At 59.3% G+C, this 229,661-nt stretch carries 209 protein-coding genes and 4 pseudogenes; 89 read left to right on the top strand and 124 right to left on the bottom strand.

The features are described 5' to 3' along the window. The coding region (locus PY650_RS10665; RefSeq protein WP_285879162.1) for a cation:dicarboxylate symporter family transporter at window positions 1-553 on the top strand (553 nt) is incomplete at its 5' end. Window positions 554-636: 83 nt separating this feature from the next. Here PY650_RS10665 and PY650_RS10660 read toward each other — a convergent pair. Both PY650_RS10660 and PY650_RS10655 read right to left on the bottom strand, forming a co-directional pair. Further along, window positions 637-1,566 carry an NADP-dependent oxidoreductase gene (locus tag PY650_RS10660; protein ID WP_285879161.1) on the bottom strand — a complete coding sequence of 310 codons (930 nt, stop codon included), beginning with the start codon at window positions 1,564-1,566 and terminating at the stop codon, window positions 637-639. Further along, window positions 1,563-2,042, bottom strand: a complete 480-nt coding sequence (locus PY650_RS10655; protein ID WP_285879160.1) for an ester cyclase — start codon at window positions 2,040-2,042, stop codon at window positions 1,563-1,565. The genes PY650_RS10660 and PY650_RS10655 overlap by 4 nt, the downstream gene beginning before the upstream one ends. 104 nt (window positions 2,043-2,146) lie before the next feature. On the opposite strand from PY650_RS10655, the gene PY650_RS10650 reads away from it, so the two are divergent. Both PY650_RS10650 and PY650_RS10645 read left to right on the top strand, forming a co-directional pair. Continuing rightward, a complete protein-coding gene (locus PY650_RS10650) occupies window positions 2,147-3,046 on the top strand; it encodes a LysR substrate-binding domain-containing protein (RefSeq protein ID WP_285879159.1) in 900 nt (299 codons plus the stop codon). A gap of 198 nt (window positions 3,047-3,244) precedes the next feature. Next, complete coding sequence (locus PY650_RS10645; RefSeq protein ID WP_285879158.1) at window positions 3,245-3,568, top strand: hypothetical protein; 324 nt, start codon at window positions 3,245-3,247, stop codon at window positions 3,566-3,568. A 338-nt stretch (window positions 3,569-3,906) separates the two neighbouring features. Here the strand turns inward: PY650_RS10645 and PY650_RS10640 are convergent, their stop codons facing one another. From PY650_RS10640 to PY650_RS10625, 4 genes are all read right to left on the bottom strand, one after another. After that, window positions 3,907-4,053, bottom strand: a complete 147-nt coding sequence (locus PY650_RS10640; RefSeq protein ID WP_285879157.1) for a hypothetical protein — start codon at window positions 4,051-4,053, stop codon at window positions 3,907-3,909. A 15-nt stretch (window positions 4,054-4,068) separates the two neighbouring features. Beyond that, window positions 4,069-4,359, bottom strand: coding sequence for a BON domain-containing protein (locus tag PY650_RS10635; RefSeq protein ID WP_285879156.1), 291 nt, complete (start codon window positions 4,357-4,359; stop codon window positions 4,069-4,071). Between the two features lie 76 nt (window positions 4,360-4,435). Next, the gene (locus tag PY650_RS10630; RefSeq protein WP_285879155.1) at window positions 4,436-4,792 is read right to left on the bottom strand and encodes a hypothetical protein; all 357 of its coding nucleotides are present in this window, start codon (window positions 4,790-4,792) and stop codon (window positions 4,436-4,438) included. Window positions 4,793-4,860: 68 nt separating this feature from the next. Beyond that, entirely contained in the window at window positions 4,861-5,586 is a 726-nt protein-coding gene (locus PY650_RS10625; RefSeq protein ID WP_285879154.1) for an MgtC/SapB family protein, read from the bottom strand. 160 nt (window positions 5,587-5,746) lie between these two features. On the opposite strand from PY650_RS10625, the gene PY650_RS10620 reads away from it, so the two are divergent. The 10 genes from PY650_RS10620 (at window position 5,747) to PY650_RS10575 (ending at window position 14,861) form a co-directional block, all read left to right on the top strand. Further along, entirely contained in the window at window positions 5,747-5,974 is a 228-nt protein-coding gene (locus PY650_RS10620; RefSeq protein ID WP_285879153.1) for a hypothetical protein, read from the top strand. A gap of 174 nt (window positions 5,975-6,148) precedes the next feature. Further along, the gene (locus PY650_RS10615) at window positions 6,149-6,583 is read left to right on the top strand and encodes a CBS domain-containing protein (protein ID WP_285879152.1); all 435 of its coding nucleotides are present in this window, start codon (window positions 6,149-6,151) and stop codon (window positions 6,581-6,583) included. A 35-nt stretch (window positions 6,584-6,618) separates the two neighbouring features. Next, entirely contained in the window at window positions 6,619-7,266 is a 648-nt protein-coding gene (locus PY650_RS10610) for a protein-L-isoaspartate(D-aspartate) O-methyltransferase (protein ID WP_285879151.1), read from the top strand. A 249-nt stretch (window positions 7,267-7,515) separates the two neighbouring features. After that, window positions 7,516-8,529, top strand: a complete 1,014-nt coding sequence (locus tag PY650_RS10605; RefSeq protein ID WP_285879150.1) for a LacI family DNA-binding transcriptional regulator — start codon at window positions 7,516-7,518, stop codon at window positions 8,527-8,529. 4 nt (window positions 8,530-8,533) lie between these two features. Beyond that, a complete protein-coding gene (locus tag PY650_RS10600) occupies window positions 8,534-9,067 on the top strand; it encodes an NUDIX hydrolase (RefSeq protein WP_285879149.1) in 534 nt (177 codons plus the stop codon). A gap of 326 nt (window positions 9,068-9,393) precedes the next feature. Next, complete coding sequence (locus PY650_RS10595) at window positions 9,394-10,143, top strand: GntR family transcriptional regulator (protein ID WP_285879148.1); 750 nt, start codon at window positions 9,394-9,396, stop codon at window positions 10,141-10,143. A 68-nt stretch (window positions 10,144-10,211) separates the two neighbouring features. Beyond that, window positions 10,212-11,729 carry a putative N-acetylmannosamine-6-phosphate 2-epimerase gene (locus PY650_RS10590; protein WP_285879172.1) on the top strand — a complete coding sequence of 506 codons (1,518 nt, stop codon included), beginning with the start codon at window positions 10,212-10,214 and terminating at the stop codon, window positions 11,727-11,729. 54 nt (window positions 11,730-11,783) lie between these two features. Further along, window positions 11,784-13,115 carry an ABC transporter substrate-binding protein gene (locus PY650_RS10585; protein WP_285879147.1) on the top strand — a complete coding sequence of 444 codons (1,332 nt, stop codon included), beginning with the start codon at window positions 11,784-11,786 and terminating at the stop codon, window positions 13,113-13,115. Between the two features lie 54 nt (window positions 13,116-13,169). Beyond that, complete coding sequence (locus PY650_RS10580) at window positions 13,170-14,036, top strand: carbohydrate ABC transporter permease (protein WP_285879146.1); 867 nt, start codon at window positions 13,170-13,172, stop codon at window positions 14,034-14,036. Between the two features lie 51 nt (window positions 14,037-14,087). Beyond that, window positions 14,088-14,861 carry a carbohydrate ABC transporter permease gene (locus PY650_RS10575; RefSeq protein WP_285879171.1) on the top strand — a complete coding sequence of 258 codons (774 nt, stop codon included), beginning with the start codon at window positions 14,088-14,090 and terminating at the stop codon, window positions 14,859-14,861. 61 nt (window positions 14,862-14,922) lie between these two features. Here PY650_RS10575 and PY650_RS10570 read toward each other — a convergent pair whose 3' ends face one another. Next, entirely contained in the window at window positions 14,923-15,927 is a 1,005-nt protein-coding gene (locus tag PY650_RS10570) for a LacI family DNA-binding transcriptional regulator (RefSeq protein ID WP_285879145.1), read from the bottom strand. A 219-nt stretch (window positions 15,928-16,146) separates the two neighbouring features. Here PY650_RS10570 and PY650_RS10565 point away from each other — a divergent pair, with 219 nt between their 5' ends. The 9 genes from PY650_RS10565 to PY650_RS10525 all read left to right on the top strand — a co-directional run bounded on the left by PY650_RS10565 (window position 16,147) and on the right by PY650_RS10525 (window position 25,365). Then, on the top strand, window positions 16,147-17,286 hold the full coding sequence (locus PY650_RS10565) for a sugar ABC transporter substrate-binding protein (RefSeq protein ID WP_285879144.1): 1,140 nt from the start codon (window positions 16,147-16,149) through the stop codon (window positions 17,284-17,286). A gap of 82 nt (window positions 17,287-17,368) precedes the next feature. Beyond that, complete coding sequence (locus tag PY650_RS10560; RefSeq protein WP_285879143.1) at window positions 17,369-18,907, top strand: sugar ABC transporter ATP-binding protein; 1,539 nt, start codon at window positions 17,369-17,371, stop codon at window positions 18,905-18,907. After that, a complete protein-coding gene (locus PY650_RS10555; RefSeq protein ID WP_285879142.1) occupies window positions 18,904-19,899 on the top strand; it encodes an ABC transporter permease in 996 nt (331 codons plus the stop codon). Before PY650_RS10560 ends, PY650_RS10555 begins: the two co-directional genes overlap by 4 nt. After that, window positions 19,896-20,879 (top strand): ABC transporter permease, encoded by a 984-nt coding sequence (locus PY650_RS10550; protein WP_285879141.1) that lies wholly within the window; start codon window positions 19,896-19,898, stop codon window positions 20,877-20,879. Before PY650_RS10555 ends, PY650_RS10550 begins: the two co-directional genes overlap by 4 nt. A 90-nt stretch (window positions 20,880-20,969) precedes the next feature. Continuing rightward, window positions 20,970-21,746 carry a precorrin-6A synthase (deacetylating) gene (cobF, locus tag PY650_RS10545; protein ID WP_285879140.1) on the top strand — a complete coding sequence of 259 codons (777 nt, stop codon included), beginning with the start codon at window positions 20,970-20,972 and terminating at the stop codon, window positions 21,744-21,746. A 76-nt stretch (window positions 21,747-21,822) separates the two neighbouring features. Further along, entirely contained in the window at window positions 21,823-23,235 is a 1,413-nt protein-coding gene (gene cobG, locus PY650_RS10540) for a precorrin-3B synthase (RefSeq protein WP_285879138.1), read from the top strand. Window positions 23,236-23,237: 2 nt separating this feature from the next. Beyond that, window positions 23,238-23,870 (top strand): precorrin-8X methylmutase, encoded by a 633-nt coding sequence (locus PY650_RS10535; RefSeq protein ID WP_285879137.1) that lies wholly within the window; start codon window positions 23,238-23,240, stop codon window positions 23,868-23,870. Continuing rightward, window positions 23,867-24,604 carry a precorrin-2 C(20)-methyltransferase gene (locus tag PY650_RS10530; RefSeq protein WP_285879136.1) on the top strand — a complete coding sequence of 246 codons (738 nt, stop codon included), beginning with the start codon at window positions 23,867-23,869 and terminating at the stop codon, window positions 24,602-24,604. The genes PY650_RS10535 and PY650_RS10530 overlap by 4 nt, the downstream gene beginning before the upstream one ends. Then, window positions 24,601-25,365, top strand: a complete 765-nt coding sequence (locus tag PY650_RS10525) for a precorrin-3B C(17)-methyltransferase (RefSeq protein ID WP_285879135.1) — start codon at window positions 24,601-24,603, stop codon at window positions 25,363-25,365. The genes PY650_RS10530 and PY650_RS10525 overlap by 4 nt, the downstream gene beginning before the upstream one ends. On the opposite strand, the gene PY650_RS10520 is transcribed toward PY650_RS10525, so the two are convergent. Then, complete coding sequence (locus tag PY650_RS10520; protein WP_285879134.1) at window positions 25,329-26,099, bottom strand: cobalt-precorrin-6A reductase; 771 nt, start codon at window positions 26,097-26,099, stop codon at window positions 25,329-25,331. The two genes, PY650_RS10525 and PY650_RS10520, sit on opposite strands and share 37 nt — an antisense overlap. On the opposite strand from PY650_RS10520, the gene cbiE reads away from it, so the two are divergent. Beyond that, window positions 26,098-27,330 (top strand): precorrin-6y C5,15-methyltransferase (decarboxylating) subunit CbiE, encoded by a 1,233-nt coding sequence (gene cbiE / locus PY650_RS10515; protein WP_285879133.1) that lies wholly within the window; start codon window positions 26,098-26,100, stop codon window positions 27,328-27,330. The two genes, PY650_RS10520 and cbiE, sit on opposite strands and share 2 nt — an antisense overlap. Window positions 27,331-27,346: 16 nt before the next feature. Beyond that, complete coding sequence (gene cobM / locus PY650_RS10510) at window positions 27,347-28,105, top strand: precorrin-4 C(11)-methyltransferase (RefSeq protein ID WP_285879131.1); 759 nt, start codon at window positions 27,347-27,349, stop codon at window positions 28,103-28,105. A gap of 148 nt (window positions 28,106-28,253) precedes the next feature. Here the strand turns inward: cobM and PY650_RS10505 are convergent. Next, window positions 28,254-28,418 (bottom strand): annotated as a pseudogene (locus PY650_RS10505) (transcriptional regulator); the annotation flags it as partial. A gap of 149 nt (window positions 28,419-28,567) precedes the next feature. Here PY650_RS10505 and PY650_RS10500 point away from each other — a divergent pair. Next, window positions 28,568-29,179 carry a TetR family transcriptional regulator gene (locus tag PY650_RS10500; protein ID WP_285879130.1) on the top strand — a complete coding sequence of 204 codons (612 nt, stop codon included), beginning with the start codon at window positions 28,568-28,570 and terminating at the stop codon, window positions 29,177-29,179. A 277-nt stretch (window positions 29,180-29,456) separates the two neighbouring features. On the opposite strand, the gene PY650_RS10495 is transcribed toward PY650_RS10500, so the two are convergent. Then, the gene (locus PY650_RS10495; protein ID WP_285879129.1) at window positions 29,457-30,548 is read right to left on the bottom strand and encodes a porin; all 1,092 of its coding nucleotides are present in this window, start codon (window positions 30,546-30,548) and stop codon (window positions 29,457-29,459) included. Window positions 30,549-31,208: 660 nt separating this feature from the next. Here PY650_RS10495 and PY650_RS10490 point away from each other — a divergent pair. Continuing rightward, window positions 31,209-31,460 carry an AbrB/MazE/SpoVT family DNA-binding domain-containing protein gene (locus PY650_RS10490; RefSeq protein WP_285879128.1) on the top strand — a complete coding sequence of 84 codons (252 nt, stop codon included), beginning with the start codon at window positions 31,209-31,211 and terminating at the stop codon, window positions 31,458-31,460. After that, window positions 31,457-31,855 (top strand): type II toxin-antitoxin system VapC family toxin, encoded by a 399-nt coding sequence (locus PY650_RS10485; RefSeq protein ID WP_285879127.1) that lies wholly within the window; start codon window positions 31,457-31,459, stop codon window positions 31,853-31,855. The genes PY650_RS10490 and PY650_RS10485 overlap by 4 nt, the downstream gene beginning before the upstream one ends. 337 nt (window positions 31,856-32,192) lie before the next feature. On the opposite strand, the gene PY650_RS10480 is transcribed toward PY650_RS10485, so the two are convergent. From PY650_RS10480 to PY650_RS10470, 3 genes are all read right to left on the bottom strand, one after another. Further along, entirely contained in the window at window positions 32,193-32,723 is a 531-nt protein-coding gene (locus PY650_RS10480) for a dihydrofolate reductase family protein (protein ID WP_285879126.1), read from the bottom strand. 417 nt (window positions 32,724-33,140) lie between these two features. Then, complete coding sequence (locus PY650_RS10475; RefSeq protein WP_285879125.1) at window positions 33,141-33,953, bottom strand: TIM barrel protein; 813 nt, start codon at window positions 33,951-33,953, stop codon at window positions 33,141-33,143. A gap of 169 nt (window positions 33,954-34,122) precedes the next feature. Beyond that, window positions 34,123-35,151 (bottom strand): LacI family DNA-binding transcriptional regulator, encoded by a 1,029-nt coding sequence (locus PY650_RS10470; protein WP_285879124.1) that lies wholly within the window; start codon window positions 35,149-35,151, stop codon window positions 34,123-34,125. Window positions 35,152-35,307: 156 nt separating this feature from the next. Here PY650_RS10470 and PY650_RS10465 point away from each other — a divergent pair, with 156 nt between their 5' ends. From PY650_RS10465 to PY650_RS10445, 5 genes are all read left to right on the top strand, one after another. Next, window positions 35,308-36,393, top strand: a complete 1,086-nt coding sequence (locus PY650_RS10465; RefSeq protein ID WP_285879123.1) for a fatty acid desaturase family protein — start codon at window positions 35,308-35,310, stop codon at window positions 36,391-36,393. Between the two features lie 30 nt (window positions 36,394-36,423). Next, on the top strand, window positions 36,424-36,738 hold the full coding sequence (locus PY650_RS10460) for a MocE family 2Fe-2S type ferredoxin (RefSeq protein WP_285879121.1): 315 nt from the start codon (window positions 36,424-36,426) through the stop codon (window positions 36,736-36,738). 11 nt (window positions 36,739-36,749) lie between these two features. After that, window positions 36,750-37,976: an NAD(P)/FAD-dependent oxidoreductase gene (locus PY650_RS10455; protein ID WP_285879120.1), complete on the top strand. Its 1,227-nt coding sequence runs from the start codon at window positions 36,750-36,752 to the stop codon at window positions 37,974-37,976. 72 nt (window positions 37,977-38,048) lie between these two features. Continuing rightward, window positions 38,049-38,609 (top strand): NADPH-dependent FMN reductase, encoded by a 561-nt coding sequence (locus PY650_RS10450; protein WP_285879118.1) that lies wholly within the window; start codon window positions 38,049-38,051, stop codon window positions 38,607-38,609. A 129-nt stretch (window positions 38,610-38,738) separates the two neighbouring features. Beyond that, window positions 38,739-39,626: a DMT family transporter gene (locus PY650_RS10445; protein ID WP_285879117.1), complete on the top strand. Its 888-nt coding sequence runs from the start codon at window positions 38,739-38,741 to the stop codon at window positions 39,624-39,626. Between the two features lie 29 nt (window positions 39,627-39,655). Here the strand turns inward: PY650_RS10445 and PY650_RS10440 are convergent, their stop codons facing one another. The 9 genes from PY650_RS10440 to PY650_RS10400 form a co-directional block, all read right to left on the bottom strand. Continuing rightward, window positions 39,656-42,001: a polysaccharide biosynthesis tyrosine autokinase gene (locus PY650_RS10440; RefSeq protein ID WP_285879115.1), complete on the bottom strand. Its 2,346-nt coding sequence runs from the start codon at window positions 41,999-42,001 to the stop codon at window positions 39,656-39,658. An 84-nt stretch (window positions 42,002-42,085) separates the two neighbouring features. Next, entirely contained in the window at window positions 42,086-42,991 is a 906-nt protein-coding gene (locus PY650_RS10435; RefSeq protein ID WP_285879113.1) for a UTP--glucose-1-phosphate uridylyltransferase, read from the bottom strand. 4 nt (window positions 42,992-42,995) lie between these two features. After that, on the bottom strand, window positions 42,996-44,045 hold the full coding sequence (locus tag PY650_RS10430; RefSeq protein ID WP_285879112.1) for a glycosyltransferase family 2 protein: 1,050 nt from the start codon (window positions 44,043-44,045) through the stop codon (window positions 42,996-42,998). Further along, complete coding sequence (locus PY650_RS10425) at window positions 44,042-44,956, bottom strand: glycosyltransferase family 2 protein (RefSeq protein WP_432761513.1); 915 nt, start codon at window positions 44,954-44,956, stop codon at window positions 44,042-44,044. Before PY650_RS10425 ends, PY650_RS10430 begins: the two co-directional genes overlap by 4 nt. Beyond that, complete coding sequence (locus tag PY650_RS10420; protein ID WP_285879111.1) at window positions 44,953-45,960, bottom strand: glycosyltransferase family 2 protein; 1,008 nt, start codon at window positions 45,958-45,960, stop codon at window positions 44,953-44,955. The genes PY650_RS10425 and PY650_RS10420 overlap by 4 nt, the downstream gene beginning before the upstream one ends. 14 nt (window positions 45,961-45,974) lie before the next feature. Further along, entirely contained in the window at window positions 45,975-47,183 is a 1,209-nt protein-coding gene (locus PY650_RS10415) for a glycosyltransferase family protein (RefSeq protein WP_285879109.1), read from the bottom strand. Window positions 47,184-47,285: 102 nt separating this feature from the next. Next, window positions 47,286-48,089, bottom strand: coding sequence for an endo-1,3-1,4-beta-glycanase ExoK (gene exoK, locus PY650_RS10410; protein WP_285879108.1), 804 nt, complete (start codon window positions 48,087-48,089; stop codon window positions 47,286-47,288). 9 nt (window positions 48,090-48,098) lie between these two features. After that, a complete protein-coding gene (locus tag PY650_RS10405; protein ID WP_285879107.1) occupies window positions 48,099-49,163 on the bottom strand; it encodes an acyltransferase family protein in 1,065 nt (354 codons plus the stop codon). Between the two features lie 434 nt (window positions 49,164-49,597). Beyond that, on the bottom strand, window positions 49,598-51,085 hold the full coding sequence (locus PY650_RS10400) for a lipopolysaccharide biosynthesis protein (RefSeq protein WP_285879106.1): 1,488 nt from the start codon (window positions 51,083-51,085) through the stop codon (window positions 49,598-49,600). A 120-nt stretch (window positions 51,086-51,205) separates the two neighbouring features. On the opposite strand from PY650_RS10400, the gene PY650_RS10395 reads away from it, so the two are divergent. Further along, window positions 51,206-52,165: a glycosyltransferase family 2 protein gene (locus tag PY650_RS10395; RefSeq protein ID WP_285879105.1), complete on the top strand. Its 960-nt coding sequence runs from the start codon at window positions 51,206-51,208 to the stop codon at window positions 52,163-52,165. Between the two features lie 85 nt (window positions 52,166-52,250). Beyond that, window positions 52,251-53,195: a polysaccharide pyruvyl transferase family protein gene (locus tag PY650_RS10390; RefSeq protein WP_285879104.1), complete on the top strand. Its 945-nt coding sequence runs from the start codon at window positions 52,251-52,253 to the stop codon at window positions 53,193-53,195. A 12-nt stretch (window positions 53,196-53,207) separates the two neighbouring features. Here the strand turns inward: PY650_RS10390 and PY650_RS10385 are convergent, their stop codons facing one another. Further along, entirely contained in the window at window positions 53,208-54,218 is a 1,011-nt protein-coding gene (locus PY650_RS10385) for a glycosyltransferase family 2 protein (protein WP_285879102.1), read from the bottom strand. A gap of 88 nt (window positions 54,219-54,306) precedes the next feature. Further along, on the bottom strand, window positions 54,307-54,594 hold the full coding sequence (locus PY650_RS10380) for an exopolysaccharide production repressor protein (protein ID WP_285879100.1): 288 nt from the start codon (window positions 54,592-54,594) through the stop codon (window positions 54,307-54,309). A 738-nt stretch (window positions 54,595-55,332) separates the two neighbouring features. Between PY650_RS10380 and PY650_RS10375 the strand changes: the two genes are divergently transcribed. The 4 genes from PY650_RS10375 (at window position 55,333) to PY650_RS10360 (ending at window position 59,669) form a co-directional block, all read left to right on the top strand. Next, a complete protein-coding gene (locus PY650_RS10375) occupies window positions 55,333-56,013 on the top strand; it encodes a sugar transferase (protein WP_285879099.1) in 681 nt (226 codons plus the stop codon). Between the two features lie 81 nt (window positions 56,014-56,094). Further along, a complete protein-coding gene (locus PY650_RS10370) occupies window positions 56,095-57,369 on the top strand; it encodes a polysaccharide biosynthesis/export family protein (protein ID WP_432761512.1) in 1,275 nt (424 codons plus the stop codon). Between the two features lie 9 nt (window positions 57,370-57,378). Then, window positions 57,379-58,671 (top strand): O-antigen ligase family protein, encoded by a 1,293-nt coding sequence (locus PY650_RS10365; RefSeq protein ID WP_285879097.1) that lies wholly within the window; start codon window positions 57,379-57,381, stop codon window positions 58,669-58,671. Continuing rightward, the gene (locus PY650_RS10360) at window positions 58,668-59,669 is read left to right on the top strand and encodes an acyltransferase family protein (RefSeq protein WP_285879096.1); all 1,002 of its coding nucleotides are present in this window, start codon (window positions 58,668-58,670) and stop codon (window positions 59,667-59,669) included. The genes PY650_RS10365 and PY650_RS10360 overlap by 4 nt, the downstream gene beginning before the upstream one ends. A 7-nt stretch (window positions 59,670-59,676) precedes the next feature. Here PY650_RS10360 and PY650_RS10355 read toward each other — a convergent pair whose 3' ends face one another. From PY650_RS10355 to PY650_RS10310, 10 genes are all read right to left on the bottom strand, one after another. Beyond that, window positions 59,677-60,456 carry an anti-sigma factor family protein gene (locus PY650_RS10355; RefSeq protein WP_285879094.1) on the bottom strand — a complete coding sequence of 260 codons (780 nt, stop codon included), beginning with the start codon at window positions 60,454-60,456 and terminating at the stop codon, window positions 59,677-59,679. Next, complete coding sequence (locus tag PY650_RS10350; protein ID WP_285879092.1) at window positions 60,453-60,980, bottom strand: sigma-70 family RNA polymerase sigma factor; 528 nt, start codon at window positions 60,978-60,980, stop codon at window positions 60,453-60,455. The genes PY650_RS10355 and PY650_RS10350 overlap by 4 nt, the downstream gene beginning before the upstream one ends. Before the next feature lie 97 nt (window positions 60,981-61,077). Continuing rightward, the gene (locus PY650_RS10345) at window positions 61,078-62,541 is read right to left on the bottom strand and encodes a YncE family protein (protein WP_285879091.1); all 1,464 of its coding nucleotides are present in this window, start codon (window positions 62,539-62,541) and stop codon (window positions 61,078-61,080) included. Window positions 62,542-62,554: 13 nt separating this feature from the next. After that, window positions 62,555-63,055, bottom strand: coding sequence for a DUF305 domain-containing protein (locus PY650_RS10340; RefSeq protein ID WP_285879090.1), 501 nt, complete (start codon window positions 63,053-63,055; stop codon window positions 62,555-62,557). An 80-nt stretch (window positions 63,056-63,135) separates the two neighbouring features. Beyond that, window positions 63,136-63,414 carry a type II toxin-antitoxin system ParD family antitoxin gene (locus PY650_RS10335; RefSeq protein WP_285879089.1) on the bottom strand — a complete coding sequence of 93 codons (279 nt, stop codon included), beginning with the start codon at window positions 63,412-63,414 and terminating at the stop codon, window positions 63,136-63,138. A 73-nt stretch (window positions 63,415-63,487) separates the two neighbouring features. After that, window positions 63,488-64,459, bottom strand: coding sequence for an ABC transporter permease (locus PY650_RS10330; protein ID WP_285879088.1), 972 nt, complete (start codon window positions 64,457-64,459; stop codon window positions 63,488-63,490). Between the two features lie 45 nt (window positions 64,460-64,504). Continuing rightward, the gene (locus PY650_RS10325) at window positions 64,505-66,055 is read right to left on the bottom strand and encodes a sugar ABC transporter ATP-binding protein (RefSeq protein WP_285879087.1); all 1,551 of its coding nucleotides are present in this window, start codon (window positions 66,053-66,055) and stop codon (window positions 64,505-64,507) included. A 103-nt stretch (window positions 66,056-66,158) separates the two neighbouring features. Further along, complete coding sequence (locus PY650_RS10320) at window positions 66,159-67,148, bottom strand: ABC transporter substrate-binding protein (RefSeq protein WP_285879086.1); 990 nt, start codon at window positions 67,146-67,148, stop codon at window positions 66,159-66,161. 233 nt (window positions 67,149-67,381) lie between these two features. Beyond that, a complete protein-coding gene (locus PY650_RS10315) occupies window positions 67,382-68,401 on the bottom strand; it encodes an aldo/keto reductase (protein WP_285879085.1) in 1,020 nt (339 codons plus the stop codon). 89 nt (window positions 68,402-68,490) lie between these two features. Beyond that, a complete protein-coding gene (locus PY650_RS10310; protein WP_285879084.1) occupies window positions 68,491-69,996 on the bottom strand; it encodes a UxaA family hydrolase in 1,506 nt (501 codons plus the stop codon). A 251-nt stretch (window positions 69,997-70,247) separates the two neighbouring features. On the opposite strand from PY650_RS10310, the gene PY650_RS10305 reads away from it, so the two are divergent. Continuing rightward, window positions 70,248-71,168: a GntR family transcriptional regulator gene (locus PY650_RS10305; protein WP_285879083.1), complete on the top strand. Its 921-nt coding sequence runs from the start codon at window positions 70,248-70,250 to the stop codon at window positions 71,166-71,168. 71 nt (window positions 71,169-71,239) lie between these two features. Here the strand turns inward: PY650_RS10305 and PY650_RS10300 are convergent, their stop codons facing one another. The 4 genes from PY650_RS10300 to PY650_RS10285 all read right to left on the bottom strand — a co-directional run bounded on the left by PY650_RS10300 (window position 71,240) and on the right by PY650_RS10285 (window position 75,923). Continuing rightward, complete coding sequence (locus PY650_RS10300) at window positions 71,240-72,007, bottom strand: response regulator transcription factor (protein ID WP_285879082.1); 768 nt, start codon at window positions 72,005-72,007, stop codon at window positions 71,240-71,242. A 279-nt stretch (window positions 72,008-72,286) separates the two neighbouring features. Beyond that, window positions 72,287-72,994, bottom strand: coding sequence for a Crp/Fnr family transcriptional regulator (locus PY650_RS10295; RefSeq protein WP_285879081.1), 708 nt, complete (start codon window positions 72,992-72,994; stop codon window positions 72,287-72,289). A gap of 233 nt (window positions 72,995-73,227) precedes the next feature. Beyond that, window positions 73,228-74,490 carry a polysaccharide pyruvyl transferase family protein gene (locus PY650_RS10290; protein ID WP_285879080.1) on the bottom strand — a complete coding sequence of 421 codons (1,263 nt, stop codon included), beginning with the start codon at window positions 74,488-74,490 and terminating at the stop codon, window positions 73,228-73,230. Then, window positions 74,487-75,923, bottom strand: a complete 1,437-nt coding sequence (locus PY650_RS10285; protein WP_285879079.1) for an O-antigen ligase family protein — start codon at window positions 75,921-75,923, stop codon at window positions 74,487-74,489. Before PY650_RS10285 ends, PY650_RS10290 begins: the two co-directional genes overlap by 4 nt. A gap of 156 nt (window positions 75,924-76,079) precedes the next feature. Between PY650_RS10285 and PY650_RS10280 the strand changes: the two genes are divergently transcribed. The 7 genes from PY650_RS10280 to PY650_RS10250 all read left to right on the top strand — a co-directional run bounded on the left by PY650_RS10280 (window position 76,080) and on the right by PY650_RS10250 (window position 91,863). Then, window positions 76,080-76,922, top strand: coding sequence for a glycoside hydrolase family 16 protein (locus PY650_RS10280; RefSeq protein WP_285879078.1), 843 nt, complete (start codon window positions 76,080-76,082; stop codon window positions 76,920-76,922). 340 nt (window positions 76,923-77,262) lie between these two features. Then, window positions 77,263-79,182: a non-ribosomal peptide synthetase gene (locus PY650_RS10275; protein ID WP_285879077.1), complete on the top strand. Its 1,920-nt coding sequence runs from the start codon at window positions 77,263-77,265 to the stop codon at window positions 79,180-79,182. Continuing rightward, window positions 79,179-87,293, top strand: coding sequence for a non-ribosomal peptide synthetase/type I polyketide synthase (locus PY650_RS10270; protein ID WP_285879076.1), 8,115 nt, complete (start codon window positions 79,179-79,181; stop codon window positions 87,291-87,293). Before PY650_RS10275 ends, PY650_RS10270 begins: the two co-directional genes overlap by 4 nt. Next, window positions 87,290-89,764, top strand: coding sequence for a condensation domain-containing protein (locus PY650_RS10265; RefSeq protein WP_285879075.1), 2,475 nt, complete (start codon window positions 87,290-87,292; stop codon window positions 89,762-89,764). The genes PY650_RS10270 and PY650_RS10265 overlap by 4 nt, the downstream gene beginning before the upstream one ends. Before the next feature lie 47 nt (window positions 89,765-89,811). Then, window positions 89,812-91,413 carry a glucosamine inositolphosphorylceramide transferase family protein gene (locus PY650_RS10260; protein WP_285879074.1) on the top strand — a complete coding sequence of 534 codons (1,602 nt, stop codon included), beginning with the start codon at window positions 89,812-89,814 and terminating at the stop codon, window positions 91,411-91,413. Window positions 91,414-91,420: 7 nt separating this feature from the next. After that, a complete protein-coding gene (locus PY650_RS10255; protein ID WP_285879073.1) occupies window positions 91,421-91,558 on the top strand; it encodes a hypothetical protein in 138 nt (45 codons plus the stop codon). Next, the gene (locus PY650_RS10250) at window positions 91,495-91,863 is read left to right on the top strand and encodes a sulfatase-like hydrolase/transferase (RefSeq protein WP_349644490.1); all 369 of its coding nucleotides are present in this window, start codon (window positions 91,495-91,497) and stop codon (window positions 91,861-91,863) included. Before PY650_RS10255 ends, PY650_RS10250 begins: the two co-directional genes overlap by 64 nt. Here the strand turns inward: PY650_RS10250 and PY650_RS10245 are convergent. After that, a complete protein-coding gene (locus PY650_RS10245) occupies window positions 91,770-92,564 on the bottom strand; it encodes a 4'-phosphopantetheinyl transferase family protein (RefSeq protein ID WP_285879071.1) in 795 nt (264 codons plus the stop codon). The two genes, PY650_RS10250 and PY650_RS10245, sit on opposite strands and share 94 nt — an antisense overlap. Next, complete coding sequence (locus PY650_RS10240; RefSeq protein WP_285879070.1) at window positions 92,551-93,735, bottom strand: DegT/DnrJ/EryC1/StrS family aminotransferase; 1,185 nt, start codon at window positions 93,733-93,735, stop codon at window positions 92,551-92,553. The genes PY650_RS10245 and PY650_RS10240 overlap by 14 nt, the downstream gene beginning before the upstream one ends. Before the next feature lie 217 nt (window positions 93,736-93,952). On the opposite strand from PY650_RS10240, the gene PY650_RS10235 reads away from it, so the two are divergent. Beyond that, window positions 93,953-95,668 carry a GMC oxidoreductase gene (locus tag PY650_RS10235; RefSeq protein WP_285879069.1) on the top strand — a complete coding sequence of 572 codons (1,716 nt, stop codon included), beginning with the start codon at window positions 93,953-93,955 and terminating at the stop codon, window positions 95,666-95,668. Window positions 95,669-95,770: 102 nt separating this feature from the next. On the opposite strand, the gene PY650_RS10230 is transcribed toward PY650_RS10235, so the two are convergent. The 7 genes from PY650_RS10230 to PY650_RS10200 form a co-directional block, all read right to left on the bottom strand. Next, window positions 95,771-96,592, bottom strand: a complete 822-nt coding sequence (locus tag PY650_RS10230) for a methyltransferase, TIGR04325 family (protein WP_285879068.1) — start codon at window positions 96,590-96,592, stop codon at window positions 95,771-95,773. A 59-nt stretch (window positions 96,593-96,651) separates the two neighbouring features. Next, window positions 96,652-98,172: an oligosaccharide flippase family protein gene (locus PY650_RS10225; protein WP_285879067.1), complete on the bottom strand. Its 1,521-nt coding sequence runs from the start codon at window positions 98,170-98,172 to the stop codon at window positions 96,652-96,654. After that, a complete protein-coding gene (locus PY650_RS10220; RefSeq protein WP_285879066.1) occupies window positions 98,172-98,609 on the bottom strand; it encodes a hypothetical protein in 438 nt (145 codons plus the stop codon). The genes PY650_RS10225 and PY650_RS10220 overlap by 1 nt, the downstream gene beginning before the upstream one ends. Beyond that, on the bottom strand, window positions 98,606-99,298 hold the full coding sequence (locus PY650_RS10215; RefSeq protein WP_285879065.1) for a sugar transferase: 693 nt from the start codon (window positions 99,296-99,298) through the stop codon (window positions 98,606-98,608). The genes PY650_RS10220 and PY650_RS10215 overlap by 4 nt, the downstream gene beginning before the upstream one ends. A 149-nt stretch (window positions 99,299-99,447) precedes the next feature. Next, a complete protein-coding gene (locus PY650_RS10210; RefSeq protein WP_285879064.1) occupies window positions 99,448-100,746 on the bottom strand; it encodes a glycosyltransferase family 4 protein in 1,299 nt (432 codons plus the stop codon). 4 nt (window positions 100,747-100,750) lie between these two features. Beyond that, window positions 100,751-104,017: a nucleotide-binding protein gene (locus PY650_RS10205; protein WP_285879063.1), complete on the bottom strand. Its 3,267-nt coding sequence runs from the start codon at window positions 104,015-104,017 to the stop codon at window positions 100,751-100,753. 32 nt (window positions 104,018-104,049) lie between these two features. Continuing rightward, entirely contained in the window at window positions 104,050-105,387 is a 1,338-nt protein-coding gene (locus PY650_RS10200; protein ID WP_285879062.1) for a polysaccharide biosynthesis/export family protein, read from the bottom strand. 316 nt (window positions 105,388-105,703) lie between these two features. Between PY650_RS10200 and PY650_RS10195 the strand changes: the two genes are divergently transcribed. The 3 genes from PY650_RS10195 (at window position 105,704) to PY650_RS10185 (ending at window position 108,469) form a co-directional block, all read left to right on the top strand. After that, the gene (locus PY650_RS10195) at window positions 105,704-106,936 is read left to right on the top strand and encodes a glycosyltransferase (protein ID WP_285879061.1); all 1,233 of its coding nucleotides are present in this window, start codon (window positions 105,704-105,706) and stop codon (window positions 106,934-106,936) included. A 69-nt stretch (window positions 106,937-107,005) separates the two neighbouring features. After that, entirely contained in the window at window positions 107,006-107,314 is a 309-nt protein-coding gene (locus PY650_RS10190; RefSeq protein ID WP_285879060.1) for a type II toxin-antitoxin system RelB/DinJ family antitoxin, read from the top strand. Between the two features lie 366 nt (window positions 107,315-107,680). Further along, window positions 107,681-108,469 (top strand): phosphate/phosphite/phosphonate ABC transporter substrate-binding protein, encoded by a 789-nt coding sequence (locus PY650_RS10185; protein ID WP_349644488.1) that lies wholly within the window; start codon window positions 107,681-107,683, stop codon window positions 108,467-108,469. A 17-nt stretch (window positions 108,470-108,486) separates the two neighbouring features. Here PY650_RS10185 and PY650_RS10180 read toward each other — a convergent pair whose 3' ends face one another. After that, on the bottom strand, window positions 108,487-110,730 hold the full coding sequence (locus PY650_RS10180) for a glycoside hydrolase family 2 protein (RefSeq protein ID WP_285879058.1): 2,244 nt from the start codon (window positions 110,728-110,730) through the stop codon (window positions 108,487-108,489). Window positions 110,731-110,955: 225 nt separating this feature from the next. Here PY650_RS10180 and PY650_RS10175 point away from each other — a divergent pair, with 225 nt between their 5' ends. Both PY650_RS10175 and PY650_RS10170 read left to right on the top strand, forming a co-directional pair. Continuing rightward, complete coding sequence (locus PY650_RS10175; RefSeq protein ID WP_285879057.1) at window positions 110,956-112,359, top strand: aminotransferase-like domain-containing protein; 1,404 nt, start codon at window positions 110,956-110,958, stop codon at window positions 112,357-112,359. Window positions 112,360-112,581: 222 nt separating this feature from the next. Continuing rightward, window positions 112,582-113,001, top strand: coding sequence for a DUF983 domain-containing protein (locus tag PY650_RS10170; RefSeq protein WP_285879056.1), 420 nt, complete (start codon window positions 112,582-112,584; stop codon window positions 112,999-113,001). A gap of 6 nt (window positions 113,002-113,007) precedes the next feature. Here the strand turns inward: PY650_RS10170 and PY650_RS10165 are convergent, their stop codons facing one another. Both PY650_RS10165 and PY650_RS10160 read right to left on the bottom strand, forming a co-directional pair. Then, a complete protein-coding gene (locus tag PY650_RS10165; RefSeq protein ID WP_349644489.1) occupies window positions 113,008-113,877 on the bottom strand; it encodes an AraC family transcriptional regulator in 870 nt (289 codons plus the stop codon). A 78-nt stretch (window positions 113,878-113,955) separates the two neighbouring features. Continuing rightward, window positions 113,956-114,144 carry a hypothetical protein gene (locus tag PY650_RS10160; protein ID WP_285879053.1) on the bottom strand — a complete coding sequence of 63 codons (189 nt, stop codon included), beginning with the start codon at window positions 114,142-114,144 and terminating at the stop codon, window positions 113,956-113,958. Here PY650_RS10160 and PY650_RS10155 point away from each other — a divergent pair. After that, on the top strand, window positions 114,125-115,591 hold the full coding sequence (locus PY650_RS10155) for an alpha-glucosidase/alpha-galactosidase (RefSeq protein ID WP_285879052.1): 1,467 nt from the start codon (window positions 114,125-114,127) through the stop codon (window positions 115,589-115,591). The genes PY650_RS10160 and PY650_RS10155 overlap by 20 nt on opposite strands. Window positions 115,592-115,725: 134 nt before the next feature. Then, window positions 115,726-117,813: an ABC transporter substrate-binding protein gene (locus PY650_RS10150; protein WP_285879051.1), complete on the top strand. Its 2,088-nt coding sequence runs from the start codon at window positions 115,726-115,728 to the stop codon at window positions 117,811-117,813. On the opposite strand, the gene PY650_RS10145 is transcribed toward PY650_RS10150, so the two are convergent. Then, window positions 117,810-117,968 (bottom strand): hypothetical protein, encoded by a 159-nt coding sequence (locus tag PY650_RS10145; protein WP_285879050.1) that lies wholly within the window; start codon window positions 117,966-117,968, stop codon window positions 117,810-117,812. The genes PY650_RS10150 and PY650_RS10145 overlap by 4 nt on opposite strands. On the opposite strand from PY650_RS10145, the gene PY650_RS10140 reads away from it, so the two are divergent. The 5 genes from PY650_RS10140 (at window position 117,967) to PY650_RS10120 (ending at window position 124,502) form a co-directional block, all read left to right on the top strand. Next, entirely contained in the window at window positions 117,967-118,977 is a 1,011-nt protein-coding gene (locus tag PY650_RS10140) for an ABC transporter permease (RefSeq protein WP_285879049.1), read from the top strand. The genes PY650_RS10145 and PY650_RS10140 overlap by 2 nt on opposite strands. Beyond that, window positions 118,977-120,107 carry an ABC transporter permease gene (locus PY650_RS10135; protein WP_285879048.1) on the top strand — a complete coding sequence of 377 codons (1,131 nt, stop codon included), beginning with the start codon at window positions 118,977-118,979 and terminating at the stop codon, window positions 120,105-120,107. Before PY650_RS10140 ends, PY650_RS10135 begins: the two co-directional genes overlap by 1 nt. Before the next feature lie 11 nt (window positions 120,108-120,118). Next, window positions 120,119-121,789, top strand: coding sequence for an ABC transporter ATP-binding protein (locus tag PY650_RS10130; protein WP_285879047.1), 1,671 nt, complete (start codon window positions 120,119-120,121; stop codon window positions 121,787-121,789). A gap of 19 nt (window positions 121,790-121,808) precedes the next feature. Further along, the gene (locus tag PY650_RS10125) at window positions 121,809-123,179 is read left to right on the top strand and encodes an alpha-glucosidase/alpha-galactosidase (RefSeq protein ID WP_285879046.1); all 1,371 of its coding nucleotides are present in this window, start codon (window positions 121,809-121,811) and stop codon (window positions 123,177-123,179) included. 180 nt (window positions 123,180-123,359) lie between these two features. Beyond that, window positions 123,360-124,502: a fumarylacetoacetate hydrolase family protein gene (locus PY650_RS10120; RefSeq protein ID WP_285879045.1), complete on the top strand. Its 1,143-nt coding sequence runs from the start codon at window positions 123,360-123,362 to the stop codon at window positions 124,500-124,502. A gap of 148 nt (window positions 124,503-124,650) precedes the next feature. Here the strand turns inward: PY650_RS10120 and PY650_RS10115 are convergent, their stop codons facing one another. The 12 genes from PY650_RS10115 to PY650_RS10060 form a co-directional block, all read right to left on the bottom strand. Further along, window positions 124,651-124,908: a hypothetical protein gene (locus tag PY650_RS10115; protein ID WP_285879043.1), complete on the bottom strand. Its 258-nt coding sequence runs from the start codon at window positions 124,906-124,908 to the stop codon at window positions 124,651-124,653. A 312-nt stretch (window positions 124,909-125,220) separates the two neighbouring features. Further along, window positions 125,221-125,697 carry a cyclic nucleotide-binding domain-containing protein gene (locus tag PY650_RS10110; protein WP_285879042.1) on the bottom strand — a complete coding sequence of 159 codons (477 nt, stop codon included), beginning with the start codon at window positions 125,695-125,697 and terminating at the stop codon, window positions 125,221-125,223. A 52-nt stretch (window positions 125,698-125,749) separates the two neighbouring features. After that, window positions 125,750-128,464 (bottom strand): ABC transporter transmembrane domain-containing protein, encoded by a 2,715-nt coding sequence (locus PY650_RS10105; RefSeq protein ID WP_285879041.1) that lies wholly within the window; start codon window positions 128,462-128,464, stop codon window positions 125,750-125,752. A gap of 231 nt (window positions 128,465-128,695) precedes the next feature. Beyond that, the gene (locus PY650_RS10100; protein WP_285879040.1) at window positions 128,696-129,841 is read right to left on the bottom strand and encodes a glycosyltransferase family protein; all 1,146 of its coding nucleotides are present in this window, start codon (window positions 129,839-129,841) and stop codon (window positions 128,696-128,698) included. Next, complete coding sequence (locus tag PY650_RS10095) at window positions 129,838-131,097, bottom strand: glycosyltransferase family 4 protein (RefSeq protein ID WP_285879039.1); 1,260 nt, start codon at window positions 131,095-131,097, stop codon at window positions 129,838-129,840. The genes PY650_RS10100 and PY650_RS10095 overlap by 4 nt, the downstream gene beginning before the upstream one ends. Window positions 131,098-131,114: 17 nt before the next feature. Continuing rightward, window positions 131,115-132,329, bottom strand: a complete 1,215-nt coding sequence (locus PY650_RS10090; RefSeq protein WP_285879038.1) for a glycosyltransferase family protein — start codon at window positions 132,327-132,329, stop codon at window positions 131,115-131,117. Window positions 132,330-132,430: 101 nt separating this feature from the next. Next, complete coding sequence (locus PY650_RS10085; RefSeq protein ID WP_285879037.1) at window positions 132,431-133,606, bottom strand: ABC transporter permease; 1,176 nt, start codon at window positions 133,604-133,606, stop codon at window positions 132,431-132,433. After that, entirely contained in the window at window positions 133,603-134,601 is a 999-nt protein-coding gene (locus PY650_RS10080; RefSeq protein ID WP_285879036.1) for an ABC transporter permease, read from the bottom strand. Before PY650_RS10080 ends, PY650_RS10085 begins: the two co-directional genes overlap by 4 nt. After that, on the bottom strand, window positions 134,594-136,510 hold the full coding sequence (locus tag PY650_RS10075; protein ID WP_285879035.1) for an ABC transporter substrate-binding protein: 1,917 nt from the start codon (window positions 136,508-136,510) through the stop codon (window positions 134,594-134,596). The genes PY650_RS10080 and PY650_RS10075 overlap by 8 nt, the downstream gene beginning before the upstream one ends. Next, on the bottom strand, window positions 136,504-138,408 hold the full coding sequence (locus PY650_RS10070) for an ABC transporter ATP-binding protein (protein WP_285879034.1): 1,905 nt from the start codon (window positions 138,406-138,408) through the stop codon (window positions 136,504-136,506). Before PY650_RS10070 ends, PY650_RS10075 begins: the two co-directional genes overlap by 7 nt. A gap of 170 nt (window positions 138,409-138,578) precedes the next feature. Then, on the bottom strand, window positions 138,579-139,919 hold the full coding sequence (locus tag PY650_RS10065; protein WP_285879032.1) for an adenylate/guanylate cyclase domain-containing protein: 1,341 nt from the start codon (window positions 139,917-139,919) through the stop codon (window positions 138,579-138,581). A gap of 350 nt (window positions 139,920-140,269) precedes the next feature. Continuing rightward, window positions 140,270-141,475, bottom strand: coding sequence for a DUF3095 domain-containing protein (locus PY650_RS10060; protein ID WP_285879031.1), 1,206 nt, complete (start codon window positions 141,473-141,475; stop codon window positions 140,270-140,272). 144 nt (window positions 141,476-141,619) lie between these two features. Between PY650_RS10060 and PY650_RS10055 the strand changes: the two genes are divergently transcribed. Further along, entirely contained in the window at window positions 141,620-142,099 is a 480-nt protein-coding gene (locus PY650_RS10055; protein ID WP_285879030.1) for a class I SAM-dependent methyltransferase, read from the top strand. A 3-nt stretch (window positions 142,100-142,102) separates the two neighbouring features. On the opposite strand, the gene PY650_RS10050 is transcribed toward PY650_RS10055, so the two are convergent. Together PY650_RS10050 and PY650_RS10045 are read right to left on the bottom strand one after the other, a co-directional pair. Then, window positions 142,103-142,981: an FkbM family methyltransferase gene (locus PY650_RS10050; protein ID WP_285879029.1), complete on the bottom strand. Its 879-nt coding sequence runs from the start codon at window positions 142,979-142,981 to the stop codon at window positions 142,103-142,105. A gap of 28 nt (window positions 142,982-143,009) precedes the next feature. Next, window positions 143,010-144,734, bottom strand: a complete 1,725-nt coding sequence (locus PY650_RS10045) for an adenylate/guanylate cyclase domain-containing protein (protein WP_285879028.1) — start codon at window positions 144,732-144,734, stop codon at window positions 143,010-143,012. 199 nt (window positions 144,735-144,933) lie between these two features. On the opposite strand from PY650_RS10045, the gene PY650_RS10040 reads away from it, so the two are divergent. Beyond that, on the top strand, window positions 144,934-146,034 hold the full coding sequence (locus tag PY650_RS10040) for a glycosyltransferase family 4 protein (RefSeq protein ID WP_285879027.1): 1,101 nt from the start codon (window positions 144,934-144,936) through the stop codon (window positions 146,032-146,034). Then, complete coding sequence (locus PY650_RS10035) at window positions 146,027-146,776, top strand: polysaccharide deacetylase family protein (RefSeq protein ID WP_285879026.1); 750 nt, start codon at window positions 146,027-146,029, stop codon at window positions 146,774-146,776. Before PY650_RS10040 ends, PY650_RS10035 begins: the two co-directional genes overlap by 8 nt. Before the next feature lie 55 nt (window positions 146,777-146,831). Here the strand turns inward: PY650_RS10035 and PY650_RS10030 are convergent, their stop codons facing one another. After that, window positions 146,832-147,662 (bottom strand): MBL fold metallo-hydrolase, encoded by an 831-nt coding sequence (locus PY650_RS10030; RefSeq protein WP_285879024.1) that lies wholly within the window; start codon window positions 147,660-147,662, stop codon window positions 146,832-146,834. Window positions 147,663-148,131: 469 nt separating this feature from the next. Between PY650_RS10030 and PY650_RS10025 the strand changes: the two genes are divergently transcribed. From PY650_RS10025 to PY650_RS10010, 4 genes are all read left to right on the top strand, one after another. Next, window positions 148,132-148,386, top strand: a complete 255-nt coding sequence (locus PY650_RS10025; protein WP_285879023.1) for a type II toxin-antitoxin system prevent-host-death family antitoxin — start codon at window positions 148,132-148,134, stop codon at window positions 148,384-148,386. After that, entirely contained in the window at window positions 148,383-148,790 is a 408-nt protein-coding gene (locus PY650_RS10020) for a hypothetical protein (protein WP_285879022.1), read from the top strand. Before PY650_RS10025 ends, PY650_RS10020 begins: the two co-directional genes overlap by 4 nt. A gap of 345 nt (window positions 148,791-149,135) precedes the next feature. Next, window positions 149,136-150,491 carry an IS110 family RNA-guided transposase gene (locus PY650_RS10015; protein ID WP_285879021.1) on the top strand — a complete coding sequence of 452 codons (1,356 nt, stop codon included), beginning with the start codon at window positions 149,136-149,138 and terminating at the stop codon, window positions 150,489-150,491. Between the two features lie 96 nt (window positions 150,492-150,587). Then, window positions 150,588-150,761, top strand: coding sequence for a hypothetical protein (locus tag PY650_RS10010; protein WP_285879019.1), 174 nt, complete (start codon window positions 150,588-150,590; stop codon window positions 150,759-150,761). A 15-nt stretch (window positions 150,762-150,776) separates the two neighbouring features. On the opposite strand, the gene PY650_RS10005 is transcribed toward PY650_RS10010, so the two are convergent. Together PY650_RS10005 and PY650_RS10000 are read right to left on the bottom strand one after the other, a co-directional pair. Further along, window positions 150,777-151,532 (bottom strand): transporter substrate-binding domain-containing protein, encoded by a 756-nt coding sequence (locus PY650_RS10005; protein WP_285879018.1) that lies wholly within the window; start codon window positions 151,530-151,532, stop codon window positions 150,777-150,779. A gap of 29 nt (window positions 151,533-151,561) precedes the next feature. After that, the gene (locus tag PY650_RS10000) at window positions 151,562-152,491 is read right to left on the bottom strand and encodes a succinylglutamate desuccinylase/aspartoacylase family protein (RefSeq protein WP_285879016.1); all 930 of its coding nucleotides are present in this window, start codon (window positions 152,489-152,491) and stop codon (window positions 151,562-151,564) included. A gap of 451 nt (window positions 152,492-152,942) precedes the next feature. Here PY650_RS10000 and PY650_RS09995 point away from each other — a divergent pair, with 451 nt between their 5' ends. The 6 genes from PY650_RS09995 (at window position 152,943) to PY650_RS09970 (ending at window position 160,382) form a co-directional block, all read left to right on the top strand. Next, window positions 152,943-154,250: an ABC transporter substrate-binding protein gene (locus PY650_RS09995; RefSeq protein ID WP_285879014.1), complete on the top strand. Its 1,308-nt coding sequence runs from the start codon at window positions 152,943-152,945 to the stop codon at window positions 154,248-154,250. After that, window positions 154,250-155,224, top strand: coding sequence for a carbohydrate ABC transporter permease (locus PY650_RS09990; protein ID WP_285879012.1), 975 nt, complete (start codon window positions 154,250-154,252; stop codon window positions 155,222-155,224). The genes PY650_RS09995 and PY650_RS09990 overlap by 1 nt, the downstream gene beginning before the upstream one ends. Then, entirely contained in the window at window positions 155,221-156,042 is an 822-nt protein-coding gene (locus PY650_RS09985; RefSeq protein WP_285879011.1) for a carbohydrate ABC transporter permease, read from the top strand. The genes PY650_RS09990 and PY650_RS09985 overlap by 4 nt, the downstream gene beginning before the upstream one ends. A gap of 2 nt (window positions 156,043-156,044) precedes the next feature. Next, on the top strand, window positions 156,045-158,096 hold the full coding sequence (locus PY650_RS09980) for an alpha-amylase family protein (protein WP_285879010.1): 2,052 nt from the start codon (window positions 156,045-156,047) through the stop codon (window positions 158,094-158,096). 140 nt (window positions 158,097-158,236) lie between these two features. Next, window positions 158,237-159,274, top strand: coding sequence for a LacI family DNA-binding transcriptional regulator (locus PY650_RS09975; RefSeq protein WP_285879009.1), 1,038 nt, complete (start codon window positions 158,237-158,239; stop codon window positions 159,272-159,274). Between the two features lie 34 nt (window positions 159,275-159,308). Then, window positions 159,309-160,382, top strand: coding sequence for an ABC transporter ATP-binding protein (locus PY650_RS09970; protein ID WP_285879007.1), 1,074 nt, complete (start codon window positions 159,309-159,311; stop codon window positions 160,380-160,382). A 3-nt stretch (window positions 160,383-160,385) separates the two neighbouring features. Here the strand turns inward: PY650_RS09970 and PY650_RS09965 are convergent, their stop codons facing one another. From PY650_RS09965 to pcaD, 15 genes and pseudogenes are all read right to left on the bottom strand, one after another. Then, on the bottom strand, window positions 160,386-162,131 hold the full coding sequence (locus tag PY650_RS09965) for a M14 family zinc carboxypeptidase (protein ID WP_285879005.1): 1,746 nt from the start codon (window positions 162,129-162,131) through the stop codon (window positions 160,386-160,388). Next, window positions 162,128-162,353, bottom strand: a pseudogene (locus PY650_RS09960) (ABC transporter permease); the annotation flags it as partial. The pseudogene PY650_RS09960 and the gene PY650_RS09965, both read right to left, overlap by 4 nt. Then, window positions 162,314-162,694, bottom strand: a complete 381-nt coding sequence (locus tag PY650_RS09955; RefSeq protein WP_349644486.1) for an ATP-binding cassette domain-containing protein — start codon at window positions 162,692-162,694, stop codon at window positions 162,314-162,316. The gene PY650_RS09955 and the pseudogene PY650_RS09960, both read right to left, overlap by 40 nt. Next, a complete protein-coding gene (locus tag PY650_RS09950; protein ID WP_285879004.1) occupies window positions 162,691-163,221 on the bottom strand; it encodes a winged helix DNA-binding protein in 531 nt (176 codons plus the stop codon). The genes PY650_RS09955 and PY650_RS09950 overlap by 4 nt, the downstream gene beginning before the upstream one ends. A gap of 148 nt (window positions 163,222-163,369) precedes the next feature. Beyond that, the gene (locus PY650_RS09945; protein ID WP_285879003.1) at window positions 163,370-166,996 is read right to left on the bottom strand and encodes a hydantoinase B/oxoprolinase family protein; all 3,627 of its coding nucleotides are present in this window, start codon (window positions 166,994-166,996) and stop codon (window positions 163,370-163,372) included. A 124-nt stretch (window positions 166,997-167,120) separates the two neighbouring features. Next, window positions 167,121-167,837 (bottom strand): ABC transporter ATP-binding protein, encoded by a 717-nt coding sequence (locus PY650_RS09940; RefSeq protein WP_285879002.1) that lies wholly within the window; start codon window positions 167,835-167,837, stop codon window positions 167,121-167,123. Further along, window positions 167,818-168,582, bottom strand: coding sequence for an ABC transporter ATP-binding protein (locus PY650_RS09935; RefSeq protein WP_285879000.1), 765 nt, complete (start codon window positions 168,580-168,582; stop codon window positions 167,818-167,820). Before PY650_RS09935 ends, PY650_RS09940 begins: the two co-directional genes overlap by 20 nt. Further along, window positions 168,579-169,583: a branched-chain amino acid ABC transporter permease gene (locus PY650_RS09930; RefSeq protein ID WP_285878999.1), complete on the bottom strand. Its 1,005-nt coding sequence runs from the start codon at window positions 169,581-169,583 to the stop codon at window positions 168,579-168,581. Before PY650_RS09930 ends, PY650_RS09935 begins: the two co-directional genes overlap by 4 nt. A gap of 1 nt (window position 169,584) precedes the next feature. Then, entirely contained in the window at window positions 169,585-170,448 is an 864-nt protein-coding gene (locus PY650_RS09925) for a branched-chain amino acid ABC transporter permease (RefSeq protein ID WP_285878998.1), read from the bottom strand. Window positions 170,449-170,556: 108 nt separating this feature from the next. After that, the gene (locus PY650_RS09920; RefSeq protein WP_285878997.1) at window positions 170,557-171,729 is read right to left on the bottom strand and encodes an ABC transporter substrate-binding protein; all 1,173 of its coding nucleotides are present in this window, start codon (window positions 171,727-171,729) and stop codon (window positions 170,557-170,559) included. Window positions 171,730-171,881: 152 nt separating this feature from the next. After that, complete coding sequence (locus PY650_RS09915) at window positions 171,882-172,931, bottom strand: 3-carboxy-cis,cis-muconate cycloisomerase (RefSeq protein WP_285878996.1); 1,050 nt, start codon at window positions 172,929-172,931, stop codon at window positions 171,882-171,884. A gap of 3 nt (window positions 172,932-172,934) precedes the next feature. Further along, entirely contained in the window at window positions 172,935-173,546 is a 612-nt protein-coding gene (gene pcaG, locus PY650_RS09910) for a protocatechuate 3,4-dioxygenase subunit alpha (protein WP_285879167.1), read from the bottom strand. Between the two features lie 2 nt (window positions 173,547-173,548). Then, window positions 173,549-174,298 carry a protocatechuate 3,4-dioxygenase subunit beta gene (gene pcaH, locus PY650_RS09905; RefSeq protein WP_285878995.1) on the bottom strand — a complete coding sequence of 250 codons (750 nt, stop codon included), beginning with the start codon at window positions 174,296-174,298 and terminating at the stop codon, window positions 173,549-173,551. Window positions 174,299-174,310: 12 nt separating this feature from the next. Continuing rightward, window positions 174,311-174,715: a 4-carboxymuconolactone decarboxylase gene (pcaC, locus tag PY650_RS09900; protein ID WP_285878994.1), complete on the bottom strand. Its 405-nt coding sequence runs from the start codon at window positions 174,713-174,715 to the stop codon at window positions 174,311-174,313. After that, window positions 174,712-175,518, bottom strand: a complete 807-nt coding sequence (gene pcaD / locus PY650_RS09895; RefSeq protein WP_285878993.1) for a 3-oxoadipate enol-lactonase — start codon at window positions 175,516-175,518, stop codon at window positions 174,712-174,714. Before pcaD ends, pcaC begins: the two co-directional genes overlap by 4 nt. A gap of 93 nt (window positions 175,519-175,611) precedes the next feature. On the opposite strand from pcaD, the gene pcaQ reads away from it, so the two are divergent. Next, a complete protein-coding gene (pcaQ, locus tag PY650_RS09890) occupies window positions 175,612-176,538 on the top strand; it encodes a pca operon transcription factor PcaQ (RefSeq protein ID WP_285878992.1) in 927 nt (308 codons plus the stop codon). A 6-nt stretch (window positions 176,539-176,544) separates the two neighbouring features. On the opposite strand, the gene pobA is transcribed toward pcaQ, so the two are convergent. Next, entirely contained in the window at window positions 176,545-177,717 is a 1,173-nt protein-coding gene (gene pobA, locus PY650_RS09885; RefSeq protein WP_285878991.1) for a 4-hydroxybenzoate 3-monooxygenase, read from the bottom strand. Between the two features lie 100 nt (window positions 177,718-177,817). On the opposite strand from pobA, the gene PY650_RS09880 reads away from it, so the two are divergent. Beyond that, window positions 177,818-178,717: a helix-turn-helix domain-containing protein gene (locus PY650_RS09880; protein WP_432761511.1), complete on the top strand. Its 900-nt coding sequence runs from the start codon at window positions 177,818-177,820 to the stop codon at window positions 178,715-178,717. A gap of 243 nt (window positions 178,718-178,960) precedes the next feature. Here the strand turns inward: PY650_RS09880 and PY650_RS09875 are convergent, their stop codons facing one another. After that, entirely contained in the window at window positions 178,961-179,716 is a 756-nt protein-coding gene (locus tag PY650_RS09875; protein WP_285878989.1) for an IclR family transcriptional regulator, read from the bottom strand. Window positions 179,717-179,867: 151 nt separating this feature from the next. Here PY650_RS09875 and PY650_RS09870 point away from each other — a divergent pair, with 151 nt between their 5' ends. From PY650_RS09870 to PY650_RS09845, 6 genes and pseudogenes are all read left to right on the top strand, one after another. Continuing rightward, window positions 179,868-180,575 carry a 3-oxoacid CoA-transferase subunit A gene (locus PY650_RS09870; protein WP_285878988.1) on the top strand — a complete coding sequence of 236 codons (708 nt, stop codon included), beginning with the start codon at window positions 179,868-179,870 and terminating at the stop codon, window positions 180,573-180,575. Continuing rightward, a complete protein-coding gene (locus PY650_RS09865) occupies window positions 180,572-181,261 on the top strand; it encodes a CoA transferase subunit B (protein WP_285878987.1) in 690 nt (229 codons plus the stop codon). Before PY650_RS09870 ends, PY650_RS09865 begins: the two co-directional genes overlap by 4 nt. Before the next feature lie 202 nt (window positions 181,262-181,463). Continuing rightward, window positions 181,464-182,669: a 3-oxoadipyl-CoA thiolase gene (pcaF, locus tag PY650_RS09860; RefSeq protein ID WP_285878986.1), complete on the top strand. Its 1,206-nt coding sequence runs from the start codon at window positions 181,464-181,466 to the stop codon at window positions 182,667-182,669. A 156-nt stretch (window positions 182,670-182,825) separates the two neighbouring features. Then, a complete protein-coding gene (locus PY650_RS09855; RefSeq protein WP_285878985.1) occupies window positions 182,826-183,620 on the top strand; it encodes an SDR family NAD(P)-dependent oxidoreductase in 795 nt (264 codons plus the stop codon). Between the two features lie 97 nt (window positions 183,621-183,717). Beyond that, entirely contained in the window at window positions 183,718-184,602 is an 885-nt protein-coding gene (gene ligD / locus PY650_RS09850) for a non-homologous end-joining DNA ligase (protein WP_285878984.1), read from the top strand. 100 nt (window positions 184,603-184,702) lie between these two features. Then, window positions 184,703-184,900 (top strand): annotated as a pseudogene (locus PY650_RS09845) (IS110 family transposase); the annotation flags it as partial. Window positions 184,901-185,108: 208 nt separating this feature from the next. On the opposite strand, the gene PY650_RS09840 reads toward PY650_RS09845, so the two are convergent. The 3 genes from PY650_RS09840 to PY650_RS09830 are packed head-to-tail and all read right to left on the bottom strand — an operon-like array spanning window position 185,109 to window position 186,186. Next, window positions 185,109-185,540 (bottom strand): potassium channel family protein, encoded by a 432-nt coding sequence (locus PY650_RS09840; RefSeq protein ID WP_285878983.1) that lies wholly within the window; start codon window positions 185,538-185,540, stop codon window positions 185,109-185,111. Between the two features lie 11 nt (window positions 185,541-185,551). Beyond that, on the bottom strand, window positions 185,552-185,695 hold the full coding sequence (locus tag PY650_RS09835; RefSeq protein WP_285878982.1) for a hypothetical protein: 144 nt from the start codon (window positions 185,693-185,695) through the stop codon (window positions 185,552-185,554). A gap of 44 nt (window positions 185,696-185,739) precedes the next feature. Next, window positions 185,740-186,186 carry a hypothetical protein gene (locus tag PY650_RS09830; RefSeq protein ID WP_285878981.1) on the bottom strand — a complete coding sequence of 149 codons (447 nt, stop codon included), beginning with the start codon at window positions 186,184-186,186 and terminating at the stop codon, window positions 185,740-185,742. A gap of 190 nt (window positions 186,187-186,376) precedes the next feature. Here PY650_RS09830 and PY650_RS09825 point away from each other — a divergent pair, with 190 nt between their 5' ends. Beyond that, on the top strand, window positions 186,377-186,601 hold the full coding sequence (locus tag PY650_RS09825) for a hypothetical protein (RefSeq protein ID WP_285878980.1): 225 nt from the start codon (window positions 186,377-186,379) through the stop codon (window positions 186,599-186,601). 5 nt (window positions 186,602-186,606) lie between these two features. Here the strand turns inward: PY650_RS09825 and PY650_RS09820 are convergent, their stop codons facing one another. Together PY650_RS09820 and PY650_RS09815 are read right to left on the bottom strand one after the other, a co-directional pair. After that, on the bottom strand, window positions 186,607-186,909 hold the full coding sequence (locus tag PY650_RS09820; protein WP_285878979.1) for a hypothetical protein: 303 nt from the start codon (window positions 186,907-186,909) through the stop codon (window positions 186,607-186,609). A gap of 708 nt (window positions 186,910-187,617) precedes the next feature. Further along, entirely contained in the window at window positions 187,618-187,761 is a 144-nt protein-coding gene (locus PY650_RS09815) for a hypothetical protein (protein ID WP_285879173.1), read from the bottom strand. Between PY650_RS09815 and PY650_RS09810 the strand changes: the two are divergent. Then, window positions 187,723-187,987: pseudogene (locus PY650_RS09810) on the top strand (type 2 periplasmic-binding domain-containing protein); the annotation flags it as partial. The gene PY650_RS09815 and the pseudogene PY650_RS09810 overlap by 39 nt on opposite strands. A gap of 47 nt (window positions 187,988-188,034) precedes the next feature. Here the strand turns inward: PY650_RS09810 and PY650_RS09805 are convergent. The 6 genes from PY650_RS09805 to PY650_RS09780 all read right to left on the bottom strand — a co-directional run bounded on the left by PY650_RS09805 (window position 188,035) and on the right by PY650_RS09780 (window position 190,790). Next, entirely contained in the window at window positions 188,035-188,619 is a 585-nt protein-coding gene (locus PY650_RS09805; RefSeq protein ID WP_285878978.1) for a methyltransferase family protein, read from the bottom strand. Further along, a complete protein-coding gene (locus tag PY650_RS09800) occupies window positions 188,616-189,353 on the bottom strand; it encodes a glutathione S-transferase (protein ID WP_285878976.1) in 738 nt (245 codons plus the stop codon). Before PY650_RS09800 ends, PY650_RS09805 begins: the two co-directional genes overlap by 4 nt. 33 nt (window positions 189,354-189,386) lie before the next feature. Continuing rightward, window positions 189,387-189,680: a DUF3175 domain-containing protein gene (locus PY650_RS09795; protein ID WP_285878975.1), complete on the bottom strand. Its 294-nt coding sequence runs from the start codon at window positions 189,678-189,680 to the stop codon at window positions 189,387-189,389. A gap of 29 nt (window positions 189,681-189,709) precedes the next feature. After that, window positions 189,710-190,024 carry a plasmid stabilization protein gene (locus PY650_RS09790; RefSeq protein ID WP_285879166.1) on the bottom strand — a complete coding sequence of 105 codons (315 nt, stop codon included), beginning with the start codon at window positions 190,022-190,024 and terminating at the stop codon, window positions 189,710-189,712. Between the two features lie 76 nt (window positions 190,025-190,100). Beyond that, window positions 190,101-190,253, bottom strand: a complete 153-nt coding sequence (locus PY650_RS09785; RefSeq protein WP_285878974.1) for a hypothetical protein — start codon at window positions 190,251-190,253, stop codon at window positions 190,101-190,103. A gap of 264 nt (window positions 190,254-190,517) precedes the next feature. After that, entirely contained in the window at window positions 190,518-190,790 is a 273-nt protein-coding gene (locus PY650_RS09780) for a DUF2934 domain-containing protein (RefSeq protein WP_285878973.1), read from the bottom strand. A 351-nt stretch (window positions 190,791-191,141) separates the two neighbouring features. On the opposite strand from PY650_RS09780, the gene PY650_RS09775 reads away from it, so the two are divergent. Beyond that, window positions 191,142-192,605 (top strand): phospholipase D-like domain-containing protein, encoded by a 1,464-nt coding sequence (locus PY650_RS09775; RefSeq protein WP_285878972.1) that lies wholly within the window; start codon window positions 191,142-191,144, stop codon window positions 192,603-192,605. 124 nt (window positions 192,606-192,729) lie between these two features. Then, complete coding sequence (locus tag PY650_RS09770; protein ID WP_285878970.1) at window positions 192,730-193,569, top strand: endonuclease/exonuclease/phosphatase family protein; 840 nt, start codon at window positions 192,730-192,732, stop codon at window positions 193,567-193,569. Between the two features lie 354 nt (window positions 193,570-193,923). On the opposite strand, the gene PY650_RS09765 is transcribed toward PY650_RS09770, so the two are convergent. From PY650_RS09765 to PY650_RS09755, 3 genes are all read right to left on the bottom strand, one after another. Further along, window positions 193,924-195,057 carry a mandelate racemase/muconate lactonizing enzyme family protein gene (locus PY650_RS09765; protein ID WP_285878968.1) on the bottom strand — a complete coding sequence of 378 codons (1,134 nt, stop codon included), beginning with the start codon at window positions 195,055-195,057 and terminating at the stop codon, window positions 193,924-193,926. Beyond that, complete coding sequence (gene kdgD / locus PY650_RS09760) at window positions 195,054-195,959, bottom strand: 5-dehydro-4-deoxyglucarate dehydratase (protein ID WP_285878967.1); 906 nt, start codon at window positions 195,957-195,959, stop codon at window positions 195,054-195,056. The genes PY650_RS09765 and kdgD overlap by 4 nt, the downstream gene beginning before the upstream one ends. 88 nt (window positions 195,960-196,047) lie before the next feature. Further along, a complete protein-coding gene (locus tag PY650_RS09755) occupies window positions 196,048-196,797 on the bottom strand; it encodes a FadR/GntR family transcriptional regulator (protein WP_285878966.1) in 750 nt (249 codons plus the stop codon). Between the two features lie 104 nt (window positions 196,798-196,901). Here PY650_RS09755 and PY650_RS09750 point away from each other — a divergent pair, with 104 nt between their 5' ends. After that, the gene (locus PY650_RS09750; protein ID WP_285878965.1) at window positions 196,902-197,699 is read left to right on the top strand and encodes an NAD-dependent epimerase/dehydratase family protein; all 798 of its coding nucleotides are present in this window, start codon (window positions 196,902-196,904) and stop codon (window positions 197,697-197,699) included. Window positions 197,700-197,755: 56 nt separating this feature from the next. Here PY650_RS09750 and PY650_RS09745 read toward each other — a convergent pair whose 3' ends face one another. The 18 genes from PY650_RS09745 to PY650_RS09660 all read right to left on the bottom strand — a co-directional run bounded on the left by PY650_RS09745 (window position 197,756) and on the right by PY650_RS09660 (window position 215,259). Further along, window positions 197,756-198,802, bottom strand: coding sequence for a sulfate/molybdate ABC transporter ATP-binding protein (locus PY650_RS09745; protein WP_285878964.1), 1,047 nt, complete (start codon window positions 198,800-198,802; stop codon window positions 197,756-197,758). Between the two features lie 11 nt (window positions 198,803-198,813). Beyond that, window positions 198,814-199,686: a sulfate ABC transporter permease subunit CysW gene (cysW, locus tag PY650_RS09740; RefSeq protein WP_285878963.1), complete on the bottom strand. Its 873-nt coding sequence runs from the start codon at window positions 199,684-199,686 to the stop codon at window positions 198,814-198,816. Next, complete coding sequence (gene cysT / locus PY650_RS09735) at window positions 199,676-200,533, bottom strand: sulfate ABC transporter permease subunit CysT (protein ID WP_285878962.1); 858 nt, start codon at window positions 200,531-200,533, stop codon at window positions 199,676-199,678. Before cysT ends, cysW begins: the two co-directional genes overlap by 11 nt. 6 nt (window positions 200,534-200,539) lie before the next feature. Further along, window positions 200,540-201,568: a sulfate ABC transporter substrate-binding protein gene (locus PY650_RS09730; RefSeq protein ID WP_285878960.1), complete on the bottom strand. Its 1,029-nt coding sequence runs from the start codon at window positions 201,566-201,568 to the stop codon at window positions 200,540-200,542. A gap of 157 nt (window positions 201,569-201,725) precedes the next feature. After that, on the bottom strand, window positions 201,726-202,181 hold the full coding sequence (locus PY650_RS09725) for a PTS sugar transporter subunit IIA (protein ID WP_285878959.1): 456 nt from the start codon (window positions 202,179-202,181) through the stop codon (window positions 201,726-201,728). Between the two features lie 98 nt (window positions 202,182-202,279). Further along, window positions 202,280-202,972, bottom strand: coding sequence for a response regulator transcription factor (locus tag PY650_RS09720; protein ID WP_285878958.1), 693 nt, complete (start codon window positions 202,970-202,972; stop codon window positions 202,280-202,282). Continuing rightward, entirely contained in the window at window positions 202,969-205,680 is a 2,712-nt protein-coding gene (locus PY650_RS09715; RefSeq protein WP_285878957.1) for a sensor histidine kinase, read from the bottom strand. The genes PY650_RS09720 and PY650_RS09715 overlap by 4 nt, the downstream gene beginning before the upstream one ends. A 61-nt stretch (window positions 205,681-205,741) precedes the next feature. Further along, window positions 205,742-206,347: a K(+)-transporting ATPase subunit C gene (locus PY650_RS09710; protein WP_285878956.1), complete on the bottom strand. Its 606-nt coding sequence runs from the start codon at window positions 206,345-206,347 to the stop codon at window positions 205,742-205,744. A gap of 12 nt (window positions 206,348-206,359) precedes the next feature. After that, complete coding sequence (gene kdpB, locus PY650_RS09705) at window positions 206,360-208,450, bottom strand: potassium-transporting ATPase subunit KdpB (RefSeq protein WP_285878954.1); 2,091 nt, start codon at window positions 208,448-208,450, stop codon at window positions 206,360-206,362. A gap of 47 nt (window positions 208,451-208,497) precedes the next feature. Then, entirely contained in the window at window positions 208,498-208,659 is a 162-nt protein-coding gene (locus PY650_RS09700; RefSeq protein ID WP_285878953.1) for a hypothetical protein, read from the bottom strand. A 12-nt stretch (window positions 208,660-208,671) separates the two neighbouring features. Then, window positions 208,672-210,375 carry a potassium-transporting ATPase subunit KdpA gene (gene kdpA, locus PY650_RS09695; RefSeq protein ID WP_285878952.1) on the bottom strand — a complete coding sequence of 568 codons (1,704 nt, stop codon included), beginning with the start codon at window positions 210,373-210,375 and terminating at the stop codon, window positions 208,672-208,674. Window positions 210,376-210,407: 32 nt separating this feature from the next. After that, on the bottom strand, window positions 210,408-210,497 hold the full coding sequence (gene kdpF / locus PY650_RS09690; RefSeq protein WP_034509905.1) for a K(+)-transporting ATPase subunit F: 90 nt from the start codon (window positions 210,495-210,497) through the stop codon (window positions 210,408-210,410). 728 nt (window positions 210,498-211,225) lie between these two features. After that, window positions 211,226-212,101, bottom strand: a complete 876-nt coding sequence (locus PY650_RS09685) for an SDR family NAD(P)-dependent oxidoreductase (protein ID WP_285878951.1) — start codon at window positions 212,099-212,101, stop codon at window positions 211,226-211,228. Further along, the gene (locus PY650_RS09680; protein ID WP_285878950.1) at window positions 212,098-212,889 is read right to left on the bottom strand and encodes a hypothetical protein; all 792 of its coding nucleotides are present in this window, start codon (window positions 212,887-212,889) and stop codon (window positions 212,098-212,100) included. The genes PY650_RS09685 and PY650_RS09680 overlap by 4 nt, the downstream gene beginning before the upstream one ends. Window positions 212,890-212,899: 10 nt before the next feature. Continuing rightward, the gene (locus tag PY650_RS09675; protein WP_285878949.1) at window positions 212,900-213,493 is read right to left on the bottom strand and encodes a protein-S-isoprenylcysteine O-methyltransferase; all 594 of its coding nucleotides are present in this window, start codon (window positions 213,491-213,493) and stop codon (window positions 212,900-212,902) included. A 142-nt stretch (window positions 213,494-213,635) separates the two neighbouring features. Then, window positions 213,636-214,214: a hypothetical protein gene (locus PY650_RS09670; protein ID WP_285879164.1), complete on the bottom strand. Its 579-nt coding sequence runs from the start codon at window positions 214,212-214,214 to the stop codon at window positions 213,636-213,638. A gap of 147 nt (window positions 214,215-214,361) precedes the next feature. Then, on the bottom strand, window positions 214,362-214,481 hold the full coding sequence (locus tag PY650_RS09665) for an ABC transporter (RefSeq protein ID WP_285873172.1): 120 nt from the start codon (window positions 214,479-214,481) through the stop codon (window positions 214,362-214,364). A 181-nt stretch (window positions 214,482-214,662) separates the two neighbouring features. Next, window positions 214,663-215,259: a L,D-transpeptidase gene (locus tag PY650_RS09660; protein WP_285878948.1), complete on the bottom strand. Its 597-nt coding sequence runs from the start codon at window positions 215,257-215,259 to the stop codon at window positions 214,663-214,665. A gap of 324 nt (window positions 215,260-215,583) precedes the next feature. Between PY650_RS09660 and PY650_RS09655 the strand changes: the two genes are divergently transcribed. Then, entirely contained in the window at window positions 215,584-216,339 is a 756-nt protein-coding gene (locus tag PY650_RS09655; RefSeq protein WP_285878947.1) for an SDR family NAD(P)-dependent oxidoreductase, read from the top strand. A 98-nt stretch (window positions 216,340-216,437) separates the two neighbouring features. On the opposite strand, the gene PY650_RS09650 is transcribed toward PY650_RS09655, so the two are convergent. Further along, entirely contained in the window at window positions 216,438-218,822 is a 2,385-nt protein-coding gene (locus tag PY650_RS09650) for a transketolase (RefSeq protein ID WP_285878945.1), read from the bottom strand. 129 nt (window positions 218,823-218,951) lie between these two features. On the opposite strand from PY650_RS09650, the gene PY650_RS09645 reads away from it, so the two are divergent. Continuing rightward, window positions 218,952-219,413 (top strand): Lrp/AsnC family transcriptional regulator, encoded by a 462-nt coding sequence (locus PY650_RS09645; RefSeq protein ID WP_285878944.1) that lies wholly within the window; start codon window positions 218,952-218,954, stop codon window positions 219,411-219,413. Between the two features lie 134 nt (window positions 219,414-219,547). Here PY650_RS09645 and PY650_RS09640 read toward each other — a convergent pair whose 3' ends face one another. The 5 genes from PY650_RS09640 to PY650_RS09620 form a co-directional block, all read right to left on the bottom strand. Continuing rightward, a complete protein-coding gene (locus PY650_RS09640; protein ID WP_285878943.1) occupies window positions 219,548-220,273 on the bottom strand; it encodes an ABC transporter ATP-binding protein in 726 nt (241 codons plus the stop codon). Then, complete coding sequence (locus PY650_RS09635; protein WP_285878942.1) at window positions 220,270-221,703, bottom strand: ABC-2 transporter permease; 1,434 nt, start codon at window positions 221,701-221,703, stop codon at window positions 220,270-220,272. Before PY650_RS09635 ends, PY650_RS09640 begins: the two co-directional genes overlap by 4 nt. Beyond that, window positions 221,687-224,845, bottom strand: coding sequence for an efflux RND transporter permease subunit (locus tag PY650_RS09630; protein WP_285878941.1), 3,159 nt, complete (start codon window positions 224,843-224,845; stop codon window positions 221,687-221,689). The genes PY650_RS09635 and PY650_RS09630 overlap by 17 nt, the downstream gene beginning before the upstream one ends. Beyond that, a complete protein-coding gene (locus PY650_RS09625) occupies window positions 224,842-226,053 on the bottom strand; it encodes an efflux RND transporter periplasmic adaptor subunit (RefSeq protein WP_285879163.1) in 1,212 nt (403 codons plus the stop codon). Before PY650_RS09625 ends, PY650_RS09630 begins: the two co-directional genes overlap by 4 nt. 175 nt (window positions 226,054-226,228) lie before the next feature. Continuing rightward, complete coding sequence (locus PY650_RS09620) at window positions 226,229-226,918, bottom strand: response regulator transcription factor (protein ID WP_285878940.1); 690 nt, start codon at window positions 226,916-226,918, stop codon at window positions 226,229-226,231. 227 nt (window positions 226,919-227,145) lie between these two features. Here PY650_RS09620 and PY650_RS09615 point away from each other — a divergent pair, with 227 nt between their 5' ends. Continuing rightward, a complete protein-coding gene (locus PY650_RS09615) occupies window positions 227,146-227,829 on the top strand; it encodes a response regulator transcription factor (RefSeq protein ID WP_285878938.1) in 684 nt (227 codons plus the stop codon). Next, complete coding sequence (locus tag PY650_RS09610; RefSeq protein WP_285878936.1) at window positions 227,807-229,189, top strand: sensor histidine kinase; 1,383 nt, start codon at window positions 227,807-227,809, stop codon at window positions 229,187-229,189. Before PY650_RS09615 ends, PY650_RS09610 begins: the two co-directional genes overlap by 23 nt. 215 nt (window positions 229,190-229,404) lie before the next feature. Here the strand turns inward: PY650_RS09610 and PY650_RS09605 are convergent, their stop codons facing one another. Then, entirely contained in the window at window positions 229,405-229,545 is a 141-nt protein-coding gene (locus PY650_RS09605) for a hypothetical protein (RefSeq protein WP_285878935.1), read from the bottom strand. Window positions 229,546-229,661 lie beyond the last annotated feature (116 nt).

Raw genomic sequence — 229,661 nt, 5'->3', positions numbered from 1 at the left:
GATCCTGGCGTTGATCCGGTATATCAAGGAGGAACTGCTGCTGGTGCTCGGCACGTCGTCTTCGGAAGCCGCGTTGCCGGGCCTGATGAACAAGATGGAGCGCGCCGGCTGCAAACGCTCCGTCGTCGGTCTCGTCATTCCGACGGGCTATTCCTTCAACCTCGACGGCACCAATATCTACATGACGTTGGCAGCGCTCTTCATCGCCCAGGCAACCGATACGCCGCTGACGTTCGGCGACCAGATCCTGTTGCTGCTGGTGGCAATGCTGAGCTCGAAGGGGGCTGCTGGCATCACCGGCGCCGGTTTCATTACGCTCGCCGCCACGCTTTCCGTCGTCCCTTCGGTTCCGATTGCTGGCATGGCGCTGATCCTCGGTATCGACCGCTTCATGTCGGAATGCCGCGCGCTGACCAACCTCGTCGGCAACGCGGTGGCGACCGTCGTGGTCGCGCGCTGGGAAAATGAGCTTGATCGGTCGAAATTTTCCGCTGCCATGGCCGGGCAAATGACCAGCGACCTCGGCACGCCCGCGCTGCAACCTGCCGAATAACGGCGCCACCCTTATCTTTGGAAAATGAAAAAAAGGGCCTCCCTCTCAGCGGAGGCCCTTTTCAATTCTTTAGTTCCGCGCCTTCACCCGATCGCCAGCAGCACCTTGCCGCGTGATCGCTGCGAAGCGACGCGCTGAAGGGCAGCTTGCATGTCGGCAAAGTCAAACACCTGATCCCTGACCACCCTCAACGATCCGGCGTCGCATAATCCGGAGATCGATCCGAGACGTGTCGCATCGGTCTGGTGGAAGACGAATGCGCCGCTCACCCCGTGCGCGACGGCGAGAATCTCGTCGGGTGGCGAGACGATACTGACGAGCATTCCGCCGGGACGCAGGATGGAGAAGGACCGCTGCTGCGTTTCACCACCGATCGTGTCCAGCACGATATCGACGTCGTCCAGATCGGCGGCAAAGTCTTGCGTTCGGTAGTCGACCGCGCGCAACGCCCCAAGCTCGCGGACGAGATCGGCATTGGCAGCAGAGGCAGTCGCGATGACGCGCGCGCCGGCGACCCTCGCAAGCTGGACGGCAAAACTCCCGACGCCGCCGGCGGCGGTGTGGATGAACACAGTCTGCCCCCGCTCGAGATGGGCGGTCTCGAAAAGGGCCTGCCAAGCCGTAGCCGCCGCGGTGGGCAGGCCGGCTGCCGTTTCGAGCGAAAGACTCGTCGGGGCAGCGGCTACCTGGCTTACCGGAACGGCGGCGAATTCGGCGAAAGCGCCGCCGCGTGTTGGGGCGGGGCGGGCGATCACCCTGTCGCCGGGACGCCAACGGGCCGCAAGCGGGCCGGCCTGTTCGACCGTCCCCGCGAGATCGGTTCCCGGGATATATGGAAAGGTAAGTGGGAAATAAGCAGCGGCATGGCCCGTGATGAGCTTCAGATCGAGCGGATTGACGCCTGCCGCAGCTACCCGGATGAGGACTTCATCCGGGCCGACGTCTGGCACCGGAATATCCTCGGCCACCACGCTCGCGATATCGCCATAGGTATGAAGGCGCATCGCTTTCATAGCGCGCCCTCGGCAGTGCCGCCCATTGCTGGAGGCCAAGCGCCGACCTGCTGCAGCATCCAGAACCAGTCTTCCAAATGCCAGGTGTGGGTGATCCGGCCGTTTTCGAGATGATGGAATTCGTGCAGCGGAATGCTGACGGTCTTGTTGGTCGGTGCGATGCCGAACCATTCGCCCTTGTGCGTGCCGGTGATGAGCGCGCGTACGCCGGCTCGGCCGGGCGCGCCGATGATTTCCTTGATGGTGATCTTCATATCCGGAAAGGCAGCGATGAAGGCGCCGATAATGGGCTTCAGCCCAGCCGGACCGGGTCCCTGGCCAGGCGCCAGCGGGATATCTTGCCAGTCCGACGTGACCGCCTCATCCAAGAGGTCGGGGTTTTTGTCGCTGAAGGAGCGATAAAGGGTCTCGATAGACTTCCGCTCGGCCGCGGTCAGCCCCGTGGCGGGGAAAGCATGTTCTGTTTGGTTGCTCATGATGTCTTGATCCTGTTCGATCGGCGGGAAGGCCGCCGAACAAAATCTAAGAGCCGTCGCATCATGATTGAAATCGATAGTTCATATGTGGCATCATCCACCCCATGGATTTGCATGGTATCGACTTGAACCTTCTCGTCGCCTTCGACGCCTTGATGGCGGAACGGAATGTCACGCGAGCGGGCGCCCGGATCGGGCGGACACAGCCGGCCATGAGTGCGGCTCTAGCCCGCCTGCGGGCGCTTCTGCGCGATGAGCTATTTGTGCGCGGCCCGAAGGGGCTGCAGCCGACGCCACGGGCACTCGACCTCGCCGAGCCGCTTTCCCATGCGCTGGCGCATATTCAGCGGACATTGGAATTCACGCAGGAATTTGTTCCGTCGGCCTCGGCTGCGACCTTGACGCTCGGGCTTTCCGAACATCCAAGCCATGTCCTGCTGCCGCGTTTAATTGCGGCACTCGGCCGGCAGGCACCCGACATCAGCCTGCGGTTGCGCGAATTTACCGCGCGAGACGATGCGATCGCGATGCTGGACGCCGGCGAAATCGATGTCGCCGTCGGCGTCCCGCCGACAGCGACCGGACGGATATTGACGCGGCCTATCTTCCAAGAAAGCTTCGTCTGTATCCTCAGAAAGGATCATCCAGCCGCTTTGGGTCCATTGACACTCGACCGATTCCTGACGCTCTCGCACCTCCTGGTTTCCCCGGAAAACGAACGGTTCGGTCATGTCGATGCGGAGCTCGCAAAAAGCGGCCTCAAGCGCAAGCTCGGATTGACGTTGCCGCAAATGTACATGGCTCCCGTTCTTGTCGCTTGTTCCGACATGATTGCGACTGTGATGACAGGCGTCGTCGAGGCTTCGGGCAGGGGGCAAGAGCTCGTCGTTCTGCCCCCGCCTCTGCATCTTGCGCCAATACCCTTCGTGCTTTCCTGGCATCGGCGCAACGATGCGCATCCGGCCCAGCGGTGGTTTCGTGACTTCATCGCCACGTTGAAGTGAGATCGTCGCGTTGAACTCGGCTGGAACATCGATGGCCACCGGGCGTTAGCCAAAAGAGCTGCAAGCCGTGCCAAACGGACATGATGGTGCTGAAGAACATGGAGATTTTTCCGTTTTCTCTCCGTGGCCGACGAAATGGCAGGCGAGCTTCCGATCCATCCGGTCTGCAGCTCCGCACTCTCAACGATGGAGAACGGCATGGACGAGAACCTGAAGCTTTATCGACTGGTTCCAATCGCAGCCGCCGCCGATCCCAATTGGCTGGGCGCGAAATCACATGGGGAAGTGCTGGTCGCAGCCCGCACCCCTGGGGACGCCCGCATTGTCGCAGCCGAACGCGAGCTGGACTTCATGGACATCGACGCTGCACCGGCGGAAGACAAGACGACCGTCATGGCGAGCGTTTTCCGCAACGAAAAACTCTATACGGTTATCGAGGTAGGCAATGGCAGGACACATCACCAGCGTGGTGTCGTCAGCGGCAGGATCGGTGTCGACACCATCATCTCCACGCAAATCTGAAACATCGTGCCGGTCAAGTGGGCGGCTACTCTTTGCGGCATTGATGGTGGCGATGGCCGGAGCCGTATCTGCGCAACAAATGCCAACCAGTGACCCTTGTGCGGCAACGGGTACCAACAGCCAGGCCGAAGGTGGGAAAACTGCGCCACGTTCTCCGGATAGCACCGGCCAAAAACTTGCTGATTGCGGCGGTGTCCTAAAACCGCCGGCGACCGGTGACAATGCAATGGAAAAGCCGGCGCCGCGTGATGGTAAGACACCGGTGATACCGCCCAGCAACGAGCTGGACACCCAAGAAAACAACAGGCCGCAAGGCAAGTGAAGGCGTCGAGACGCTCCTATGGCTTGGGTTCGGGTTGCTGGATGGTCTTCTGAGCGACCGTGGAGTCCTTGCTATTGATTCCAGTCACATACGGCTTGATGACGACGAGGCTGAGAACCGAGGCCACCATCAATGCCAGTATGATGATCAGCAATGCGCGCATCTGCGTCTTCGCTTCCTATCGCGGCCTGCGGATGCAGAGATTGCTGTCATGACCGCTGATGCCGCTCACTTGGCGGGAATGTGTTTCGGCCCGTCGCTTGGATTCGTCGCTTTCGACCGATCCTTCGATGAGAACGCGACCGCTGCTGACCGAAACGAAGATGCTGGCGTGATCCAGCAGTGGGTCTTCCTTCAATCTCTCCCGAATCTCCGCGAGGATCTCTGCATCGGGCCGCCACTGCGTTTCGGAGAGCTTGAACGGGTTTCTCTTAGCCTCAGCGTTATGTTCTTTGTGCCGGCGTTGCATGACCGCCTCCCTTCGTTGGCTCATGAAGCGCAACAAGGAAAACGCCATAAGGTTCCATGTCTGCGTTCGGCCCCACTTATCGCCCCGTCAGAACTCCGCGCAGCAAAAAGCCGGCGATCCCGCCGATTGCCAGCACCGTGGCATTGCGCATCGTGTGATGCTCTCGCGGTCGCGAAGCCCTCACGGCCTCTGCGATCCGGCCGGCGGCAGCGTCCAAGGCTTTCATGCGCTGACTTTCACAATCCTTGGTATCGGCCGACCGCGAATCGTCGGTGCCCGGCTCGTAATAGGCATATTTCGCTTCTCGTGTGTCGGCGCCCGACCCGTCAATGTCTGCGGAACCGCCAGCCGCCTGATCGAGCGCTTGTCGGGTGCGTATATCGGCCTTGCCGGCGCGGGCTTTCCTCGGTTCCATCTGTCTCATTTTGACCATGACATCCTCCTGTCTTTCAAAGGCAAACCGTCGCCGGCCAAGAATGTTCCGAGGCAGCCAACCCATGGTCAGTTCGTCGTTGTCAACATCTCGAAAGACACGACCTTGTAGTGCTCTTCGATAGAAGCGAGCAGTTCCTGCGCGCCGCCACTGGCACCGGCGTGCTTCCATCGCACTTGATAGGAGGCAAGGATCGCCGCATCGGGCTCTTTTATCGACTTGCCGATGAAACAAAAGGAATATCCGAGCGGATCAAATGCTGCTTGGATCTTGGCGATATCGGCGCTCTGGGCATGCTCGATCACCACGTGTGCCTTTTGTCGATGCGATATCAGCTCGTCGAGCCATTTGAAGGGCGACAGCACGATAAACGCCGCCACGGCTGCAGCGGACCCAACGACCGCCTGGCCACCACCGATACAAAGGCCAATCGCCGTCATGATCCAGAGCGTTGCGGCTGTCGTCACGCCGGTGACCAGATCCCCGCGCTTGAGAATGGCGCCGCCACCGATAAAGCCGACTCCTGTCAAAACGCCGAGCGGAAAGCGCAGGATGTCCATTGAGACAAATGACTGGGGTGATTTGCCCGTCACGGAGAGCAGCAGGTTGGCCTGGATCATGGCCAGGCATGCCGCCAACCCGACCAGGATCGTCGTCCGAAACCCGGCGGCATGTCCGCCGGCCTCGCGATTGAGCCCAATCAGCCCGCCGGCGGCAATGACCAGTAGGAGGCGCGTCGCAATCTCCATCCATGTCGGGGTCAAGGGCATGGTCTCGATCATCGTGCTTGGCATCGCAGCCTCCTCCCGTTCGTTTCTTGGCCGCTTTCGAATGCCGGAACAAAGCTGGAGGGATTTCGTTCCGTTCCCAAGGAGGTGAAAGGGCTCTTGCGATAGCCCGCCTGTCATTTCAGGAGCCGCCATTTCAGGAGCCCGCCATTTCGGGAGAATGCGCATGACCATAACTGCAAAAGATATCGTCTCCGTTCTCGGCCCCATCGACGAGACCCTGATGGCGGACGTCTTCGCAACCGGGGCAACACTCGGGGAGCTCGCGGAAGCCTGGGCCTGGGTCAACAATGACGAGGCGCTGATTGGTGAGGGTAGGACGCTGCCAAGCGGCAGGGTGGCTGAGCTTGTCGAACTGCTTTCGCCCCGTGAAAACGACGAATTCGAGATGTAATTTCGAATATCCGCGAGGCGGCTGGAACTGATCGACGCTTCGCTTGTTGTTGTAGCGGGCTCTCAGAAGAGGGCCGCGACCAGTGGGGAGCCGGGCGCCGCCCGATCTAAGGTCGCTAAAGGATGTGTCCTGCGGTTAAAGCCCGGACACCGGCGTCCGATCATGGAGGAACCAATGAAAGTTCGAGACGCCATGACGCACGATGTGCGCATCACCAATCCCGACGAGACGATCCTAGAGGCCGCAAAGACGATGGCGGATCTTGATGCCGGTATCCTGCCGGTCGGCGACCATGATCGTTTGGTCGGCATGATCACCGATCGTGATATCGCCATCCGCGGCATCGCCAGGGGCAGGGGCCCGGACGCGAAGGTCCGCGATGTTATGACATCGGAAGTCAAATATTGCTTCGACGATCAGGAGATCGATGAGGTCTGCCGTAACATGGGCAATATCAAGGTTCGGCGTCTGCCCGTGCTGGATCATAGCAAGCGGCTGGTCGGTATCCTGTCGCTCGGTGACATCGCTGTCGCCCAAGGCAATGGTGCAGCCAGCGAAGCGTTGAAGAGCATTTCGCGCCACGGTGGCGAACATAGCCAAACGACGTGAACCTGGGAATGTTTCGGTCGTGGAGACAGCCGACGATGCACGGACGTCTTCGCATGGTAGAAAAGCAGATCGCCGGGCGCGGCATTCGCGATCCGGCGATACTAGACGCCATGCGCCGAGTGCCACGGGAAATGTTTGTCGAGAAGGGCTTCGAGATGTTTGCCTATAACGACTGCCCACTGCCGATAGGCCATGGGCAGACGATCTCGCAGCCCTACATGGTCGCGCTGATGGTCGAGGCGGCTGAAGTCAAGTCCACCGACAAGGTTCTCGAAATCGGCGCCGGGCTCGGCTATGCGGCTGCCATCCTCAGCCGCATAGCCGCTCATGTCATCGCCGTGGAGCGCCACGCCTCTCTGGCGGCGGGAGCGGCCGAACGACTGTATCGTCTCGGCTATGACAATGTCGATTTGCGTTGCGGAGACGGTTCGAGGGGATGGCCGGAAGCGACGCCCTTCGACGCCATCCTGGTCTCCGCCGCTGCCCCGGAGGTGCCTCGGGTCCTGAAAGAGCAGCTGGCGATCGGCGGCAGGCTGATCATCCCGGTGGGGCCGGAGGAGAGCAGGCAGACGCTTCTGAAAATCCTGCGAAAAGGCCCGGATGATTTTGCGACCCAAAATCTCGGCGCCGTAATTTTCGTGCCGCTGATCAGCGAGCGGGGCGGAACCGAAGACTATCGTTGATCAGATCGCTTCACCCGCAACACCAAAACGCCGAGATCAAACTTGGTCCGCGTGACTGAGCGTCGCGCCAAACACGCATTCGTCTCCTGCCTTGCTCGTCCCGCAAACCTTGCAAGCGCGTGCAAATGCCGCACAGCCCAACCGCACCCATCAACAGCCTTTTTCATAAAACTGTCACTGCGGCGGCTCACATGATAGTGCAAGCAATTGCATCATTAGGTGGAGTCGCCGGCGAGCAGGGAGAATGGCGTGTCGCAGAAAGTGTTCGTGAGCGCACAGGAAGTGGCTGATCGCGCCGGGGTCTCCCGCTCGGCCGTGTCGCGCGCGTTCACGCCGGGGGCGAGCGTGTCGCCCGAGACGCGACGGAAGGTGCTGGAGGTAGCGGACGCACTTGGCTATCACGTCAATCACCTCGCTCGCGGGCTGATGCGCAACGAAAGCGGCATCGTCTGCCTGATCGTGTCCGATTTGGCCTCGCCTCATCGCTCCGGCTTGATCAAGGTGCTGACGCAGGAATTACAACACAGCGGCAAGATTGCCATGCTCGTCAACACCGATCTTTCGGACGGCAGTGTCGACCTGGCGCTGCGCCAAGCGATCCGTTACCGCGCCGACGCCTCGATCATCCTCTCGGGAATGCCGGACAAGTCCATCACGCAGCTCTGCCTGAAGAGCGGTCAGCGCCTAATATTGATCAATCGCGACGACGAGCAGGATGGACCCTTCCGGATCAATCTCGACGACGAAGAGGCGGCCGGTCGCATCCTGACCGCCTTCCTTCGCGCCGGCTGCCGCAAGCTGGCCTTTGCCAATTCGCAAGCTGGCACGCCAAGCCTCATGGCACGGGAGAGCGGCTTCGTTGCCGCGGCGAGGGCGCAGGGCCTTGATGTTGTCGTCGAGCGCTATGGCTGGACCAGCTATGAAAGCGGCAGGGTTCTTGCGCAGCGGCTTCTCACCCGGAGCCAGCGGCCGGATGCCGTCTTTTGCGCCACCGACCTGCTTGCCTGCGGTTTTATGGATGCTGCCCGCCACCAGTTTTCCATCTCTGTTCCCCAACAGCTCTGCGTCGCCGGTTTCGACGACATCGAGCATGCCTCCTGGGCATCCTATCAGCTGACGACCTTTGCCCAGCCACTCACCACTATCGCTCGGGAGGCCGTTTCCTGGCTCGAAAGTGGGCCGGTCGCAAACCCGGAAGGACGGGCGTCCGCCATCCGCCTTCATGCCGATCTCGTTTGGCGCGGCACAATCAGGGGTGGCTGACGACATGGCACCTTCGATCCAGTCGCGGACGAAATCCATCGGAGGATCGGACAGGTTTCTGTCCGATCTCGCCCTCCATGCCGCAGCATTGTTTCACGGTCCCGCATACGAACAATATGCGGCGATCTGTTACCGCAGACACCCCGAACTCGATATGCTGGAAGTGCTTGTCGTCACCAGCCGCCAAAGCGGGCGCTGGATTATTCCGAAGGGCTGGCCGATAAAGGGGAAAAAGCCGCACGAAGTTGCCGCGATAGAGGCTTTCGAGGAAGCCGGTGTGCGCGGCAAGATCAAGAAGAAGCCGTTTGGCTATTTCACCTACCTCAAACAACTTGACGACGGAAACCGCGTTCCCTGCGTCGTCCAACTGCACCTTCTTGAAGTCGAAAAGATCTGCGAGAACTATCCGGAAAGGGGGCAGCGCAGTATCGATTGGGTCTCCTTCACCGAAGCTGCCAGCCGTGTGCGCGAACCCGAACTCAAGGGCCTTTTCCTGATTGCCGAGCGCAAACTCAGGCGGACAAAGGCGAAGAAGTAGCGTTCGCTACACCGGCCCATGAACGCTGCTTTTCGATCCCTGATGATCTGCGACAGGGCGACCGCCTCGCGCCGTTCGGCCAAATATTCCAGGATGTCGAGGGTACGACCGGCGCTCTTTACCTCGGAGTTCATATAGGTGAACGACACCCCGTTATTGATCAATTGATTGGCTAGTAACAGTTTTGCCTGGAAAAATGACCGGCAAGAGCGGCGCAATGCGACAGTTCTATCGGTGCGCAATTGCCCTTTCACTTTAATACCAGTATAGGTCCAGATAGGTCTTCGGAAAAATATGATCTGTCGAAACTTGAGACGGGAGCGCGCATGACGACGGATGGGTTGATCGAACTCGTCAGCAGGGAACTGGAAGCAACGGCACTAGGCCTGCCGCTCTACAAGCGGCTGAAGGCGGCGATCGAAACTGCGATCCTGTCGAACGTGTTGAAGGCTGGCGCGGTCTTGCCCGGGGAACGCGTTCTGGCCGATACGTTGCAGCTCTCTCGTGTGACCGTGCGCAAGGCGTTGGCGCTGCTCGAGGAGGAAGGCTTTCTCAACCGCCGCCATGGCTTCAAGACGGAAGTTGGGTCGCGCGTCGAAAAATCCTTGGCGACGCTGACAAGTTTTTCCGAAGACATCATCGCCCGCGGGCTTGTTCCGGGATGTGTTTGGCTTTCCAAACAAATAAGCCGGCCTTCTCCAACCGAGATGATGGCTTTGGGTGTTGCCGGAAACAGCAATGTCGTGCGCATGAAGCGTATCCGGACTGCCGATGGCGTACCGATCGCCGTCGAGATTTCGGCGGTACCGGTTCGCTTCCTGCCCTCGGCAGAGATGGTCAAGGACTCGCTCTATGACGCCCTGGAGGCACGCGGATTCCTACCGCAACGGGCCATTCAGAGAATGCGGTCGCGTGCGGCATCCGCAGAGGATGCGCAGCATCTTCATTGCGACCCGGGGGCCCCGCTGCTGATGACCGAGCGCCGCTGCTTCCTTGCCGACGGACAGATCGTCGAATATTGCGAGAGCCGCTATAAAGGCGATGTCTATGACTTCGTCTTCGAACTGCAGCGATGATACCAGTCATAAACTGGTTGTAATCTGGTATTTTCCGATTATCGTGGCGCGGAAATGGAGTGCCACGATTGCAGCGCGACGACATCCAGAACAGCCTCATCGTTTCCTGCCAGCCGGTTCCCGATGGGCCGATGGATGCGGCAGATTTCGTCATCGGATTTGCAAGAGCCGCCGTTGATGCCGGAGCAAGGGCTTTGCGGATCGAATCCGTTGCCTATGTGAAGGCCGTTCGTGCGGCCGTCTCTGTCCCGATCATCGGCATCGTCAAGCGTGATCTCGAAGAAAGTCCGGTACGCATTACCCCGTTTGTGGCGGACGCCGAGGCGCTCGCGGATGCGGGTGCTGATATCGTTGCCTTCGACGCCACGGACCGAGTTCGTCCAGCCTCCATCGAGGCATTGGTGAAGGTGGTGGCGGCGAAGGGCAAGCTGACCATGGCCGATTGTTCGAGCCTTGAGGATGCACGCCACGCCTTGGCGGCGGGTGTCGATTTCGTCGGCACGACTCTTTCCGGCTATGTCGGCGGCCCTGAGCCCGTCGATCCCAATCTCAGTCTCATCGCCGAGATGCGGCAGCTCACGCCCTATGTGATTGCCGAGGGCCGCATCCGCACGACGGAGCAAGCCGCCGCAGCGGTAAAGGCCGGCGCCTTCGCCGTCGTCGTCGGCTCGGCGATTACCCGCACCGAACATGTGACCTCATGGTTTCATGAGGCGGTGGCGAAAGCCTATGATGCCAAAAGCCCTGGAACCGTCCTTGCCATTGACATCGGCGGCACGAAGACCATGGCCGCGCTCGTCAGGGGCAGCGACGTTCTCGACGAGATAACTGTTGCGACCGCGCGGGAAGAAGGCCCCGACGCATGGCTTGCAGCCATCGCCGACAGGGTCGGGATATGGAAGGATCGTTATTCCCGTGTCGGCATCGCGGTGACCGGCTTCGTTCAGGACGGCCGATGGTCGGCGCTCAATCCGGCGACGCTTGCCATCCCCGACCAGTATCCGATTATCGAAAAGGCTCTGGCTGTCTTCGGCAAACCGGTCTTTGCGGCCAATGACGCGCAAGCCGCCGCCTGGGGAGAATACAGCTTCGGTGCCGGAAACGGCGGCGACGTGGTGTTTCTTACCATCTCCACGGGCATCGGCGGCGGGATCGTCATCAATGGTCGTCCGCTTGCCGGCCTTGCCGGTCATTTCGGGCTGATCCGCGGCCCATCAGAAGGGAGTTTTCCGCTGGAAGACCAGACATCGGGCCGGTGGATCGCCTCGGAAGCTCTCAAAGCCGGGCACAAGGCAACCGCCGCCGAGGTTTTCGACCTTGCGGAAAAAGGTGCGCCCTGGGCCAAGGCGATCGTTTCGCAATCGGTGCTCCGGGCCGCCACGCTCTGCCGCGATATTCAGATGATGCTCGATCCGGACCAGATCGTCGTCGGCGGCGGCATCGGGCTTGCAAAGGGCTATCTAGACCAGATGCGAAAGGAGCTTGCCGGCATAGACAGCCGCCTGAGGCCCGTTCTCGTTCCCGCAAAGCTCGGTAGCCGCGCCGGGATCATTGGGGTGGCAAGTCTTGCTGCCGAACAAGGCTGACAATTGTAAAAGGCATACACTCAGACCCAACAATAAAAGAGAGAGGGAACTGCGATGAAATTAAGAGGCACGTTTGTCCCGGCCTTTGCACTGCTTCTTGCAAGCGTCGCCATGCCGGGCACATCGAATGCGACCGTGACGGTTCTCGGCTGGCCGGGCGGTTCGGAGGAAACCGCGCTTCGCGCTACCGTGGAAGCCTATAACGCCAGACCCGGCATTACCGATGCCGACAAGGTCGAACTGTTGTTCTTCAACCGTGAGGGCTTCTACGACAAGCTCCAGGCCGACATGGCCGCAGGCTCGAACGCCTTCGACATCAACCTTGTCGCGACCTATTCGATCGGCCGCTACGCGCCTTACATGGAGCCGATCGATCTCGGCAGCGGCGCCGCAAAGACGTTCGGCGAATCCGTGCTGAAGACCATGCAGTTCGACGGCAAGCAATATGGTGTGCCGACTGATCTGTCGCTGCACTTCATGTACTACCGCAAGGATCTGATCGACGCCCTGATGAAGGACGACGCGGCCAAGGCGAAATATGCCGAAATCTCCAAGACGTATCTCGGCAAGGAATTGCAGCCCAAGGATCCCGATAGCTGGACCTGGGACGACTGGGCCGCAACGGCGCTCTATTTCTCGAAACAGGTCAATTCGGCAAGTCCGGTGCGGTATGGCACGGTGCTGCAAATGAAGAACCTGCTCTTCAACATGATGGTGTTCCAGTCGCTGCCGCGCTCTTATGGCGCGGATTGGACTGACAAGGACGGCAATGTCACGATCGATTCCGATGCCTACAAGACCGGATTGGAGCTCTATAAGAAGCTCTACGACGCCGGCGCATCGCCGAAGGATTCTCTGAGTTACGAATATCCGGAAACCAATGCGGCCTATAGTTCCGGCCAGGCGGCCACCGCGCTTCAGTGGAATGCAGCGGCCGCTGATTTGACCAGTGCCGACAAGTCTCCGGCGGTTGCCGAAGTCACCGGCATCGTAGCACCGCCAGCCGGCCCCAAGGGCCGTGCCGACCACATCCACGGTCTTGGCCTTGGTCTTAACAAAAACGCCAAAAACAAGGACGGCGCGGTGAAGTTCCTGAAGTGGCTGGCGACGGAAGATGCGGCTCTGCTTTATGCCCGCAGCGGTGGCTCGCCGGCGCTTGCGCCCGACGTGGTGGCGAAGGTTGCCAAAGAGCGGCCGGATCTCGTCAAGCTTGGGGAGTTTGCCAGCAAGTACGGCTATGTGATGAATGGCGCGACCTCTGCCAACGCGCTCTCCATCTACGAGCTGCAGGCCAAGGAGTTTACCGGCTACTGGTCCGGGCAGCAAAGCCTTGACGACGCGCTTGCTCACACCAAAGCTGGCATGCAGGGTCTGTTGAAAAAGTAACATCAGCCGGACGCCCGTGTTTATCGCGGCGTCCGTCCCATCCGGCGGATCGAAATGGCTATCGTAGAACGTGCTGAGGGAAGAGCCTATCTCACGCCGCTCGTGGGATTCCTGCTCCTGTTCCTCGGCTTTCCCGCAATTATCAATCTCGTCTATTCGGTATCGACCGTCAGCTTCCAGACGCTGCGAAGCCCGAGTCTTAGTGGGTTCGGCAACTATCTGAGCGTGCTTACCGATCATGGTTTCTGGCAGGCGATCTCCTTTTCCATGCGGTTTGGGATTTTGACCGCGCTGATCGAATGCCTGCTCGGCCTTTTTCTGGCGATCTTTCTAGCCCCACTTCTTTCCAAGCGCTCGGCGCTGATGGCGCCGCTGATGCTGCCCTTGATGGTGGCGCCTGCCATGATTGGCTTGATGTATCGCCTCGTGTTGCATGAGTTTGCCGGCCCCGTGCCCTACTATCTCTTCGAGTGGTTCGGCGACAGTCCGGCCTTTCTGGATATCAATCATGCCTTCTGGACATTGACGGTCGTTGAGACGCTCCAGTGGACGCCATTTTCCTTTCTGCTGTTCTACATGGCCTATGTCGCGGTGCCGCTCGATGTGCGCGAAGCGGCCGCGCTCGATGGGGCGTCGGCGCTTAAAACGCTTTGGTGGATCGAGCTGCCGCTGATGCTGCCGACATTGGTGATCGCTTTCTTCATTCGCTTCATCGATGGCTTTCGCGTGTTCGACAATGTCTATGCGCTGACTGGCAGCGGGGCGGGCGGCTCGACGACGTCGCTGTCGATCTACATCTATCAAGCTTTCTTCAAAGAAGGCGCGATCGGCAAGGCGGTTGCGGCATCCGTCATCCTTTTCCTCGCATCGCTCGCCGTTCTCTACGGCCTCAACTGGCTTGCCGGCCGCAGGAGAATATGAGTGGTTATCAGCAGCCTGCGCTGGATCGTCTTCGCCGTTGCCGCCATCGCGATGAACTTTCCGATCATCGTGACGCTTGTCACATCGTTCAAGAGCGCGCGCGAACTCTCCGTCAATCCCGGCCTATGGGTGGATCAGCCCACACTCGAGAACTACCTGCGCGTTCTGACGCAGACGGATCGTTTCAACATCTATTCGTATCTGTGGAACAGCACTGTCGCCTCGTTGATTGGCACGGGGCTTGCCATTCTTCTGGCTTTTCCGGCCGCCTATGCGATCGCACGAAGCGAGGCGGGCAAACAGACCCTATTGCCGATCGTCGTCAATTTGCGCGCGGTGCCGTTGATCATTTTCGCGATACCGCTCTACATGATGTATCAATGGCTTGGTCTGCTCGACACCCGGCTCGGCCTCGGCCTGATCCTCACCATCGTCAACACGCCGCTGGCGCTTGTCATTCTCGTCAACGCAATTTCCGACGTGCCGCTGGAGCTGGACGAGGCCGCAAGGGTGGATGGTGCGAACTCCTTTCGGATCATGATTAGCATTATCAGGCCCATCGTACGCCCGGCGCTGGTGACGACCTTCATCTTCGGCTTTATCACCGCGTGGAACGAGTTCCTCTTCGGTCTGATGCTGACGACGAGCAGGGCAGTGCCGATGACGGTCGGCGCGTCATTCTTCTTCGCGGCAAGCGGCGGCGGCGTTCAATGGGGCACAGCCTCCGCGGTGATGATGCTCGGCGCGCTGCCCCCGGTTTTTCTCGGTCTCTTGATGTATCGCCAGATTTCGGGGTCGATGACCGCCGGGGCGATAAAGGGATAGAGACAATCAAGCTCAGGCCTCCATGGGCGCACCACAAGCGGCGTAAAATGGCCTATGTCCTTCATACACTGGTGCTTTCGCGGGGCAGCAGCGCAAATCCAAGATCTGTCCGCTCTGCATCGGGCTTCGCGCCTGCTTCCAATGCCGCGAGAACCTTCTGCGCCGCAAGCTTTCCGGTTTCGTAGCGTCGCGTTGCAATCGAGGAAAGCGATGGCGAGACGCAGGCGGCGAATTCGAGATCGTGAAAGCCGATGATCGAAATGTCGTTCGGCATCCGGATGCCGCGCTTGCGGCATTCCTGCATAGCGCCGAGAGCCAGATTGTCGTCGGTGCAGAATATGGCTTCGGGAACATTCCCGCATTCGTGCGCGGCGGCGAAGAGTTCCGATCCCAGCGCAACCGAACTGTGGCGCGGCTTCTCGGCAATGATTTCCGAGCTTGGCATGTCAGCTTCTCGCATCGCTCTGTGATATCCGTCGAAGCGCGATTGCGCGCGATGATCGAGATTGCCCGTCAGAAACGCTATCCGACGAAAGCCGCGCTGGATAAGGTGGCGGGTGGCCACGTAGCCGGCATGTTCCTGCGACATTCCGATATTGAGATTGATTGGAGCGTCGGACAGCTCGAAGGTTTCGACGACCGGCAGGTTTGCGTGACTGAGGAGCTGCCTGGAAAGTGCCGTATGGTGAATACCGGCGATGATTATTGCCTCGACCCTTTGTCCGAGCAGTGCTTTGATAGCGTTTTCCTCCTCGATCTCGGAGTAGCGGCTGTTGACGACCAACACCTGGAAACCGGCGTTGATCAGCACCTCGTGTAGCGCAAAAAGGTATTCGGCAAAGATGACGTTATAGAGGGTTGGCACGATGACGCCGATCGTATGCGTGCGCGACGAGGCGAGCCTGCTCGCTGCAACATTCGGCACATAGCCGAGTTCGTTTACCGCTGCATGGACACGCAGGCGCAATCCTTCCGAGACTGCTCCGGGCTTCCTCAGAACGCGGGATACAGTGATAGGGCTCACGCCAGCCAGGTTTGCCACATCATCCAATGTTATTCGGCGCATAAGTAACGTTTCAGTCGTTGTTGCTTTCGGTTTCCGAGAGACAAAGAATATCTATAGATACTCCATAGTTGACAGCGCTAGCAATTCTAATTTGACAGCGCTGTCAACTATGTTAGGCTTCGAAAAATTCGGAAAGGATGGGATGGAGCCATTCCGAATGCAATCATGCCGATCATAGATAGAAGGGGCGGGCTAGTCCGCCCGAGGAGGAGGACTTCTATGCTGAAAGCTATCAAAGCAAGATCCGCCCGGATCGCTGTGTTGTCCGTACCGCTTATGACGCTACTCGCCGGCGCGGCTTACGCGGAACCAAAAGTCGTGTCCGGGCCCGCGGGTGATCCGAAATGCATGACGCCTTGGGCGGCCGACACAGTGTTTCTTCAATATCCCCAAAAGAAGGGGCCCTATCGGATAGCACTGGCCAACGGCTATATCGCCAATACCTGGCGCATCCAGATGGTACAAACGGCGAAGGCCTATGCGGCACAACCTGATGTCGCTGCCAAGCTGAAGGAATTCAAGGTCGTATCGACCGGTGAAGATGTCCCTGCCCAGATATCGGCAATCAACAATTTCATCGACGCGGGCTACGATGCGATCGTCGTGGACGCGCAAAACCCGACCGCCTTCGGCCCGGTCATCAAACGCGCCAAGGATGCCGGCGTCGTCCTGGTGGCCTTTGATAACACGCTCGATACGAAAGACGCCATCAACGTCAATGTCGATCAAAAGGGTCTCGGCGTCATCTGGGGCGATTGGCTCGTGAAGCACCTGCCAAATGGCGGCAAGGTTCTCGAGGTACGTGGCGTTGCCGGCACCTCTGTCGATACGGATCGCCATAACGGCATCAAGGAGACGCTGAGTGCGTCCGGCAAGAAATTCAATGTGACGGAAGTTGTCGGCAAATGGGATGACGGCGTCGCGCAGAAGGCGACTGCAGACGCGATCGCGACCAATGGTCCCTTCGACGGTATCACCGCGCAGGGTGGTGATACCGGTGTCGTGCAGGCGATGATGGATGCCAAGCATCCCTTCGTGCCCTTCGGCGGCGAGACGGAAAACGGCTTTCGCAAGCTTTGCGCCGCACATGCTGGCGATGGCCTGAAATGCGCATCCGCGGGAACAGGACCGGCTCAGGTTGCCGTTGCGATCAAGACAGCGATCGCCGCTCTGGAAGGTCAGGTCGTACCCCAGGCAGTGAAGCTGCCGACGGCTCTCGTCTCCGATCCGGATTTCAAGGAAGGCCAGGATTTTTATCCCAAGCAGTCCGACAACTTCTTTGTCGGCAATTCCTTCCCGACCTGCGGTATCAATTTCACGGCGCAGGAAATCATGGGGCAGACAAAGGAAAATCAATAATCGCCTTTGATTGCGACGCTTGACTGCGGACCTTCGTGTCCGCAGTCTTGTTCTTGCGGGCACCCGATGGGAGGTTGGGCGCGTGAACCTATCCGAACCGTTTTTCCGGATGGAAGGCATATCCAAGCGCTACGGCGGGGTCGTCGCGTTGAGAGAGGCTGATATCGCCATTCGGCCGGGAGCCATCCACGCCGTTCTCGGCGAAAATGGTGCCGGCAAATCGACCCTTATAAAGATCATGGCGGGTGTCGTCGCAGCCGACGAAGGCCGGATGTTGCTCGACGGCAAGGAGGTGTCGTTCGCGACGCCTGCTGCGGCCAATAGCGCCGGAATCGTCTGTGTCTTCCAGGAACTGTCGCTCATTCCGGATCTGTCCGTGGCAGACAATATCGTCATCAGTAATCCGCCGTTGCGGTTCGGGATGATCGACCGCCGCAGGCAGAGATTGATCGCTGAAGAAGCTCTGGCGCGCGCCGGCGCCTCCGATATCCATCCTTCCTCTCTGGTCAAGGACCTGCCGCTTTCGCGACGCCAGATGGTCGAGATTGCCAAGGCGCTTGCCCGTAAACCGAAGATTATGATTCTCGACGAAGCAACCTCGGCGCTGACGCAACCCGATGTCGAAAAGGTGTTCAGCGTGCTGAAACGGCTACGCTCCGAGGGCATGGCGCTGATCTACATTTCGCATCGCATGCACGAGATTGCCCAACTGGCGGATGAGTGCACCGTCTTTCGCAATGGACGCAGCATCGAATCCTATCCAGCCGGGACGAAAAGCGATCAGCAGGTGGTCGAGCTGATGATCGGACGTGAATATACCAGCGTATTTCCGCCGAAGCATACCCCGGAAGTGGGGCTCGCCCCGATCCTGTCGTGTCGAGGCCTATCCTGGGGTAACCGGCTCTCCGGCATAAGCTTCGATGTCAGGCCAGGCGAAATCGTCGGTCTCGGCGGACTGGACGGGCAGGGGCAACGTGAACTGCTGCTGTCGCTGTTCGGCGTGCTGCGCGATGTCAGGGGTGATGTGCAGATTGCTGGCCGAAGCGTGACGATGAAAAGTCCGAAACAGGCAAAATCCGCCGAGATGTCGATCGCGCTGATCCCTGAAGACCGCAAAACCGAAGGGCTGATGCTGCCGATGACCGTGCGTGAAAATCTTTCGATTGCAGCACTCGACAGCGTCGCCAAAAGAGGCGTGATCGACCGCGCCGCAGAGGCTGAGCGGATCGACGAGCTCCTCAAGCTTTTGGCGATCAAGGCAGCGACGATCGACATGCCGGTCGGAGCCCTCTCCGGTGGCAATCAGCAAAAGGTCGTCATTGCCAAGTGGCTGATGAACCGGCCGAAGATCGTTTTGTTGAATGACCCGACGCGAGGCATCGATGTCGGCACCAAACAGGAAATCTACGTCCTTCTCCGCGAGCTTGCGCAAGCCGGCGTCGCGCTCATCTTCTATTCCACCGACTACGACGAGCTGATCGGCTGCTGTGACCGGGTGCTGGTAATGTACGACGGCAGGATCGTCCGCGTGTTGGAAGGTTCCGATATCAATGAACGGGAATTGATTGGCAGTGCGCTAAACATCGGCGCACAGCTTAAAGAACAGAAGGTCGGCCAATGAAAGACATAGCTCACGCAGAGTGGCGCTTCTGGTATGCGCAACACAAGGGGGCGCTGCTGGCAGCAGTGCTCTTTGTGGTCATGTTCGCTATCTATGTCTCGAACCACCCGGCTGGGTTTACTCCGAATGTGGTGCAGACCGCCTCGAACAAGGCGGCGTTGCTTGCTTTCGTGGCGATGGCGCAATGCTTTGTGGTCATCACCGCGGGTATCGATCTGTCTGTCGGTATGATCCTCATCCTGTCAAATTGTCTCGCCTCGTGGCTTGTCGTCGGAACGCCGTTTCAGACCGCTTTGGGGGTGATCGCCGTTTTATTGACGGGTCTTGCCTGCGGCATGCTGAACGGGCTGATCATCATCTTCGGGCGATTGCAGCCGATCGTCACCACGATCGCGACCAGCGCAATCTTCTTCGGGTTTGCCCTGGTGCTGCGTCCGACGCCTGGTGGCGCGGTGAACGAGACGCTGGCGGATGCCTTCACCTCCAAGCTTTTCGGTGTAGTCCCGGCAAGTTTGGTCGTCCTCGCGGCGGCCCTCCTGATCTTCTGGATCCCCTTCAGCAGGTCGATTCTGGGCCGCGCCGCCTATGCAGCCGGATCCGCCGAAAACGCCGCCTACATGTCCGGCATGCCGATCAAGCGTGCGAAATTCGCAGCCTACGCGCTGGCGGGGCTGATGTCGGCGATCGGCGGGCTCTATCTGACCTTCTTTTCCTATACTGGCGAAGCCGCGTTCGCGAGCGGCAATGCCTATACGCTTTATTCGATCGCGGCCGTGGTGCTTGGCGGCGTTTCGCTGGCGGGTGGGAAGGGTGGCGCTGTCGGGGCCGTCTTTGGCGCTCTGGCTTTTCGAACGATCGGTGATCTGCTGTTCGTGTTCGATCTTGATCCTCTCTGGCAACCCTTGTTCCAAGGCATCGTGCTGATGCTGGCGATCAGCATAGGCAGCATGGGTTTGGCGCGGGTTCGCAATCGTCTGGAGTGGTTTCAATGAGCGAGGATGCATCCCTCATGCGGCGGTCCGGCATACCCGCGCGCCTGCGCCGTGTCGATCCGGCGGTGGCAATCGCCTTCGGCTGCATCCTGTTGCTGCTTCTCGGCGGCTCCATCTACTCGTCGAATTTCCTGTCGCCGGACTATCTGCTGCAACAATTGAAGGTCGCCTCGTTTCTCGGCGTCATCGCGACTGGCATGATGATGGTCATTCTCATCGGGCAGATCGACCTCTCCGTACCCTGGGTCGTCGCCGCCGGAGCGATGATGGCTTGCGCCGCAACCGCCTACGGCAGTTTCGGATCGTTCTTCGCCATTCCGTTCGGGATCTTCTGCGGTGCGGTCATCGGCGCGGTTAACGGCCTTGCGGTCGCCTATCTGCGCATCCCGTCGATGATCATCACACTTGCCACGAACGCGGTCGTGCAGGGGTTGATGGTTGTCTACACCGGAGGCTTCGCGCCGCAGGATTCCGCGTCTCCGGCGATGCGTTTTCTCGCGACCGGCTATGTGATCCCCCCAATCCCGAATGGTGTGCTCGTCTGGCTGCTTGTCGGTATTCTCGCCGTTTTCCTGCTCGTCAGGACCACATTCGGCCGTTCGCTATATGCGATCGGCAACCGGGAGAGAGCTGCCTATATGTCGGGGATCGACACGCGCCGCATCACCTTGCTGGCCTTCGTCATTTCCGGCGCGCTCAGCGCCCTCGGCGGAGTGCTGTTGGCCGGCTATGCGTCCAAGGCATCGCAATCGATGGGAGACGCCTATCTTTTGCCCTCGATCGCGGCCGTCGTTCTCGGTGGAACCCATGTGCTCGGCGGCAAAGGGTCCTATCTCGGAACCGTCGCGGGCGTCATCCTGATCACCCTTCTCCAATCCATCCTGTCCGTCATGCAGATTGAAGAAGCCGGACGGCAGCTCATCTATGGCGTCGTCATTATCTGCATGCTGCTGCTCTACGGGCGACAAAAGCTGAGTTAGAGATACCTCGCTTAGACCTGTACCGAGCACTTCAGCACTTGAAATGACCTCCTGCTTGCGGCAAACAGCCGCAAGAACGAGGGCATGGAAATGAGGCACATCTTTATTGTCGGCATCGGAACGGGAAATCCCGAGCACCTGACCGTGCAGGCGATCAACGCGCTGAACAAGGTGGATGTGATCTTCATCCCCAGCAAAGGCGCGGCCAAGGCCGAGCTTGCCGATGTGCGCAAAGATATCTGCCAGCGCTATGTTACGAACAAGGCTGTCCGTTTCGTCGACTATGCCGTGCCGGTGCGCCAGACAGCCGAGCGCAGCTACGTTCAAAGCGTCGATGACTGGCATGCGCAAATTTCGTCGACTTATGAGCAGCTGTTTGAGGATCATATGACGGAAGGGCGAAGTGCTGCATTCCTGGTCTGGGGCGATCCCAGTCTCTACGACAGCACGATCCGCATCGTCGAGCGGGTCAAGGCACGGGATCGCGTAGACCTCGACTACAGCGTCATCCCCGGAATCACCAGCATCCAGGCTTTGACCGCGAGCCACCGCATTCCGCTCAACCTCGTCGGAAAGCCGGTGCAGGTCACCACCGGCCGCCGGCTTTCCGAGAGCTTTCCGGCTATGGTTGAAACCGCTGTCGTCATGCTCGACGGCGAGCTGGCTTTCAAAAGGATCGATGATCCCGAGGCCTATATTTATTGGGGCGCCTATCTCGGTACCGAGGATGAGATCACCATCGCCGGTCGGCTCGCCGATGTCTCTGACCGTATCGTGGCGACCCGGGCGGCAGCGCGGGCCAAACATGGCTGGATCATGGACATCTATCTGTTGCGCAAAGGCTCAGACTTCGACGATCAGGCATGAGGCGTTATGCCCCCGCCAAATTGTTTGCCCGTCGATTGGGATTGTGTAAGGACATGTCCTTCGGAAGGATGGTCTTATGGGAACAAGCGATAGGCAAATGATCGAAGGGCGCGATATCACCTCGCGGATGGACGTCGACGCTATTGCCTGCGCCCCAGATACGGTATCGATTGCCCGCGGTGCGTGCCCGTCGCTCAGCGCCCCGATGATCACCGGTGACGGGCTGCTCGTGAGGCTGCGTCCAACGACGCCGGGTCTGACGATCCGGCAATTCCGAGCACTTGCTGAGGCGGCAGACAGACATGGTAACGGGTTGATCGAAATCACGGCGCGCGGCAATCTCCAATTGCGCGGCATGACGGCGCAAAGCGTTGGCGGCCTGGCAGCGGACATCGAACGTGCTGGCATAGACCCTGAAAGCGGCGTTACGATCGAGATCCCGCCGCTCAACGGGTTGGACCCGCTGGAAATCGCCGATGCCCGGGAACTGGCCACACGGCTTCGTCAGCAGATTGCCGCGCTCGATCCTCAGCCGGCACTGGCGCCCAAGCTGACTATCATCATCGAAACCGGCGGGCGGCTGAATCTGGATGCGATATCTGCCGATATTCGGTTGAGAGCGACAAGAACCCCCGATGGTTCGACCATATGGGTTCTTGCCATAGGCGGCACGGCAGAAACGGCCAAGGTTCTCGCCTCTCTCTCTGCCGAACAATCCATACCGGCCATTATTGGGCTTCTGAAAACGCTTGCGCGTATCGGGCCGCGCGCACGGGGCCGCAATCTCGACTTAGACAGCCTCAGAACGGAGTTTCAGTCGCCGGACGTCGGTGCCCTTTGCATAACCGAACAGCATGTTTCGCCGATCGGCATCCATGTTCTCGGCGGCGATCGTCTGGCGCTCGGCCTGCGCCCCTGCTTCGGTCAAATTCACGCGAAGGACATTCTGAGCTTTCTCGCCGTCAGTGAGGCTGCCGGAGCAACCGAAATCCGCACCGCTCCGGAACATGCCATTTTGGTGCTGGGTCTTGATGCCTTGTCAGCCGAAGATATTCGATTGGCCGCTGCCGGATGTGGTTTTCGCACGAACGCGAATGATCCGCTCAACCACATAGACGTCTGTTCCGGAGCAGGGGCCTGCGCTTCCGCTTTCTACGCAACGAAATCCGTCGCGACGGATCTTGCCGGCACGGCCCCTGAACTGCTTGACGGCTCGCTCACCATTCATCTGTCCGGCTGTCGCAAGGGCTGTGCCCGGCCAGACGCGGCCGCTCTCACCATCGTCGGTGCGCCAATGGGCTATGGCATTGTCGTAAATGGGTCCGCATCCAGTGCGCCAGTGGCCTACATCGGAAAAGATGAGCTAAAATCCGCGCTGACACAGATGAGCAGGCTGGTGCGGAATAACAAAGTTGCTGGCGAATCGGCCGAGGAGTGTCTTACACGGCTCGGAACCAATGCGATCGTTACAGCGCTACGACAGGGGTAGGAATGCCTGACTATGATTATATCCGCGAGGGCGATGCGATCTACGAACGCTCCTTCGCGATCATCCGCGGCGAGGCTGATCTATCGCGTTTTTCGGATTCGGAAGCCGATGTCGCTGTTCGCATGATCCATGCCTGCGGCCTGGTCGAAGCATCGCAACATTTCGTCTTCTCTCCCGATTTCGTCGCCGCGGCCCGTGCCGCACTCGAAAACGGCGCGCCGATCTTCTGCGATGCCGAGATGGTCGCCCACGGTGTCACGCGCGCACGTCTGCCGGCGGCCAATGAAGTGATCTGCACGCTGCGTGATCCCCGCACGGCTGAACTGGCAAGGACGATCGGCAATACCCGCTCGGCGGCCGCGATGCATCTTTGGGGCGACCGCCTGGCCGGATCTGTCGTCGCCATCGGCAATGCGCCGACGGCGTTGTTCCATCTCCTCGAAATGCTACGCGACGGCGCGCCGAAGCCGGCGGCCATCATCGGCATGCCCGTCGGATTCGTCGGAGCTGCGGAATCCAAGGACGCGGTGGCGGAAAATTCCTATGGCGTTGCTTATGCGATAGTCCGTGGCCGTCTTGGCGGCAGCGCCATCACCGCCGCCGCGATCAACGCATTGGCGAGGCCTGGCCTATGAGCGCGCATTCCACGGGCCGGCTGATCGGGGTCGGTACTGGGCCTGGTGATCCGGAATTGCTGACCGTCAAAGCCGTCAGGGCCTTGGAGAAAGCCGACGTCGTTGCCTATTTCGCCAAGCAGGGGAGAAACGGCAACGGCCGCGCCGTCGTCGGCGATCTGCTCAGAACCGACGTGATGCTGTTGCCGCTCTACTATCCCGTGACGACGGAAATCGACAAGAACGAGGCGGACTACAAGAGCCAGATTACTAACTTCTATAATGCCTCCGCTGAAATGGTCGCCGCCTATCTGAACGCTGGCAAGACTGTAGCCGTGCTCAGCGAAGGCGATCCGCTGTTTTACGGCTCCTACATGCATCTGCATGTGCGTCTTGCTGACCGCTATCCGACAGAAGTCATTCCCGGGGTAACGGCGATGTCTGGCTGCTGGTCGTTGGCTGGACTGCCGATTGTTCAGGGCGACGATGTTCTTTCCGTACTCCCCGGTACGATGGCGGAAGCTGAACTTGCCCGCCGCCTTTCCGACACGCAGGCCGCCGTGATCATGAAGGTCGGCCGCAATTTGGGGAAAATTCGCCGGGCCCTTGAAGCCGCGGGACGTCTTGGCGAAGCGGTCTACGTCGAGCGCGGTACAATGACGAACGGTGCCATAACGCCACTTGCGGAAAGGGTAGACGCCGAGGCGCCCTATTTCTCCCTAATCCTAGTTCCCGGTTGGGCAGGCAAACCATGAGCGGCCGCCTCTATGTGATCGGCACTGGTCCCGGCAATCCTGCGCAAATGACGCCGGAAGCGCTGGCGGCTGTGGGCGACGCCGCTGAATTTTTCGGTTACGGCCCCTATCTCGACCGCCTGTCGCTGCGACCGGATCAGATCCGGCACGCTTCCGACAATCGCGAAGAGTTGGATCGGGCCAAGGCGGCGCTCGAGCGTGCGACCGCCGGCGCAAATATCTGCGTCGTCTCCGGCGGCGATCCCGGTGTCTTTGCCATGGCGGCGGCCGTCTGCGAGGCGATCGACAATGGACCCAACGAATGGCGGGATGTCGATCTCGTCGTCGTGCCGGGCATTACCGCCATGCTTGCCGTCGCGGCTCGGATCGGCGCGCCTTTGGGGCACGATTTCTGCGCCATCTCGCTGTCCGACAATCTAAAGCCCTGGAATACAATAGAAAATAGACTGCGATTGGTCGCGGAAGCTGGGCTCGTCATCGCCTTCTATAATCCCATCAGCAAAGCGCGTCCCTGGCAGCTTGGCAAAGCCTTTGACATCTTGCGCGAAGTTCTGCCGGCCGAGACGCCCGTCATTTTCGGGCGCGCCGCAGGCCGGCCGGATGAGCGCATGACAATTGCAAGGCTGGCGGATGCGCAAGCATCGAGCGCCGATATGGCGACCTGCGTCATCATCGGCTCGGCTGAGACGCGCGTCATTGCCCGCGAGGCGAAACCCGATCTGGTCTATACGCCACGCTTCATCAAGGAAGGGGCGAGATGATCGACATGATTGAGCGCTGCCTCGACAGTCTCGACCGCCAGCATATCGGCTGCGGGCGCGCGCTCGATCATGATCACTTCGATGCCGAGTTGTCGGGCTGCCTCGATCTTCGCGTAGGTTGCGCTGCCGCCGCTGTTCTTCGTCACGATCACGTCGATATGATATTGCCGCAACAAGGCCAGTTCGTCTTCGAGCCGGAATGGACCCTTGGCATGGATATAGGTGACATTGGGCACCGTCAGCGGCAGTTCGACCGGATCGACACTGCGCACCCAATAATGATGGATGGGCGCGGCATTGGCCTGGTGCGCCTCCTGCCGGCCAATCGCCAGGAAGACGTGGAGAGGCGAGGGGCCAAGCGCCGCTATAGCCTTCGGAACACCTTGAACCGAACGCCAGCGATCGCCTTCGACCGGCAGCCAAGCTGGACGGCGAAGTGCAAAAACGGAGATGCCGCAGAGCTGCGCCGCTTGCGCCGCGTTTGCGGACATGCGGGCGGCGAAGGGATGGGTCGCATCGATCATCAAATCGATTGCTTCGTCCTTCAAATAGCTGGCAAGACCGTCTGCGCCACCGAAGCCGCCGGTACGCACCGGAACCGGCTGCGGAGCAGGTTCGATGGTTCTGCCGGCAAGCGACAGCACGACGTCGAGATCGGCGCGGGACGCCAGAGCCTCCGCCAATTGCCGGGCTTCCGTCGTGCCGCCCAAGATCAGAATTCGGGTCGTGCCCATGCCTGAGATGCCTTCTTTTCAACGCTGGCTCATTATTATCGGTATCGGCGAAGACGGTCCAGCCGGACTCGGCGACGAGGCGAAACGGCTGATCGCTGCGGCGCCCATCGTCTTTGGTGGAGCGCGGCATATCGAATTGGTGCAGGCTCTGATCAAGGGCGAGGCGCATCATTGGCTGAGCCCCTTTGAAAAATCCATCGACGCGGTGCTGGCGCGACGCGGAATGCTGACGGTCGTCCTTGCTTCCGGCGATCCCTTCTTCTACGGCGTCGGCGCCACGCTCTCGCGGCATGTAGCGGCGTCCGAGATGAGTGTTATTCCCGCACCTTCGTCTTTCAGTCTTGCCGCCTCGCGCCTCGGCTGGCCTTTGCAGGACGTCACCGTTCTTTCCCTGCATGGCCGACCACTCGATCTCATTCGCCCGCACCTGCATCCCGGTCGCAAGATCCTGGCCTTGACGTCGGATGGCCAAGGCCCCGCTGATCTGGCGCGCTTGTTGCAGGAGACTGGATTTGGTCAGTCGACGCTAACAGTTCTCGAAGCCCTGGGTGGTGCCGACGAACGGGTCTCGACGCAAGCGGCGACTGATTTCACGCTCTCCGGCATCAATGATTTGAACGTTTGCGGCATCGAAGTTAAGGCAGGCGACGGCGCTCGTATCCTGCCGTTTAGCGCCGGGCTCGATGACGACCTGTTCGAGCATGACGGCCAGATCACCAAGCGCGAAATCCGGGCAATGACCCTGTCAGCGCTGACGCCACGCCATGGCGAATTGTTGTGGGATATAGGCGCCGGCTCCGGTTCGATCGGCATTGAATGGATGCTAGTCCATTCTTCGATGCGCGCCATCGCCATCGAATCTTCCAGCGAGCGCGCTGCACGAATTCGCCGCAACGCGGCAAGCTTCGGTGTTCCAGGGCTTACCATCATCGAAGGTCATGCGCCGCAAGCACTTGCCGGCCTGCCGGCACCAGGTGCCATCTTCATCGGCGGTGGCGGTAGCGATCAAGGCGTCATGGAGGCGGCTATTGCGGCATTGAAGAAGGGAGGGCGGCTGGTCGCCAATGCGGTGACGACGGATATGGAGGCGATCCTGCTTGCCGAATATGCCCGTCGCGGCGGCTCGCTGATCCGCATCGATATCGCCCGGGTAGCACCCATCGGCGCCATGACCGGCTGGAGGCCGGCCATGCCGGTGACGCAATGGTCCTGGGTCAAACCACAAAAATGAACGACGAGGTAGCGCAATGACGGTGCATTTCATTGGAGCGGGCCCGGGGGCGGCGGACTTGATCACCGTGCGCGGCAGAGATCTGATCGGCAAATGCCCGGTCTGCCTCTATGCCGGCTCGATCGTTTCGCCGGAACTGCTGCAATATTGCCCACCCGGCGCCCGTATCATCGACACCGCGCCGATGTCGCTGGACGAAATCGAGGCCGAATATCTAAAGGCCGCTGCATCAGGCGAGGATGTCGCCCGCCTACACTCGGGTGACCTCTCCGTCTGGAGCGCCGTTGCCGAGCAGATCCGCCGTCTGGAAAAGCATGGCATCGCCTATACGCTGACCCCCGGGGTTCCCGCCTTTGCGGCGGCGGCATCTGCTCTTGGGCGCGAGCTGACCATACCCGCCGTTGCCCAAAGCCTTGTCCTCACCCGCGTTTCCGGCCGCGCGTCGCCGATGCCGAACAACGAAACCTTGGAGAAATTCGGCGCCACGGGCGCGACGCTTGCCATCCACCTGGCGATCCATGCGCTTCCTCAGGTGGTCGAAGAGTTGACGCCGCTTTATGGCCCGGACTGTCCGGTCGCGATCGTTGTCAAAGCGTCCTGGCCGGATGAGCGCATTCTTCGCGGCACGCTCTGCACGATCGAGGCGACGGTCGCGGCGGAGCCGATCGAGCGTACGGCGCTGATCTTTATTGGTCCGTCGCTGGCCGCCAGCGATTTCCGCGAAAGCTCGCTTTACGATCCCGCCTATCAGCGCCGCTTCCGAGGAAGGGAATAACAAGGCGAGCAGCCCTGGAACTTGCTCCGAATTTTCCTCTAGCAGGCTGTTGAAGTAGTCTCCGGTTTGGCCTTGAGTATGGCCTCGTCGCCGTTGTTGTATGCGAAAGTAATCTCGATCGTGCCGTCGTCGAGCAATTCGGCATGTCAACGCTTTTCGGAGCGCGTTTGGCAACCTCTGCCAGACTATGGTTGGTATCGAGTTCCGCATCAGGAAGTTGATAGAGACCGCGAGCAAGCCGCAGCATCAAAGCATTCCGTTCCATTCGGCTCATGGTGGCCGCCGTCCCACCTGCATTCCGCAGTTCCGCCAGACGTGCTATGCCGCGCTCAACTAGCACGGTTCGGGCGAAGCCGGGAAAGCAGCATGCAGGTAACGGTGTTGTAAGCACAATATCCGACGTTATGACTATTGTGGCACGGCGGAAGGATCGCCACTCGGAATTTTTCTGGAGGGGAACGAATGAGACGAACAAAGGAGGAAGCGGCTGAAACCCGGCGTGAAATATTGCGCTCGGCGGAGATGTTATTTCTCGATAAAGGATATGAAAATGTGACACTGGACGAAATAGCTGCAACGGCCGGCGTTACGCGCGGAGCAGTTCATTGGCACTTCAAGAACAAGCAAGGCCTTTTGTTTGCGATCCGTGACAGGGCGCAGCTGCCATTCCAGGAACTTGCGGAGCGAATCGCACAGGGGGGTGCGCCCAATCCGCTTGAGATGGTCGCTGACACAATCTCGGCAATATTCTCGGATCTCCAAAATGAGCCGCGCAAACGCGGGTTGCTGAAAGTCATAATGCATCTCGATATGGCGTTCTCTGACGACGTCGCAGACGACGCGATGTCTTTCCGACATGATATGCAGGAGCACTTTGCAAGAATTTTTCGCGCTATGGATACTACCCAGCCATTGCCGCCGCCCTGGACGGCAGATACCGTCGCTTCCGCTTTGACTGCGGTCATTGGAGGGTTGATCGCAGAATGGGTCCTTGACAAAGGTGACTTTGAGTTGGTCCCCTGCGGTCAAGCTTTTATCAAAATGATCCTGACCACCTGGTTTCCGACGCACTAAGTATAAGTACGCGACGGTCGCGATCCGAACGCAATATGCGCGATCGAAATCCAGGCCGCGTCGGCTGTCACATTGATTGATCAGGCAGTTGAACTGTAAATGTCGCGCGCGACCGGTGGTGGAGATAAGCGACGCAGCACCAGTGAAAAAGGGTTCGGCAGGGAAAGCCGAACCCTTTCCGCATTTGATCGGAGGTCAACCGATCAGTGTGAGAAGCCTGCCAGATTGGAGGGGGCAAGCTTCTCTTACCCGGCAAAGGGGGCCGGATAACTTCAAATTAGAAACTACGCTGGAAGCGCAGGATACCGGCCCATTGGTCCTGATTGACCGAATCCCAGTCGGTGTAGGAGACCTCGGGTTCGATCAGCAGGTTCTTGACCGGATTCCACTTGATGTTCGTCGTAGCGGCGAAGATCTTGGAGTCGGTGTAAGCGAGCTGCAGGTTCCACTTCAGCTTGTCGTTGATCGGAACCCCAACGCCGCCCCAAACTGCCCAGTCGCCCCAGCCGCAAAGATCAGGACGGCCTGCCGGGCAAGCGGAACGATCCAGGTTCGTGCCTGCATACTTGTTCAGCTTGTCGCCATCGGTGTTCCAACCGCCCATCAAGAAAGCGGTGAGAACGCCGAAGTCAGCGTCGACACGGGCCTTGACGGCACCCTCTTCGACAATTGAATCGTAACCACCGATGACCTTCACACCCCAGATGCCTGACTTGAAGCCGGCACCGGCGACGACGTCAGGAGCATAGTGATTTGCTTTGTCGTCGCCCCACCAGCTCGATCCGTAGGACGCACCCGAGCCGCTGGAATTGCTGTCTTCGACCGAGATCACAGCGGTGAAGCCGTTGCCGGCATCATAGTTATAGGTCAACTGGTTGAGTTCGTACGGACCATCATAGATCACGTCGTCGTTAATAACGTCGCCGGCGTAACCGATATAGGAGTTGTACTGGGAGTCCGCCTTACCGACCGTGAAACCACCGAGGCTGATGTTGGCAAACAGCAGCTTAGTGCTTGTCGAATTGCCCTCGCTCCAGTCCCAACGCAAAACAGTGTTGGTCTTCAGCGGCCCGTATTCGGTGTCGGTTGCGGTGTCGAGGCTCAGCTCCGCACGGGTGTGCCACAGTGTGCCATTTTTGCTGTTCGGGCTATAGGCATCATACCATTCGCCTTCGGTGCGAACCTGGCCGCCGATCTTCAAGCAAGTTTCGGTACCCGGAATAAAGAAATATCCCGTGCCGTATGCATCGCAAATTCGAACGTACTGAAGAGGCTCCGGTTCTGCGGCGACGACAGCATCCGCTGCATGCGCCCCTGAAACCGCTGCGAGCGAGGCAGCAGAACTGATGAGAAGGCTTTTCAAGTTCATCTTAAACTCCTGGTTGCAATATGCATTTCAAAGGTTCCGCGAGCACGGATTAATTTAACAAGCCCGTCTGAGGTCGGCCTCGCGTCAGTGCGATCGAGCAACTCGACGATTGCTCTGCCTGAAGTTGGCTAAATCCCTCTCGTTCCAGTCGAATACCCCTGTGACACGGCCTTGAAACGCCCCTACCGATGCGGCCGAAGCTTCGACCGCAAGACATATTCTGTCCTGAGTGTCATTTACAAACGGACGGTATGTTTGTCAATTATATGAAGGCGACCGTGGCCATAGACTTCGGTTCGCTGTGACCAATATGCAACTATCAGCTTTAGCGCCGCTATCAGCCGCAAAATGCAGCGGCAAGTCGGGTATTTTGGACGGCGGAATTTGCTGCCTTCTCAGCCGCGTGCGCGGACTACACTTTCCACCCCGCGAGGGTCCCTTCACCGTGGATGGAGCCGACTGGGGCCAAGGTGGGGTCCCCTGACGGGATCCGCGATGGGGTAACGGGGGGAGGCTAAAAGAGGTCGACGCATCTATATGCTACGCTATTGGGTCCGTGGGGCGATGCAGTACCCGCGCCCCCCAACCGATTCCCAACGCCACTTGTTGGTAATGATATTTTCAATTACCATATATATCATTTCAGAGAAAGGATCACCGATGACGTCACTAGCGGTTACGATGAAGGGGCAGTTCACGCTAAAGCGGGATTTGCTACATCATCTGGGCATCAAGCCTGGCGAACGGATTGATATCGACAAGCTACCTGGCGGCGAGCTTCGGGTGAAGGCGGCGCGGCCGACGGGCACCATTGATAATTTCATCGGCCGGCACGCCGGCAAGGTCAAAAAGCCGATGACGATCGAAGAAATGAACGAGATCGCCGCCTCCGGTTGGGCGGGTGAAGAGTGAAGATTTCCGTCGATACAAATGTCTTGGCTCGCGCTGTCCTGCAGGACGATCCGGCGCAGGGAAGCGCGGCTAGCAAGCTGCTGAAAGAAGCGTCATTGATCGCGGTTTCCCTGCCCTGCCTGTGCGAATTGGTCTGGATACTTCGCCGGGGCGCCAAGCTTTCAAAAGAGGACGTTGCCTTAACGATCCGTGATCTGCTTAACGCCGGGAACGTCGTGATGAACCGGCCTGCGGTTGAGGCGGGGCTTGCAATACTCGAAAGCGGAGGTGACTTCGCAGATGGTGTTATGGCCTATGAAGGCAATTGGTTGGGCGGAGAAACCTTTGTGTCGTTCGATAAGCAAGCAGCAGAACTCTTGACGCAGCAAGGAGATTCCGCACGGCTTCTGTTCTAACACGGCCGCCCGTCACCTATGATCGATCAAAGCCTCGTCGATGCCGTCAATCAGGCACACGCCTCAAAGCCCACGACGCCCTCCCGCGCGAGCGGGTTCGTTCCATGGCCGACTGGGGTCGTGGGACAGAAGCGCAAGAAGTGGCCATTCATAAATTGACCGCACTGGGACAGTATGCCGACAGACAGGTTCCGGAGGGGGTAGAGATAGTTGCCCATTATACACGCGCGCCCGTTCCCGTTCACCGGGGCTGCCGACAAAGCGGGCCGTTTCCGTCGCTTTGGATCCAATCCAAGATCAGACTTCAGCGGCGATTTTCATCTGGCGAGTAGCGAGATTAAGCTGGAACGTAGGTCAACCTGATTACATCCTCGCCAATCCGATCGTTAGCCACAAGGCGGAGCCGCGGTCGAGGCGCGGCGAAATATGGCTTGCCGTGGCCAAGCACGACAGGGTGAAGGTAGATTCGATACTCATCGATCAAACCAAGTTCGGCGAGGCTTTGCGCCAAGTCCGGGCCAGCAACTTCGATCTCACCGTCGCGCTCAGTCTTCAGCTTGCTGATGGCGCCCTCAAGATTATCCTCAACAAGCCTGGCGTTGGGGCCGACAGACTTCAACGAGCGCGAGATTACCCATTTCGGCTGGTTCCGCCACGCTGCCGCGAAGGCATGGTGCTCTGCATCCCATTCAGGATGATCCTGGTCCCAGTAACGCATGACCTCATACATCCGGCGACCATACACACTGCCCGCCAGTCCCTGAGTTTCCTCGATGAAGTGGTGGAAGAGCTTGGGACTTGGCGCAAACGCCATATGATCGATGTAGCCATCCAGGGACTGGTTCATTGCGAACACGAGCCTAGCCATTGCCGCTTCCTTTCCCTTAACTCGCATATCCACGTGGTTCTGATTGCATTACGCAACCAGTTATAAGGTAGGCCGACTGCTTTCAAATCACAACTGGTTTTTGCGGTGCGCATGAACGCCCCGCGCTCCGGGCAGGCCAGGGAGCGACGCTCTTGTCTTAACGTGGAGCGATGCGCCCGAACTGCTTCAGCTTATCGGTCATTCGCCGCTCGTTCTGGAACTTGTAGGCGGCGTAAATCGCAGGTGGATCGATGCTTCGCATCGATCGCCGTGGGAGTGAGTGAATCACGGCTAAAGCCCCCAGGCCAGCTTTCGACAGTCTGCTAGGGTGCCACGCTTTCATTTGAACGCATGGCACTGGGCTTTTGAGTTTCGCGCAATTGACCAAAGAGGCTGGTGATCCTCAGTACCCAATCATCAAATGTGCGCGGCCAAATAGGCCATGCTCTCCTTCAAAGCCTCCACGGGTTCCTTCAGCGCATGCACCTCCGGCGCAAACGGCTCGAAGGAGAAGGGGCCCGCGTAGCCGGCTGACAATAGCGCCCGGATCTGTCCGACATTGTCGAGCCGGTCGCCGGCATCGACCAGAACGCGATGCGGATCGCGCATATCGGAAACCGTCACAGCGGGATCGCTGACGCCGGAGATATGAACCAGCCCGGTGAGCTCGGGGAAGATCGCTGTCTCGCCGGCGAGGTGATGATGGAAGGTGTCGTGTACAAGATGGAAGGTCGATTGTGCGCCGAGCTCTTCGATCGCGGCGGCGGCTTCAGTCTTCGATCGCAGCGAGCAGATCTCGAAGCCGAGCGGCTCCACGAGGCCAATGATCCCGGCGGCATCCAGCATCGGCTTCAGTGCCGTCAAGGCCGTTACAAGATTCTGCTTGCGCGCCTCTGGCTCCCTGCCGCTGCCGTCATTAACAGGGACGAGCACCAGTGCCCTCGCGCCACAATCGCGCGCGTAGTCGATGAGCTCGGCCGCTTCCTTGGTGCGAACCCCATTCCACTCGTTGAAGCGCTGCAGCGCGTTGATCGAAATGATCGTCAGCCCATGGCGCTCTACGAGTTCTTTGACCGTGGCTGCCGGGGTGCCGTCCAGGATCGCGTTGCCGGCCAAATCATTGCGGATTTCTACGCTGTCGATGCCGAGTGTTTTTGCCGTGGAAAAGAACGATTCCACGCTCAAGGACGGCGCGCACATATGATTGAGCGCGAAACGAATGGAACTCATGGCAGGCATTCCTCCTCTTAAGCACTGGCCAGACAGGACGTCTATCGGCCGCGCGTAATTTCGAATGACTACCGAGAATCATGCCACCGATCCACAAGCGAGCTTAGGCAACTCCGATCATTCGTGATAGAAATATCCCTCACGATGATGGAATTCCATCATTTGCGGGCTAAATGTTTTCCGACACGAAGATGTCGAAGGGCAGGAAGGATTGCCCCGGCATTGCCGCTTCACCCCGTTCGACAGCGCCGATCATCAAACCGAGCAACTCCTTGCAGAGTGATGGGAGAGGTGTGCCGATGACCATGGTGACGACATCGTCGGCGAGCGCCGCTTTCGATTCCGGCGTCAATTCGTTGACCACGACGATCAGCTTGCCGGCAAGCCCTTCCTCGCGAATGGCGGTAATTGCGCCTTCCATGCCGCCGCCACAGACATAAAACCCGATGAGATCGGGATGTTTCTGTAAGAGGTTGAGGGTTGCCTCATGGGTGATTTCCGCAGTGTCCAGATTGATCAACGTGTCCAGCACCTCGAAATCAGGCGCGTTCTCGCGAAAATAGGAGCGAAAGCCGATCTCGCGCAGTTCGTGGCCGTGAAACCGGTGACTTCCGACAAAACAGCCGACCTTGCCGCTATGGCGAGCGGATCTGGCGATCGTCCAGGCGGCGGTGCGCCCGACCTTGCGGTTGTCAACGCCGACATAGGTTTCGCGCACACCTGTTGCGAAATCGGAGAGCAGCGAAAAGACCGGAATGCCTTTCTCCTTCAACTCCTCCACCGCCGCCGTCACCGCTGGATAATCAGGCGCGACCAGGGCGACCGCCTGGCTCCGCGCCGCGATCGCTTTCAACTTCTCGACAATCGCTGTCGGTGTCGATGCAGCGACGAAATCGACTTGCGCCTGGACGCGCGCCGCAGCAACCAATTGTGCGGCCGCGCCGATCTCCTTGGCGAATGACTGGTAGAACGGCTGGGACGGCTTCTGCAGCACGAAGCCTAATCGGTATTGCGGCAGATCCTCGAATACCCTCTGCCGTAACAGGCCGACAGCATGGTAGCCGATCGATTGCGCTGCTTCGTAGACGCGCCGGGCCGTTTCCTCCCGGACACGATGCCGTCCGTTCAGCACACGATCGATCGTGGCGACGCTCACGCCGGAAGCTTTTGCGAGATCGGAGATCGTCGGTCGACGCATGTTTGCCACCTCCTGAGGTATTCCATCACACATGACAGAGACCGCTGATATGTTTTGATAGATTCCATCATTCGCGCATTGAGGCAAGCGAAAACTGGCCCTATCATCCAAAACATGAGATGCGGTGCGCGGTTTTGCGCTCCGCGGGAGGCTCGCATGACCGAGATAGTGAAGCGCGATTACAGCCTGCTTGGCCCGAGCGGCAAGACGGCGGTCGAGACCGGGTTGGCGGCGGCGGAGTGGTACCACACCGATATTCCGCGCAAGGAGATGAAGGCGCTGATGCAGCGCTCGGATGAAGCCGCCATCCGCGACACGATCATCTGGCTCGGCAGCATGGCGATCTTCGCCGGCTTCGGCGTATATTTCTGGGGCTCCTGGCTCTGCGTCCCCTTCTTCCTGGCTTACGGCGTGCTCTATGGCTCGGCCTCGGACAGCCGCTGGCATGAGTGCGGGCACGGCACGGCATTCAAGACCCGCTGGATGAACGACGTGGTTTATCAGATCGCCAGCTTTATGATGATGCGCAATCCGGTGACCTGGCGCTGGAGCCATACACGCCATCACACCGATACCATCATCGTCGGCCGTGACCCGGAAATCGCCGTCATGCGGCCACCGGATCTTCTGCGGCTAATCCTGAATTTCTTCGGCATTTTTGATGTCACCTACGGCATGCTGGACATGCTCCGCAATGCGTTCGGCATCGTCAGTGCCGCCGAAAAGACCTTCATTCCCGAGCAGGAGCAGCCGAAAGTCATCCGCACCGCCCGCATCTGGAGCGCGATCTATATAGCAACGATCGCCGCCGCGCTTTACATGGGCTCGTTTCTGCCACTGGTGCTGATCGGTCTACCGCGGCTCTACGGCGCCTGGCATCATGTGCTGACCGGCCTGTTGCAGCACGGCGGGCTGGCCGACAATGTCGTCGACCACCGGCTGAACAGCCGCACGGTGCTTATGAACCCGGTGAGTCGCTTCATCTATTGGAACATGAACTATCATGTGGAGCACCACATGTTCCCGATGGTCCCCTATCATGCACTGCCAAAACTGCATGCGATGATCAAACATGACCTGCCGAAGCCCAACCCCTCCATGTGGTCGGGTTACAGCGAAATGATCCCGGCCTTCCTGCGGCAGCTGCGCAATGAAGATTATTTCCTGAAGCGTGAGCTGCCGCCGACGGCCAGACCCTATCGGGAGGAATTCCACAACACGCTGGCTGAAGCAGCACAATAACAATCGAAAACTGCAAACAGGGAGGCAGGAATGAGCGGTAACTGGATCGAGGTCTGCGCGGCGGATGAGATAGACGAAGAGGATGTCATGCGCTTTGACCATGGCGGACGAACCTTCGCCATTTATCGCAGTCCAGAGGACGACTATTTTGCCACCGATGGCCTCTGCACGCACGAGCAGGTCCATCTCGCCGACGGGCTCGTCATGGACAACATCATCGAATGTCCCAAGCACAATGGCCGCTTCGACTACAGAACCGGCGAAGCCAAAGGGGCGCCCGTCTGCGTCAGTCTTAAGACCTATCCGGTCAGGGTCGAAAACGGCACCGTCTTTATCGCGGTGTAAGGAGCGAGAGCATGCCGCATTTCATTATTGTCGGGGCAGGAGAGTGTGGCGCTCGCGCTGCCTTTGCGCTGAGGGAGAAGGGCTTTGAAGGCGACATCACCTTGATCGGCGCCGAACCGGTTGCCCCTTATGAGCGCCCGCCGCTCTCGAAGGAAGGTCTCGTCCACGCCCATGAGCCGAAGTTCGTAGCCGCATTGGAGCGGTACGCGGAGCAGGGCATTGATCTTCGGTTGGGTCTCGCCGCAGCGGACATCGACCCAATTGGCAAGCTGGTCACACTCACAAATGGTGAAAAGCTCGGCTACGACAAATTGCTGCTGGCAACCGGTGCATCCGCGCGAAGCTTTCCCGGTGTTGCGAGAACCGGTGGGCGTATTCGCATGCTGCGCAGTCACGCCGATGCTCTCGCCCTGCGGGCGGCACTTTCCCCGGGCCGCCACATCGCCATCATCGGCGGCGGTTTTATCGGTCTCGAACTCGCCGCCACGGCACGCAAGCTTGGTGCGGACGCAACTGTCATCGAGGGTCTGCCGCGCGTGTTGAAACGAGGCGTTCCGGAAGCGGTTGCCGAGGTGATAATGCAACGCCACCGCGAAGAAGGGGTCGATATCCGCTGCGGCGAGACCATTATGGCTCTCGAGGACGGGGCAGAGAATGCGATTGTTCGCCTGGCGAGCGGTGAGGAAATTTCCGCCGATCTTGTCCTGATCGGCATCGGCGCGCTGCCAAATGTTGCGCTGGCGGAAAAAGCGGGGCTTGCGATCGACAACGGCATCGCCGTCAACGAGCGGTTGGAAACCTCTGCAGCCGATATCTACGCCGCTGGCGATTGCTGCTCCTTCCCCCTGGCGCTTTATGGCGGGCGGCGGGTTCGCCTGGAATCCTGGCGCAATGCGCAGGAACAGGGGACGCTGGCTGCAGCCAATTTGTTGGGCGCACAGAACAGTATCTCGGCCGTGCCGTGGTTCTGGTCTGATCAATATGATCTGACGCTGCAGATCGCCGGTCTCGCTGATGGTGCAGCGACGATGTTCAGGCGTGATCTCGGCGACGAAGCATTCATCCTTTTTCATGTCGATGAAACTGGGCGGCTGCTTGCTGCCAGCGGTATCGGTCGCGGCAACGCGGTGGCCCGTGATATCCGCCTCGCCGAAATGCTGATTGCCGCCCGCATATGCCCGGATCCAGCGGCGCTTACGGCGAGCCACGTCAAACTTAAATCACTTCTTGCTGCATGAACGTTCGCCAGGCCTTGACGAATGGCCCCGAACCGTAAATCTCTCCTTATAACAATAGCTAAGGAGGACGCGTTGAAACTAGTCGGGATATCAGGCAGCCTGCGCAAAGGCTCCTTCAACACGGCGCTGCTGCACGCAGCCGTCGAACTTGCGCCCCCGGGTGTCGAACTTATTGCCGCGACCGTCCACGGCGTCCCGCTTTATGACGCCGATATCGAGGCGGGCGAGGGTATCCCGGAGAAGGTCACCGAGCTCAAGGAGCTTGCTGCGGCTGCCGATGGACTGATGCTGTTCACGCCGGAATACAACAATTCGCTTCCCGGCGTCTTCAAGAACGCCATCGATTGGATGACCCGGCCGTCCAGCGATATTCCCCGCATCTTCCGAGCAAAGCCCGTCGCCGTTCTCGGTGCATCGCCCGGCAATTTCGGCACGATCCTCAGCCAGAATGCCTGGCTATCCGTGTTGCGCACCCTTGGCGCCAATCCCTGGTTCGGCGGCCGGCTGATGGTTTCGCGCGCCGGCAGCGTATTTGACGGGGAAGGTCAAATCGTCGACGAGAAAATCAAGCAGAACCTCGCTGCTTTCGTCCAGGGTTTCGCAGCCTTTGTCGAAAGCACGCAAACGAGCTGATCGACACAATTCGTGTAGGGAGCCGAATGCCGAAGCCTATGATCGAAGGACCGAATAGCCTATTGTGATTGGCAGCGCCGGGTCGGCCGGCGCTTGTCGGGCCTGCATACGATCTTCCTTCGAATTGAAATGAAATCCAATACAGCCGGTTATGTTTTCACGTTGTTGGCGATCAGCATTTTCGCCATACAGGACGGCATTTCCAAACACTTGGTCAGCGCCTATCCGCCGCTCTTCGTGGCAATGATCCGCTATTGGGCCTTCATGCTCTTTGCCGTGGCAATGGCTTCAAGATCGCCAGGAGGATTGCGTGTTGCCGTCCATACCAAGCGACCGCGCTTGCAGATTGCCCGCGGACTTCTGCTTTCCTTACAGATCGTGGTTGCCATCTCGTCCTTCGTCATTGTCGGCCTTGCTCGCTCGCAGGCGATTTTTTCGTCTGGACCATTGATGGTGGCATTGTTGTCCGTGCCGATCCTTGGCGAAAAAGTCGGTTGGCGGCGTTGGCTAGCGATCTGTATTGGCTTCGTTGGCGTGCTGCTCATCTTAAAGCCCGAAAGCGGCTTTTTCGACATCCGTTTCCTCGTGCCTCTTTCGGGTGCCTTGCTGTTTTCGTTTTATGTCGTCCTTACCCGCTATGTCAGCCGCGATGACACCGCGATGACCAGCTTTTTCTACACCGGCATCGTCGGTGCTGCCGCGATGACCTGCATCGGGCCATTCTTTTGGACACCGCTTGCGCCCCATGACTGGGTTTTCATGGGCGTACTCTGCCTCACCGGCATGTCGAGCCACTATTTCCTCATTCGCGCCTACAACCTACTCGACGCGGTGGTGATCCAGCCACTCACCTATCTGCAACTCGTCTTTTCGGCGATCATCGGTCTGTCGATTTTCGGTGAAACCCTCAATTTCAATACGGTCGTCGGTGCCATCATCGTCGTGGCGGCGGGCATCTTCACGATTTGGCGCGAAAACGCCTTGGCACGCGCTGGTGCCAAGGCGTCGAAAGCGTAGGTGGCGGCCCTAGGAGGCCGCAGCGATCTTTAGGCGTCGATCTCTGCCTTTGGCCGTTCCTCGGTGTAGTAGCTGGTATATTTCTGCCGATAGCGCTCCGTGCCACCGAAGTCGCTATAGCGCGACAGTTCGGACATATCGGTCTTGTTGAGGATGACGCCCAGGATGCGCGAATTTATTTGCGGTTCCTGTTCCAGAATATCCCTGACGAGGTTGGTCGGCGTCGCACCCCATTCAGCAACGAACAGGAAAGCATCCACTTGCGGCGCGAATGCCTTGGCGTCGATGACAGGAGCCAGCGGTGCAAGGTCGACGACGACATAGTCGAACATCTTCCGCGCATTCTCCATCAGATTCATCATACCCTGCGAAGACAGCAGCTCGCTGGTATGCAACAGGTGATCGCGCAGCACCACTGGCAGAATGGCAAGTTTGGTGCGCGGATCGACCCTGACGGCGCTCGCCCAGGGGACCTCGCCGAGAACAGCCTCGATGAGGCCGGTCTGCGGAGGCGACTTGAGCATTCGGCTCAAACCGGGATTGCGCAAGTCGGCATCGATTAGCAGCGTGCGTTTGCCGCTGCTTGCGAGCAAGGCGGCAAAATTGGCTGCCGTCGTCGACTTGCCTTCTCCGGGCAGCGCCGAGACGACGCCGATCACCCGGTCCGCTCGCCCTTGCAACATGACGTCGCTGGCAAGCTTGGCATTTCGCAGGGTCTCGGCGAATATCGAACGCGGCGCCTCGACCGACACACGCATGATGCGTTCGAAAGCTACGCCGTTTTCGGCATCCTCGGCCATCGACGGCGCGGTCGCGGTTTTGCGTTTGCGGCCCTTCTTCTTCCTGTCGAGCGCCTGCTGACCGAGCAGCGGCAGATAGCCCAGGAATTTAAGCCCGAGCGCAGAGCGCACGTCGCCTTCGACCCGGAAATAGCGATCGCGGAATTCCTGGAGCGCGGCAAACGCACCGCCGGCCATGAAGCCCAGAACGACCGACAGTGCGAGCACAAGCGTCTTTTTCGGGGCCGACGGCGCGGTCGGTACGCCGGCAGCGGAGATAACACGTGCCTTGGCGATCGGGAAGGACCGCTGCTGCGACGCCTCCTCATAGCGGCTGAGATAAGATTCATAGAGCGTCTTGAGCGCCGTCGCCTTCTGATTGAGTTCGTTCAAGTGCACCAGGGATTTATTTGCCTCGGAATTCTTGCCGACTACACCTTCGATGCTCTCACGCAACGACACCGCACGCGACTGCGCCACGTCAAACTCATTCTTGTAGCTCGCAGTCAATTGCTGGAGCTCCTGATAAATTTGCCGGGTGATATCCTCGCGCTCCGCCTTCAATGCCACGGCCTGCGGATGATCGGCGCCAAAATTCTGCGTCACGTCCTGCTCGCGCTTCTGCACTTGAAGATAGCGGGTCTTCAAATCCTGCAGTACGGAGTTGTCGGTCTGGCTGGACGAGATCGTAGCGTTTTTCACCGCGTTGTCCGGTCCCTGGTCAATAATCGATTTATATTGATTGTAGCGCGCCGAGGCGCTGGCGGTATCGGCCTGGGCGATGATCAGCTGTTTGTTGAGATCGGAAATCTGCTGTTCCGACATCAGCTCGCCGCCGGTCTGAGTCAAGCCATTGTCCGCCTTGTATTTTTCGACTTCAAGTGAAGCCTGTTGCGAACGCTGGCGCAGGTCGTTCAACCGTTCCTGCAGCCAGACGGATGCCCGTTCGGTCGCATCGAAATTGGCGTTCAGCTGATCGGTCAGGTAGGCGTCGGCATAGGCGGCGGTAACCTTGGCGGCCAATTGCGGATCGCTCGAATCGAAAGATACGGAGACAACGGAACTGCGGGTTACGCGCTCAACCTTCAGAGCGTCTTGCAATGTCGCGGCGATTTGCTGACGTTGCGCCTCGCGTGCCTCTTCGGGAGTTAGCGGCGGCCTTGCCGGTTTGAAGGCGCTGGCAATCAGCTTCACGCCGGATTTGATCAACGCTCCCGGCGACTGCGGCGGATTGAGGATTGCCTCGTTGTTGAGGAGGCCAGCCGTATCGACGACGCGCAGCGCCATCTCGTTGGATTTCAGGATTTCGACAGCACTGGCAATCTCCATATCAGCCTGCTGGCTGCTGGCTGCCGGGGGCCGGTCCTCCGCATATTTGGTCATGGTTTCGTCAAGCAATATCTGTGTCGCAGACGTATAGCTTGATGGCGCGGTCAAAAGGTAGGCGACCGCCAGCGCGACGAAAAGGGCGACGCCGGCGAGGATGGTGCGAATGCGACGGGTCACGACCGCCATCAGCCGGTCGAGGTCGATGAAACCATCCTGTTCGTCCGCCTTTGGAAGAGCGCTGTGGAAGGTGAAATTCTTCTGATGCATGGCGACCACCTTGTCGGAGAAGCCTAAATGAATAACGGCTCTGGCCTGCGGCCATAGAGGCCGCAGGCGAAAGTTTGAAGCGGCTTATGCTGCGGTCATCTGCGCTTCGTGCGAGAGAACCAGGTTTCGGATCGAGTCATAGACGAGACCGCCGATATCTGTGCGTGCAAGCGCAAAGGCGACATTCGCCTCGATGAAGCCCTGCTTTGATCCGCAATCGAAAGTCTTTCCGCTGTAGGCCTGGGCATGGAACGCCTGAGTTTGAGACAGGCGCAGCATACCGTCGGTCAGTTGGATTTCGTTTCCAGCGCCTCGCTCCTGGTGAGCGAGGATGTCGAAGATCTCAGGCTGGAGAATATAACGCCCATTAAGGTAAAAGTTAGAAGGCGCTTCCGACGGATGCGGTTTCTCAACCATTTTGGTCACACCGAAGCCGTGCCGAACCGGTGCTCCCCGGCCGATGATGCCGTATTTCGAGGTCTCTTCCGGCGCACATTCCTCGACGGCGACGATGTTACCGCCGACTTCATCATAGAGGTCCATCAACCCGGCCATGCAGCCGCGCAGGCCATGGCAGACCATGTCGGGCAAAAGCAGCGCGAACGGCTCATTGCCGATCAGGTCGCGGGCACACCAGACGGCATGACCAAGGCCAAGTGGCGCCTGCTGGCGGGTGAAGCTGATCGAGCCGGCCCGGGGTAGAAGACGCTCTAGTTCGGAGACCTGCTTTGTCTTGCCTGCCCTGTGCAGCGAGGAGATCAGCTCAGGTGTGTCGTCGAAATGATCTTCGATAGCCGACTTGTTGCGGCTGGTTACGAAGACGATGTGCTCGATGCCGGCTTCGATGGCTTCATCGACGGCGTATTGCACTACTGGACGATCGACGATCGTCAGCATTTCTTTCGGCATAGCCTTTGTGGCGGGTAGGAAACGTGTTCCGTTGCCGGCAACCGGAATGATTGCTTTTCTCACAGGATGCTTAGGGTCCATGGCTCTATCCTTTATTAGAGTGAGGGCCTGCGCCCAGACTGGGGAGGGAGGAGGAGATTTGAGACGTCGCAGCCACTTCACCGCCCCGAAGGACAGTTGCCTCACCGCCACCCCGAGGAAGGGCGGCAAGACGACGAAGACGCGCTGCGATCGGCATGCGCAAGTGACGAACCGCGCGTGGATTGCAGCAGGCAATCTTCAGCGCGTTCAGCAGGGCGCCGTCCTTGATGCTGTCGACAAGCATCAGGAAGGACAGTGTTTCTTTCAGGTTCCGTGTCCGTCGCCGCTGGGCGGCAAGGGCGGCAGCACCGAAAGGATGTTCAGCGAAAAACTTGCGGTCGGCGGCAATCATCGCTTCGACGTGATCCTGCTTCAGCACCCGCGAGATCGAGCCCTCGCGAATGTAATACAGATAGCCGGCCGTCGGCTCGACCGCGCAGACGCCGCCTCTGGCTAGCGCGGAAGCGAGGAAGATGTAATCCTCACCGATCCGGAGGGTTTCATCGAAGCGCAGGTGATGCTTTTCCAGAAAGGCCCGATCAAAGATCGGCTTCATGTATCCGAAATTGTGCTCGGATTGGAAAATCATGTTCGATGCGATGAATTTCGCCAAGGTCAGCACCGGTAGGCGCGTGAGCACGGCTTCAGGAAACATCGTGCCCACGGCCTCGTTCTCTCCCCGGATGATGTCGAGATTGTCGACCACGATCTGGGCTTCGACTTTTTCGGCTCGCGCGATCAACCGCGCCATCCGGTCGGGGCGCAGGGCATCGTCGGAATCGAGCACGGCAACCCATCGGCCGCGCGCGGCATCGAGGCCGGCATTGCGCGCCGCGGCGGGACCGCCGTTGCGGGGCATTGCGACCAGCCGGACCCGCGGGTCGGGATGGTTGCCGGCGATCGTCGGAGTGCTGTCGCTGGAACAATCGTCGACGACGATCACCTCCATGCTGACGGCACCCTGGGCGAGCGCGCTGTCAATGGCGCGCTCCAGCGTATCCGCGGCATTGTAGGCTGCGATGACGAAACTGACATCAGGAATGAAATCCGTCATCGCGGTGCTTCCTCCAAATTTCCGTATTGTTCAATTTCGCGGACACCGAACAGGCCACTGACCACACCCGCGTGCATGATGCCGCGCAGGCCGTAGCGGTGGCGCGGCACGGGGAAAGCGGCAAGAAGCGTGGCGGCGGCAAAGCAGTAGGCGGATTTGGCGCCCGCAAGCGCAATCGCTTTCCATCGGCCAAGACCGGCCGAGCTCTCCAGCAACATGCGTCCATGCGTTTGCCCCATGCGGAAACGCCGCTTTGTAAGCCAGGCGACTGACGCCCGCCCGCTCGGCACCGGTTCGTAAACCAAGGCATCCTCGGCGTAGGCGATCCGTCCGCCTGCCTTGTGCATATGGGCGAAGAATTCCGTATCCTCGCCACCGCTGCGCCCCAGCGCGATGTTGAAGCGGCGGCCGGTAAGGGACGGCGCGCTGCGCCGCAGCAGAGCATTGCAGGTATAGCCCGTGCGGATATCGCCGGAGACCCAGACCGGCAATGTCGAATGGAAATCGCCACGACGCATCCATGCAGGCGCCATGTTCGGGTAGACCGCGCGCACCGGGCCGAGAACGGCAGCGGCCCCGGTAGTATCCGCCGTCACCAAGAGTTCTGCCAGCCAATCTTCCGACGCGGTCTCATCGTCATCGATAAAGGCCACGAAATCGCCGGTCGCGTGGTCGAGGCAGGCATTGCGGGCAATCGATATGTTCGAGGCGGGGCAATGCACATAGGTTATCTCGAAGGGCACCGCCGAACGCATGGCGTCGACGCGGTCGCGCGCGCTCGGGGTTACGTCGTTGTCCGCAACGATAATGCGAACGAGAGTGCCGGAAGGAACGGACAAGACCGCCAGCGACAACAAGGTCTGGTCGAGTTCGGCACGGCGATAGGTGCAGACGGCGATATCGATCTTCACGGGGCGGCGCTCCCGGTTCTGTGTGATGGCGCTATCCTGCGTCCACGGAAGCCAAGCACCTCCATCCAGAAGCCCATCGACCAAGCAAAATGCATGACCATTGCCGAGATGGCAGCGAGCGGTCCGTAGGGGTTGCGCTCACCCAGGGCGATCCAGAAGCCATAGGCGACACAGGCGAAAGCCCAGAGGCCGACGGGAATGACCGCGATCCAATTGAGGATCGCCAGAAATGCGCCGACGAAGATCGGCACTACGGCCAGTGGCAGCATCTGGCGAACGCTCGGCATGCTGCGATGTTTGAGGATATTGCGGGCGCGACCGCGACCATAGCCGAGATACTGCCGGAAAAGCGTTGGAATGCTGGCGCGCGGATAGTAAGTCATCGCCGTCTTGTCGGTAAGCCAGATACGATATCCTGCCTTGCGCAGCCGATAGTCGAGCTCGGCATCCTCATTATGGCTGAAGCTCTCGTCATAGCCGCCGACCGCACGGAAAGCGGCAATGCGCATCAGGGCATGATGGCCGTGGTCGGCCCAGTGCCCCTTGGCGCCTTCGCGGTGTTTCGAACCGCCATTGCCAAGCTTTGAATTCTGCGCCACCGCCGTTGCCTTCTGGAAGGCGCTGAAGCCCATGGTGCGCATGGCGACCACGACGGAATCCGCCCCGGTTGCGCCCGCCTCCCGCACCAATGTCTGGCAGTAGTCTTCGGGATAGTCGCCATGGGCGTCGATGCGAATGAAAAAGTCGTAGTCTTCGCCGAAGGTTTCGATAGCGAGATTGATTGCAGCACTTTGCAGCCGCTTCGGATTGTCGAGCAGGAGAACGCGCGGATCGGCCACGGCGATATCCCTGACGATGTCACGGGTTTTATCGGTGCTTCCGCCATCGGCAACCACGATCCTGGCATCCAGTTCGTCCAGCGCAGGGCCGAGCTTGGCAATCAGCGGCGCGATATGCTTTTCTTCGTTGAGGCAGGGGATAACGATTAAGCAACGTTTATCCATCGGTATTCCAGCGTTCATTGCAATCCACCTCTATTGCGATGCAGTTGTGGGAGGGCATGTAATTCGGCAGTTTGTCCGCTCGCGCGGGTAAGTGAAGCAAGCCGTTGCACCAAGGCCTGACAATCGGCGCGATCGGTCATCCATTGCCTGCGGTCCTGCGCAGCCAGGGCATTGAAAGTGGCGAGATAGCGTTCCCCGCTCATATCGCCCAGAAGATCGACGAGATGCGCAGCGTCCGCTTCCTTGAGCGTCAGCCCGATTTTACGGCTTGTCAGGAACCGCGCGGTCTCGGTGCCATCGACGGCGATTGCGACCGCGCCATGCAAGCCGCCTTCATAAAGGCGGTTCGGCAACAGCCAACTGGAGTTCAGCCCCTCTTCGAAGAAGTCGATCGCCCAGGCAAATTGTACCTCGCCATAAATCGCCGCGAGGTCCTCGGGATTTTTGTAAGGCCCGCCGAAGCGCATGAAAGGTGCGTCACGCACAAAACCATCGAAATCGTTGAATTCCGAATAGGCCGGGCGGCCACGCAAAACGATTTCAAAGCGACCCTGCATCCGGCGGGAGAAATCGGCGAGCATTTCCAGAGATTTGCGGCAACGAAGCGCGCCGAACCAGCCAATCTTCCAGGCTTCGCCACTGGCCGGCAATCGAGGACCGACCGCGATGCCAGCGTCAGCGCCTTCGAGGGCCAGAACCTTGTTTTCAAGGAGGACGATCGGCAGATTGAGACCGGAGCGCGAGCGGAAATAATGCTCGACAAAGGCCGGCGAACTGGTGATCAGCAGCGCCGCGTCCGCGCCGAAATGACGCTCGAGGCCGCGCAGAGCGCCGCCAAAGACATCCTGGCGCAGTAGAAGCCGGTGGATGTCCAGGCATTCATAGACAACGGGTATATCGCCGCCGAAGATGGATTTGGCGCGGTTGGCCACAGCCAGCATTTCAAGATTGCGGCCGATGATCACGTCCGGTTTGTCGACTGCGCGCAGCAAGGCGCGCAGTTGCAGAGCGGACTTGGCGACAGCAGAGATGCGCTGGGCGAACTGCGCGTCACGCGTCCGGCCGAGCTCGATCGGTTCGACACCATGGATGGCGGCCAGCGCGTTGTCACCGCGGCGAAACCCAGCCAGCGTCACCCGTGCGCCGCCCGCCTGCAGCATCAGCACCCGCCTGCGTACGGCAGGATCGGCGAGATCATGGACGAAATAGAGTACGTGCAGCATCAAGACTTCCGCTCTCGTGCCCGGCGGCGGCCAGGCGCCTCGTTACATTCGTGTTGCATCACAGGTTCTTGTGCCGGCCGCGAACTCGGCAGCCGGAAAATCTCAGTTCAGCTTGCAGGCGATCGATTCAGGGAATTGGCACTTGTCGCCAGCCGCGGTGAAGGCAACTCGGTCGATCTGCATCGTTGCCGGCCCGCCGCCATAGGCGAACTTGCCCATCCAGCCACTCAGCGTGTCCGTGCCCCACAGGCTGAAGAAGATCTTCTGAGCGTGTGTCGGTATTTTCGAAGGGTCGCTAACCTCCTGAACCAGCTTGCCATTCACGTAGTAGCGAAGCCGATCCTTCTCCCAGACGAAGGCATAGTCGTTGAAGCCTTGATCAGCGCCGCCGGCGACCGGGACAAGTTTCTCATTGCCACCCTTGGCGCCGATATATTGATTGACCTGAACCTGTCCGGGGTTCTTGCCGAGCACCTCGAAATCGATTTCGTCGTGCGGCTTTTTGTCGGTCTCACCGATATAGGTGAAGAACGCTGAATTGAGGCCCGAACCCGTCGCGGTGCGATATCGAGCCTCGTAGGTGCCGTAGCCATAGGTCTTGGTCGTCTGGATCTCGCCGCAGGCGTAGTCGCGTTGGCCGGTCTTGGCCTGGGTGAATTGAAGCTTCAGCATGCCACCATCAACGCTGACCTGCTTCTTAGACCAGGTGCAATTCTGGTGCGGGCCATTGTTCCAGCCATCAGAAACATACCAGCGACCGCTGTCGATCCTGTCGAAATTGTCGACGAAAGATTTGCCGCTCGGCTGATCCTCCTGCGCGGAAGCCGCGCAGGGAATGAGGCCGAGGCCCAAGATGGCAAATGAAACAAGGCTAAGTCTTCTCGCGCGGAAGATTGGATTCGTCATGTATCACCTTTACTCGGAAGTCATTTGCCGACCGTCGGCAGAAAGAACATTGGCGGGCCGCTGCATGCGGCTGCCGGTCAGCAAATTGTAGAAAGAGGGAGCGGCATAGCGCGCCAAACCATTGGTTAGCGGCAGCACCGTCAGGGTAGTGCCGGCGGCCAGCAGGTAGAAGACAGGATAGAGGTCTGCGCCGCTACGGTTCCACAAAACAAAGAGGCAGAATAGGATCGGATAATGGGCGCAGAAGATCCAGAAACTCAAACCGCCGGTTCCAGCCAATCGCTGGGCAAAACGGCTCTTGATCAGGATTGCCGAAAGTGCCCAGAAGCCTGGTATACCGGCAAGCACCATCAGATCTCGGCTGAACATGAGCCATACTGGCGTTTCGGGCGCAGTCACATAGGCCACTGTCGCCCACAAAATCGCGAGTGCGAGAAAGGCTGCGCCGATTGGGGCCGCGTATCTGTCGATGATTGTCAGATCGATGCGGTTAAGGCTGAGATAGATACCGAAGCTGAAGCTGAAGAGGATGGAGTTTCTGAGCACAATGCCAAGCGATACCGGCAGTGCTGCAAGGAGTAGCAACGATGCCAGCGTCGGCAACGGATAACGACTGATCAGCATCGCCAGCAGCGGCGAAAGCAGAATGCAAATGAAGAGGTCGCGCAGGAAATAGAGGGGCAAATTGATCGGCGTGCCTTCAATGGCAAACAGAAGTGTGGCGAGCGTGCGAGGGCTGGCGTCCGTCAGATCGGCAATATAGCCGTCGCCGATGCCGCGGTTCTGCAGGATCAGCACGAACAGAAAGAAGACGCTGTTCCACAACAGAAACGGCAGGAGAACTGTCTTGGCCTTGCGACGAACAGTCTTACCGTAATCTAGCGAAGCCGCGCCGCGTCGGAAAAGGAGATAGCCGGAAATGGCGCTGAGGCAGGGCACGCCGACGCGAAACAAGCTATCGCGCAGGAAGACCCGAAACCAATCGAAGACGCCATAGACGCCTTGGAACGGGCTGGAATCCGCATCGAATGGAATATGTACAAACACGATGCCGGAGATAAGCACGATGCGCATAAGATTGATCCGCGAAGACACGTTGGCAGTCACGTTCACGATATCTGTCACCCTATTTCGGACCGCTCCCCCCTTTGCGGCCGTTTCAACCAGAGCAGACTAGAGCCCGCGACACCTAACCTAGGGCGATCTGGCGAAAGGAAATATGGCACTGCAGCAAAAAGCGGGGGGGTAGGAGCGCTAAAGCCAGTCATTTCGCGGCGAAAAGGCCGGACAAGCATATAGCCCAAACGGATTAATTTCTTTGGAAGTCAATGGCTTAAAACGATTTATGGCTGGTGTAATATTATGTGAACAGAATGGAAATACACGCTGTAGCGGCATCAAATTTTTTTCCACCGGCCGAGGATTTTTTTGCATCGCCGCAGAGTTCGCTATCAAAAATGATCGAAATGAGGCGGCGATGCAAGCTTCTTGAGAAAGTGCGAATAGGATTAATCACCTACGAGTTGTGGTTCTGCCTTTGGCATTCTGCGTGAGCGAACAAGTTCCAGCAGCTTGCGGACAAGGGCTCCCTCGGTCAAAAGAACAAGTACGGCATAGATCACACCGCCTGCCAGCGAGCCGACGACGACCTTTAGGACGGGGCTTGGTAGCTGCGTCTGCAGATGGTCAAGCATGAAGCGAACGATCAGAGCCATGATGAGTGCGGTGATCATCGGCCGGTTGCTGATATAGAGGCCCCGGAAGAACGGCGTGCCGTCGGCCCGAAAGACCGCCCAGGAATAGAAGATCAGCGTGACGACGCTGACGATGCAAAGCCAGACCATGGCCGTGATCAGATCGCCGGTGATCGCTCCATAGGCAACGGCAGCGGTCGTTATGATGGCGCGGATGATCGCCGACCAGAACAGAACGTTGCCGCGGCCGACACCCTTGAGATAGGGGATGAAGGTGCTGCAGGGCGTCAGGATCGCCTTGGAGATCGCCAGCAGTCCGAGCACGGGCCAGGCATAGGCCCATTTCTGTCCGAACAGTACCAGCATGGCCGGCTGAGCGATTGCCCACAGCCCGAACATCATCGGCGCCAGCAGCACCGTCGTCACCTGTGTGCTCAGCATCAGCGCATCCGACCGGCGCTTGCGGTCATGCATCATGTGGCTGAAGGCCGGGAACAAGACGCCCATGACCGCCGAGAGCACCACCTGGTTTGGAATGCTGGCAAAGCGGTTGCCGGCCGAATAGGCGCCGGCATCGGCGAGGCCGAGATAGCGGGCAATAATCACCATCGGCGACTGGAAGGTGACGAAGTTGGCCATTTCCGAACCCATCATGCCGAAGGAGAATTTCGTCAGTCCCTTGACACGGCTGAACGAGAAGACGGGCCGCGGAAAATAGCCGGAGACGCTATAAAGACCGACGAGGCGCACCGTGCCGGAAACGAAAAGCTGCGCAACCAGCGACCAGACGCCAAATCCAAAATATGCCAGGCCGACGGCCATCAATGCGCCGGAGGACTCTGAGATCATGCTCCAGACCGCGTCCTTGCTGAAGTTCATCCGCCGCGCCAGGATTGAGTAGGCGACATCGGCGGCAAGCTGGATCGGGATCATGAAGGCCATGATGCGCAGTAGGTAGGCTGCCTCTTTTGCGCCCAATAATGCTGCAAAGAAGTCGGCGAAGACGTAAAGAACGACGGCCATCAGCGTCGAGACGACCAGGTTGACCCAGAAGACCGAGTGGATGGTCAGCATGTCCTCCTTGTCCTGGATGACGAGGGAGGAGGTCAGTCCGGCGCCGCCGATCATGGCCAGAAATTGCACCACCGTCAGCGCCACGGCGACGACACCGAATTCTTCCGGGGTAAGGATGCGTGCCAGAATGGGCACTGTGATGAATTTTAGTCCAAATGTACTTGTCTTGGATAAAACGCTCCATCCGACATTGTTCGTAATCGAACGGACACTAACTGTTGAGGTCATTGCGACATCCTATCTCTTGGGACCGGCTGAAAATGAGCGATGGAGATTGTCGAAAAACACACGGCCGCGACCCCCGTACAGGGGGCCGCAAACTCTTGTTGAAACCGTAAAGGCGAGAAAATGGCGTCAGTTACGATTGTTATTCCCTTCTACCAGAAGCAATCAGGCATTCTGCAGCGCGCATTGAGGTCGATATCTAGGCAGGTGTTTCAGGATTTCGATATCATCGTTGTCGATGATCAATCGCCGCTTTCGGCGGAAAGCGAGCTTCAATCGCTTGGGGAAGAAGATCGGGCGCGAATTAGGGTGATCCGTCAGACCAATGCCGGCCCAGGTGGTGCGCGCAACACCGGTCTCGACAACGTGCCGGCAGCAAGCCGCTTCGTTGCCTTCCTCGATTCCGACGACGAATGGGCGCCGGAACACCTCGCTAACGCCGTCGAGGCCCTGACGCGACATGATGCCGATTGTTATTGGGACTCGATCTATGGTGGCGAGGAGTTCTACTACCATTTTAGCATGGCGGAATTGGCGAAATCGGTCGATGCCACTCGTCTCTCCCAAACGCCGTCGATTATCGAAATTCCCGATGTCGCCAGCGTTATGCTGAAAGACTGGAGTTTTCTGCATCTTTCCTGCATGGTGATTGGCCGGCCATTGTTTGAGAAAATCCGCTTCGAAGCCGCCCTGCGACTGGCGGCAGAGGATGTGTTGTTCTTCTGCGACTGCATCCTGGCGGCCAAACGCGTGTTGCTTTGTGAAGATACCGGCGCAATGCGCGGTGAGGGCATGAATATCTTTCACAGCATCGATAACGATTCACCGGAGTTCTTGCACCAGCAGTTCAACACCTGGACGGCGCTTAACACGCTGGAGCAGCGGTTTTCGCGCCGGCCTCAGGACGTCGCGGCCATTCGCGTTTACAAGAACCGCGCCCGCAAACAGGCCCTTTGGAGCCAGGTACGACAATTGCGCCGGCGGCGGTTACCACAGGTCGGGCTCCTGGCGAAATGGGCATGGCGCGATCCGGCGATATTGCAGAGCGCGATGCAGCTTGCCGCGGGCAAGTTCGCGCCCTAGTTTTCGCATCTGCAGCAAAGCTGTCGATGCCATAGTATTTAAAAGCCAACGCGTGTTCGGCTACTATTTCACCAAGGAGACCTGCATGAAGCCGTTCCACTGGGAATCCACCCATGGCAATTTCGGTGACGATCTCAATCTCTGGCTCTGGGATTTTTTGCTCCCGGGCCTGCGCGACGTGCATGAAGAAACACTGCTGGTCGGGGTCGGCACCGTCCTCAACACCCTGATACTGCCGCTTGAGGGCCGCAAGCTCGTCATCGGCAGCGGCTTTGGCTATGGCTCGCTTCCCGATATGCGCGACGCGAACGAATGGGATATTCGCTGTGTGCGTGGCCCGCTGACGGCGGAAAAAGTTGGCCTTCCGCAGGACATGGGCATCGTCGACCCGGCAGTGATGGTGACCGAAATGCCTGAGTTCAAAAATCTACCGAAAAGCAAACGCCGCACCTTCGTACCGCATTGGGAGTCGGCTGCCGCCGGGATCTGGCCGGAGATCTGCAAGACCGTCGGCCTTTCCTATCTCGACCCCCGCGGCGAGGCGAAGGCCGTGATCCGCGAGATCGCGACATCCGAGTTGATCGTCGCTGAATCCATGCACGGCGCGATCCTGGCCGATGCCTTCCGCGTGCCGTGGGTCGCCGTCAGCACGTCACGGGCGATCAACAGCTTCAAGTGGAACGATTGGGCCCGCTCTCTCGAAGTTACCTACGCGCCAAAGCTCATTCCGGTCTCTACCCGCGCCGAAGCGATCGCCAAGGGTGCCCGGTTCTGGGGCGTTGGTTTCGAACGTGACGGGCAGGCCGTCGACGAGCAGGAAAAGCGCCGGCAGGGGGAGACGATGGTGCTGGCCGATCCTGAGCAAACCCGTCTAAGGGTGATGGCAAAACAGGCGCTTGCAGTGCCCTCGGCGCTGGGGCTTTGGCAGGCCAGCAAGGCCAAGCCGCAATTGAGCGCCGATGCAACACTTGCCAACCGCAAGCAGCGCCTTTGGGACGTTCTCGAAGGCGTGCGCCGCGATTACCTCTGACAAGGCGAAGAATTATTCGGGAGCGGCCTGTAGCAGATAACGCAGGCCGTTTGTCCCCGAATGAGCGATCGGCGCACCGCCGCCCTTGCGAAAACGCTCCGTCTTGTCGGCAAGAATGCCAGCGGCAATGGCCGGAATAGCGGTCGGATTACCCAACGCATAAAAAGCCGCCGCAGCCAGACCCGACTGCCCCTTGATATCCAGGAAGCGCCGCAGCTCGAACCGGCCGCGAACATGTTGCTCGTGGCGGCGAATGGCGGCTGCATCGGTCGGCGAAAGACCGCCTGCCGCGAGGATTGCCCGATCGGCTTCGTAAAGCCTCAGCAAATCCTCGGTGCGATGGCGACCACTCAGCGAATTGCTGCGCACCACCGCGCCATAACCGCAACTATGGATGACTTTGTAGCGAGCAGCCTTGGCAAGCGCCCGTACATAGAGATCGTAATCCTCGCCGAGGCGCAAAGCCTCATCATAGCGCAGGCCGTGGGCGTCCAGAAACGATCGGCGCATCAGCGGCTTCAGAAAGCCGATCTCGCCGCGTCGGACGCCACGTTTGGAGATATTGCCTTCAACAAAGGCGACCAGATCGAGAAAGCGCGGCTTCGGATCAAAATGATCAAGCATCGTAAAAGCATCCGAGACCGTATCGGCGTTGACGAAGGCGATGTTGTCGGCAACGAAATCCCAATCGTCGGCTGAGAGCAGCGGCTTGAAGCGCCCTGGGAAAAAGAAATCGTCGGCATCGAGGATGCTGATCACGGGCGCGCGCGAAATATCGATCGCGTGATTGCGTGCTGCCGCAGGGCCGCGATTTTTCTCGAATTCCTGAATGGTGAGACGCCCACTGCCGTCGTCGGCGAGGCCGGCGGAGGCGGCCGTGCCGTCTGTTGAACCATCATCGATGACAACGACTTCAGCCACCTCGGGCTCGCGCAGTGCCGAGGCGACGGCAAGGCCGATAGTGTCGCTGGCATTCTTCGCGGCGATGATTACGCAGACGTTGTTCTGGGCACTGTCAGTCACATTAGCCTCCATGGTTCTGCCGGAGACTTAGGACGGCATCAGCTATCGGCAACCACAGGATCGCCAAAAGATCGACCAAGGGGTGACCTTACGGATTGAAGGGTTCGGAACGGTTGAGATTGGAAGCGTGCAAGCCGGTGACCTTGTCGTCACGCATCGCCATTGCGGCCGCATCCTCATTCAATAACGCGTTTCGGGCCCTCTGCTCTTTCCAGACGAGAAAAAGCACGCCCAGAAAGTAACCGATCTGCAGCAGTACGGCGCAAATCACCGTTTCGATCAACGTGGTCGAAAGAGACTGCGTCAGGAAATAAGTCGCAATGGCAAATACGGCTAGTGCACCAACCATGCTGACAAAAAAGCGTGGCGCATACATAACATTACCTCGCCCGCACAATGACAAAAAAAGCATTCAAGGTCTTGCCTCCCGAAATAGACCCACACGGCAAATATATTTAATGAATCCTTTAGATTCAACCGAGTGATTATGGTCTGTTGCGAATGGATACGACTTTACCCACCACTCGTTAAAACTAGTCCCCCGAATTACGCGCAATTGGACTCGATATTTTCTCTCTTTCTTTCCCATTCTCATTAAGGTTGTCCATTAAGGGGCTATATACAATTTTTGTGATATTAACTCATGTGGGCTATTGACCCGCGTCTCGAAGAACTTAATCAACTTTTATTACAAAGTCCTGTCTTCGCGAACGCCAATATGTGCATCGCAATATCGTGTTGCAGCGCAATAATTTCCGCGAAAAATCAAGATTGCGCATGAACGCTCAAGAGTGAGCAAAGCCTTTTCCAACAACAATCGATGAAAAAATCGCCTCTTATAGCCTTTAACATTCTTTTACTGCACTATCCGTAACGTAAGGCGCAGGTTTTTTAGCCGTCTATACAATACATTCTTTAGTATAATCGTTATATAAGAACTAGCTAAACTTACGAAGTTTGGCAGTTTGGCGGTAAGCGCCTACCTCGAATCCGTGTCGCCATAAAAATTTGGCTTAAAAAATCATAATCGCTACCTACACTCCGTCATGCACAGCGCTAACTAGGCGCCCGAGACATTTCCGACCAATTCGCCAACATGAATGGAGTCACCTCTATGAAGTCTGCGACGAGATCGGCCACACCGGCTTTTTTCAGCGCTCCGGAAACCGACGTCTTTCCGCCAACAGGTGGAATCCTGAAAAGGATGTTCGACGTTTCGACCGCAATGACGGCGCTGATCTTCATCAGCCCCATCTTCCTCATGCTTATGCTGCTGGTGAAGCTCTCGGACCGAGGCCCTGTCTTTTACGGCCATCGCCGCATCGGACATAATGGCAAAACCTTCCGCTGCCTGAAGTTCCGTACCATGGTCGTCGACGGCGACAAGGTTCTGCAGGCCTATCTTAAAGCCAACCCGCAAGCGATGGAGGAATGGCGTGCAACACGCAAACTGCAGAACGACCCCCGCGTCACCCTCGTCGGCGCGGTGCTCCGAAAGCTCAGCCTCGACGAGCTGCCGCAGCTTATCAATATCATTCGCGGTGAAATGAGTGTCGTCGGGCCGCGCCCTGTCGTTGAGGACGAGCTGGAACTCTACGAAACCGCGGCGATCTACTACCTCCAATCGCGCCCTGGCCTGACGGGTCTTTGGCAAGTCAGCGGTCGTAACGACGTCTCCTATGCCAGCCGCGTCGCCTTCGACACGCACTACGTCAAGAACTGGTCGCTCAGCAGCGACGTGCTCATCATCGCCAAAACCATTCCGGCGGTCTGCCTGTCGCGCGGCAGCTATTAAAGACGAACGCAGATACCGCAGGAGGGTTCCTGCGGTGTTCCGCAAACGCGGGCTGCGGTCAAATAACAGGGAAGATCCTGCATGATTGAATTTCAGTCTCCTGGCAAGTTCGTTGGCAAGGCCACACCTTTTCGTTGCACGGCGCTGGTGGTTATCAGCCTTTGCATGCTATCGGGCCGCAGCTATGCCGATAACCTTCCTGGGTATCATCTGGGCGTCATGGACAAGCTGCACATTCGCGTTGCCGAATGGCAAACTGCCGAGGGCACGATCCGCGACTGGTCGACGATTTCGGGCGACTACACCGTCGGTCCCTCCGGCTCGGTTTCCGTTCCCTTCATCGGCGATATGCCGGCCGTCGGTAAGACAACTGACGAAATTGCCCAAGCCATCGGTGTCGGGCTACAAAAACAATTCGGCCTGCGCGATCGGCCGTCGGCTTCCGTAGAGCTTTCGCAATTCCGGCCGATCTATCTCGCCGGCGAAGTTCAGAATCCGGGCCAATATCCTTTCGTACCCAATCTTACTGTCCTTAAGGCACTTAGCCTCGGTGGCGGCACGCGACGTGCCGATGCCGGTCAGCGGTTCGCGCGCGATTTCATCAACGCCAAGGGAGACGCGGTCGTCCTCATGGCGGAGCGCGGACGATTGCTGATGCGCAAGCAGCGTCTGCTGGCCGAGGTCCAAGGGAAGGATCAGATCAATGTCCCGCCGGAGCTGCAAAAGCTGCCACAATCGGCTGACCTACTTGCCAGCGAAGAGGCCCTGATGAAAGCGCGTAGCGTCCGCTTGTCGACGCAATTGCAGGCGCTCGCGGACCTGAAAGTGCTGCTGCAAAGCGAGGTCGAGTCGCTCGGGAAGAAAACCGATACGCTAAGCCGCCAGCTCGATCTGGCCAAGGCGGACCGCGACAAGGTCGAGAGCCTGGCGGAAAAAGGATTGGAACTTGCCTCGCGCAAGATCTCGGCCGAACAGCGCGCTTCCGACGTGGAGACCAATCTATTGGATACCGACAGGGCATCGCTGAACGCCAAGCAGAGTATCAGCAAGGCCGATCAGGACGAGGCCACGCTGCGCAACGATTGGCAGAATTCGCTTGCCCAGGATTTGCAGGATACCGATACACAATTGGAAACCCTGCAGCTCAAGCTCTCCACGAGCCAGGCGTTGATGCAGGAAGCAGTCGCGCAGTCTGCCGATGCCAGCAATATTGATCCCGGCGGCCAGGACGTTAAAGTCGCCTATACCATCGTGCGCGATGACAACGGCCAGCCGAAGGAAATTCAGGCGGACGAGAACACCCAGGTTATGCCGGGTGACCTCATCAAGGTCAGCGCCGCCATGGCCATGCGATAAGGGGGGTCGATGCAGATCGCCAAATCGACCTTTGTTCGTCCAGGCAGCAACAGCACCTATGGCATGGTGGCTGTTGCGCTCTCTTTCTTCGTCTTCGCCTATTCCTCCATCTTCGGGCAGCCGTCCATCCTTGTCTATTATGCGCTCTGGTTTCCGTTGGTGCTGATCGACTATCGTAGCGCGCTCGGCAGTTACCAAAAGCAGCTCTGGCTCTTCGCCTTCGGTGTTTTCACTTGCCTTTCGATCTTCTGGTCGGCCGTGCCGTCAGTGACGGCGCGTGCGGCAATCCAGTACATGACGCATATCGTGTGCGCCCTGATCGCCATGCGCACGCTCGATATCCGCACGCTTTCGCGCGGTGCAATCGCCGGTACGAGCATCGTGCTGATCTATTCGATCCTCTTCGGCTATACAGCCTATGATCCGATCGACGGCACTTATAGCTTCGTCGGTGCTTTTGCCTCGAAGAACCAGCTCGGATTTTATGCCTCGCTCGGCATCTATTTCGCATTCGCCGCCGTCTTCATTCTCGGCGAGCGCCGCATCTGGATGGTCGGTGCGGGCATTGCCGGTCTCCTATCCGCCTATTGTCTGCTGAAGTCGTCGTCGGCGACATCGGTGTTGGCGACCGCACTAGTCGTCGCGCTCGGCATCGGGATGCGTATCATCCTGTTCCTGTCGCCGCTGCAGCGTACAAGGCTGTTTTTCATCTTAGCCATAACCGGTCTCGCGGTCGCTGTCGCCGGTGTCAATCTCGGTGGCGTCGATCTGGTGCTCGGTGCCTTCGGCAAGGACTCGACGCTGACGGGTCGTACCTATCTATGGCAACAGGGCATAGAAGCCGCCGCACAGCATCCTTTCTTCGGCGCCGGCTACCAGGCCTACTGGGTGCAGGGCTTCTCCGAGCCGGAGCGTCTGTGGGAAGAATTCTACATTGCCTCTCGCGCCGGTTTCCATTTCCACAACACCTTCATCGAAACGACCGTCGAGACGGGACTGATCGGCGTCGGCCTGCTAGTGGCGATCCTGCTCACCGCCTTCATCGGCCATCTCAAGCGGTTTCTGAACGATATCAGAAACGACGAATCCTATGTCCTCTTCGGCGTAGCGGCACTGCTTCTGATCCGTGCCTTCGTCGAGATCGATATCCTCAATCCCTACCACGTCGGCTCGTTCCTGTTTTATTTCACGGCGGGTAAGCTGACGATGAAAACCCGGGCGAAACGGGTTGTTCCGCTCGCTCCCGACGATCGACTGGAGTTTGCACAGCCGGTGAGCTGGGAGCAGCAGATCAGCAGATGAAAACTCTCTATGGCATTCAATACCTGCGCGGCTTTGCTGCTCTCGCCGTGGTCCTGTTCCACGCTGCGGAGCGCACCGACGACCATTTCCTCATTGGAGCAGCCGGCGTTGACGTCTTTTTCGTCATCAGCGGCTTCATCATGTGGACGATGAGCGAGCGCCGTCCGGTGACGCCGTCGCGCTTCCTGCTCGATCGTCTGCAGCGCATTGCGCCGTCCTACTGGATCGTCACCGCCATCATGGTTGCCGGCGCACTCGCCGGCCTGTTCCCGAGCATGAAGCTGACGGTCACCCATATCCTGGGTTCGTTGTTTTTCATCCCCGTCCGCTCGCCGAGTAACGGCGCGATCTGGCCGGTTCTGGTGCAGGGATGGACTTTGGATTTCGAGATGTTCTTCTACGTCATCTTCGCCGCGACCCTGTTGCTGCCACGCCGCCTGCGGCTTCCCAGCATGGTCGGCATCTTCCTTGCCTTCGTCATCGCCGGCAGCATCTTCAATCCGCAATCGTCGTTGCTCATAACCTTTACGCGGCCGATCATCCTGGAATTCGCCGCCGGTGCGATCCTTGGCTGGCTATGGCTATCGGGCAAAACAGCAGGTCCCGGCGTCGGCCTTGCCCTGATCGTCGCTGCCCTGCTGGGTTTTACGGCTATCCAGCTTTTCGGCCTCGCCTTCAACGAATTGAGCTGCGGCCCACTTGCCGTGGCACTGGTGTTTGGGATGGTATCGCTGGAGAGCAGCGGCAAGCTTGCGAATATTCCGCTGCTCACCTATCTCGGCAACAGCTCCTATTCGATCTATCTCTGGCACACGCTGGCAATTTCGGTAGTGACAAAACTGGTGGCGTCCACGCAAATGCCCTCTGACGTCGCAACGTTCATCAGCGTCATTGCGGGTACATTACTGGGTATCTGCGCCTACGAAGCGGTCGAAAAGCCGCTGCGCAACCTGTTGAAGAGCTTGAGATGGCAACGGTCGCGACCATCGCCGGCATGACAGACGCTCAGATCCTGGTCTCGACCTGATGCCGGATGTCATCGGCCAGGGGGTGCAGATCTTGCGATGTTGAGGGGCCAACGAGGCTGTAGCCCATGCCGTCGCTGGCCCAGGTGACACCGGTCGTCGTGCCCTCGGAATGTTCGGCCATCGGCTTGTCCTGGTCCACCAGCATCGGCCGGGTGAGAAGAACAATGCGTGTGCCGTGGTCATTGTCATACATCAGCATCAGCCCCGGCCCGTGCGCCGTCGCGGTCACCCGCCCGCCCATCAGGCGATATCCCGAGGCGGAAAGATCCGGAAGCATGACAGGTCGCTGCAGCCGCTCCGATGCCCAGGCGACAAGCTTGGCGCCGTCGTCGGCAGTTAATTCGACCGGGCGAACTCTGTCGGAGGCGTAGGCGCCATAGGTGTTGGCCGCTTCCCGCTCCAAGGCCAGGACGCCTTCGTTCGCCGGTAGCGACAGTCCATGCAGCCACCAGCCGCCACCGCCGCCGAGAACAAGCAACGTGGCCGCGGCTGTCGCCATCCACCAGCGCGTCATGGGTGCCTTATTCCGCCGCGCCTCGATCATATGCGCAAGATTGAGCCCTGTCGGGACGGGCTCCTCGGCAATCGGATCGAAGGCGTCGCGCAGCTTCAGCCGCTGTGAATGGTAATTTTCCACACGGGCGGCGACGTCGGAGTGGCTTTCCAGATAGGCTGCGACTTCCGCCCGCCGTGCCGCGTCCAGCGCATCGTCGACATAGGCGTGGAGATCGTCCTCGGTAATCGGCTGCATGGTCATTTTATTCTCCGCAGATGTGCGCCCGGGCGGGCGGCTCCGCCTTCTCCTTCCAGCAAATGTCGCAGCCGCTCGCGGGCTCGCGCGAGCCGCGACATGACAGTGCCGATGGGTATGCTCAGCACTTCTGCCGCCTGGGCATAGGACAGATCCTCCACCGATACCAGCAGCAGAACACTGCGCTGTTCCTCCGGTAGAAGCGCCAAGGCTGCAACGATGTCTCGCCGCATCAGCGCATCCTCCTGCGCCGGCGGCTGCGACAACATGGCCTCCGCCGTATCCTCCAGCGGGACATGAACACCGCGCCGCGCCGACTGGCGCAACCGGTTGACGGCAAGATTGTGCAGAATGGCAAACACCCAGGTGCGCGGATCTCCATCTTGACGGCGCTGGTGCCAATGGCTGATCACCTGTTCGAGGCAATCCTGCACCAGGTCGTCCGCTCCCGTCGCATCGTGTAACAGCGCCCGCCCATAGCGGCGCAATGCTGGAATGAGCGGCTCGACAATTCGGACAATGTCACTCATCTGCGTGGGACCTTCGGGCCAATCCAAAAAGCGGACACCACCCGCCATCCTATATCACAGGAGAAGGCGGGCGGATCACTCTCAATATTTCTAGAGCTTATCGTTTCTGAACTTGAACGATGGCTCCCGGCCGGCCATCCGCACCCGCGGCTGCGATCACCAGATAACGTCGCTCGGCCTTTGCGCCGTTCTGGACGATCTGGCGGATCGGCCCGACAGCATCGACGATCGCGGAACCGGCGGGGTTCGTCATGAAGGACGCGAGCGGCTCCAACATGCCGCTGCCGTCGGCATTAGAAGCGAGCGCCAGAACAAAAGGCTTCTTCGGCTCAAGGCCGGTCACGGAGGCCTGCAGAACCTGAGACAGACCCTGATCGAAGAGCGCGACGCTCGTCGGCACCTTGTCGCCCTCGGCCTTGCCCTTGGCCACCATCTCTAGATGCGCGGACTGGCCTGCGACACCGAGGGGCTGCAGGTTTTGAGTACCGTCGCCACCATCGGCAACCGCATTCGGTACATAGGCGACCGCTTGCGGCGCCTGGCCGATCGGGATGGTGGCGATAACCTTGTTGGTCAGCGTGTCGATGGCGGCGAAAGCGTCGGCATTTTCAAGGCCGACATAGACGCGCGTGCCGTCGCCCGAGGGCCAGACGCCATGCGGCAGATTGCCGACCGGAATGGTTGCGACCTGCTCGAAATTGTCCGTGCGGAAGACCTTCACCTCGTTCAGGCCGCCAACCGTGACGTAAGCGAACGTTCCATTGGCATTGTGGACGATGTTGACGTGGTTGGTGATCGGACCGGTATCCAGCGTCTTGATGGCATCGAACGGCGCTTGCGCGTTAAAGACCTGGGTTTTGCCGATGTCCTTCAGTGTGAACCAGACCTGCTTGCCATCCGGTGTGGCGGCGATGTTCGGGCAGAAGGGGCTTTCCTGCTTCACATGGCCGACGATCTGGTGATCGGCAAGCGAGACCACCACCGTATCCGGGTTGAAAGACGAGCAGATGTAGCCGTATTTGCCATCGGGCGAGAAGATCTGCATGCCGGGACCCGCCGGCACCTTGATCTGCAGCTTTTCCTGATAAGTCTTGGCGTCGATGACCGAAATGTAGTCTTCACCGCGAACCGTGACCCAGACCTCATTCCCATCGGGTGTAAAGAAGGCCTCATGCGGCGAGCGGCCGACATAGGTCGTGTGCTTGACTGTGTTCGTCGCCGTGTCGATGAAGGTCACCGAATTCGAGCCGATCGAGACGACGGCGAGCGTCTTGTGGTCCGGTGAGAAGCCCATGCCGTGCACCAGAAGCTGGCCCTTATAGAGCGGGCTCAGATTGCCTGGCTGCGGATCGCCGAGCTTGATAACTCCGAGCAGCTTATTGTCGGCGGGATCGGTCACCGACACGGTGTTGGAAAACTGTTCGGCCGCGTAGACGCGATCCTTGTGGCTGATCGCGATATCCGGGTCGGCGGCAGCGCCGGGCGCCTGGCCGGCAAGGCTCGCAACAGGTGCGAACACGGAGCCGGCGAGAAGGCCGAGGGTGAGGAGGGTCGGCTTCATGATCGGGTCCTTTTCAATTGCGCATTTTCATATCCGTCATGGACATGCCCGAGGGCATGGACGACGAGTTCTGACCGGAGGAGATCGGAGGCGTATTCGGGACTGTCGGCGCGGCCGTCGAGGGCGGCAGGGGATCGCCGAGCGCCAGTCGCATGGCGGCAATTTCCTGCTGCTGATCGACGATGATTTCCTGCGCAATGCGCTTCAGCTGCTCGTTCGTACCGTAACGCAGATAGGCCTGAGCCATGTCGATGGCGCCCTGGTGATGTGGGATCATCATCTCGACGAAGTCGCGGTCGACATTGCCGCTCGGCTTAACCGCCATGTCGTTCATCATCTTCGTCATCGCCCTATCGTTTTCACTGAGATAGGGCGCTTCCGCCTGAATGGCTGGCGATGGAAGCGCCTGGGATGCGGGCACATCCTGCGCGAACGCCAACGCTGCGGACGAAAGCGCGGCGGCGGTGAGCGCAGAGATGACAGCCAGATGCCGGATAGAACGGGATTTGCTCATGTCTTGCCTCCTTAAGCGGTTGCCGAGCGGCGTCATGGAGGTAGACAAACGCCACTGCGGTTTATTCCGCAGCGGGGAAATTATTTCTTGGAGCGCTTGGATTGAGAGCAGTCCAGAGCCCAGCGACCAGCGCTCTCCGCATCCACTCTTGTTTGTCGAGTAGTTTTTCGCCGACCATGTAATACCTTGCTGATATCGATACGATCGTCGGCGATAAGATAAAGCGTGAGGTCGTTCCCTGCGACGGCCTCTCGAATTGCTTCACTGGTTGAAGCATAATCACCCGCATCGCCGGCGTTGCGAATAAATCCGGCCATCTCGGATGTTAGAGCGATCGTCATTTTTTCGACTGAAGCCATCGGATAGTCCAGCCATAGAAAACGGATGGTATGCCTTTAGCATACCATCCGCGAGAGACTGTCGACGAAATTCTTAGAGACGCCGCCGCCGCAACTGATCGAAATAGACGATCACGATAATCAACACACCGGTGATGATGCGCTGCCAGAAGGAATTCAGGTTCAGCAGGTTAGCGCCGTTGTTGATGGTGGCGAGGATGAAGGCGCCGATCAGCGGGCCGTAGACGGAGCCGACAGCACCGAAAAGGCTGGTGCCGCCGATGACGGAAGAGGCGATTGCCTGCAATTCCCAACCATCGGCCTGCGTTGCATTGCCGATGGCGATACGCGAGGCGAGCAGGACGCCCACGAAAGCGGCGCAGGTTCCTGACAGAATATAGGCGAGGTAGATCATCCAGGTGACGTTGACACCGGAGAGACGTGCGGCTTCGCGGTTCGAACCGACGGCAAAGAGATAGCGACCCCAGCGGCTGAGATGCAGGAAGATGAAACCAGGTATCGCCACGAGGATGACCATCCAGAACAGGCTCGGAATGCCGAGGAAATCGGCGACGGCGAAATTGGTGAAATCGTCGTTGACGATGTTGATCGTCGAGCCGTTGGTGATGAGCAAACCGATGCCGCGCAGGGACGTCAGCGTCGCCAACGTGATGATGAAGGGCGGCAGGCCCATGCGCACGATACCAAAGCCATGGAACGCGCCGATCAGGATGCCGAAGGCCAAGGTGATCAGAATGGACGCCCAGACCGGAAATCCGGCCTGCAGCAGCCAGGCGATGATGACCGTACAGAAGCCGACTATAGCGCCGACGGACAGATCGATGCCAGCTGTGATGATGACGAAGGTCTGGCCGAGGGCCAGGATCGCCGTCATCGAGCCCTGACGCATGAGGTTGGTGATGTTGAGCGGCGTCCAGAACTTGTCGGTCGACAAGCCCAGAATAATCCAAAGAGCCAGCAGGAGAAGGATCAGCGTCAAGCTGAAGAGGATGTTCATCTTGCGCCGCGGCGCGACGCTGGGGCCTTCTGTAGTATTCACGGCCATTGTTCTTCTCCCAAATTCTATTCTTATCTTCTTTGTCTTTGTCGTTCAGACGCCGATTGCCTCACCGAGGACTTCTTCATGCGTGGCGGCGTGAAAATCATGGCTGGCGACAAGTTGGCCGCGGCGGAAGACATGCAGCCGATCGGCGAGCTCATAAACTTCCGGCAGATAGGACGAAATGACGATGATGCCCGCGCCATCCCGCAAAAGCTTGGCAAACAACCGGTAGATTTCCGCCTTGGTGCCGACGTCGACGCCAACGGTCGGCTCATCGAATATGAAAAGCTTGGCGCCGTAGCTGAGCCATTTGCCGATGACGACCTTCTGCTGGTTGCCGCCGGACATGGCCGAAACGAGAACGCGCCGGCTCGGCGTCTTGATGCTGAGATCCCGGATCTGCTTATCAGCATTGGCCGCTTCGCCAGTGCGATTGATAACCGGCCCCTGGCTCAGCCGCTTGAAGACCGGCAGATTGATGTTGAGCCCGATCGGTAGGTTGAGGCATAGCCCCTGGTCGCGGCGGCTCTCCGGCGCCAGCGCAATGCCGAGCTCCATGGCATCGCGCTCGCTGCGAATGTCGACTTTTCGGCCCTGCCAGTAGATTTCGCCAGCCGAAAGCGGCTGACGGCCGTAAAGTCCAAGCGCAAACTCGCTGCGCCCTGCACCGATCAGCCCGTAGAGCCCAACGATTTCACCGGCCTTGACGGTCAACGAGACATTTTCGAAGCCGGGGCCGGAGAGGCCGCGGGTTTCCAGGATGGTCTCGCCGATCGGAATCTCTTCCTTGTGATAGATCTGCTCGATCGAGCGGTTGATCATGAGCTTGATCAGCTCGTCTTCATTGGTCTCACTGACCTCGCGCGTGCCGACATGTGTGCCGTCGCGCAGGACCGAGACGCGGTTCGCCAGCTCGAAGACCTCTTCCATGCGGTGGCTGATATAGACGATCGTGACGCCTTCGCTCTGCAGGCGGCGAATGAGCTTGAAGAGTTGCGCCGATTCCTTGCGGGTGAGGTAGGCGGTTGGTTCGTCGAAGATCAGGAATTGGGTGCCGCGCATCGCGGCGCGGGCGGTGGCCACGAGCTGCTGCTGGCCGATGGTCAGCGAGCTTAACAGCGCGCCTGCAGGCAGACCGAAGCCGAGATCGTCGAGCACGGTCTGTCCCAGCTTCTCCATCTGCTTCTTACGCATCAGCCCGAAGCGATTGACTTCGTCGCCAAGAAAAAGATTGGCCGCGACTGTCAGGTGCGGGCAGAGCACGACCTCCTGATGCACGGCATTGATGCCGCGGGCGATCGCCTCGTTCGGATTGGCAAGCGCGACCGGATGGCCGCACCAGTATATCTCCCCTGCTGTCCTGGTGATGACGCCGGTCAGGAGCTTGATAAGGGTCGATTTGCCGGCGCCGTTTTCGCCGACAATGGCGTGGATTTCGCCCGCAAGAAAGGTGATTGAAGCCGGCTTCAGCGCTTCGACATAGCCGTAGCGCTTCTGTAGTCCTCTGAGTTCGAGGATGGGCGAACCTGTCGGAATACGGTTTGCTTCCGTCCGGATAGTGTCATCGTGCCGATGACTGATCTCTTCGAGGTTCGTCATGGGGAATTCTCCTTCGCCGACCATTTTCTCGGCTTGCCTCAAGGCAAGCAGAGCCGGAATGAAAACAGGCCGCGCCCGGCTTTCCAGGCGCGGCCCTAAGTCGTTACTTGACCTTCGGATTGATCAGGGCGTCGATCTTCGGATCGCTCATGTTGGCCTTGGTTACAAGATTTGCGCCAGTGTCGACGTTAGCCTCGACCTTTTGCTTCTTGGATGCGGCAAGTGCGGTCTTGATGCCGTCATAACCCATGCGATAGGGATCCTGAACGACGAGGCCGGCCAGAACGCCTGACTTCAGGAAGCCGACAGTTTTGTCGTCATTGTCGAAGCCGATGACCTTGATTTTGTCGCCGAGTTTGTTTTCGGCGATCGCCTGGCCGACGCCTTGCGCCATGATGAGGTTCGAGGCGAAGACGCCGACGAGTTTCGGATTAGCGGTGATCAGGTCGGTCATGATGTTGAGGCCGGTCGTGGCCTGACCGTCCGCATATTTGTCGGCAACGACTTTCAAGCCCGGGTATTTGCTCTTGACCTCGTCCAGGAAGCCCTGGCGGCGTTGGTCGAGCGAGCCGACACCCGGAAGGCTGGTGATGATAGCGACTTCGCCTTCTGCCTTGCCGGTCATGCCCTTGATCGCGGCGGCAAGACCGTCGGCGGCGATGCGGCCGCCCTGCACATTGTCAGTGGTCAAAAACGATACGAAAGCTTTGGAATCGGCGGCGGAGTCGATGCCGACCACCGGCACGGACTTAGCGGCTTCATCCACGGGCTTGCCGAGCGCTTTGCGTTCGGTCGGCGCGATCACGACGGCGGCCGGTTTGCCGGCGACGGCGTTTTCGAGAATGCTGATCTGGCCGTTGATGTCGGATTCAGACTGGGCGCCGAGTTCCGGCACCTTGACGCCAAGATCCTTGCCGGCCTGGCGAGCGCCGGCGAGAACGATCTGCCAGTAGAAGGATGTCGTGTCCTTGACGATGATCGGGATGGTCACATCCGCCGCAAAGGATTGCACCGGCATGGCGACGGCAATGATCGCCGCGCCGGCAAGACCGGCAAAAGTGCGGCGGGACAGAAGGGATTTGGCGATGTTCATTGATTTCTCCTCTCAACGCGCTCTTTTCCTGCACACCGGCCGTTGAACGCTTGCGGCTCGGTATCGTGAGTACCGGATGGGCTCACGCATCGCGGAGATGTTTGCTGCGCATAATCTTATCCGAAATCCGGTTCACACCTTTCGGGGTCATGCGGTACCATCCACGCCAAAACAGGCTTTCCTCCTCCTCGGATCCGTCTTTCCCGACGGTCCGATAGCTCCTTATCTTCCTTTCAAACCCGGACGGCCTCATCTCCCAAGGGTGGTGCAATCAGGGTCAATCCTTCGAATTCCGCATAGAGACTGGCCGGAAGCTCAGGCTCCACGAGCTCCATATTGCGGATGAGACTTGCCGCTTTCGCCGTGCCGATCAGCACTGAAGCGACGCAGGGGTGGCGAAGCGGGAACTGAATTGCCGGCGCGGCAAGCGGCAGACCATGGCGCCGGGCAATATGCTCCATCGCCCCGACCTTGGCCAGAATATCCGCCGTTGCCGGAAGATAGTCGAAATGTGCGCCCGGCACTGGGCCGGTTGCGAGAATGCCGGAATTGAAAACGCCACCCACCACAAGCGATGTGCCTTTTTTCTCGCAAAGCGGCAGCAGCTCGGCCACGGCCGAACGGTCGAGCAGGGTATAGCGGCCGGCCAAAAGGATGCAGTCGATATCGGCTTGGCGCATAACGTCAAGGCAGACGGGCACCTCGTTGACGCCGAGGCCGTAGGCCTTGATCGCACCCGACGACTTCAGCTCCTCCAATGCCTTCAGTCCGGAACCGAGGAGTTGGCCGAGATGGTGTTCATTCAGCGTCTTGCCGTGGGTATAGCCGCCGATGTCGTGAACATAGAGGATGTCTATTCGGTTGAGGCCGAGGCGGGCATAGCTGAACTCCACCGACCGCATGATGCCGTCATAGGAATAGTCGTAATCCGCATCGAAGGGCAGGGGATCGACATAGCCGTAGCTCGGCACCTTGTCGGTCGCGACAGGCCGCATCAACCGCCCGACTTTGGTCGACAGGACGTAGCTGTTTTCCGGCTGGTCGCGCAGGAAATCGCCGACGCGACGTTCACCGAGACCGAAGCCATACCAAGGCGCAACGTCGAAATAGCGGATACCGCTATCCCATGCCGCCTGCAGGGTTTCCATGGCCTGATCGCGGGGGCAGGCGCGGTAAAGGCCGCCGAGCGCTGCGGCCCCGAAACTGATTTCGGTGACCTCCAGGCTTGTCCTGCCGATTCTTCTCCTCTTCATCACCTCTCCCTTGTGATGATTGGTCGACTTTTCCGCTGTACTTGGCTCATTGGGAAGCCGGGCACGGCGGTGTGGCGTGCGTTGTTTACCTAAAGCGTCGCTCCGAGATGCCAGGGGACAAACTCGTTGTCGCCGTAGCCGAAAGCTTCGCTCTTCGTCTTCTTGCCGGATGCGATCTCGATGATCAATTCGAAGATCTCACGGCCCTTGCCCGATATCGTTGCCTCGCCGGTGGCAATGGTACCGCAATCGATGTCCATGTCCTCTTCCATAGCTTGGTAAAGCGCCGAATTGCTCGACAGCTTGAACGACGGCGCCGGACGAGAGCCGAAACAGCTGCCGCGGCCGGTCGTAAAGGCGATCATATTCGCACCGCCCGCCACCTGACCTGTCGCCGAAACAGGATCATAGCCGGGCGTATCCATAAAAACGAGCCCATGGTCCGTTACCCGTTCGGCGTAGCTATAGACGGCGGTGAGCGGCGATCGCCCGCCCTTGGCGACGGCACCCAGTGATTTTTCCAGAATGGTCGTCAACCCGCCGCGTTTATTGCCGGGCGACGGATTATTGTCCAGCGAAGCACCATGCAGGGCGACATACTTTTCCCACCAGTCAATTTTTGCGTCGAGCTTGGCGGCAACGGCGTCATTGATCGCACGGCTGCGCAGCAAATGTTCGGCGCCGTAGATTTCCGAGGTTTCGGACAGGATCGCCGTGCCGCCGGCGGCTGCCAGCAGGTCGGCGGCAGCGCCCAGCGCCGGATTGGCCGTGATGCCTGAAAAACCGTCCGAACCGCCGCATTGCAGGCCGACGATGATTTCGCTGATCGAGATCGGCTCGCGGCGCGCCTGTCCGACCTCCTCGGCGATTTCCTTAAGGACACCCATGGCAAGCGCCACCGCGCGGCGTGAGCCGCCGGCATCCTGGATGTTGAAGTGCCGCTTGCTGGCGCCCGCGCCGCTCTGGCCGTAAAGCGTGAGCTGATTGACTTCGCAGCCGAGCCCGATCATCAGCACGCCACCGAAATTGACGTGGCGCGTATAGCCGGCAAGCGTGCGGTGCAATGTCTCAATGCCGTCGCCGGTCGAGCTCATGCCGCAGCCCTGGTCATGCACGATCGGCACGAAACCGTCGATGCCGTCGTAATGCGGCAGGAGCGTACGGTTTGCCTCTTCGGCAATGGCGCGGCAAACCGTGGTGGAACAGTTCACGCTGGCGATGATGCCGACGTAATTACGCGTCGCAGCACGGCCATCGGCGCGGCGGTAACCCATGAAGGTACGAGCCTTGTCTGCCTCCGTCGCCGCTTCCGGCGCTGCATTGGCAGTTGCCGGCAGACGATCGTTTTCGAAGTGCAGATTATGGCTGTGGACATGATCGCCGGCCTTGACCTCGGCTGTCGTGCGGCCAATGGCCTGGCCGTATTTCACCACGGGCATGCCGATGGCGATGTCGCGAATGGCGAATTTATGACCGGGATCGATCTTGTCCCTCGTCAGAACACCGTTGGCGGCCGCGACGCCCGCTGCAATCGCCGCCGTTGCCACCGCGACGTTGTCGCCTTCCGATAGAAGGATCCAAGGTTGGCTGTTCAACGTCTTCTCCTGAACAATCTTGTTTTTCGGCGGGCGCCAAACAGGCTATCGTCGATTGATTTTGTTTTTTATCTACAATAAACATTTTTGTGTCAACGAGGAAATCGCTGGTCGGTCCGTGAGGCGTTCGACGAAAAAAGCGTGGGCGCCATCGCGACGCTTCCAGCAGCACTGCCGCATTGGACGGGCAATCGAGCATGGTTCAGACATCGCCGCCTATCTGGAGCCGCCGACTATAAGCGAGGGGGAAAATGGCGAGACAAAACACGCTCTTCAAGGATGCGTACAATCGCTACGTGGCCGGTCTGACGCCCGACGCCGCCTTGCCGACCGAGCCTGAAATCGCCGCCGAGCTCGGCATCAGCCGCAGCACGGCACGCGCTATCCTGCTGCGTCTAAGTGACGCTGGCATCATCCGCTGGAACAAGCGGCAGAAGATCGTGTTGCGCCAGCCGACCGAGGAAGATTTCTTTCCGGAGGAAGAAACCAATTCGCTGCACAACATCATCGAGCGCAGTTTCATGCTGCGAATCCTCTCCGACGAAGCGCAGCCCGGCATGCAGATCAACGAGCTGGAACTGGCGCGCGAAATCGGCACCGGGACCTCGGTCGTGCGCGAATTCCTCATCCGCTTCAGCCGTTTCGGTTTGATCGAAAAGCGGCCGAACAGCCATTGGATCTTGAAAGGTTTTACGAGCGAGTTCGCTCTGGAACTTGCCGATGTGCGTGAAATGTTCGAGCTGCATTCGGCCGGGGAGTTCGGGCGCCTGCCCGCAGAACATCCTGCCTGGGCCGCTCTTGCCGCCATCAAACAGGAACACTACGACCTGCAGGACGATTTCGATGAGCGCTATCGTGATTTTTCGCAGCTTGACGAGCGCTTCCACCTTCTCATTCATCGCGCCTCGAACAATCGTTTCATCGCCGATTTTTACGATGCTATCGCGATGGTCTTCCACTATCACTATCAGTGGAACAAAGCTTTCGCCCGGGCGCGAAATTTTCGCGCCATCGTTGAACATCTCGATTATATCGAAGCGCTAGAATCGCGCGACCCAGCGCGCATCGACAGGGCTTGCCGCACCCATCTTTCCTCAGCGCGACAGACGCTGCTGCAATCCATTCCGCAGAATACGAGCGAGGTCGTCGGTTCGAACGCTCAAAATGGCTGAGGCTAAACGCATATTCGCCAGCGCCGCGTTTAAACGGCACCGGCGAAAGCTTGCTGACACCGAGAGCGAGGTTATCTCACGAATTCCCTGATTTTGTAGGCGACTTCCGTCCGATTCGTCGCATTCAGTTTCTTCATGATGTTGCGGATGTGTACTTTGACGGTGCTCTCGCAAAGGTCCATTTCATAGGCGATGATTTTGTTTGCCTTGCCGCGCCGAAGAGCTTCGGCGACGACCACTTCGCGCGGCGTAAACAGACTGTCGGCGCAACGGGTTCCGCTGGTTACGGAGGCGATGACCTCTTTGGCCGCCAGAATGCTGCTTGCCGGCACGAATACGCCGCCTGCGCGTGCGAGAGCTACGGCCTCCGCGGCGACATTGATTCCGACGCTGGTCGGAATGTAACCGCGAGCGCCGCATTCCAGCGCTTTGAGTAGCTGCGCGAGCTCGTCGCTCTCGGCCCCGACGATGACGGGGCTTGCCTTGAACCGCTCCGCGAGGGCGGAGATTTTATCGCTGACGTCTGCATCCGAAACCTTACGTCCGCCGATCATGAAAAGGATCGCGGATGGTTCGCTTTGCATACGGCGCTTCTGCCATTCTTCGAATGACCCGACGGTGACGATATTCATGTTCTCGTCATATTCCGTCAGGCTCCGGGACAGGCATTCTCTGTCCAGGGCGCGTGCATCGATTAGCAGAAGATAGTCCTGGCATTCGTCGGTGCTGGCCGCGCTTGCCGCGGTGAAAGCCCGCAATGAATCCGAAGCTCGGACTGAAATAAGACGGGTTGCCGTTTCTGTTCCAAATTTCTCATTCGCTAAAGACTGCCTGTCCATGGCCATTACTCCTTACTCCACACGTGGCCTCTATTCTTTTGAATTCCTGTGAATAGGCAATATTTCAAAGTAACTGAATAGATACGCTGAACCAAACCGATAGAATTCGCTTTGACTCATAGCATTCCTCCTAACTTCGATTTGAAATTACCTTGCTCACAAAATCGATAATTGCTGATTCTATTTATGACGACATTAACATATGTTAATAAGATCTAAAAATATTCGCCTCACGATTGTTTTCGACTTGAAACAACGCGAGTGCGCTCGCTAAACACCTTAAATCATATGCGGCTTGAAATAGGTTTCATCGAAGTCGACGAGCTCTGTGAGCTTGTGACGGTCCAGAAATTCGACGATGCCGTTGCGGAACGACAAAAGCCCACCCACCCGCATGTCTCTCAGAACGCGGTTGATGTGCACCGTCGACAGACCGACGGCGTCGCCGATATCGGCTTGCGTCAAAGGGCATTCGAAGCCGTCGAAATTCGGCTTCAGCCGTGATGGGCCAAGCCTCGTCGCCAGCTCGAGCAGCAGGTGGCCGGTGCGCTCCAGCGCGTCGCGTCGACCGATATTGGCAAGCCGCTCGGACATACGTGCCTGCCGCCGCATCATCTCGGTCAGAACGATGCGATAAAGGCGCGGAGAAACGTCCATGCTTGCATGGGAGGTGAAATCCGGGAATTCCATGACGGTGACCTGCGAGAGAGCCTGTACCGTCTCGCGCGCCAATTCAACCGAAGGTGTAGAGATCATGTCGCCGCGGAGCGCAAACTCGATGACGATGCGCGTGCCGTTCGGCAGCATCTTGCTGGAAACCGCCCATCCGCTGACGAGAAAAAGAAGACGCGGTGTATCGTCCTCATAATCGTAGATGGTTTCGCTGGGAGCATATGTGCGCGGAATGCCGCCAGTCAGCTCCGACTTTTGACGGTAAACATCAGGACTCAAGGCCTGAAGACGCCCTATGGAAACCTGCGTGGTCATACAATGCCCCCGAACTGCATACCATATCGGGAAGGTTCCGATTAACCTGTCCCTGAAGGTATATCACGTTACGTATGGCAAGTATATAGCACGCAACTTTCGGCCTGGCTCGTAATCTATATTGCTTATGTGAATTCTCGTCAAAATCACACTGCGGTTAGTTTAGTTGTCATATGCTTAAAACATCCAAAGTTGATCATTATACGCGGTAATTACTCCCGATTTGCTTTGTATTAATTCGACGTCGCGGCGCGATGATCATTTAGTATTACAGGTGATATCCCAGCGACAATATTCTGATCCTTCCGGGTGAGATTCCGACGCATATCGGCAATCCCGGCTTCGGCCTGCGACATAATCGTCCGATGGCGCAATGGATCGATTCCTTCCGAATCAGCCGCTCTCAGCAGTCTGGCGATATCGGACGGAGAGGTTGCGCCGCCATTGAGGAAAGAGGATTGCCGGCCCACCGAGCGGAAGAAGCCCTCGACTTTCTTGTCCCAGCCAAGGCCGACATGCGGGATCCCCAAGGAATAGGCTGCGATACAGGCATGCAGCCTGTGGGCAAGGACGACGTCGGTCGACAGAAGAATTTCAATCAGCTCTTCCGGCAAACGCGGACGCGGGGCGAGCTGGAGTGAGCCGGTGGCGGCGAAGCGCTGCATCGAAGCCTCATCCCATATCCGCTTGGCAAAGGCCTGGTCCTCGCTGGCGCCGTTGCAAAACAAGCGGACGCGGTATCCATCCTGAGCCAACAGTCGAATGAGATCCCGATATTCGGCGATGTCCGTCAACGGGATGGCCGAGGCCTTCTGGCTCGCATGCCGTTTTAAAATGACCGGTTCAGTCACGCAAAGGCCGACTGTCGGCTGGTGTCTTAAGGGTGCCGAGTTGCGGGTCTCGCTGACAAGCGCTCGGGTCAATAATCCCGGATCGTGAACGATCTTGGCTGCCGGCCCTTCCGGAAAATGATGACGCCAACTGTCTTGGGCGAAGCTGTCGCGAACCGAGAGGTGGACGAGATTGGTTCGCTTCAGTCGGCCAAAAAGGCGCGCCGCCGGCGCGGACCAATGGCCGCTGACGCCGACTGCATAGATTGCCAGTGGCCGATTATGTCGCCTGACACAATCGAGCACGGTGCCGACTTTCATCGGAAAATTCAGATCGTCATCCTGAAAGAGATTGCCGCCGCCGATCACCACCGCATCAGCCGCTGCAATCTTGGCGTCCCATTGGCCGCGCAACTTCCGCAGCGTGCGCCCCAGGACGTAGCTCACCGCCCAACGCCGCGCGAAAGCGGGCAGGCGGTGCAACACCTTCAAGGCCTGTTGACGCCGACCGTTTGCGCCGATACCGAAACCTTGACGGCCGGCGAGATCGATCGTCTCCACCTCGATATGGCCGGGTCCGTTGGCGAGGCCAGCCTCGACACATTGGGCCAGGAGGCCGTCTCCAAGGTTCTCGCTGTATTTGACATTGAATACGACGATCTTCACTGCAATCTCCCCCCAACTGCGATCGGCTGCATGCGTGCCGCTGGCGCGTTCGTCGCGCGGACCCGAGATCGAGCCGTAAGGGCGGCGACGCTGCCTGCGAGAATGTAAAACATCAATCCGAGATCATAGACGGTGCCCGAAGTGGCCGCGGACACCAGCACCGTGATGATCCCGGCCTTGGCGGCACGGGCAACGGCCGCGGCTTGGCGATCAGGCAGGCGCCAAGGTCGGGTGTCGGCTTTCAGGATAAGCACCACGAAGAGCGCAAAGATCGTCGCACCGAGTACGCCGAGATTGGACAACAGCACGAGGCCGAAGCTCGATGCGCGCGCACTGCCTAATCCGGCGCCGAAGCCGCTCGTGTCCACAAATGTCTGATAGGCCATCGCGTTCCACATGAAGCGCTCGCGCCCAGACTGGCTGTCGGCTTTCGAGAACAGCATCTCGTTCAGAAAGTCGTGCAGGCCGTTGGCAAGATCAGGCATTGCGATCAGGACAAACAGGATCACCAGCGGCATCGCGGCCAAGATGGCGACGATCATGACGGGGCGTCCGGCACCTGGTTCGTGGCGCGAAGCCAGAAACGATTGCAGGCAAAGAACCGGCAGCACCAAACCGAGGCCGACCAGGGCGGTCGCCGAGGTCGAGAGGATGAGGGCCACCAGAAGCAAGCTCGCAATGATGCCGGTGGCGCGGGATCGGATGCCGCTGAGCCACAGGCTGGCGATCATCGCGAAGAGCACAAGCGTGAAATCGGCAAAGGCCGAAGCCTCCGGGAATGTCCCGGAGATCCGCTTCAAGCCGCCTTTTTCGGCATTCGTCAGCAGCGCGTAGTTGGCGGTGCGCACGAATCCGAGAAGAAATTCGGTGTGGCTAAAATAAGTGATGATATCGGCAAGGGCGAAACCGAGGTTGACGCTTGAGACCACCAGCATGCCATTGATCAAATTGGTGGGGGTGCCGCCCTTGCGAATGAAGGCTGCAGTGGCTGCAAAGCAGACGAGGCCGCCTAAGGCATAGACGGACTGGGTGATATTGTTCGACGAGAACTGTAACGGCACCAGCGAAATGAAGTTGTGCCCGCCGATGGTCCGCTCGACGGTCATCGTCGATGTCATGCCTTGAAAAAGGCGCGGGAAAAAGACCGCTGTCGTCAGGCCGAAGACGGTCAGCACCAGAAGGCAGAAACCGGGACCTGGCGGCGCCAAGGCTGCAAAGATCGGACCTTCGCCGTAGGCCAGAAACAATCTTATGAAAAAGAACAGCAGAAAGAGGCTCGGCACCAGGACCGATGCGCCACCAAGGCCGGGCACGCTAAACGCTGCAGCGGCACCGAACACCGTGCACAGGATCATCACGGTAAACGACCACCGAACGGGCGCAGCCAGCATTGCCATGCCGACGACAAACGTTATTAACCCCATGAGATTCATATGCGGTCTGCTCCGAAATATCGTCTATTTCACCATGGCAAAAACTATCACGGCGCTGATTGGCTTGTATTTCCGCCGCGCCTAAGCCCTTTGGGGTACTGCATAAACCGAAATGGGTTCTTTCCCCGCCGAGCGCCGTTGCGTTAGCGTCAGGGCATGGATCACGCTTCGTTCAAACATATGCGACCATGGTCGATCGGCCGCCGCGGGTTTCTGCGCGCTGGCCTTGGCGCGACACTTGCGTTGCTTGGCAGTGGCGTTGCCGTGCAAGCGGGCGACACGGGAGATGCGCTCGACCTCAGCCAGATGACCCAGACTTTCGAGGATAATTTCGACAGTCTCAGTGTCTCCCCCTGGGGGCCAGGCACCCGCTGGATCGCGCACACACCCTGGAACGGCGATTTTGGCGGCGCCCACTTTACCGACCCCAAGGGTGATTTCCCCTTCAAGACGGAAGACGGCATGCTGCGCATTACGGCGGCGCGTAACGCCAAGGGCATTTGGCAGTCTGGTCTGCTTGCCTCCGTCGATGCGAAAGGCAACGGTTTTTCTCAGGAATACGGCTATTTCGAAATGCGCGCCCGGCTGCCGGATGGCCCTGGCGTCTGGCCGGCATTTTGGCTGATCGGCAAGGACCGCTCGAAAGCCACCGCCGAAATCGATGTCATAGAATATTATGGCGACAAGCCGGGCGCTTATTCCGCCACCGTGCATGTCTGGCACCGCAACGGCAAACATGACTCCGATTTTTCCCGCATCAATGTTTTCGGCGATGCGAGCCCAACGGACATGCACACCTATGGCGTAAAGATCGATACCGATTTCATCCGCATGTATTTCGACGGCAAATTCGTCTGGAAGACCAAGGTTCTGCCGGAACATCGCCAGCCGATGTATATTCTTTTAAATCTCGGCATCGTCGACAGCATCACCAAAATGGTGGCTGCGGACCCCTCCTTCATGTTTGTCGATTACGTCAGGGCCTATCAGTTCAAGTAGTCAGCCGGCGTTGATGCCTTCCCGTGCGTCGACACCCCGTGGCCCACGCTTCTCGACCAGCGCAGAATCGCAACCCTTTCCTCTCTCGGGGGAAGGGGTATTTTTCGCGCGTCAAGCGCCAGGGTTCCGTCACCCGTAATGCTTTTGGCCAGCCCGCGTTTACCTCGGCCGCCTCCTCCGACGAAATGTCTACGTCGGCTAAGGCTTAAGACTTTCGTTGAGGACGGCGGTCATCCCAATGATCAACTGGTGATTTTCCGACAGCGTGAAATTCTGCAAGCGACGATGACGCACGCATTTCGTGCCGTCGCAGGCAGCAAACGCAGCCCGGAGCAAAGCGATGATCGATTTCGAACCTGAAGAGAAAACCAATTTTGCCGTAACCATGCATTACGACAGAGACCGCAGCCTGCATGACATGGTGCGCGAGCAGGCTCAGGCCGTTCCGCACGCAACGGCAGTCGTCTTCGGTGACACGGCGCTCAGCTACCGCGAGCTCGACAAGGTCTCCGACGCGTTGGCTGCCTATCTCGTAAAACTCGGCATCCGCAGGGCCGACATCGTCGGCCTGTTCCTGCCGCGCAGCCTCAACGCTATTGTCTTAAAGCTCGCCATTCTGAAGGCCGGCGGCGCCTATCTTCCGCTCGACCCTGCCTTTCCGATCGAGCATCTCGACTATGTCATCGGCGAGTGCGAGCCGAAGGTCATCTTCGTCGATTCCGCTTACTGCGAGAAGATCAGCGCCGTTCCGAGCATGCGCGGCAGGGTTATCGAGGCGAGTGCGATCATTGCGGAAATGACGATCAGCCCGCCTCAGCCGAGACCTTCGGTAAAAATCGGCGGCGAGGATGTCGCCTATGTCATGTACACATCCGGCTCCACCGGTCGGCCGAAAGGCACCGCGATCGCCCATCGCAGCATCGCGCGCGTCGTGCTGGATCAGACCTATGCCGAATTTCTGCCTGACGACGTGGTCCTTCACACCGCAACGATTGCTTTCGACGCGGCGACCATGGAGATCTGGGGGGCGTTGCTCAATGGCAGCAAGATTGTCGGCATGCCGGACACAAGCTTCTCCGTGGCTCGGCTCAGCAGCCTCATACGCGAGACCGGCGTCAGCATCATGTTCCTGACGACGGGGCTCTTCAATCTGTTTGCCGATCATGCCGACGGCGATCTGCCGAAGCTTCGCCACGTTCTTTTCGGCGGCGAAGTCGCATCGGTAGTTCATGCGCGGCGTTTTCTTGATCGCCATCCCGGCTGCAAGCTCACGAACGTCTATGGACCGACCGAAACGACGGTATTCGCGACAGCCTTCGAAGTACCTGCAGACTTTTCCGGGCAGGAACTGCCGATCGGCAAGGCGATCGCGCATACAGGCGTTGCCGTCCTCGACGAGCAATTGCGCGAAGTGCCTCCGCAGACCGAGGGGCAGTTGGCGATATCGGGCGACGGTCTTGCGATCGGCTATTTCAAACGTCCGGATATGACCGCGGAGAAATTCGTGACGATCAGCACGAACAGCGGACAAAAGCGATACTATCTGACGGGCGATCTCGCGATTTTGCAAACGGACGGCACGGTCGCCTTCAAGGGGCGGCGCGACCGTCAGGTCAAGATCAACGGCAAGCGTATCGAACTCGATGAGATCGAGGCGACGCTGAAGCGCGACCCGCGCCTGGCCGACGGCATCGTCCTTTGCCACGTCCAAAGCCCGACCCTGAAGCGCATCGTCGCCTACCTGTGCCCTCGTCTCGGGATCGTGGGTGCGGGTCCCGATTTCGTACCAAGCGTGATGGCGGCGCTGCGCGCGGCGCTTCCGGCTTACATGATCCCAAGTGCTGCCGTGGTGGTCGATGCGTTTCCATTGACGCCGGCCGGCAAGGTCGATCGCTCCAAGCTTCAACCGCCGCCGCTGGAATCCATCGAAATTGCACCGGACGCTATCGCTAAGAGCCAGACGGAGACGCTCCTGACAAGGCTCTGGCAGGACGCGCTGGGAACCGGGAAAATCGATCTCGACCGAAACTTCTTCGATCTCGGCGGAACCTCGCTACAGCTCATGGAAATCCATGCGGGCCTTGAGGCCGAGTTCGAACGTTCCATCGACGTCGTTGCCTTGTTCAAGCATCCGACGATCCGCGAATTGGCCCGCTACGTCGACGGTAAGGCTTCCGGTTCGGCGCGGGCGATCGCCGCCGCCCAGCGTGCCGCTCTTCAGAGAAAGACCATGTCCCAATTCCGCAGGAGTTCTTCATGACGAAAAATCATGACACCGGTCGTGCCTATGACGATGAGACTGATTTCGATGACGATCAGAATTGGGACAATCAGGAATCAGGCGGTATCGCGATTATCGGCATGTCCGGCCGGTTTCCCGGGGCGCCATCGGTAGATGCACTTTGGCAACTCGTTAGCGAGGGGCGGGATGCCTTTTCGCAATTCTCGCCGGAAGAATTGGAAGACGCCTTTACCGACGAAGAGCGTGCGCAAGCGAATTTCGTTCCGGCCCGCCCGCATCTGCGTGACGTCGAGATGTTCGATGCCGATTTTTTCGGCATGTATCCGCGCGAAGCCGCGGTGACCGACCCACAGCATCGGGTCTTCCTGGAGATCTGCTGGGAAGCGCTCGAAAACGGTGGCTACGATCCGCAGCGCTATCCGGGAATGATTGGTGTCTTTGCCGGCTCCTCGATGCCAACCTATCTCATCAACAACGTTCTGGGCGACCGCGCCAAGGCGGAAGAATTTACATCCAACTACCAGATTGGCTGCTTCCAACAGCTTGTCGGCGCACTCAATGACACGCTTGCAACGCGCATCGCCTACAAGTTCAACTTGCGCGGCCCCGCCTTCACGCTGCAATCGGCCTGCTCGACCTCGCTTTTGGCGGTGTCGCAGGCCTGCCAGAATTTGCTCACCTATAGCTGCGACATGGCGCTTGCTGGCGGTGTTTCCATCACGATCCCGCAGAGACGCGGCTATATCTATCAGGAAGGCGGCATGGCTTCACCGGATGGCACTTGCCGCCCGTTCGACGCGAATGCCGCGGGGACCGTCTTTGCCAGCGGCGCTGGCGTCGTCCTTCTCAAACGCCAGGAAGACGCACTGCGGGATGGCGATCATATCTATGCGGTGATCCGCGGTTACGGCGTCAACAATGACGGATCCGACAAGGTCGGCTTCGTCGCGCCGAGCGTCGAGGGCCAGGCCGAAGCAATTTCCGCAGCTTTTGCAAATGCCGGGGTCTCACCCGCAACGATCGGTTATGTCGAATGCCATGGCACAGCGACACCGCTAGGTGACCCGATCGAATTCAGCGGCTTGAAGGGCGCTTTTTTGGACGATCCTCCGGCGCCGGCCAGCTGCGCGCTTGGATCGGTGAAGGGCAATATCGGCCACACGGATGCCGCCGCCGGCGTCACCGGGTTGATCAAGACGGCATTGGCGCTGGGCAAGGCCAAGATTCCGCCGATGGCCAACTACGAGAAGCCAAATCCACGCATCAATCTCGATGGCAGCCCCTTTTACATTCCGACCGAAATGACCGATTGGCCTGAAACGGAGGGACCACGCCGGGCCGGCGTCAGCGCATTCGGCGTCGGCGGCACGAACATTCATGTCATCGTGGAGGAACCGCCGGTTCGTCACGGCGAGCCCGCCGATGAGCGTGGAGGGCCGTATATTCTGCCGCTCTCGGCAAACAATCCCGCCGCGCTTTCGGCAATGCGCGAAAATCTCGGCGACCACCTCGCCAAGATCCCCGGGCTGCCTTTGGCGCAACTGGCACACACTCTGCAGGCGGGCCGGCGTGAATTCGATCACCGTCTCGCAATCGTCGCCAGCACAACTGAGGACGCGATCGATCGCCTGGCGGCGGAGCGCTACCAGCCGCTCGTGGCCTCGGATGAACCGCCGGTGGCTTTCATGTTTCCGGGGCAGGGTGCGCAATATGCCGGCATGGGCGCCGGCCTTTACGATTCGGAGCCGGAATTCGCGCGCTGGATCGACCGCGGCGCTGAATTGTTGAAGATGACACTCGGCGTCGATCTGCGCGACTATATCTGCCATACCGGCCACGTGACGCAGGCCATGGCCGACGAGCAGCGCGAGACACGCATCGCCCAGCCCTGCCTCTATCTGGTCGAATATGCGCTGGCGCGGCTGTGGTTGAGCCGCGGCGTGAAGCCCTATGCGATGATCGGCCACAGCGTCGGCGAATTCGTGGCCGCAACGCTTGCCAATGTCATTTCCTTCGAGGATGGCTTGCGGCTGGTCGCCAATCGCGGGCGACTGATGCAGAGCCAGCCGCACGGTGCAATGGTGTCCGTGCGCGCCGACGCCGAGACCGTGAAGGTGCATCTGCGGGGCAATGTTGAAATCGCGGCGATCAATGCGCCGAAGCTCTGCGTCATCTCGGGACCGTTCGATGATATCGACACGGTTTGTGCCGGGCTCGAATCGGCCGGCATTGCCTTCAGCCGGCTGCATACCTCCCATGCCTTCCACTCGTCGATGATGGATGAAGCCACTGTCGCCCTGCGTGAAGAGACGGCCAAGACCACCTATGGCACTGCCACCATGCCCTATATTTCCTGCGTCACCGGCGACTGGCAGACTGGCGAGCGGGGAACCTCGCCGGACTATTGGGCGACACATTGCCGCGACGCAGTTCACTTCGCCGATGGGCTCGTGACACTCTGCCGCGGCCGAAAACCGGTACTTCTCGAAGTCGGTCCCGGCCGAACGCTCTCGGTCTTTGCCGCGCAGACGATCGGCCGTGACGATCTCGCTGCCATCGTGCAGTCGCTTCCCGAGCATGACCGCGCTTTTGCCGCCTCAGAAACCCTGGCGGAAGCACATGGCAAGCTCTGGATGGCCGGTTGCACACTGGAATGGCCGAGCCTGCCCGCCGGCGCAAAGCAGCGCCTGGCCCTGCCAACCTACCCGTTCCAGCGCCAGCGCCACTGGATCGATGCGCCGCAATCCGCACGCCGCGCCTCGAGCCAACCGGCTCTGCCCGCTCAAGTCCCTGCGCTTGCTGCCTCTCCCGCAGCCGATGTCAACCTTGTCGATGAGAACCAAGCCATGAACGCTGTAACACCACTTTCCGTTTCCAATCGCGTCCTCACACTCGAGACCTCCCTGTTGACCTTGCTCAGTGACATGTCGGGCGAGACGCTGGGGCCAAGCGAACGGGCTGTAACCTTCCTCGAACTCGGTTTCGACTCGCTGTTCGTCGGGCAGTTCGCGCAGCGCCTCGAGAAGGAATACAAGGTCAAGCTCTCCTTCCGCGAGCTACTCAGCAACATTCCTTCCGTCGCCGATCTCGCACTGCATCTCGACTTGCAGCTGCCGCCGGACGCTGTGAAGCCTGTCGAGGCACCGCTGGCGATACCGGTTGTCGCACCCGCCGCGGCCGTTGCCGCGGCACCGTCACCGGTCACAATTCCGGCAGTGCTTCCAGTCGCACCGATGCCGGTTGTGTCGACCGCTTCACCCGATCTGGCAGCCGTGCTGCAATCGCAGATCCAATTGGCACAGTCGCTATTTGCCCAGCAGTTGCTGATCCTGCAAGGCAGCACCGCGATCGTCCCGCCTGCCGCCGCGGCGCCAATGCCCGCAGCGCCACCGGCGCCAGTCGCTGTAGCCGCTCCCGCATCTGCCGTTGTAACGGCGGCCAAGCCGGCCACGGATGCGGCAGAAACCGAATTCGGCACGGAACGCATCAAGCTCTACCGCCCGGGCGCAAAGAGCCTCGCTCCGGAAATATCCAACGCCAAACGTGCCTTCATCGCCGATCTGACGACTGCCTACGAAACGAAGAATGCCAAATCCAAGGCATTCACCAAGGACAATCGCCATTGGCTTGCCGACCCGCGCACGGCCTCCGGCTTCCGCGCTGACTGGAAGGAAATGGTCTTCCCGATCGTTTGCGACCATTCGAAAGGCGCGCATATCTTTGACGTCGACGGCAACAAATATGTCGATCTGGTCAACGGTTTCGGGCAGACCGCCTTCGGCCATGCCCCGGACTTCGTCATCGATGCCATCAAGGCCCAGGCCGATATCGGCTTTGCCATCGGCCCCCAGACGTCGCTCGCTGGCGACGTGGCCGGGATGATCGCCGAGGTGACCGGCCACGAGCGCGTCACCTTCTGCAACACCGGCTCGGAAGCTGTCATGGCCGCCATGCGTCTCGCCCGTGCCGTCACGGGCCGTGACCGTATCGTGGTCTTCGCCAACGACTATCACGGCCAGTTCGATGAGGTGCTGGTCAAGGGCCGCAACCGCGCAGACAAGCCGATCGCCCTGCCGATCGCTTCGGGCATTCCGATGGGCTCCGTGTCCAATATGACGGTGCTGCGCTACGGCGCTCCGGAAAGCCTCGATTTCATCCGCGCCAATGCCGATGACATCGCGGCCGTCATCATAGAGCCGATCCAGAGCCGGCATCCGGAGTTGCAGCCAGTCGAATTCGTCCGTGAGCTGCGCGATGTCGCCACCAAGTCTGAATTCGCCCTGGTCTTCGATGAAGTCGTCACCGGCTTCCGCGTCGATCCCGGCGGCATGCAGGCGATCTGGGGCATCAAGGGCGATATGGCGACCTATGGCAAAGTTGTCGGTGGCGGCATGCCGATCGGCGTTCTGGTTGGAAGCTCGCGTTTCATGGATGCTCTCGACGGCGGCCACTGGAATTACGGCGATGACTCCGTTCCCATGACCGCCCCGACTTTTTTTGCCGGCACATTCGTGCGTCACCCGCTGGTGCTTGCCGCAGCGCATGCCGTTCTACACCACATTAAGGGTGAGGGGGCGGCACTTTACGGCCGCGTCGCGGAACGAACCCAGGCGCTTGTCGCTGAAATCAAAGCGGATCTTGCAAGGCGCGGCATCGCCGATGTCGTCCACGGCTACAAGAGCTGGTTCGCCACCGACTTCAGCAGCCAGGATTCCCTTGGCGCACTGTTCTACGCCCAGATGCGCCTCAACGGTGTCCACATTCAGGACGGTTATCCCTGCTTCCTGACAACGGCCCACAGCGAAGACGATTTCCAGACGATCGCCAAGGCCTTCCGCGACAGCCTTGATGCCCTGCAGTCGGTGGGTATCCTCGCGCCTGCCGCAGATAGGCCAACCCCAGCACTCGAAACGAAAATACCAGCTGCAGCGCGCGCGCCGCGGCCGCAATCGGCACCGCTGACGGAGGCGCAGACGGAAATCTGGCTGGCTGCACAGGCAGGCGACGAAGCCTCATGCTCTTTCAACGAGTCTTTTTCGCTGAAGCTCGAAGGCGCTTTCGATGAGAGGGCGTTCCGCAAGGCCCTCGATACGGTCGTTGCCCGCCACGACGCGTTCCATATCCGCTTCGACCGCAGCGGCCAGTTCTTCCATTTCATTCCGGATTTCAAGCTCGATGCACCGTTGGTCGATGGCGCCGATGAAGCCCAGCTGCGGCAAATCGTCGAAGATGAAGCGTTGACACCCTTCGACCTCGTGAACGGTCCGCTGGTCCGCGCCAGCATCGTCAAGCTCGGTAACGACAAGCATGTCTTCGTCTTCACCGGCCACCACATCGTCTGCGACGGCTTTTCGATCAACGTCTTCGTCGACGAGCTGTCGACCGCCTACGCGGCCTATCAGCAAGGAGACACGCCGAACTTCGAACCGGCCCTGTCCTTCGCCACCTATTCGACCGACTTCGCGCCGAAGCCGGAGAAGTCTGGAGCAACGGAACAATTCTGGCTCGACCAGTTCAAGACCATTCCCGAGCTGCCGGAAATGCCGCTTGACCGGCCGCGTCCGGAATATCGCAGCTTTGCCGGCGGAACCTGCACAGGCTTCATCGGCGAAGAGGTCTACAAAACGCTGAAGAAGGCGGGCGCAAAATCGGGTGCGACGCTGTTTTCGACCCTGCTTGCCGCCCTGCAGGTCACGATCTCGCGGCTTTCGGGCCAAGAGGATATCGTCATCGCCATTCCCTCTGCCGGCCAGAGCCTGATCGGCGACCAGATCCTCGTCGGGCACTGCGTCAATCTCCTGCCGTTACGCCAAACTGTGACGCCGGCGGAATCCTTCGTCACCCATCTGAAGGCGACGCAGCAATTGGTCTTCCAGGCCTTCGAGCATCAGGATTACACCTACGGCACGCTGGTGCGCAAACTCGGCATCAAGCGTGACTCACGGCGCCTGCCGCTCACCGAGATCCAGTTCAACCTTGAGCGTATGGCCGGCGGCTCTGCTTTCGGCAACCTCCAGCCCTCGATCGAGCCGAACGCCAAGGCGTTCTCCAACTTCGACATGTTCTTCAACATGATCGAGGCTCCGGATCACATTCGCATCGACGTCGATTACAACGCCGACGTCTTCGACCGCACCACCATCGAGCGCTGGATCGGTCATTTCTCGACGCTGGCTGCAGCACTCGCAAGAGACATGGATCACCGGATCTGCGATCTGTCGCTTTTGACGACGGACGAAAAAACCTGGCTCATCGATGGTCTGAACCATACGGCGATGGAGTACAATCACGACGAGTTCGTCTTCTCGCTCTTTGCCCGCAAGGCAGCGCAACTTCCAAACGCTATTGCCGCCGAACATGATGGCCATACGATCACCTATGGTGAACTGGAAACCCGGTCCAACCAGCTTGCTCTCTATCTGCAGATGGCGATGCCGGAACCCGGCCAGCGCGTCGCGCTTCTGGTCGAGCGCTCGCTCGAAATGATCGTCGCCCTTATCGCGGTCATGAAGGCCGGGCACACCTACGTGCCCATGGACCCGGCGCATCCTGAGCCGCGGTTGCGTCAAACGCTGGATATCGCCCGTGTCGGCGGCGTGATTTGCGACAGCGATGCAATGGAGCACATTGCAGCCTCGGGCACGCCCGTCATCCGCGTCGACAAGGATGCCAAGGCGATCGGTTCGATGGCAGGTGCGACATTGAGGAACCTGCCGACCGATACCACGGCTCCCGCCTATATCATCTTTACGTCAGGCTCGACCGGTATGCCGAAGGGTGTCGAAGTATCCCACCGTGCGCTGACCAACTTTCTTCTCTCCATGGGGAAGGAACCCGGCTTCACGGCCAATGACACGCTGATCGCTGTAACGACGATCTCCTTCGATATTGCCGGGCTGGAAATATACCTGCCCTTGATCTCCGGCGGAAAGGTCGTCATCGCCAGCCGCACGCAAGTCCAGGACGGCTTTGCACTGGTGAAACTGGTCAATGATCACAATGCCACCGTACTGCAGGCGACCCCGACACTCTGGCAGATGTTGACCGAGGCAGGCCTCAAGGAGCGCGCGAACCTGAAAATGCTCTGCGGCGGCGAGCCGCTGCCGAAAGAACTGGCGAAGTCGCTTCTTGCGATCGGTGGCGAGCTCTGGAATATGTACGGCCCGACGGAAACCACCATCTGGTCGTCGCTGCAGCGGATCACCGATGCGGATCAGCCGATCACGATCGGCCACCCGATCGCCAATACGCAGCTCTATATTCTCGATCAGCACAATGGCATCGCGCCGATCGGCGTCACCGGTGAGCTGCATATCGGGGGCGACGGCCTGGCGAATGGCTATTTCGACCGGCTCGATCTAACCGAAAAAGCCTTCGTGCCGTTCTGCTTCGCCGTCGGCCGGCCGAAGCGGCTCTATAAGACCGGCGATGTCGGACGGCGCCTTGCCGACGGCTCGCTGCAATTGCTCGGCCGGCGCGACCAGCAGATCAAGTTGCGTGGCTTCCGCATCGAGCTCGGCGACATCGAAGCCGTCGTCTCCAAGGCGGAAGGCGTTCGCCAGTGCGCCGTCGTCGCGGCGCAAAACCAGAAGGGCGATCGCTCTCTTGTCTGCTACGTCGTCCCCGCCGTCAGCGGAATCGAGCTTTCGCCAGCCGATCTTTCCGCCTATGCCAAGGCTAATCTGCCTGGCCATATGGTGCCGAGCTTCTGGGTGACGGAAAGCGAGCTGCCGCAGACTGCCAATGGCAAGCTCGACCGCAAGACCCTGCAGATGCGAGGTGTCCCGCAGCGCGAGGCCGCGCCTGTGAAGGCAGAACCGAAAACGGAGACGGAGCGGCGGCTGCTGACGATCTGGCAGGAAGTATTGAACCTCGGCGACATCAGCGTCGACGACAATCTCTATGCGCTCGGCGCCGACTCCTTGACGATCTTCCGCATCGCCGCACGCATGCTCGAAACCGGCCTGTCGCTGGAGGCGAAGCATCTGCTGCGCCATCCGTCCGTGGCCGAGCTGGCGGCCTTTGCCGACAGCCGCGCAGAGACAGCCGCCGATCCGGTTCAGTTCCACGTTCCATCATTGAAAGACTTCCGTAACGGCGCACGCCGCGGAATGGAGAGGGCAATATGAGTACTGTCGAAAATAGCCCCGTAGGCCAGGTTGCCGATCTGGAGATCATCGGCGAGTTTCCCTGCACGCAGACACAATTGCGCTGCTGGATTCTCGACCAGCTACTGCCTGGCAATCCAGCGCTCAATGTTGCCGTCCGCTGGGAAATTCGCGGCGCGTTCAAGGCCTCCACCATCGAGGCAGCCTTTCGCAAGGTGATCCAACGCCACGAAATCCTCAGGACGCGGTTCATCGAAAAGGAAGGCCAGCCTTTTCAGCAGGCCGTCGACAGGATCGATTTCAAGATGTCGGTGATCGATCTGCGCAGCATGGCGTCTGATCAGCGCCAGGCGAGGATTATGTCGATCGGCGAGGAGACCGCCCAGGCTCCCTTCGATCTCGGCAAGCCTGGTCTCTTCCGCGTCTCCTTGTTGATGGCCGAAAATGACCGCGGCGTTCTGCTGATCACCGCCCATCAGAGCTGCTTCGATGGCTGGTCGATCCGTGTGCTCGGACGGGAAGTGGGGGAAATCGCCGCCGCAATCGACGCCGGCCGCCAGCCCGTACTGCCAGAGCTGCCGCTGCAATATGGCGATTATGCCCTCTGGCAGCAGGAATATCTGCAGAGCTATGGTTTTGAGACGGAGAAGACGTTCTGGCGCGAGAAACTCGTCGGTGCGCCTTATTTCGAAGTCGCGCCAGACCATCCGCGCGGTCGCGTGAAGACCAATCACGGCAACATTCTTTCCATCGCACAGCCTATCGCCTTCAGCGAGCGCATGGATGCCGCCGCACGCGCTCACAGGGTCTCGCAATACAGCTATGGCGCCGCCATCATCAGCGCCATGCTGCATCGACTGACGCAGGCCCCGACCGTGATGTTCGGTTCGCAGGTAGCAGGTCGCGAACATGCCGATCTCGAAGAGCTAATCGGCGTTTTCATCAACAACCTCGTGCTGCGCTTCGACTTCTCCCGCGACATTTCATTCGCGCAGCATATCCATTCGGTCAGCGAGACGGTGGAGGGAGCGCTAAACCATCAGCGGATGCCGTTCAACAAGCTGGTGGAACTGATCAATCCGGTCCGCGATCCCTCACGCAATCCGCTGATCTCGGTGAACTTCAACCTGCAGAAGGCGTTCCTGGAAGACCACCGCTATGGCGGGTTCGAGCTCATCAGCTCGCCGTCGCAATCGCCAGGCGTCATCTACGATCTGAGTTTCATCATGATCGGTCGCCCGTCTGGTTGGCGAATGTCGATCGAATATAATGCCGACCTCTTCGAGGCGAGCACCATCGAAAGCTTGCTGCAGCTCTGGCAGAAGGCCTATGAGATCTCTCTCGACCATCCCGACGCATTGCTATCGTCGCTGCCCGTTCCCGAACGGCAGGCCGTTGCTGCCGCTAAAGGCGCATCCGCCGGGCTTGCCGCAAGCCATGCCACGGCCGATACGCCGCTGGCAAAGAAGATGGCAACGCTTGCAGCCCTCTGGCAGGACATTTTGCAAGTTCCGCAGGTGTTGCCGAAGGACGATTTCTTTGCGCTCGGCGGTCACTCGTTGCTGGCGTTGCGGCTGTTATCGGCAGTTCGGGATAAATTCCACGTCCAGCCGACGCTCGCGCTTCTGTTCAAGGAGCCGACACTCGAGGGCTTCGCCGCCGCGATCTTCGATACCGTGAAAACGGAAGAGACTGCCGCCCCGATCGCCAATCCCTGGGATTTGATCACCTGCAAACGCGGCACAGGGCCGGCCTCGGTTTATACGCTAAACCATCCCTTCCTCTATTACCGCCTGGCAAACGAATTGCCGGATACGGTGTCGGTCCACAACGTCAACATGTTCAATACCGATCTCGGTGATCTGGCCAGTCTGCGGTTCGAGGATATCGCTCGCTATGCGGTCGATGCCATGAAGATCGACGTGAAAGCCGGACCGGTTGCCCTCGTCGGGCTCTGCGTCAACGGCACGTTGGCCATCGAGGTAAGCCGGCAGCTGCGGGAGAAGGGCGTTGATGTCAGCTTTACCGCTATGATCGACTCATGGGCGCCAGGCTACTTCCGCTCGCTGCCAAAAAGGGAGCAGAAGCGATGGAACAGGGAGCGGCGAGTCAAACGCCTCGCCTATTTCACCAAGAAGGTATTGTCGGGCCGGACGCCGCTGATCGTATTTCTCAAGGAGTTCAATTTCTCGCTGGCGCTTCTGAAAATGTTCGGCGTCAAACGCGGGCAATATACCCCTGAGGAAGAGGCCAATGCGGCGGTCACGGATCTGCTGGTGGCGGCTGCGCGCAACTACAAGCCAGCGCAGAACAAGGACCCTTCGGTGATCCTGCTGCGCAGCCAGGCCAATCATCCCCGCGCCCGTAAGCTACTGTTCGGCTGGGGCGATGCTGTGGCGGCAGATACGACTGTTCTCGACATCGAAGGCTGGCACGAGGACTCGGTGGCCGAACTGGCATCGGCCATCTCCAAGAAGTTCGGCGGCGCCTAGGCGCCGCCTCGACAGATATCCGGCGAAACCGCATAGGAAACGCGACTATGGATATGACCAAGCCTTTGAGGATCGGTGTTCTTGTCGGGCACAGGGACGGCTTCGAGAATTGGGAGCTGATGGTCTTCGACCGGATCCTTGCCGATCCGCGCTTCGAGCTCGTTACCTTGCTTGTCCACCCGCATCCTTTCGGCGATCGGACGGCCTCGTCGCTATTTGCGTTGGAGGCACGGCTGGAGGGTAAATTCCTCGCCCGGCAGCCTGCCTATAAGCCGAAGCGTTTCGACGTCGGCCGGCAGCGCATCGACTATCTCGACGCCATCAGCGGCCGCGACACCACCGCTGGCAGCGTCGCCTCCGCATTGCTCAAGCGCCTCGATCTCGATCTGGTCATGCGTACCACGCCCGAAGGCTTGCCCGACGATGCGACAAGGGCTCTGCCATTTGGTGAATGGGCCTTCAATTTCTCCGACCAGCAATCGGAGCATGCCGATTGGTTCAGCTATGCCGATGTCATTGCCAGGGCACCGACCACGGACCTGATGCTTTATTGCAAGCGCGGCGGTGAAACGCAGCTTGCCCAGATCACAACCTCCTCGTTCAACATCAAGTTCAGCGCGGCGCGCAATGCCGCCTTCGTGCGGGAGCGCGGCGTGACGCTTTTGATGCGCGAACTCGGGCGTTTGGCCGATACGCGCCAGCTCGATGCGACGCCAGGCTTGCGCCCGACGGCTATATCTGCTCCATCATTCGGCGACCTCGTTCGCTATACCGGCGCATTATCAGGTTATCTCTCAGCAAAAGCGCTTAAGCTATTGAAATCAAAGCTGCACTTCGGTTCATCTATCTGGACTCTCTATACCGGTCGTGGGCGGATCGATGATTTCGATCCTAGCCAGGCGATCGAAATCCCGCCGACCAAGGGCGACATCAAGGCCGATCCCTTCCTCTTCCAGCATGATGGCGAGTGCTATCTTTTTTACGAAGCCTATGCCGATGGCGACCGCAAGGCGCACATTGCCGTCGGCCGCTTCAACGGCGACACGGTGGAGCGGCTCGGCGTTGCGCTCGATTGCCCGCACCATCTTTCCTATCCGTTCGTGTTCCGCGATGGTGACGACATCTTCATGATGCCGGAGACCCATCAGTCGCACCGTCTCGAAATCTGGCGCTGCACCGAATTCCCATTAAAATGGGAGCTCTATTCCACCGCCCTCGAAGGCCAATCGGCTGCAGACAGCATTCTGACGCGTCACGGCGGCAAATGGTGGCTCTTCACCAATCTGTCGGATCATCACGCTTACGAAGATCACTGCAACGAGCTCTACCTCTTCGAGGTCGACGGCCCGGAACTGAAGCGCGTTGTGCCGCACAAGCGCAATCCCGTCGTGATCGGGAGCACCGTGGCCCGCAATGCTGGGCGCATCTTCGAGCGCGATGGCAAAATCTACAGGCCGTCGCAGCGAAATTCCCACGGCCTCTATGGCTACGGTCTGAACATCATGGAGATCGAAAAGCTCACGCTCGATGATTATCGCGAGCGCTGCATCCGCACGATCACGCCCGACTTCAAGACCGGACTTCTCGGCTGCCATCATTTCGATGCAGCGGGTGGGCGCTATATCCTGGATGCGAGATTGAGCATTTAGGCCTTCCATGACGGGCCGCTACCCGTTGCGCTACGGCATGCAGACCGTAGTCATTCCCCAGGCGGGCACCTACGGCCTGGCATTCGACGACTATCTCTTGCCGGAATTGCTGAAGGAGGCTGGCTGCACCTTGGTCACGCCATAGCGGCATTCTGGCCGCGCCAAAGCGGATTTGATTCATATTATGGCGCTCTGCTTGGTGAGATCGATCACTTCACGCATAGGTCGGCAAACGGCAATGCGGATTGGTACCGGAACAACGACGCCATCGAGGAGAAAGGTATCGACGACGTCCTCTTCGCTACTGAAGCCCTGCGTGTGATCAATGAGCACGATCAGTCGAAAGCTTTGTTCCTTCATCTGGCCTTCACGTCGCCGCACACGCCCTTCCAGGCGCCGAAGGAATTTCTTGAACGCAACAGCCGCGGCTCGTCCTCGTCGCTGCGATAGCGCAAGCCAACCGGATGCCCCTTTGTCAGAGCGACGACGGCGCCGGCGAACGTGACCGGTGTTTCGAGTTCGAGAATCCGCCAGTTCGAAGGCGCATCCGGGTCGCCGTCCAGTCGTTCCAATCTCGGCTCGTTTGCCCAGTCGAAGCTCACGTCGAAACTGTCGAGTGGCAGCGATAGCCCAGCGCCATGCGCCTTGACGAACGCTTCCTTGCGCGTCCAGCAGCGGTAGAACCCGTCGAGATAGGCCCCAGACGGCAGTGATTGTAGGGTCAGGCATTCCTTGCGGGAAAAGAAGCGGCCGGCGATGTCTTCCTTGAGGAAGCGAATTTCCTCGATATCGATGCCAAGCTCGTAGCGATCCGAGATCGCCAGCGCCGCAAGATCGGCGCTGTGACTGAGATTGAATCTAAAGGAAGTGCCACAGGGATGGGCGATGGATGGCTTGCCGTAGTCGTTATAGGCAAAAGCCAATGATTTTGGCGGCAGGCCGAGATAGTGCCCCAGAATCGACCGCAACCGCCCTCGTCCGACGATAAATTTCCGCCCGTCGCGCTCACGCACGAAACGGGCGGCTCTCGCTAGCTCCTCATCAGATAGGAGCGCCGCGTAGCCATCGACCGAAAGCGACGGCGCGTTAAGGCTCCAGGTCCAGACGTCGATAACATCTGGACCGATAATTTCGCCCCTAGCTGGTTGCATAGGAAAGCTTGCCGCTGGCGGTCGGACCTTGGCGAACCATGCGCCGCGCCAGATAGGCGACCAGCGCTGCTGGGTAGTTCTCACCGAGGCTGATGCGGCAGGTACGCTTCAGGATATCCAAGGTTTGCGCACACATGTCAGGCGAATATTCGATCTTCCGATCCGTCCAGTTAAAAGGATTCATGGCCGGATGGCCGCTGCGCTGCTGCAGCACCGGTTGCCAATTGGTGTAGACATGACGGCTGGAATCGTAGAGCCGATAGACGCCGCGCCTGTTTTCATCGGCGAAGTGCTTGGCGTCATCGGGGGTTTCGAAGATGACATGTAGGCCGCAAGCATTGGCGACATCGTTGTGGGGACCAATGCGCATCCTGTCACTCTTCGACAGGATCTCGGTCATCATGTCGTAGCGCTTGCGCATCCGGGCGATCATTGGATCGAGCCGCTTCAATTGGACCCTCAACATCGCTCCTTGAATCTGGCTTGCCTTGAAATTCACGCCAAGCATTGGCGGTTCGTTGGCATTGTCGAGATAGCCGCGAAACAGCGAGCCAATGTCGTGATACATGCGCGCTCGGGCAAACAGCTGCGGATCGTTGGTGACGACCGCACCGCCTTCGCCGATATTCATGTTCTTGAACTGATTGAAGCTGTAGGCGCCGAGGTCGCCGATCGTGCCTGTGCGCTTATTTTTGTAGCTGAGACCAACGGCCTGGCAGGCATCCTCGATAACGATCAAATTGTGTTCTCGGGCAATGCGCATGATGCTGTCCATGTCGCATACCATGTTCGACATGTGCACAGGGATGATCGCTTTCGTCTGCGGCGTGATCCTCCTGACGATATCGGCAGGGTCCATCGTCAAAGTCTGGTCGATGTCGACGAGAATCGGTACAGCACCGGCCGCCAGCGGGGCGGCGGCCGTGGCGATCCAGGTGTAGGCGGGTACCAGCACTTCGTCGCCGGGGCCGATGCCGGCTGCGACCAGCGCCGAAATCAGCGCCCCGGTGCCGCTGCTCATCGTCAGTGCATGCTGTATGCCGAATTTGGCGCAGAATTCCGCCTCGAACCGCAGCAAGGGACCACCGGTGTCGTCGCCAAAGCGTGCCAATTTTCCTGAGGCAAACACCGGCGCAAGCGCCATCCATTCCCGCAATCCGACTTTAGCCATATCTTTCGCTCCCGATGAAAATCAGCGGCTCTCGCTTTCAAGACTAGCGCCCGTTCACACCGTTTTCAGCATGGCTTTCCGGCCAGAAAAGCTTGATGCAGAGCCAAGCGACCTATCCAAAATCGGTAGCTGACATACGCGTCTATGCCTGATTGGACGATTATTCGGAAAGCCGTGATTTTGATAGGAAAACAAGGAATTATGGGAGAGTGTTATCATGGTTTTTCGCGACCTCAGATCAGCTCCGGATAACGCGCTGCTAGATGCCGATATCGCCATTGTCGGCGGCGGGCCTGCGGGCATCACTATTGCCCGAGAGCTTGCGAATACGCCATTCAGCGTCCTCGTCATCGACAGCGGCGGGCTCGACTACGAGGCCGAAGTGCAGACACTGAACGCGGTCGAAAATGTTGGCGAGCCTGTGGCGCGCGCGGGCATCGAGCCGGTCGGGCGCGGTTACAGCGGCAGCCAGGAGTGGTTGAACGAAATACCGGCCTTCGAGCTGCGCAATCGGCTCCTCGGCGGCAGCAGCTACACATGGGTCGGCAAATGTGCCGCCTTCGACGAGATCGATTTCGCCAGGCGGCCCTGGTTGTCGCTCTCGGGCTGGCCGATCGGGCGCGACAATCTGCAGACAGCGCTCGATAAGGCCGGTGATCTCCTCAATCTCGGCCCCAATCTTTACGACGAACACCTCTATGAAAGGCTGCATTCCCGCCCGACCGATCTCGGCTTGAATAGCGATCTTGTGCGCCCATTCTTCTGGCAATTCAGCCATGAGCGGGATCAGCATGGCGAGCCGATGCGCTTCAATAGACGCGCGCGAGAGATTAATGCGACGAACATCGATTTTCTGACGCATGCGACAGTGATGGAGGTGGTTCTCGACCATAATGGACGCCGGGCCACATCCTTGAACGTGATGAGCCTCGAAGGAAACAAGGCTGTCATCAACGCCAGGACGATCGTGCTATGCGGTGGCGGCATCGAGAACGCGCGATTGCTGCTGGCCTCGAATGCCTTGATGAAGTCCGGCATTGGCAACAGCCGGGATGTTGTCGGCCGCTATCTTGCCGATCATCCGCGCACGGCGCTGGCGCATGTCACCGGGCGCGATATCGCGCGGATCGCCAGGCATTTCAATTTCTATGGCTTGTCGCACAAAGGGCGGACGCATTTCTATCTACAGGGACTGTCGCTCGGTCCGGACATGCAGATGCGCGAAGGTCTCACCAATTGCGCGGCCTATCCCGTACAGATCCATGCTGCCGATGACCCGTGGGCTGCGCTGAAGCGGGTGGCGCGCGGCTCACACCGGACATTGGCGCGTGATCTTTCGGCCATCGGACGATCGCCCGGAATGATTGCATCCGGCCTCTATAACAGGTTGATCCGCAAACGCGGCCTGCCGCACCGGTCGACCGAGCTGCGCTTCGACGTCATGGCGGAGCAAGAGCTTGATCCAGAAAGCAGGGTCACGCTTTCGCACCAGCGCGATCGCTTCGGTAGGCCGGTGCCACGGGTGGACTGGAAGATAGGATCTTGTGAAATCAAGAGCATAAAGCGGTTGGCGCAAGTGATTTCGAAGGAATTCGGCCGCATCGGCCTGCCGCGGCCGCAGCTCGCCCACTGGATCGCGATGGATGATGACAGCGGCGCGTCTTTCACGGATATGGCGCATCCATCCTGCACGACGCGCATGGGAACCGATCGCGCCACCAGCGTTGTCGATCCGAACGCTATGGTCCATGGTATCGACGGATTGTTCGTCGCCGGCAGCTCGGTCTTTCCAACCAGCGGCCATGCCAATCCGACACTCATGGTACTGACGTTGGCAATCCGTCTTGCCGATCATCTCAAGGCGCGACATGCGATCGATCGAGGGCGTGTCGCTTCAGGGCGGTTATCGCAAGCCGTGGTGAAAACCGCCTGAACTTTGCCTTGCGCCTCAGGTTCAAGCCTTATCGGCTCGCTCTGCAACCGCGTCTTCCGCGATTGCCGAAGGAACACTGCTTTGCGTCATCTGATGAAAACTTTAGCCGAGGCGGAAGTAGAAGCCGGCGCTTTCGCTTCGTCCCAATTCCGGATGAGTGTCGATTAGATGAGACAGCGATGGGATCGCCCAGCGGTCGACTTGCTTATAACCGAGCTGCGCCACATCGCTCAGGAAAGTGGCCTCATCGCGCATCTGATAGGGCACATAGGCGCCGTGTATTCGTTCCAGCGTCACAACGGTGCCGCTCTTGTGGAAGGCGACCTTGTTGAGGATCAGATGTCTGGGCAAGGCGGGCAGGCGCTGCAGCAGGCTGGAGAGTGGTACGTCCAGATACTGCATCAGGCCGGAGCCGAGAAAAAGTGGTATGGCGCCGGCGTCCTCGATCCGGTCTATGAAGGTAAGACCGGTCAGGCCCTCCTGCTCTGCCAAACGCCGGCCGACGCGGGTAATCGAGGGAAGGTCGTAAACGATCCAGCGGAAGGGGTCGTCGAACGACAGCAGCGGCCGGAAAGCCCTGTATTTCGTCCCCATATGGCCACCGGCATCAATCACGCCGTCAACTTCTTGCATCAGGTTGCGCATCCAGAACATCACCGGATAGTCCCATGGAAAGACTTGGCACATCTGGGAGAAGCCGGCATTGGCGATTTCTTCGTGGTCGTAACCGGCCATCGATATGGTCTTGGCGGCGGCAAAGGCAGCCTCATAGGAGCTGTAGGCGCCCGTAAACCGTCGTGGGAAGGGTGATAGATAGCGCAGGCGTCCGCCGGCGGCACGCAGCGGCGACAAAGAGCGGCCAAGGCTGCGAACGGCGCCATCGAGGATCAAGCGCGTGTTCTTTGACAAGGATGCGGTCGCCATTATTGTTTCCTCAGTCGCCCTCGAGCGCGAGCGACCTTTCTCGTTGAAACTTCCAGGGGCTATCCCCGACCAGCTACGAAGATCGGGATCGGGATGCCCATCACTTTCTGAAGGATAGCAAGGGTGAGCACGTAGATCGTTCCGCCGAACACGACCTGTATCGCCAGGGTCGATAGGTGCCGCAACGCTGACGCTTGGGCGAGATAACCGAGCAAATAGACCGTTGCCGCCATTGCTGCGATGGCGACGGCGACATAGGCGCAATTGCGTATCACCCGGCTCCATGCGAGCCCGCCATAATTGCGCTGTAGATGCATCGAGACCGCAAAGGAGATCAGTGATGCCAGGCATTGACCCCAAGCGGTTATCTCGACGCCGAAGGGTGCAAAAATTACGATCAGGCCAACCGAAGCCGCACCGTTGAGCAAAAGGGCCATGGGCATATGCCTGATATTGCCGGTGAGCGACAGCAGCGGCTCGGTGACGTAACCGGGGGTGAGCAGCACCTGCTTGACCGACAGGATGGTCACCAGGATTGCGGCCGGCGCCCATTTTTCGCCAAGGACCACGTAGATCAGGCCCGACGAGATCAGCGACAGGCCAAGATAGATCGGCGCCGAGGCGGCCATCAGGACGATCATAAAGGTGGTCGCGGATGCGCCGACATCACGCGACGCCCTGCCGTTGGCATCGATCTTGACGGCTGCCCGTCGGAACAACGTCCAGGCGAGCATGCGAGCTGGCTCGCCGATAAGTTCGGAAAAGGCGGCAATGATCCGCTCGGCGACGCGATAATAACCTGCCTCGGTAAGGCCGAGAAAACTGCCGATTGCCAGCGTGCCGGAATAGGAGCGCAGGAAAATGATGAGCCGGTTCGCCAGAATGTGACGCGAGAATTCGAGGATTTCGCGCGCGAAAGGCCAGGTCAGGCGCAGCCTCGGTACCCATCGCGCGACGATGGCGGAGGCGAAGAGGCCGACAAGCTGTGTTGCTAGCCTTCCTGCCACAATCGAGAACACATTCCAGCCGATCCACAGGCCGAGGATGGTGACGCAAAGCCCGGTGACCTCGGCTGCGATACGGATTGCTGCTTGTTTACGCAAAAGCCCTCTGGCGACAAGCAGTCCGTCATAGACAACCGAAAGCGATGATGGGAGGAACCAACAACTGAAGAGGCCGAGCAACATGGCCTCCCAAGTTTGATGGAATACGAGCCACACAGTCGCGGCGATGCCTAGCCCGACCATCGTGACCAGCACGCCTGAAATGATTGAAATCGTTCCGATCTGGTCGAGTTCGTGCTCGCTGCATTCGGTCTTCATCACGAATTCGCCCCATCCGCCTTCGGCGACGACGACGAGCAGGATCATGATGGCGGAACTATAGGCATAGAGGCCGAATTCCGCCGATTCCAGTACCCGCGCCGCAACGAGGAAAACAAGGAGTTGCACGACCTGGGAGACGATCTTCGAACATAGGGTCGACGCGCCGTCGCCGATAACAGACGGCAAACGCAGGTGAAGCCAAGGCGGCAAGCGGGAGCGGCCGGGAGAGGAAGGGGGAAGGGGCGAACCGTCCATCAACGCACCGCCTGAGCCGAATGAAAGGACGCGACAATCCCTGTGTCTTTCCACTGTTGACTCATCGCTGTCCTGTAATATTGAGTGGTTTTCCTTAAGAAAAACCAGCTATGCTGTAGGTGACTCACGTATTGTTCCCATTCGCAACACAATCTTGCGCCATGGGGAACAATCAAAAAACCGGGCAAATTGGCGTCGATCGGCCTAACGTTGCGTAAGTTGCCGTCCGGGCCAAGAATGGTTTTAACGGGTACTCGCTCAACCGAGGGCTTTTCGTAAACAGTCATGAGACAACAAGCAAAAGAGGTCATGAAGGACGTCGATCCCGATCGCGCCACAACTGGGCAGCGGCGCTTTGTCAGACGGAAATTGGCGCTTCGTTGGCTGCTGATATTGTTCTGTCTCGCTGTCTGGGCTGCGGTCGCCATTTTCTTCATTTGGTGAGACGTTCCTTTTCATTGCGGGCAAGCAGCACGACGCCGACGGTCTTCCAGAGAATGGCGATGTCCGTCCAGAAGGAGCATGTGTGGTAGTAGTCGACATCGAACTGCACGCGCTCCTCGTAGGAGGTGTCGGCGCAGCGGTTGACCTGCCATAGGCCGGTGATGCCGGGCTGCAGGGCGACATAGCAATACAGTTGCGATCCGTAGCGCTCGAGTTCTGCAGCCACGACCGGGCGCGGCCCGACCAGGCTCATCTCGCCGCGCAGCACGTTGAGGAGCTGCGGTAGTTCGTCGGCACTGCTCATGCGCAAATATTTGCCGAACCAGTGTACCCGCGGATCGCTCATCAGCTTCCGGGTGGCCAGCCATTCCTTCTTTCGCTCGGGCTCGCGCTCCAGCAATTCGGCCAGGCGCGCATCGGCATCCCTGCGCATCGTGCGGAATTTCAAGCACTGGAACGTGCGGCCCTCACGACCGATACGAGTGTGGCGGTAGATGATGGGCCGGCCATCGACCAAAAGCAGCGCGATGGCGATCACAAGAAGCGCGGGAGCGAGAAACAGCAGCCCCACGACCGAAAGCAATATATCGACAGCACGCTTGGTGCGGCCGCGCCTGGCTGTCTGTTTCAAATCGTGAAGGGATTGCTCATCATGAGCATAGCCATCAAAAGCCGACAGCATTTTTGGGAACCTCTCGACATTCCGAACCATGACCGCAAAGCTGCCAGTTGCCCTGAAACTTGACAATTGACCCTGCGGGTATTGCCCTAGTCCCATTGACGTAAAGCCGAGAAAGCGCGGCTAGGTCAGCGGGTAATTCGTCTACTCAACTACCCGATCGGCGACTGTTCAGCGGTTTCGGGATAATCATCTTCGATGGCGGTCGAGGCCGTCCTGGAGCTGGCTGGGCGCTCCAGAATGCGACCATAGAGAGCGATCAGCGCATCGCGCCAGGAGGCCGGTGTGTGGGCTAGACCGCCGGACCGGCGCATGCAATTGACGCTCATCAGGCGGATCAGCATGTTGTCGCTCGCAAGCCGGCGCATCGCGGCAGCAAGCGATTCCACCTTGCCGCTCTGGAAGGTCACTCCGCAGCCAAGCTCGGTAATCTCCTGGCTGAGAAGTGCTGCGTCGGGGAGGATGACTGGAATGCCGCTGGTCACGGCCTCGAGCGCCGCCAGCCCGAAGGGTTCCGGCACACGCGACGAAACCACGAGCGCGCGGGCACCGCCGATAATGCCTCGCATCTCCTCCTTGGATTTCCAACCGTGGATGACCACTTCCGGGTAGTTGTGCTCCAGCAGCGCACGGCCGGCGCCGTCGCCGATGATATGGAGATCGACGCCAGCAAGCCGCGCCGCCATTGCGGCATCTTCAAACCCTTTTTCGGGCTCCAGCCGCCCGACGAAGAAGAAATTATGTTTGTTCCATGGCGCCATAGGCTGCTTCAGAAAGGGTTCGACAGGATTGCGGATGATCTCGATATTGTCTGTTCCCATGCCGCTGCGGTCGAAGTAGTCGCGCATGCGCTGGTGCACGATGACGATATTGGCCGGTGTCTGGCGGGTCGGGTAAAAGTGCTCGCGCAGCAGGTGCCGCGCTGACCGCCAGACCTTCTCGTGGTAGCCGCGCTTATCGCACTGCGTCGTCAGGCATTGCATCGACATCGGCGTGAGATGGCAGACATCGTTCTTGCGATAGTTCGCAAAGCCGCCGTTCGGACAGGACAGGAAATAGTCATGGGCATGTAGGACGACGCGCTCGCGCACGGGCCACAGTGCCCGAAAGATCGACGGCGACAGAATTTTCGACCAACCATGCACATGGTAGATTGTAGCGGGCGTGTCCCGGCGGGCGATGAGATCCTGCAGGGCGCTATAGGCGCTCCTGCTGTAAAGCCCGCCGGCTAGCGCACTCATGCGCCCCTGCTGTGTCAAGGGCTGACCATTGAGATTGATGGTATCAGGCGCCGGCGGATCGCCGCTGGCGGCATCTCCGGCGAAATAAGCAACCGGAATTCCGGCGCGTTGCAGCAGATCGGCAGAAAGGATCGCCAGGTTCGACGCTCCGCCGACCTTGACGGAGCGGTCGTTGATGATGACGACCCGATCGGGATGGGAAGGGGTCACAGAATTACTCCATCGCTTCGACATTTTGCGGAGCAAGCTTACCCTTCAGCAGATCGAGCAAGGCCATCACATTGCCCTTCAGGCGCCCCTTGCGATCGACCCAAGGCTCGGGCCGCCAGGTCTTGACGAAGTTGGCAATCAGGTTGCGGCCGATCTGGATCGATGCGTGGCGGGCACTCATAGTACGCTTGCGCATGAGATAGACTGGATTGGCGATCTGCGAATAACCGAGCCTGACGCCGGGCGACCGGCCGACCTTCGTGCCGAGATGTACGCCTTCCAGTTGCTTGGCGCTCACCACCTGGCCATATCGGGCGACGAGCCGGCTGAAGTCGACATCCTCGAGCCAGCCATAGAAAGGCAGGTTCTCGTCGAAGCGCAGATTGCCGGCTTTGATGATCGTCGTGCGGATGGCCATGTTGCAGCCATAGGCATTGTAGACCGGCTGGAACCGGGCCACCGGGTCTGAGCGCCGCCGGCTCTTCGATTCGACCAGCCGCAATCCGTCGCGGACGGAAATACCGGGGCCGGTGATGCCATCTGCAAGCACCGTGCCGGTGCACATGACGATATCGGGATGAATCTGGAACAGCCGTTCGGTCTCTTCCAGATAGTTCGGCGTCATGAGGAAGTCGTCATCGAGGAAGAGGACGATGTCGGCATCCGGCGTATTGTCGAGGATCCGGTTACGCTGACGGCAAAGTCCCCGTTCGGAAATCAACACCCGCACGGGGAAGTCGAGATCACGCAGGCAGCTCGGATCGATGTCCTCCGGCGAGGCGAGGCAGACGACCACTTCGTCGGGCTTGCGTGTCTGGCGCGCGATATGCGGAAGGATCGAAGACAGGATGTCCCGACGACCGGTGCTCGCGATGCCGACAACAAGCTTGACCGGGCGAGCCGACGGCCGGCCTTCGAGCCGCCTGGCGGCAAGATGGGCCTCGCGAGCCTGCGGCTTGCGCCACCAGCGCCGACGTTCGACATGCCGGCGCTTTTCGCTACTGCGGTTGGCGATGATGCCAAGGATATTGATCGGTGTGGTACCGAAGCTTGCGAGCGCGTCGGACAGCCGTTCCACCGTCATCTTCTTGGTATGTCCGACAACGACAACGATGCCTTCGAGGTAGGAGCAGATGACGCGCGTATCGGCCGAATCCTCGAAAGCCGACATGTCGACGATGACCACTTTATAGCGCCGGCGCAGCAGATCGATCTCCGCTTTCAGTGCCGGCAGATGACCATAGCGCTGGAACGCGGCGACGGATTTTTCCGTCTCGTCGACGGTGACGACCGGAACGCCGCCGCCATAGGCCTGCGCCGCCTGCCTGTCGGCTTCCGGATCATGTTCGATGGTCGCGATGGACAGGCCGTTTTCATGCGCAACGGAATAGCGTCGCGGCACTTCGTTCATGCGCAGCACTTCCATACCGAAATCCGCTCCCGATTCCATCGCCACGCCGCTCAAGCGTGCATTGAGGAAGTCGGCATCGACCAGCACCACCGACGCCCCCTCGTTCTGATAGAGCTGAGCGAGATTGGTCGCGATCGTCGTCTTGCCTTCGCCGGTGCCGACCGAAGTGATGCCGATCACCATCGGCGCATTCGCCGGGAAAGCGGAGTCGACCGAATGTTTTACCCTGCGCAAGGCTTCGGAAAATTGCGAGTAGGGCGTGTCGAGCACGGATCTGAGCGGCGACATCGTTCGTCGCCAGGAGGTGCTTGCCGCCACGACATGACCGGGCACCAAGGCCGGGCTGGCATAGACGGGCACATGGCCGAGCGAGGTGATGCCGAGCTCACGCCGCAGCTTTTCGCTGGAGCTGACGCGCCGATCCATCCCGTCGCGCATGAGCGCCACCCCGAGCCCTGCGGCTAGGCCAAGCATGGCAGAGAAGGGGATGACGATCGAGGATTTCGGCCAGGTCTTCGCCAAGGGCACGGCGGCGGCAGTGACGATGCGGGCATTGCCGAGCGGGAAGGATTCTTTTTGCAGCGCGCCGATCAACTGCTGCAGGATGCTCTCATACATGCGGCGATAGGTGGTCGCGCGGCTTTCCATTTCGGAAAGTTCGACACGCGCCAGGTTCTTGTCCGTGCCGGTCTCCGTCAGCGCAGCCAGTTCGTCGTTGAGCAGTTGCTCCCGGGTTTGCGCCACTTCCAGATTAGAGCGATAGACCGCCTGAATGCGGGCGTATTCCTTTTGCATCTCGCCCTTGAGCCGATCGATCTCGTCCTGGGCGGCGGTAATTGCCGGGTTGCCGGCGTCGTACCGGCTGGCCAGATTGTTGAGCTTGGTCGTCGCAGCGCCGAGATCTTCCTGCAGCTTCTGCACCCGCGGGTTGTTAATCATTTCATCGACATCGCCCTCGACCTTCTCGCCGGCCATCAGCCGGTTGAGCGTGGCGAGCTTGGCGGATTCGGCCGCCGTCTGTGCCCGGGCCGCCAACGCCTGGCTACTGATCTCCGACAATTGCTGTTGATCGAGCGAGGAAGAGCTGCTGATCTCCATGATGCCGTTCTTGGCGCGAAACTCTTCGACGCTCATTGCGGCCTCTCGCGCCTGTCGGCCGACTTCGATCAGCCGCGTCTCCAGCCATTTCGCACCACTTTGTGCAGCCGAGGCACGCTCGGTGAGCCCTGTGCGAATGTAGGCGGCGGCAATGGCGTTGGCGGCCAGTGCTGCCTTGCGCGGATCGATGGAACTGTAGCCGATTTCCAAAATGTAGGATTGGCCGACACGATTGACCGTGACCCTGGACAGGAACGAAGCCATCGTGCGGCGCATCAGATCATCTTCGGTCGGCGCAACTTGGACGGGCTCGTCGGTGGAATGCCTGAAATAAGAGATGAGACCATGCAACTGGTCGCGCAGTTTCGATTGCCACGACATACCGCCGACGATCTCAGGGTCCACGCTGAGATTGAGCTTCTCGATCACTGCGCGGGCGATCGCCTCCGATTTGACGATTTCGACTTGGCTGGCAATCTCGGCAGCTTCGATGATGACCGTGCCGGTGAAAGCGTCCTGGGATGCGATGCGACCCTGTTCCGGATCCATCACAAGCCGCGTCGTCGCCGTGTAGATCGGCTGGGTGGTCTGTACATAGAACCCGCCGATGCCGAGCCCGAGCGCCGTAGCGACGATGAAGATCAGCATGTGACGATCAAGGAAACGCCAAATATCGCGAAAGGAAATATATTCGCTTCCATTTGATCGCTTGGCCTCGGACTGAGCACCGGGTACGCTTTTACCAATCTCGTGAACTGCCATGTTATTTCCGCCCGACCTTGCTTCGATGAAATCTATTGGGATTGTGTGGGATCGGCCGAGGACAGCATCGCGCTATCCAGGCTGTTGGAAACGTTGTAGCGAACGTCCAGCACATCGCCCGGCTGCAGCTCTGCCGTTTCCGGCACCTCAGTCGCAGTGCCATTGTTGCCACCGCGGGTGATCCAATATTCAAGCGGCTGAAGATCAATCGCCTTCATGCTCTCGGAGCGAGACACCGAAGCGCCGGCGATCTGCAGCAGTTGCAGTGTCGTGGTGCGCTTTAGCTTGGTGTCTTCGATTTCGGTTTCGGCCGCCTGCAGTTGCTGTCCGACCTCGGTCTTGCGTTGCCCTTGGAGGTTCAGCGCGTCGCGTTCGGTTTCACTCAGCTTTTGCTTGGCCTGCATCGATGCGACGACGAGATCGAGCTTGCTGCTCTGCATGTCGGCGACGACGCGCTCCAAGGAGGTCTTGCGCGAGGTGGTGAGGATCTTCGTATCGACCAGCTTGGAAATGTCCTGCAATTCGTCCTGGGCGATCTTCACCTGCTCGTCCTGGGATGCCATTTTCTCATCGAGAATGTCGATCTCGTTGCGCAGCAAGGTTTCGAGCTCGGCGGCAGCTTGAAGCTGTTGGCGCATCGCTTCGGCCCTGGCATTGAACACGTCGATTTCGCTGGTCATGATCTGCCGGACTGGAGAGCCTTCGGGCGCTGCCTTCATTTCCGGCGGAAAATCGATGGTCGTCTGGTCATTCAATTCGGCCATCAACCGGGCACGCCGCGCGCCGAGCTGCTTCAATTGCAGCTCCATCCGGTTGATCTCGCCCGCATAGCTGATCTGTTGCGCGTCGTTGTATTCACCGGTCGGACTGGAACGGCGCTCGCGGCCGCCAGCCATCGCAACAGCCTGTTTCACCGTCAGGCCCGGCCGGAATTCGAATTCGCTCGGCTTCTCGACTGCACCGGAGACGTAGAGCATCGGATATTTCACGACTTCGACCGAAGCCGTGGGCGCGGTGGCAAGACCGGTGATCTGCTTCAGCCGGTCGCCAATTTGGGCAGAGACATCACCGGTGGTTTTATCGGCGACGGACATCTCACCGATCATCGGGATGGAGATCGTGCCGGATTGCGAGACGACATATTCGCCGTTGAGCGCAGTCCACTCCTTATATTCGCCAGTCGAAGCGACCCATTCGACGATCGCCACCTTCATCCGCGTCTGAGGCTTGATGTGGTAAACTTGGTCGGACGCTGCGCTTGCCCGGTCGATAAAGGCGGTTCCAGAAAGTGCTAGCGTGAGAAACAGGCTGAGGATGGTGCCCGACGCTTTCCGGCGGGCTCGTCTGTGAAGAGCAGAAACTGTCAACATGAGGCGCGATCTCGTTTTCGTGTCAGTCGCGCCGTTGCACATCTGCTGCAGCGCTATGGACTGAGATCATCCCCTGAACGCATTTCGAGTAAATCCCCTGACGTAGGGTTACGCCTAATCCCTTCTGAGGAAAGAACAGGCGGCGCACAGCGTTGGAGTAACGGCGAATATATCATTGAGTTTAAACCTTTTTCGCCGGCTAGACCTTTTGGTCATGACGTTCAACCATTTGGATGCGATGGCGGACCGATGTGGGTTCTGTCGCATTGCTTGCCGCCAGCACAATGATGTCTCGGTCAACGGCGGAGGCGGTGGGATGAAGGTTGCGATCGTTCATTATTGGCTGGTGTCGATGCGGGGCGGCGAGAAGGTGATCGAGGCGCTCTGCGACATGTATCCGGACGCCGACATCTTCACGCTCGTCTATGACGAAAGTCGCGTTTCCGAAAAGATCAGGAAACACAAGGTCACGACATCGTTCCTGCAGCGCGTCCCAGGCGCAATCAAGGGCTACCAATCACTGCTGCCGCTAATGCCCTTCGCGTTGGAGAGCTTCGACCTCAGCGGCTACGACCTGATCATCTCCAGCGAATCAGGCCCGGCGAAGGGCATTATCCCGTCGCCACAGGCGACGCATATCTGCTACTGCCACTCGCCGATGCGCTATCTCTGGGATCACTATCATTTCTATCGCTCCAATGCCGGGCTCGCCTCGCGGCTGATGTTGCCGGTGCTGGCGCCGCTGTTGCGGTCCTGGGACGTCAACACCAGCCTGCGGGTCGATCGCTTCATCGCCAATTCCCACCACGTCAGCGCCCGCATCGGCAAATATTATCGTCGCCCCGCGACGGTCCTCTATCCGCCGGTCTCGGTCGACGATTTCACCCCGGCCGCGGCAACCGAAGACTTCTACCTCTGCGCCGGCCAGCTCATTGCATACAAGCGGATCGACCTTGCGGTGCGGGCTTTTACAAAAATGAACCGCAACCTCATCATCATCGGCGAGGGCAAGGAAATGGAGAACCTCAAGCGATTGGCCGGACCGACCATCACCTTCCTTGGCCGTGCGCCGTTCTCGGTTTTGAAAGAGAAGCTGGCTCGCTGCCGTGCACTGATTTTCCCAGGGGAAGAAGATTTCGGCATCGTTCCGGTCGAGGCTATGGCAAGCGGCCGGCCCGTCATCGCCTTTGGCAGCGGCGGAGCGCTGGAAACCGTCGTTCCCGGCGTCAGCGGCATGTTATTCGAAGAACAGTCGATGGAAGCGCTGATCGAAGCAGTGCATGACTTCGAAGACAATGAAGCTGCCTTCCGCCCGGACATTCTGCGCGCGCATGCGGCTCAATTCAGCCTCCGTAATTTCACGCAGGGCATGCAGGCGATCATTGATGAGGAACTACTGGCACGCAGACCGGTCTCGCCGCGCAGCAATAACCGCAGCGCTGTGGCGATCCAGCGCCTGTTCGAGGGACAATTCCCGGCACCAGCGGCTGAAACGCCGCAACGCGTCGCCACCACCGATCCGGTGACAGTGCACGCACCGACCTTTTGAATTCATGTTCGGCCGCAGGAAGATGTCATTTGAATGTATTATACTGTTGCGCAGCCAAAGGAGGCTGAAATGGGATCGGATGCATTGGTTCAGATCCAAATCGACGCCGAAATCAAAGAGCGTGCAACGGCCGTTCTCGAGACTATGGGATTAACGGTATCGGATGCCGTCCGTATTCTGCTCACTCGCACGGCGAATGAGGGCGCCCTGCCGCTCGAATTCATCAGCAACAGCGAGGCCCATAAGGCGTGGTTGCGCGCGAAAGTCCTGCAGGCGCTCGAAGATGTCCGACCCGACGTCGATGATGCCGACGAGGAGAGCCATTTTGCCCAACGACGAGCCGTCGCACTTCGCCGGGCTGTGACGGACGAGCATTGAAACTTGTTTGGACGCATAAGCGCTCGCAGATCGCGCCCATTCGTCCAGCGCTCGAAGTAGCGATCAATCTCGCTGCAACAGATGGCGATCGGCCTCTTATTGCGCCTAGGTTTTTTACGCTCTCATACGTCCGACAGATCCAGCACTCTCATGTCGTGACGCCTATCTGGCCGTCTCCGGCGGACGGGCCTATGCTTAGGATGTTGGCAAGTCATGATCCTTTCGGCGCTCAGCACGCCGCGCTTGCTTAGTTTGACGAAGCCAATGCGCTTTCCGGGATGCGCCAGCAGCCGGAGCAGTGTATGGGATCGATAACCCCAGTCGATCTCCAGAGATTCCCGCCTTATGCGCCTCAGCAACATTGCCATGTATACCGGTCAAGCGCCGCTCGTTGCCGCGACGGACGCTCTTTGGGGCTATTTGCGCGACCGGCTGCGAAACGCCGGCGTGGCGGGTGTTCCCGAGACATTGGATAAGGTGATCACCCATGACGAAGCCTGGATGCGGCCCGGGCTCCTGCTGGCGCAGACTTGTGGCTTTCCCTATGTCAAACGCCTGCGCGGCAAGGTGCAACTCGTGGCATCTCCGGTTTACGACCTGCCTGGCTGTGATGGCCCGTCGATGCGCAGCTTCATCATCGTCCGCAAGGATGCGCCGGCAGAGACGCTTGCTGATCTTCGAGGCCTGATCGCTGCCATTAACGATCCCGCCAGCAATTCCGGGACCAATCTTTTGCGCGCCGCCATCGCGCCGTTTGCGGAAAACGGCCGCTTCTTCAGCCGCGTCATCGAAACCGGCGGGCATTTGCGCAGCATCGATCTGGTAGCCGCCGGAAAAGCCGATGTCGCCGCGCTCGATTGCATCACATTCGGCAATGTCAAACGCTTCGATCCCGACCGAGTCGCGGGCGTCCGCATTCTAGCTGAAACGGTCAGTGGGCCGGGCTTGCCGTTCATCACCGGCTTGGAAACATCGGCGGAGGAATTGACGCTGCTGCGCCAAATTCTCGCCGATATCGTAAACGAACCGACGCTTGTGGAGGTGCGTGATACCTTGTCGTTACGCCGTTTCGAGGTTCTCGGCGATGCCGACTACGAACCGCTGGCTGAGTTTGAGCGGCAGGCAATTGCGTTGGGTTATCCCGTGATCGCCTGAGCCCGCTCTTCTGCCGGTTACTCCGCCACCAACCTCACCGTCTGCGTCGCAAAGCGCGAGGACGAGACTTCGACGGTGATGGGGCCCGCTTCGCCGGCTGCCTGCAGCCAGAATCCAGTGGTGCCGCCTTGGAAGGCCATCGTCTCCGGCCCGATGACCTTGGCGGGGCCAGTGACATTGACCGTCGCGATATCGTTCAGGAAGGGCAGGCGGGAGCCGGCCTGGTCGAGGGCACGAATAATGACACGGGTGGTGTCCCGATCGCCGGCGCGAAGTTTCCGGTTATCGGCCTTTACCTCCAGAGTCGTCGGAACGGGATCGGCGACCATGTGCAGCGTCGTGACGGCCTTGCCGCCGATAAGCCCGGTGAAATGCGCGTCCTCCCATTCCATGCCCCAAACGCCCAATTCGTCCTGGGTGAAATGGCGATGGTCGAAGATGACGGGCGGATGCGGCAGATGCGGGAAATTTTCTCGGTCCGGTCCGAGGCGCTTGGTCAGCGTGCCGTAACGCAGCTCGACCTCATCACAATTGGTCAATAAGATGAGCGGCAGCGCGCCGCCGATATTGCGCTCGCCGCGCGCCCAGATCGTCACGGGCTTCATGACGATCTCTTCGGAGGGTTCGCATTGGCTGGCGTAGACGTAAGCTGCGAATTTCGGCTCGCGGAACATGTCCATGACGCCGTGGTAGCAAATGCGGTCGCCAGAGCCGAAATCGCTGTGCGTGTTGTAGTCGAACATGCACCAGCCGATGGCGCCCGAGATCGACGGATCGCCATAGGCCGCGTTCAGCACCTCCAGGTGCCGGCGCACGTGCTCGGCCTGCCGCTGCTCCTGGTCGTAGATCTTCGTCGGATACATATGGCCGCCGAACTCGGTGATCAGATAGGGCACGTTCTTTGAAAGACCTGTATTTTCCTGCTGCGGACGCAGAGGCGTGCGCGGCCGATTGGCGCCCGGCAGTTCCTCGTTGCCGAGGATGAAGTCGTTCATCGTATAGACGTCTTCGAGCAATTCGCTCTCGGTGATGTAGCGCACGCCGCCGGTCTGGCGGGTCGGATCGAGTTCGCGCGCAAGCTTGTTGGTCGCGACGTAGAAATCGTGGGAATCCTGCGATTCGTTGATGCGTACGCCCCAGATGATGATCGACGGGTGATTCCAGTCGCGTTCGATCATGCGGCGAACGTTATGGATCGATTCCTGCTTCCATGCCTCGCCGCCGATATGCTGCCAGCCGGGAATTTCCTCGAAGACCAGCAGGCCGATGCGGTCGCAATGATCAAGGAACCAAGTCGACTGCGGATAATGGGATGTGCGCACGACATTGCACCTCAATGTGTGCTTCATGATCTCGGCGTCGCGCTCTTGCGCGGAACGGCCCATGGCATAGCCGACATAGGGGAAGGCCTGGTGGCGGTTGAGCCCGCGCAGCTTGAGCTTGCGGCCATTCAAAAGAAAACCTTCGGCCGTGAACTCGGCGGTGCGGAAGCCGAATGTCGCGACATATCGGTCCGTGCCGCGTTCGCTCTTCAGTTCGGCCTCGACGGTATAAAGCACGGGATTGTCGAGCTCCCAAAGCGAGACGCCCGTCAGATTGTCGAAAGCGAAGGTGACGCTGCTGCCCGAGGTCTCGGCGACCGCCGAGGCCAGTATTGTACCATCAGGCGCGCGGAGGCTGGCAGTTGCCGAGCCCTTGAAAGCGAGGCCTTGCGGATTGGCGATATCGCAGCGAACGGTGGCGGATTTTGCCGCGGCAAGGACATTGCCGGTTTCGACCTTGATATTGGCGATAAAGACGGGTGCTGCCACCTTCAGCCAGACGTCGCGATAGATGCCGGCATAGGTCAGATAATCGATGCGACCGCCGAAGGGCGGGATCTCCGGATTCTCGCTGCCGTCGATCTTGACGGTAATCAGGTTGTCGCCCTCCTTCAGGCGTCCGGTCAGCCGCGCTTCGAAGGGCGTGTAGCCGTCCTTGTGCGCGATGATCTCTTCGCCGTTGAGATAGACGACCGCATCGGCCATGGCTGCGTCGAAAACCAACGAGACTTCACGTCCGGCAAAATCCGCGCTCCAGGGCAGGACCTTCTGATAGGTGAAAGCGCGCTGATAAGATTTTTCATCGAAGTAGTTGAACGGGAGCTCAACGGCAGTATGCGGCAGGGTGACAGGCTGCCCTTCATGCCGATTGCCGGCATCGGCGGCTGAAAACCCCTCGTGAAAAGTCCAGGAGCCATTGAAGGCGACAACAGAACGCATATTCAATCCTATCAAGAGCCGTCACACCCCGGACGAAGGCGGGTTGCTTTAGAAAAAAGTACGGTTGCCACGCAAAACGTCGTCGCGGTCGGGCGACATCTATACAGGCCTGCCGCGACGGTGCAACGAAATCGGATATCGGATCTGGATTTCGTGACTGCCGCCCCCTTGCTCGAAGTCCAAAAAAACATACAATATACATACATTCAATTGAGAGATGCCGACATGACTGATGATCAGCCACCGTCTTTCTGGACTCCCTCCGTCAGCAAGACGGCGGGACCGGTCTATCTGGCAATCGCCGATGCGTTGCAGGCCGACATCGACTCTGGCCGCCTGGCAACGGGTGTGCGCCTGCCGCCACAGAGAGCGCTGGCCGAAGCGCTCGGCATCGACTTCACCACCGTCACCCGCGCCTATGCCGAAGCGCGCAGGCGAGGTCTGGTGGAAGGAAGGGTCGGGCAGGGCACCTATGTCAGCCAGGGCCGGACGCCACCGCCGCGACAAAAGCCGCTTGCGAGCGGATTGGTCGATATGAGCATGAACTTGCCGCCACGCTTTGCGGACCAGGTTCTGGCGGCACGGATGTGGCAAGGGATCAGCGGATTGGAAACGAGCGACGGGCTGGACCTGTTGCTGCGCTACCAACAGCCCGGCGGCGCAGCCCGCGACCGCGAGGCCGCAGCAGGATGGCTCGCCAACCGGCTGCCCGGTATCGGGCCGGAACTTGTTCTCGTCTGTCCCGGCGCTCAGGGCGCATTGCTTGCGGTTACCGGCATGCTGACGGCGCCGGGCGACACGGTCTGCGCCGAGGCACTGGCATATCCGGGCTTCCTCTCCGTCGCGGCGCATTTGCGGCTAGCCGTCGCAGCTATAGAAATCGACGATAAGGGGTTGATTCCAGAAGCTTTTGAGCAAGTCTGTGTTAGCAGGCGACCCAAGGCGATTTATTGCAATCCCACCATCAACAATCCAACGACGATCACGCTACCTTTGTCACGGCGCAAGGCCCTTCTCGATATCGCCGCCCGTTATGATGTCGCGGTCATCGAGGACGATGCCTATGGCGCACTACCGATGCAACCGATCGCGCCGTTGGCGGCGATCGCACCGGAGCGGGTCTATCATATTGCCGGCCTTGCCAAATGCCTGTCGCCTGCTCTGCGCATCGCCTATCTTGCCGTACCGGATTTGCGCGCGGCAATGAGGCTCGCCGGCATCATTCGCGCCACCTCTGCTATGGCCTCGCCGCTTTCGGCCGCAATCGCCAGCCGCTGGATCGACGACGGTACAGCAGAGGCTGTGCTCGCCGCAATCCGGGGGGAAACCAAGCAGCGCCAGGCTATTGCAGCGCAATTGCTGCCTGCTGCCAACCTCCTTGTCGATCCCGAGGGTTTCCACGCCTGGCTTCGGCTGCCTCCGGCCTGGTCGCGTGGCGAGTTTGCCGCGCGGTTGCGCTCCGCCGGCATTGGCGTGGTCACAAGCGATGCTTTTGCCCTTGGCCCGGCGCCGGAGGCGGTCCGCCTTGGGCTCGGCGCTGCGGAAGATCACGAACATCTGCGCCAGAGCCTCGGCATCGTCGCCGATCTCCTGGCGGAGACTCCGGCCGCTTCGGCGATCGTTATCTGATTGGACAAATTGCCGCGGCTGCATATATGTCAAGACAATATGCATACAATAATTGACAATGTATGTATTCCGTGGCATACAACTTTCAACGGGCGGCGGGCGGCTTGAAAGTCGCCGATAGCGCCGCCCGGCTTCGAGACGACCCGCATGGGGCGCTTCGCCTGCGAGGCCCTCGGACATCGCGCTTCCAGGCGAATGCCCGATTTTGGAAGGGACAAGACAATGTCATCCGAAGACACATGGCCACCACTTTCTCCGTTCCAGACCGGCGTGCGCAGCCGCTGCCCACGCTGCGGTCAGGGACATTTGTTCAACGGTTTTTTAACGCTGCGTCCGTCCTGTGAGGTTTGCGGCCTCGACTATTCCTTCGCCGATCCGGCCGATGGCCCGGCCTTCTTCGTCATCTGCTTCGCGTGCATTCCGAGCGTCGCGCTTGCCGTCTGGCTCGAAGTCGCCCTCCAGGCTCCCTATTGGGTGCATGCCTTCACGACGCTGCCGTTTATGCTGCTTACCTGTATCCCGCCACTGCGCCCGCTGAAGGGCTGGCTGGTGGCGAGCCAATATTTCTACAAAGCGGAAGAGGGCAAGCTGGCACGCCTGGAAACACCCCGCAACGACGACCTGCATCCGCATTCTGCATAGCCGGGTCTATCTCGCCTTTGTATTCCTGATTTCCTCCCCAGGGCTGCGCACTGCCGCATACATGCCGGTGGTGCGGAATTCTGTAGGATTGATGCCGTAGATGCGTCGGAAAGCCTTCGAGAAATAATTGGCATCGTCGAAGCCCGACATGATCGCCACTTCCTTGACCGGAATGAACGCCGCCTTGGTCAAGAGCTTCGCGGCTCGTTGCATACGCTGCTGTAGGACGAACTCGGCCGGCGGCAGGCCCTCGCTATCGGCAAAGACGCGTGAGAAATGGGCGCGGCTGAGACCGCTGACCTTGGCAAGTTCGCTAACCGGTAGCGGCTTCTCCAGATTGGCCTCGATATAGTCGATGACAGTCTGCATGGCGGAACGATCGGCCGCGACCGCATGTGAGCCGAAAACGTCGTCGTAAAGCGCCATTGCGGCTTCATAGGCCACCGCCGAGGCGGAAGCCGGCGTGGTGGCGCTCCTGACGAGCCGCAGGCTGCAATCGGCAAGATGATCGATCGTCGACTGCTGCAATTTCAAAAGCGGCCCGGCGGCAGAAAGGATCAGGCGGTGGATACGCAATGCTTCCTCACCGTTCATGGATATCCAGAAATATTCCCAACGCTCACCCTTCTCCAACCAATAGCGATGATTGTGCGGCACCAGCACCAATAGCGTGTCGCCGGAACCCAGGCGGTAGTTGCGATTCTCATAACGCAGACGGCCACTGCCGCTGATCGTATGCTGCAACACCGTGAATGGCGTTTGGCCGCGCCGGCGGCCGTCCCAATCGTAAATCTCGTTGTCCCTTATTTCATAGCCGGCGCTGGTCGGCATGGCATGCAGTCGGTGGCGTCCGCGCGGCAGCGAAACAGTCCGCATGGTTTGGCCGTTGGCGATCAAATCTTGCAGCACAAAATTACCCTTGAAAGCATAATAGTTCTCTGGTCGGCCAGATGATTATAGGCATAATCCCGCCCAGAAGACAGCATGGATCTGCCGATGAGGACCGGCAGAAAGAGGAGAAAATGCTGATTTTGCCGTTGCCACGCGATCGGCGTGATCACGGGATGAAAACACCATTTTCTTCTCCGCTGCTGATTGTTTGATCGACTTCAAGGTGAGGATCATGAGTTTCAAAATCGCCATTATCGGCGCCGGCAGCGTCGGCTTCACGAAAAAGCTGTTCACCGACATTCTCTGCGTGCCGGAATTTCGCGACGTGGAATTCGCGCTCACCGATGTGAGTGAGCACAATCTGACGATGATCAAGGCGATCCTGGACCGGATCGTCGAGGCAAACAAGTTGCCGACGCGGGTGACGGCCACCACCGAGCGCCGCAAGGCATTAGATGGCGCGCGCTATGTCATCAGTTGCGTGCGCGTCGGCGGGCTGGAAGCCTATGCCGAAGATATCCGAATCCCACTGAAATACGGCATCGACCAATGCGTCGGCGACACGATCTGCGCCGGCGGCATTCTCTATGGTCAGCGCAACATTCCCGTCATTCTCGATTTCTGCAAGGATATCGGCGAAGTTGCCGAAACTGGCGCGAAGTTCCTGAACTATGCCAACCCGATGGCGATGAACACCTGGGCCGCGATCGAGTATGGCAAGGTTGACACGATCGGTCTCTGCCATGGCGTCCAGCACGGCGCCGAGCAGATCGCCGAAGTCCTGGGCGCCAAGGACAAATCGGAGCTCGACTATATCTGCTCGGGCATCAATCACCAGACCTGGTTCGTCGATCTTCGCCTCAATGGCCGCAAGATCGGCAAGGATGAGCTTGTCGCCGCTTTCGAGGCGCATCCGGTCTATTCGCAACAGGAAAAGCTGCGCATCGACGTGCTGAAGCGTTTCGGCGTTTATTCGACCGAAAGCAACGGGCATCTGTCGGAATATCTGCCTTGGTACCGCAAGCGGCCGGACGAGATCAACAGATGGATCGACATGTCCGACTGGATCCACGGCGAGACCGGCGGCTACCTCCGCCATTCGACCGAGACCCGCAACTGGTTTGAGACGGAATTCCCGCAGATCCTCGAGAGCGCCTCGAAGCCCATCGATCCGGCCAAACGCTCGAACGAGCATGCCAGCCATATCCTCGAGGCGCTCGAGACCAATCGCGTCTATCGCGGCCATTTCAATGTCAAGAACAACGGCGTCATTACCAATCTGCCTTCCGACGCCATTATCGAATCGCCCGGCTTCGTCGATCGTTTCGGCATCAATATGGTGGCCGGCATCACGCTGCCGGAAGCCTGCGCGGCGACCTGCATTTCCTCGATCAATGTCCAGCGCATGTCGGTTCACGCCGCCGTCAGTGGCGATCTTGACCTGCTGAAGCTTGCGGTTCTTCATGATCCGTTGGTCGGCGCCGTATCGACGCCGGAGGAAGTCTGGCAAATGGTCGATGAAATGATCGTCGCCGAGGCCCGCTGGCTGCCGCAATATGCCGATGCCGTGGAAGGAGCCAAGGAGCGCCTGTCGCGCGGCAAGGTGAAAACGCGCGAATGGAAGGGTGCGGCGAGCCGCAACGTGCGCTCGATTGAGGAGCTGAGAGCGGAAAAAGCAGCCGTAAAACAGGCCGGCTAGTGCATGGAAGTGCGGGAGATGTTGGCTGCGACGGAACTTTCAGGAGGAGACCCGTCGCAATGCCAGCCGGTTCCCGTTCGATGGAGGAGTGCGGCGCGCCCATGGGACGCCCGCGACAATGGGGAGAGAAAACGATGAGACATGTTCGACCGATCAGCATTCTTGCGGCGTTGACGATTGCCACATCCGCAATCGCCATGAGCGCCTACGCATCCGAACCGACGGTGCCACCGGTGCCGCCGGTTTTCCCGGCCGAAGGCAAGATCAAATACGTGCCACGCGACTCCATCCTGGAGTTCAAGGCGCTGCCGGAATATCACGAGCCAGGTTGGGTTACGGATAAATTCGTAAAGACCGGCAAACTGCCGCCAGTCAAGGATCGCCTGCCGAAAGAGCCTCTGGTCTATAAGACCGGCAACATGCCCGACGGCGTCGGCGTTTACGGCGACACGCTGCGCCATGTCATCGGCGGCCGGCCGGAAGGATGGAACTACGGCGCCGGCCAGACCCAGGGCTGGGGCGGCATCGACATTGGCCTGTCGGAGTGCCTGACGCGCACCGCGCCGTTGTTCCAGGTCGAGGCTAAAGATACCGAGCCGTTGCCTAACCTTGCCAAGAGCTGGGAATGGTCGCCGGACGGCCACAAGCTCACCATGCACCTAATCGAAGGCGCGAAATGGTCCGATGGCGTAGCCTTCAACGCCGATGACATCATGTTCTATTGGGAAGACGAAGTCATCGACCCGAATGTCTCGCCACTCGGCGGCGGCGCATCGCCGGAAGCCTTCGGCGAGGGCACGACCCTCAAGAAGATCGATGATTACACGATCGAATGGACCTTCAAGGACGCTTTCCCGAAGCAATATCTCTATACGATGGCCTATCCTAACTTCTGCCCGGGCCCGTCGCATATCCTGAAGCCGCAGCACCCGAAATATTCCAAGAACACCTACGATCAGTTCAAAAATGCCTTCCCTCCGGAATATATGAACATTCCGGTCATGGGCGCCTGGGTGCCGGTCGAATACCGTTCCGACGACATCATCGTCTTGCGCCGCAACCCCTATTACTGGAAGGTCGACGAGAAGGGCAATCAGCTGCCTTACCTCAACGAACTGCATTACAAGCTTTCGACCTGGGCGGACCGCGACGTGCAGGCCGTTGCCGGCTCCGGTGACCTCTCCAATCTGGAGCAGCCGGAAAACTTCGTCGCCTCGCTGAAGCGTGCCGCACAGCCGGACGCTCCCGCACGTCTCGCCTTCGGACCGCGCCTCATCGGCTATAACTTGCAGATGAACTTCTCCGCCAACGGCTGGGGCAATCCGGACGCACGCGGGCAAGCAATCCGCGATCTCAATCGAAACGAGGATTTCCGCAAGGCCGTGACCATGGCGCTCGATCGCAAGGCAATCGGTGACTCCCTGGTCAAGGGGCCGTTCACGGCAATCTATCCGGGCGGCCTGTCCTCGGGTACCAGCTTCTACGACCGCAATTCGACCGTCTATTATCCGTTCGATTTGGCCGGTGCGAAGGCTGAGCTGGCGAAGGCCGGTCTCAAAGACACCGACGGCGACGGTATCGTCAATTTCCCGGCCGGTGTCGCCGGCGGCAAGAATGTCGAAATCACCCTGCTGGTCAGCAATGACTACACCACGGACAAGAGCCTTGCCGAGGGCGTTGTGGCCCAGATGGAAAAGCTCGGGCTTCGAGTCATCATCAACGCACTCGACGGACCGAAGCGCGACGACGCCAATTATAGCGGCCGCTTCGACTGGATGGTCCGCCGCAACAGCACGGAACTGGCCTCGGTGGTTCAAAACACCGAACAGCTTGCTCCGGTTGGCCCGCGCACGAGCTGGAACCACCGCGCGCCCGAAAGCGGTCAGGTGGACCTGATGCCCTTCGAAAAGGAGATGGTCGATATCGTCAACAAGTTCACGACCACGCAGAATAGCGACGAGCGCGTGGCCTTGATGAAACAATATCAGAAGATCTCGACCGAGCACCTCTACAACATCGGCCTGACGGAATATCCCGGCGCGCTCATCATCAACAAGCGCTTCTCGAATGTGCCTCCGGGTACGCCGATCTTCATGTTCAACTGGGCAGAGGACTCCATCATTCGCGAGCGTTTGTGGGTCGCGGCCGACAAGCAGGGCAAATACGAGCTGTTCCCCGAGCAGCTTCCGGGTGCCCCGGGTAGCGCCGGGCCGATCAACTAACGCAGCAAGGCAGCCGGCCGCCGGGCCGGCTGCCCGCCACAAGCAAAGAATTCCGGCTGCGTTAGATGCAGCCGGGCAAGGTGAACCCAGCCGGTCCGTGCTATCCTCTGCGGATGCAGACCACCGGCGGCAAGAAGAGAAGCGAACCGTCCCATGTTGCGATTCCTGCTCGTGCGCATAGCCTCTGCCATACCCGTGCTCATCATCCTGAGCGTGGTGACTTTTGCCATCATCCAGGCACCGCCCGGCGATTATGCCGACTTCATCCGTTCGCAATTGATGAACCAGGGTGGCGCGTCGTTTGAGCAGGCGGACGCTCAAGCCCAGATCTATCGCCACGAGCACGGCCTCGATCGGCCGATCGTCGTGCAATATTTCAACTGGATCGGCGGGATCCTGACCCGGGGCGATTTCGGCTACAGCATGTTCTACAACAAGCCTGTGGCCGATGTCGTTGGCGAGCGCCTGCCGCGGACCCTAGCGCTTGCCCTCGTATGCCATCTCTTCGCTTCCGTCCTCGGTATCGGCTTTGGCATATGGGCCGCCACCAGACAATATAGCTGGATCGACAGTCTGCTTTCCGGCATCTCGTTTCTGGGCATGACAGTGCCGCGCTTCCTGATGGCTCTGATCATCGTCTATATTCTCGTCTTCCAGCTCAACGTGTCGGAAATCGGCAGCTTCTATTCACCGCAATTTGGCGGCGCGCCGTGGTCTTGGGATAAGTTCGTCGATCTGGTCAAGCATGTCTGGCCGGTCGTTGCGATCGCCACCTTCGGCGGGCTCGCCTATAACATGCGCGTCATGCGCGGCAATCTGCTCGACACATTGAATGCGCAATATGTCGAGACTGCCCGGGCCAAAGGCCTCTCCGGTGGCGCCGTCATCATGCGCCATGCCGTGCCGAATGCGCTGCATCCGCTCGTCATGTATCAGGGTGTCGTACTGCCCTATATGCTGACCGGCGAAATCGAAACCGCGATTATCTTCGCGTTGCCGACCGTCGGTCCGGCGATCGTCGGCTCTATGGCGGTCGGCGACGTCTATGTCACCGCCACGTTCATGATGGTGCTGTCGGCAACGCTGATCGTCGGCAATATCATTGCCGATATGTTGCTGGCCTTGCTCGATCCGCGTGTCCGCCAACAGGGAGGGATTAACTGATGCTCGCCTTCAGCACATCCCCGCCGCCACTCGACGATGACAAGATTAAGCCGAAAAGCGGCAATGAGAGCTATATCGCCCTCGTCTGGCGTCGCTTGAAGCGCTCTTGGACAGGCATGGGTGGCCTGATCCTTGTCATCCTCTTGCTGCTGATGTCGCTCTTGGCCGAATTCGTCGCACCCGTCGACCCCAAGGCGACCGATACCGGTTTTGCGCCACCGCAGCTGATCAGCTTCCACGACAAAGACGGCAATATCGTCTTCCGGCCACGGGTCTATGCGCTCGCCGAAACCGAAGAACTCGATCCGGTCACCTTCCAGCCGATCGTCGGACCGGACTATAACAATCCGCGCTTGCTCGGTTTCTTCGTCAAGGGCACGCCCTATAAGCTGTTTGGCCTGATCCCCGGCAATCGCCATCTCTTCGGCTCGACCGACGGCCAGCCGGTGCATTTCCTCGGCACCGACAAGTTTGGCCGCGACGTGCTCTCCCGCGCCATCTATGGTTCCCGCATTTCTTTGATGATCGCACTGACGGTCGTCTTCATCGTCACGGTCGTCGGCACGACTGTCGGCATGGTCTCCGGCTATTTTGGCGGTACGCTCGACGCCTGGATCCAGCGTTTCGTGGAACTGGTGCTGGCTTTTCCGCAATTACCGCTCTACCTGGCGCTGACCTCGTTGATCCCCGTGACGGCGCCGACCAACGTCTTCCTCGCCTTCGTTATCATTGTCATGTCGGCGCTCGGCTGGGCCCAGATGTCACGCGAGGTGCGGGGCAAGACCTTGGCCTTGGCACGGATCGAGTACGTTCGTGCCGCCATGGCGGTCGGGGCGAGCGACCGGCGCATCATCCTTCAGCATATTTTTCCAAACGTCATGAGCCATGTCATCGTCACGGTGACGCTGGCAATCCCAAGTGTCGTGCTGCTGGAATCCTTCCTCGGCTTCCTGGGGTTTGCGGTCAAGCCGCCACTGATCTCCTGGGGGCTAATGCTGCAGGACACGTCTACCTATTCAGTCATCGGCTCCTATCCCTGGATCCTGTCACCCGTAGCCTTCGTGCTCGTCACCGTCTTTGCGTTCAATGCGCTCGGAGATGGCCTGCGCGACGCGATCGATCCCTATTGAGGAGACGGACCATGGCTCTCGCACTCGTCAATCCCTTTGCCCCCGATACCCGGCTCGATGCCGCCAGCAAGACCGTGCCGCCCGTCATCGACGCCCGCAACGTCGCTGTCAAATTCAAGGTGGAAGATGGCATCGTCGATGCCGTCAAGGATATCTCCTTCCAGCTCTATCGCGGCGAAACCATCGCGATCGTCGGCGAATCCGGTTCGGGAAAATCGGTGACCGCCCGCACCGTGATGGGGCTGCTTACCAAACGTGCCGTCGTCTCGAAGACATCCACCGTCAGCTACGACGGTAAAAACGTGCTTAAATTCTCCGAACGCGCCCGCCGGCAACTGCGTGGCGATCGCATCTCGATGATTTTTCAGGAGCCGATGAGCTCGCTCAACCCGATCTATACGGTCGGCAGCCAGATCGTCGAGGCGATCCGTGTCCATCGCAAGATCGGCCGTCGTGAAGCAGAGAAGCGGGCGCTGGCGCTGCTGCAGCAGGTACAAATTCCCGATCCGGAAGCGCGGCTCAAGCAGTATCCGCATCAGCTTTCCGGCGGCCAGCGCCAGCGCGTGATGATCGCCATGGCACTCGCCAACGACCCGGACGTGCTGATCGCCGACGAGCCGACGACTGCGCTCGACGTGACAGTGCAGGCGCAGATCCTGAATTTGATCCGCAACCTGCAAAAGCAGCTTGGCATGGCGGTGATCCTCATCACCCATGATCTGACGGTGGTCAGGCAGTTTTCCGACTACGTCTACGTCATGCAGCATGGCGAAATGCGCGAGCACAATAAGACTGACGAGCTCTTCGCTCGGCCGCAACATCCCTATACGCGGCATCTGCTCGCTTCCGAACCGCGCGGGCAGGCCAAGCCGCTGCCGCCGGACTGTGACACCATCCTCGAAGGCAAAGCTGTCAAGGTTGCCTTCATGCTGCGCCACGGTACCTTCTTCAAGCCGGACCTGCGCGAGCTGGTCGCCGTCGACGGCCTCAGCCTGGAGCTTCGCCGGCACGAGACGTTGGGGCTCGTCGGCGAATCCGGCTCCGGCAAGACTACCTTCGGCCAGGCGCTACTGCGGCTTATCGATGCCGATGGCGGCGAAATCTATTTCGACCGGCAGGCGATTCACGGCCGCTCGCGGGCCGAAATGCGGCCTCTGCGCTCGCGCATGCAGATCGTTTTCCAAGATCCCTTCTCCTCGCTCAACCCGCGCATGCCGATCGGCCAGATCATCGCCGAGGGGCTGGTGGTCAACAATATTGGCGCCAACAAGGCTGAGCGGCTGGAGCGTGTGAAGGAAGCGCTGGTCAGCGCCGGCATGCCCGCAAACATCCTGTCGCGCTTCCCGCATGAATTCTCCGGCGGCCAGCGTCAGCGCATCGCCATTGCCCGGGCCATCGCGTTGGAGCCGGAATTCATCCTACTTGATGAGCCGACCTCGGCGCTCGACCTTTCCGTCCAGGCGCAGATCATCGATCTCCTGCGCAAGCTGCAGGACGAACGAGGCCTGAGTTATCTGTTCATCTCCCACGACCTCAAGGTCGTCCGCGCCCTTTGCCATCGCGTCATCGTCATGCAGCACGGCAAGATCATGGAAGAGGGGCCGGTCAACGACGTTCTTTCAAATCCCAAGACCGCTTACACCGAGCGCCTCGTCAGAGCGGCGTTCGAGGTAGCCTCATAAGCATTCAGGAGACTTTGACATGGCAGGCAATCCCAAGATCACCTTTATCGGCGCCGGTTCGACCGTTTTCATGAAGAACATCATCGGCGATGTTTTGCAGCGTCCGGCGCTTGCGGGCGCAAAAATTGCGCTGATGGATATTAACTCGCAGCGACTGGAAGAAAGCGCCATCGTCGCTCGCAAACTGGCCTTAACGCTTGGTGCATCGGCCACGGTCGAGACCTTTACCGATCAACGCCAGGCCCTTGATGGCGCCGACTTCGTCGTCGTCGCTTTCCAGATCGGCGGCTACGAGCCCTGCACGGTGACCGACTTCGAAGTGCCGAAGAAATATGGCCTTCGCCAGACGATCGCCGATACGCTGGGCGTTGGCGGCATCATGCGCGGGCTGCGTACCGTGCCGCATCTCTGGAAGATCTGCGAGGACATGCTGGCCGTCTGCCCCGAAGCCATCATGCTGCAATACGTCAACCCAATGGCGATCAATACCTGGGCGATCGCCGAGAAATACCCGACGATCAAGCAGGTCGGTCTATGCCATTCGGTGCAGGGCACAGCAATGGAACTGGCCAAGGATCTCGACATTCCCTTTAACGAAATCCGCTACCGCTCGGCCGGTATCAACCATATGGCCTTCTACCTGAAATTCGAGCATCGCCAGCCGGACGGCTCTTACCGCGATCTCTATCCCGATCTGGTCCGCGCTTATCGGGAGGGGCGGGCGCCGAAGCCTGGCTGGAACCCACGCTGCCCGAACAAGGTCCGCTATGAGATGCTGACCCGGCTCGGCTATTTCGTCACCGAAAGTTCGGAGCATTTCGCCGAGTACACGCCCTATTTCATTAAGGAAGGCCGCGATGACCTGATCGAGAAATTCGGCATTCCCCTTGATGAATATCCCAAGCGTTGCATCGAGCAGATCGCGCGCTGGAAGAACCAGGCCGAGCAATATCGCAGCGCCGACAAGATCGAAGTGGCCCAATCGAAGGAATATGCCTCCTCGATCATTAATTCGGTCTGGACCGGCGAACCTTCGGTCATTTACGGCAATGTCCGCAACAACGGCTGCATCACCTCGTTGCCCCATAATTGCGCCGCCGAGGTTCCCTGCCTTGTCGACGCCTCCGGCATCCAGCCGACCTTCATCGGTGATCTGCCGCCGCAACTGACCGCACTCATCCGCACCAACATCAACGTGCAGGAACTGACGGTGCAGGCGTTGATGACCGAAAACCGCGAGCACATCTACCATGCGGCGATGATGGACCCGCATACGGCCGCCGAGCTCGATCTCGACCAGATCTGGTCGTTGGTCGACGAGCTTCTCGCCACGCATGGCACCTGGTTGCCGGAATGGGCTCGCAACGACCGCAAGGATCAGGCCGCTTAAAACTATTCCCTCCCGGTTTTGCGGCCGAAAGGGCCTCGCAGCATCGCTGCGGGGCCCTGTCTCTTGTCTATCGTGGAGAAAATGAAAATCCAAAACCAGCTATTCTCCAGGCTGATCGGATGTGGCAATGCCTCGCCGCCTGCGCTAAAAACGGGGCGAACTTTGGGAGAGATCAATCACATGACGAGTTCAGATATCTTCAGAACCGGAACCTTTGTTGGCCGCATCTGGCGTCCTGACGTGAAGGGGCCGGCCCTTGTCGTCGTCCGCGACGGCGCGCTTTACGACATCACCTCGAAGGAAGCGCCGACGATGCGCGACCTCCTGGAAAAGGATGATCCGGTCGGATTTGTCCGCGCGCAGAAGGGCGAAGCCGTCGCCAATCTCGATCACCTGCTTGCGGCCAAGGCTGACCCGACAGCCATCCATCTCCTTGCTCCAATCGACCTCCAGGCGATCAAAGCCTGCGGCGTCACCTTTGCCCGCTCAATGCTGGAGCGCGTTATCGAGGAGCGCGCGGCCGGCAATCCGGATCTTGCGGAAGCGATCCGAGGCAAGGTCACGGCCCTCATCGGCGATAGCCTTCGTAACCTGAAGGCCGGTTCGCCTGAGGCTGCCAAGGTGAAGGCGGCACTGATCGAAGAGGGTGTCTGGTCGCAATATCTCGAAGTCGGTATCGGCCCGGATGCCGAGGTCTTCTCCAAGTCACAGGTCATGTCTTCGGTGGGCGTGGGCGCCGATGTGGGTCTGCATCCGATCTCGAAGTGGAACAATCCCGAGCCGGAAATCGTGCTTGCCGTCGACAGCCAGGGCCGGGTCAAGGGCGCGACGCTCGGCAATGACGTCAACCTGCGCGACGTCGAGGGACGTTCGGCACTGCTGCTCGGCAAGGCCAAGGACAACAACGCCTCCTGCTCGATCGGCCCTTTCATTCGTCTGTTCGACGAGACTTATGCGCTAGACGATGTTCGCAACGCCGATCTCGACCTCAAGGTCGAAGGCGAAGACGGCTATGTCCTGCATGGCCGTTCGTCGATGAAGGAAATCAGCCGCGATCCCCTCGATCTCGTCTCACAGACCATCGGCCGCCACCACCAGTATCCGGATGGTTTCGTCCTCTTCATGGGCACACTCTTTGCTCCCGTCGAAGATAGGGACACGCCCGGCCAGGGCTTCACCCACAAGGTCGGCGACATCGTCACCATCTCCAACGACAAGCTCGGCGCATTGAAGAACCGCGTATTGCTGTCGACGGAATGTGCTCCCTGGACCTTTGGAACGTCGCATCTGATGCGCAATTTGGCTGGGCGAGGGCTGATCTGACGGCGGCGCGACGTGAAGATTCGTCTGCCCCAAGCGGCAAGCGAACCGAGGCACGGTTCGTGCAAAGGCGATTTGCAAAGGTCGTGCTTCAGAAACCCACGTCGCCGCCGATAGGTTTTGGATTGTCGGCGCTGGTGCCGGCACACTCTCAAAGGCTGTATGGCTGCAAAGGGCGTTGCTGCGAAGATCCGATAAGCGGCCCGGATCGCCGCGATATCGACACAAGCCGCCGACACTCCGAAACCGTCTTATCGAGCGTGGCACCGGTCATGGGCTCACCGTTCATTCTGGGATAGGGCATGCCGTCGTCCCGGAGGATGTTTATGAGGCGATCCAATTCAATCTGCTTCTCGCGCTCGGTCATCGCTTTTTGGTTCCAGTCGAAAAGGATGAACGCCATGAGCATCACGGCGTCTCCTTACCGCATCGGAAATTCTGAGCGCATTGAGTCCTAAGGACAACTCGGCAATCGAGGCGATAGTTCATCCATTGTCCGTATGATGGCTGTAGGAAATTTGTCGCCGAAGATCCGGAGCCTCATCCGCCAGGACGTGCATTAGGAGAAGCTTTCCCGCCGCCATCATGCGATGGAGGTAGCGGTACGGTCTATCATCCGAGCTCATGCCAATGAGGGAAAGAGCAGATCAAGGGGAATGCTCGTGCATTCGCAACGGGCTGGCGCAATGCGTCAAAAGGCCGAGCGCGCAACCTCTCAGTCTCAATGGGTCGACATTGGCTGCGGCTGATTCTGACGGCTGCGGACTGCGGTGAGTTCGGAGGTGGTGTGATTGAGGCGATCGGCGAGGACGCGCATGATTTCGACGGCCATTTCGGGAAAATCGCTGAGCAGCTTCAGGAAGTGCTCCTTGCTAATCTTGAGCGCCTCCAGCCGTGAGGTCGCCTTGACGGTGGCGGTACGAGAGACGTCGCAGAGGATCGCGATTTCGCCGACGATGGAGTTAATATCGACCTCGGCGACTTTGATCTCCCCGGTCGGGCTATCGACAAGAATATCAGCGGTTCCGGAAAGAACAACGTAGGCGGCATCGCCTTGGTCGCCTTGATGAAACAGTGCCTGACCGGCATTGTAGCTGACGCGATCCGAGGTAAATGCCAAAAGCTTCAATTTGGCGGGTGCAATGCGCGAAAAAATCGGCACCCGCTTTAGCATTTCAACTTCATCTTTCAGAAGCATGAGCTTCAAACCCCCACAGTCGGGCCCCAAATACCACCGAGGTGATAGGATATTACGATAACAGTTCCTTGAACATACCGTTTTTCTCTAAAAGATCGGTGGACGTGCCGCTTTCAACCAAGCTGCCGCGATCGAATACCAAAACACGATCAAACAACTCTGCAAAGCCCGGATTGGATAAAACCCAAACGACCGCTGGCGCGTAGTCGCTGTTGTCGACCCTCGTCAGGATCGCGCGGGCGATCTGGTCCTGGACGCGGTGGTCGAGCGCCGGGAGCGGGCGATTGCAGATAATGTAATCTGCCCGCTTCAGCAAAGCGCGGCCGAGATTGAGTTTCTGCCGCTGCACGTTGGTCAGTCGCTTGCCGCCGGAACCGACGTCAAAATCGAGGCCGATCGACAGCACGCTGTCCTGCATGCCGAGCCTTTCGAAGACATCATAAAGGATGCTGTGGATGCGCTCCGGCGCATCGGCCTGCTGGTGTGCGATCCTGCCGAACAAGACGTTGTCCATCAACGTCGCCGAGGCGGTGAAGCGTTCGGGATCGTAACGCTCGATCACACGGGCCAGATCGGCCGGGATATGTTCATGGAATTTGGCACGTGCCTTGACGATCTTCTCCATCAGAATCTGTGTTAAAAGACCGAAGCGGTGACGGGGTTCGATATAGGAGAAGCTGAGGCGGATGATGGACACCCGCTCGTCCGGTGTCGCAGCGTCGAAGCCCTTTCCGTTCAGCTTCTGCAGCAACGCTTCGTAGGTTGGGATATCCTCGGCCGTCATGAAGGTGAGTTGCTGGAAGAACGGGTGATCCGGCGGTAGGTCGGTGAAGAGTTCGACGGCGTTCTCTGCAATTTCCAGGCCCATGTCGTAGAGATCTGTATCTAGGCCGGTCTCGGTGAAGAGCCGTTGGAAATAGGGATGGGCGGCGAGCTTGCGGTTGGTCATCAATGGCCGCTTCAACGTGCCGAACAATAGGTTTTCGCCAACAGTCGCCTGCGAATTGTAGGTGTTGAACTCGAAAGGCACGACAAGTCCGTCGAGATTCTCCTCCTTCAGTCTGACGCGCAGCGCCTGGCGCAACTCGACGATACGCGAGGTGAGATCATCATGCGTCGCCGCATCGACATTCGAGCGCAGTGCCATGTCGAGAATATCCTGGGACATGGCAACGGCATCAAGGACAGGGCGGATGGCCGAGTAGATATCATGCGGGCCGCTGGCGCCGGCGGCGGCATAGTCGACCCAGTCGCTATTGAGATCGAGCTCCGGATTGCCGGCGCGACGCGCCTCGGCCATCTGCCACTTGATCTCGTTAGCAGCGGCATCATCATAGTCGGCGGTCTTCAATGGTGCATGCTTCAGGCCATAGAGAAGATTGCTCCGCAACGTGCCATGGAAGAAGAACGTATCCGACGAGGCATAGGCGATGCGCCTTCCCGTCAGTGATTCCGGCAGTTCCAAGAGGTCGCGCCCATCGATCGCGATGCGACCAGAATCCGGCCAGACAAGCCGGCCGAACGCCTCGGCGAGGTATTCGCCGCCAGCACCGCTATCGCCGACAATTGCCACCTTCTCGCCGGGATGGATCTCGACTGAGACGTGGTCGAGCACGCGAGCACCGCTGTCGTCGACCACAGTCAAATTCGTCGCGACCAGCGAATGGGTGATCCGGCCAGCCGGCGCAGGCGAGACGACCTGGATCTTGGCGTCGATCAGACCATCGACACTGAATTGCTCGACCACCTGATTGTATTTGACCTGCACGTCCTGGCGCGACTGATCCCAGTCAATGAGCTCCTTCAGCGGCCCCGGCAGGTCTTTGTAAGCGTTGATGACAGCGACGAGCTGACCGATATCCAGGCGCCCCTGCAACGCAAAGAAACCGCCAATCGAATAGAACAGGAAGGGCGTGACCTGGGCGAGGAAGTTGTTGATGAATTTCACCAGGAACTTCCACTGATAGAGATCGTAGCGGATCGAGAAGATCAACCCGAGGCGGGCAGCGATGTCGGCGCGCTCCAAATTGGTGGTGTCGTTGGCATGGATCGTGCCGATGCCTTCGACTATTTCGCCGACGCGACCGGAAAGTTCGCGGGCGGTGAGCTGCCGCTGGCGTCCGAGCTCCAGCAGCCGCTTGCGCATGCGCGGGATGACAACCGCCTGCACCGCAACGATGGAAGCAGCGATCATGCCCAGCCAGAAATTCTGCATGATGATGAAGACGAGCGCCGTGATCGCCTGGCCGCCGAGCAGCGCCGGCGTCACATAGGCATCGCCGGTAAAGCCCCCCATGGGCTCTACCTCATCCTTGATCATGGTGGCGATTTCAGCCGGCTTGACCCGCTTGAAATGGGCTGGCGGGAACCGCAACACACGGTCGACTAACTCGAAACGGATACGACGCAGCATGCGCTCGCCGAGTCGGCCCTTGTAGGTGTTGATGTAAAACTTGAAGAGGCCGTTGAGGACGACAAGCGCGAGGAACACCAGACTGAGCGCAATCAGCATCCAGAAACGGGTGAGTTGCATGCCCTGATATACTTCGAGGTGCCCAAGCACGGGCACGTCGAAAGCGATATGCATGAAGGTTTGGGTTTGGCCTGGATGCTCGAAACCCTTGCCCTGGATTGGTCCGTTGACGATCTGCTTCGGCAAGTCGAAGGACAGAAAGTATGGGATCATCGAAGCCGCGACGATCATCAGGATCCAAATTTGCTCCAGCCGGGTATTCGACCAGATGTAACGCGCTAGGCTCTTTTCCATCGCTTATTGCATGCTTCCAAATTCAACGGTCTTGGCCGGTGGCGCCGATGTTGCAGAGGTGCGGGAGGAGTTCATCGTGAATGCGCGGCCCCATTTTGACTACGGAGCGCTGCCCGGTCTGAAGTCCGGGCACCTCCCGAGTCATTGATTTCTCGATTTATATCACAAGATTGCAAAGGACGAGGAGAGCAAAACGTTAAGGCGTTGTAATCGATTTTTTGGCCGCAACCGTCAAGGTGCTTCACGAATAATCGCCGAGGTTCGCTGGGCACCGGCAAGGTCGATATCGGGATCAGACGGCTTCGGCCGCGACAATGCTATTTCCGCCGCATTGACGAGCTGATCCGTCGTCAGGCCCGCTTCCGGAAGGGTCAGCGCCAGGCCGAGCTTCTCCAGTCGTTCTGCACGCACGGACTGCTCCGTCTCGCCGCCGGCCGTGAACGGGACGAGGATAGACCGGCAGCCGGTGACGAGGAGATCGCCGACCGTATTATAGCCCGCCTGCGAGATCGACAGTTCCGCGCCCCTCAGCAAAGACGGGAAATCCTTGCGGAAACGCACAAGATCGACATTGCCGGGCGCGTCCTTTGCCAAGGCGGCAAAATCCTGCTCGGGCAGGTTCGGCCCGGTGATCAGCAGCCAGCGGCGATCGATCGCCACGCGGCTTGCGGCTTCCAGCGAGGCACGGATCAGGTCGCGCCCAACCGCACCACCGCCGGCCGAAACGATGATGTCGAAAGTCTCCATCGGTTCCGGCGGTAGGGGGGGCGCGACAAGGCCGGTATAGGTTATCTTGTCGGATATGGCCGATGTCAGCGCAAACGTCTCCTCCAGCCGAACGAAATGGGGATCGCCATGGACGAGAATGCCGTCGAAATGATCGCGCAGCAATGCTACCGTCTCTTGATCACGCCCCGGCTTCTTCTGCTGTTGCAAGATATCACGCACCGAAGTGTAGAGCTTCGGCTTGGGATTGGCTCTGGCGATGGCGTCGAGCAGCGGCAGTAGCTCGAAGCGCATTTGGCGGCGGCCAAACGGAAAAGCCTCGATGATGACGACATCTGGCTTGGCCGTCCAGAAGGCCTCCAGCAGCAGGTCGCGACGGGCCGACAGGAATTCTTCGCCTGCGGCATTTCCCGTTTGATCAGCCAACCCCAAAAATCCCGCACTGCTGGCCACGACCGGGGGCAGGGTGACCGAGGTGACATCCGAGCCTGGAAATCCGTTAACGGGTAGGCCACCGGTGACGACTGTCACCTGGCAACCGTCCGTGGCCATGGCGCTGGCGATGCGGCTGGCGCGGGCGAGATGACCAATGCCGAGCAGGTGCTGAACGTAAAAAAAGATACGCGGGGAGGAAGTATGCGGGGGCGTCATGCGGATTTCCGCCATTGCTCTTCTTTTTGCCACTGCTCCTCGAACAGCCGCGTCAATTGCCAAATACTGGAATGATGGTCGAAATGCTCGCGCACCCGCTTCTCGGCGGCGTCACCAAGCCGATGGCGCAGTGCCGGATCGCGGATCGCCCGTTCCATTGCTATTGCCAGGGCCTTGGAGTCTTCCGGCGGCACGACAAAACCGTTCTCGCCATCTGTAAGCAGCTCCGGCACGCCGGAAATGTTGGTGGACAGGCAAGCAAGGCGCTGGCTCGAGGCTTCGACCAGAACATTCGGCAGACCGTCGCGGTCGCCATCCGCCGCCACACGGCAGGCAAGCGCAAAAAGATCTGCCTGGCGGTAATGCGCCAGCACGTCCTCCTGCGCCATCGCGCCCTTCCAGGTGATGCGGTCACTGATGCCGAGCGTCTCGGCAAGTGCCTTCAACTTCGTCAGCCCATCGCCGCCGCCGATATGGGTGAAGCGCCAATGAAGATCGGCCGGCAGCAGCGCCAATGCCCGCAACAATACGTCATAACCCTTCTTCTCCACGGCACGACCAACGCTCAGCAGGAAAGCGGGCTCGGACGCTTGCGAGCCGTTACGGTGGGAATGGTGCCCGGCAAATGGATCGAAGCGAGCTAGATCGAGGCCATGATAACTCAGATGCACGCTCTCCGGCGCCGTTGTCAGATCACGCATGTGCTCAAAGCCGCTGCGTGTGCAAGTCACCGTCCAGCGGGCGCGTTCGAGCTTTTCCGACAGCTCCCAGTCCGGTGATGTCCAGATATCTTTGGCGTGGGCAGAGCAGGTCCAGGGAATGCCTGTCATAATGCTGGCATAGGCCGTCACTGACGCCGGGGTATGGATGAAATGCGCGTGCAGCCACTCGCCATTGTCGGGCCACTCATGCACCAGCACCAGCGCCTGACCAAAACGGCGTACGCGGTTTGGCGTGATATCACGCTTAAGATCGGCCCAGAACTGCTTCATTAGCGGCTTGAAGCCGGGCTTCTTGATTCCGGCCAGAAAGGCGCGCAGCACCCGCAGCGGCTCGTTGTGCAGATATTCCGGCAGGTAGACGACCCGCGCCTTGATCTCGTCATGGACGGGGTGGCGCTTCTTGTCTGTCGGCTTGCGCATCGAGATCAACGTCAAATCGAAGCCGGCTCTCTCCAGCCCGAGCAGTTCCTGCGCGATGAATGTCTCGGACAGGCGGGGGTAGCCCTTGAGAACCACCAGGATTTTCTTTCGCATCGATCGGTTCCGATGCTCTATTCAGCGACGACCGATAGCGGCGGATAATGGTCGCGATCGTCAAACCATTCGCCGATGATGCGGGAAATATGCACCAGCCCTTCCAGCCGCATGTTCTCGCCGCTCGCCGACGGTGGCGCGCGGTTCGGCAGGCGCTTCAGGGCTGCGGCGAGTTGTTTTGGATCGGCCGACTCCTCCGGCAGCAGCATGTCGACAAGGCCAAGCTCGCTTGCCCGCTGAGCACGGATTAGCTGTTCTTCGCGCGGCCGGGTACGCGGGATGATCAGCGCCGGCTTATCGAAGGACAGGATTTCGCAATAGGTGTTGTAGCCACCCATGGCGACCACGCCCTTGGCGCCGGCGATCAGCTCTTCCATCTTGTTGTCGAACTCGATCACCTGAAGACAGGCGATCTTGCTCGCGCGCTCCATTAACTGGCTGCGTTCCTTGGCCGGCATATAGGGACCGAGCACGATCAGCGTCTTGTGTTGAAGCGTATTGTCCTTTTCGAAAGCGGCGATAACATCGCCGACCAGATCGGCGCCGTCGCCGCCGCCACCGGTCGTGACCAGAATGTAATCCTCGTCAGGTACATGTTCCGACTTCGTGCCCAAGGTGGATACACCGCGCTGCAGGAAGCCGACGAACTCCATCTTTCGGCGCACGCCAGACGGCACATCGAGACCGAGAAGCGGATCATGGAAATCCGGCGGGCCGTAGACCCAGACGCGATCGTAAAACTGATCGATCTTCTGCAGAGCGTTGTTCTTCTTCCACTCCGCTTCCAGCAGGTGCGGCGCGTCCATGACGTCGCGCATGCCGAGCACGAGCGTGGTGCCGCGCGCCTTCAGATACTGTAGGGTCTCCTCGACCTCGCCCTTTAGGCCCATCGGCTCCTTATCGACGATGAAGATATCGGGCTGGAAGGTCTCCGCTGTGTGACGGATGATCGACTGGCGCATCTTCAACGTGTCCTGAAGATCGACATGGCTCGCCATCGACGTATATTCGCCGTCGCGCAGCTTGATCACGCTCGGTACTTTGACGAAATCGACTCGAGCTCGATAATCGAAAGCACCGGCAATCGTCGCGCCTGAAATGATCAGGACGTTCAGTCCACGATAGTCTTCAACGAGCGCGTGCGCGATGGTTCGGCACCGCCTGAGGTGGCCGAGACCGAACGTGTCGTGGCTATACATGAGGATTCGAGCATCTTCTAAGCGCCGCTTCATGGGCAAAACCTCAAGAATGAAAGTCATTTTAGCGGGTTGTCAGCAAACGACGTCCGCGGCCGCTCTTCGAATTGCAATCCATTTCTTGGCCACGCTTTTCGCTATTTGTAGGGATCGGCCGCGTCACGCAAGCCATCTCCTAAAAAGTTGAACGCCAGAATGACCAAAATCACCGGGACCATCGGGAAGAGGAGCCACGGATAAAATGCAATGACACTGACGCTCCTTGCCTCGGTAAGCAGGATGCCCCAGCTTGTGATCGGGGGGCGAAGCCCAAGCCCCAGGAAGCTCAGCGCGGTTTCGCCGAGGATCATGCTGGGGATCGAGATCGTCGCCGTCGCGATCAGATGCGACATGAATCCTGGTACAAGATGACGGCCGATAATACGTGGCGAACTTGCACCCATCAATTGTGCTGCAAGTACATAGTCTTCTTCACGTAAAGACAAGAGCTTGGAGCGAACGGCGCGTGCCAATCCGGTCCAATCGAGAATGCCGAGGATGATGGTGATGCCGAAATAGATGATGATGGGGCTCCAGGTGACCGGCATGATCGCCGCGAGCGCCATCCATAGCGGTAGGCTCGGCAGCGACTGCAGCACTTCGATGACCCGCTGAACGAGAAGGTCGAAGATACCGCCATGATAGCCCGCGAGCCCGCCGATGATTATACCGAGCACGAAGCTGATGGAGATGCCGATCAACCCGATGGTCAGGGAAATGCGCGCTCCATAGATGATGCGGGACAATACGTCGCGCCCGAGCCGATCAGTGCCGAGCAGGAACATCTGGCCACCGACAGCGGGACAGACCAAGTGGAGATCCGAATCCACCAATCCCCAGAAGCGATAGGCATCGCCACGACAGAAGAAGCGGATCGGCTGAACGTCCTCGACGTTGTTGGTATAGACCCGCCGCAGCGTGGCGAGATCAAGGGTCATTTTGCGGCCATAGACGAAGGGGCCGACGAATTCGCCGTTGTTAAAGAAACGGACGCTCTGGGGTGGCGAATGGATAAAATCGACATTGCGCGTATGCAGACCATAGGGCGCAAGGAATTCCGAAATCAGGATCGTGCAGTAAAGCAGCAGCAGGAAGATACCCGAAGCGAGAGCAAGCTTATGCCGCTTGAATTTCCACCACATCAACTGCTTCTGCGAGGCCTTGTAGTAGCGTGCCTGACCAGCCGACATGGCCTCGAACTGGTCCGGATCGAAGGCCGCAGTGGAAACGTAGTGTTCTAATGGGGCGCCTGGTCGCGGCAGGGGTGCGTTCATTTCGTGCTCCTGCCTTGCAAGCGGATACGTGGATCTAGGAAGCCGAGGGCAATGTCGGAGATCAATACGCCGATAACGTTCAGGAACGCGAGAAACATCAGGAACGAGCCGGCGAGATACATATCCTGGCTCTGCAGTGCCTTGATCAGCATCGGCCCGGTCGTTTCCAGGGAGAGCACAATGGCAGTGATCTCGGCGCCGGAGATGATCGAGGGCAAGATCGAGCCGATGTCGGCGACAAAGAAATTGAGCGCCATGCGCAGCGGATATTTCACCAGCGCTCTGAGCGGGTGCAGCCCCTTGGCCCGGGCGGTAATGACATATTGCTTCTGCATCTCGTCGAGTAGGTTGGCGCGCAGGCGGCGGATCATGCCAGCGGTGCCGGCGGTGCCGACAATGATGACGGGGATCCACAGATGCGAGAGGATCGAGCGCGCCTTTTCCCAGCTCATCGGCTGCGACAAGTATCTCTGATCCATCAGGTGACCGATCGAGACGCCGAACCAGACATTGGCGAAATACATCAAGATCAGCGCCAGCATGAAGTTCGGAATGGCGATACCGAGCAGACCGAGGAAAGTCAGGCCATAATCGCCCCAGCTATACTGGTGGGTGGCGGAATAGATGCCGATGGGGAAGGCGACCAACCATGTCAACAGGATCGTCGTCATCGAGACAAGGATCGTCAGCCACAGCCTGTCGCCGACGACCTCCGAGACCGGCAGCTGATATTCGAAGGAATAGCCGAAATCGCCGTGCAGCATGCCTACGACCCAACGGACATATTGCACCGCCATGGGCTTATCGAGCCCATATTCGTGGCGAAGATCCTCGATTTCCTGCAGGTTGGCGGTTTCGCCTTGGGCTTGGAGCTCCGCGATCTGGCTTTCGAAGAAATCACCCGGCGGCAACTGGATAATGGTGAAGACCAGCATCGAAATGACGAGCAGCGTCGGAACCATGACCGCAAGGCGCCAAAGAATATATCTAAACACGCGGTTGATCCTCCTTCAGCCAGAAGGTGTCAGGCATATAGACCCCGAGATAGCAGGTCGGATCGAAACCGTAGAGCGCCTTTTCCGGCATATTCTGCAAATGTGAGGCGCGCAGGATCGGCTGCAGGGTTCCGTTGATGAGGCCAATCGAGAAGACTTGCTGGGTATAGATCGACAACATCTGATGCCAGATCTCGGCGCGCTCGAAAGAAGACGCCGCGACGCCCCATTGGCCGAGAAGCTTGACCAGTTCTGCCGCTTCCGGCAGGTCGGGCGCGACCCCTTGGGTGCCGCGTGAAAGATAATGCATGCCCCAGAGCGGCCATTGCATTTGGTCGTCCATCGTCGGCGCAAGCTGGCCGGGATTCATGTCGGCGGTTGCCACCCCATTGTCGAGACCATACCAGATCGACATCAGGATACGCCCGCCCATGGCGCGGCTGCGGAAGACGTCGCGTTGCGACACACGAGTGAAGAGCGCAATCCCGACCTTGCGCCAGTGATCGGTGACCAGTTCCAACACATCGGTATCGAGCGTGCTTTCGCCGGCAGTCTCCACGGTAATCTCCGCCCGCCGCCCGTCCGGCAACAGGCGAATGCCATCCCTGTCCCGTTTGTCGAGGCCCGCCGCATCGAGCAGATCATTGGCCTGAGCCGCGTCATGGGCAATCCAGGCGGATGAATATTCGGGCCTATAGAGCGGGCTTTCCGGCAGAACGGTATCGGCGCTTTCGGTGCCGAGGCCGTAGAAGACGGCCATGTTGATCTCGTGGCGATCGATCGCCATCGAGAGCGCCCGTCGCACCCTAACGTCGCGCAGGACATCACGCCAAACGGGATCGGCACTGTTTAAGTTCGGCAGCAGCGCGACGCGTGAACCCCGCGCCACCTTCCAGAGATGAACCTTGACCGGATAGCGCTGCTCCGAATCTTTCAGAAAGGTGTAATCGTTGAAATCGATGCCGGTCGCCTGCAGATCGCTTTCACCGGCGCCGGCCTTGGCGGGGATGATCGAAGAGGAGCTGATATTGAGGATAAAGCGGTCGATATAGGGTAGCTGCCGACCGTTTTCATCGACGCGATGGAAATAGGGGTTGCGCTCGAACACGAATTGTTCGGCTGGCGGTGCGGTCGTATTGCGCCAGGGATCGAGCACCGGCAGGTTGGGATTTTCCGGCCGGTAGCTGCGCGCCATCTTGGTGTGCAGCTCAGTCCACTTGCGAGCGCGGTTTTCCTGCATCAGGGAGGAGAGGCGGATTTCGTCCTGATATTTCTTATGAAATTGCTTGAGGTAATGAGCTGGGCCGGCAATGACCAGCGGCTGTGGTGCCGCTAGGCTCGGCAGAAAATTCGGATTGGGTTGATCCCAGGAATAACGCACCGTCAGCGTATCCAGCACTTCGAAGCGCGGCAGGCTTCCGTGAGGGCGCAGCTCCAAGGCACCGCCGCCCGGCGTTAGCGCTTTACTGAGGATGACGTCTTCCCACCAATAGCGAAAATCGTCCGACGTGAACGGCTGGCCGTCCGACCATTTGTGCCCCTCACGCAGCTTGAAGGTGAAAATCGTGTCGTTCTCGGTGGTGAAGGATTCGAGGATATCCGGCTGCAGCGTCAGTGCCGGGTCGTAGCCGACGAGGCGGGCATAACCGTAGATCGTCATGTAGCGGATATCGTTCTGGCTGCCGATGATCGTGCGCACCGAGCCGCCGTAACGGCCAGGCTCGCGGCCCAAGGCCGCCATATTGACGATGCGCGGCATCTTTGGCAGGCGCTCGGCGAGCCGCGGCATCTGGCCGGCCCTGAGCCAGTCGTGCAGGTAGTCCGGCTCGTTGTCTGCGTCGGCGGCCATGACCGGCAGCGGCAGCATGCTGGAGGCCAACAGGCCAAGAAAGGTTCGACGAGTTACCACGTGCGCAATTCCTGAACATCGGCGTCGCGGCGAGCGCGCACGAAATGACCACCACCAAGATCGGCGTAGGCAAGATCCACGCCCTCATCCTCCGCAAAGTGCGGGCCCCAGTTCTGTTTGGCGGCCGAGCCTTCGGCATTCAATGCGGAAAAATCAAGCGGCCGGTCGAGATCCGGGAACGGGACCGCGGCGAGCAGCGAGCGGGTGTAGGGATGGACTGGATCGCGCAAGATGATCTCGCGCGGTGCGATTTCGACGATGCGGCCGCGGGCCATGACGGCGATGCGGTCAGCCATGTAGTCGACGACGGCGAGATTGTGCGAGATGAAGAGATAAGTAAGGCCAAGTTCCTTCTGCAAATCCTTGAGAAGATTGAGGATCTGCGCCTGTACGGAGACGTCGAGCGCCGAGACCGGCTCATCGAGGATCAGCAGTTTTGGCCCCAGCGCCAGGGCACGCGCGATACCGATGCGCTGGCGCTGGCCACCGGAAAAGCTGTGCGGATAGCGACTCAGATAATGCTGATCGAGCCCGATTGCCTGCATCAGCCCCTTGACCTTCTCCTTGCGCTCGCTGCTGTCGCCATGCGAATGGATTTCAAGGGGTTCGCTCAGGATATTGCGGATCGTCATGCGCGGCGACAAGGATGAAACCGGATCCTGGAACACCATCTGGATCTTGGTCCTGAGATCCATGAGATCGTCGCCCTTGACGGCCAGTACATCGATCTTGCCCTGGCCGTCATCGAACATCACCGAACCACTGTTGGGTCGCACGGCACGCATCAAGATTTTGCTGACCGTCGTTTTGCCGCAGCCGCTCTCGCCGACCAGACCGAGGCATTCGCCGCGGCGTATATCGAAACTGACATCGTCGACGGCGCTGATCTGCAGGCCTCCCTTTCGTCCGAACATGCCGCTTGCCTTAGACATGTAAGTCTTGGAGAGGTTGCGTACGGAGAGCAGAACTTCCGGCGCACCATTTGCGCCATGGGTTTTGGCATATTTTTTCTTGCCTGAGAACGTGCTGAGATTAACTGGCACATCACGCAATGATTTCAGCCGCTCGCCGGGTTTCATGTCGAAATGCGGTACCGCCGACATCAACGCCCTGAGATAGCGATGCTGCGGCTGCCGGAAGATTGTGTCGACCGGCCCCGCCTCCATGATCTCGCCGTGATAGATGACCACAACCTCGTCAGCCATATTGGCGACAACACCGAGATCATGGGTGATCAAGAGCATGGCCATGTTGAACTTTTGCTGTAGGCTGCGCAGCAGGCCAAGGATCTGCGCCTGGATCGTGACGTCCAATGCCGTTGTCGGCTCATCGGCGATCAAAAGCGCAGGATTGCAGATCAGCGCCATGGCGATCATCGCGCGCTGCCGCATGCCGCCCGACAACTCGAAAGGATACATGTCGAAAGTGCGATGCGGGTTCTGAAAACCAACAAGGCCCAGCATCTCCTCGGTCTTCTCGCGCTGTTCGGCCCTGCTGATGCCGGGATTGTGGATGCGAAGCGCCTCGCTGATCTGGTTGCCGACGGTGTGCAGGGGCGAGAGCGAAGTCATCGGCTCCTGGAAAATATTGGCCATGCGGGCGCCGCGAAGCTGGCGCATCGCCATGCTGTCGCGCGGCAGCTCGAGGATGTTCGTCATCTGACCGTCGAGCGGATCGGTAAAAAGAATGCGGCCGGTCGCCTGCGCCGGTGTCGGCAAAATGCCCATGATCGACTGGCTGATGATCGACTTGCCGGAACCGGATTCGCCAACGAGCGCCGTCACCTTGCCGGGCAACACCCGGAGGTTGGCGCTCTTAACCACGCGCAACTTGTCCCCGTAGATGGAGAACGAAACGTCGAGGTTCTCAATACGCAATAAATCAGTCCCTGACGCCATGCCGAAGTAGTTCCCGCTTGCACGACCATTTTGGCCCCATACGGCACACTAACGTAGGCCATAACGGGTGTCCAGTTGGTCAAAGGGGGACCGCAACTGTAAAAAAACTGTCGCTTTTCCAGTGATCTACCGAAGGACGCTCAACTTAGTGGGTCGAGTGCCCCTGAATATCACTGAATGAACTTCTCGACGTGCGGACGGCTCTCGAACTTCTTGGCGTCCCGATGCAGCAAGATGACCTGCTCTGCTTCGGAAAGAACGTCGGCGGCCGCGTCAACAAAGACTTCCGTCGTTCCATCGGCGGTGATGATCGCCTTTGGATGGACAACCGTAAATCGCTGACGCACGCCCCGTAGTTTTTCTTCGCCGAGCGTTATCCACTCGCAGCCGGTGTAGCCGGCAAAGGTTTGGCTTGCCACCACTTCCGTCGAATATTTTTTGGTCAACGACTGCAGCCGCTCCACCTCATTGACGGCCGCGCCGAAAGCGGAAAAGGTCAAGCGATCCTTCAGCCCGACATTGCCGAACATGACGTTGCCGACATGCAGGCCGATACCATAACGAACTTCGCTCAAACCGCGTGCCTGGCGATCCTTGTTGAGAGCGGCAACGCGATTCTGCGCGTGGAAAACGGCTGATAACGCCGCTTCGCAAGCGACCTTCGAGGGATCCTTATGCCGGCCGCAGGGATAGACCGCGAGGAAGCCGTCACCGAGGAAACTCAAGATTTCGCCACCGTTGCGGTTGAACGGTGCCGCGATGGCGTCGAAGAATTCGTTGAGCGTGTCGATATAAGCTTGGCGTCCCTCTTTCTCGGCATAAAAAGTCGACTGACGCATGTCGCCCATGACGAGAGCGGCGCGGATGGTCTCGCCGTCGCCGCGGCGGATCTGGCCGTTTAGTACGCGTTTACCGGCATCGCCCCCAAGATAGGTGGTGAGCATATTGTTGGCGAGCTTGCCCAGTACCGCCATCTTGGCGGCCATGGCGAGATGATTTTGCATACGCATCAGCGCGCCAATCATTTCCTCGCTGAACCCGCTGACGCTGTCGGTCGACCAGGAGCCCATCATTCCCTGGGCGGAGCCAGCGCCGAAAGTCTGCACGAAGGCGATATAGTCGGTGATCTTCTCCTTGCGCAGGTCCTCGAACACTGGAAATTCGAGCGGCCCGTCGACGTCGATCCGGCGGCGTAGGTGGAGCAAATTGTTGGAGAGCAGATAATAATAGGGGCTCTGCACGAAGCGCTCCGGCTTATCGTCCGTATGGCGATAGCCTTCGATCGTCAGCCCGCCGGCGCGCCGCCAGGTGAAGCCGAGCGCGTCATAGAGCGGATGCAACATCGAGAAGGTCAGATGCACCCGGGCGATCGGCAGGCCGGAGGCGGCGATGCGTTCGCAGAAACCGCGCACGATGCTCTCCAGATTTTCGCCTGTCAGCGCCGACTGCGTCAGCCATTCGGCGACCTTGTCGAGAAAAATATCAGAAACACTCGAATGAACGGTTTTCATCCCCGTGGCCTATTCCTGCGATCCAAAATGCTGCTCCCCGGCAACGCGGCCCAACTACCAAATGAAATGGGCGCGGCGATGAGGTCGTGTCCAAGCATATTGGCACGGGTCGGATGAGCGAACCATGCAACGGCGACAGCGCATTCCTGTTGGAAGTTTTGAATCGCGTCGACGTCGTGAAAGATATTGCTGCACCTACTATGCGTCCTGGCGGACATACGGCACAACACAAAAGAGCCGCCAGAATTGCCGGCTCTCGTTTTGTTTTCCTTCAAATAAGTCAGCCATGCCGCTGAAACAATGGCTGAAAACGACAGAGCTGCAGAAAATTTTGCCGATGAGATAAAACTCTACGCTGTGCCGGGCGACGGCAGGGACGTATCCGGTGCATGAGAAACGGCGGCACGCAGCTTATCGCGCAATGCCATCGCCGCCATCGCATAGCCGCCGCTGGCGCCGTCAATGAAATGCATGTGGTCGCGCATCAGCGGCGTCGGCACGAAGCAGGTCATCAACGCACTTTGTTGCCGATGCAGGCCGTAACGGCAGACACCTGCGGCTTCTGCTTCGCGCAGCCGCGCTTCGATACGCGAAAGATGCGTGGCGTCCACATCGATCGTCATCTTCAAGCCGTCGTCGAATTTGCGAAAATCAGAATTTGCAGCAAGGTCACGCCGGTAGATCTTGGCATCGAAGGTTGCCGCGCGGATGCCGAACCTGTCGAGGATGTAGATCGCGACGATCTGGGCGGCGATCGAAAGCTTGCGCAGCCAACGGTTGGGCACCGCCGCTGTGGCTCGAGCCTCGATTTCGGCGCCGCCGAAGGCAAGCGCCGGTGTCGGGCCTTCGACCGGCACGGGGTGGCCGCCGCGGTTCTGCTCCATGGAAATGGCGATAATATCGGCAACGAGGTTCTGGAATTCCGGACCGTTTCCGGCCGCATCGGGAACGGCGATGATCGAGACGATCTCGCCATTGCGCGCCTCGATCGGGTTCCATCGGCAAGAAAGGCCGGTCAGATCCGGTCGCGCCTCCTGCGGTGCCGCTTCGACGGCAAAGCGCCCCGCCTTCATCTGCTTTTCCGCCCAGCTCGCGCCGCCGCCGGAAAACATGGCGTAGGACACGAAGTCGCTGGGGCCGAAACGGGCGACCCGCACATCCAGCCCCTCGGCACGGACATCCGCCATCGGCACCAGTGCGGTACGCAGGCTGAGCTGCAACTCCTCCATCACCCATGTCTGCACCGCCGCCAGTGCTCCCCGCACGCGCGCCTCGCCGGAAGGAGGAATGGCCACCAGCGCGCCATCGCCGCCGAAGACGAAGGGATAGTCGCCATTGTCCATCGCGTTCAGCACGGCGGAAATCACACCGGCTCCAGCCATGTTGACCGACTTGTAGTGACCGGATGCGATCGCCTTCGTCGAACTGACGATATCGGCAATCGCCAGGAACCAGTCATAGGGGAGCGGCTGATAGTTGTTGCTGTCGGTGACGCCTTCGAAACGGGTGAAAACCGGCAAATTGCGGAAGAAATCGTCGTTCGATAGATCGGCCATGATATCCCCCTTATGATGAGCGCCGCAAATCCTATCCCTACAGCAACTGCATCGAAAAACCAGCGCGCGGTCGACGCGATATCATCCGTCATGCTACTGCGACTACGGGAAAGACACCACGACGCCAAGGACAAGATATATACGATGAGCCGCCTGGATAGTTTCATCCGCCGCCTGATCGCACAGCGCGACATCCTCAATGCTGTTGCCGATGAGGTCAAAACACTCGACGGCCCTGTGCTCGAGCTTGGGCTCGGCAATGGCCGTACGTTCGATCATCTGCGCGAGCTTTTCCCCGACCGCCGCGTCGTCGCCTTTGATCGGGCTGTCAATGCCTATGGCCCATCGATGCCGGAGGCCAGCGATCTTGTCCTCGGCGAAATCAAGGACACTCTACGGGATTTCATTGGCATCGGCGCGTCGCTTGCCCATGCCGATATCGGCACCGGTTATGAGGACAAGGACGCTGTTACGGTAACCTGGCTGCCGGATCTTATGGCCGGTATTCTCGGCTCGCGCGGCTTGGCCGTCAGCGGCTTGCCGCTTGATCATCCCGATCTCGACCCATTACCCTTGCCAACAAGCGTAAAAGAGGGCCGTTACTTCATCTACCGGCGCAGATAGCCGTCAATGTGCGAACAGGACGTCGAACTGCTCGCCCTCAACTGGCAGTTCGGCCACTTTCATCGGCACGGTGCGGTCCTCAAAAAAGCAGAGGCAATCCGTGTAGTAGCTCGCAAGAGTGCCGATGAAAGCAATTGTCTGCTCCTTGCCATAGAAGGCCGGCGTGAATTCCATGTGGAGCGGCACCTTGCGGGCCATCAGCGCCTGCATCGACCGGATGGCCATGGGCTCATAGCCCTCGATATCCATCCAGATCAGCCCGATATCAGCGGCCTGGATACCGATGTCGTCAAGAATTCGGCCTACGGGTCGGACCGGCACGGAAATTTTTTCATCGCCCGCGCCTTGGCGCAGCGCACTGCTTTTGCCGTGGTTCTTCTGGTTTAGATAGAAGTCGAGCTGCCCCTCGTGGTCGCCGGCAGCGCAGTTTATTGGCGTCACCAGATCCTGCATTCCGTTATCGGCGATGTTCATCGACAGGAGCCGAAAATTACGCGGATCGGGCTCGACGGCAACGATATGGCGATAGGCGCCGCTTAAGGCGAAATAGCAGGTCTGCGTGCCGATATTGCCACCGAGTTCGAGCAGCACCGTGCCCTTTCTAAATAGACCACGCTCACGTAGAACCGTCAGCAGCCGGTCGACGTGATCGCGCTCGAAATGCCCTTTGCGAAACACTTTGCGGCCGATGTAGTCGGCCGGCGAAAAGCTCAAGACGTGATCGCCGCAATCCACCGTCATGGTCCTCACACGGGCACCGATCGCGCTGATAAGTATGTCGCGGCCAAGACGCGTATCGAATAAACGGGTGGCGATGCGATCCCTAATCTTGCGAAGGGTGCGTCTCCAGAATCGAGTGCTCAAGATCTTGCGGTCGGACATGGCGGCCATCCCTACACGCCTGAACGGCCTATGCAAAGCGGCCACTGTCCTCCTTCGTGGCGATATAGACGCGCAGAGGCTCGCCACGGCCTCGAACGGCGATCTCACGGCTTTCGATGCCGGCGATATCAACGCGGGAAAGGTTCGCCACCGGCTCGGAAAAGACCAGCGCGCGGTTGTACTCCTTGGCGACGCTTTCGAGGCGGCTCGCCACATTGACGGTATCGCCGATGGCCGTCACGTTCTTGATGTTGCCATAACCCATTGAACCAACCACCGCTAAGCCGGTATGAAGACCGACGACGATTTCGAGAGCGACCGATAGCTCGTCTGCCAGCTCCTTGCCGAGTTTGTCGATCTCTCTGATGATCTCGGCCGCCGCCTTCAGCGCCTGACGGTTGGCTTCCTGGGGCGTGGTGCGCAAACCGAACAGGGCCATGACTCCGTCGCCGATGAACTTGTCTATGCGGCCGCCATTGTCTTCGACGATACGGCCAACGATTGCAAAATAGCGGTTGAGGAGGAAGACGATATCGAAGGGCAGGCGCGACTCGGTCAGCGTCGTAAAATGGCGCAGATCGCAGAAAAACACGACGATCTCACGTTCGCGACCTGGGCTCGCCGTCTGGCTGTAGACCGGAATGGTCGATTCTGCCATCGGCGTCAAAAGCGGCACGACAGTGACGTTGCTCGTCGCACGCAATTGGCAAGCAAGCCGGACGTCCGGCGTGGCGCCGATGCGGTTCAGCGTCTTTTGCTCCAGCGCCTCGGGCGATGGCAGTTTATCACCGCCATCGATGATCTGGACGCGGCAGGTGGAGCATTGGCCCTTGCCGCCGCAGACGGAATAATGCGGGATGCCGCCGAGGCGGCTTGCTTCGAGCACCGTGAAACCGCGGGGCACGTGCACGACTTCGCCGCTCGCGTAACGGATCGCGACCTGATGGCGACGTTCACGTAGCCTGCGATGGGTGCGCAAGGCGAAAAGGCCGATGATGGATGCGCTAAAGGCACCGTAGAAGCCGGCGCGATAGGGCCACAAGTCGCTGACCATCTGGCTGCCGGGTATGGATCCGGTTTCACCGTAGCTACGCATGTCGCTGTAATAGCCGCCTCGATAGCCACGCTCGTCATTTTGCCCCGCTTCATGCGACACCGTTCTGCCCATGGCGGCGAAACCAAGCAGGGCGAGCACCGGCAAAACGATGGCGAGAGACAGCATGAGGGGCGCAACAGTGCGGTACCAGGAGCGATAGCGAAGCCAGAAATGAATGCCGATGCAGCCATGGATCCAGACGACCATCAGGACGATCGTCTGGCGCACACCGTTTGCCGGCGACGTGATCCACAGGCTGCGGACGATCGCAGGATAGGTGTCGTGGTAGCCGTAGACATCATGCAGAATTCGCGTACCGATGATGTGGTCGATCAGGAGAATTGGGACCAGGAGACCGGTGACGATCTGGAAGGCCTCACCTGCGGGCATCACCAGGGTGCGGCGTGCGTAAAGCATGCGCAGGACAAGCAGGATATGAACGATCAGCGCGCCGTAGAGGAGGACCGTGCCGGCCGGACTGCGCCAGACGGTGAGGAACCAGTGCTGCGCGTGATCGGCCGCCCCCAGCGAGATCAATCCGAGGGAATGATTGGCCAGGTGCAGGATCACAAAGACGAAGATGACCAAACCGGAGCCGAGGCGGAACTTTCGCACAAGACGATCGGAGATAACGGGTTTTCTCGTCTCTGTGGTCATCGAATCCCGATTATATTGCCCGTTCACAAACGAACGGAAAGCGGTTATCGGCTAATGATCTAGCTGCAATGTCGCATACTGTCGAGGATGCGGCTTTGGAAGCGGAAGCGTTATTCTCAAGCAACCTGTCGGAATTCGGGCATTTCCCCTAAATTTCCGAGCCAAACTATCACTTTATTGTCAACTATTCGCAAGCGCCATGAAGATCGCCTTCTACGCCCCACTGAAATCGCCCAGCCATCCGGTGCCGTCGGGCGACCGGTTGATGGCGCGCCTCATTATCGCGGCCTTGGAGATGGCGGGCCATAGGGTCGAGATCGCGTCGGAATTGCGCAGTTTCACGCCAACGCCAGAGGTTGGATTGCGCGCCGCGATCGCGCTTAAGGCGAGACACGAGACAGAGAGATTGTTGGAAAAATGGCAAAACGAGGTGCAGCCGGATCTCTGGTTCACTTACCATCCCTATTATAAGACGCCGGACCTGATCGGTCCGCAGCTCGCGGCGACACTTGCTATTCCTTATGTCACTGCCGAGGCGTCTTACGGCAGGCGGCACGATGAGGCCGGCTGGGCCGAAAATCAACACCTGGTTGCTGAAGCCGTGCGGCAGGCGGCCGTCAATCTCTGTTTTACCGAGCGCGACCGGATGGGTCTCATAGACGCTGTCCCGGAGGGGCACTACGAACGTTTCCTGCCTTTCATCGATACATCGCTTTTCGGACCTCTGGCCGAAGAGGTCACCCCACATCGGCTGATAACCGTTGCGATGATGCGGCGCGGTGACAAGTTCGACAGCTATACGATGCTCGCGCAGGCGCTGGAACTGATCCGTGATCGCGACTGGAGGTTGACCGTCATCGGTGATGGGCCGATGCGAACTGAGGTGAGGGCGCTGTTCTCCAGCTTCGATAATGATCGCATCACCTGGATGGGAGAACGCACAGCACCGGAGATTGCGGCCGAATTGCAGTCAGGCGGCATCTATGTCTGGCCCGGCTGCGGCGAGGCCTATGGCCTTGCCTATCTCGAGGCGCAGGCAGCCGGTCTGCCCGTGGTAGCGCAGGCAACGGCGGGCGTGCCGGAAGTGGTGATGGACGGCGTTACAGGTCTTTTGACACCCAAGGGCGATGCGAAAGCCTGTGCCGATGCGATTGCGCGCTTGCTGGACGACGATCGGAAGCGGCGGGCGATGGGCGAGGCAGCCTTTCGGTTCGTTCATGAAGACCGGTCATTGTCCTCAGCCTCGAAACGACTTGAAACCATCCTGCAAAAGCATTTGGGAGGTTCCTATTATGAGTGATAGAGCGGAGTGGCAGCCCCTGCGCAATGAATTGCAGCGTTGGGCCGATGCCGGGCGACAGGTGAAACTATGGTTTCGCGACGACGACGCCATTGAGCCGACCGCCGCGCTCGACCAACTGCTGGCGCTCTCGGATCACTATGCGGTACCCATGACGCTGGCGGTGATTCCGGCCCATACCGGCGAGCTGCTGGCCAGCAGCCTGGCCAGCCAGAAAGATCTGACGGTAACCGTGCACGGCTGGACGCATCAAAACTATGCGCCTGACGAAACCAAGAAGCAGGAGCTCGGCGCGCATCGCCCGCTAGCGATCGTGCTCGATGAACTCCATAAAGGCTTTGACAAGTTGAAAGCGCTTTACCCCGAGCAATTCGCGCCGATGCTGGTGCCGCCGTGGAACCGGATCGACAAGGCACTGCTGCCCGAGCTTGCTTCTTTCGGATACCGCGCCGTTTCCGTCTATGGACTGGCAAAGCCTAGCCAGCCTATCACCTTGGTCAATACCCATATCGATATTATGGATTGGCATGGCACGCATGGCGGACGGCCGCATGGTGAGCTCGTAGATTACCTTGTGCGGGAACTTGAGAACCGCTTCGACGGCAATGACGAGCCGATCGGCATCCTGACCCACCATTTGGTCCATGATGCGACCGCGTGGGATTTCGTCGCAACGCTTCTCGAGGAGACGGCTGTTCACCCGGCCGTCGACTGGCGCCAGGTTGGCGATTTCATCGGCTGACTGTGAGGCACGACCTTATCCCAAAACGCGTCTTCTAACTTTCGGGATACGTGCTTCAAAGTTCAAGCAACTGACCGTCGAACGCGGCAAAGGCGCCGGCGAAACTTGCTTGCGCATCCCTCTGCATGTCATCGAGCTCCTTGTCGGTGCGTGCGGGCGCATGGTGGAAGAGTGCGAGACGCTTTGCGCCCGCCTTTTTCGCCAGTTTGACGCCTTCCTGCCAGGTGGAATGCCCGAAACCCAGATGTTTCGGCATCTCCGGCTCGATGTAGGTCGTGTCGTAGACGGCCAGATCTGCATCCATCATCAGCGCAAGGGCTGCTTCGTCCAGTCGACCGGCCATATGCTCGGTATCGTAGACCAGTGCGATGACGCGGCCGGCCCATTCGATGCGGTAGCCGATGCAGCCGCCCGGATGGTTCAGCTTGACGGTGTGGATGACGATGCCCGGATGCGGTTTTAGCGTATCACCGGCGGCGAAATCACGAAACTTCATCGTCGCGCGACAAATGTCGGGCTCGACTGGAAACCACGGCGGGCGCATGAATTGGCCGATCAGTTGTCGCGTCGTCGTCTTGCCGGCGAGATGGCCAGACCAGAGATCAACACTGACCTTGGGATCGTAGATCGGGTTGAAGAAAGGCAGACCGATGATGTGGTCGTAGTGCGAGTGTGTGAAGAAGACATCGACGTCGCGAACACCTTCTTTTGCGAGCGAAAGAGCCGCTTCCCGCGCTCCTGTCCCGGCGTCAAAAATAATGTGCCTGCCGTTATGCCGCAATTCGATGCAGGATGTATTCCCGCCGTAACGCTCGAATTCCGGTCCTGATACAGGAATACTTCCCCGCACACCCCAGAATCTAAGCTCGAAACTATCGTTTTTCATAGAAGTTTTGACACCATTCCCCTTTCCATCAACGTAAGCACACTTTTCCTATCGTGCGAAGCTAGCAATTTTCGCAAAAGTCATACTCCCTTGAAAACTAAATCCCGCCATTTCATCAACGCGGAAGCCTAGTTTATGTTCAGCAACCAATTGCACACAATTAATATAGGTATGCGATGACAAAAAGAGATGAAGCGTCGCACAACAGAAGATAAAGCCAGAGGTTATGGGTGCTCGGTGTCGGGGGAGGACATACGAAAGCTCACATCTGCAATGCGTGTTATTCGGTTGTTATCAGTCCTGGTGATCCTCGCGATCATCGCCGCCATTGGGTTTTTCCGGCATTATGGAGCAGTTGCCACAAGGCTTATTGTCCATAAATCCGGCAGCTTGGGAACCACCGTGTAATGTTCTGCATTGACAATTTACGCAAAATACGTAATTTGCATGTCAATAAAGGAGACAGACTATGAGTGCAGCGCTTCAAATCCCCGCATCGGATTTCTCTCGTCACTTTGGACGAGTTCGCGAAGCGGTACATAAGGCCGGGGTGATTGAAGTCACGTCGCATAACCGAGTCGTGGGTGCCTACATCAGCGCAGACGAGCTTGAACATTTCAACCGTCTCAAGCGACGTGAGGTGCAGGTGCTTCATGTAAGCGAGATCGATGACGAGCTGCTCACTGAGATTGAGAACGCAGAGTATGGCGTGATCTCTAAGTGAAACTGCCAGACCCTACTCCGGGTCTCGTGATCCGGTTCGATTACACTTGGTACAAAGATCAGTTCAAGAAAGAACGCCCGTGTGCCATCGTCCTGGCCTCAAGTCAGACAGGTATGGTCACGGTTGTTCCAATTACACATTCGTACCCAGATATTGGGGAAGAAGATCAATCGTTGCAGGTACCCGAAGATGTCTGCAAAGCAATGGGTTTGGATGAGGACATCAATTACGTTCGACTGACTGAGGTCAACCGATTTGAGTGGCCTTCAGACCGTATCAAGCCATTGCCAAACGATCCCTCTCGCTGTGACTACGGAAACGTTCCCAAAGATTTCTTCTTAGAAATGAGAAAGCGCCTAGCAGAGGCCGTCCGAGCAGGCCACCTCAACACTTCCAAGGTTTGAACAGTCCAAAATCCATAATTGCTGAAAATGTCGCCGGCGGTCGACATCATCAACCTGATTAGTCGGCCAGCACATCCATGAGCCCGCAATCAGGTTTGTGGCAACTGCTCCATAACCAGTCGCGGGCCGGTGTCCCGCCTGCGGGGATAGAAACGATGTGTTAGAGTGGAGGTGGAGGGGAGAGGCCGTCCGCATTTTGGTGGTGTTTAACCCCGTAACATAACGTGGTCCATGGGCTGCTGCGCACTTGAGAGTGGCGACGCCGTTTTCGGCGATCCCGATTAGGAATTTGATTTTTTGCACAGCCCAGCCCCTCCATTCGACAATCGAATAGGAGAGCTTGCGATGTCTGGAGCAAAAAAGTCTCGCATCAAGCGGGATATCTCGCCTACACACCCAGATGCGGCTGCAATCGACATCGGTGCCACGATGCACGTAGCCGCAGTCAGGCCCGACCAATTTTCCGAACCGGTCCGCAGTTTCGGAACCTTCACCGGCGATCTGCATCGCTTGGCGGACTGGTTTAAGCAATGCGGCGTACGCACGGTCGCGATGGAGTCCACGGGTGTCTACTGGATCCCGGTCTTCGAGATACTCGACCAGCGTGGCTTCGATGTCATATTGGTCAACGCCCGCGACGCCAAGCATGTGCCGGGCCGCAAGACCGATATCAGCGATGCCCAATGGCTACAGCGTTTGCATGAATATGGATTGCTCAGACCCAGCTTCCGGCTGAAGGGCGAAGTTGCAGTCATGCGCGCCTATCTGCCCCAGCGTGAACGTTTGCTGGATTACGCCGCTTCGCACATCCAGCACATGCAAAAGGCGCTGACGCAAATGAATCTACAGCTCCACCACGTGGTCACAGACATCACCGGCGCGACCGGGATGGCGATTATCCGTGCACTTGTGGCTGGGGAGCGCGACCCCATGGTTCTGTCGACCCATCGCGACCCACGTTGCCGTGCGTCTGCGGAGACGATCCGCCAAGCGCTCGTCGGCAATGATCGCGAGGAGCACATCTTTGCCCTGACCCAGGCGCTGGAGTTGTACGACGTCTACCAAGCCAAAGTGGCGCTCTGTGACGTGCGCATCGAGGCCGTCTTGAAACGGCTGCGGAAGGCCTCATCCGGCCCTGTCGGCAAACTGCCGCCCGTGCGAACATCGAAGAATCAATCCAATAGCCCAGCCTTCGATGTTCGCGCCGCACTGCAAGCGTTGCTTGGTTGCGACATCACCCAGATTCACGGGCTCGGGGCTTATCTGGCGCTCAAATTGGTCGCAGAGTGTGGAACCGATCTCTCGGCCTGGCCAAACGCCAAGCACTTCACCTCCTGGCTGTGCCTCTCGCCAAGCAACAAGATCTCCGGCGGCAAGGTGTTGTCCTCACGAACCCGACGATCTGGCAGCCGGGCCGCAGCGCTATTGCGGCTTGCTGCGGTTGCAGTCGGGCGCACAGAGACTGCGTTGGGGGCATTCTATCGGCGTTTGTCCGCACGTGTCGGCAAGGCCAAGGCGGTCACCGCCACCGCCCGCAAAATCGCCGTCTTGTTTTACAATACGCTGCGTCACGGTATGGAATACAGCGATCCGGGAGCCTCCTATTACCAGGAGAGTTACCGCCGACGCGTCCTCACCAATCTCGAGCGACTTTGCCCGTCGCTCGGGTATACACTACAGCCCGCGCCAACGCCCGACTGACTGTTTCTTAGGAATGCCGGGTTTTCGCGCTCGCCTCGCACGCGGAAATCCCCGCCGAGGAACCGTCGGTCCATTCTCAATTCGACGCGCAGCTCATTGAGCACGGCGAAGCCCTGGCCTCAGTCGGCAATCCTCGACGTCTTCAAGGATAGCGCCGGCGCGCTGCCGGCGCTGGGAAACAGCATAGCGCTCGGTGTCGGAACCGCTCTTGTGATGCTGCCGCACTGCCTCATCGGACTGATGCGACGGGTCAGCGTCATTCAGGACTAATCAAGCAGCGGCGCGTCACGCCGAAAGCGATGCAACCGGCTCATGTGCGAAGCCCGCCGCGTCCAAGGCTCGGCGCACGAGGCCGGACGACTTGGCGTCGTTCATGAAGGCCGTCACGAGCGCCAGGGCAGCAGGCCTGTTCTTTGCGACCGCGATGGCGATTCCCGTTTGCTGAAAGCCGCCATCGAGAACGCGGGCCCCCGCAAACTTGGGGAGCAGAGTGTGAAAAGCGTCGCGCGACAGAGCGAGAGCCTCTGCTTGTCCCGTCAACAATAGATCGACCGCAGCCGCGATCGATTCCTGGGCCATTGGGACGGTCTTTGTCAGACTGCGCGTCGAAGCGCGGATCGTCGTCGTATTAGCAATGCCGACGACACGGATACCCTCACGATCGATCTCGGCAAGCGTCCTGATACCGGACACGCCCGTGACGAGATAGGTGCTTTCGAGCAGGTAATAGGCCGGACCGAAAGCTACTCTCTTGCGGCGCTCCTCATCGACTGGCATGAAGCTGACATCGATTGCTCCCTTCTCCAGCGCTTCGGTGCAAGCACCGGAGTTCATGAAGACGACGATGTCCAGGAATGCGCCAAGCTGGGACGCCAGCGCCTGCGCCAAATCGACGGTCACGCCACTGACCTCCTCTCCTTCGTGCCTGGCAAAAAGCACGGATGGAGTAGGGGCGGCGATGATCCCGACTCTCAGTTTTCCGGTCGGCGTCAGCTCAGCCAAGGCGGCGTCAAGATCAAGCGGCATCTGGGCATTGTCCATGGCTTCGCTCATCAAATCAGAGGGTTAGATCAAGCCGAAACCGGCGTGCCAACACCGATGAGAGCCTCGCCCTGGTTCACTGACAGGCTCGTCAGCCGGTAAAGGATGAAGCCCGCCTTTTCCGACTGAATACTTGCGAGAACTTCGCCGAACACGGTCTTAATTTCGCCCAGCAATTGGCCGACGCCAACGGTCTCCGTGAGATCCTTGCGTGGATACCAAAGGCCGGTGACCGGCGCGGTCGGCACCCACATGGTCACCACCTTGGTTTCTTCGGCAATCTCCTTCGGGACATCCGCCATCATGCCGAGATGCTGCATCACCCGGCGGACACCGTCCGTGAGCTGCATCACGGTCGCTTCGCCCCAAAGGCCGTTACCGCTCACCTCCGGTAGGATGCTCGGGATGCCGAGCCTTCCTGCGGCATCGACCGTGTAACCGGCACCGCCGGCTGCGACCAGGACAGGAATGCCGAAGGCGGCGGCCATGGCCTGGGATTTCTCGGATCCGGCCGGAAAGATCGTGAACGGCTCCAGACCCTCGTCCAGATCGCCGCCATGCATATCGATATAGGCGTCGACTTGTGGATAGACCTTGGTCACCAGCCAGTTCGCCAGGCGCTCGCTGGTCGAACCCTCCGGATTGCCGGGGAACATGCGGTTCAGGTTCTTGCCGTCCTGCGGCATGATGTAGATGTTGCGCTTGTGGAAGCCTTGGACGTTAAGGATCGGAAGGACCACCAGTGTTCCTTTGATATCCTCCGGCTTGGTCCGCATTGCCCGCACCGCGGCCTCGATCGAGCAGAATTCCGACCCGTGGACGCCGGCCGTTATCAGGAGGGTTGGGCCAGGTTCGGCGCTCTCGATGATCGCGAAAGGGATCGCTGTTTCATCGATTGGAGTGACATGGCCGAACTCGACGCGGGCTTTTCCGGTGTGAAGAGCGGGCAAATTGTCCATGGCGCAACATCCTCTCTAAATGTCTGTGGGTTTCTATCTGACGTGGCGGGGGCCGCACGGAGACATGCGGGAGATTGCGTCAGGTTAAGCACCGTCTCGCTGCGACGACAATGGCTTCGCGAGGCCGTATTGGGAATTATTGAACGGCGCGCGCATGGCCCGCCAGGAGGGAGAAGCCGCGCCAAATTTTTCTTTTTCTTTTCCGCTGTTGAAAACGTTTTATACCGGTTCGAGAATTGCAAGCAACGCCAATGCATGCTCGAAACAGAATTGATAAAATTCTGTAAATAGTTGTTTAGGTGTTATTTTTTGTAGGAATTTCTATATTCGGCAATTTTCAGCCTACGCCAAAATTGCAACATCGGACTTGCCTAAATCAGAATAGATGATAACGTTTCAATTAAATTGAATAAAGGCTACAAAAGCCGGCATCCTGGGGAGGAGACCAATCATGACAAGTGAAGCTATAGCTGTGTCCAAAATCCGCCGTCGCGCCTTGCTTGCGGGTGCCGGCAGCGCCGTCATGCTCGCAATGACATCCAAACTGCAGGCTGAGGAGGCGATCAGCGGCGAGTTGGTGATCCTGAATTGGCTCGGCGGTACCGAGCTCGACATGATGCATGCGATCCAAAGGGGATTCCTCGCCAAACATCCCGGTGTGACCATTCGCGAGGTCGCCGTCACCGTCCAGGGCGACGCCCGCGGCGGGATCCGCGCGGCGCTTTTGAGCGGCGAGGTGGTCGATGTCATCATCAACACATGGCCCGCCTTCCGTAAGGAATTGGCCGATGCCGGCACGCTCCGGCCGATCGACGATCAATGGAAAGCCTTTGGCTGGGATAAGCTCATCAGTAAATCCTGGCGCGATCTGGGTTCAATCGGCGGTGCAACCTACGGCCTGACCTATACCTATGGCGACCGCTCAGGCATCTGGTTCAAGAAGGAGCATCTCGCAAAAGCCGGCATTACTGCACCTCCGAAAACCTGGGATGAATTTCTCGCCACCTTCCCGAAGCTGACACAGGCTGGTTTTGCCGCGCCCGTCGCCATACCCGGCAAATATTGGGCGCATGCCGAATGGTTCGAGAGCCTGCTCTTGCGTACTGCCGGCGTCGAAACGGCGACGAAACTTGCCGCGCACGAAATCTCTTGGACCGATCCCGTCGTAAAAACGGCTTTGATGAAATATGCCGATATGCTGAATGCCGGCTGTTGCGGCGCTTCCAACATCATGCTCGCCAATGACTGGGACGGCGAGGCCGACCAGATCTTTCAGGCCAATGCCAAGAACTACCTTCTCATCGGCATGTGGATGAACAACCGCGCGAAGAACGACTACAAACTGATTGAAGGAAAAGACTATTCTCTTTTCCAGTTCCCAGCACTCGGCATGGGTCACGACGACACGTCCAGCGTCGACGCGAAGGAGTTCCTGGTGACCTCGAACGGCGCCAATCCGAAGGCGGCCGATGCCTTCCTCGATTATTGGACCAGCGCCGAAGCCGCCAATATGCTCGCCAAGACCGGTTATGCCTCGCCGAGCAGCGCCACCGACGCCTCGCTCTACGGCGAAGCGCAGCAGGTCGCGACGAAGGCGGTGGCGAGCTCCAAGCTTCAGTTCGTGCTTGGCGATCTCCTGCCAGGCGACCTGGTCGATGAATACCGCGTACAGCTACAGAAGTTCCTGCAGAGCCCGACCGCGGCCAATGTCGATACGGTCCTGGCGGCAATCGAGGCCAAGGCCAGGAGCTCCTACTGATGGCCTCTCGCGTTCTCTCCCCCACGAGGGGAGCGGCGGGCGTACAGCAGAGCCCATCGCCGAGGATCGGCAGCCAACTCAGACAGGCGACCGTTCATCGGCGGCAGCTCGGACAAACGCCCGCCGCTCTCATCCTGATAGCGCCTGTGATCGTGCTCTTCGCGATTGCGGTCATCTATCCGCTGGAGGAGACGATCCGGCTGAGCTTGTGGGACATACAGGGGCTGAAGAAGCCGACCTTCGTCGGCTTCGGCAACTACATCAAGTTGTTTGCCGATCCGGCCTTCCGCAACACCTTGGTCACGACCCTGATCTTTACGCTCGGCACGACAGCCGTCTCGGTCGGCATCGGCTGGGTGCTGGCGATGCTTTGCGCCTTTGCCCCTCGCGAGACGGCGATCTTTCGTGCCATGATCTTCGCGGCCTTCGGCATTTCGGAGGCGGTATCCGGCTATATCTGGATCGGTATTTACCGCCCGGATACGGGTGGCCTGTTGAACTCGATCATCCAATGGTTCGGCATGCCGGGGTTTGCCCATGCCTGGCTGGGTGACGCAAACACCGCCCTATGGGCGCTGATGGTCGCTGCCGCCTGGAGCGGCGTCGGCCTGCCTTTGATGCTGATCTTCGCCGCCATCCAGGCCATCCCGAAATCGGTGCTCGAGGCCGCCTATATGGACGGCGCCAAACCACTGTCCACCATGCGCCATATCATGGCGCCGCTCTCCATGCCCGGCGTCCGCGTCGCCGTCTTCATCAATCTGCTGACAGCCCTGCGCGCCTTCGACATCATCTATATTTTGACGGGCGGCGGCCCGGTGCGTTCGACCGAGACGGTCGGATACTTCATGTACCGCGAATCCATGACCCAATTCAAATTGGGTTACGGCGCAGCCGCCACCGTTATACTTCTCATTGCGGTGCTGATCGTCTCCATACCGGCGATCCTTCAGAGAACGGCAGGTGCGCGATGATCGGCCGAGCACCCAAATGGATCGTCATCGTCGTTGGCGTCGTCGCCTTCATTTGGGTGATCCCGATCATTGGCATCGTCGTCACCTCGCTGCGGCCGGCGGGCAGCTCCGCGCTCGGCTGGTGGCGCTTCGAGCATTTCGATCTGACACTCGACGCCTGGATACGTGTCTGGGACAAATATCCGCTCGCGCAGTCGCTTTGGGTCACGGTGCAGACCGCCGGCATTGCGACGCTTGCCACCATGATCCTGACGCCGGCGGCTGCCTATGCCTTCCATTTCCTCAAATTCCCATTGCGCCGCACGCTGCTGATCCTCATCATCAATGCCTTCGTACTGCCGCAGCAAGTGGTGATCATCCCGCTGTTTACGCTGTGGCGCGACATGGGCCTTATCGACAACATCCTGTCGGTGCTGATCCCCTATGTCGGTCTGTCGTTTGCCTGGTCGATCTTCCTCGTCAAAAATTTCTTCGAAGATTTTCCCTATGAGCTGATCGAGGCCGCCAAGGTCGACGGGTGCGGCCCGCTCTCGACGTTCCGCCACATCGTCCTGCCGAACAGCCTGTCGCCGATCTTCGCCGTTGGCATTCTGCAATTCCTATGGACCTGGAACGCACTGCTGCTGCCGATGTTGTTCCTGCGCTCGAACATTCCGCTGCCTGTGCTGCTCGCCCGCATCTCCGGCAGCTACGACACCAACTGGGATCTACGGTCGGTGGCTGCAATTTTCACCACCATTATGCCCCTCGTCGTCTTCCTCGTTTTCCAACGTCAATTCGCCGCCGGCTCGAAAACCAAGACCGGAGCAAAGGAATAATCATGCCTGCCACGACCAACAAGCCGCTGCGTTACCGCCAGATTCATCTCGATTTTCATACCTCGGAGCATATTCCCGGCATCGGTGCCGAGTTCGATCCCGACAATTTCGTCGATACGCTCAAGAAGGCGCATGTGGATTCGATCACCATCTTCGCAAAGTGCCATCACGGCTGGTCCTATTACCCGACCAAAGTGGGAAAGCCGCATCCGCATCTCGCCCGGCCGGATCTCTTAGGCGACATGGTGAAGGCGCTGGCTGCGGCCGATATCGAAAGCCCGATCTATATTTCGGTGCAATGGGATGAACTGTCGGCGCGCGAGCATCCGGAATGGCGGGCCATGAGCGCGTCCAACCGCTATCATCATGCCCTGCCAGCAGACCCCTCCAGCGGCAAACAACTCAGCCCCGCCTGGCACACCCTCTGCCTCAATCATGAAGGGCTTCGAAAATACATTCTCGATCAGGCGCGCGAAGTGGCGCAGCAATACCCGACGCAAGGGCTGTTCTTCGACATCATCCTGACGCCGGATTGCGTCTGCCCAGCCTGTGTCGAGCGCATGCAGTGCAAGGGCCTTGATCCGGAAAATCCCGCCGACCGGCTGAAGAACGACGAAGCGGTTAACGAGCAGTTTCGTCGCGAAACCAGCGAAGCGCTGTTTGCCGAATTTCCGGGCCTTCGCGTCTTCTACAATTGCGGCCACATCCACAAGCAGGGACCGGAGCGCTTCTCCACCTATTCGCACCTGGAACTGGAGAGCCTACCGACGGGCGGATGGGGTTATGATCACTTCCCCTCCAGCGCCCGCTACGCGGCGACGCTCGGCATGGACTTCCTGGCCCATACCGGCAAGTTCCACACCTCCTGGGGCGAGTTCGGTGGTTTCAAGCACCCGGACGCACTTGAGTACGAATGCGCACAGATGGTGGCGCTCGGTTCAAAATGCCTGGTTGGCGACCAGCTTCACCCGAATGGCGCCATCAATCCCGACACCTATAAATCCATCGCGGCCGCCTATGCCCGCGTCGAAAAACTCGAGCCTTTCCTGGAAGGCGCAAAGCAGGTCTCCGAAATCGCCATTGTCTCGGCAGAACACATGTCACCATCGGGCGCGCGCAACCATCCAAGCGACGATGGCGCCGCACAGATGCTGCAGGAACTGCAGCGGCCTTTCGACGTGATCGATCTTTCGGCCCGTTTCGAAAATTACCGCCTGCTGGTCCTGCCCGACGAAATCCCGGTCAATGCCGCTCTCGCAAGCCGGCTCAAAGCCTATCTTGCCGGGGGTGGCAAGCTTATTGCCTCCTGGCATTCCGGCCTTGGCGAAAACGGGGCCTTCGCAATCGATATGGGCATTGCCCGTGCCGGCGGCGCCGTCGCGTTCAAGCCGAGTTACGTCAAAGCGGGCAAAGCGCTCGACCCGGACATGCCGGAAAGCGCCTTTGTTTTCTACGATGATGCCGAAACCGTGAAGGCAGGAGAAGCCACCCTGCTAGCGGAGATTTATCCGTCCTACTTCAACCGCTCCTACAAACATTACTCCTCCCATCAGCACGCGCCGGACGACCCGGCGGCCGCACCTTTGGGAGCGGCGGTGACGGAGCATAATGGTGCTGCCTACATTGCCTACCCGATCTTCAGGCTCTACCGGGCGATGGGCCAGCCACTCTACAAATATATCGTGCGCGGCCTGCTCGATCGATTGATTCCCGATCCGGCTATGGTGACGGACCTGCCATCGTCTGGACGCGCAACGCTGGCGCGACAGATCGACCAGCACCGTCATATCCTGCACCTGCTTTATGGCCCGCCTCAGATTCGCGGCAAGGACGTACGTGGCGATGATGGCTCGACGCGGATGATGGAGATGATCGAGGATATTCCATCGATCGGCCCGGTGACCGCCAAGGTCCGCCTCCCGTCCGCCCCGAGCCGCGTCTACGATGCACTGACTGGGGCGGATATAGCCTGGAACACGAGCGACGACGGTACCGTCAGCGTCACCGTACCGCGCCTGCGCATTCATACCGCCGTGGTCTTCGAGGGGACCTGATGGCCAGTTCCGCCATGAGGCCGGCGCAAATTTCGCTCGCGGCTCGCGCATATGGCGGGCTGCTAGCGACTGGGCTATACGACGGGCAGATGCGCCTTTGCGCGTCTACCCTCATTAGCCAGCTTTGGAGCCCACTTCACATGTCAGAGACAACGGATCGAACAACGGCTAAGCGGCGGAGCGCGACCATCATCGATGTCGCCAAGGCCGCCAATGTCGCTGTCGGCACGGTGTCGCGCTATCTCAACGGGCAGACCATCCGCCGCTCGAACCGCGAGCAGATCGAAACCGCGATCCACGATCTCGGCTATCGGCGTAACGCCGCCGCCGCCTCGATCCGGACCGATCTTACGCATATGATCGGTTTTTTGGTGCCGACCTTCGACGAATTTCATGCGCGCATGCTGGAGCATCTGGCCCGTTCCGTGCGCCAGACCGGGCGGGCGCTCATCACCTATTGCCATGGCGGTGATCCTCGCATCGTCGCCGAAGCGCTCGATTTCTTCGCCGCCCAGCGCGTCGATGCGCTTGTCATGGACGGAACGGCGGAGGTCTACCACCGCGTCGACGATCTTATCACTCATGATGTGCCGATCATCTTCTACAACAACGACGTCAAAGGGCTCGCCGCCGATCGGGTCATGGTCGAAAATCAGAAGGCGAGCTATCGCGTCGTCAAGCATCTGATCGACCTCGGCCATCAGCGCATCGGCATGCTGACGGGTAATCCCGCCAACTCCTCGGCCGTCGAGCGCCTTCTAGGCTATGAGCAAGCGCTCACCGAACATGGGCTGCCGATAGAACCTGTGCTCACGGTGCGCGGCAACTGGGTGTACGAGGGCGGCTATCAGGCGACCAAACGCCTGATGCAGCTCGAGACGCCACCGACGGCGATCTTCGCGGCCAACTACAATATGGCGATGGGCGCGCTTGGCTGGTTCAAGGAGAGCGGCCTGCGAGTGCCCAACGATATTTCCCTCGTCAGCTTCGACGATGTCGACATTTTTCGCCTTTTCGATGCCGGGATCACGGCGGTGGCACAGCCTGTCGCCAGGATCGCCGATACGATTACCGACATTCTGGTGGAGCGCCTGGCCGACCCTTCAGGGAGCCACAACCGCACAACTGTTCTGGAATGCGACATCATCCTGCGAGGCTCGACGCGGCGACTGACATAGTGACTGACACAAAGGGCAGGGTAGGGAGGACGCCATGGCCAGCCTGGAATTGCAAAATATCGATAAGTCCTACGGGGCGCTGCGCGTTATTGAGGGCCTGAACCTTGCGGTGGACGACGGCTCTCTCACCGTTTTCGTCGGCCCTTCCGGCTGCGGAAAATCAACGCTGCTGCGCATGATCGCTGGGCTGGAAGAGATCACTGGCGGCGATCTCTTGATCGACGGGCGGCAGATGAACAAGGCCGATCCGATCCAGCGCGGCATCGCCATGGTGTTCCAGAACTATGCGCTCTATCCGCATATGACGGTCGAGCAGAATATCGGATTTTCGCTGCGCATGGCCGGCGTCGATAAGGCGGAGATCGCCCGCAACGTCGCTTCGGCTGCCGCCACACTGCAGATTGAACCGCTCTTGAAGCGCAAGCCGGCGCAGCTGTCCGGCGGCCAACGCCAGCGCGTGGCCATAGGGCGGGCGATCGTGCGCGAACCCGCCGTCTTCCTGTTCGATGAGCCGCTGTCGAACCTCGACGCCGAATTGCGGGTCTCCATGCGCGTCGAGATCGCTAAGCTGCATCGCAAGATCGGCGCGACGATGATCTATGTCACCCACGACCAGACGGAAGCGATGACGCTGGCCGACAAGATCGTCGTCATGCGCAGTGGCCAGATCGAACAGGCGGGTACGCCGGACACTCTCTATCGAGACCCGGACAATCTATTCGTGGCCGGTTTCATCGGCTCGCCGCGGATGAATTTCCTGGAAGGAACACTCGGTTCCGACGGCACGGTGACGCTGGCTGCAGGCGGCTCGTTTCGTTCGGGCGTCATCGCTCCCGACCAACCGGTAAAGGTCGGCATCCGACCGGAACATTTTACCGTAACCAGTGAAGCCGATGGTACGATCGGGATGCGTATCGATGTCATCGAAAATCTCGGCGGCACGCGATATCTCTACGGCACGCTCGCCTCCGGCGAGACCGTCATCGTTGAAGATCGCTCCGAAGAGAGTATCCGCAACACCGAGACCATCACCGTCGGCTTCTCCTCCAAAAAGCCGTTGCTTTTCGGTGCCGATAGCAAACGCATTCGGCCGCAGATGAAACATTAGCGACTATACTGCCGGAAACTCGCTGCGCTCGGCGAGCCGCCAATAGGCTTCGACTGCGTAGAGCACGGTCCGCATTTGCGCTTCGTGGCAATCGATGAAGGTCTGGTCGTAGACCGTCTCGTCGGTCGCCTCGGTAATGATCGTCAGCGGCGCCTGATAGAGTGCACTGACCTGCTTCAATATGGGGATGCCGTAGCGCACCTCGAACGGGGCGTTCGGCATGTGTTGCCGCACACAATCGATCTGCTTGGCGTTGAAGGCGACGAGGGCCTTGTCGTCTGCAAGCCTTCGGACCACCTCGTCAAGCAACGCCTCGCCGATCGTTTCCCAGCCGGGATGCGTGCAGATGATCAGGAAAAAGCCCTTGGGGATCGTCCAGAGCTCGAAACCGCGTGGCAGGTAGCCGGACATCGGCCGTGTCCATTCATGCGAAGGGTAGCCGTGCAGGTTAAGATGAAGCTTTGCGGAAGATAGTGCCAGGGCTGTTGTGCGCGCATCACGCTCATAGGCCGGGGCGGGGACAGTGAAAGAGGGGTCGTCGCCAAAGGCGGTGTAGCGGGCGGCGTGATGCATGTGGAACGGGTTTTCGACAATCAGCCTCTGATGCAGCTCATAGCCGTCGACATTCTCGACGGGGATGATAGCGAAATGTGATTTGGGATCGGCGGCGAGCACCTGCGCCGCTCTTAACGCGCCGACCGGACCGCTGGTCTCATTGGCGTGTTGGCCGGAGGAGATGAGGACGGCAGGGCCGGTGCCCTTGTGATAACGCCCGAGCACATCGCGACCCTCGCGCGAAACGGCTTTGATCGGCTCGCCCTCGATCTTGGATAGTTCGCTTCGAACCTGGCCGATCTTGAGCGGCCGTCCAGCGGTTTTGATGGCGATGTCGGGACCTGTCGTCTCTTCATGCTCGCCGAAATCCTCTAGGGTCATCACGATCCGCGGATCGGCCTTGGCAGCACGAATATCCGGCACGACTTGGCCGGGCCTTGCTCCGCTACGGCCGCCCATGGCGCCCATTTCCGCATTCAGGCATTCGCGCAAGGTGAAGAACAGGTCCTCGTGCATGGCTTCGCGCAGGCTGATGCTTTCGCTGCCAAAATCCAGATCGAGATCATTGGCCGGCAGGTCGACGGTAATGCGCAGCCGGTCGAAATATGGCTGCTGCCGCTCCCAATGATGTTGCTTGACCGCATCGACGGCGGCAAGAAACAAGGTTTCGAAATCTGACTTCAGGCGCTGCCCGGCATCGGCGATACCGACAGCCCGCCGCCAGCCGCAGCAACGCAGCACCGGCGTGCCGACATGATCGTCCTCGACGATGTTCGGCGCGAAAACGGCATGCGTGCCTGTTTCACCGGCTTTGGTGGTGAGGCTAACGTCATAGACGAGATCGAGATCGTTGGCGCGGAAGGATATCTCGGCATCGCCGACGAGCGCCGCCAAGGGATAGGCCTCGATAAGGAAACGATGGGGATCGGCGGCGGCATGAACGGGATAGCCGACCTCGATCCGGGCGAGGGAAGACATATCGACCTCTTCCAGAAAGAAATAGACCAATGGCTTGTAGGCGCTGCGGATGCGCGCCTTGATGCCGGCCGCAGCGAGTTTTTCTTCCGCTGCCTTGCGTGACGGGCCGTCGTCGAATAGCCAGGCCTCGACCGGCTGGCTCGGTGGACTGGAAAGCAGGAGAGAGACCAGGGCGTCGAGCGTGCGCGCAACATCGAGATTGAGAATGGTGGTCATTTTTCCCCCGTCGGATCGAGATAGTCGCGAAGCCAGTCGCCGAGCAGATTGAGCCCGAGGACGGTGAACATGATGGCAAAGCCCGAAAAGACACTGACCCACCAAGCTTTCTGAGGTCCGGCCGTCGGCCAGCATACCGCCAAAGCTCGGTTTAGTCGCATCGAGGCGGAGGCCGACGAAGGTCAGGCTGCTTTCGAGCAGTATGTTGTTGGCGACCTTGAGCTCGATGTCCTCTGATGCAGCAACATCGCTTCGTTGATCTGGTCGCCGATCGAAAAGACCGGATCGAGTGAGGTCATCGGATCCTGGAAGATCATGGCGATCTCGCCGCCGCTGATGCGGCCGCCGGAATAGAAGGTGAGGCGCATGGTCGCTCGTGACGTCACCGATTTGCCAGACCCGGATTCGCCGACGATCGCGAGCGTCTTGCCCGCGTGGGCGTCGAAACTGAGCGACTTCACGGCCTGAAAGGCAGAAAACCTTTGAGGAAAGTCTACCGATAGCGAGCGAACCGAAAGAAGGGGATAACAAGGATCAGTTCGCGTATTGGTCAGAAGGCTCATAAGGTTGCTGCTGACCTCGCTGCCTGCTCGTAATAGCCCGACAGCGCCCTCAAATGTGATGCTATGTCGGAAAGATCGCTCTGAGAGAGGCCAGAAACCTTGGTGGCCTCGACCAGAAGCCGCTCGCGGATTTCAAAATAGCGTGTCAACGCCTCCAGTCCCTTGTCGGTCACCTGGATCATCTTTTCCTTACCGGTCTTGCCGGTCTTGACGAGGCCGGCAGCCTCCAATTTCTTCACGGCGTAGTTGGCGACATGGGTATCTTCGATGTCGAGCACGAGGCAGAGATCGGACAAAGTCTTCGGCCGCCCCCGGTGACGCACTGAATGAATGATCAGGATTTCGACAGGCGAGAGGCTGGGCACGCCGGCCGCAGCCATGCAGCGAACCATCCAGCGGTTAAATGCATGCGAGAAAAGGATCAATCCATACTCAAGTTCGGAGAGGGCCGGAGAACTGCCCCCCGCCAGATGAGCGGACGACACGATCAATTCACGGGGAGATTTCCGTTCCTGAGGCTTATCCAAAGAGCTCTCGCATAACCGGATTGAAGTACGTCAAGCAGACTATCCGACAAAGACAATTTGTCAATAAATTATCGCTAAGATTCAACCATGTTCGACCGGCCTTTTTGGAGCGCACACGACCATAGCCAAGCCAGCCACGAGGGGATCATTAGGCCTCCGGTTTGCCGTATCCGCCGCCCGTCGGCGTGACGACGGTGAAGGCCTCGCCGGCGTCCAATACCGTATGGGCAGCGCCGATCAGCTCCTCGAGGGTACCGTCGTTACGCCGGACATAATTGCGGCCGGTCTCGCCCGGCTCACCGCCCTTGGTGCCGAACGGAGCGACGCGGCGATGGCCGGAGAGTATCGCGAATTCGAGCTTCTCGCGGGTCCGGATGGTGCGCTGCGTACCGTTGCCGGCGCTCCACTTGCCGCGTCCGCCGGAATTCGGCCGAATATGGAAATCTTCCAGCACTACCGGAAAGCGGGTCTCGAGAATTTCCGGGTCGGTCAGGCGCGAATTGGTCATGTGCGTGTGCACCGCATCGGCGCCGTTGAAGCCCGGGCCGGCGGGCGCGCCGGAACAGATTGTCTCGTAATATTGATAGGCATCGTTGCCGAAGGTGAGGTTGTTCATCGTGCCTTGGGCGGCTGCAAGTGTGCCGACCGCACCGAACAAGCAGTTGGTAACAGCCTGGCTGACCTCGACATTGCCAGCGACGACGGCCGCCGGAAATTTCGGCGTTAGCATCGTGCCATCGGGGATGATGATCCGAATCGGCCTGAGGCAACCGGCGTTCATCGGGATATCGGCTTTTACCAGCACGCGGAACACATAGAGCACGGCGGCGCGGGTCACCGGGGCCGGCGCATTGAAATTGTCGGAGCGCTGCTCCGAGGTGCCGGTAAAATCCACCGTCGCCTCGCGCTTATCCTTGTCGATCGAAATCTTGACGACGATCTTGCAGCCCTGATCCATCTCATAGCTGAACTCACCGTCCGGTAGGCGATCGAGAACGCGGCGCACGCTTTCGGCCGCATTGTCCTGGACATGGCCCATATAGGCGTCGACCACCTCTTCCCCGAAGAGCGTGATCATCTTTTTCAGCTCGGCGACGCCCTTCTCATTGGCGGCGACCTGCGCTTTCAGATCGTTGACGTTCTGCGCCAGCGTGCGGACCGGATAGCGCGCGCCGGTCAAGAGCTTTGCAAGCTCGTCTTCGCAGAAGCGGCCTCGATCGAGCAGCTTGAAATTGTCGATATAGACGCCTTCCTCCTCGATATGGGTGGCAAGCGGCGACATGGAGCCGGGCGAGATGCCGCCGATATCGGCGTGATGGCCGCGGCTGGCGACCCAGAAACGAATGTCTTTGCCGGCATCGTCAAAGACGGGCGTGCAGACGGTCAAGTCCGGCAGATGCGTGCCGCCATTATAAGGCGCGTTGATCAGGAAGACGTCGCCGGGATGGATGACCGGATTTTCCCGGATGGCAGTTGCGACCGAGGCGTCCATGGAGCCGAGATGCACCGGCATATGCGGCGCATTGGCGACGAGATTGCCTTCGGCATCGAAGACGGCGCAGGAGAAGTCCAGCCGCTCCTTGATATTGACGGAATAGGCGGTGTTTTGCAGCGTCACGCCCATCTGCTCGGCGATCGACATGAAGAGATTATTGAAGATCTCCAGCATCACCGGATCGGCTTTCGTGCCGATAGCGGTGCGTTCCGGCAATGCCTTGACGCGGGTCAGAACGATGTGGTCCTTCGTCGTCAACTTCGCCTGCCAGCCATCCTCGATGACGATGGTCTGGTTCGGCTCGATGACAATTGCCGGTCCAGTCACAGTCTGGCCGGGCAGGATCGCCTCGCGCAGCACGACGGCCGCGTCATGGCTTTCGCCTTGCGAATGGAAGGACGTCCGGCGGACCGCGGTGGCTTCGCCTTTGCCTGCCTCTTTCCGCTGGATTTCGATCTCGGCGGCGGCACCTCCGATCGTCTCGATTTCGACCGCCTCCACCACCAGCGGCTTATCCTCGGCGACGAAGCCGAAGCGGCGTTTGTGTAGCATTTCGAATTCGTTGCGCAGCCGCGCGAAATCGTCGATCGCAGGGAAGGTGACTTCAACCGCCAGCATCGTATCCGTACCGGCATAGCGGATGTGAGCGCGCTGGACCGTGCGAATATCGGCCGCTGGCACGCCTTGCGCTTGCAGTTCCGGCACGCATTCGCCCTGCAATTGGCCGCCCAATGTGGCAATGGCCGCCGGGGCCGTATCATCGAGCAATACGCCGAGCGCCTTCTGTCGCGTCGCTCTGATATCGGCGAGACCCATGCCATAGGCCGACAGCAGACCAGACATCGGATGCAGCAGAATGCTTTTCATGCCGAGCGCGTCAGCGACCAGGCAGGCATGTTGTCCGCCGGCGCCGCCGAAGCAGTTGAGGGCGTAGCGCGTCACGTCATAGCCGCGCTGCACCGAAATCTTCTTGATCGCCTCGACCATATTGGCAACGGCGATGCGGATGAAACCGTCGGCGACTTCTTCCGGGCTGCGACCGTCGTCAATTTCGGCGGCCAGTGCGGCGAACTTGCCGCGCACGGTTTCGACATCCAGCGGCTGATCCTGGCTCGGCCCGAAGATCGCCGGGAAGAATTCCGGCAGCAATTTGCCAGTCATGACATTGGCATCGGTCACCGCCAAGGGGCCGCCATTGCGATAACAGGCGGGGCCTGGAAAAGCGCCGGCAGAATCCGGGCCGATACGAAAACGGTCGCCGTCGAAATGCAGGATCGAGCCGCCGCCGGCGGCTACCGTATGGATCAGCATCATCGGTGCACGGACGCGAACGCCAGCGACTTCCGTCTCGAAAGCGCGCTCATACTCGCCGTCGAAATGCGCCACATCCGTCGACGTGCCACCCATGTCGAAGCCGATGACATCGGCAAACCCAGCCTGCTCACCCGTCTTGGCAAGACCGACTACTCCGCCCGCCGGGCCGGAGAGGATGGCGTCCTTGCCCTGGAACAGGTCGGCAGCAGTCAGTCCGCCGGACGACATCATGAACATGACGCGCGCACCTGTGCGAGCAATATCGAGTTCTTGCGAAACCTGGTTGATGTAACGGCCGAGCACCGGCGAAAGATAGGCATCGACCACGGTCGTGTCGCCGCGGCCGACCAGCTTGATCAGCGGCGAGACTTCGTTACTGACCGAGACTTGCTCGAAACCGAGACGTCTTGCGATCGCGGCAACGGCTGCTTCATGCGCCGGGAATTTATAGGCATGCATGAAGACGATCGCGATGGCGCGATATCCCTTGGCGCGCAGATCCCGCAATGCCGCTTCCGCCGCCTGTTCGCTGAGGGCAAGCTCCACCGTCCCATCGGCTAGCACGCGCTCCTCAATCTCCACCACATCGTCGTAGAGCGCTTCGGGCTTGACGATTTCGGTCGCGAAGATCTTCTTGCGCTCTTGATAGCCGATGCGCAGCGCGTCGCGGAATCCCTTGGTCGTCATCAGCGCCAGACGCTCACCCTTGCGCTCCAGGAGTGCGTTGGTGGCAACTGTTGTGCCCATGCGCACCTCGCCGATCAAACCAGCCGGGATCGGCTCGCCATCCGTCAGGCCGAGATGCAGGCGGATGCCGTAGACGGCGGCGTCGCGATAGGCGTCGGGGTTTTCCGAAAGGACCTTGCGGGCGTGCAATTCGCCTGAGGGGTCGCGTCCGACGATATCGGTGAAAGTGCCACCGCGATCGATCCAGAAATCCCAATGACCCGCTGCGCTGCCTGACAAGACCGCCTCCACCAACCCGTTCAGATATTCACTAAGAAAATATCGATAAATCGTCGATGTTTTATCGTCAAGAGTGAACGATGATCGTGAGGATATTCCCATGCACGAGCGTCGGCCCAAGCGCCTAATGCAGGCCGCCGACGCCGAGCAGGCGCTCGACGGCATCATGGTCTTGCGACAGCCCGCTGGGCGTCCCTTGCCAGGCAAGCCGCCCACGCTCGAGGATGATTACCTGATCGGCAAAATCCAGCGCGCTCTGAATACGTTGCTCGACCAATAGGATGGTCATGTCGCCGGTTTTGGCGAGATTGGCGAAAGCGACCATCAGTTCTTCGCAGATCACCGGCGCCAATCCCTCCAACGGCTCATCGAGGAGAAGCACGGAGGGGCGGCCAAGGATGGTGCGGGCCGTCGACAGCATCTGTTGTTCCCCGCCGGAGAGCTGGTTGCCGAGATTTCTGCGCCGTTCCTTAAGGCGCGGAAACATGTCGTAGGCTTCCTGCAAGGCGGTCTTCGGACGGCCTTTCAAACCGACGGAGAGGTTTTCCTCGACCGTCAACGTTTTGAAGACATCGCGCGTCTGCGGCACGTAGCCGAGGCCTTGATGCGCGCGCTTGGCGCTCGGAAGGCCGGTCACGTCGGTGCTGCCCAGGCTGATCCGGCCGTCGTAGCGGCGCGTCTGGCCGGCGAGCGTCGCAAGAAGCGTCGTCTTGCCCATGCCGTTGCGGCCGAGCACGGCAAGGCGCGCGCCGGCGGCAACGCAAAAAGAGACAGCTTCGAGCACCCGCGTCGGCCCATAGCCGGCGCACAGATTTTCGACTTCAAGCGGCATGGCCGGCATTGGCGTAGCTCCCCAGATAGGCTTCGCGCACGCGCGCATCCTTGGTGACATCGGCAGGCGAACCGTCGAAAATGATAGTGCCTGCGGCCAATACGACGACGCGTTTGGCGAAGCGGAAGACCAGGTCCATGTCGTGCTCGATCATCAGCACGGCAAGATCGCCGGGCAAGTCGGCGAGCGCCTGCTCGATGCGGCCGGTATCGCTCTGCGGCACGCCGGCAGCGGGTTCATCGAGCAGCAGCACCTTCGGCTTCAATGCCATGGCGACAGCGATCTCCAACAACCGCTGCTGGCCATAGGCAATCTCGCTGACCTTGCGATGCATGAGATCGCCGAGACCCAATGTGGCGAGCAGATCGCTGGCCTCGGCCATGACATCGTGCATGGCCAGGAAATTGCCGAACATCTGGCCGGAGCGGCCGGAACGCTGCAGCACAGCCAGCCCGACATGCTCGGCCGGCGTCATATCTTGAAAGAGGCGCGTCACCTGGAACGAACGCACCAGCCCACGCCGGACGCGACCAATAGCGTCGACCTTGGTCACCGTCTCGCCACCGAGGCGGACCGCACCGGAATCCGGTCGCAGATTGCCGGCAACCAGGTTGACGAAGGTGGTCTTGCCGGCGCCATTCGGCCCGATCAACGCTACACGATCGCCCGGCGCCATCGACAGGCTGACATCATTGGTCACGGTCAGCCCACCGAACGCTTTCCCCAGATGATCAACCTCGAAGATCGCGCTCATGAACGGGCCTCCCGGCGGCGAGCGAGATAGGCCGTAGCCGTGCCGTAGATGCCCTTCGGCGCGAACAAGACGACAAGGATCAGCAGCAGGCCGACGATGGTCAACCAATGGAAGGGATTGGCGGCCGAGACATAGTCTTCGAACAGCATGAAGATTACGGTGCCGGCGAGCGCCCCGAACAACGAGCCGGTGCCCCCGAGCACGAGCATGACCAGCGCCTCCGCCGACTGGGTGAAGGACAGGCTGTCGAGGCCGACCACCTGCGTGGAGATTGCGTTCAGCGCGCCGCCGACCCCGGCGACGGCTCCGGAGATGACATACATCCTGATTAGCGCTGTCTTTGGAGACGCGCCCATAGCTCTAATTCGCAAGGGATCTTCCTTGATACCGCGGCAAAGCATGCCGAAGGGTGATCGCACAAGAAAACGAAGCAGGATCAATATGATCAGAAGAAGTGCTACGGCATAGATATAAGCCGTATGTCCATAGAGATCGAAGTCGAACAGGCCGAACAATGGATCGGCGGAGATGCCTGAAAGACCGTCGCTGCCGCCGGTCCAGTCCGAGGCCTTGTTTGCGAATTCGTGGAAGAGGTAGATCAACGAGATCGACAGCACCAGCTGCGGCAGGCCCTGCGCTCTGAGGATGACCGTGCCGCAGATCAACCCGGCGATCGCTCCGCCAATGATGCCGGCCAGCGTCATGACAACGGGATCGTTGATGCCGTAATGCGCCGATACGATACCCGCGGCATAGGCGCCAGCCCCGAAGAGGGCAGCATGACCGAGCGTCGCGACGCCGCAATAGCCGGTCACGAGATCGAGCGACAAAACCAGCAGGGCGATGGCGATCAACCGTGTCAGAAGCGCGAGATTGTCGGGAAACAGCAGATAGCCGACTGCCGCCAACACGAGGACGACCGCTATGGCAATGGCGTCGCGACCGAGTGCCTGGCGTTTGCTGGCGGCAGCGACGGCTGCGCTATCCATGGTCAGTGCCATATCACTTAGCCCTTCCTGCAAGGCCGCGCGGGAAGATGCAGACGATCGCGATCACGGCAAGATAGAAGAAGAATTCGCCGTATTCCGGCATCAGGTAACGGCCTGTCGTATCGATGCACCCAAGGATCAGACAGGCAAGCAGGGCCCCGGAAATAGAGCCGGCGCCGCCGACCGAAACGACCACGAGGAAGGTTACCATATAACGCAGCGCATAATAGGGCTCGACCGGCAGGAGCTCGGCACCGACGACACCGCCGAAAGCGGCAAGCCCGACCGCGACGGCGAAGCTGACCGCATAAACGATCTCGGTGCGCACACCGAGGGCCGCCGCCATCGAAGCATTGTCGACCGAGGCGCGGAGTTTTACGCCGAACGAGGTCTTCTCGATCGTGTACCACAGCGCCAGCGCAACGATGAGCCCGCAGACGATCGCAAAAAGACGATGCGTGCCTAGAGTGCGGAAGCCGAGATCGACGGAGCCCTGTAGCTCGTTCGGCAAGGGAATGGTCTTCAAGGTCGGACCAAAGACATAGTTGGCGATCCCGATGATGCAGAAGGTAATGCCGATGGTCATCAGCACTTGCGTCAATTCCGGCGCCCCATAGATGCGCCGGTAAAGCAGTCGCTCTATCGGGACGGAGATGATCACCGTGCCAACCACAGCGAGCAGCACCGCAGCCGCATAGCCGATGCCGAGATCATGCGCCGCATAGGAGGCGATATAGCCACCGATCATGGCGAAGGCGCCATGCGCCAGATTGACGACACGCATCAGCCCCATGGTGATGGACAGGCCGATGGAAATCACGAACAGCACCATGCCGTAGGCGAGGGCATCCACTGCTATGCTAAGCACGGTTTGCATGATGATGGTCCGAATATCTCTTGCAGTGCTGTCTTGATCTTCCTCCACCAGAGCGCGAGCAAGCCGCCCGCTCCATAAGCCCTTGGGAGGATAGGGCGAAGGCCGACTTTACTTCGCAGCCGCCAGACCGGGATCGCCTTGCTTTTCGAAGGTCTGGATTTCCTTGTTGATATACGTGCCGTCGGCAGTCTTGGCGACCTCGCGCAGATAGATGTTCTGGGTGATATGCCGGCTGTCCGGATCGATGGTGACCGGGCCGCGCGGGCTGACCCAGGAAAGGCCCTTGACCGCATCGACGGCCTTCTGCGCATCCTGCTTGCCGCCGGTCGCCTCGATCATCTTGTAGATGACATGCATGCCGTCAAAAGCGCCGACGGCGGGGAAGGTGAGCTCGGCCGGATTGCCGATCGCCTTGTCAGCGGCCGCGATGAAGGCCTTGTTTTCCGGAGAGTCGTGCGAGATCGAATAATGGAAGGTCGTCTGCATGCCGAGCGCCGCGTCGCCGAGCGCCGGCAGGTCGGATTCCTGCGTCAGGTCGCCGGGCGAAAACAGCTTGATGCCAGCGCTTTTCAGGCCGTTTTCGTTGTAGGCCTTGACGAAACCGAGCGTGGTCGGACCAGAGGGCAGGAAGGCGAAGACGCCCTGGGCGCCGGAATCCTTGATGCGCTGCATGATCGGGCTGAAGTCATTGGTCGACAACGGCATGCGGATAGTCTCAACGACCCGACCGCCTGCCTTCTCGAAGCCCGTCTTGAAGGCATTCTCGGCATCAATGCCAGGACCGTAATCGCTGACGACGGAGATGATTTTGTTGACACCGCTGTCATGCGCGACCTTGGCGATCGGCGTCGAGGTCTGCCAGGTCGTAAACGAGGTGCGCACCACCAACGGGCTTTTGGTGACGATTGCTGATGTGGCCGCATTCATGATCACCATCGGCACATTCGCCTGCTTGAGGATCGGCGTCACCGCCATGGCATCCGGCGTGAAGTAGAAGCCGGCGAGATACTGCACGTGATCTTTGACGACCAGTTCCTGCGCGGAGGATTTTGATTGCGCCGGGTCGGCTTGCGGCACGTCGCGGTAGATCACCTCGATCTCGTTGTCGCCGACCTTGTTGCCATGCATCGCCATATAGGCATCGATGCCGGCCTTGAAATTCTTGCCCTGCAGGGCGAATGGGCCGGAAAATGGACCAATGACACCAACCTTGATCGTGTCGGCATAGGCTGCGCTACCCATGGCAATAGTTGCGATTGCGGCCAAAACGAACCGTCTCATATTTTCTCCTCCCTCTGCCAGCCTGCTCCCGGGCCAGCTTGCTTTGATGAACTTCCGTGACTGCCAATCTGGCATGTGAAATGGTAATGTAAAATGAAATAAAAGCTCATATTCATAATTCCCAGGTTATGTTTTGTGCCTGGATTTCAAGCTTAAGAAGCCACCCCCAGCTGTTTTACATTGCCGATCAGTTCATGGGTCAATCGCAGCGACGCAGCCGTCGCCATCGCCATCGGCGGCAATAGCAACCATTCGAGTGTCCAGGCAGCGCCCGAGCGTTCCTGTTCGTGCACCAGGGATTGGTGGATGCCGGAAAGCTGGACTGCATTGAAACGGGCAAGCGACACCAGTGCCTCGGCGGCGACCGGGTTCTGTTTGTGCGGCATGGCTGAAGAGCCGCCGCCGCCGCCGAGTTCGATTTCGCCTCCGGCCTGGGCGAGCAGGGCGATATCCTGGCCGATCTTGCCAAGGCTGCCTGAAATCAGGGAGAACAGACCGGCCAACTCGGCGATCCTGCCGCGTTGGTTCTGCCATTGCGGCTCGTCGGTGAGGTCCAGCTCCTGTGCCAACGACGCGCGCACGGCCGCCGCCTGGACCCCGAGTTTTTCCAATGTGCCAGCCGCGCCGCCGAATTGGATTGGAAATGTCTCCTGCGTTAGCCGGTCACGATATTTCTCCAGCGGATCGCGCCAGCTGCGCAGCCGGTCCGACACCGTGATCGGTATGGCAGCCTGCATGCGGGTGTGGCCCATCAGGCGATTTGCACCATACTGCTTGTCGAGATTTCCCAGCGCCGCCGTAATGGCGAAAAGACGGCCGGTGAACAGGAAGGCGACCGCCTTGAGGCGGATCATCAGGCTGGTGTCGATGACATCCTGGCTGGTGGCGGCGAAATGCACATGCTGGGCAGCCCCGCCACCAACGGCTCTGCGCAATTGCTTCACGAGATCCGGGACCACGACGCCATCCATCGCCGTTGCCGACTTCAGGCTGGCAATGTCGGGTTGGAAATGCGTACAAACCTCAACAATTCGCTGCGCTGCTGCCTGCGGAACAAGGCCGTGCCGCACCTCGGCTTTCGCCAACGCCGCCTCGAAGGCAAGCATGGCACGGATATCTGCTTCCACTGAAAAATAAGTGGACACCTCCTCGTCGCCGAGGAGGCCGGAGAGAAACGGGTGGTCGAAGGCAGAAATGCTCATGGGCTATATATCGAGGAAAACCGTTTCCTTGTCGCCCTGCAAATGCACGTCGAAGGTATAGACCGATCTTTCCTGGCTGGCGATCAGAGTGGCGACGCGGTCGCGATGTTCAATGCGGGCAAGCATGGGGTCCTCCGCATTAGCGTCAGCCTCGTCCGGAAAATACATGCGTGTCTGCAGGCCGATATTGATGCCGCGGGCAACAATCCAGAACGTAATATGCGGTGCCATTCGACGGCCGTCCTTATAGGGTACGCGGCCCGGCTTCACCGTCTCGAAGCTGAAGACGCCGTCCTCGGCGCTGGTCGGGCAGCGGCCCCAGCCGCTGAAATTCGGATCGGCTGTTCCGCGCAATTCCGAAGGGCTATTGTAGAGCCCAACGCTGTCGGCCTGCCATATTTCGACGACGGCATCTTTCACCGGTGTGTCGGCGCCGTCGAAAATGCGACCCCTGACCGTGATGCGTTCCCCAATCGTCTTGTCGTTGACCATGGATGTCCCGAGATCGGTGGCATAGACGCCACCGATACCGCAAAAATTCGGCGTCAGACCGATGTGAACGTAAGGACCGGCCGTCTGGGACGGCGTTTCCTTGAGATAACCGAGTTCCTGCACCATCAGTTGCCCTCCAACCGGTTTTCGAACAATGTCGAGCGACGGCCGCGCAGCACGATGTCGAATTTATACGCGCGCGCATCCATTGGAATGGTATTGCCCCAGTCAAGTGGCGCGATGAGTTGTTCGACCGCGCTTTTGTCCGGGATCGTGCCGACGATTGGACATTTCCAGATCATCGGATCGCCCTCGAAATACATCTGCGTAATCAGCCGCTGCGCAAAGCCATGGCCAAAGACCGAGAAGTGAATATGCGCAGGCCGCCAGTCGTTGACGCCGTTCGGCCAGGGATAGGCGCCGGGCCGGACGGTACGGAATGCGTAATGGCCGTCCTCGTCGGTAATGGCCCGGCCGCAGCCGCCGAAATTCGGATCGATGGCGGCGAGATAAGTCTCTTTCTTGTGGCGATACCGCCCGCCGGCATTGGCTTGCCAGAATTCCAGCAGGACGCCCGGAACCGGCCGGCGGCGCTCATCGAGCACGCGGCCATGCACGATAATGCGTTCGCCGATCGCACTTTCGCCCGGCTTGGCGAAGTTATGGATCAGGTCGTTGTCCATTTCGCCGAGGATCGAATGTCCGAACACTGGTCCGGTGATTTCGGAGATTGTTCCGTCCAGCGACAGGAGCGCCCGTTGTGGCGAGCGCAGCACCGAGGTCTTGTAACCGGGGGTGAAGGCCGGTGCATGCCAAGCACGATCGCGGGCGAAAAAGGCGCCGGTTTCCGGCCTGCTGTTGGTTTTGTCAGACATTTGTGCCTCGCTTCAAGCCGTCTCTTCGGCGTCCATCTGTTCGAAAACCTGCTTGGCGATCTTGATCGCGTGATTGGCGGCCGGCACGCCGGCATAGATCGCCACGTGCAATAGCGCGTCGCAGACATCCTCGCGTGTTGCACCGGTGTTGCTCGTGGCACGGACATGCATCGCCACCTCGTCATCCTGACCGAGCGCTGCCAGAAGCGCGATCGTCACGATCGAGCGCTCGCGCTTGCTGAGCGTCGGACGCGACCAGACATGACCCCAGGCCGCCTCCGTGATCAGTTCTTGGAACGGCCGGTCGAAATCCGTCGATCCCGATTGGGTGCGGTCGACATGACTGTCGCCAAGAACGGCGCGTCGCGTCGCCATGCCTTGACGGTAGCGTTCGGACGGAGCGAGGGGATCATTCATGGGCCTTTTTCTCCATGCAAGGCGAAATCGATGAAACGGATGACAGCGGTCAGGGCCTCGGGTTGCTCGACACAGGGGATATGTCCCGCGTCCTTGATCACCTCGTAGCGCGCGTTGGGGATGAGCTTGGCCATCGACAGCACCAGTTCCGGCGGCGTCGAGCCGTCGTGATCGCCAACGATGCAGACGGTCGGCACCGCAATCCTCTTCGCCGCCTCGGTGAAATTGGCGTCACGAAGAGCGGCGCAAGTGGCGACATAGCCTTCGACCGGCTGGCGGATCAGCATGTTGCGGTAGCCACCGAAAGCAATGTTCTCGGGACGGCGAAAAGCGGGCGTAAACCAAAGCTCGAGCACACCGTCGGCAATTGCCTCGATACCCTCGGCTTCGACCTTGGCGATGCGGCTGTCCCAGCTTGCGGTGGTGCCGATCTTATGGGCCGTGTCGGAAAGGATCAGCGCCCGCACCAAATCCGGCCGTCGCTGATAGAGCGACTGCGCTATCAAACCACCGACCGAGAGGCCGCAGATAACGGCACTTTTAACCGCGAGAAGATCGAGCAGCGCGGCAAGATCGGTCGCATGATCCTCCATCGTATAGGGCATCTGGCCGAGATCGGAGAGGCCGTGGCCACGCTTGTCGTAGAGCACGATGGCAAAATCACCCGCCAGCCGCACGATCACATCACGCCAGATACGGAAATCGGTGCCGAGCGAATTGACAAAGACCAGGACCGGCTTGTCGCCGGTCGCACCGATGATCTGGTAGTGGATCGTGACGTCGTTGATACGGGCGAACTGCATCGAAAATCTCCTCGGCGATGAGATTGGAGGTTTAATCTGGTTAGGTAAAATGATATTTATTGGCCTTTCAATAACCAATGAGTTATGAAAACCATGATCGACTCCCGCGTCAAATTCCGCCATCTCCAGACCTTTGTCGAGGTTGCCCGCCAGAAAAGCGTGATCAAGGCCGCGGAACTCCTCAATGTCAGCCAGCCCGCGGTAACCAAGACCATCCGCGAACTGGAAGAGGCGCTGGGTGTCGATGTTTTCGAACGCGACGGGCGAGGCATCAAGATCACGCGTTACGGCGAAGTTTTCCTTCGTCATGCCGGGGCGGCGCTGACAGCGCTCAGGCATGGCTTCGATTCCATTTCGCAGGAGCGTTCCGGCGAGGCGCCGCCGATCCGCATCGGTGCTTTGCCGACGGTCTCGACGCGGATTATGCCGCGGGCGATTGAGTTATTCCTCAAGGAAGAGACGTGGAGCCGAATCAAGATCGTCACCGGTGAAAATGCGGTGTTGCTGGAGCAACTTCGCGTCGGCGATCTTGATCTCGTCGTCGGCCGCCTGGCCGCTCCCGACAAGATGGCCGGCTTTTCCTTCGAGCATCTTTATTCCGAGCAGGTGGTCTTGGTGGTGCGGGCAGGCCATCCGCTGCTTGCCGCGAAGCAATCGCTGTTTTTCGATCTCGGCAAATACACGATCCTGATGCCGACGCGCGGCTCGATCATCCGGCCTTTCGTGGAGAGCTTCCTGATTGCCAACGGCGTCGCCAGTCTGCCGAACCAGATCGAGACCGTATCGGATTCCTTCGGCCGCGCCTTCGTGCGATCGAGCGACGCCATCTGGATTATATCGAGCGGGGTCGTGGCCACCGACGTCGAGGACGGCTTGCTCAGCCTGCTGCCGATCGACACGAGCGAGACCAGGGGGCCCGTCGGGCTCACCATGCGCACCGACGCCATTCCCACCATGCCGCTGTCGATCCTGATGCAGACGATTCGTGAGGCGGCGAACGAAATGGCGAAGAAGGGCTAAGTCGCCTTAGAAGGGCAGACCCACATAGTTTTCCGCCAGAGCTGTCGAAGCGGCGCGCGAATGGGTGAGATAATCCAGTTCCGCTTCTTGGATCTTCTGGTCGAAATCGCTGGTGCCAGGGAAACGGTGCATCATCGTGGTCATCCACCAGGAGAAGCGCACAGCCTTCCAGACGCGGGCGAGCGCATGGGTGGAATAGGCGTCAAGGCCGGCATTGGACCGATCCTGATAGTGTTCGGCAAGACCCGAAAAGAGATAATGCACATCGCTTGCCGCAAGGTTCAGCCCCTTGGCTCCCGTCGGCGGCACGATATGGGCGGCGTCGCCGACCAGGAACAGGCGGCCAAAGCGCATGGGCTCGGCAACGAAGGAGCGTAGCGGCGCGATCGATTTCTCGAATGAAGGCCCGGTAATCAGGGCCTCGGCATGGTGCGCCGGCAGGCGGTGGCGCAACTCGTCCCAGAAGCGATCGTCACTCCAGTTGTCGATTTTCTCATCGAGCGGAACTTGAATGTAGTAGCGACTACGCGTCATCGACCGCATCGAGCAGAGGGCAAAACCACGCCGATGGTTGGCGTAGATCAGTTCGTGATTGACCGGCGGAACGTCGGCAAGCAGCCCAAGCCAGCCGAAGGGATAGATTTTCTCGAAGCTGCGGATCGATTTTTCCGGAGCTGACTTGCGGCTCACACCATGAAAACCGTCACATCCAGCTATAAAATCGCAATCAATGCGGTGTGTTACACTATCTTTCTCATAAGTGACATGAGGTGCAGTTCCCTCAAAATCATGGGGTTGGACATTGGCTGCATTGTAAATCGTCGGGGCATTGCTCTGTTCGCGATGCGCTATCAGATCGCGCGTAAGCTCTGTTTGGCCGTAGACCGTGACGCGCTTGCCGCCAGTGAGACCGTGAAGATCGATGCGATGGTCGCGGCCGTCGAAGGCAAGTGAAAAGCCGTCATGCGGCAGACCCTCGGCATGCAGGCGCGCACCGGATTTCGCCTTGTCCAGCAGCCCCACCGTGCCTTCTTCCAGAACCCCGGCACGGACGCGACCAAGGATATGGTCCTTATTAACCCGGTCGAGAATGACATTGTCGATGCCAACTTCCGTCAGCAATTGTCCCAATAGTAAGCCGGATGGACCTGAACCGATAATAGCGACCTGAGTGCGCATGATGTCCTCCCGCGCTTCGTTTTTTTCGAATTCTGCGCGGCGAAGAGAGTGCCAGCAATGGACATTTCGCCCAACTAATTGCACAAATCGAACATTGCGGATGGAGAGAGCCGCGTTGAAATCGGTACCGACCTATGAACTATACGGTGAGAATACCGGTCGAAAACCGGATTTCTGGCTGCATTGCGAAACAATCCCGTCGCGCAGCAGCTTGCACCATTTTGAGATCCGGGCACATCGCCACGAGAGCTTCTTTCAGATCCTGTACATAGATGCCGGGTCGGGTGATGCGATCTTTGACGGCGAAAGCCATGCCATCATCCCTCCGGCGGCAATCACCATCCCGCCGCACTTTAATCACGGTTTCCGTTTTTCCAGGGACATCGACGGCTTTGTCATTACAGTATTGATCTCGCATCTCAAGGCGGCGCCTGGCGACCGCAGCCGGCTCGGTGAGTGGCTGGCTGCCCCGCATCTGACGCGGCTGGATATGAGTAACCAGGACGCAGCTTACGTTGCGGGAAGCTTGAAGCGTCTCGGCGGCGAGTTCACCAATCGCCAAAGCGGTCGCAACGATCTGCTCGAAGCCTATCTTACCTCGGCGCTGCTTCTGACGGCTCGCCTTTCCCAACAAGGCGGTGAAGGGCAGGGTGCATCCGATGAAAGCGAGCGGCGGATGGAGATGCTGTACGGCCTCATCCAACGGCATTTACGCTCGCACAAACCTGTCGCCTTTTACGCCGAAGCGCTCGGCATCTCGCCAACCCATCTGAACCGCATCGTGCGCGACAAGATCGGCCATGGCGCACATGAGCTAATCGCGCGCAAGCTGGTTGATGAGGCCAAGCGCGAACTGGTCTTCACCATTGGCAGCGTGCAGGAGATCAGCTTTCGCCTCGGCTTTACCGACCCCACCTATTTCTCGCGCTTTTTCCTAAAGCAAACGGGTCAAACGCCGCGCGCTTGGCGCATCGCTGAGCGGGCGAAGCTTGGGATGTGATCTCGGCAATCGCCTATGACAACAGGCGGAAATTAAGTGCCAACCAGGCGCCCTCGTGGTTCGAGGTTGCTTGCGCGCCACTCACCATGTGGGCTACCTCCTCACTTGCGCCGACCAAAGCAGTAAGCCATATCGAAGACAGGGCGCGCTCCATCCTCATCCCGAGGCGGGAGCCCTGAGCTTATCGACGGGCGATCCTGGACGGATGAGGACGGATGAGGATGGCCCGGAGGGACGCGAAGGCTAACGCAAAACCTGCCGCAACATCGCCTGCGTTTCCCGCAGCAGCGGCAGATAGCGCTCTGCCAAGTCGGCAGCAACAACATAGGCCGCCGGCGCGCCGATATTGATGGCCGCCACCGTCTGCCCGCGATCGTTGGTCACGGGAACGGCAATGGAGCAGAGGCCGATTTCCAGCTCCTGATCGATGACTGCGTAACCCTCATCCCGCACTCGGCGAAACTCGGCCATTAACTCTTCCGGATCCGTCTTGGTGTACGGCGTATTGGCCCTCAGTTCCGTGCGGGCAAGCACGGCGCGCGCCTCGTTTTCCGGCAGTGCACTCAGCAAGACACGCCCCATGGAGGCGCAATAGGCCGGCAGGCGGCTGCCCGGAGTGAGATTGATCGACATCACCCGGCGTTGCGACGCGCGGGCGATATAGACGACTTCTGTTCCGTCCAGCACTGAGGCAGACGCGTTGTGACCGGCGCGCTCCGCAAGTTGGTCGAGATAGGGCTGGATGATCGTCGGAAGCGGTGTCGCGGCAAGATAGGCGTGGCCAAGCCGCAGGATCTTTGGTGTCAGCGTGAAGAACTTTCCGTCGTAATCAGCATAACCAAGTTCGGCGAGTGTCAGCAGCGACCGGCGTACCGTGGCGCGGTCGAGCCCCGTCAATTTGGAAGCCTCCGCGATCGACAGCTTTTGGCGTGTTTCACCAAAAGCTTCGATCGTTTTCAATCCTTTGGCAAAGCCGCTGACGAAATCCGTTTCGCGCATCCTATATCCTCAATCCGACGCTATCATGTGCGATATATGAACAAAAGTCAAATAACGCACAAAATGATTGCCGCCGTGCCCCTGCTGGTCTATTCCAAAGAAGAGGACGGGTCGTCTCAATGCGCCCGCAATGGCAAATGGGAGAATCCCTATGGACAAGACAATCGCGAGCACGAAGGCTGCCGTCTCGGACATCGGCGATGGTGCGACCGTTATGATCGGCGGTTTTGGTGGCTCCGGCGCGCCGATCGAACTCATTCATGCGCTGATCGACAAAGGCCCAAAGAACCTGACCGTGATCAACAACAACGCCGGCAACGGGCGCATCGGCATCGCTGCGATGATCGATGCCGGCATGGTCAAGAAGATGATCTGCTCCTTCCCGCGTTCATCCGATCCACGCGCTTTCACGGATCGCTATTTAGCCGGCGAAATCGAGCTGGAATTGGTACCTCAAGGGACGCTCGCCGAACGCATCCGTGCCGGCGGTGCGGGCATCCCGGCTTTCTACACCCCTACCGCCTATGGCACCGAACTTGCCAGCGGCAAGGTCATCGCGGAATTCGATGGCCGCCACTATGTTCAGGAGCGCTGGCTCAAGGCCGATTTCGCCATCGTCAAAGCGCAAGTCGGTGACGTGCATGGCAATCTCATCTACAACAAGGCCGGTCGCAACTTTAATCCTCTGATGTGCATGGCCGCGACCAAGACGATCGCGCAGGTCTCGAAAATCGTCGCCGCCGGCGAGCTCGATCCAGAACACGTCGTTACCCCCGGCATCTTCGTCGACGGCGTCGTGGAAGTCGCCGATCCGCAACAAGAAGAAAATCTCATTCGAGCCGGAGTGGCATACGTATGACCATCGACACACGCGAAGACATCAAACTCTCCAACGCCCAGATCGCTTGGCGCGCGGCTCAGGATATCCAGGATGGTGCCTATGTAAATCTCGGCATCGGCTTTCCGGAAATGGTCGCCCGCTACCAGCCCGCAGGCCGTCAGGCAATCTTCCACACTGAAAATGGCATCCTGAATTTCGGCGAGCCGCCGGCGGAGGGCGAGGAAGATTGGGACCTGATTAATGCCGGCAAGAAGGCCGTGACGCTAAAGCCCGGCGCGTCCTTCTTCCACCATGCTGATAGTTTTGCCATGGTCCGTGGCGGCCATCTCGATGTCGCGATCCTCGGCGCCTACCAAGTGGCGCAGAATGGCGATCTCGCCAACTGGCGCATCGGCTCCAAGGGCGTGCCTGCGGTTGGCGGGGCCATGGATCTGGTGCACGGCGCCAAGCAGGTTTTCGTCATCACCGAACATGTTACGAAGGATGGCAAGCCGAAGCTGGTGGAGGCATGCACCTTCCCGCTGACCGGCGTCGGCTGCATCACCCGCGTCTATACGAGCCATGCTGTCATCGACATTGGCAAAGGAGGTTTCGTCGTGCGTGAAAAACTCGCCGCCATGACTATGGACGAGCTGCAAGCGATGACCGGCGCTCCGCTCCATACCGATCGGCCCGTTGCCGACCTCGTCGTGCCGACGCTCTAAAGCGCACCGCGACCTTTCAGACTCGCCCCACAGGGTCACGCATTGGAGCATGGTTCAAGACCGAAGGACGGGAACAACCTGTCCAGCGGAAGGAAGAGATTTAGCTGATCGGTCAAAACGCCGGTCAAAACATAACCAAACCCAAGGAAAAGCCGCCAGTTGAAGGTGTTTTGTCCCTTGTGTTCTTTCATTGGAGAAGACCATGACCGAAGCCTTTATATGTGATTATATCCGCACGCCGATCGGCCGTTTCGGCGGTTCGCTTTCCTCCGTCCGCGCCGATGATCTCGGCGCGGTGCCGCTGAAGGCACTGATCGCGCGCAATGGTTCCATAGATTGGGAAGCGGTCGACGACGTGATTTACGGCTGCGCCAACCAGGCAGGCGAGGATAACAGAAACGTCGCCCGCATGGCGGCGTTGCTCGCCGGCTTGCCGGTTTCCGTTTCGGGCACGACGATCAATCGGCTGTGCGGCTCCGGTATGGACGCCGTCATCACCGCGGCGCGCGCCATTCGCTCAGGCGAGGCCGAACTGATGGTCGCCGGCGGCGTCGAGAGCATGTCGCGCGCGCCATTCGTCATTCCCAAGGCCGAAAGCGCCTTTTCCCGCAATGCCGAAATCTACGACACCACCATCGGCTGGCGCTTCATCAATCCCGTGATGAAAAAGCAGTACGGCGTTGATTCCATGCCGGAAACTGGCGAGAACGTTGCCGAGGATTATAAGGTCAGCCGCAAAGACCAGGACGCCTTCGCTGTCCGCTCGCAGGCCAAAGCCGCGGCCGCGCAGGAAAATGGACGCCTCGGCAAGGAGATCACGGCTGTCACCATTCCTCAGCGCAAGGGCGATGCCATCATCGTCGGCAAGGACGAGCATCCGCGCGCAACGACGATGGAAGCGCTGGCCAAGCTCGGCACGCCCTTTAAGAAGGAGGGCGGGACGGTCACCGCCGGCAATGCCTCCGGTGTCAATGACGGCGCCGCAGCGCTGATCATCGCCTCGGAGGCGGCGGCAAAGAAATATGGTCTGACACCGATCGCGCGCATCCTCGGGGGCGCGGCCGCCGGTGTTGCGCCGCGCATCATGGGTATCGGCCCAGTCCCGGCATCCCGCAAGCTAATGGCACGCCTCGGCATGCGCCAAGAGCAGTTCGACGTCATCGAGCTCAACGAAGCCTTTGCCTCGCAGGGCCTTGCGGTGTTGCGCGAACTCGGCATTGCCGATGACGATAGCCGCGTCAATCGAAACGGCGGCGCCATCTCGCTCGGCCATCCGCTCGGCATGTCAGGGGCTCGCATCACCGGCACGGCGGCACTGGAGCTGAAGGAGACCGGCGGGCGCTACTCGCTCTCGACCATGTGCATCGGCGTTGGTCAGGGCATTGCGGTCGCGCTCGAGCGGGTGTGACTGCTTCACAGGAATTTGAGGGCGGGTGGCCGGGCTTTTTGCTTGCCGCCCGCTTTTTGTTTGCGCCGCACGCATTGCCTGATCGCGACTTCGACTGATATTACCAATGCCAATTGCTTTAATCCCTTAGGTTTTTGACATTCAGGAGGAGCTGTCATGGCTGAACTCGCACAACTACTCGCTTCCATCCGAATTCCGGATCTCGCCGGCAAGCGGGTGCTGATAACTGGCGCATCGACCGGTATCGGCGCGGCCCTTGCCCGCGCCTTCGCGAAGCAGGGAATGAAGGTCGGCATCCATTTCAACGCCAGCCGCGAGCCGGCCGAAAAGTTGGCGGCCGAGATCACCGCCGCCGGCGGCCAGGTGCATTTGGTCCAGGGCGATGTCTCGCAGGATGGCGAGACCGAGCGTGTCGTCAACGAGACGGCAGAGGCTTTCGGCGGCCTAGACGGACTGGTGAACAATGCCGGCGGCATGCTCGGTCGCGTGCCCACCTCGGCCATGACCGACGAACATTATGAGCGTGTGATGAACCTCAACGCCCGCTCGGTCCTCGCTGCGACCCGGGCCGCGCATCCCTATCTCAAGAAGCAGGGCGGTTTCATCATCAACACCACGTCGATTGCCGCCCGCAACGGCGGCGGTAACGGCGCCATCCTTTACGCGGCATCCAAGGGTTTCGTTTCCACCATTACCCATGGTCATGCCAAGGAATTCGTCGCCGACAAGATCCGTGTCAATGCCGTGGCGCCGGGCGTCATCGCCACCCCCTTCCATGAACGCTATACCAACGAGGAGCAGATGGAGCTGCAGCGCAAGACCATCCCGATGGGCTTTGTCGGCACCTCGGAAGATTGCGTCGGCGCCTATCTCTTTCTCGCCTCGCCGACCCTTTCCGGCTACATCACCGGCCAGATCATCGAGGTGAATGGCGGCCAGCTCATGCCGTGAGGCGACTGCCGGCGATCGACTTTTTGCGCTGGGCAATGGTAACCTCTGCCCGGCGCTCGTTTTAGGGCGATGTGACGAAGATGATGGAGCCATATGCATGGCAAAGGCGCCCACTCAGGACCTCAAGACCTCCGTACAACTCACCCATCCGGAGCGCATTTATTGGCCGGATGATGGGGTCAGCAAACAGGATCTTGTCGACTATTATGCGCTTGCCTGGCCACGCATGGCGCCCTTTGTCGTCGATCGGCCGTTGGCGCTGCTGCGCTGCCCGGATGGCACCAAGGGGCCGCGCTTCTTCCAGAAACATGCATGGAAGGGCATCAATCCGCATATTGAAGAGATCGTTGATCCCGAAGATAAGGACGGAGAAAAATTATTGCGGATCAATGATTTTGACGGCCTTGTTGCGCTAGTGCAATCCGCGGCCCTCGAAATCCATCCGTGGGGTACGACGACAGCGCACTGGGAAAAGCCGGACATGATCATCATGGACCTCGACCCCGGCGACGATGTTGCCTGGAGCGCGGTCATCGCAGCCGCGAAGGAAATAAAGCAACGGTTCCAGGTTTTGGGCCTTGCCTCCTTTGTCAAGACTTCGGGCGGCAAGGGATTGCATGTCGTCGCCCCTCTGAAGCCGAAGGCTGCTTGGCCCGAAGTCAAGGCGGCTGCGGAAGCGATCGCTGACGGCATGAGCGCCGACAATCCGGAAAAATACCTCTCGGTCGCAACCAAAGCGAAACGGACCGGCCACATCTTCGTCGACTATCTGAGGAATGGCCGAGGCAACACCGCTGTTGCCTCCTATTCGACGCGCGCAAGATCGGGGACGGCGGTCTCGATGCCGCTTGCCTGGGACGAATTGACCGATCGCACCGGCCCATCCTCATTCACGCTAAAGAATGCAGCTCCGCGACTTGGCGAACGCTCCGCCGATCCGTGGGCCGATTTCTTCGAGGCGGCTGAACCGCTGAAGAGCTAGATGATGTAACGGGCGGAACCCCGCCAGCCAGGTTTGAATGGCCGGTGGTCGTGCCTCACAATAATGGTTGTCGCGGAGTCAGGAGTGGCGCGAGAGGCGACGCATCGTGCGGGAAGCAAAGGTGCCGAGCGAGCCCGAAGCGCTGATCGCCTGGTTTGGCGAGCACGGCGTGGTGATGGAGCGAATTGGTCTCGAGGCCGGCCCCTTGTCGCAGCGGCTGCATGCGGGAATGACGGAGGCGGGTCTGGCGGTCGAATTGATCGAAACGCGGCACGTGCGTGCGGCCTTCAACACGCTAGCTTAGCTAAGGTCCGTCAACTAAAGCGGGTGCTCAAATCGCGAACAATCTCAGAAGGGATATAGGGTTCGCATTGGTGCCATGATCTGGATTCGGGAAAAAGTAGGTCTCCCTCGCGTTTCGTTCGTCCTCACTGATCAAAGGGGTGTTGCAGGTGGCCGCGATCATCGAGTGCTCGGAGTGCCGATCTTGCCATCCTGATCCCAGTCTACTTCGCTTCGTCACGCTGTTGCATTGCCCGCGTCAGGACCTCGAAAATAACCGCGGCCGACCAGCCGAAAAGCAGGACCCCGTTCATTGCGGTTATCGGGCCCAGCAGGCGCCAGCCTTCCCGCGGCAGCACGTCGCCGTAGCCTAGCGTCGTGTAGTTGACGAATGCAAAGTAAAGCACATCGGCACCGGGTGGGGCGATGTCAAAAGTGGCGTAAGTTGCTGCCCATAGCGTCACCTCCACGGCATGCGCGATCATGAGAACAGAGACCGTAACAGTCATGACGACGGCGAGCCACACTTCAGGACGTTGGTGCCGCCATCTGAGGGCGCGATCCACGGTGACCATCAAGGGAGCCATGATGATCGCGTGGATGGCGATATTGCCAAGGCTAACAATGCCGGCCAAGAGGAATTGCGCAAGTACCACCGGTTTACCTCCTACGACTCATGGACATTCCCGTCGAGCACCTGACGCGAGTTCAATTCGCTCAGTCTGGCACTTGATGGCGATGCGGCCGGCATCAGGATCCAGCTCAACGCGACCTTCAAAAACACCTTGCCGGGCAGGCGGCATCCCAACATTGCGGTGCTCCTGGCGACGCTCCACAGGGTCTCGCTTGGCCGAATCATTGGGTAGGCGGCCGCTTTGCAGCCAACTCCATCCGGCAAGCCTCACTGAAATCGAAAAGAAAGTTCATCGCGCCGGAACGCGCGAGGTCCGCGATCTCGTGCAGCGAGAGATTGGGTGCGAGGTAGGCTTCGATGATATGATCCATGGTCCGTTCGGCCGCATCCACAACCGGACGGGATGAAATCAGACGCATGCGGGCGGTCAATGCGTAAAGCAGTACCAGGTCGGAGACGTCGTCCTTCTGATGGCTCAGCGCATCTCCGTAGAGCCGCGTCGCTTCGGCGATGAAATCTGAAAAGAGCTTCTCTCGCTTGGCGACCTCAACCTCGCGATGCTTTTCTTTCAATTCAGATTGGTGTGTGAGCCAGGTGGCGGCGAACGAGGTCAGGCTGCCCATGGCCACGCCGGCGAGCCCCATCAGAGCCGTGATATATGCGTTCAAAATCCTCTCCTACCAAGTTGAATTGACGCGCCGCACGCGGCGGCGCAAATCGTGTGAGTGCTCGGGTGCAGCGTAGTGCGATCGCCTCGGATCTACGCTGATTGGGTGGCACCAGAAAGCCGCCGTCCGTATTGTTACTCAGCGGAACTACTCGATGAACCATCCGTGGCTGACCACCAGTGACTAGCCGGTGAGCGCGTTTGCTCTTCGCCGCCGCGAAATAAAAAACCATGTTCGCCACATCTTCGGTGCCCATGAATTCGCCGTCGACCGTGTCCCTCAGCATGATCGACTTGACGACCTGCCCTCCGGTGATGCCGAACCCCTTGGCCTGCCCGATCAGTCCGTGCTTGGCGTGATCCGGCATCTCAGCGGACTGGCGCTCACGAAAGTCACGCTACAAAGAAAACCGTAGCCCGTTCAAGGGATCATGCCGCATTCGAACATCCTGTTGGCGACAGGAGCCGCGATCATGTTGATGAACCTGATCCGCGCAGCAGGGTGATCTCTCATGAAAGCTGTACCTTGCGCGATTATCCCGGAGGGCGGCGAGCCCTTTTGGGTTCTCAGATCCTCGCAGCTTGATGTTTTGTATTGGTCGATGACTATCTGCGAAATCATCTCCAGAATGGCGTCCTCCGGAGGCGGCCCCGGTGGGGTTTGAGCCATCGCTGAAGCGGTCGCTGCAACAAAAATTGCTGCTGAAGCAAGTACAGTTTTCATTATCGTCTCCAATGTTCATGGATGTTCCGGACAGGACACGGTCCCGTCAGTGAAGATGCGATCGGTTGCAGAGCGTTAGGCTCAGAAAGATTGGGCGTGTCGCTTCAGAATTCGTCCGATTCGTTTGGATGACCGCAGGGGCCATATCCATTCAGAGCACGCGGAGGCTGATGACGCCGCGGTTGGCTTCGATGCGGTCGAGCACAACCACGGCAGCCAGCGTGGCAATTGCGATGATGCAGGAACCGAATCCAAGAACAATCATTGCTCTAGCCTTAGCGAGACCATGTCACGCCCGAGGATGCGTTGGGTGGCAGCTTCATCGCTGATCTTCGGAGCGTAGGGCGAAACTGGATGGGGGCCTTCAAAGCCGCGTCGTCGAGCATGGCCTCCGCGAGGAGCCGCTTCAGCTTTGCGTTGGACGGCCCTCAACGGCGGCCATCGCTGGTGACAACGCACCATCGAAGGATGGGTCTGAAGCGCCCGGCCTTCAGGACAGCCTCGTTTTGAACCACTGCAAGCTTTCATGCCAATACCTTTTAAACTCACGAGAGTTGCACTTCCAAGTGCACTGCAAAATGTGTACTGCATAGTGCAGTGCAATGCAAGCCTAATATCCCGGATCGGCGGGTGAAATTTATTTCGAATCTGGCTTGATGATCGGTATCGTCGGCCATGTAACCGGCCAGAAGGGGAAATTCGCCGCGGTCAGTTTTCCACCAACTCAATCTCGAGACGGCCGGCAAGGGTCAGCCGCAGGCGGCGGCGGTCGGCGCGCTCCAGCATGATCGGGCCCGCATTTTCCTCCAGTCCATGGGTGACTGCCTTGCCTGCGTAGTGCGGAAGGACCATCCGGATGTCGGTGACCGTCTGTCCCAGCGAGCGCACGAAGCACGTCAACGTGCTGCCGCCGGGACGGATGCGCGCAGGGCTGTTCCAGGCGCTGCAGCAAGGCGGCCTCAACCGCGAGGTGGCGGTGGTATCGGTCACGCACTTCCTGGCGGTTCCGGAAATGATCGCGGTCAGCAACTACTGCGCAACGCTGCCGCGCCTGATCTGCCAGCGCCTTGCGCGCGATGGCCTTCCATCCGTGGATGGCCATGCTCGATAGGCGGTGGCACTTAGCTAACAGGGGGCAACGAACGGCACCAGCGCGGGCGTCTGGGCTTTGTAGTCCACATAGGCCTGACCAAATGTCTCGCCCATCCATCGCTCCTCCGTGCGGACACGGCGCAGAATGGCATAGAGCATGAAGCCGACCGCGAGTAGCGCACCGATATGGCCGCGGGCGAGCGCCGAGCCAATGATGGCAAGCAACAGGCCGGAATAGATTGGATGGCGCACAATGGCGTAGGGGCCGGTGCAGATCAGCACGTGATCTTGCTTGACGGTGATCACGCCGCTCCAATTGCGGCCAATGTGATAGCGCGCCCAGACAGCGAAGGCGAGGCCGATCACGGTCAGAGCCGCGCCGATGCCGTATGAGGCAAGATTTTGCGGCAGGAGCCGGAAGGACAGGGGACCTAGCAAGGAGGGCCGAACCACCAGCAAAAGAGCACCGATCCAGATGGGTGCGGTGTTTGACAATCGCGACAACGGATCCTCACTGCGCGTCGTCTTCTTGACGCGGAACGATGCGACAAACCAGATCAGTGCCCAAATACCCCAGCAGACCGGCAGGAACAGCGCTAGTAATGTTGGTTCGCTCATGCTGCGTTCTGGTCCAGCTCGGGATAATGCCGGAAGATACCATCTTCGTTGAAGGGTATGCGGCGCTCGGATTTGAGGTAACGGTCGACGTTCGGCCGTTTGGCCACAGCGTCATGCAGAGCGGCCAGGTGGGGATATTGGGCAACGAGTTGCGCCGTCGCGCGAGGAAAGGCATATCGCAGTCCTTCGAACACCTGGAACAGCGACAGATCGACATAGGTGAGCTGGTCGCCGAATATGTGTGACGGTCCCTGCGGATTTTGCCGCAGGACGCGTTCGAAATAGCCAAGGTATTTCGGCATGCGGTTGTCGATGAACTCGGCCGTGCGGGCCTTGGCCTCCTCCTTCTGGTCCTCATAATATTTCGAGGTCGCGATCGGGTGGTGCGTATCGTGCACTTCGGCAACGAGATCGGTTATCGTCAGTTGCAGGCCGTGGACGACATGGCGCAAGCCGTGATCGGCCGGAGTGAGACCAAGCTTCGGCCCCAGATACATCAGGATATTGGCGACATGGGAGATGATGAGATCGCCGTCTTTCAGGAAAGGCGGTGCGAAAGGTACGTGCGGGTCGGCATTACGCTTCATCACCGCTAACATCGCCCGAACGCCCTGGCCTTCGCTCGCCTGACCGCGGCTGATGTCGATATAGTCGGCACCAGCTTCCTCGAGCGCCAAACGGACAAACTCGCCACGGCCCTGGATGCCGTCCCAATAATAAAGCTCATAGGGCATTCAAAAATCCTTCCGTCCCAAATGCCGCCACATCTATTTCGGGTCGCGGCCAAAATCCTTGCGTAGCTCGTCCTTGGCAGCTTCAAGCGTCCGTCTCTGCTGCTTGCTGAGATGGCTGCCGGCGCGATTGATGTAGAAATTTAGCATCGACATAGCGGAACGAAAGGGGCTGGACTTACGACGATTGCTTACCTCTGCGGAATGCTTGAGGGAATCGGCGATGGCCTTGGGATCTTGCGATTTGAAGATGCCAATTTCCAAATCCAAGGCATCGCTGTTGTCGGTCACCGCGTGTGACCATTTCTTCTTCTTCGACGACCGGGCCATGGCGGGATCCTTGTCGCAAAGACGCGCCGCTAATGGTGAGCACGTTCTTCGTTCCGCTTGCGGGTCGCGGCGGCCTTTTTTGCCGATGCTGAACGCTTGGCTGCAGGGCGGCTCGCGGAGGCTTTGCCTCCGATGCGCCCGCCTTTTTCCGATGACGCGTGGCTTTCAGGCTGACCTCGGCCCGAGCCGGATTTCTTCCCACCGCCGCTTTCCTTGTTCACGGTCGCCCAAGCCCGGCGCTCGGCTTCTTCGTTGGAAACGCCACGGCTTTCGTAGCTTTCCTCAATATGTTCAGCTTTGCGCTTCTGCTTGTCGGTATAGGCGGATTTGTCTCCTCGTGGCATGATTTTTCTCCTCATTGCATAATGAGAGCCAATCCATTGCCATGGAAAAAGTTCCGAACCTGTCGGCAAGACGGGTTCAGTTCGGGATGTCCGGAAGCGACGGACGCGCTGTTGCGCGCACGTCATCAGTCGATACCGGAAACATAATGCCCACAGAGCGGTCGATGATGAAGATCATGGCCAGTGCGGCAAGGAGATAAAGGGTTGCTAGAATGAGAAGCGATGTCATGAAATCACGTCGGCGCAGGCTGTGAAGCAGCCTGCCACAACAATAGTGAGAATAATGACTTCCACGTGATCCATATGATTATTGTTCATGACGAAGCTCCCTCTTCGTCAAATACCATCGATGTGTGACATCTATTCTCGCGAGACGCGTAATTTGTCGAAATTCTTGCGAAATTTCCATTATGGGTGCCACAAAGATGATGGCCCGATGTTCAACATCGGGCCGTCCCTATTTTAGTCTGTAGCGTTGGCTGCAAAGCTTTCGTCAAATCTTCGCGTTGAGATCTTTTTTCGACGCCCGTTTCGTTTCGGCCTTCACTGCCGCGTCGCTGACCAGCGGCGTTGCAGCGACTACCGCTTTGCGCTTTGCCTTGGGTTTGACGTCGATCTTCTCGTCCTTGCTGACACTTTTCTCAAGCGCGATACGCTCGTTGCTCGCCTGTTCCCAGTGAACCGTATCGCGGCCGGAAGGATATCCCTCTTCCTCCCAGATGGCATAAGCGCGCTTTTGGATCCATTCGTCCCGGGGTTCCAACATTGCTGTTCTCCGTTCGCATCATTGACCATGGTTGATGAAAATTGCCCGTTCTTGAAACGCGGACTTTCATGCCTCACTGAGCGGCCGATATGCCGGCCCGAGGGGTCACGGAGAAAACTCTCCGTATCTCTGCGCTCATGTTGCGGCAGGCGCTTCGCACGAAAAAGAAAATGCGTTGTACCGTCATGGAGCGATAGCGAAGCAACCGAACCATCAGTATGACGACAGCGCGATCCTCGTTCAATTAAAAACGTCTAATGCACCGCCTTTCCACAGAGCCTTGCTTCCGGCGGACTCCGATTAGAGACTGCGGTCGATTGCAGCTTTCACGGGCAAAGTTATACTCCCCCCATGTTTGACCTGGTGATTGCCCATTGGGGCCAAATCCTCGCTGTCCTGTCCGTCGCCATGGGGGCGGCAGCCGCCATTCATGCGGCGATGACGAAGGAGGAAGTTCGTGCCGCGATCGGCTGGGTCGGCGTCATCATCCTGTCGCCCATCGTCGGGGCGCTGCTCTATGCTGTGGCCGGCATCAACCGCATCCGTCGGGCATCGCTGACTTCACAGCGCAATCTCCTGTTCCAGAAAGATGCGAAGGGCGTGCTCGCCAGCTTCGATGCGCAGGGCGATATCGTGCGCAGACTATTTGGCGAGCGTTTTGGATCCATGAAGACGCTTGGCGACCGCGTGGCGCGCTATCCAATGAGCACCGGCAACACAATCGAAATGCTGGAAAGTGGCGACGCCGCCTATGCCGCGATGAAAGCCGCCGTCGATGGCGCAGAGCGCAGCATCCTTTTGGAGACCTATATTTTCGACCGCGATCCCATCGGCCTGCGCATCGCCGACTCGCTGATTGCGGCCGTCAAGCGCGACGTCAGTGTGCGTGTCCTGATCGACGCTGTCGGCGCCCGCTATTCGGTGCCGAGCATCATGGGCTATCTGAAGGAAGGCGGTGTTCAGGTGGACGTCTTCAACGGCAATGTGATCATCGGGCTCCGGCTGCCCTATGCCAACCTGCGCACCCACCGAAAGATCCTTGCCATCGATGGTCGCATCGCCTTCACCGGCGGAATGAATATCCGCCAGGGTTTCACCAAGGAATTCGCCAGGGATCACTGCGCTCGGGACACGCATTTCTGCGTCACCGGTCCGGCAGTCGCCGATCTCTTCAACACCGCCGCCGAGGACTGGCGTTTTGCCACCGGCGAGGTGCTGAGCGGTGATCATTGGCGCATTGCAACGCCGGCGAACGAGCCGGGCGCGCCGGTTTTCATGCGCGTCATCGCCTCCGGCCCCGACCGCAGCGTCGAGACCAACCACAAGATGCTGACCGGCGCATTCTCGGTGGCCAACAGCTCCATCCGCATCATGTCGCCCTATTTCCTGCCGGATCGCGAGTTGATTAGCGCGCTCGTGACAGCGGCAAGACGTGGCGTCGAAGTGGATGTCATTGTGCCGGCCGCCAACAATCTTGTCCTGGTCGACCGTGCAATGACTGCGCAATTTGACCAGATGTTGAAGGATTACTGCCGCATCTGGCGCGCCGATGGCCCATTCAATCATTCAAAGCTTCTGGCGATCGATGGCACCTGGGCCTATGTCGGCTCTTCCAATCTGGACCCGCGCTCTCTTCGGTTGAATTTCGAGGTCGATTTGGAAGTGATGGACCACGGCTTTGCCGGCGCGATCCACACCCATATCGGCCAAATCTTGGAAACGGCAACCCCGGTCCAACTCGGCAAGCTGCGCGCACGGCCCTTTATCGTCCGCCTGATCGAAAAGATCCTGTGGCTTGGGTCACCCTATTTATAAGCAAAGTGGCGCAGCCCATATTGGTGGAAACGAGCCTTTTCACATGACAACGCCGGCAATCACTACATATACTCCAAAAGACCTAGCTCGGCGGGCTTCGACAACGGAAACGGTCAACGGACAGATGCGGAAAAAAAACGAAAGTCTCCGTGCAAGCATTTTCGAGACCTTGAAGAACAGAAAGAAGTCCCGGGCAACGCATGCCGGGGAACGGACGCGTCCGGAAGGCACGCTAATTGCCTCCTACAATGTCCACAAATGCGTCGGTGCCGACCGACGCTTCGATCCGGATCGGGTCAGCCGGGTCATCCATGAAATCGACGCCGACGTCATCGGCCTGCAGGAAGCCGACACTCGCTTCGGTGAACGGACGGGCCTACTCGATTTGCGCCGGCTCGAGCGTGAAACCGGCCTTATTCCCGTACCAGTGGCCGGTGCCACCAAGGCGCATGGCTGGCATGGCAATGTCGTGCTGTTCAAGCAGGGAACGGTGCGCGATGTACACCAGATCAACCTTCCGGGGCTCGAACCGCGCGGCGCCCTCCTTGCAGAAATCGAACTCGCTCGCGGTGGAGTGCTCAGGATCATCGCCGCCCACCTCGGGTTACTGCATCGTTCGCGCGCCCAACAAACACGTTTGATCGCCGAATTGATGCGCAGCGACAACGACACACCGACTGTTTTGCTAGGGGATCTCAACGAATGGCGGCTTGGCGACCGCTCGTCGCTCAACACCTTCCAGGCTGCTTTCGGCCCGCTGCCGCCGGCCGTGCCGAGCTTTCCCTCAACGCTGCCGCTTCTGGCGCTGGACCGCATCATGGCCAATCGCCGCGGGCTGATCTCGACGGTGGAAGTTCATGACTCGCCACTTTCGCGTGTCGCATCGGATCACCTGCCGATCAAGGCGGTCGTCAGCCTGAAGACGCTCAGGGCCGAGACAGAAGCGCGCAGCGAATCCGCTTGAAATCAGCCGTCTATGAACCCCATGTGCTTCATAGTCATGATGACCTCGAATTTACATCGGACAAGGTGGCTCCAATAGCCGAACAGCGTTCGACCCGAATTGCAATGGAGCGACTTGGGCGGCTGATCCTCAAAAGCGCTTTGATCGTTTCGTCGAAGTCCAGGTGTGGGATGATAGACCCATTATCGAATATTAGCGCCGATCTGCATGGAGCGCATAAACCTCGAAGCCGTCGCCCAGCCCGAGCACTCTTTAGCCGACCCCTAATGCAACGCCCGCAAACAAATCCCTTCGGCGCGGCAAGAGCCACGTGGCCCAAAGCAAAGCTCTTCGGGCCATAAGGGGCCATCCGCCTCAATCCTTGAGCCGGTATTGCTCTAGCGCATCACGGTTGATTTCGATGCCGAGTCCGGGGCCGTCGGGGATGGCGACAACGCCGTTCACATGGTCCAGCGGTTTTGTCAGGACGGCTTGGCGGAACGGATTGTGCGTGCGGTCGAATTCCAGGATCGGTGGCCGGCCATTGCGGCGCGGCGGATCCGGGGGCAGGGCGGCGATGAACTGCAGGCTGGCGGCAATGGCGACACCCGTTCCCCAGACATGCGGGACGAGCCGAACGCCGTTGATGGCAGCCATATCGGCGATCCTGCGCATCTCGCTGAAGCCGCCGGTGCCGCAAATATCGGGCTGGATGATATCGACGGCGCGGGTTTCCAGCGGCTCGCGCATGCCGAAGCGGCCATGCCAGGTCTCGCCGCCTGCAACGGGGATCGGCTGGCCGGCGCGAACCGCGCGATAAACACTGAGCTGTTCGGGAATGACTGGCTCCTCGAACCAATCGACGCAATATTCGGCAGCGGCCTTGCCGACCATGCAGGCTTCGAGGGCATCATAACCATGATTGGCATCGATCATGAGCCGAATATTCGGACCGATCGCTTCGCGCACGGCGCGGATGACGGCAATATCCTCTTCGACATCGAAACCGATCTTGATCTTCACCGCATGGAAGCCTTGCGCGACATAGGCCGCGGTCTCAGTGGCGATATCGGGGACCGGATCGACGCCGTCCTTGCGGAAGGAACCGGTGGCGTAGGCCTTCACATCCTCACGGAAGCGGCCGCCGAGCAGACGCGACACCGAAGTGCCGTGATGCTTGCCCTTGACGTCCCAGAGTGCGATGTCGATGCCGCTGAGCGCGGTCACCGTCAGTCCCCGCTGGCCCTGGTCGCGCAGGAAATTATAGAGTTCAAGCCAGATGATTTCCGTATCGCGCGGGTCGCGGCCGAGCAGGCGAGGGGTATAGGCTTTCACGACCGCGGCGTTGGGACCGACCGGGCCAAGGCATTCGCCCCAGCCGATCGTGCCGTCATCACAGACGATTTCGACGAGGCAATGCTGGCGGCGGTCGAAGCGCATCGAAGCGCTTTCGAAGGCGTGATCCAGCTTATGGTCGAGCAGATAGGTGTGGACAGCAGAGATTTTCATGGGCGGTACGGCCTGATCAGATCATCGAGCATAGCGACTTCCTGTTCGCTGAGGTCGGTCAGCGGCGGGCGAACCGAACCGGCGTCGAAGCCGAGCAACCGGACCCCTGCCTTGATGGCCGACACGGCATAGCCCTTCTGGCGGTTGCGGATGTTCATGAAGGGATAGAAGAAATCGATCAGCAGCTTGTTGGTTGTCGCCGTATCGCCTGCGCGCAGCGCCTTGTAGAAGTTCTGCGCCAGGGCCGGCACGAAGTTGAAAACGGCCGAGGAATAGGTCGTGACACCCGCACCGAGATAGGCGTCGGCGAAAAGTTCGGCCGTCGGCATGCCACCGAGATAGGTCAGGCGCTCACCCATCGTTGCGGTGATCTTACGCACTAGGCCGATATCGCCGGAGCCATCTTTGAAGCCGACAAGGTTCGGGCAGGCATCGCATAGGCGAGCGAGCGTTTCGGCCGTCAGGATCGAATTGTCGCGGTTGTAGACCATGACGCCGATCGAAACCGCATCGCAGACCGACTTAACATGCTGGAACATGCCGTCCTGTGGCGCATCGATCAGGTAGTGCGGCAAAAGCAGAATGCCGTCTGCACCGGCTTTCTCCGCCGACTGCGCGATTTGGACGGCTATGCGCGTTCCGTAACCGCAGCCAGCGACGATCGGCGTATTGCCGGCGGCCGCCTTTGCAGCGCTGACGATCGCCGGGATTTCATCCGGGGCGAGCGAGAAGAACTCGCCGGTACCGCCGGCGGCGAAAAGTACGCTGGCCTCGAAGCTCGAAAGCCAGCTGACATGATCGCTATAGGCGGCGCGATTGAAACTGCCGTCCTTGCCGAATGGCGTCACAGGAAAAGACAAGAGCCCGGCGCCAAGCGCGGTCTTGAGAGCTAAGGGGTCCATGGACACGAAGATCCTCCAAAATCCTTCCGATTTGACCGGATCATAGATGACATATGACAACAGTCAATGTGTTATCATATGTCTAGAATCAAGAACTCTTGCGGATCAGGTTGCGATAGCGCTGCTGACTGCCCTTCAGATGCAGTCGCATCGCCTCGCGCGCCGCGTGTTCATCGCGATCCGAAATGGCTTCGGCGATGCGTCGATGTTCCGCCTGGATCTGCGCCAGATAGTCGGCGGAGGCAGTTTCGTCCGGCTGATCCTGGAGAAAAGAGCGGGGAATTGCCCTCTTGCCGGTCAATTCCAGAAACTCACGGAATCGCGGATTGTTGGTGGCATCGGCAATGGCGAGATGAAACTCAAAATCGGCCTCCGACGTCGCCAAACCGCGTTCCATCGCGCGATCGATATCCTCAAAATGCTCGATGATCGCTTCATCCTGGGCTGGCGACCGGCGGGCTGCAGCGAGGCTGGCAGCCTCGGTTTCCACCGCAGCGCGCAGCTCCAGCATCTCGATTATCGAGGAAATCCGCTCCGGATCGGTCTCCAGCAAGCCCGTAGGAGGGAAGGGCCTGGCATTGCAGACGAAGACGCCGACGCCGTGGCGCACCTCGACCAGCCCATCGGCACGCATCGACGCGATCGCCTCGCGAATGACGGTGCGACTGACCTTATACCGCTCCGTGAGGCCGCTTTCGCTCGGCAATTTTTCACCGGGCTTCAAGGCGCCCCCAAGAATTGCCTGACGCAGTTGCTGGCCGACTACATCCACCAGGTTGCGGCGGCCCGCCGGCCGCTCGTCAGGCTCTTTGGTCTTGATCGCTACATCCCGCCGCATTCTAGAATTCCGATGTTTCGAGCCAAGAGATTACAGATATATGATGACGAACGGAAGCCCATATTATAAGTTCCGCTTCGATGATATCGATTTTGGAGAAAATCATGCTGAAAACTCTGTTGATGACCGGTGCTGCCGGCGGCGTTGGCCAGGCGCTAAGGCCGCTACTTTCGCAGATCGCCGGGACCGTCGTGCTCTCCGATATTGCCTCGATCGGCGATTTGCGTCCGAACGAGCGCTTCGTTGCCTGCGATCTCGCGGACCGCGGTGGCGTAGAAGCACTGGTCAAAGGCGTTGACGGCATTATTCATCTTGGCGGAATCTCTCTGGAAAAGCCCTTCGATCTGATCCTGCAGGGCAATATCGTCGGCCTCTACAATCTCTACGAAGCCGCCCGCGCATCGGGCAGGCCGCGCATCATCTTTGCGAGTTCCAATCATACGATCGGCTATTATCGCCGAGACGAGCGCATCGACAGTACCGTGCCCACACGTCCGGATTCACTCTACGGGGTCTCGAAAGTCTATGGCGAAGCCCTGGCGAGCCTTTATTTCGATAAGTTCGGGCAGGAGACACTGTCGGTGCGCATCGGCTCGTGCTTCCCGGAGCCGCGCAATCCGCGCATGCTGGCGACATGGCTCAGCGCCCGCGATCTGCTGACGCTCTGCGAGCGCGCCTTCGAGGCCCCTCGGCTCGGACACACGATCGTCTACGGCGCCTCCGACAACGACGAGCAGTGGTGGGACAATCGCAATGCCGCCTTCCTCGGTTGGAAGCCGCAGGACAGCTCCTCACCCTGGCGGACGCAAGTGCTTGCGCACGCTTCGCCGGAAGACCCGAATGACCCCGCCGTCGTCTATCAAGGCGGTGGTTTTGCCGCAGCCGGCCATCCGGAAGATTGAGGGCTAATTTAGGGAGTGAGCAACGGGAGCCCGCATGGCGATCCGCTCGCCAAAGCTCAGTCGCCGTTTCGGAACAATCTCCAGCGCGTCGGTCTGAAAGCGATGCGATTGCGACCAAGCGCGCCGGCCTTGTCCGGCGGCAGCTCGATTTCGATCTGCTCATGTTTTGCGCCAATATCCATTTCGATATGGCGGGTGCCGGCAACGCGGCGGGTGGCGGTCAATAGTCCGGCGATGCAACCGCCATCGCCGTCGCGAAGCTCGATATCGTGCGGACGAAAATGGAGATAGGCCTCTCCGTCGGGTTCGTGAGGCGTGCTTAGTCCAAGGGGCCGATCCTCGAACCAGATTTCGCCACTGGAAATGCGGACTCTCACGCGGTTGGACTGTCCGATGAAACCATAGACGAAGGGCGAATTCGGCGTGTCGTAGATCTCATCCGGCGTTCCGACCTGCTCGATTGCTCCCTTATTAAGTACGACGACACGGTCGGCCAGTTCCAGTGCCTCTTCCTGATCGTGGGTGACGAAAACGGTGGTGTGGCCGGTGCGGTCGTGGATCTCGCGCAGCCACTTGCGCAAATCCTTGCGCACCTGTGCGTCGAGTGCGCCGAAGGGTTCGTCCAGAAGCAGCACATTCGGCTCGACCGCCATGGCGCGCGCGAGCGCCACACGTTGCCGTTGGCCTCCGGACAATTGCGCAGGATAGCGTTTCTCGAGGCCATTGAGCTGCACCAATTCGAGCAGCTCAACGGCGCGGCGATGGATTTCGGCGCGCGGAGGGCGGCGCGAAGCCGAGCGCACCTTCAGTCCGAAGGCGATGTTATCCAGCACCGTCATATGACGGAACAGCGCGTAATGCTGAAACACAAAGCCAATGTTGCGCTGCTGCACTGTCTTTTTCGATGCATCTTCGTCACCGAAGAAAATCCGACCATCGGTCGGCGTTTCCAGCCCGGCGATCAAACGCAGCAGCGTCGTCTTGCCCGAGCCGGAAGGGCCAAGGAGTGCGATAAGTTCACCAGAGCGAATATCCAGGGAGACGTCATGCAACGCGGGAAAGCGACCGAATTCCTTGCGGAGGTTTTGAACACGAACTTCCATTAACAATTCCTTCAGTGACGCCGGCTGGCTGCGATCTCTTCGCTGTAGCGCATTTCCAGCAGCGTCTTCAGTATCAGTGTGACAAGGGCAAGCAGGGCGAGAAGCGTGGCGACCGCGAAAGCTCCCGAGAAATTATATTCATTATAGAGAATTTCGACCTGCAACGGCATGGTGTTGGTTTCACCGCGAATATGACCGGAGACGACGGACACGGCGCCGAACTCGCCCATGGCGCGCGCGTTGCAAAGGAGAACGCCGTAAAGCAGGCCCCATTTGATGTTTGGCAACGTCACATGCCAGAAGGTCTGCCAGCCATTGGCCCCAAGTGAAAGTGCCGCCTCTTCGTCTGCATTTCCCTGCTCCTGCATCAGCGGGATCAATTCGCGGGCAACGAAGGGGAAGGTGACGAACATCGTCGCCAGTACCAGACCGGGAACTGCGAACAAGATCCGGATACCATGGCTCTGCAGCCACGGCCCAAGGACGCTGTTCGAGCTGAACAGCAGCACGAACACCAGACCCGATATGACCGGCGATACGGAAAAGGGCAAATCGATCAGCGTCGTCAGGAACGCCTTGCCCTTGAACTCGAATTTGGCGATCGCCCAGGCTGCGGCAATGCCACAGACGAGGTTCAGCGGCACGCTGATACCGGCAACGATCAGCGTCAGCCGAATGGCGGCGAAGGTCTCGTCATCCACCAAGGCGCTGAGGAACTCTCCGGTCCCCTTGCGGAACGCTTCGACAAAGACGGCGGCAAGCGGCATCAGCACCATCAGCGCCAAGAAGGCGAGCGAGATGGCGACGAAGGTCCAGCGCGCGAACTTGCTTTCGGTAATAACGGAATGCCCCGCGTCGGATGAGGAAACGACATCAAACGCCATAACCGTACCTCTTTCTGCTCCAGGATTGCGTGAGGTTTATGACGAGCAACATGATGAAGGAGATGATCAGCATCATGGTCGCAATCGCCGTCGCTGCCGCATAGTTATATTCCTCAAGGCGGATGACGATGAGCAAAGGCGCGATTTCGGAGACATAGGGCTTGTTGCCGGCGATGAAGATCACCGAACCGTATTCGCCGGCCGCGCGCGCGAAAGCCAGAGCGAAACCGGTCAAGGCCGCCGGAGCCAGGCCCGGTAACAAGACGCGGGTGATCGTCTGGAAACGGCTTGCTCCGAGTGTCGCCGCCGCCTCTTCCACCTCGCGGTCAATCTCTTCCATGACCGGCTGCGCCGTGCGCACGACGAAGGGTAGGCCGACGAAGATGAGCGCGACAATGATGCCGGCCGGTGTGAAAGCGATCTTGATGCCAAGCGGCGCAAGAAATTGCCCGATCCAGCCATTCGGCGCATAAAGCGTCGTCAAAGCAATGCCGGCGACCGCCGTCGGCAAGGCGAAGGGCAGGTCGACCATGGCGTCAATGATGCGCTTGCCGGGAAAGCGGTAGCGCACCAGCACCCAGGCAAGGATCAGCCCGAACACCGCATTGACGATGGCGGCGATGAACGCGCCGCCAAAGCTCATGCGCAGTGCGTAAAGCGTGCGGATATCGAGTGCAATGGCCCAAAACTTGAACCATCCGAGAGAGCTGCTCTTTAAGAGCAATCCCGAGAGCGGGATGAGAACGATCAGGATGAGCCAAGTCAAGGTAACGCCGAGCGCCAATCCGAAGCCCGGAATGACACTCGGCTGCCGAAACCGCCACCGTTTACGGGTTATCGCATGCATTCAGAGTTATTGCCCCGGCTTGTACATCTGATCGAAGATGCCACCATCATCGAAGAACTTCGGCTGAGCTTGGGACCATCCACCGAAATCGTCAATCGTGGCCAACTTCAAACTCGGGAATCGGGCAATATCCTTGGGGTCGGCCACTTCAGGCTTGATCGGCCGGTAGAAATGCTTGGCAGCAATCTTCTGGCCCTCATCGGAATAGAGATAGTTCAGATAGGCTTCTGCGGCCTTGCGGGTGCCCTTGGCGTCGGCATTGGCTTCGACGACAGCAACCGGCGGGTCGGCACGGATCGAAACGGAGGGCGTGACGATCTCGAATTTGTCGGGGCCGAGTTCTTCAAGCGAAAGATAAGCCTCGTTTTCCCAGGCGAGCAGAACATCGCCGAGACCGCGCTGGACAAACGTCGTGGTGGCGCCGCGGGCACCGGTATCGAGCACCGGCACATGCTTCAGCAACTGCGTGACGTATTCCTGCGCCTTGGCGTCATCGCCGCCATTGGTCTGCTTGGCCCAGGCCCAGGCTGCCAGGATGTTCCAGCGAGCCCCGCCGGAGGTCTTCGGGTTCGGCGTGATCACTTGCACGTCGCCCTTGACGAGATCCGACCAATCCTTGATGCCCTTCGGATTGCCCTTGCGCACGAGGAAGACGATGGTCGAGGTGTAGGGAACGCTATTGTTTGGGAATTTGGTCTTCCAGTCGGCCGGAATTTTCTTGGTCGCCTTGGCGATGGCGTCGATGTCGCCTTCCAGCGCCAACGTCACGACATCGGCCTCAAGGCCGTCGATGACTGAGCGGGCCTGGGCTCCGGAGCCGCCATGCGAGGCCTTGATGGTGAGGCTTTCACCCGTATCCTTCTTCCACTTCGCGGCAAAGACGTCATTGAAATCCTTGTACAATTCGCGCGTTGGATCGTAGGAAACGTTGAGAATCGTCTTATCCGCGGCCCAAGTCGGCGCTACCGCTGTGAGCGAAAAACCGCCGATGAGAACCGCGGCGGCAAGAAGCCGCGAAAGCCTTATCGTCTGCATGGTGACCTCCTTCGTTGTCCCTAAACTCTATCAACATGGTCGTATAAAGTAACGAAGATTGTACCTGTCAGAGGCAATTACATAGAACGGCATCCCATAGAATCAAGCAATGTGGAATCGCATTCTCGTGCTTGGTCCGCAACCAACCGATGCGGCATCAGCAAATCGATCCGGCCATGAAGACGGAATAGAGTTCATCAGCACTCTTTGCCTGGCGCATGGCGGTCAACACGCCTTCCATTCTAATCCGCCTGGCGATGGCGGCGAGCACGTTCAGATATTCGCTACGGCCGTTTTCGGCAAACAACAGGACAAAGGCCAGATCGGTCGGAATGTCGTCTATCGCTTCGAAATCGACGGGGTGGCCGAAGCGGACCATGAGCCCCCGCGGTCTTGTCATCCCCACGATTGCCGCGTGAGGAACTGCTATGCCGTTGCCGATCCCGGTCGTTCCGAGCTTTTCCCGTGCCTCGAGCGCCCGCAGGACCGCGTTTTCGTCTAGGCCGAGGCAATGAGCCGCTTTCGACGACAGAATTTGCAAAGCCCGCCACTTGGTCGGCGCATTAATACCGACGAAGACATGCTCGGGCAGGATGATGGTGGAAAGGTCCATGGTCATTCTCACGCTCGGAGATCGATAATTTGGCATGACGTCGCAATCCCTGCCTCGCTATAGGGCAAGCACTCAGGCAATTCATGAGGATTACGACCTCAATCCGGCTCACGCAGGCGATAGCCAACGCCGGTCTCCGTGGTGATGTATTGCGGTTGGTCGGGAATCTGTTCAACCTTTTGCCGGAGCTGACGGACGTAGACGCGCAGATACTGCACATCCGCCGCCGGACCCCAGACCTGCTTCAGCAGGAACTGATGCGTCAGCACCTTACCGGCGTGCTGCGCCAGGACCCGCAGGATATCGTATTCCTTCGGCGAGAGTTTCACTTCCTTGCCGTCCACCTTGACGATGCGTTTGACGAGGTCGATCGACAGGCCGCCGGTTTGGAAGATCGCTTTTTCGCCCTGTTGCTGCAGACGGTGACGAAGCGCGACGCGGATGCGCGCCGCCAGCTCGTTCATACCGAAAGGCTTGGTAACGTAATCGTCGGCGCCGGTTTCCAGCGCCTTGACGATGCCGGCCTCATCGGTTCGGCTCGAAAGGATGACGACCGGCATCTGCAACCCGTCTTCGCGCCATTCCTGCAGGAGGTCATGGCCGGGCTTGTCGGGCAGGCCGAGATCGAGCACGATCAGATCGGGCTGCTCTTCCTTTACGGAAAGCCGCGCCGCGGCGGCATTCTGGGCTTCGCTGACGGCGTAGCCTTGTGCACTCAAACCGACGCGCAGCAATTTGCGGATCGGCGGCTCGTCATCGACAACGAGTATCCTGACGGCGGTCGTGGTCATTTCAATTCATCCAGCTTAGGTACATCTGTTGGTTTCGGCAGGCGGATCGTGAAGACCGCGCCTTGGCGATCAGTTCGGTTGCCTGCGGTGATTGTGCCACCCATGGCCTCGATAAATCCACGGCTAATAGACAGGCCGAGGCCGGTGCCGGCCCGCACCTGATCGCCCTTGCGGACGCGATAGAAGGTATCGAAGACTCGTTCGAGATCGGCGGGCGGAATGCCCGGGCCTTCATCCATGACGCGGAAAACGATGTTGTCGACATCGGCCCAGGCCTCCAGGCGAATGGTAGAGTCATCGGGCGCATATTTGGCGGCATTGTCGAGCAGATTGAACAGCACCTGCTCGAAGAGGACGGGGTCGACCCGCACCATCGGCAGATCGAGCGGAATTTGCACCTCGACGCGATGCCGGGCGAGGATTTTTGCCCCTCGCCGAAGCGCGCTGCCGACGATATCACCGGCATAATGTAGGGCATAGTTCGGCTCCATCGCGCCGGACTCGATTTTGGTCATGTCTAGCAGGTTGGCGATGAAGCGGTTTAGCCGCTCGGATTCATCGACCACGGTCGACAGAAGTTCGACACGATCTTCATGCGGTAGGGTTTCCAGATAGTCGCGCAACGTGCCGGCAGCACCGAGTATGGCCGCGAGCGGCGTCTTGAGATCGTGCGAGATCGACGTCAGCAAGGCGGAGCGCAGTCGGTCAGCTTCGACGGCCAGCTTGGCACGGTCGACATCGGCAACCAATAGAACGCGCTCGATGGCGAGCGCTGCCTGATCGGCCAATGCATCGAGAAGGCGTTGCTGTTCCGGCGTCAATAGCGGACCGTCGCGACGATCACTGTCGAGGCCGATGACGCCGACGGCCGTACGGCCGGTGCGCAGCGGCACATAAAGACGCTTGGCCCCCGGCAGCGTATCTGCTCCACGCCCGGCGGCATGATTATGCTCCCAAGCCCAGCGTGCGGCAGCAATATCGGCATCGTCGAGCGTATCGTCGGGCGGATAGCCGGCCTTCACGGCAATCGTGCCGTCCTCGGGCAGCAGCAGCACCACGCGCACCTTCAGCATCGACGCGATCTGGAAAGCCGTCGCCCAAAGTACGTCATCCAGCGTTCCAGTGCCGGCAAGCTTCTTGGAGAAAAGATAAAGATCCTCTGTCGTGCGTGCTCGCTGGCGAGCGGAGGCGGCCTGCCGTTGTACCGTGGCCGTCAGATTGCTGGCAATGACGGCGACGCCAAGAAAGAAGAAGAAGGCGAGCACACTTTCCGGATCGCTGATTGTCAGCGTAAAGCGAGGCGGCAGGAAGAAGAAGTTGAAGGCAAGCGCACTCAGAAGGCAGGAATAGAGTGCCGGCCGCAAGCCTTGCGTCACGGCCGAGGCCAGCACCGCCATCAGGAACACCAGCGCCAGATTGCGAACATCGAGAACCTGATCAAGGATGACGCAGAAACCGAGGGCGACGGCGACGTAGAGCGTTGCCAGCAAATAGCCGCGCAACTGAAACGGGGAAGGCGGGGGCGCCGCTCTGACGCCGCGGCTCGCCGCCGAACCCTCCGTGTCATTGCCGGAAATGACGTGAACGCTGATGTCGCCGGCCTTGCGGATCAATTCGTAAGAAACCGATCGTTTAGACCAATCCCGCCATGTGCCGATCTTCGGCGAGCCGATGACAATGTGAGTGACATTGTTGCTCGCCGAATGGCGCAGCAGCTCTTCGGCGACCTCACGGCCAGGAATGGTGATGGCCTCGCCGCCGAGTTGCTCGGCAAGTCGGAGCGTTGCCGCAATCGTATCGCGCTGCGTCTCGGTCAGGTTGATGGACCGGTTGGTCTCGACATAGACTGCCGCCCAAGGCGCGCGAAGGCGCGAGGCCATGCGGGCGGCGTAGCGCACCAGCAAGGCCGAGCGCGGATGGTGATCGATGGAAACCAGCACACGCTCGCCTGCCGCCCAGGGGCCGGGGATCGCATGTGCCTGCATGTGGGTCAAAAGCTGGTCATCGACCCGCTGCGCAGTGCGCCTCAAAGCCAGCTCTCGCAGCGCCGTCAGATTGCCGGGGGTAAAATAGTTGGTCAGCGCGCGCTCGGCTGTTTTTGACACATAGACCTTGCCGTCATGTAGGCGCTTGATCAAGTCATCGGGCGTCAGATCGATGATCTCGACATCGTCGGCCATATCGATGATCGAATCCGGTACGGTTTCGCGCACACGCACGCGGGTGATCTGCGAGACGACGTCATTCAGGCTTTCGACGTGCTGGATATTCAACGTCGTATAGACGTCGATGCCGCGATCAAGCAGTTCCATGACATCCAGGTAGCGCTTCGGATGGCGGCTGCCCTGCGCATTGGTGTGGGCAAGCTCATCGACCAATACCAGGCCGGGACGGCGCTTCAGGATGGCATCGAGGTCCATCTCGTCCAGCGCGCGACCCTTATAGTCGACATGGACGCGGGGAATGATCTCGAAGCCTTCAAGCAAGGCCTCCGTCTCCCGCCGGCCATGGGTCTCGACCACACCGACGACGACATCGACGCCGTCGGCCATTTTGGCTTTGCCGGAGATCAGCATTTCATAGGTCTTGCCGACGCCGGGCGCCGCGCCCAGAAAGATCTTCAAGCGGCCACGCGTTTCCTGCCGCGCCTTTTCCAGAAGCGCGTCGGGCGAGGGCCTGCTCAGCGTGTCGCGGCTATCGTCTGGCATCGATTGATCTTTCGTGACGGATGGAGGTTGAGGCGGTCACGGCCGCCTCAAGCCATTGGTCTTACTGAGTCATAGAAGCATCCAACGCCTGGTTCAATGCCAGGACGTTGACGACAGTTTCGCCGAGTACGCCGAGTTCACGCGGCTCGACGGCGGCATCGACGATCGAGCGAACCTTAGTCTCATCCATGCCGCGCGCCTTGGCGACACGCGGGATCTGGAAATAGGCGTCAGCAGGCGAAATATCCGGATCGAGACCACTGCCCGAGGTGGTGACCAGGTCGATCGGAACCGGCGTATTCGGATTCTGCGCCTGCAGCGTTGCGACGTCACCCTTGATGCGGGTGATCATGCTCGAGCTGGTCGGGCCGAGATTGGAACCCATGGAATTGACTGCATTATAGGGTGCGGCAACTGTCTTGGTTGCGTCATTTGGATCTGCGCCGGTTGTGGCCGACGGGCGACCATGGAAATAGCGGTCAGAAGTGAAATTCTGGCCGATGAGCGTCGAACCGATCACCTTGCCGTCTTTCTCCACCAGGCTGCCATTGGCCTGATAAGGGAAGAGCGCTTGGGCAGCGCCGGTCATGGCGATTGGGTAGAGGAGGCCGGTGACTGCTGTCATGACGACGATCATCACGATGGCCGGTCTGATTTGTCTCAACATGATAAGAACTCCTTAGGCGAGGCCGATGGCGGTAATCGCCATGTCGATGGCCTTGATGCCGATAAAGGGCACGATGATGCCGCCGACGCCGTAGATCAAAAGGTTGCGGCTGAGCAGGGCGCCGGCGCCGATCGGACGATAGCGAACGCCCTTCAGCGACAATGGGATCAGGGCGATGATGATCAGCGCATTGAAGATGATGGCCGAAAGGATGGCGCTTTGCGGCGTGGCCAGCCCCATGACGTTTAGCATCTTCAGTTGCGGATAGAAGGCAATGAACATCGCCGGGATGATGGCGAAATATTTGGCGATGTCGTTGGCGATCGAGAAGGTGGTCAGTGCGCCGCGGGTCATCAGCAACTGCTTGCCGATCTCCACGATTTCGATGAGCTTCGTCGGGTCGCTGTCGAGGTCGACCATGTTGCCGGCCTCGCGGGCGGCCACCGTACCGGTGTTCATGGCGACACCGACGTCTGCCTGGGCAAGCGCGGGGGCGTCGTTCGTACCGTCGCCGCACATGGCGACCAGTTTGCCCTGCGCCTGTTCCTCGCGCATCAGCGCCAGCTTCATTTCCGGCGTTGCTTGCGCAAGAAAGTCATCCACGCCGGCTTCCGCGGCAATGGCGGCTGCCGTCAGCGGATTGTCGCCGGTGATCATTACGGTGCGGATGCCCATGCGGCGCAGCTCGGCGAAGCGCTCGCGGATGCCGCCCTTGACGATATCCTTGAGCTGGATGACGCCGAGCAAATGACCGTCACGGGCCACCGCAAGCGGCGTGCCACCGGCCTTGGCGATTTCGTCCGCGATTGTCTGCATGTCGCGGATCGTCTCACTATTGGTGCGCGACAACACGGTCGCCCCGCTGTTCGAGGCCGTGGCGGCACTGCCGCTGACATAGGCCAGAACCGCGTCCACCGCGCCCTTGCGGATCGACGAGCCTTCGACATCGACGCCGCTCATGCGCGTCTGGGCGGTGAAAGGCACGAAGGTGGCCTTCAGGCTGGTCATATCGCGGCCGCGGATTGAATATTTTTCTTTGGCAAGCACGACGATCGAGCGTCCTTCCGGGGTTTCGTCGGCGAGCGAAGCGAGCTGTGCCGCATCGGCCAGATCCTGTTCCGTCACACCTTTGACCGGACGGAAGGAGGTGGCCTGACGGTTGCCGAGGGTGATCGTGCCGGTCTTGTCGAGCAGCAACGTATCGACGTCGCCGGCAGCTTCGACGGCGCGGCCGGACATGGCGAGCACATTGAAGCGCACCAGACGGTCCATGCCGGCGATGCCGATCGCCGAGAGCAGTGCGCCGATCGTGGTTGGGATCAGCGTCACGAACAAAGCGACGAGAATGACGGTGGAGATCGAGCCGCCGGCATAGGCCGCAAAGCTCGGGATCGTCACAGTAGCCAGGACAAAGATCAACGTCATGCCGGCAAGCAGGATATTGAGGGCGATCTCGTTCGGCGTCTTCTGGCGCTCTGCGCCTTCGACAAGCGCAATCATACGGTCGATGAAGGTCGAGCCGGCTGCCGCTGTGATGCGGACACGGATCTCATCCGACAGCACTTGCGTGCCGCCGGTGACGGCCGAGCGGTCGCCGCCGGATTCGCGGATGACGGGAGCAGATTCACCGGTGATGGCCGCTTCGTTGACCGAGGCGACACCTTCGATCACTTCACCATCGGAGGGGATGATGTCGCCGGCTTCGACGAGCACGACATCGCCGACCTTCAGGTTCGTGCCGGGCACCATCTTGTAGTCGGTACGGCTGTTACCGATCAGAAGCTTCGCCTGAGTTTCGGTGCGCGACTTGCGCAGCGATTCAGCCTGCGCCTTGCCGCGGCCCTCGGCGACAGCTTCGGCGAAATTGGCAAATAGCACGGTGAACCAGAGCCAGATGTTGATCTGGAGGGAGAAACCGAGATTGCCGCCGCCGGTCAATAGATCGCGCAGGAAGAGGACGGTGGTCAACATCGAGACGACGGCGACCACGAACATGACGGGGTTTTTGGCAAGGGTCCGCGGGTTAAGCTTCTTGAAAGCGCCGCCCACGGCCGGAACGAGGATGCGAGAATCCATAATACTCGCGGATTTTGACTGGCTCATAAGAGACTCCAGCGTGAAGAGGGAGACGGCGGATCGGGATTGCCCGATCAGCCCAGTAAAATTCTGAAGACGACAAGACCGACGAACAGTACGACCATCGCAGCCAGGATAACGTCGGAAGCGCATGCCATCCGGGCCGGGCCACGCCCCCTGTCATAGGGACGCGGGTCGATGAATTTTCGAAGCCGGATGAATATGGGCTGCGACATCACAGTCATTCCTTAGAATGCCTGGCCGGCGATCATCGACAGATGTTCGACGATGGGGCCGAGGGCGAGCGCCGGAAAGAACGTCAACCCACCGACGATCAGGATCGTGCCGACCAGCAGGCCGACGAACAGCCCACCATCCGTCGGGAAGGTACCGACCGAGGCTGGAACGGTCTTTTTGGAGATCAGCGAGCCGGCGATCGCGAGCGCTGGAACGATGACCAGGAACCGGCCAATCAGCATGACGATGCCCAGGGTGATGTTGTACCAGGGCGTGTTGCCGGAGAGGCCGCCGAAGGCCGAACCGTTGTTCGCCGCCGCCGAGCTATAAGCATAGAGGATTTCCGAGAAGCCATGCGGACCGGGGTTGCCGATGGACGCAACGGCAGCCGGCAGCACGGAGGCGATCGCGGTAAAGATCAACATGCCAAAGGGCAGGCAAAGTACGGCGAGCATCGCCATCTTGACTTCCTTGGCCTCGATCTTCTTGCCGAGATATTCCGGCGTGCGCCCGACCATCAGACCGGCGACGAAGATCGCGATGATGACGAACATCAGGATACCGTAGAAACCAGCACCCACACCGCCAACGATGACTTCACCGAGCTGTAGGTTGATCAACGGGATCATGCCGCCGATTGCTGTGAAACTGCCATGCATGGCGTTGACCGCGCCGCAGGACGCCGCCGTGGTGATGACCGCGAAGAGCGACGACAGCGTGATGCCGAACCGGACTTCCTTGCCTTCCATATTGCCGCCTTGGACTCCGAGCGCGTGGACCAGCGGGTTGCCGGCAGCTTCGGCCCAATAGGTGATAATGACACCGGCGATGAAGAGCACGCCCATCGCGGCGAGGATTGCCCAGCCTTGACGCTGATTGCCGACCATGCGTCCAAAGACGTTGGTGAGCGCCGCGCCGATCGCGAAGATCGCCAGCATCTGGATGAGGTTGGAGATCGCATTCGGATTTTCGAACGGGTGGGCGGAGTTGGCGTTGAAAAAGCCGCCGCCATTGGTGCCCAGCATCTTGATGGCGAGCTGAGATGCGACCGGCCCGACGGCGATCGTCTGCTGCGCACCTTCAAGCGTCGTGGCACTGACATAGGGCCCGAGTGTCTGCGGCACGCCGAGATAGACGAAGACCAACGTCATGACGATGCAAGCTGGGAGCAGGACATAGAGCGTCGCGCGGATCATATCGACCCAGAAGTTGCCGATCGACTTGCCTGAGGCACGCGAAAATGCGCGGATCAGCGCTATGGCGATGGCAATGCCGGTTGCCGCGGATAAGAAGTTCTGCACTGTCAAGCCGGCCATCTGCACGAGGTAGGACATCGTGCCTTCGCCGCCGTAGTTCTGCCAATTGGTATTGGTGACGAAGCTGGTTGCCGTATTGAAGGACAACTCCGGCCCGACCGCAGCCATGTCGGCCGGATTGTAAGGCAAGCTGCCTTGGAATCGCTGCAGCAGATAGAGCACGATGAAGCCGGCGAGGTTGAATAGCAGCATGGCGATCGAGTAGGTCGTCCAGTGCTGCTCCTCACGCTCGCTCGTTCCCGCGACGCGATAAAGCCCCCGTTCCAAAGGACCGAGAACGTACGAGAGAATTGTGCGCTCGCCAGTGAAGACACGCGTCATATAACCGCCGAGCGGTTTGACGAGCAGAAGGAGGATTCCGATATAGATCAGAATCTGAAGCCATCCATTGAAGGTCATGGTGGTAACTTTCCCTACCCGGCGCTATGGAACTAAAAGCGCTCAGGGCGAATGAGAGCGTAAATCAGGTAAGCGGTGAGAAAGAGTGTCACGCCGCCACCGAGAATGTAATCCAGGAGCATTGGTGTCTCTCCGACTAAAGGCTGTCGCAGGCTTTGGTGTAAGCGATGCAAAGGATGAAAAATAAAACACCGATCCCGATAAGAAGAAGGTCCATCATCGATCGTGAATCCTTGATTTGTTCTTGTTGAACGCCGAAATAGACCGAAGGCACCTTCGAAGAAGGCGCCTTTCGTTTCTTCCTGGCGAAGAGATTATCTTCCGACATCTCTTGCATTATTATGCGGCCGAACGGCATTAAGGTTCGAGACGATGGGACAGGGAAAGATATAAAAATCTTATAAATGCCGGCCGGTGCGGCTGGAGCGAAATCCTAGTAGGACGCAGGGCTGAGGCCGCCGGCGAACCGCACCGCCATCTTGGCTTTTCGAGCGATTTCTCTAATAAAATCAACAAAAAAACATGTCTGGCAGGCAAAAGTGCGCGAATGACATAATAAAGCGAAATCGGACCGGCATCTGTATACCAATGGGGTAGGAGGCGACGAGCGTGCCATCTTCCATATAGGGAAGGGCATCCGGGACGGCAAAGCAGGACAACTCCATGGCCGGCTATCGGGTGGAATCGTCGGCGATCTTGTGCCCGGCGCTCGTGTCGTCAAAGCCTTCAACCTCTCGTCGCTATCGGCGCAGATTGGTCCAGTTTCCCGGCGGGTCGCTGCTAGGCTTCAATCTGGTGACATTCGGCTGATCGACCTCAAAGCATGAAAGAGGGCCCGTCGTATCGATCGTCAATGACTTCCGACGGTTTGGCGACGACGGGCGCCACAGCATTCTTTGAACTTCTTGCCCGATCCGCAGGGACATGGATCGCCGCTGCGACGTTGCAATCGACCGACCACTGGCAGCAGAACTGCCGAAGGCAACAGCTTTGCCGAAATGATGACCAGCTTGGCCGAGATGCCTGGCACGACGAGACGGCGTCCGGACTTGAAGCCGCGCCACGCGCGTTCGGCCACATAGGCCGAATTCAGCTTGGGCAGTATCTTGAACAGCGTCGCCCGGCCAGCGCCGGATCTTTCGAGGAAATCCGTGGACACCGGCCCTGGAGCGACACAGGTGATGGTCACGCCGGTGGCGCGCAGCTCCTGATGAAGCGCCTCCGAAAAGGAACGCACGAAGCTTTTGCTCGCATAATACAACGCCATATTCGGCCCGGGAAGGAAGCCGGCTATGGAGCCGAGATTGATCACGCCGCCGCGCCGCCGCGCCGCCATTTGAGGCAAAAAGCGAAGGGTCAGATCGGTGAGGGCGCGTATATTGAGATCAACGATCCCAAGCTGATCCTCGACAGAAAGGTTCATCGCTGCGCCACGCAGCCCATATCCAGCACTATTGACAAGCACATCGCAGACCAAGCCGTTTGCGGACAAGAAATCACGCAGACGCGTCGATGCGTCGGATGCAACAATATCGAGCTCCAGTGTATAAGCCTCGCCACCGGCATCCCGCACGTCGGCCGCGGCAGCCGCCAGACCTTCCGATGACCGCGCCACAAGTACGACTACAGCTTTTTCGCGGGCAACGACTTTGGCTATTGCCCTCCCAATGCCACGCGAGGCACCGACGACCACCACTGCAAAGCGAGCCTCTTCCTGAAGGCTCATGTCGCGGTTCCCAGGGAGTTCGTATTGGGCACAACGTCACTTTGAGCGAGGCTTTTCACTTCGGCGGCAACGTCCTCGTTCAATATCTTTTCGAATCGCTCCAAGGCTCGCGCCACATTGGCCCCGTCCATCACTCTGTGGTCGTAGTGGATGCGGACGGTTACCGTGCCATTCTTGCTGATTGGGCCGTAGTTCAGCAGCGTCGTCAACGGCGTAAGCGGATTGAGGGACTCTGCTCCAAGGCCTGAATAGACCGACAGCTGAAAAGTGCCAAAAAAGCGCGGCCGTTGTCTGCCGATGTTCAACCCAAGCCACATCATCAGCCATCTAAGGGGCGCCGGCAGACGTGCAAACTTCAGCATTCGCCGGAATTCCTTTATCTCGAGGACCGGACGAGACCGAGCGGCCGAAGTCAGCGCCTCGAGTTCGATGATAGATCTCTTCTCGGGGCGCTTTATGAGGCTGAGCAACACGACCCGTTCACCGTCATGTTCGCGCTCATGGGCAATTGAGGCCACGCTTTCCGGGTATTCATAGAGCTGCGCTTTGGGCAACTTGATATAGGCGCGCCGCAGTTCTGGAATTTCGCTCGCGAGAAGCGCGTATCCCTTCAGGAAAAGCACGGTCCAGGACGGCCGCATCGGCTGCGTCTGCATCGTTCTGGCCGCCAGCAACGGACCAAGATTCATCTCCCGCTGCACCGCAACCCTCGGCACGCCAATCGAGAACCTCATCAAATCTCCGACAAGACGTCGCGATGCTGATAACTTGATAGTTCGCCCTCGCATGGTGCCACCTCTAATAGAGATAAGGGATAATTCGCTTCGTGCGATCCATATAGGCGCGGTACTCGGGGCCGAAATATTCCAACATCATACGCTCTTCTTTGTCTACCCGCAGGAAATAAAGGATTGCAAAGCCCAACAAACCCGCCAGCCCCACCACCCAGTTCGACAATAAAAAGGCTTGTCCAAGCCCCATCAGCAGGAACGAGGTGTACATCGGGTGACGGATGAGGGCGTATGGGCCACTTGAAACCAGCTGGTGCTTTTCGCGAATCTCCAGCGTTATCGACCAGTTCTTCCCGAGCTCCTTATGAGTCCTGCGGAAAATCCACATTGCTGCGATGTATAAGATCGTCCCGACGGCGACGGCCCATGCATGGGCGGGATAATCGGCCATCCGCGGGATGCCCGTGGCGACGTAAAATCCGGGCACAACCGCAAGGCCCAGAAGGGCCGCGGCAAGTCCGATGGTCTCGATCTTTGAACGCTGATCTTGGATGACCCGCAAGCGCTTGGCGCGACGTGCGAACGGATATCGAATGACGTACCAGGCGACGACGCCGAGCACCCAGATGATTTGGCCGGCCCCAGCTGCCGATACGGTCAAGTTGCTCACCAAGCCTTTCTGCTATTGGCGATCGTCGACGCACCCCAGCGATAAGACGACGCTCGCTCCCCAATTTCATCGACAATTTAGCGGAAGAATCAAATAGTACCAGAGCGGTTCGCCGAATCTCTGAGATAATGCATCAAGCCGTATTCAACTGTCGGAGTTCAGTAATGAACTGCTGCGGCCTGAGCCAGATACCGGGGACCTTATATCCCATGTGTGCTGCGATGTTCCCCACCCAGGCATTGCAATTGTCGACCGTTGCTTGCCACAGATGGGAAGTGGCTTGCTGCTTGCGTATGAAGGCAACAACGTCCGCATAGTCGGAATCGCTAAGCATGACCCGCCAGCTGGCCGATCTGTACTGTTCCTCCAAGTCACCATCAGTCGCTCCGGTCGTGGCCGGCACCGGCACGAAATGGCCCAAGATGTAAGGCCCGGGATCCGGCGAGGCCGGCGCAAGGCCCGCGACTTGAGGATCAATCACCCGTCCATTCTCGTCGATACGTCCAAAAACCACGTAGGTGTGGCCGTAGGTCAGCGCATAGCGCGAACGAAACTCGATAAAGTGACCGGCTTTATTTTGAGCGGAGGTTGTTGCCGGGCCATGGCGGTAGGAAGTGAACCGGGGCTGGGGACTTTTGTCTTCGGTCTGACACGATGCTGTCGCCAGCGCCAACAGGATTGCAAGCGAAAGGCCACCCATTCCACGCATCATCGGCATGCTCCATTAACCAGCCAGAACAAGCACCGGGCTCGAGGTAAGCGATCGACTCTTCGCCATTGTGATTGTAGGCAGGATCATTTGGCGGGGTTATGAGAGGGGAGGTCTTATCCGACCCCCCCTCGCATAAAATGCTAAGCTTTACTTGTAGACTGCTGCTGCGGGCGGCGGTGCCTTACCCTTTCCTTTGCCAATCGATGCGCAAGCGCTGAGATTGGCAACTGCCAAGCAAGAGATGAGTACGATTAGAATTTTGCTCATCAAAGAAGTCCTCTCTCCTTAGGATTGCATTACTTATCGCAGGCAACGAATCAAATAGTAGTCGCAACTAACATATTAGCCTAGTGCAGAAAAAACACACTTTGACGGATTATCTACGCATTTTCGAACGTGCATAAGTTGCCCATGTTCAAACAGTCGGGTTCGATAAGCGAACACTCGATCAGATGACCACGACCCGCGTCCCAATCGGGGCGCGGCTATAGAGATCCACAATATTTGAGTTTGTCATGCGGATGCATCCGTTCGACACTGCATGCCCTATAGACCAGGGGGCGTTGGTGCCATGCAACCGGAACATGGTATCATGTCCGTTCTGGTAGAGGTAAAGAGCGGCCGCACCCAGGGGATTGAGCGGTCCACCCGGCACCCCGTCCGCGTACTGCATTAGACGAGGCTTACGCTGCATCATGTCATCGGTGGGCTTCCACGATGGCCATTCCGCCTTGCGTCCGACGGTGGCTTCCCCTTTGAAGCTCAGCCCCTCTTCGCCAACGGCGACGCCATAGCGGGTTGCCCGGCCACCTTGCTCGACGAAGTAGAGATAGCGCTCTGAGGTATTGACGATGATTGTTCCGGGAGGCTCGCCTCCATTATAGGCCACCTCTTGCCGCCGAAGGCTAGAATCGGCATCCGGATCCCTCCCAAAGACGTTATAGCCAAGCGGTGGCCCATCCTCCGAGCCCGAAACGCATCCAGAAATCATTAAACTCAGACTACCGAGCACCAGCCCCCGGCGCGTAACGCGGCTTTTGTCCATTTCCACCTGCCTAGTAATAGCTCAGCCCTGCGCTCGTCTTTAACATCGGCGCGCCTCCAAATCTATCACACATTAGCTGATTCTGATCGAGAGCTGATTCTGATTGAGTTTGAGAAATCCCAGACCGAAAACTGTATTAGCTATTATGTTAAGTGGGTGGCATGGGGCTTATAGTGAGCTGCGCCGTGCAGTCTAAGGGGGAGGCCAGCAAGTTGATGCTGCTGCGCGCAGCAGCAAATGTGCAGTTGTGTATCGCCGATGAAACTACTTGCATCAGGCATCGGCCTCTGCTCGATTAGCACGAACTGAAAAAAGGGGGATATTATGAAGCTTGGCCTCGAGGGAAAAGTCGCGGTTGTGACGGGGGCGGGCTCGGGGATCGGAGCCGCTATTTCCCTTCAGCTCGCAAGCGAGGGAGCTACTGTTGTCATTGCCGATGTGGACGCCGAGGGAGCGCGTCGCGTTGCCGGTGAGATCTGCGCGCAGGGGGGCAGGGCTTGCGCCTTTGTAGTCGATGTTTCCGATGCCGAAGCGGTAAAGAGCTTGGTCGATTTCGCCGTCCAAACCTATGGTGGTCTGCATTTGGCGGTGAACAATGCGGGGCTGGACGGTGTGCGAAAGGCAACCGCAGACTACCCGCTCGACCAGTGGCGCAAGGTCATGAGCGTCAATCTGGACGGCGCCTACTACTGTATGAAACACGAGATCGCCGCCATGCTGCAGGGCGGCGGCGGCGCCATCGTCAACATATCTTCCATTCTCGGCTCGGTTGGATTGCCCTTTGCATCGGCCTACACTGCAGCCAAGCATGGCGTTATCGGACTGACGAAGGCTGCCGCAATCGAATATGCGAGAATGGGTATCCGTATCAATGCCGTCGGTCCGGGTTGGATTCAAACACCGCTTTTGTCGGAACATTTGGAAGCAACAAGTAGCCGGCGAATGGAAGCACTTCAGCCCATGGGCAGACGCGGAAATCCTGAGGAAGTGGCAGCTCTCGTATGTTTCCTTCTGTCCGAACAGGCAAGCTTCATCACTGGAAGCTGCCATTTGGTAGACGGCGCGTACACTGCCCATTGAACAACGTGTCGGTTCCACATACCGAGCAGCTGCCGGACGGTGCGCAAGCGCGCCTTCCACCTTCTATCCTACACTGAATGCATTAAGGCCCGGCGGTTCTATCCCGTATGGCGGAGATAGCGAATCGGCCGCCCGAGGGAATTTGCTTCGGCAGCGGCAAGAATTCCCTGCGTATCGATCCCGTAGTGCCGGTAGAGATCGGCGATGGTCCCGGTTTGACCGAAGTGCTCAACGCCAAGAGCCCTCGTCCGATGCCCATAAACGCCGCCCAGCCAGGCAAGCGTTGCCGGATGACCATCGAGAACGGTGACGATCGTGCATTGTCGCGGCAGATCGGCCAACAATCTCTCGATGTGGCTCATCGCTCCCAGCCTTCCCCTTTCTCGCGCCTGCTGCGCGGCCGTCCAGCCGGCATTCAACCGATCCGCGGAGGTGACCGCAAGCAGGCCGATGTCGCGTCTGTCCTCGGCCAGAAGCCCCGTTGCGGCAATCGCCTCGGGCGCGACGGCGCCCGTATATGCGATGACGAGCTCAGCGTTTGGTCCGGGTTTGCGCCACCAATAACCGCCGTCAATGATGCGTTTTGCCGCCGCCGCATCGAATGTTCTGTTGGGCTGCTCGATTTGCCGCGTCGACAGCCTGAGATAGACCGCCCCACCCTTGGCGTCGCGCAGCCAGGTGCCGTCGTCGGCCTCATCCGGCCCCGAGCGCTGAATATATTCGAAGGCAAAACGCATGATGATCGCCATCTCGTCCAGATGGGCGGGTTCGAAGCTCGCCAATCCGTCCTGGGCCATGCCAATCAGCGGTGTAGCGATCGATTGATGGGCTCCACCCTCTGGCGCCAGCGTAACGCCCGACGGGGTGGCCGCTAGAATGAAGCGTGCATCCTGGTAGCAGGCGTAGTTCAAGGCATCCAGTCCGCGCTCGATGAAAGGATCATAGAGGGTGCCGACAGGCAAAAGCCGCTCTGCGTTGATGGAGTGCGAAAGCCCCAGCGCCGAGAGCATCGTGAAGAGGTTCATCTCCGCAATGCCCAATTCGAAATGCTGCCCCCGGGGCGAGTGTTCCCAGGTATAGGTCGACGGGATGCGTTCCTTGCGGAATAGGTCCCCCATCTTTTCACGGGCAAAGAGCCCGCGGCGATTGACCCAGGCGCCGAGATTTGTCGACACGGTGACATCTGGCGACGTCGTGACGACACGATCGGCGAAATCTCCCTCAGACTTTGCGATTTCGTGCATGATCTGACCGAAGCCCTGCTGTGTCGACGCAATGGCCGGTATTGCGATTTTCAGTTCGCTTGGCACCTCGATCAGTGGGGCGTGATGCTGTCTGTCGCGGCGGCGGAAGAAGGGAGCGCGTTTAACAAAGGACCGCAGCGCGTCCTCGTCTTCGACGCCGGCGAATCGTTCCCATTCTGCTCCTTGATCGATATTCATTTCGGCCCTGAGGGACTCGATCTGCGCGGGCGTCATGATGCCGGCATGGTTGTCCTTGTGGCCGGCCAGCGGCAGACCAAATCCCTTGATCGTGTAGGCGAGGAAGCAGACGGGGCGGCGGTGTGTCTTGGCGGCGTCGAAGGCCTCGATGAGCGCCGGCAGATCATGACCGCCCAGATTGGTCATCAGGCGCGCGAGGTCCTTATCTGATCGCCTCTCTATCAGGGCCGTGACGTCTTTCTGGTCGCCTATATCATCGAGCAGGCGCTTGCGCCACGCAGCGCCTCCCTGGAAGGAGAGGGCGGAATAGAGCTGGTTGGGACAATTGTCGATCCACGCGCGCAGTTTCTCGCCGCCCGGTTCGCTGAAAGCGTGTTTCATCAGGTGGCCGTGCTTGAGGATGACGACATCCCAACCGAAATTCCGGAAGATGGTTTCGAATTTCTGCCAGAGCCCTTCGCGGATCACGGCATCGAGGCTTTGGCGGTTGTAGTCGACAATCCACCAGGTATTCTTCAACCCATGCTTCCAGCCTTCCAGCAGGGCTTCGAAGATGTTGCCCTCATCCATCTCGGCATCGCCGACGAGGGCAACCATGCGGCCGGGCTTTCCACCCCAACCTTTCGCCTGGACATAATCCTGCACCAGCGAGGAAAACAGCGTCTGCGCCACGCCGAGACCGACGGATCCCGTCGAGAAATCCACGTCGTCGATATCCTTGGTTCGCGATGGATAGGATTGGGCTCCCTTGTAGCTGCGGAACGCCTCCAGTTTTTCCCGTGTCTGGTTGCCGACGATATATTGGATCGCATGGAAGTTGGGGCTGGCATGCGGCTTGACCGCGACCCTGTCCTCGGGCTCGAGAATATCGAAATAGAGCGCCGACATGATTGTCGAGAGCGAGGCTGAGGATGCCTGGTGACCGCCGACCTTCAGCCCATCATCGTTCGGCCGCAGGTGGTTAGCATGGTGGATCATCCAGCTCGAGAGCCACAAAATCCGTTTTTCCAGTGCTTCCAGGTTGGCGATGCGATTGTTCATGGTTTTCCTCCCAGTTAGGAGAAATCATAACTTGTCTAATCTATCGGTGTAGCTAAATTTGTGCTTACCATCGCGTGTCTGTAACTAAAGCAGCTAATTTTTATCCTTGCGGTGGCGAAAGGCGCTAAATTGAAGCTGGACCATCTCGATCGGAAGATAATTGCGGCGTTGCAGCTCGACGGACGTATGACGACTCAGCAACTTGGCGACCGCATCGGGTTGTCTGCGTCACCCTGCGCGCGGCGCGTCCGGCTTTTGGAAAAGGCCGGTATCATCAAGGGATACGCGGCCATCATCGACGAGGCCCTTTTCGGGCTGCCGGTCAGCGCCTTCGCGTCAATTAAGCTCTCGCGTCAGCATGAGGACGACCTCGATCGTTTTGCAAAGGCGGTCTCGCGTTGGCCGGAGGTGGTCGATTGCTACTTGATGACCGGCCAGCGCGACTATTTGCTGCGCATTGTGGTCAGCGACCTTGCCGAATACGAACGGTTTCTCAAGGAGAAATTGACACGGCTGGACGGCGTCGCATCGATCGAAACCAGCTTTGCGCTGACCCAGGTCAAGCGTACGACCTTCCTTCCGGAAACATAGCCCGGGCCATCGACGGGCAGCGCGTCTAATTCGGTTGCCGTCGAGAATAAGCCTTCGTCACGGCAAATTTCCGCCTGACAGACTTAATGCATCACTTGGAAATCAAAGGAATTCCATTTGATTCTAATTCGGAATCAGGAGGTCAGCAACTTGATCAGTCGGTCCTCGAATATGTCGAGGTCGCTTCCCAAGTCCCGTGTCGGCCCGGTAAACACCAGCTTTCCAGCGGCGACTATACTGATCTCGCTGCACAGCGTCCGGATCTCCTGCGCGTCGTGGCTGCTCAAAAATGTCGTGACCTTTTCCTGCGCGGCAAGGTCCTTCAACAGTCTCCATGTTTCCCGCTTTGCAGGGAGATCGAGGCCACGCGTCGGTTCGTCGAGAAACAACACCTTTGGGCGGCCGAGCAGAGCCCGCGCGATCTCGACGCGGCGCTTCATGCCTGTGCTGTAGGTTCCGATCAGCTTGCCGCGAAACTGATCTGCCAGCCCCACGCTGGTCAGGCAACGTTCAACTGTCTCGCTGACTGCTTTGATCCCCCGTATCCGGGCAAAGTAGGCGAGGTACTCGCGCGCAGTCCAGTCTGACTGGCTCTCGCTCGTTTCGTCACTGACGAGGCCGATCAGTTGGCGCACAGCCAGCGGCTCCGAAGCGACGTCATGGCCCCATAGCTTCGCGCTCCCCGAAGTTGGTGGCAAAAGAGTGGTCAGCATCCTGATGGTGGTGGTCTTGCCGGCGCCGTTGAGACCAAGGAAGCCGTAGAGCTCGCCTTTCGCCACCTTGAAGCTCACTCCGTCGACTGCAACCAGGGGACCGAAGCTGCGGCTGAGGGCGTGTGTCTCAATGGCGAAGTCGGTCATCGCGTCCGCCTCCATCGATTGAACATTGCGCCTATGCAGATGATGGGGACTACGGCGCCCACGAGCGCCATTTCTACCAGCGCATTCGGAACATGGGCTTCAACAGCGGCGCGCGCCTTCAGCGTATTCGGTTGTGAGCCGCCCTCGACAGCATAGGTCGCGTCGACGTCGATGGGGTAACGAATGCCGCCTATGTCCCATGGCGCGGTGGGAACGATGTCGACAGGAATCCGGGCGACCCACCCAATTTCAACGCGGCGTCCATCAGCGTCTGTCGGTCCGATGCCGACCGCATAGACGCGTGTCTCGAGGTTGCGCAGATGGTCGCGGGGTAACATTCGGACATCAAGTCCGCTTTGGCCGACGACGTGAACGTCCAGCTGGACAAGCCGTTGCTTCACGTCGACGGGAAGAAACAAAAGCAGGTCCTGGCGCGTTGCTTGGCCGGTCGGAAGCGAGGGCCACTTGTCGCGGTTGAGGAGGGTGTCGCAGCAGGAGGCTGGAAGTGGTTCGTAGGGCTCGACAAGCGCAAGTTGGCCGCCGCCGCGCAGAAAAAGACCGGGTATGGATGGGGCGCCATTTTGCGCGGGTGCAGCTTTGCCATAGTTGGTGTCGGCAAAGACAATAGGTACCAGGACGAGCGTGACAATACCGAGGACGATGATCCAGCGCTGTCGCGAATTGGCCTCCCAGGACTCGACCCCCTGCGCCCGCAGGAAGATCCATGCGGATAGGGCAAAGGATCCGACCACGACGATCGCGAGGCAAATCCAGGTGCTTGTGGCAGTGTCGGGAACTTCGCTGGTCGCAAGCGTAAAGCCCAGTGCGTTCTTCAAAAGCACCAGCGGACTCGCTAACGTAAAATGCCCCATCGCTGTGGCACCGAAACCCCGGGTAACGAGCAGTTCCTGCAGCGGCGGCAGCACGGCATAGACAAGCATGATGCCGACGCCTGTCGCCACAGGGGGAGCTACGCTTCGTCCGATGAACATGACCCCGATGAGTGTGCCGACCGCGATGCTGACCAAGAGGATGCCTGGCGTCCAAAGGAGATACATCTCAAGCAGGAAAGGCATGCCGACATTGGCGACGTAAACGGCCGCAAGAGGTGCAACGGCAACATAATAGGCCAGCGCGACCGTCAGTAGCACCAGGATCTTGGCAAGGAACCACTTGCCCCGGTCCACTGGAGCGGTGAAGACGCTCTCCACAAATCTGGTTGCCCGGGGACTTGCGATTGTTCCAGCCGAAAGAGGCAGGAAGCAGATGGGAGTTAGGAAATAGGCTATGACGCCGTAGCCGTCGAGCCAACTGTCTTGGGAGGCCACGGCGGAGAGCCCGCCAAGTCCGAGCAGGACGACTGCAACTCCCAGCCAGGCGAAACGGCCGCGCATCAGAGCGCGTAGTTCTTCGCTATAAAGCGTTAGCATGCGACTTTGACCTCCTTTCCTCCGGCAAGCGGGCCGCCGCCGGTGAATCCTCAGTCGGGGCACTCTCAACGGCACGACGGAAGCGAAGCCCGTGCGAGGCCAGGCCGCTGAAGGCCAGGTAGACCACCGGGGTGGTAAACAGGGTGAGGACTTGGGAAATGAGCAATCCGCCAACGATTGCAATTCCCAACGGCGTGCGGAGCTCCGATCCCGGCCCGGTGCCGAGCGCCAGGGGCAGCGCGCCGAACAGCGCTGCGAACGTCGTCATCATGATCGGGCGGAAGCGCAGCAGGCAGGCTTGGCGGATGGCAGCCTGCGGCTGCAGGTGCTGCTCTCGCTCGGCGTCAAGAGCGAAGTCGATCATCATGATGGCGTTCTTTTTCACGATGCCGATCAGCAGAATGATTCCGATCATTCCCATGATCGAAAGATCTTGGCCGCAGACAAGGAGCGCAAGCAAGGCACCCAATCCCGCTGAGGGCAGGGTCGAAATGATGGTCAGGGGATGCACCACGCTCTCGTAGAGAACGCCGAGAACGATGTAGACGGCAACCACGGCGGCCAACAGCAGCCACGGTTGGGTGCGCAGCGAATCCTGGAACGCACGCGCCGTTCCTTGGAACGTACTTGCCACAGTGATCGGCATGCCGACCTTCAACTCGGCGGCATGAACAGCGTCGACAGCCTGGCCGAGTGATGTCCCCGGCGTGAGGTTGAAGGACAGCGTTGTCGCAGGCAGCGAGCCCTGGTGGTTGATGGTCACTGGCATCACGCCATCATGTACGGAAGCAAGAACGCGCAGCGGCACCAGTGCTCCGGTTGTGGACGAGCGTACGAAGAGATGGTCGAGAGCGGCCGTCGTCAGTTGGAAGGAGGGGTCGAGTTCCTCGACCACGTGATACTGGCTTACCTGCGTAAACAAGGTCGCGACCTGACGTTGGCCGAAGGCGTCGTAGATCACGTCGTCGATCGCTTGCACGCTCACGCCGAGCCGCGATGCGGTTGGGCGGTCAATGACCAGCGTAGCGCTGGTTGCGGCTGCCTCCCGATCGGAGGTCACATCCTGAATTTGCGGAATGGACGACATCGCCTTCTGCATTGCGTCCGACCACTGCGCGAGTTCGGCGGTATCACCATCCTGAAGTGTGTATTGGTACTGGGTAGCGGAAGGACGGCCGCCCACCTGGATGTCCTGGCGGATTTGCATGCCAAGTGTCAGCCCCTCGACGGCTGCGGTTGCCTTCTTCAATCGGGCCATCACCTGGGCCGCGGTCGACTGGCGCTCGCCGAATGGCTTTAGATTGATTTGCACCTGACCAATGGCCGAAGAAGGGCTCGGGTTGATCCAATAGGCAACATTATCGACATTCGGATCGGCCATGATGATCTTGCCGAGTTCCTGCATCCGGTTCGACATGGCGTGGAACGAAATATCCGTCGCCGCCTGTGCTCGTCCCTGGATGAAACCGGTATCCTGCTGCGGCAGAAAGCCTTTGGGGACCACGGTGTATAGCCAGAGCGTCATGGCCAATGTCAGCAGGGTGATCAGAAGTGTGGTGAACCGGTGCCGCAGGACAACGTCGAGGCAGGCGCCGTAGCCGTGCGCCGCAGCGTCGAACGCTCGTTCAAACGCGCGGTAGAGTCGACCATGCGATCGTTCCTGCTCATGATGGATCAGCCATCCGCAAAGCATCGGTGTCACGGTCAGCGAAACGAGGCCGGACATCAGGACCGCAACGCTCACGGTGACCGCGAACTCTCGGAAAAGGCGGCCGACGATTCCTCCCATCAATAGGATCGGGATGAATACGGCGATGAGCGACACCGTCATCGATATGATGGTGAAACCCACCTCGCTCGCGCCATCGATCGCCGCCTGGATCTTGGTTTTGCCCATCTCGATGTGACGGATGATGTTCTCGATCATGACTATGGCGTCATCGACCACAAATCCGGCTGCGATGGTGAGGCCCATCAACGACAGATTATCGAGGCTGTCGCCGAGCAGATACATGACGCAGAACGTGCCCAACAGGGACAGCGGGATCGTGATGCTTGGAATGAGCGTAGCCCAGATATTTCTGAGGAATGCAAAAATCACCATGACGACGAGTGCGATCGTGATTAGCATCGTGATCTGGACGTCGTTGACCGACGCAGTGATCGTCTGGGTACGATCCCCGACGACTGACAGTTTCGCCGCCGCTGGTAGGCCGGCTTCAAGCGCCGGCAGCCTGTCCTTGATCCGCTGGATCGTCTCGATGACGTTGAAGCCCGGCTGCTTGTGGATGTCGATCATGACGGCATGCTTGGACTGCAACCAGGCAGCTTGATGGGTGTCGAGAGGGCCGGTCACAACCGTGCCGAGGTCCCGCAGCCGGATCGGGGCGCCGTCCTTGTAGGCGACAATCATGGATTCGTAGGATGGCACGTCGATGATCTGGTCGGTGGCATTGAGAACGACCGCCCGGTCGGTTCCACTCAATAAGCCTTTGGGCGCGTTGACAGTCTGAGCGGAAATCACGCTTCTGATGTCTTCCAGGCTGAGGCCGCGCGACGCAAGCCTGTCGGGGTCCAGGCGAACGCGCACCGACGGCCGCTGGGGACCATGGAAATCCACTAGCCCTACGCCGGTCATTTGAGAGAGCTGCTGAGCGATGACGTCTTCTGCGTAATGATCAAGATCGGTCAGAGGGAGTAGATCGGAGGAGAGGGCAAGCGTCAGGAGCGTTGCCTCGGCTGGGTTCGTTTTTTCGTAGGTTGGCGGGTTCGGGAGGTTTTTGGGCAGGTTGCCTGCGGCGGCGTTGATGGCCGCCTGAACATCCTGGGCCGCGCTGTTGATGTCGCGCGTCAGATCGAACTGGAGCGTGATATTGGTCTGGCCGGACGAACTCGACGAGGTCATCTGCGTGATGCCGGACACGTTTGCGAGCTGGTTTTCAAGCGGCGTGGCGACGGATGTCGCCATCGTGTCCGCGTTTGCCCCCGGCAAGCTGGTCTGGATCTGGATCGTCGGAAAGTCGACCTGCGGCAGGGGTGCTACCGGCAGGCTGAAATAGGCGACCGCGCCGAGCAGAACGACAGCGAGAGCGAGCAAGGCCGTACCGATCCGACGGCGGATAAAAACCTCTGAAAGGGTCATGTCGAGGGCCCCTGTGCTTTGCTCGAGTCGCCGGTCTCAGACCTTGGATTGATTAGGCTTCCCTTGGTCAATCGCGATTGGCCGTCGAGGACAATTTCCTGGCCGGATGACACGCCCGACAGCAGTGCAGTATAGCCGTCGACAGTGAGCCCAGTCTTGACTGCAACGGCCGACACCGTCTTGTCCGGTCGGACGACGAAGACATACGAACCGTCCTGACCATTCTGGACAGCGGCCGAGGGAACGACGGTCGCGCCATGATCAACGCCGATGAGAACGCGAGCGTCGACAAGTTCTCCTGGCCAGAGCACTCGTGCGTCGTTGGGAAAAACGGCCTTCAGCCGGACCATGCCGGTTGCGACGTCGATCTGGCTGTCGATGACCTCAAGCTTTCCATCTGCGAGGTGACGGCTGCCGTCGCGACTGTCGACGGCGACGTCAAGATTGCCTTGTGCCTGCCCCGCGACAAGCGCTGGCAAGTCGTCCTGCGGAAGGGAGAATCGCACGGCGATGGGGGACATCTGCGTAATGCTGACGAGACCGGTCGAATCACTTGCGTGGACGACGGCGCCCTCGTCGACCTGCCTCATTCCGACCCTGCCGGCGATCGGCGCCTTTACGGTCGTGAATTCGAGGTTGAGCTTGGCGGCATCGATCGCCGCCTGGTCGCCGGCCAAGGCCGCAGTGAAAACGGCGACCTGGGCCCTAGCCGTCTCCACCGCCTGGTTCGTTCCCGCGCCTGAGGAGCCTAGCTTCTCGGCGCGAGCCTCGTCCAATTGCGCATTGTTGAGGGATGCCTGGTCTTTCTGATAGGCAGCCTCGGACTGCGCAAGTTGGGCCTGGTAGGGACGTGGATCGATCTGCGCGAGGACATCTCCGGCTTGAACGTCCCTGCCTTCCTTGAAGCCTATCGTCTGCAACTGTCCGTCGGCACGAAACTTGACGTCGATGGCATTGAGCGAAATCACCGTGCCGAGGCCCGATCGCTCAATTCGGAGATCGCGAGTCGATGCCTTTGCCACGGTCACCGGAATGGCCGCGGGCTTCGACGAGGGCGCGGCGTCACTGTTATTCTTGGCTTGGGGGAAGGGCCATCCGTGATTGGGTTGCAAGAGGAACCAGCCGCCGCCGAAGATAGCGCCGAGCACAAGGGTTGTCGCGAGCGCCCGCAGCCAGCCATTGCTGCGAGATGGTCGCTGCTCGTCCATGTTTTTCACAAACTGTCTCCGCCATCATCCATTGCGGCGCAATTACACGATCGGGCTTCGGCCCGTTGCATTCCCTGCGACGGATTCGCATCATGGTCGCCCTTCGATGGAGCCCGCGTCTCACGAACGTGAAATTCTTTTCAGGATGGCAATTGCTTTGTCTGACTTTGTTCGTTCAGGGCGTGCGAGTGCCTGCCGAGGCAATCATGTAGCCCGCGCCCGGCACGGTCTGAATGAGTTGGGTATCGAAGCCGTTGTCAAGCTTACGTCGTAGGCGATGAATGTGCATTTCGATAATGTTGCCACGGGGTTCGAAGTCGTAATTCCAGCCCGCCTCGAGCAGCATGGACCGAGTGACGACCTGGCCCGCATGAAGCATCAATGTCTGAAGCAACAAGAACTCGCGGTGGTGAAGCTCGACCTGCCGTCCGGCGCGTGTGGCGCTTCGGCGCCGCAGGTCGAGCTCAAGGTCGCCCACGCGCAACATAGTAGTGTCGCCGTAGCGGCCAGCGCGGCGGCTTAGCGCTTCAAGCCGGGCAAGTACCTCTGAAAAGGCGTAGGGCTTGACGAGATAATCGTCGCAACCAGCGCGAAGGCCCTCGATCCTTTGGCTGGCGGTGGCGAGTGCACTAATCATGAGAATCGGGAGCTCAAGCTGATCGTTGCGAAGACGCCGCACGATATCAAGCCCGTCCATCCCTGGAAGCATCCTGTCCAGGATCATGGCATCGTAGATGCCTTCCAGTGCCATGGTCAGGCCGGTATCACCATCGGGTGCCCGGTCGACGATGTAGCCGCTCTCCGACAAACCCCGTGTCAAATAGGCGGCGGTCTTTTCATCGTCTTCTACGATCAGGATGCGCATGATTTTGCCGTCCGATGCGAGATTATGCGATTGAACGAACACCGGTCGTTACCGAAGCCAGCCCCGCAATCGGCTCACATACTTGGGCGCACATTGCGGAAAAGCCAAGATTAATTAGATTTCATGTTCGTGCGAAGCATAGGCTGATATTCAAGTGAGATAGTGGCTGCACGCTAGGCCGGTCGACCTCAGTCGACACGGCTGGCAATTGATGCCGGAGAAAAGCGATGTCACGAATTCTGGTGGTCGAAGACGACGAGCGAACCTCGGAGGAGATCGAGGCCGCACTTGCCGATGCCGGCCATCGAGTCGAGCGGGTGGCCACTGGGCGTGAAAGCATCCTTAAGGCTATTGCGGAGACGTTCGATGCCATCATTCTCGACCGCATGCTGCCGGGCGATGTCGACGGCCTCGGTGTCCTTGCAGCGCTGCGCGCGGCGGGCGTGCAGACACCAGTCCTCATCCTCAGTGCACTATCGGCGGTGGACGAGCGTGTCCGCGGCCTCAAGGCTGGCGGGGACGACTACCTGACCAAACCATTCGAGTTCCTGGAGTTGACGGCACGGCTGGACGTTCTCATGAAGCGGCGATCCGGTCCGATTGTCGCGACCGTCCTGCGCGTCGGTGATCTGGAAGTGGATCTCCTGAGGCACGTTGTACGTCGCGCTGGCGAAGTCATCGATCTGCTGCCACGCGAATACCGGCTTCTGGAATATCTCATGCAGCATGCAGGTCAGATCGTCACCAGAACGATGCTTTTCGAGGAAGTTTGGCACTATCGCTATGACGAACCGACCAATCTGATCGACGTGCATGTGAGCAAGCTGCGCCGTAAGATCGATCAAGCGGGTGCCGCTTCCATGATTCAAACCATCAGGGGCTCGGGCTATGTTCTTGCAGCGCCTAAATGACATCTGCCGAACGACCAGCTTTCGCCTGTCGATGTCGTTCCTGGCCTTGTTCGGGCTAGCGTCCCTTGTGCTCTTCGGCTTCATGTATCTTGAAACGAAGAACTTCATGCAGAACAAGGTCGACGAATGGGTCCAGAAAGAAGTGCAGGAACTTGCTCGACGCCCCATCGATGACATCGTCGTTCGGTTGAAAGACCGAACGGCGCGAGGGGTGGATAGCGAGCGCCCGATCGCATTGTTCGACGAAGCCGGGGCTCGCGTGGCTGGCAGCGACATTGCGCTCCCGTCAATGGCTCCTAACGGAGATGGTTTGTTCGATTTCAAAATTCCGGGATCTCCGGGACATACGCACTTCCGGGGCGTGGTCTACCGCCTCGCGTCGGGACATCGGCTGCTGATCGCCCAAGACATCGGTGAACTGCGCGAGTTCGACGAAGTGCTTTCCGGCGCGATGCTGCTCGCCGGGACTATCATAGCCGCCATAGGTTTGGCCGGGGCCGTTACAGTAGGGACCGGCGTCGTCGGCCAAATCGATGGCATCACGCGTGCTGCGCGCGACATCATGGCAGGCGACCTTTCAAAGCGGCTGCCGGCGCGGGGGAACTCGGGAGACGTCGCCCGGTTGGCGAACGTGGTCAACGAGATGCTTGCCGAGATCGAGCGGTTGATGCACGAGGTCAAGGGCGTCTGCGATAACATTGCTCACGATTTGCGGACACCGCTAACGCGTCTGCTGGCCGGACTTGAGCGTGTCCAACGACGTGCCTCCTCGGTAGACGATTATCGACATGGCGTCGACGAAGCCATCGGCGAGACGCAAGCTGCCCTTAGAACATTCAGCGCGCTCCTCAAGATTTCAGAGATCGAGGATGGCGTCCGCCGATCCGGATTCAGGCCGGTCGATCTTGTTGCCGTGACTGCCGACGCAGTCGATTTTTACGAGCCAGCGGCAGAAGAAAAATCAATAGATATCAGCTTTTCAGTCGAGGGCTCGCGGGATGCCACAATACCCGGCGAGCCGAGCCTGTTGTTCGAGGCGATCGGCAATCTCGTCGACAATGCGATAAAGTTTACGCCGGAGGGCGGACACGTTTCAGTCAGAATCCTAGAGGGCCCCGAGGGAGCGGGCGTTGCGGTTTCAGACACGGGACCGGGAATTCCAGAACGGGAGAGCGAGGCGATCCTCAGGCGCTTTTATCGAACGGAACGAAGTCGCCACGCGCCCGGCAACGGCCTCGGGCTTAGCCTCGTAGCTGCCGTTGCCCGTCTGCATGGAATGGTTCTGATCATTGATCAGCCGGCGATGGGGGCCTGCGTCTCCCTGCGCTATCCGATCACATCGGCCGCTTCCAAGTACTAGTGTCCCGTCACCGAGATTCTGACTCGTTGAGCACCGGTGTCGGATAAGACTTGGCCATTTTTTTGCACGCTTGATCGATTGAGAGCATCCATCGGATTTGGGCACCGCTATCGGTTCGACGACGCTCCCATGCCTGAACCTCACTTTCGAGCAGGTTGCGGTTGTCGATGCGGCGGTCAAGAAGGAGGCGGCAATCCCGTCCTGTCGCAACTCCTTTAGGTAAAGGCCGCCGAGATGGAGCTCCAATCGACCGCCTGTCGATTAAGGCGGTATGCTTTCAAGTATATCGTGATCTGAACAGCTTCGGCTTCGCCCGCAACGAGATCAACGAGGCGCTCGTCCGTCAGTTCTATCACTGCGGCTTCCTCAATGATGAACCGCGCCGGGTTTGCCGGAGGCCGTTTGGTTTAAGTTATGCGGCCATGGCTGGCGCGTCCAGCATGGCATAGTAACGTTCTTCGGCTTCGGCAGG

This window comes from Martinezella calliandrae, from assembly GCF_030272695.1.
In the GTDB taxonomy this organism is placed as follows: domain Bacteria; phylum Pseudomonadota; class Alphaproteobacteria; order Rhizobiales; family Rhizobiaceae; genus Rhizobium; species Rhizobium calliandrae.
This window is presented reverse-complemented; position numbering and strand designations above follow the sequence as displayed.

Bases quoted from the DNA above. Each gene is read 5' to 3' on its own strand.
- PY650_RS09955 (WP_349644486.1), bottom strand. From the start codon at position 162,694: ATGAGCCTTCTGACCAATACGCGAACTGATCCTTGTTATCCCCTTCTT.
- PY650_RS10650 (WP_285879159.1), top strand. From the start codon at position 2,147: ATGGATTTGCATGGTATCGACTTGAACCTTCTCGTCGCCTTCGACGCC.
- PY650_RS10025 (WP_285879023.1), top strand. From the start codon at position 148,132: ATGAGTGCAGCGCTTCAAATCCCCGCATCGGATTTCTCTCGTCACTTT.
- cobM (WP_285879131.1), top strand. From the start codon at position 27,347: ATGACGGTGCATTTCATTGGAGCGGGCCCGGGGGCGGCGGACTTGATC.
- PY650_RS10220 (WP_285879066.1), bottom strand. From the start codon at position 98,609: ATGAAGAAAATGGCGACCGCAGCCCAGACAGCGAGACAGAACAATATC.
- PY650_RS09625 (WP_285879163.1), bottom strand. From the start codon at position 226,053: ATGGACGAGCAGCGACCATCTCGCAGCAATGGCTGGCTGCGGGCGCTC.
- PY650_RS10430 (WP_285879112.1), bottom strand. From the start codon at position 44,045: ATGACGGATTTCATTCCTGATGTCAGTTTCGTCATCGCAGCCTACAAT.
- PY650_RS10110 (WP_285879042.1), bottom strand. From the start codon at position 125,697: ATGCTTCTGAAAGATGAAGTTGAAATGCTAAAGCGGGTGCCGATTTTT.
- PY650_RS10630 (WP_285879155.1), bottom strand. From the start codon at position 4,792: ATGGTCAAAATGAGACAGATGGAACCGAGGAAAGCCCGCGCCGGCAAG.
- PY650_RS10570 (WP_285879145.1), bottom strand. From the start codon at position 15,927: ATGCGCCGAATAACATTGGATGATGTGGCAAACCTGGCTGGCGTGAGC.
- PY650_RS10660 (WP_285879161.1), bottom strand. From the start codon at position 1,566: ATGAAAGCGATGCGCCTTCATACCTATGGCGATATCGCGAGCGTGGTG.
- PY650_RS10625 (WP_285879154.1), bottom strand. From the start codon at position 5,586: ATGCCAAGCACGATGATCGAGACCATGCCCTTGACCCCGACATGGATG.
- PY650_RS09655 (WP_285878947.1), top strand. From the start codon at position 215,584: ATGAAGCTTGGCCTCGAGGGAAAAGTCGCGGTTGTGACGGGGGCGGGC.
- PY650_RS09870 (WP_285878988.1), top strand. From the start codon at position 179,868: ATGGACAAGACAATCGCGAGCACGAAGGCTGCCGTCTCGGACATCGGC.
- PY650_RS10555 (WP_285879142.1), top strand. From the start codon at position 18,904: ATGAAAGACATAGCTCACGCAGAGTGGCGCTTCTGGTATGCGCAACAC.
- PY650_RS10305 (WP_285879083.1), top strand. From the start codon at position 70,248: ATGGCGAGACAAAACACGCTCTTCAAGGATGCGTACAATCGCTACGTG.
- PY650_RS09710 (WP_285878956.1), bottom strand. From the start codon at position 206,347: ATGTTGAGACAAATCAGACCGGCCATCGTGATGATCGTCGTCATGACA.
- PY650_RS09785 (WP_285878974.1), bottom strand. From the start codon at position 190,253: ATGACATCGCTTCTCATTCTAGCAACCCTTTATCTCCTTGCCGCACTG.
- PY650_RS10300 (WP_285879082.1), bottom strand. From the start codon at position 72,007: ATGGACAGGCAGTCTTTAGCGAATGAGAAATTTGGAACAGAAACGGCA.
- PY650_RS10355 (WP_285879094.1), bottom strand. From the start codon at position 60,456: ATGACCATGCAGCCGATTACCGAGGACGATCTCCACGCCTATGTCGAC.
- PY650_RS09995 (WP_285879014.1), top strand. From the start codon at position 152,943: ATGACAAGTGAAGCTATAGCTGTGTCCAAAATCCGCCGTCGCGCCTTG.
- PY650_RS09630 (WP_285878941.1), bottom strand. From the start codon at position 224,845: ATGACCCTTTCAGAGGTTTTTATCCGCCGTCGGATCGGTACGGCCTTG.
- PY650_RS10055 (WP_285879030.1), top strand. From the start codon at position 141,620: ATGAGCCGCCTGGATAGTTTCATCCGCCGCCTGATCGCACAGCGCGAC.
- PY650_RS10455 (WP_285879120.1), top strand. From the start codon at position 36,750: ATGCCGCATTTCATTATTGTCGGGGCAGGAGAGTGTGGCGCTCGCGCT.
- PY650_RS10065 (WP_285879032.1), bottom strand. From the start codon at position 139,919: ATGAAAACCGTTCATTCGAGTGTTTCTGATATTTTTCTCGACAAGGTC.
- PY650_RS10040 (WP_285879027.1), top strand. From the start codon at position 144,934: ATGAAGATCGCCTTCTACGCCCCACTGAAATCGCCCAGCCATCCGGTG.
- PY650_RS10100 (WP_285879040.1), bottom strand. From the start codon at position 129,841: ATGACGCCCCCGCATACTTCCTCCCCGCGTATCTTTTTTTACGTTCAG.
- PY650_RS10070 (WP_285879034.1), bottom strand. From the start codon at position 138,408: ATGGCGTCAGGGACTGATTTATTGCGTATTGAGAACCTCGACGTTTCG.
- PY650_RS09920 (WP_285878997.1), bottom strand. From the start codon at position 171,729: ATGAGACGGTTCGTTTTGGCCGCAATCGCAACTATTGCCATGGGTAGC.
- PY650_RS10490 (WP_285879128.1), top strand. From the start codon at position 31,209: ATGACGTCACTAGCGGTTACGATGAAGGGGCAGTTCACGCTAAAGCGG.
- PY650_RS09795 (WP_285878975.1), bottom strand. From the start codon at position 189,680: ATGGCCCGGTCGTCGAAGAAGAAGAAATGGTCACACGCGGTGACCGAC.
- pcaF (WP_285878986.1), top strand. From the start codon at position 181,464: ATGACCGAAGCCTTTATATGTGATTATATCCGCACGCCGATCGGCCGT.
- kdpB (WP_285878954.1), bottom strand. From the start codon at position 208,450: ATGAGCCAGTCAAAATCCGCGAGTATTATGGATTCTCGCATCCTCGTT.
- PY650_RS10655 (WP_285879160.1), bottom strand. From the start codon at position 2,042: ATGAGCAACCAAACAGAACATGCTTTCCCCGCCACGGGGCTGACCGCG.
- PY650_RS10270 (WP_285879076.1), top strand. From the start codon at position 79,179: ATGACGAAAAATCATGACACCGGTCGTGCCTATGACGATGAGACTGAT.
- PY650_RS10120 (WP_285879045.1), top strand. From the start codon at position 123,360: ATGACGAGTTCAGATATCTTCAGAACCGGAACCTTTGTTGGCCGCATC.
- PY650_RS10140 (WP_285879049.1), top strand. From the start codon at position 117,967: ATGTTGCGATTCCTGCTCGTGCGCATAGCCTCTGCCATACCCGTGCTC.
- PY650_RS09615 (WP_285878938.1), top strand. From the start codon at position 227,146: ATGTCACGAATTCTGGTGGTCGAAGACGACGAGCGAACCTCGGAGGAG.
- PY650_RS10115 (WP_285879043.1), bottom strand. From the start codon at position 124,908: ATGCTCATGGCGTTCATCCTTTTCGACTGGAACCAAAAAGCGATGACC.
- PY650_RS09715 (WP_285878957.1), bottom strand. From the start codon at position 205,680: ATGCCAGACGATAGCCGCGACACGCTGAGCAGGCCCTCGCCCGACGCG.
- PY650_RS10600 (WP_285879149.1), top strand. From the start codon at position 8,534: ATGGCACCTTCGATCCAGTCGCGGACGAAATCCATCGGAGGATCGGAC.
- PY650_RS10390 (WP_285879104.1), top strand. From the start codon at position 52,251: ATGAAGCCGTTCCACTGGGAATCCACCCATGGCAATTTCGGTGACGAT.
- PY650_RS09620 (WP_285878940.1), bottom strand. From the start codon at position 226,918: ATGCGCATCCTGATCGTAGAAGACGATGAAAAGACCGCCGCCTATTTG.
- PY650_RS10150 (WP_285879051.1), top strand. From the start codon at position 115,726: ATGAGACATGTTCGACCGATCAGCATTCTTGCGGCGTTGACGATTGCC.
- PY650_RS10395 (WP_285879105.1), top strand. From the start codon at position 51,206: ATGGCGTCAGTTACGATTGTTATTCCCTTCTACCAGAAGCAATCAGGC.
- PY650_RS10335 (WP_285879089.1), bottom strand. From the start codon at position 63,414: ATGGCTTCAGTCGAAAAAATGACGATCGCTCTAACATCCGAGATGGCC.
- PY650_RS10460 (WP_285879121.1), top strand. From the start codon at position 36,424: ATGAGCGGTAACTGGATCGAGGTCTGCGCGGCGGATGAGATAGACGAA.
- PY650_RS10330 (WP_285879088.1), bottom strand. From the start codon at position 64,459: ATGGCCGTGAATACTACAGAAGGCCCCAGCGTCGCGCCGCGGCGCAAG.
- PY650_RS10275 (WP_285879077.1), top strand. From the start codon at position 77,263: ATGATCGATTTCGAACCTGAAGAGAAAACCAATTTTGCCGTAACCATG.
- PY650_RS10595 (WP_285879148.1), top strand. From the start codon at position 9,394: ATGACGACGGATGGGTTGATCGAACTCGTCAGCAGGGAACTGGAAGCA.
- PY650_RS10235 (WP_285879069.1), top strand. From the start codon at position 93,953: ATGGTTTTTCGCGACCTCAGATCAGCTCCGGATAACGCGCTGCTAGAT.
- PY650_RS10180 (WP_285879058.1), bottom strand. From the start codon at position 110,730: ATGCGTTCTGTTGTCGCCTTCAATGGCTCCTGGACTTTTCACGAGGGG.
- PY650_RS09800 (WP_285878976.1), bottom strand. From the start codon at position 189,353: ATGCCCTATGAGCTTTATTATTGGGACGGCATCCAGGGCCGTGGCGAG.
- PY650_RS09765 (WP_285878968.1), bottom strand. From the start codon at position 195,057: ATGAAAATCTCTGCTGTCCACACCTATCTGCTCGACCATAAGCTGGAT.
- PY650_RS09925 (WP_285878998.1), bottom strand. From the start codon at position 170,448: ATGCAAACCGTGCTTAGCATAGCAGTGGATGCCCTCGCCTACGGCATG.
- PY650_RS10240 (WP_285879070.1), bottom strand. From the start codon at position 93,735: ATGGCTAAAGTCGGATTGCGGGAATGGATGGCGCTTGCGCCGGTGTTT.
- PY650_RS10165 (WP_349644489.1), bottom strand. From the start codon at position 113,877: ATGCGGACTGTTTCGCTGCCGCGCGGACGCCACCGACTGCATGCCATG.
- PY650_RS10640 (WP_285879157.1), bottom strand. From the start codon at position 4,053: ATGCGCGCATTGCTGATCATCATACTGGCATTGATGGTGGCCTCGGTT.
- PY650_RS10445 (WP_285879117.1), top strand. From the start codon at position 38,739: ATGAAATCCAATACAGCCGGTTATGTTTTCACGTTGTTGGCGATCAGC.
- PY650_RS09975 (WP_285879009.1), top strand. From the start codon at position 158,237: ATGTCAGAGACAACGGATCGAACAACGGCTAAGCGGCGGAGCGCGACC.
- PY650_RS09640 (WP_285878943.1), bottom strand. From the start codon at position 220,273: ATGACCGACTTCGCCATTGAGACACACGCCCTCAGCCGCAGCTTCGGT.
- PY650_RS10635 (WP_285879156.1), bottom strand. From the start codon at position 4,359: ATGCAACGCCGGCACAAAGAACATAACGCTGAGGCTAAGAGAAACCCG.
- PY650_RS10440 (WP_285879115.1), bottom strand. From the start codon at position 42,001: ATGCATCAGAAGAATTTCACCTTCCACAGCGCTCTTCCAAAGGCGGAC.
- PY650_RS10500 (WP_285879130.1), top strand. From the start codon at position 28,568: ATGAGACGAACAAAGGAGGAAGCGGCTGAAACCCGGCGTGAAATATTG.
- PY650_RS09985 (WP_285879011.1), top strand. From the start codon at position 155,221: ATGATCGGCCGAGCACCCAAATGGATCGTCATCGTCGTTGGCGTCGTC.
- PY650_RS10565 (WP_285879144.1), top strand. From the start codon at position 16,147: ATGCTGAAAGCTATCAAAGCAAGATCCGCCCGGATCGCTGTGTTGTCC.
- PY650_RS10230 (WP_285879068.1), bottom strand. From the start codon at position 96,592: ATGGCGACCGCATCCTTGTCAAAGAACACGCGCTTGATCCTCGATGGC.
- PY650_RS09680 (WP_285878950.1), bottom strand. From the start codon at position 212,889: ATGCGAGGGCGAACTATCAAGTTATCAGCATCGCGACGTCTTGTCGGA.
- exoK (WP_285879108.1), bottom strand. From the start codon at position 48,089: ATGACGAATCCAATCTTCCGCGCGAGAAGACTTAGCCTTGTTTCATTT.
- PY650_RS09790 (WP_285879166.1), bottom strand. From the start codon at position 190,024: ATGCCACGAGGAGACAAATCCGCCTATACCGACAAGCAGAAGCGCAAA.
- PY650_RS10525 (WP_285879135.1), top strand. From the start codon at position 24,601: ATGAGCGGCCGCCTCTATGTGATCGGCACTGGTCCCGGCAATCCTGCG.
- PY650_RS09980 (WP_285879010.1), top strand. From the start codon at position 156,045: ATGCCTGCCACGACCAACAAGCCGCTGCGTTACCGCCAGATTCATCTC.
- pcaH (WP_285878995.1), bottom strand. From the start codon at position 174,298: ATGTCTGACAAAACCAACAGCAGGCCGGAAACCGGCGCCTTTTTCGCC.
- PY650_RS09865 (WP_285878987.1), top strand. From the start codon at position 180,572: ATGACCATCGACACACGCGAAGACATCAAACTCTCCAACGCCCAGATC.
- PY650_RS10280 (WP_285879078.1), top strand. From the start codon at position 76,080: ATGGATCACGCTTCGTTCAAACATATGCGACCATGGTCGATCGGCCGC.
- PY650_RS10105 (WP_285879041.1), bottom strand. From the start codon at position 128,464: ATGGAAAAGAGCCTAGCGCGTTACATCTGGTCGAATACCCGGCTGGAG.
- PY650_RS09805 (WP_285878978.1), bottom strand. From the start codon at position 188,619: ATGAGCGAACCAACATTACTAGCGCTGTTCCTGCCGGTCTGCTGGGGT.
- PY650_RS10045 (WP_285879028.1), bottom strand. From the start codon at position 144,734: ATGACCACAGAGACGAGAAAACCCGTTATCTCCGATCGTCTTGTGCGA.
- PY650_RS10000 (WP_285879016.1), bottom strand. From the start codon at position 152,491: ATGGACAATTTGCCCGCTCTTCACACCGGAAAAGCCCGCGTCGAGTTC.
- PY650_RS09670 (WP_285879164.1), bottom strand. From the start codon at position 214,214: ATGATGCGTGGAATGGGTGGCCTTTCGCTTGCAATCCTGTTGGCGCTG.
- PY650_RS10285 (WP_285879079.1), bottom strand. From the start codon at position 75,923: ATGAATCTCATGGGGTTAATAACGTTTGTCGTCGGCATGGCAATGCTG.
- PY650_RS10550 (WP_285879141.1), top strand. From the start codon at position 19,896: ATGAGCGAGGATGCATCCCTCATGCGGCGGTCCGGCATACCCGCGCGC.
- PY650_RS10480 (WP_285879126.1), bottom strand. From the start codon at position 32,723: ATGGCTAGGCTCGTGTTCGCAATGAACCAGTCCCTGGATGGCTACATC.
- pcaC (WP_285878994.1), bottom strand. From the start codon at position 174,715: ATGAATGATCCCCTCGCTCCGTCCGAACGCTACCGTCAAGGCATGGCG.
- PY650_RS10325 (WP_285879087.1), bottom strand. From the start codon at position 66,055: ATGACGAACCTCGAAGAGATCAGTCATCGGCACGATGACACTATCCGG.
- PY650_RS09940 (WP_285879002.1), bottom strand. From the start codon at position 167,837: ATGCCGGCCATGCCGCTTGAAGTCGAAAATCTGTGCGCCGGCTATGGG.
- PY650_RS10090 (WP_285879038.1), bottom strand. From the start codon at position 132,329: ATGAAGCGGCGCTTAGAAGATGCTCGAATCCTCATGTATAGCCACGAC.
- PY650_RS10265 (WP_285879075.1), top strand. From the start codon at position 87,290: ATGAGTACTGTCGAAAATAGCCCCGTAGGCCAGGTTGCCGATCTGGAG.
- PY650_RS09970 (WP_285879007.1), top strand. From the start codon at position 159,309: ATGGCCAGCCTGGAATTGCAAAATATCGATAAGTCCTACGGGGCGCTG.
- PY650_RS10050 (WP_285879029.1), bottom strand. From the start codon at position 142,981: ATGTCCGACCGCAAGATCTTGAGCACTCGATTCTGGAGACGCACCCTT.
- PY650_RS09650 (WP_285878945.1), bottom strand. From the start codon at position 218,822: ATGAACAATCGCATCGCCAACCTGGAAGCACTGGAAAAACGGATTTTG.
- PY650_RS10610 (WP_285879151.1), top strand. From the start codon at position 6,619: ATGCACGGACGTCTTCGCATGGTAGAAAAGCAGATCGCCGGGCGCGGC.
- PY650_RS09755 (WP_285878966.1), bottom strand. From the start codon at position 196,797: ATGCGGCGGGATGTAGCGATCAAGACCAAAGAGCCTGACGAGCGGCCG.
- cobG (WP_285879138.1), top strand. From the start codon at position 21,823: ATGGGAACAAGCGATAGGCAAATGATCGAAGGGCGCGATATCACCTCG.
- PY650_RS10365 (WP_285879097.1), top strand. From the start codon at position 57,379: ATGCAGATCGCCAAATCGACCTTTGTTCGTCCAGGCAGCAACAGCACC.
- PY650_RS10135 (WP_285879048.1), top strand. From the start codon at position 118,977: ATGCTCGCCTTCAGCACATCCCCGCCGCCACTCGACGATGACAAGATT.
- PY650_RS10645 (WP_285879158.1), top strand. From the start codon at position 3,245: ATGGACGAGAACCTGAAGCTTTATCGACTGGTTCCAATCGCAGCCGCC.
- PY650_RS09780 (WP_285878973.1), bottom strand. From the start codon at position 190,790: ATGTTGGAACCCCGGGACGAATGGATCCAAAAGCGCGCTTATGCCATC.
- PY650_RS10315 (WP_285879085.1), bottom strand. From the start codon at position 68,401: ATGAAGAGGAGAAGAATCGGCAGGACAAGCCTGGAGGTCACCGAAATC.
- PY650_RS09990 (WP_285879012.1), top strand. From the start codon at position 154,250: ATGGCCTCTCGCGTTCTCTCCCCCACGAGGGGAGCGGCGGGCGTACAG.
- PY650_RS09835 (WP_285878982.1), bottom strand. From the start codon at position 185,695: ATGTTGGGATGCCGCCTGCCCGGCAAGGTGTTTTTGAAGGTCGCGTTG.
- PY650_RS10200 (WP_285879062.1), bottom strand. From the start codon at position 105,387: ATGTTGACAGTTTCTGCTCTTCACAGACGAGCCCGCCGGAAAGCGTCG.
- PY650_RS10470 (WP_285879124.1), bottom strand. From the start codon at position 35,151: ATGCGTCGACCGACGATCTCCGATCTCGCAAAAGCTTCCGGCGTGAGC.
- PY650_RS10035 (WP_285879026.1), top strand. From the start codon at position 146,027: ATGAGTGATAGAGCGGAGTGGCAGCCCCTGCGCAATGAATTGCAGCGT.
- PY650_RS10185 (WP_349644488.1), top strand. From the start codon at position 107,681: ATGTATACCGGTCAAGCGCCGCTCGTTGCCGCGACGGACGCTCTTTGG.
- PY650_RS10215 (WP_285879065.1), bottom strand. From the start codon at position 99,298: ATGCTGTCGGCTTTTGATGGCTATGCTCATGATGAGCAATCCCTTCAC.
- PY650_RS10195 (WP_285879061.1), top strand. From the start codon at position 105,704: ATGAAGGTTGCGATCGTTCATTATTGGCTGGTGTCGATGCGGGGCGGC.
- PY650_RS10345 (WP_285879091.1), bottom strand. From the start codon at position 62,541: ATGAAGCCGACCCTCCTCACCCTCGGCCTTCTCGCCGGCTCCGTGTTC.
- PY650_RS09700 (WP_285878953.1), bottom strand. From the start codon at position 208,659: ATGTCGCAGCCCATATTCATCCGGCTTCGAAAATTCATCGACCCGCGT.
- PY650_RS10145 (WP_285879050.1), bottom strand. From the start codon at position 117,968: ATGGGACGGTTCGCTTCTCTTCTTGCCGCCGGTGGTCTGCATCCGCAG.
- PY650_RS09770 (WP_285878970.1), top strand. From the start codon at position 192,730: ATGCGGAAAAAAAACGAAAGTCTCCGTGCAAGCATTTTCGAGACCTTG.
- cysT (WP_285878962.1), bottom strand. From the start codon at position 200,533: ATGCATGCGATAACCCGTAAACGGTGGCGGTTTCGGCAGCCGAGTGTC.
- PY650_RS10190 (WP_285879060.1), top strand. From the start codon at position 107,006: ATGGGATCGGATGCATTGGTTCAGATCCAAATCGACGCCGAAATCAAA.
- pcaD (WP_285878993.1), bottom strand. From the start codon at position 175,518: ATGCAGTTCGCCCGTATCAACGACGTCACGATCCACTACCAGATCATC.
- PY650_RS10255 (WP_285879073.1), top strand. From the start codon at position 91,421: ATGACGGGCCGCTACCCGTTGCGCTACGGCATGCAGACCGTAGTCATT.
- PY650_RS10295 (WP_285879081.1), bottom strand. From the start codon at position 72,994: ATGACCACGCAGGTTTCCATAGGGCGTCTTCAGGCCTTGAGTCCTGAT.
- PY650_RS09610 (WP_285878936.1), top strand. From the start codon at position 227,807: ATGTTCTTGCAGCGCCTAAATGACATCTGCCGAACGACCAGCTTTCGC.
- PY650_RS09685 (WP_285878951.1), bottom strand. From the start codon at position 212,101: ATGAGCCTTCAGGAAGAGGCTCGCTTTGCAGTGGTGGTCGTCGGTGCC.
- PY650_RS10030 (WP_285879024.1), bottom strand. From the start codon at position 147,662: ATGAAAAACGATAGTTTCGAGCTTAGATTCTGGGGTGTGCGGGGAAGT.
- PY650_RS09935 (WP_285879000.1), bottom strand. From the start codon at position 168,582: ATGAGCGCGATCTTCGAGGTTGATCATCTGGGGAAAGCGTTCGGTGGG.
- PY650_RS10060 (WP_285879031.1), bottom strand. From the start codon at position 141,475: ATGGCCGATCTATCGAACGACGATTTCTTCCGCAATTTGCCGGTTTTC.
- PY650_RS10175 (WP_285879057.1), top strand. From the start codon at position 110,956: ATGACTGATGATCAGCCACCGTCTTTCTGGACTCCCTCCGTCAGCAAG.
- PY650_RS09750 (WP_285878965.1), top strand. From the start codon at position 196,902: ATGCTGAAAACTCTGTTGATGACCGGTGCTGCCGGCGGCGTTGGCCAG.
- PY650_RS10160 (WP_285879053.1), bottom strand. From the start codon at position 114,144: ATGGCGATTTTGAAACTCATGATCCTCACCTTGAAGTCGATCAAACAA.
- PY650_RS10575 (WP_285879171.1), top strand. From the start codon at position 14,088: ATGAACTTTCCGATCATCGTGACGCTTGTCACATCGTTCAAGAGCGCG.
- pobA (WP_285878991.1), bottom strand. From the start codon at position 177,717: ATGCGCACTCAGGTCGCTATTATCGGTTCAGGTCCATCCGGCTTACTA.
- PY650_RS10435 (WP_285879113.1), bottom strand. From the start codon at position 42,991: ATGGACCCTAAGCATCCTGTGAGAAAAGCAATCATTCCGGTTGCCGGC.
- PY650_RS10420 (WP_285879111.1), bottom strand. From the start codon at position 45,960: ATGGATAAACGTTGCTTAATCGTTATCCCCTGCCTCAACGAAGAAAAG.
- PY650_RS10615 (WP_285879152.1), top strand. From the start codon at position 6,149: ATGAAAGTTCGAGACGCCATGACGCACGATGTGCGCATCACCAATCCC.
- PY650_RS09725 (WP_285878959.1), bottom strand. From the start codon at position 202,181: ATGGACCTTTCCACCATCATCCTGCCCGAGCATGTCTTCGTCGGTATT.
- PY650_RS10585 (WP_285879147.1), top strand. From the start codon at position 11,784: ATGAAATTAAGAGGCACGTTTGTCCCGGCCTTTGCACTGCTTCTTGCA.
- PY650_RS09635 (WP_285878942.1), bottom strand. From the start codon at position 221,703: ATGCTAACGCTTTATAGCGAAGAACTACGCGCTCTGATGCGCGGCCGT.
- PY650_RS10475 (WP_285879125.1), bottom strand. From the start codon at position 33,953: ATGAGTTCCATTCGTTTCGCGCTCAATCATATGTGCGCGCCGTCCTTG.
- PY650_RS10495 (WP_285879129.1), bottom strand. From the start codon at position 30,548: ATGAACTTGAAAAGCCTTCTCATCAGTTCTGCTGCCTCGCTCGCAGCG.
- PY650_RS10155 (WP_285879052.1), top strand. From the start codon at position 114,125: ATGAGTTTCAAAATCGCCATTATCGGCGCCGGCAGCGTCGGCTTCACG.
- PY650_RS10380 (WP_285879100.1), bottom strand. From the start codon at position 54,594: ATGTATGCGCCACGCTTTTTTGTCAGCATGGTTGGTGCACTAGCCGTA.
- PY650_RS10245 (WP_285879071.1), bottom strand. From the start codon at position 92,564: ATGCAACCAGCTAGGGGCGAAATTATCGGTCCAGATGTTATCGACGTC.
- kdgD (WP_285878967.1), bottom strand. From the start codon at position 195,959: ATGGACCCCTTAGCTCTCAAGACCGCGCTTGGCGCCGGGCTCTTGTCT.
- PY650_RS10130 (WP_285879047.1), top strand. From the start codon at position 120,119: ATGGCTCTCGCACTCGTCAATCCCTTTGCCCCCGATACCCGGCTCGAT.
- PY650_RS10530 (WP_285879136.1), top strand. From the start codon at position 23,867: ATGAGCGCGCATTCCACGGGCCGGCTGATCGGGGTCGGTACTGGGCCT.
- PY650_RS09930 (WP_285878999.1), bottom strand. From the start codon at position 169,583: ATGGCACTGACCATGGATAGCGCAGCCGTCGCTGCCGCCAGCAAACGC.
- PY650_RS10260 (WP_285879074.1), top strand. From the start codon at position 89,812: ATGGATATGACCAAGCCTTTGAGGATCGGTGTTCTTGTCGGGCACAGG.
- PY650_RS09875 (WP_285878989.1), bottom strand. From the start codon at position 179,716: ATGCGCGAAACGGATTTCGTCAGCGGCTTTGCCAAAGGATTGAAAACG.
- PY650_RS10465 (WP_285879123.1), top strand. From the start codon at position 35,308: ATGACCGAGATAGTGAAGCGCGATTACAGCCTGCTTGGCCCGAGCGGC.
- PY650_RS09660 (WP_285878948.1), bottom strand. From the start codon at position 215,259: ATGGACAAAAGCCGCGTTACGCGCCGGGGGCTGGTGCTCGGTAGTCTG.
- PY650_RS09855 (WP_285878985.1), top strand. From the start codon at position 182,826: ATGGCTGAACTCGCACAACTACTCGCTTCCATCCGAATTCCGGATCTC.
- PY650_RS10125 (WP_285879046.1), top strand. From the start codon at position 121,809: ATGGCAGGCAATCCCAAGATCACCTTTATCGGCGCCGGTTCGACCGTT.
- PY650_RS10405 (WP_285879107.1), bottom strand. From the start codon at position 49,163: ATGCGCATCGTGCTTATCTCCGGCATCGTGTTTGTACATATTCCATTC.
- PY650_RS09815 (WP_285879173.1), bottom strand. From the start codon at position 187,761: ATGGTCCTTCCGCACTACGCAGGCAAGGCAGTCACCCATGGACTGGAG.
- PY650_RS10320 (WP_285879086.1), bottom strand. From the start codon at position 67,148: ATGAACATCGCCAAATCCCTTCTGTCCCGCCGCACTTTTGCCGGTCTT.
- PY650_RS09730 (WP_285878960.1), bottom strand. From the start codon at position 201,568: ATGCAGACGATAAGGCTTTCGCGGCTTCTTGCCGCCGCGGTTCTCATC.
- PY650_RS10400 (WP_285879106.1), bottom strand. From the start codon at position 51,085: ATGACCTCAACAGTTAGTGTCCGTTCGATTACGAACAATGTCGGATGG.
- PY650_RS10170 (WP_285879056.1), top strand. From the start codon at position 112,582: ATGTCATCCGAAGACACATGGCCACCACTTTCTCCGTTCCAGACCGGC.
- PY650_RS10375 (WP_285879099.1), top strand. From the start codon at position 55,333: ATGAAGTCTGCGACGAGATCGGCCACACCGGCTTTTTTCAGCGCTCCG.
- PY650_RS09775 (WP_285878972.1), top strand. From the start codon at position 191,142: ATGTTTGACCTGGTGATTGCCCATTGGGGCCAAATCCTCGCTGTCCTG.
- PY650_RS10370 (WP_432761512.1), top strand. From the start codon at position 56,095: ATGATTGAATTTCAGTCTCCTGGCAAGTTCGTTGGCAAGGCCACACCT.
- PY650_RS10415 (WP_285879109.1), bottom strand. From the start codon at position 47,183: ATGCTGCACGTACTCTATTTCGTCCATGATCTCGCCGATCCTGCCGTA.
- PY650_RS09820 (WP_285878979.1), bottom strand. From the start codon at position 186,909: ATGAAAACTGTACTTGCTTCAGCAGCAATTTTTGTTGCAGCGACCGCT.
- PY650_RS09720 (WP_285878958.1), bottom strand. From the start codon at position 202,972: ATGACCACGACCGCCGTCAGGATACTCGTTGTCGATGACGAGCCGCCG.
- cbiE (WP_285879133.1), top strand. From the start codon at position 26,098: ATGCCTGAGATGCCTTCTTTTCAACGCTGGCTCATTATTATCGGTATC.
- PY650_RS10085 (WP_285879037.1), bottom strand. From the start codon at position 133,606: ATGAACGCACCCCTGCCGCGACCAGGCGCCCCATTAGAACACTACGTT.
- PY650_RS10005 (WP_285879018.1), bottom strand. From the start codon at position 151,532: ATGGACAATGCCCAGATGCCGCTTGATCTTGACGCCGCCTTGGCTGAG.
- PY650_RS10205 (WP_285879063.1), bottom strand. From the start codon at position 104,017: ATGGCAGTTCACGAGATTGGTAAAAGCGTACCCGGTGCTCAGTCCGAG.
- PY650_RS09745 (WP_285878964.1), bottom strand. From the start codon at position 198,802: ATGGAAGTTCGTGTTCAAAACCTCCGCAAGGAATTCGGTCGCTTTCCC.
- kdpF (WP_034509905.1), bottom strand. From the start codon at position 210,497: ATGCTCCTGGATTACATTCTCGGTGGCGGCGTGACACTCTTTCTCACC.
- PY650_RS09915 (WP_285878996.1), bottom strand. From the start codon at position 172,931: ATGAGCATTTCTGCCTTCGACCACCCGTTTCTCTCCGGCCTCCTCGGC.
- PY650_RS10360 (WP_285879096.1), top strand. From the start codon at position 58,668: ATGAAAACTCTCTATGGCATTCAATACCTGCGCGGCTTTGCTGCTCTC.
- PY650_RS10225 (WP_285879067.1), bottom strand. From the start codon at position 98,172: ATGGACGGTTCGCCCCTTCCCCCTTCCTCTCCCGGCCGCTCCCGCTTG.
- ligD (WP_285878984.1), top strand. From the start codon at position 183,718: ATGGCAAAGGCGCCCACTCAGGACCTCAAGACCTCCGTACAACTCACC.
- PY650_RS10520 (WP_285879134.1), bottom strand. From the start codon at position 26,099: ATGGGCACGACCCGAATTCTGATCTTGGGCGGCACGACGGAAGCCCGG.
- PY650_RS10340 (WP_285879090.1), bottom strand. From the start codon at position 63,055: ATGAGCAAATCCCGTTCTATCCGGCATCTGGCTGTCATCTCTGCGCTC.
- kdpA (WP_285878952.1), bottom strand. From the start codon at position 210,375: ATGACCTTCAATGGATGGCTTCAGATTCTGATCTATATCGGAATCCTC.
- PY650_RS09965 (WP_285879005.1), bottom strand. From the start codon at position 162,131: ATGACCACCATTCTCAATCTCGATGTTGCGCGCACGCTCGACGCCCTG.
- PY650_RS10535 (WP_285879137.1), top strand. From the start codon at position 23,238: ATGCCTGACTATGATTATATCCGCGAGGGCGATGCGATCTACGAACGC.
- PY650_RS09880 (WP_432761511.1), top strand. From the start codon at position 177,818: ATGGAGAGAGCCGCGTTGAAATCGGTACCGACCTATGAACTATACGGT.
- PY650_RS10620 (WP_285879153.1), top strand. From the start codon at position 5,747: ATGACCATAACTGCAAAAGATATCGTCTCCGTTCTCGGCCCCATCGAC.
- PY650_RS10095 (WP_285879039.1), bottom strand. From the start codon at position 131,097: ATGCGAAAGAAAATCCTGGTGGTTCTCAAGGGCTACCCCCGCCTGTCC.
- pcaQ (WP_285878992.1), top strand. From the start codon at position 175,612: ATGATCGACTCCCGCGTCAAATTCCGCCATCTCCAGACCTTTGTCGAG.
- cobF (WP_285879140.1), top strand. From the start codon at position 20,970: ATGAGGCACATCTTTATTGTCGGCATCGGAACGGGAAATCCCGAGCAC.
- PY650_RS09665 (WP_285873172.1), bottom strand. From the start codon at position 214,481: ATGAGCAAAATTCTAATCGTACTCATCTCTTGCTTGGCAGTTGCCAAT.
- PY650_RS10580 (WP_285879146.1), top strand. From the start codon at position 13,170: ATGGCTATCGTAGAACGTGCTGAGGGAAGAGCCTATCTCACGCCGCTC.
- PY650_RS10015 (WP_285879021.1), top strand. From the start codon at position 149,136: ATGTCTGGAGCAAAAAAGTCTCGCATCAAGCGGGATATCTCGCCTACA.
- PY650_RS10350 (WP_285879092.1), bottom strand. From the start codon at position 60,980: ATGAGTGACATTGTCCGAATTGTCGAGCCGCTCATTCCAGCATTGCGC.
- cysW (WP_285878963.1), bottom strand. From the start codon at position 199,686: ATGGCGTTTGATGTCGTTTCCTCATCCGACGCGGGGCATTCCGTTATT.